Source organism: Ralstonia pickettii (assembly GCF_016466415.2).
Taxonomy (GTDB): Bacteria; Pseudomonadota; Gammaproteobacteria; order Burkholderiales; family Burkholderiaceae; genus Ralstonia; species Ralstonia pickettii.
In genome coordinates, this window is sequence record NZ_CP066771.1 from 1126077 (window position 1) to 1355712 (window position 229636).

At 63.5% G+C, this 229636-nt stretch carries 212 protein-coding genes, 2 tRNA genes and 2 pseudogenes (2 of these 216 only partly in view); 155 read left to right on the forward strand and 61 right to left on the reverse strand.

Annotated features, from left to right (window positions below; translation table 11 throughout):
• The 5 genes from hflC to RP6297_RS05385 form a co-directional block, all read left to right on the forward strand.
• Nucleotides 1-146, forward strand: the 3' portion of a protein-coding gene (gene hflC, locus RP6297_RS05365; RefSeq protein WP_009238399.1) for a protease modulator HflC. It extends 769 nt beyond the left edge of the window; the window shows 146 of its 915 coding nt (coding positions 770-915); its start codon lies beyond the left edge, outside the window; it ends in the stop codon at nucleotides 144-146.
• 75 nt (nucleotides 147-221) lie between these two features.
• Nucleotides 222-422: a DUF2065 domain-containing protein gene (locus RP6297_RS05370; RefSeq protein ID WP_009238398.1), complete on the forward strand. Its 201-nt coding sequence runs from the start codon at nucleotides 222-224 to the stop codon at nucleotides 420-422.
• 58 nt (nucleotides 423-480) lie between these two features.
• Complete coding sequence (locus tag RP6297_RS05375) at nucleotides 481-1644, forward strand: ATP phosphoribosyltransferase regulatory subunit (RefSeq protein WP_009238397.1); 1164 nt, start codon at nucleotides 481-483, stop codon at nucleotides 1642-1644.
• 95 nt (nucleotides 1645-1739) lie between these two features.
• A complete protein-coding gene (locus RP6297_RS05380; protein ID WP_009238396.1) occupies nucleotides 1740-3080 on the forward strand; it encodes an adenylosuccinate synthase in 1341 nt (446 codons plus the stop codon).
• 117 nt (nucleotides 3081-3197) lie between these two features.
• Entirely contained in the window at nucleotides 3198-3770 is a 573-nt protein-coding gene (locus tag RP6297_RS05385) for a phosphoribosyltransferase (protein WP_009238395.1), read from the forward strand.
• A 372-nt stretch (nucleotides 3771-4142) separates the two neighbouring features.
• Here the strand turns inward: RP6297_RS05385 and RP6297_RS05390 are convergent.
• Nucleotides 4143-4227: transfer RNA gene (locus tag RP6297_RS05390), tRNA-Leu, on the reverse strand.
• Nucleotides 4228-4297: 70 nt separating this feature from the next.
• Between RP6297_RS05390 and rnr the strand changes: the two genes are divergently transcribed.
• The 3 genes from rnr to RP6297_RS05405 are packed head-to-tail and all read left to right on the forward strand — an operon-like array spanning nucleotide 4298 to nucleotide 8442.
• Nucleotides 4298-6892 (forward strand): ribonuclease R, encoded by a 2595-nt coding sequence (rnr, locus tag RP6297_RS05395; RefSeq protein ID WP_009238394.1) that lies wholly within the window; start codon nucleotides 4298-4300, stop codon nucleotides 6890-6892.
• A 48-nt stretch (nucleotides 6893-6940) separates the two neighbouring features.
• A complete protein-coding gene (gene rlmB, locus RP6297_RS05400) occupies nucleotides 6941-7693 on the forward strand; it encodes a 23S rRNA (guanosine(2251)-2'-O)-methyltransferase RlmB (protein WP_009238393.1) in 753 nt (250 codons plus the stop codon).
• Nucleotides 7693-8442, forward strand: coding sequence for an SIR2 family NAD-dependent protein deacylase (locus RP6297_RS05405; protein WP_009238392.1), 750 nt, complete (start codon nucleotides 7693-7695; stop codon nucleotides 8440-8442). Before rlmB ends, RP6297_RS05405 begins: the two co-directional genes overlap by 1 nt.
• A 15-nt stretch (nucleotides 8443-8457) precedes the next feature.
• On the opposite strand, the gene tal is transcribed toward RP6297_RS05405, so the two are convergent.
• A complete protein-coding gene (gene tal, locus RP6297_RS05410) occupies nucleotides 8458-9417 on the reverse strand; it encodes a transaldolase (RefSeq protein ID WP_009238391.1) in 960 nt (319 codons plus the stop codon).
• 150 nt (nucleotides 9418-9567) lie between these two features.
• Here tal and rpiA point away from each other — a divergent pair, with 150 nt between their 5' ends.
• Nucleotides 9568-10254, forward strand: a complete 687-nt coding sequence (gene rpiA / locus RP6297_RS05415) for a ribose-5-phosphate isomerase RpiA (RefSeq protein ID WP_009238390.1) — start codon at nucleotides 9568-9570, stop codon at nucleotides 10252-10254.
• A 141-nt stretch (nucleotides 10255-10395) separates the two neighbouring features.
• Here rpiA and RP6297_RS05420 read toward each other — a convergent pair whose 3' ends face one another.
• Nucleotides 10396-10671 (reverse strand): oxidative damage protection protein, encoded by a 276-nt coding sequence (locus RP6297_RS05420; protein ID WP_004626344.1) that lies wholly within the window; start codon nucleotides 10669-10671, stop codon nucleotides 10396-10398.
• A 107-nt stretch (nucleotides 10672-10778) separates the two neighbouring features.
• A complete protein-coding gene (gene argA / locus RP6297_RS05425) occupies nucleotides 10779-12176 on the reverse strand; it encodes an amino-acid N-acetyltransferase (RefSeq protein ID WP_009238389.1) in 1398 nt (465 codons plus the stop codon).
• A gap of 71 nt (nucleotides 12177-12247) precedes the next feature.
• On the opposite strand from argA, the gene hrpA reads away from it, so the two are divergent.
• From hrpA to RP6297_RS05455, 6 genes are all read left to right on the forward strand, one after another.
• Nucleotides 12248-16249, forward strand: coding sequence for an ATP-dependent RNA helicase HrpA (gene hrpA, locus RP6297_RS05430; RefSeq protein WP_009277552.1), 4002 nt, complete (start codon nucleotides 12248-12250; stop codon nucleotides 16247-16249).
• Nucleotides 16250-16365: 116 nt separating this feature from the next.
• Nucleotides 16366-17361 carry a YVTN family beta-propeller repeat protein gene (locus RP6297_RS05435; protein ID WP_009238387.1) on the forward strand — a complete coding sequence of 332 codons (996 nt, stop codon included), beginning with the start codon at nucleotides 16366-16368 and terminating at the stop codon, nucleotides 17359-17361.
• Nucleotides 17362-17372: 11 nt separating this feature from the next.
• Nucleotides 17373-18203, forward strand: coding sequence for a polysaccharide deacetylase family protein (locus RP6297_RS05440; protein ID WP_009238386.1), 831 nt, complete (start codon nucleotides 17373-17375; stop codon nucleotides 18201-18203).
• A gap of 1 nt (nucleotide 18204) precedes the next feature.
• Entirely contained in the window at nucleotides 18205-19179 is a 975-nt protein-coding gene (locus RP6297_RS05445; protein WP_009238385.1) for a sterol desaturase family protein, read from the forward strand.
• Between the two features lie 77 nt (nucleotides 19180-19256).
• Entirely contained in the window at nucleotides 19257-20114 is an 858-nt protein-coding gene (locus tag RP6297_RS05450) for an EI24 domain-containing protein (protein WP_009238384.1), read from the forward strand.
• A 21-nt stretch (nucleotides 20115-20135) separates the two neighbouring features.
• A complete protein-coding gene (locus RP6297_RS05455) occupies nucleotides 20136-20954 on the forward strand; it encodes a competence/damage-inducible protein A (protein ID WP_009238383.1) in 819 nt (272 codons plus the stop codon).
• A gap of 16 nt (nucleotides 20955-20970) precedes the next feature.
• Here RP6297_RS05455 and RP6297_RS05460 read toward each other — a convergent pair whose 3' ends face one another.
• Nucleotides 20971-21447: a rhodanese-like domain-containing protein gene (locus RP6297_RS05460; RefSeq protein WP_004626360.1), complete on the reverse strand. Its 477-nt coding sequence runs from the start codon at nucleotides 21445-21447 to the stop codon at nucleotides 20971-20973.
• Between the two features lie 473 nt (nucleotides 21448-21920).
• On the opposite strand from RP6297_RS05460, the gene RP6297_RS05465 reads away from it, so the two are divergent.
• From RP6297_RS05465 to ntrC, 5 genes are all read left to right on the forward strand, one after another.
• Nucleotides 21921-23336: a 3-hydroxylaminophenol mutase gene (locus RP6297_RS05465; protein ID WP_004626362.1), complete on the forward strand. Its 1416-nt coding sequence runs from the start codon at nucleotides 21921-21923 to the stop codon at nucleotides 23334-23336.
• A gap of 158 nt (nucleotides 23337-23494) precedes the next feature.
• Nucleotides 23495-24007: a hypothetical protein gene (locus RP6297_RS05470; protein ID WP_037027409.1), complete on the forward strand. Its 513-nt coding sequence runs from the start codon at nucleotides 23495-23497 to the stop codon at nucleotides 24005-24007.
• 27 nt (nucleotides 24008-24034) lie between these two features.
• Nucleotides 24035-25221 (forward strand): IS3-like element ISRme13 family transposase gene (locus RP6297_RS05475; protein WP_085960481.1). Its coding sequence is split into 2 segments (ribosomal slippage): nucleotides 24035-24290 and nucleotides 24290-25221, totalling 1188 coding nucleotides; the frame shifts between segments, so codons are not numbered across the junction.
• Nucleotides 25222-25317: 96 nt separating this feature from the next.
• Nucleotides 25318-26517 (forward strand): nitrogen regulation protein NR(II), encoded by a 1200-nt coding sequence (gene glnL, locus RP6297_RS05480; protein ID WP_009238381.1) that lies wholly within the window; start codon nucleotides 25318-25320, stop codon nucleotides 26515-26517.
• Nucleotides 26518-26587: 70 nt separating this feature from the next.
• Nucleotides 26588-28096: a nitrogen regulation protein NR(I) gene (gene ntrC, locus RP6297_RS05485; RefSeq protein ID WP_004626371.1), complete on the forward strand. Its 1509-nt coding sequence runs from the start codon at nucleotides 26588-26590 to the stop codon at nucleotides 28094-28096.
• Between the two features lie 115 nt (nucleotides 28097-28211).
• Here ntrC and RP6297_RS05490 read toward each other — a convergent pair whose 3' ends face one another.
• Together RP6297_RS05490 and RP6297_RS05495 are read right to left on the reverse strand one after the other, a co-directional pair.
• Entirely contained in the window at nucleotides 28212-28541 is a 330-nt protein-coding gene (locus tag RP6297_RS05490) for a hypothetical protein (RefSeq protein ID WP_009238380.1), read from the reverse strand.
• A gap of 168 nt (nucleotides 28542-28709) precedes the next feature.
• Nucleotides 28710-29603 (reverse strand): HAD family hydrolase, encoded by an 894-nt coding sequence (locus RP6297_RS05495; protein WP_009277551.1) that lies wholly within the window; start codon nucleotides 29601-29603, stop codon nucleotides 28710-28712.
• Nucleotides 29604-29800: 197 nt separating this feature from the next.
• Between RP6297_RS05495 and ugpB the strand changes: the two genes are divergently transcribed.
• The 9 genes from ugpB to zapE all read left to right on the forward strand — a co-directional run bounded on the left by ugpB (nucleotide 29801) and on the right by zapE (nucleotide 42046).
• Nucleotides 29801-31117 (forward strand): sn-glycerol-3-phosphate ABC transporter substrate-binding protein UgpB, encoded by a 1317-nt coding sequence (gene ugpB / locus RP6297_RS05500; protein ID WP_009238378.1) that lies wholly within the window; start codon nucleotides 29801-29803, stop codon nucleotides 31115-31117.
• 76 nt (nucleotides 31118-31193) lie between these two features.
• Complete coding sequence (gene ugpA / locus RP6297_RS05505; protein ID WP_009238377.1) at nucleotides 31194-32075, forward strand: sn-glycerol-3-phosphate ABC transporter permease UgpA; 882 nt, start codon at nucleotides 31194-31196, stop codon at nucleotides 32073-32075.
• Between the two features lie 18 nt (nucleotides 32076-32093).
• Nucleotides 32094-32942 carry a sn-glycerol-3-phosphate ABC transporter permease UgpE gene (ugpE, locus tag RP6297_RS05510; protein WP_009238376.1) on the forward strand — a complete coding sequence of 283 codons (849 nt, stop codon included), beginning with the start codon at nucleotides 32094-32096 and terminating at the stop codon, nucleotides 32940-32942.
• Nucleotides 32943-32952: 10 nt separating this feature from the next.
• Nucleotides 32953-34050: a sn-glycerol-3-phosphate import ATP-binding protein UgpC gene (locus tag RP6297_RS05515; protein ID WP_009238375.1), complete on the forward strand. Its 1098-nt coding sequence runs from the start codon at nucleotides 32953-32955 to the stop codon at nucleotides 34048-34050.
• Nucleotides 34047-34799 (forward strand): glycerophosphodiester phosphodiesterase, encoded by a 753-nt coding sequence (gene ugpQ, locus RP6297_RS05520; protein ID WP_009238374.1) that lies wholly within the window; start codon nucleotides 34047-34049, stop codon nucleotides 34797-34799. The genes RP6297_RS05515 and ugpQ overlap by 4 nt, the downstream gene beginning before the upstream one ends.
• 291 nt (nucleotides 34800-35090) lie before the next feature.
• Entirely contained in the window at nucleotides 35091-37955 is a 2865-nt protein-coding gene (locus RP6297_RS05525) for a 2-oxoglutarate dehydrogenase E1 component (RefSeq protein ID WP_009238373.1), read from the forward strand.
• 134 nt (nucleotides 37956-38089) lie between these two features.
• Nucleotides 38090-39343 (forward strand): 2-oxoglutarate dehydrogenase complex dihydrolipoyllysine-residue succinyltransferase, encoded by a 1254-nt coding sequence (gene odhB / locus RP6297_RS05530; protein ID WP_009238372.1) that lies wholly within the window; start codon nucleotides 38090-38092, stop codon nucleotides 39341-39343.
• A 67-nt stretch (nucleotides 39344-39410) separates the two neighbouring features.
• Nucleotides 39411-40847: a dihydrolipoyl dehydrogenase gene (lpdA, locus tag RP6297_RS05535; protein WP_009238371.1), complete on the forward strand. Its 1437-nt coding sequence runs from the start codon at nucleotides 39411-39413 to the stop codon at nucleotides 40845-40847.
• Between the two features lie 101 nt (nucleotides 40848-40948).
• Nucleotides 40949-42046 carry a cell division protein ZapE gene (zapE, locus tag RP6297_RS05540; protein WP_009238370.1) on the forward strand — a complete coding sequence of 366 codons (1098 nt, stop codon included), beginning with the start codon at nucleotides 40949-40951 and terminating at the stop codon, nucleotides 42044-42046.
• A 20-nt stretch (nucleotides 42047-42066) separates the two neighbouring features.
• On the opposite strand, the gene RP6297_RS05545 is transcribed toward zapE, so the two are convergent.
• Entirely contained in the window at nucleotides 42067-42909 is an 843-nt protein-coding gene (locus RP6297_RS05545) for a 2-phosphosulfolactate phosphatase (RefSeq protein WP_009238369.1), read from the reverse strand.
• A 187-nt stretch (nucleotides 42910-43096) separates the two neighbouring features.
• Between RP6297_RS05545 and RP6297_RS05550 the strand changes: the two genes are divergently transcribed.
• From RP6297_RS05550 to RP6297_RS05590, 9 genes are all read left to right on the forward strand, one after another.
• Nucleotides 43097-45640 carry a heavy metal translocating P-type ATPase gene (locus RP6297_RS05550; protein ID WP_037027412.1) on the forward strand — a complete coding sequence of 848 codons (2544 nt, stop codon included), beginning with the start codon at nucleotides 43097-43099 and terminating at the stop codon, nucleotides 45638-45640.
• Between the two features lie 11 nt (nucleotides 45641-45651).
• Entirely contained in the window at nucleotides 45652-45831 is a 180-nt protein-coding gene (gene ccoS / locus RP6297_RS05555; RefSeq protein ID WP_009238367.1) for a cbb3-type cytochrome oxidase assembly protein CcoS, read from the forward strand.
• Nucleotides 45832-45926: 95 nt separating this feature from the next.
• Nucleotides 45927-47384, forward strand: coding sequence for a cytochrome-c oxidase, cbb3-type subunit I (gene ccoN / locus RP6297_RS05560; protein ID WP_009238366.1), 1458 nt, complete (start codon nucleotides 45927-45929; stop codon nucleotides 47382-47384).
• A gap of 10 nt (nucleotides 47385-47394) precedes the next feature.
• Complete coding sequence (gene ccoO, locus RP6297_RS05565) at nucleotides 47395-48078, forward strand: cytochrome-c oxidase, cbb3-type subunit II (protein ID WP_009238365.1); 684 nt, start codon at nucleotides 47395-47397, stop codon at nucleotides 48076-48078.
• Between the two features lie 3 nt (nucleotides 48079-48081).
• Nucleotides 48082-48264: a cbb3-type cytochrome oxidase subunit 3 gene (locus RP6297_RS05570; RefSeq protein ID WP_009238364.1), complete on the forward strand. Its 183-nt coding sequence runs from the start codon at nucleotides 48082-48084 to the stop codon at nucleotides 48262-48264.
• A 12-nt stretch (nucleotides 48265-48276) separates the two neighbouring features.
• Nucleotides 48277-49200: a cytochrome-c oxidase, cbb3-type subunit III gene (ccoP, locus tag RP6297_RS05575; protein ID WP_009238363.1), complete on the forward strand. Its 924-nt coding sequence runs from the start codon at nucleotides 48277-48279 to the stop codon at nucleotides 49198-49200.
• On the forward strand, nucleotides 49197-50660 hold the full coding sequence (gene ccoG, locus RP6297_RS05580; RefSeq protein ID WP_009238362.1) for a cytochrome c oxidase accessory protein CcoG: 1464 nt from the start codon (nucleotides 49197-49199) through the stop codon (nucleotides 50658-50660). Before ccoP ends, ccoG begins: the two co-directional genes overlap by 4 nt.
• Nucleotides 50661-50686: 26 nt before the next feature.
• Nucleotides 50687-50914: a FixH family protein gene (locus RP6297_RS05585; protein ID WP_009238361.1), complete on the forward strand. Its 228-nt coding sequence runs from the start codon at nucleotides 50687-50689 to the stop codon at nucleotides 50912-50914.
• The gene (locus RP6297_RS05590; RefSeq protein WP_004626404.1) at nucleotides 50911-51165 is read left to right on the forward strand and encodes a hypothetical protein; all 255 of its coding nucleotides are present in this window, start codon (nucleotides 50911-50913) and stop codon (nucleotides 51163-51165) included. Before RP6297_RS05585 ends, RP6297_RS05590 begins: the two co-directional genes overlap by 4 nt.
• A 21-nt stretch (nucleotides 51166-51186) precedes the next feature.
• Here RP6297_RS05590 and fnr read toward each other — a convergent pair whose 3' ends face one another.
• The gene (gene fnr, locus RP6297_RS05595) at nucleotides 51187-51915 is read right to left on the reverse strand and encodes a fumarate/nitrate reduction transcriptional regulator Fnr (protein ID WP_009277549.1); all 729 of its coding nucleotides are present in this window, start codon (nucleotides 51913-51915) and stop codon (nucleotides 51187-51189) included.
• A gap of 179 nt (nucleotides 51916-52094) precedes the next feature.
• Between fnr and RP6297_RS05600 the strand changes: the two genes are divergently transcribed.
• The 8 genes from RP6297_RS05600 (at nucleotide 52095) to truB (ending at nucleotide 62616) form a co-directional block, all read left to right on the forward strand.
• Entirely contained in the window at nucleotides 52095-52838 is a 744-nt protein-coding gene (locus RP6297_RS05600; protein ID WP_009277548.1) for a sulfite exporter TauE/SafE family protein, read from the forward strand.
• A gap of 488 nt (nucleotides 52839-53326) precedes the next feature.
• The gene (gene scpB, locus RP6297_RS05605; protein WP_009277547.1) at nucleotides 53327-54160 is read left to right on the forward strand and encodes an SMC-Scp complex subunit ScpB; all 834 of its coding nucleotides are present in this window, start codon (nucleotides 53327-53329) and stop codon (nucleotides 54158-54160) included.
• A 90-nt stretch (nucleotides 54161-54250) separates the two neighbouring features.
• Nucleotides 54251-56035, forward strand: a complete 1785-nt coding sequence (locus tag RP6297_RS05610; RefSeq protein ID WP_009238357.1) for a pseudouridine synthase — start codon at nucleotides 54251-54253, stop codon at nucleotides 56033-56035.
• Nucleotides 56036-56241: 206 nt separating this feature from the next.
• Nucleotides 56242-56730, forward strand: a complete 489-nt coding sequence (gene rimP, locus RP6297_RS05615) for a ribosome maturation factor RimP (protein WP_009238356.1) — start codon at nucleotides 56242-56244, stop codon at nucleotides 56728-56730.
• Nucleotides 56727-58202, forward strand: a complete 1476-nt coding sequence (gene nusA, locus RP6297_RS05620) for a transcription termination factor NusA (RefSeq protein WP_009238355.1) — start codon at nucleotides 56727-56729, stop codon at nucleotides 58200-58202. Before rimP ends, nusA begins: the two co-directional genes overlap by 4 nt.
• 62 nt (nucleotides 58203-58264) lie before the next feature.
• Complete coding sequence (infB, locus tag RP6297_RS05625; RefSeq protein WP_009238354.1) at nucleotides 58265-61159, forward strand: translation initiation factor IF-2; 2895 nt, start codon at nucleotides 58265-58267, stop codon at nucleotides 61157-61159.
• Nucleotides 61160-61286: 127 nt separating this feature from the next.
• Nucleotides 61287-61658 (forward strand): 30S ribosome-binding factor RbfA, encoded by a 372-nt coding sequence (gene rbfA, locus RP6297_RS05630; RefSeq protein WP_004626422.1) that lies wholly within the window; start codon nucleotides 61287-61289, stop codon nucleotides 61656-61658.
• A gap of 1 nt (nucleotide 61659) precedes the next feature.
• Nucleotides 61660-62616, forward strand: coding sequence for a tRNA pseudouridine(55) synthase TruB (gene truB / locus RP6297_RS05635; protein ID WP_012761803.1), 957 nt, complete (start codon nucleotides 61660-61662; stop codon nucleotides 62614-62616).
• 65 nt (nucleotides 62617-62681) lie between these two features.
• Here truB and RP6297_RS05640 read toward each other — a convergent pair whose 3' ends face one another.
• From RP6297_RS05640 to RP6297_RS05655, 4 genes are all read right to left on the reverse strand, one after another.
• Entirely contained in the window at nucleotides 62682-64238 is a 1557-nt protein-coding gene (locus RP6297_RS05640; protein ID WP_009238352.1) for a DHA2 family efflux MFS transporter permease subunit, read from the reverse strand.
• Nucleotides 64239-64241: 3 nt separating this feature from the next.
• Nucleotides 64242-65543, reverse strand: coding sequence for an HlyD family secretion protein (locus tag RP6297_RS05645; protein ID WP_009238351.1), 1302 nt, complete (start codon nucleotides 65541-65543; stop codon nucleotides 64242-64244).
• 56 nt (nucleotides 65544-65599) lie between these two features.
• Complete coding sequence (locus RP6297_RS05650) at nucleotides 65600-67129, reverse strand: AdeC/AdeK/OprM family multidrug efflux complex outer membrane factor (RefSeq protein WP_009238350.1); 1530 nt, start codon at nucleotides 67127-67129, stop codon at nucleotides 65600-65602.
• A gap of 81 nt (nucleotides 67130-67210) precedes the next feature.
• On the reverse strand, nucleotides 67211-67729 hold the full coding sequence (locus RP6297_RS05655; protein WP_009277542.1) for a MarR family winged helix-turn-helix transcriptional regulator: 519 nt from the start codon (nucleotides 67727-67729) through the stop codon (nucleotides 67211-67213).
• Nucleotides 67730-67979: 250 nt separating this feature from the next.
• Between RP6297_RS05655 and typA the strand changes: the two genes are divergently transcribed.
• Entirely contained in the window at nucleotides 67980-69800 is a 1821-nt protein-coding gene (gene typA, locus RP6297_RS05660; RefSeq protein ID WP_009238349.1) for a translational GTPase TypA, read from the forward strand.
• Between the two features lie 325 nt (nucleotides 69801-70125).
• Here the strand turns inward: typA and RP6297_RS05665 are convergent, their stop codons facing one another.
• Nucleotides 70126-71715 carry a rhodanese-like domain-containing protein gene (locus tag RP6297_RS05665; RefSeq protein ID WP_009238348.1) on the reverse strand — a complete coding sequence of 530 codons (1590 nt, stop codon included), beginning with the start codon at nucleotides 71713-71715 and terminating at the stop codon, nucleotides 70126-70128.
• 255 nt (nucleotides 71716-71970) lie between these two features.
• Here RP6297_RS05665 and RP6297_RS05670 point away from each other — a divergent pair, with 255 nt between their 5' ends.
• The gene (locus RP6297_RS05670) at nucleotides 71971-72840 is read left to right on the forward strand and encodes a LysR substrate-binding domain-containing protein (RefSeq protein ID WP_009238347.1); all 870 of its coding nucleotides are present in this window, start codon (nucleotides 71971-71973) and stop codon (nucleotides 72838-72840) included.
• On the opposite strand, the gene RP6297_RS05675 is transcribed toward RP6297_RS05670, so the two are convergent.
• On the reverse strand, nucleotides 72833-73738 hold the full coding sequence (locus RP6297_RS05675; protein WP_009238346.1) for a sterol desaturase family protein: 906 nt from the start codon (nucleotides 73736-73738) through the stop codon (nucleotides 72833-72835). The two genes, RP6297_RS05670 and RP6297_RS05675, sit on opposite strands and share 8 nt — an antisense overlap.
• A 146-nt stretch (nucleotides 73739-73884) precedes the next feature.
• Between RP6297_RS05675 and RP6297_RS05680 the strand changes: the two genes are divergently transcribed.
• The 4 genes and pseudogenes from RP6297_RS05680 to RP6297_RS05695 form a co-directional block, all read left to right on the forward strand.
• Nucleotides 73885-74994: an enoyl-CoA hydratase/isomerase family protein gene (locus RP6297_RS05680; RefSeq protein WP_009238345.1), complete on the forward strand. Its 1110-nt coding sequence runs from the start codon at nucleotides 73885-73887 to the stop codon at nucleotides 74992-74994.
• A 94-nt stretch (nucleotides 74995-75088) separates the two neighbouring features.
• Complete coding sequence (locus RP6297_RS05685) at nucleotides 75089-75487, forward strand: phage tail assembly chaperone (RefSeq protein WP_009238344.1); 399 nt, start codon at nucleotides 75089-75091, stop codon at nucleotides 75485-75487.
• 118 nt (nucleotides 75488-75605) lie between these two features.
• On the forward strand, nucleotides 75606-75839 hold the full coding sequence (locus tag RP6297_RS05690) for a hypothetical protein (protein WP_009238343.1): 234 nt from the start codon (nucleotides 75606-75608) through the stop codon (nucleotides 75837-75839).
• Nucleotides 75840-75941: 102 nt separating this feature from the next.
• Nucleotides 75942-76348 (forward strand): annotated as a pseudogene (locus tag RP6297_RS05695) (phage tail sheath family protein); the annotation flags it as partial.
• A gap of 18 nt (nucleotides 76349-76366) precedes the next feature.
• Here the strand turns inward: RP6297_RS05695 and RP6297_RS05700 are convergent.
• Nucleotides 76367-77530, reverse strand: coding sequence for an alpha/beta fold hydrolase (locus RP6297_RS05700; RefSeq protein ID WP_009238341.1), 1164 nt, complete (start codon nucleotides 77528-77530; stop codon nucleotides 76367-76369).
• A gap of 114 nt (nucleotides 77531-77644) precedes the next feature.
• Here RP6297_RS05700 and RP6297_RS05705 point away from each other — a divergent pair, with 114 nt between their 5' ends.
• Nucleotides 77645-78562 carry a LysR family transcriptional regulator gene (locus RP6297_RS05705; protein WP_009238340.1) on the forward strand — a complete coding sequence of 306 codons (918 nt, stop codon included), beginning with the start codon at nucleotides 77645-77647 and terminating at the stop codon, nucleotides 78560-78562.
• 700 nt (nucleotides 78563-79262) lie between these two features.
• Here RP6297_RS05705 and RP6297_RS05710 read toward each other — a convergent pair.
• The 5 genes from RP6297_RS05710 to RP6297_RS05730 all read right to left on the reverse strand — a co-directional run bounded on the left by RP6297_RS05710 (nucleotide 79263) and on the right by RP6297_RS05730 (nucleotide 83455).
• Nucleotides 79263-80201, reverse strand: a complete 939-nt coding sequence (locus tag RP6297_RS05710) for an SOS response-associated peptidase family protein (RefSeq protein ID WP_009238339.1) — start codon at nucleotides 80199-80201, stop codon at nucleotides 79263-79265.
• A 46-nt stretch (nucleotides 80202-80247) separates the two neighbouring features.
• On the reverse strand, nucleotides 80248-80496 hold the full coding sequence (locus tag RP6297_RS05715) for a hypothetical protein (protein WP_009238338.1): 249 nt from the start codon (nucleotides 80494-80496) through the stop codon (nucleotides 80248-80250).
• Nucleotides 80497-81747, reverse strand: a complete 1251-nt coding sequence (locus tag RP6297_RS05720; protein ID WP_009238337.1) for a sensor domain-containing diguanylate cyclase — start codon at nucleotides 81745-81747, stop codon at nucleotides 80497-80499. It abuts the gene before it with no gap.
• 130 nt (nucleotides 81748-81877) lie between these two features.
• Nucleotides 81878-82654, reverse strand: a complete 777-nt coding sequence (locus RP6297_RS05725) for an EAL domain-containing protein (RefSeq protein WP_009277539.1) — start codon at nucleotides 82652-82654, stop codon at nucleotides 81878-81880.
• A 489-nt stretch (nucleotides 82655-83143) separates the two neighbouring features.
• Nucleotides 83144-83455 (reverse strand): hypothetical protein, encoded by a 312-nt coding sequence (locus RP6297_RS05730; RefSeq protein WP_009238335.1) that lies wholly within the window; start codon nucleotides 83453-83455, stop codon nucleotides 83144-83146.
• 155 nt (nucleotides 83456-83610) lie between these two features.
• Here RP6297_RS05730 and dusA point away from each other — a divergent pair, with 155 nt between their 5' ends.
• Entirely contained in the window at nucleotides 83611-84594 is a 984-nt protein-coding gene (gene dusA / locus RP6297_RS05735) for a tRNA dihydrouridine(20/20a) synthase DusA (RefSeq protein WP_009238334.1), read from the forward strand.
• Between the two features lie 72 nt (nucleotides 84595-84666).
• Here the strand turns inward: dusA and RP6297_RS05740 are convergent.
• Nucleotides 84667-84742: transfer RNA gene (locus RP6297_RS05740), tRNA-His, on the reverse strand.
• Between the two features lie 90 nt (nucleotides 84743-84832).
• A complete protein-coding gene (locus tag RP6297_RS05745) occupies nucleotides 84833-85228 on the reverse strand; it encodes a nuclear transport factor 2 family protein (protein WP_009238333.1) in 396 nt (131 codons plus the stop codon).
• A 131-nt stretch (nucleotides 85229-85359) separates the two neighbouring features.
• Between RP6297_RS05745 and RP6297_RS05750 the strand changes: the two genes are divergently transcribed.
• A complete protein-coding gene (locus RP6297_RS05750) occupies nucleotides 85360-87090 on the forward strand; it encodes a dipeptidase (protein ID WP_009238332.1) in 1731 nt (576 codons plus the stop codon).
• 22 nt (nucleotides 87091-87112) lie between these two features.
• Nucleotides 87113-87424, forward strand: coding sequence for a cupin domain-containing protein (locus RP6297_RS05755; protein WP_009238331.1), 312 nt, complete (start codon nucleotides 87113-87115; stop codon nucleotides 87422-87424).
• Nucleotides 87425-87768: 344 nt separating this feature from the next.
• On the opposite strand, the gene RP6297_RS05760 is transcribed toward RP6297_RS05755, so the two are convergent.
• A complete protein-coding gene (locus RP6297_RS05760; protein WP_009238330.1) occupies nucleotides 87769-87954 on the reverse strand; it encodes a hypothetical protein in 186 nt (61 codons plus the stop codon).
• Nucleotides 87955-88073: 119 nt separating this feature from the next.
• On the reverse strand, nucleotides 88074-88724 hold the full coding sequence (gene lexA, locus RP6297_RS05765) for a transcriptional repressor LexA (protein WP_009238329.1): 651 nt from the start codon (nucleotides 88722-88724) through the stop codon (nucleotides 88074-88076).
• A 253-nt stretch (nucleotides 88725-88977) separates the two neighbouring features.
• Between lexA and RP6297_RS05770 the strand changes: the two genes are divergently transcribed.
• From RP6297_RS05770 to RP6297_RS05810, 9 genes are all read left to right on the forward strand, one after another.
• Nucleotides 88978-89754 carry a ferredoxin--NADP reductase gene (locus RP6297_RS05770; RefSeq protein ID WP_004626480.1) on the forward strand — a complete coding sequence of 259 codons (777 nt, stop codon included), beginning with the start codon at nucleotides 88978-88980 and terminating at the stop codon, nucleotides 89752-89754.
• 137 nt (nucleotides 89755-89891) lie between these two features.
• The gene (locus tag RP6297_RS05775) at nucleotides 89892-90884 is read left to right on the forward strand and encodes an asparaginase (RefSeq protein ID WP_009238328.1); all 993 of its coding nucleotides are present in this window, start codon (nucleotides 89892-89894) and stop codon (nucleotides 90882-90884) included.
• Between the two features lie 93 nt (nucleotides 90885-90977).
• On the forward strand, nucleotides 90978-91346 hold the full coding sequence (gene rpsF / locus RP6297_RS05780) for a 30S ribosomal protein S6 (protein WP_003265889.1): 369 nt from the start codon (nucleotides 90978-90980) through the stop codon (nucleotides 91344-91346).
• Nucleotides 91347-91387: 41 nt separating this feature from the next.
• Nucleotides 91388-91714, forward strand: a complete 327-nt coding sequence (gene priB / locus RP6297_RS05785; protein ID WP_004626487.1) for a primosomal replication protein N — start codon at nucleotides 91388-91390, stop codon at nucleotides 91712-91714.
• 12 nt (nucleotides 91715-91726) lie between these two features.
• Entirely contained in the window at nucleotides 91727-92005 is a 279-nt protein-coding gene (gene rpsR / locus RP6297_RS05790) for a 30S ribosomal protein S18 (RefSeq protein ID WP_037022304.1), read from the forward strand.
• Nucleotides 92006-92029: 24 nt separating this feature from the next.
• The gene (rplI, locus tag RP6297_RS05795; protein ID WP_009238327.1) at nucleotides 92030-92482 is read left to right on the forward strand and encodes a 50S ribosomal protein L9; all 453 of its coding nucleotides are present in this window, start codon (nucleotides 92030-92032) and stop codon (nucleotides 92480-92482) included.
• A gap of 141 nt (nucleotides 92483-92623) precedes the next feature.
• Nucleotides 92624-94012, forward strand: coding sequence for a replicative DNA helicase (locus tag RP6297_RS05800; RefSeq protein ID WP_009277536.1), 1389 nt, complete (start codon nucleotides 92624-92626; stop codon nucleotides 94010-94012).
• Nucleotides 94013-94162: 150 nt separating this feature from the next.
• Entirely contained in the window at nucleotides 94163-94789 is a 627-nt protein-coding gene (locus RP6297_RS05805) for a DUF47 domain-containing protein (RefSeq protein WP_009238325.1), read from the forward strand.
• Nucleotides 94790-94803: 14 nt separating this feature from the next.
• Nucleotides 94804-95814, forward strand: coding sequence for an inorganic phosphate transporter (locus tag RP6297_RS05810; protein WP_004626498.1), 1011 nt, complete (start codon nucleotides 94804-94806; stop codon nucleotides 95812-95814).
• Nucleotides 95815-95902: 88 nt separating this feature from the next.
• Here RP6297_RS05810 and RP6297_RS05815 read toward each other — a convergent pair whose 3' ends face one another.
• From RP6297_RS05815 to RP6297_RS05870, 12 genes are all read right to left on the reverse strand, one after another.
• Complete coding sequence (locus RP6297_RS05815; RefSeq protein ID WP_009238324.1) at nucleotides 95903-96649, reverse strand: C40 family peptidase; 747 nt, start codon at nucleotides 96647-96649, stop codon at nucleotides 95903-95905.
• A 141-nt stretch (nucleotides 96650-96790) separates the two neighbouring features.
• A complete protein-coding gene (locus tag RP6297_RS05820) occupies nucleotides 96791-97216 on the reverse strand; it encodes a hypothetical protein (protein ID WP_009238323.1) in 426 nt (141 codons plus the stop codon).
• Between the two features lie 122 nt (nucleotides 97217-97338).
• On the reverse strand, nucleotides 97339-99066 hold the full coding sequence (locus RP6297_RS05825) for a PhoH family protein (protein WP_009238322.1): 1728 nt from the start codon (nucleotides 99064-99066) through the stop codon (nucleotides 97339-97341).
• 465 nt (nucleotides 99067-99531) lie between these two features.
• Nucleotides 99532-99996, reverse strand: coding sequence for a peroxiredoxin (locus RP6297_RS05830; protein WP_009238321.1), 465 nt, complete (start codon nucleotides 99994-99996; stop codon nucleotides 99532-99534).
• Nucleotides 99997-100091: 95 nt separating this feature from the next.
• Nucleotides 100092-100985 (reverse strand): 4-deoxy-4-formamido-L-arabinose-phosphoundecaprenol deformylase, encoded by an 894-nt coding sequence (locus RP6297_RS05835; RefSeq protein WP_009238320.1) that lies wholly within the window; start codon nucleotides 100983-100985, stop codon nucleotides 100092-100094.
• A 35-nt stretch (nucleotides 100986-101020) separates the two neighbouring features.
• Nucleotides 101021-102079, reverse strand: coding sequence for a bifunctional UDP-4-keto-pentose/UDP-xylose synthase (locus tag RP6297_RS05840; protein WP_009238319.1), 1059 nt, complete (start codon nucleotides 102077-102079; stop codon nucleotides 101021-101023).
• Between the two features lie 16 nt (nucleotides 102080-102095).
• Nucleotides 102096-103025, reverse strand: coding sequence for a formyltransferase (locus RP6297_RS05845; protein ID WP_037028696.1), 930 nt, complete (start codon nucleotides 103023-103025; stop codon nucleotides 102096-102098).
• A gap of 8 nt (nucleotides 103026-103033) precedes the next feature.
• Nucleotides 103034-104029 carry a glycosyltransferase gene (locus RP6297_RS05850; RefSeq protein WP_009238317.1) on the reverse strand — a complete coding sequence of 332 codons (996 nt, stop codon included), beginning with the start codon at nucleotides 104027-104029 and terminating at the stop codon, nucleotides 103034-103036.
• A gap of 7 nt (nucleotides 104030-104036) precedes the next feature.
• Complete coding sequence (locus RP6297_RS05855; RefSeq protein ID WP_009238316.1) at nucleotides 104037-105197, reverse strand: DegT/DnrJ/EryC1/StrS family aminotransferase; 1161 nt, start codon at nucleotides 105195-105197, stop codon at nucleotides 104037-104039.
• A 40-nt stretch (nucleotides 105198-105237) separates the two neighbouring features.
• Nucleotides 105238-105609 (reverse strand): SMR family transporter, encoded by a 372-nt coding sequence (locus RP6297_RS05860; RefSeq protein ID WP_004626520.1) that lies wholly within the window; start codon nucleotides 105607-105609, stop codon nucleotides 105238-105240.
• A 127-nt stretch (nucleotides 105610-105736) separates the two neighbouring features.
• The gene (locus RP6297_RS05865) at nucleotides 105737-107407 is read right to left on the reverse strand and encodes a glycosyltransferase family 39 protein (protein WP_009238315.1); all 1671 of its coding nucleotides are present in this window, start codon (nucleotides 107405-107407) and stop codon (nucleotides 105737-105739) included.
• A gap of 4 nt (nucleotides 107408-107411) precedes the next feature.
• Nucleotides 107412-107792 (reverse strand): Mth938-like domain-containing protein, encoded by a 381-nt coding sequence (locus RP6297_RS05870; RefSeq protein ID WP_037028697.1) that lies wholly within the window; start codon nucleotides 107790-107792, stop codon nucleotides 107412-107414.
• 301 nt (nucleotides 107793-108093) lie between these two features.
• Here RP6297_RS05870 and RP6297_RS05875 point away from each other — a divergent pair, with 301 nt between their 5' ends.
• The 32 genes from RP6297_RS05875 to aceA all read left to right on the forward strand — a co-directional run bounded on the left by RP6297_RS05875 (nucleotide 108094) and on the right by aceA (nucleotide 141903).
• A complete protein-coding gene (locus RP6297_RS05875) occupies nucleotides 108094-109335 on the forward strand; it encodes a pyridoxal phosphate-dependent aminotransferase (protein WP_009277534.1) in 1242 nt (413 codons plus the stop codon).
• Nucleotides 109336-109433: 98 nt separating this feature from the next.
• Entirely contained in the window at nucleotides 109434-110753 is a 1320-nt protein-coding gene (locus tag RP6297_RS05880; RefSeq protein ID WP_009238312.1) for a homoserine dehydrogenase, read from the forward strand.
• A gap of 15 nt (nucleotides 110754-110768) precedes the next feature.
• Nucleotides 110769-112214: a threonine synthase gene (thrC, locus tag RP6297_RS05885; RefSeq protein WP_009238311.1), complete on the forward strand. Its 1446-nt coding sequence runs from the start codon at nucleotides 110769-110771 to the stop codon at nucleotides 112212-112214.
• Nucleotides 112215-112218: 4 nt separating this feature from the next.
• Entirely contained in the window at nucleotides 112219-112836 is a 618-nt protein-coding gene (locus RP6297_RS05890; protein WP_009238310.1) for a uracil-DNA glycosylase family protein, read from the forward strand.
• A gap of 81 nt (nucleotides 112837-112917) precedes the next feature.
• Nucleotides 112918-114177: a molybdopterin molybdotransferase MoeA gene (locus RP6297_RS05895; RefSeq protein ID WP_009238309.1), complete on the forward strand. Its 1260-nt coding sequence runs from the start codon at nucleotides 112918-112920 to the stop codon at nucleotides 114175-114177.
• A gap of 12 nt (nucleotides 114178-114189) precedes the next feature.
• Entirely contained in the window at nucleotides 114190-114447 is a 258-nt protein-coding gene (gene moaD / locus RP6297_RS05900; protein ID WP_009238308.1) for a molybdopterin converting factor subunit 1, read from the forward strand.
• Between the two features lie 16 nt (nucleotides 114448-114463).
• On the forward strand, nucleotides 114464-114985 hold the full coding sequence (locus tag RP6297_RS05905; RefSeq protein WP_009238307.1) for a molybdenum cofactor biosynthesis protein MoaE: 522 nt from the start codon (nucleotides 114464-114466) through the stop codon (nucleotides 114983-114985).
• 15 nt (nucleotides 114986-115000) lie between these two features.
• On the forward strand, nucleotides 115001-115381 hold the full coding sequence (crcB, locus tag RP6297_RS05910; protein ID WP_009238306.1) for a fluoride efflux transporter CrcB: 381 nt from the start codon (nucleotides 115001-115003) through the stop codon (nucleotides 115379-115381).
• A gap of 146 nt (nucleotides 115382-115527) precedes the next feature.
• On the forward strand, nucleotides 115528-117705 hold the full coding sequence (locus tag RP6297_RS05915; RefSeq protein ID WP_009238305.1) for a 3-hydroxybutyrate oligomer hydrolase family protein: 2178 nt from the start codon (nucleotides 115528-115530) through the stop codon (nucleotides 117703-117705).
• A gap of 170 nt (nucleotides 117706-117875) precedes the next feature.
• On the forward strand, nucleotides 117876-120464 hold the full coding sequence (gene clpB / locus RP6297_RS05920) for an ATP-dependent chaperone ClpB (protein ID WP_009238304.1): 2589 nt from the start codon (nucleotides 117876-117878) through the stop codon (nucleotides 120462-120464).
• A gap of 1088 nt (nucleotides 120465-121552) precedes the next feature.
• On the forward strand, nucleotides 121553-122572 hold the full coding sequence (locus RP6297_RS05925; RefSeq protein WP_009238302.1) for a sulfate ABC transporter substrate-binding protein: 1020 nt from the start codon (nucleotides 121553-121555) through the stop codon (nucleotides 122570-122572).
• A 38-nt stretch (nucleotides 122573-122610) separates the two neighbouring features.
• Nucleotides 122611-123234, forward strand: coding sequence for an NADPH-dependent FMN reductase (ssuE, locus tag RP6297_RS05930; RefSeq protein WP_009238301.1), 624 nt, complete (start codon nucleotides 122611-122613; stop codon nucleotides 123232-123234).
• Nucleotides 123235-123351: 117 nt separating this feature from the next.
• Nucleotides 123352-124344, forward strand: a complete 993-nt coding sequence (locus RP6297_RS05935; RefSeq protein ID WP_009238300.1) for a sulfonate ABC transporter substrate-binding protein — start codon at nucleotides 123352-123354, stop codon at nucleotides 124342-124344.
• Nucleotides 124345-124349: 5 nt separating this feature from the next.
• Entirely contained in the window at nucleotides 124350-125381 is a 1032-nt protein-coding gene (locus tag RP6297_RS05940) for a sulfonate ABC transporter substrate-binding protein (RefSeq protein WP_009238299.1), read from the forward strand.
• 43 nt (nucleotides 125382-125424) lie between these two features.
• Nucleotides 125425-126588, forward strand: coding sequence for an FMNH2-dependent alkanesulfonate monooxygenase (ssuD, locus tag RP6297_RS05945; RefSeq protein ID WP_009238298.1), 1164 nt, complete (start codon nucleotides 125425-125427; stop codon nucleotides 126586-126588).
• 18 nt (nucleotides 126589-126606) lie between these two features.
• Entirely contained in the window at nucleotides 126607-127419 is an 813-nt protein-coding gene (gene ssuC, locus RP6297_RS05950; protein WP_009238297.1) for an aliphatic sulfonate ABC transporter permease SsuC, read from the forward strand.
• A gap of 19 nt (nucleotides 127420-127438) precedes the next feature.
• Nucleotides 127439-128278 carry an ATP-binding cassette domain-containing protein gene (locus RP6297_RS05955; RefSeq protein ID WP_009238296.1) on the forward strand — a complete coding sequence of 280 codons (840 nt, stop codon included), beginning with the start codon at nucleotides 127439-127441 and terminating at the stop codon, nucleotides 128276-128278.
• Between the two features lie 70 nt (nucleotides 128279-128348).
• Nucleotides 128349-128564, forward strand: a complete 216-nt coding sequence (locus tag RP6297_RS05960) for a TOBE domain-containing protein (protein WP_004626558.1) — start codon at nucleotides 128349-128351, stop codon at nucleotides 128562-128564.
• Between the two features lie 40 nt (nucleotides 128565-128604).
• On the forward strand, nucleotides 128605-129489 hold the full coding sequence (locus tag RP6297_RS05965; RefSeq protein WP_009238295.1) for an EAL domain-containing protein: 885 nt from the start codon (nucleotides 128605-128607) through the stop codon (nucleotides 129487-129489).
• A 10-nt stretch (nucleotides 129490-129499) separates the two neighbouring features.
• Nucleotides 129500-130174: an RBBP9/YdeN family alpha/beta hydrolase gene (locus RP6297_RS05970; RefSeq protein ID WP_009238294.1), complete on the forward strand. Its 675-nt coding sequence runs from the start codon at nucleotides 129500-129502 to the stop codon at nucleotides 130172-130174.
• 117 nt (nucleotides 130175-130291) lie between these two features.
• Nucleotides 130292-131206 carry a sulfate ABC transporter permease subunit CysT gene (gene cysT, locus RP6297_RS05975; protein WP_009238293.1) on the forward strand — a complete coding sequence of 305 codons (915 nt, stop codon included), beginning with the start codon at nucleotides 130292-130294 and terminating at the stop codon, nucleotides 131204-131206.
• Nucleotide 131207: 1 nt separating this feature from the next.
• On the forward strand, nucleotides 131208-132194 hold the full coding sequence (gene cysW / locus RP6297_RS05980; protein ID WP_009238292.1) for a sulfate ABC transporter permease subunit CysW: 987 nt from the start codon (nucleotides 131208-131210) through the stop codon (nucleotides 132192-132194).
• The gene (locus RP6297_RS05985) at nucleotides 132191-133300 is read left to right on the forward strand and encodes a sulfate/molybdate ABC transporter ATP-binding protein (protein WP_009238291.1); all 1110 of its coding nucleotides are present in this window, start codon (nucleotides 132191-132193) and stop codon (nucleotides 133298-133300) included. Before cysW ends, RP6297_RS05985 begins: the two co-directional genes overlap by 4 nt.
• A gap of 41 nt (nucleotides 133301-133341) precedes the next feature.
• The gene (locus RP6297_RS05990; RefSeq protein ID WP_009238290.1) at nucleotides 133342-134301 is read left to right on the forward strand and encodes a CysB family HTH-type transcriptional regulator; all 960 of its coding nucleotides are present in this window, start codon (nucleotides 133342-133344) and stop codon (nucleotides 134299-134301) included.
• A 128-nt stretch (nucleotides 134302-134429) separates the two neighbouring features.
• Nucleotides 134430-134741 (forward strand): 2TM domain-containing protein, encoded by a 312-nt coding sequence (locus RP6297_RS05995; protein WP_009238289.1) that lies wholly within the window; start codon nucleotides 134430-134432, stop codon nucleotides 134739-134741.
• A complete protein-coding gene (locus RP6297_RS06000) occupies nucleotides 134741-136003 on the forward strand; it encodes a sensor histidine kinase (RefSeq protein ID WP_009238288.1) in 1263 nt (420 codons plus the stop codon). Before RP6297_RS05995 ends, RP6297_RS06000 begins: the two co-directional genes overlap by 1 nt.
• 3 nt (nucleotides 136004-136006) lie before the next feature.
• Complete coding sequence (locus RP6297_RS06005; RefSeq protein WP_009238287.1) at nucleotides 136007-136840, forward strand: LytR/AlgR family response regulator transcription factor; 834 nt, start codon at nucleotides 136007-136009, stop codon at nucleotides 136838-136840.
• Between the two features lie 68 nt (nucleotides 136841-136908).
• Nucleotides 136909-138636 (forward strand): thiamine pyrophosphate-binding protein, encoded by a 1728-nt coding sequence (locus RP6297_RS06010; RefSeq protein ID WP_009238286.1) that lies wholly within the window; start codon nucleotides 136909-136911, stop codon nucleotides 138634-138636.
• A 46-nt stretch (nucleotides 138637-138682) separates the two neighbouring features.
• Nucleotides 138683-139180 carry a ribonuclease E activity regulator RraA gene (gene rraA, locus RP6297_RS06015; RefSeq protein WP_009238285.1) on the forward strand — a complete coding sequence of 166 codons (498 nt, stop codon included), beginning with the start codon at nucleotides 138683-138685 and terminating at the stop codon, nucleotides 139178-139180.
• Nucleotides 139177-139596, forward strand: a complete 420-nt coding sequence (locus RP6297_RS06020; protein ID WP_009238284.1) for a gamma-glutamylcyclotransferase family protein — start codon at nucleotides 139177-139179, stop codon at nucleotides 139594-139596. Before rraA ends, RP6297_RS06020 begins: the two co-directional genes overlap by 4 nt.
• A gap of 344 nt (nucleotides 139597-139940) precedes the next feature.
• Complete coding sequence (locus RP6297_RS06025; protein WP_009238283.1) at nucleotides 139941-140204, forward strand: hypothetical protein; 264 nt, start codon at nucleotides 139941-139943, stop codon at nucleotides 140202-140204.
• A gap of 394 nt (nucleotides 140205-140598) precedes the next feature.
• On the forward strand, nucleotides 140599-141903 hold the full coding sequence (gene aceA, locus RP6297_RS06030) for an isocitrate lyase (RefSeq protein ID WP_004626576.1): 1305 nt from the start codon (nucleotides 140599-140601) through the stop codon (nucleotides 141901-141903).
• Nucleotides 141904-142070: 167 nt separating this feature from the next.
• Here aceA and RP6297_RS06035 read toward each other — a convergent pair whose 3' ends face one another.
• Nucleotides 142071-142505, reverse strand: a complete 435-nt coding sequence (locus tag RP6297_RS06035) for a universal stress protein (RefSeq protein WP_009238282.1) — start codon at nucleotides 142503-142505, stop codon at nucleotides 142071-142073.
• An 84-nt stretch (nucleotides 142506-142589) separates the two neighbouring features.
• Nucleotides 142590-143519, reverse strand: a complete 930-nt coding sequence (locus tag RP6297_RS06040; RefSeq protein WP_004626580.1) for a LysR family transcriptional regulator — start codon at nucleotides 143517-143519, stop codon at nucleotides 142590-142592.
• A gap of 218 nt (nucleotides 143520-143737) precedes the next feature.
• Here RP6297_RS06040 and RP6297_RS06045 point away from each other — a divergent pair, with 218 nt between their 5' ends.
• From RP6297_RS06045 to RP6297_RS06060, 4 genes are all read left to right on the forward strand, one after another.
• Complete coding sequence (locus RP6297_RS06045; protein WP_009238281.1) at nucleotides 143738-144436, forward strand: haloacid dehalogenase type II; 699 nt, start codon at nucleotides 143738-143740, stop codon at nucleotides 144434-144436.
• Nucleotides 144437-144521: 85 nt separating this feature from the next.
• Entirely contained in the window at nucleotides 144522-146102 is a 1581-nt protein-coding gene (gene aceB, locus RP6297_RS06050; RefSeq protein ID WP_009238280.1) for a malate synthase A, read from the forward strand.
• Between the two features lie 241 nt (nucleotides 146103-146343).
• Nucleotides 146344-146814, forward strand: a complete 471-nt coding sequence (locus RP6297_RS06055) for an SRPBCC family protein (protein WP_009238279.1) — start codon at nucleotides 146344-146346, stop codon at nucleotides 146812-146814.
• Nucleotides 146815-146904: 90 nt separating this feature from the next.
• A complete protein-coding gene (locus RP6297_RS06060; protein WP_009238278.1) occupies nucleotides 146905-148362 on the forward strand; it encodes a DHA2 family efflux MFS transporter permease subunit in 1458 nt (485 codons plus the stop codon).
• Nucleotides 148363-148406: 44 nt separating this feature from the next.
• Here RP6297_RS06060 and RP6297_RS06065 read toward each other — a convergent pair whose 3' ends face one another.
• On the reverse strand, nucleotides 148407-148676 hold the full coding sequence (locus RP6297_RS06065) for an acyl-CoA-binding protein (RefSeq protein WP_009238277.1): 270 nt from the start codon (nucleotides 148674-148676) through the stop codon (nucleotides 148407-148409).
• 173 nt (nucleotides 148677-148849) lie between these two features.
• On the opposite strand from RP6297_RS06065, the gene tsaB reads away from it, so the two are divergent.
• The 3 genes from tsaB to RP6297_RS06080 are packed head-to-tail and all read left to right on the forward strand — an operon-like array spanning nucleotide 148850 to nucleotide 150902.
• Complete coding sequence (gene tsaB / locus RP6297_RS06070) at nucleotides 148850-149587, forward strand: tRNA (adenosine(37)-N6)-threonylcarbamoyltransferase complex dimerization subunit type 1 TsaB (RefSeq protein WP_009238276.1); 738 nt, start codon at nucleotides 148850-148852, stop codon at nucleotides 149585-149587.
• Nucleotides 149584-150111: a ribosomal protein S18-alanine N-acetyltransferase gene (rimI, locus tag RP6297_RS06075; RefSeq protein WP_009238275.1), complete on the forward strand. Its 528-nt coding sequence runs from the start codon at nucleotides 149584-149586 to the stop codon at nucleotides 150109-150111. Before tsaB ends, rimI begins: the two co-directional genes overlap by 4 nt.
• Complete coding sequence (locus RP6297_RS06080; RefSeq protein ID WP_009238274.1) at nucleotides 150108-150902, forward strand: uracil-DNA glycosylase; 795 nt, start codon at nucleotides 150108-150110, stop codon at nucleotides 150900-150902. Before rimI ends, RP6297_RS06080 begins: the two co-directional genes overlap by 4 nt.
• Nucleotides 150903-150936: 34 nt before the next feature.
• Here the strand turns inward: RP6297_RS06080 and lplT are convergent, their stop codons facing one another.
• Nucleotides 150937-152253 carry a lysophospholipid transporter LplT gene (gene lplT, locus RP6297_RS06085; protein WP_009238273.1) on the reverse strand — a complete coding sequence of 439 codons (1317 nt, stop codon included), beginning with the start codon at nucleotides 152251-152253 and terminating at the stop codon, nucleotides 150937-150939.
• Nucleotides 152254-152900: 647 nt separating this feature from the next.
• Between lplT and alr the strand changes: the two genes are divergently transcribed.
• The 4 genes from alr (at nucleotide 152901) to RP6297_RS06105 (ending at nucleotide 156598) form a co-directional block, all read left to right on the forward strand.
• Nucleotides 152901-154025 (forward strand): alanine racemase, encoded by a 1125-nt coding sequence (gene alr / locus RP6297_RS06090; RefSeq protein ID WP_009238272.1) that lies wholly within the window; start codon nucleotides 152901-152903, stop codon nucleotides 154023-154025.
• A 68-nt stretch (nucleotides 154026-154093) separates the two neighbouring features.
• A complete protein-coding gene (gene radA / locus RP6297_RS06095) occupies nucleotides 154094-155464 on the forward strand; it encodes a DNA repair protein RadA (protein WP_009238271.1) in 1371 nt (456 codons plus the stop codon).
• Nucleotides 155465-155574: 110 nt separating this feature from the next.
• A complete protein-coding gene (locus RP6297_RS06100; RefSeq protein WP_009238270.1) occupies nucleotides 155575-156054 on the forward strand; it encodes a disulfide bond formation protein B in 480 nt (159 codons plus the stop codon).
• Between the two features lie 16 nt (nucleotides 156055-156070).
• Nucleotides 156071-156598, forward strand: coding sequence for a DUF523 domain-containing protein (locus RP6297_RS06105; RefSeq protein ID WP_009238269.1), 528 nt, complete (start codon nucleotides 156071-156073; stop codon nucleotides 156596-156598).
• Here the strand turns inward: RP6297_RS06105 and RP6297_RS06110 are convergent.
• Together RP6297_RS06110 and RP6297_RS06115 are read right to left on the reverse strand one after the other, a co-directional pair.
• A complete protein-coding gene (locus tag RP6297_RS06110) occupies nucleotides 156581-157687 on the reverse strand; it encodes a CaiB/BaiF CoA transferase family protein (protein WP_009238268.1) in 1107 nt (368 codons plus the stop codon). The genes RP6297_RS06105 and RP6297_RS06110 overlap by 18 nt on opposite strands.
• A gap of 31 nt (nucleotides 157688-157718) precedes the next feature.
• On the reverse strand, nucleotides 157719-159656 hold the full coding sequence (locus RP6297_RS06115) for an ATP-binding cassette domain-containing protein (protein ID WP_037027417.1): 1938 nt from the start codon (nucleotides 159654-159656) through the stop codon (nucleotides 157719-157721).
• Between the two features lie 240 nt (nucleotides 159657-159896).
• Between RP6297_RS06115 and RP6297_RS06120 the strand changes: the two genes are divergently transcribed.
• The 9 genes from RP6297_RS06120 (at nucleotide 159897) to RP6297_RS06160 (ending at nucleotide 169850) form a co-directional block, all read left to right on the forward strand.
• Nucleotides 159897-160886, forward strand: coding sequence for a MurR/RpiR family transcriptional regulator (locus RP6297_RS06120; RefSeq protein ID WP_037028698.1), 990 nt, complete (start codon nucleotides 159897-159899; stop codon nucleotides 160884-160886).
• A 17-nt stretch (nucleotides 160887-160903) separates the two neighbouring features.
• Nucleotides 160904-161866 carry an isoaspartyl peptidase/L-asparaginase family protein gene (locus tag RP6297_RS06125; RefSeq protein ID WP_009238265.1) on the forward strand — a complete coding sequence of 321 codons (963 nt, stop codon included), beginning with the start codon at nucleotides 160904-160906 and terminating at the stop codon, nucleotides 161864-161866.
• Between the two features lie 75 nt (nucleotides 161867-161941).
• Nucleotides 161942-163789, forward strand: coding sequence for a dipeptide ABC transporter ATP-binding protein (locus tag RP6297_RS06130; protein WP_216661092.1), 1848 nt, complete (start codon nucleotides 161942-161944; stop codon nucleotides 163787-163789).
• A gap of 49 nt (nucleotides 163790-163838) precedes the next feature.
• The gene (gene gsiB, locus RP6297_RS06135; protein ID WP_009238263.1) at nucleotides 163839-165404 is read left to right on the forward strand and encodes a glutathione ABC transporter substrate-binding protein GsiB; all 1566 of its coding nucleotides are present in this window, start codon (nucleotides 163839-163841) and stop codon (nucleotides 165402-165404) included.
• Nucleotides 165405-165474: 70 nt separating this feature from the next.
• Nucleotides 165475-166398 (forward strand): glutathione ABC transporter permease GsiC, encoded by a 924-nt coding sequence (gsiC, locus tag RP6297_RS06140; RefSeq protein WP_009238262.1) that lies wholly within the window; start codon nucleotides 165475-165477, stop codon nucleotides 166396-166398.
• 9 nt (nucleotides 166399-166407) lie between these two features.
• On the forward strand, nucleotides 166408-167307 hold the full coding sequence (gsiD, locus tag RP6297_RS06145; protein WP_009238261.1) for a glutathione ABC transporter permease GsiD: 900 nt from the start codon (nucleotides 166408-166410) through the stop codon (nucleotides 167305-167307).
• 9 nt (nucleotides 167308-167316) lie between these two features.
• Nucleotides 167317-168342, forward strand: coding sequence for a DmpA family aminopeptidase (locus RP6297_RS06150; protein ID WP_009238260.1), 1026 nt, complete (start codon nucleotides 167317-167319; stop codon nucleotides 168340-168342).
• A gap of 9 nt (nucleotides 168343-168351) precedes the next feature.
• Nucleotides 168352-169167 carry a M55 family metallopeptidase gene (locus RP6297_RS06155; protein ID WP_009238259.1) on the forward strand — a complete coding sequence of 272 codons (816 nt, stop codon included), beginning with the start codon at nucleotides 168352-168354 and terminating at the stop codon, nucleotides 169165-169167.
• A gap of 326 nt (nucleotides 169168-169493) precedes the next feature.
• Nucleotides 169494-169850 carry a chitin-binding domain-containing protein gene (locus tag RP6297_RS06160; RefSeq protein WP_009238258.1) on the forward strand — a complete coding sequence of 119 codons (357 nt, stop codon included), beginning with the start codon at nucleotides 169494-169496 and terminating at the stop codon, nucleotides 169848-169850.
• Between the two features lie 320 nt (nucleotides 169851-170170).
• Here the strand turns inward: RP6297_RS06160 and prmB are convergent, their stop codons facing one another.
• Genes prmB through dapC form a run of 7 tightly spaced genes read right to left on the reverse strand, consistent with a single transcriptional unit; the run spans nucleotide 170171 to nucleotide 175692 of the window.
• Nucleotides 170171-171073, reverse strand: a complete 903-nt coding sequence (gene prmB / locus RP6297_RS06165) for a 50S ribosomal protein L3 N(5)-glutamine methyltransferase (RefSeq protein ID WP_009238257.1) — start codon at nucleotides 171071-171073, stop codon at nucleotides 170171-170173.
• A 7-nt stretch (nucleotides 171074-171080) separates the two neighbouring features.
• A complete protein-coding gene (locus tag RP6297_RS06170) occupies nucleotides 171081-171599 on the reverse strand; it encodes a class IV adenylate cyclase (protein ID WP_009238256.1) in 519 nt (172 codons plus the stop codon).
• Nucleotides 171600-171609: 10 nt separating this feature from the next.
• A complete protein-coding gene (gene dapE, locus RP6297_RS06175) occupies nucleotides 171610-172761 on the reverse strand; it encodes a succinyl-diaminopimelate desuccinylase (protein WP_009238255.1) in 1152 nt (383 codons plus the stop codon).
• 25 nt (nucleotides 172762-172786) lie between these two features.
• Nucleotides 172787-173131, reverse strand: a complete 345-nt coding sequence (locus RP6297_RS06180; protein WP_009238254.1) for an arsenate reductase — start codon at nucleotides 173129-173131, stop codon at nucleotides 172787-172789.
• 14 nt (nucleotides 173132-173145) lie between these two features.
• Nucleotides 173146-173559, reverse strand: a complete 414-nt coding sequence (locus RP6297_RS06185; RefSeq protein ID WP_009238253.1) for a hypothetical protein — start codon at nucleotides 173557-173559, stop codon at nucleotides 173146-173148.
• A gap of 60 nt (nucleotides 173560-173619) precedes the next feature.
• Entirely contained in the window at nucleotides 173620-174447 is an 828-nt protein-coding gene (dapD, locus tag RP6297_RS06190) for a 2,3,4,5-tetrahydropyridine-2,6-dicarboxylate N-succinyltransferase (protein WP_009238252.1), read from the reverse strand.
• A 45-nt stretch (nucleotides 174448-174492) separates the two neighbouring features.
• Complete coding sequence (gene dapC, locus RP6297_RS06195) at nucleotides 174493-175692, reverse strand: succinyldiaminopimelate transaminase (RefSeq protein WP_009277529.1); 1200 nt, start codon at nucleotides 175690-175692, stop codon at nucleotides 174493-174495.
• 141 nt (nucleotides 175693-175833) lie between these two features.
• On the opposite strand from dapC, the gene RP6297_RS06200 reads away from it, so the two are divergent.
• From RP6297_RS06200 to RP6297_RS06230, 7 genes are all read left to right on the forward strand, one after another.
• Nucleotides 175834-176754 carry a DMT family transporter gene (locus tag RP6297_RS06200; RefSeq protein ID WP_009238250.1) on the forward strand — a complete coding sequence of 307 codons (921 nt, stop codon included), beginning with the start codon at nucleotides 175834-175836 and terminating at the stop codon, nucleotides 176752-176754.
• A gap of 33 nt (nucleotides 176755-176787) precedes the next feature.
• Nucleotides 176788-177834: an alpha/beta fold hydrolase gene (locus RP6297_RS06205; RefSeq protein ID WP_009238249.1), complete on the forward strand. Its 1047-nt coding sequence runs from the start codon at nucleotides 176788-176790 to the stop codon at nucleotides 177832-177834.
• A 251-nt stretch (nucleotides 177835-178085) separates the two neighbouring features.
• The gene (gene smc, locus RP6297_RS06210) at nucleotides 178086-181601 is read left to right on the forward strand and encodes a chromosome segregation protein SMC (RefSeq protein ID WP_009238248.1); all 3516 of its coding nucleotides are present in this window, start codon (nucleotides 178086-178088) and stop codon (nucleotides 181599-181601) included.
• On the forward strand, nucleotides 181602-182816 hold the full coding sequence (locus RP6297_RS06215) for a cell division protein ZipA C-terminal FtsZ-binding domain-containing protein (RefSeq protein ID WP_009238247.1): 1215 nt from the start codon (nucleotides 181602-181604) through the stop codon (nucleotides 182814-182816).
• Between the two features lie 10 nt (nucleotides 182817-182826).
• Nucleotides 182827-185268, forward strand: coding sequence for an NAD-dependent DNA ligase LigA (ligA, locus tag RP6297_RS06220; RefSeq protein WP_009238246.1), 2442 nt, complete (start codon nucleotides 182827-182829; stop codon nucleotides 185266-185268).
• On the forward strand, nucleotides 185265-185798 hold the full coding sequence (gene def, locus RP6297_RS06225) for a peptide deformylase (protein WP_009238245.1): 534 nt from the start codon (nucleotides 185265-185267) through the stop codon (nucleotides 185796-185798). Before ligA ends, def begins: the two co-directional genes overlap by 4 nt.
• A 68-nt stretch (nucleotides 185799-185866) precedes the next feature.
• A complete protein-coding gene (locus RP6297_RS06230; RefSeq protein ID WP_009238244.1) occupies nucleotides 185867-186988 on the forward strand; it encodes an alpha/beta fold hydrolase in 1122 nt (373 codons plus the stop codon).
• Nucleotides 186989-187061: 73 nt separating this feature from the next.
• On the opposite strand, the gene RP6297_RS06235 is transcribed toward RP6297_RS06230, so the two are convergent.
• From RP6297_RS06235 to map, 3 genes are all read right to left on the reverse strand, one after another.
• Complete coding sequence (locus RP6297_RS06235; RefSeq protein ID WP_199517405.1) at nucleotides 187062-188750, reverse strand: pseudouridine synthase; 1689 nt, start codon at nucleotides 188748-188750, stop codon at nucleotides 187062-187064.
• Nucleotides 188734-191322 (reverse strand): [protein-PII] uridylyltransferase, encoded by a 2589-nt coding sequence (locus RP6297_RS06240; RefSeq protein ID WP_009238242.1) that lies wholly within the window; start codon nucleotides 191320-191322, stop codon nucleotides 188734-188736. The genes RP6297_RS06235 and RP6297_RS06240 overlap by 17 nt, the downstream gene beginning before the upstream one ends.
• A 118-nt stretch (nucleotides 191323-191440) precedes the next feature.
• Nucleotides 191441-192265 (reverse strand): type I methionyl aminopeptidase, encoded by an 825-nt coding sequence (gene map, locus RP6297_RS06245; RefSeq protein WP_009238241.1) that lies wholly within the window; start codon nucleotides 192263-192265, stop codon nucleotides 191441-191443.
• Between the two features lie 304 nt (nucleotides 192266-192569).
• Here map and rpsB point away from each other — a divergent pair, with 304 nt between their 5' ends.
• The 19 genes from rpsB to RP6297_RS06340 all read left to right on the forward strand — a co-directional run bounded on the left by rpsB (nucleotide 192570) and on the right by RP6297_RS06340 (nucleotide 212341).
• Nucleotides 192570-193313, forward strand: coding sequence for a 30S ribosomal protein S2 (gene rpsB / locus RP6297_RS06250; RefSeq protein ID WP_009238240.1), 744 nt, complete (start codon nucleotides 192570-192572; stop codon nucleotides 193311-193313).
• A 253-nt stretch (nucleotides 193314-193566) separates the two neighbouring features.
• Complete coding sequence (tsf, locus tag RP6297_RS06255; RefSeq protein WP_009238239.1) at nucleotides 193567-194457, forward strand: translation elongation factor Ts; 891 nt, start codon at nucleotides 193567-193569, stop codon at nucleotides 194455-194457.
• Between the two features lie 291 nt (nucleotides 194458-194748).
• Nucleotides 194749-195459, forward strand: a complete 711-nt coding sequence (pyrH, locus tag RP6297_RS06260; protein ID WP_009238238.1) for a UMP kinase — start codon at nucleotides 194749-194751, stop codon at nucleotides 195457-195459.
• A 177-nt stretch (nucleotides 195460-195636) separates the two neighbouring features.
• Nucleotides 195637-196197 carry a ribosome recycling factor gene (frr, locus tag RP6297_RS06265; protein ID WP_009238237.1) on the forward strand — a complete coding sequence of 187 codons (561 nt, stop codon included), beginning with the start codon at nucleotides 195637-195639 and terminating at the stop codon, nucleotides 196195-196197.
• Between the two features lie 52 nt (nucleotides 196198-196249).
• Nucleotides 196250-197026 (forward strand): polyprenyl diphosphate synthase, encoded by a 777-nt coding sequence (gene uppS / locus RP6297_RS06270; protein ID WP_009238236.1) that lies wholly within the window; start codon nucleotides 196250-196252, stop codon nucleotides 197024-197026.
• A 3-nt stretch (nucleotides 197027-197029) separates the two neighbouring features.
• Nucleotides 197030-197848: a phosphatidate cytidylyltransferase gene (locus RP6297_RS06275; RefSeq protein WP_009238235.1), complete on the forward strand. Its 819-nt coding sequence runs from the start codon at nucleotides 197030-197032 to the stop codon at nucleotides 197846-197848.
• Between the two features lie 11 nt (nucleotides 197849-197859).
• Nucleotides 197860-199050, forward strand: a complete 1191-nt coding sequence (gene ispC / locus RP6297_RS06280; protein ID WP_009238234.1) for a 1-deoxy-D-xylulose-5-phosphate reductoisomerase — start codon at nucleotides 197860-197862, stop codon at nucleotides 199048-199050.
• Nucleotides 199051-199136: 86 nt separating this feature from the next.
• Nucleotides 199137-200525 (forward strand): RIP metalloprotease RseP, encoded by a 1389-nt coding sequence (gene rseP / locus RP6297_RS06285; protein ID WP_009238233.1) that lies wholly within the window; start codon nucleotides 199137-199139, stop codon nucleotides 200523-200525.
• A 115-nt stretch (nucleotides 200526-200640) separates the two neighbouring features.
• Nucleotides 200641-202938: an outer membrane protein assembly factor BamA gene (bamA, locus tag RP6297_RS06290; protein WP_009277528.1), complete on the forward strand. Its 2298-nt coding sequence runs from the start codon at nucleotides 200641-200643 to the stop codon at nucleotides 202936-202938.
• A complete protein-coding gene (locus RP6297_RS06295; protein ID WP_004626688.1) occupies nucleotides 202938-203489 on the forward strand; it encodes an OmpH family outer membrane protein in 552 nt (183 codons plus the stop codon). Before bamA ends, RP6297_RS06295 begins: the two co-directional genes overlap by 1 nt.
• A gap of 10 nt (nucleotides 203490-203499) precedes the next feature.
• Nucleotides 203500-204573, forward strand: coding sequence for a UDP-3-O-(3-hydroxymyristoyl)glucosamine N-acyltransferase (gene lpxD / locus RP6297_RS06300; protein WP_009238231.1), 1074 nt, complete (start codon nucleotides 203500-203502; stop codon nucleotides 204571-204573).
• The gene (fabZ, locus tag RP6297_RS06305) at nucleotides 204570-205073 is read left to right on the forward strand and encodes a 3-hydroxyacyl-ACP dehydratase FabZ (RefSeq protein ID WP_009238230.1); all 504 of its coding nucleotides are present in this window, start codon (nucleotides 204570-204572) and stop codon (nucleotides 205071-205073) included. Before lpxD ends, fabZ begins: the two co-directional genes overlap by 4 nt.
• Nucleotides 205070-205885, forward strand: coding sequence for an acyl-ACP--UDP-N-acetylglucosamine O-acyltransferase (gene lpxA, locus RP6297_RS06310; RefSeq protein WP_009238229.1), 816 nt, complete (start codon nucleotides 205070-205072; stop codon nucleotides 205883-205885). Before fabZ ends, lpxA begins: the two co-directional genes overlap by 4 nt.
• 41 nt (nucleotides 205886-205926) lie before the next feature.
• The gene (gene lpxB, locus RP6297_RS06315; protein ID WP_050775649.1) at nucleotides 205927-207060 is read left to right on the forward strand and encodes a lipid-A-disaccharide synthase; all 1134 of its coding nucleotides are present in this window, start codon (nucleotides 205927-205929) and stop codon (nucleotides 207058-207060) included.
• Nucleotides 207061-207064: 4 nt separating this feature from the next.
• Complete coding sequence (gene rnhB, locus RP6297_RS06320; protein ID WP_009238227.1) at nucleotides 207065-207763, forward strand: ribonuclease HII; 699 nt, start codon at nucleotides 207065-207067, stop codon at nucleotides 207761-207763.
• A gap of 22 nt (nucleotides 207764-207785) precedes the next feature.
• Entirely contained in the window at nucleotides 207786-208568 is a 783-nt protein-coding gene (locus RP6297_RS06325) for a TrmH family RNA methyltransferase (protein WP_009238226.1), read from the forward strand.
• A gap of 142 nt (nucleotides 208569-208710) precedes the next feature.
• Entirely contained in the window at nucleotides 208711-209586 is an 876-nt protein-coding gene (locus RP6297_RS06330) for a M24 family metallopeptidase (protein ID WP_009238225.1), read from the forward strand.
• Nucleotides 209587-209603: 17 nt separating this feature from the next.
• Complete coding sequence (locus tag RP6297_RS06335; protein WP_009238224.1) at nucleotides 209604-211412, forward strand: SDR family oxidoreductase; 1809 nt, start codon at nucleotides 209604-209606, stop codon at nucleotides 211410-211412.
• A 32-nt stretch (nucleotides 211413-211444) separates the two neighbouring features.
• Nucleotides 211445-212341: a metal-dependent hydrolase gene (locus tag RP6297_RS06340; RefSeq protein WP_009238223.1), complete on the forward strand. Its 897-nt coding sequence runs from the start codon at nucleotides 211445-211447 to the stop codon at nucleotides 212339-212341.
• Nucleotides 212342-212415: 74 nt separating this feature from the next.
• Here RP6297_RS06340 and ppsR read toward each other — a convergent pair whose 3' ends face one another.
• The gene (ppsR, locus tag RP6297_RS06345) at nucleotides 212416-213267 is read right to left on the reverse strand and encodes a posphoenolpyruvate synthetase regulatory kinase/phosphorylase PpsR (protein ID WP_009277525.1); all 852 of its coding nucleotides are present in this window, start codon (nucleotides 213265-213267) and stop codon (nucleotides 212416-212418) included.
• Between the two features lie 230 nt (nucleotides 213268-213497).
• On the opposite strand from ppsR, the gene ppsA reads away from it, so the two are divergent.
• From ppsA to RP6297_RS06360, 3 genes are all read left to right on the forward strand, one after another.
• On the forward strand, nucleotides 213498-215885 hold the full coding sequence (ppsA, locus tag RP6297_RS06350; RefSeq protein WP_009238221.1) for a phosphoenolpyruvate synthase: 2388 nt from the start codon (nucleotides 213498-213500) through the stop codon (nucleotides 215883-215885).
• A 177-nt stretch (nucleotides 215886-216062) separates the two neighbouring features.
• On the forward strand, nucleotides 216063-216488 hold the full coding sequence (locus RP6297_RS06355; protein WP_009238220.1) for an NfeD family protein: 426 nt from the start codon (nucleotides 216063-216065) through the stop codon (nucleotides 216486-216488).
• 49 nt (nucleotides 216489-216537) lie between these two features.
• The gene (locus RP6297_RS06360) at nucleotides 216538-217467 is read left to right on the forward strand and encodes an SPFH domain-containing protein (protein WP_009238219.1); all 930 of its coding nucleotides are present in this window, start codon (nucleotides 216538-216540) and stop codon (nucleotides 217465-217467) included.
• Nucleotides 217468-217487: 20 nt separating this feature from the next.
• Here RP6297_RS06360 and smpB read toward each other — a convergent pair whose 3' ends face one another.
• Complete coding sequence (gene smpB, locus RP6297_RS06365; protein WP_009238218.1) at nucleotides 217488-217934, reverse strand: SsrA-binding protein SmpB; 447 nt, start codon at nucleotides 217932-217934, stop codon at nucleotides 217488-217490.
• A gap of 125 nt (nucleotides 217935-218059) precedes the next feature.
• On the opposite strand from smpB, the gene RP6297_RS06370 reads away from it, so the two are divergent.
• Entirely contained in the window at nucleotides 218060-218497 is a 438-nt protein-coding gene (locus tag RP6297_RS06370) for a type II toxin-antitoxin system RatA family toxin (RefSeq protein ID WP_009238217.1), read from the forward strand.
• Nucleotides 218484-218849, forward strand: coding sequence for an RnfH family protein (locus RP6297_RS06375; RefSeq protein ID WP_004626711.1), 366 nt, complete (start codon nucleotides 218484-218486; stop codon nucleotides 218847-218849). The genes RP6297_RS06370 and RP6297_RS06375 overlap by 14 nt, the downstream gene beginning before the upstream one ends.
• A 7-nt stretch (nucleotides 218850-218856) precedes the next feature.
• Here RP6297_RS06375 and RP6297_RS06380 read toward each other — a convergent pair whose 3' ends face one another.
• Together RP6297_RS06380 and RP6297_RS06385 are read right to left on the reverse strand one after the other, a co-directional pair.
• Nucleotides 218857-219396 carry a DUF4124 domain-containing protein gene (locus RP6297_RS06380; protein WP_009238216.1) on the reverse strand — a complete coding sequence of 180 codons (540 nt, stop codon included), beginning with the start codon at nucleotides 219394-219396 and terminating at the stop codon, nucleotides 218857-218859.
• Nucleotides 219397-219550: 154 nt separating this feature from the next.
• A complete protein-coding gene (locus RP6297_RS06385; protein WP_009238215.1) occupies nucleotides 219551-220495 on the reverse strand; it encodes a DMT family transporter in 945 nt (314 codons plus the stop codon).
• Nucleotides 220496-220649: 154 nt separating this feature from the next.
• On the opposite strand from RP6297_RS06385, the gene guaB reads away from it, so the two are divergent.
• The 3 genes from guaB (at nucleotide 220650) to guaA (ending at nucleotide 224409) form a co-directional block, all read left to right on the forward strand.
• Entirely contained in the window at nucleotides 220650-222113 is a 1464-nt protein-coding gene (gene guaB, locus RP6297_RS06390) for an IMP dehydrogenase (protein WP_009238214.1), read from the forward strand.
• A gap of 123 nt (nucleotides 222114-222236) precedes the next feature.
• On the forward strand, nucleotides 222237-222815 hold the full coding sequence (locus tag RP6297_RS06395) for a hypothetical protein (RefSeq protein ID WP_009238213.1): 579 nt from the start codon (nucleotides 222237-222239) through the stop codon (nucleotides 222813-222815).
• Complete coding sequence (gene guaA, locus RP6297_RS06400) at nucleotides 222790-224409, forward strand: glutamine-hydrolyzing GMP synthase (protein WP_009238212.1); 1620 nt, start codon at nucleotides 222790-222792, stop codon at nucleotides 224407-224409. The genes RP6297_RS06395 and guaA overlap by 26 nt, the downstream gene beginning before the upstream one ends.
• Nucleotides 224410-224510: 101 nt before the next feature.
• Here guaA and RP6297_RS06405 read toward each other — a convergent pair whose 3' ends face one another.
• Nucleotides 224511-224723, reverse strand: a complete 213-nt coding sequence (locus tag RP6297_RS06405) for a hypothetical protein (protein WP_080725209.1) — start codon at nucleotides 224721-224723, stop codon at nucleotides 224511-224513.
• Nucleotides 224724-224990: 267 nt separating this feature from the next.
• On the opposite strand from RP6297_RS06405, the gene RP6297_RS06410 reads away from it, so the two are divergent.
• Complete coding sequence (locus tag RP6297_RS06410) at nucleotides 224991-225194, forward strand: cold-shock protein (RefSeq protein ID WP_004626726.1); 204 nt, start codon at nucleotides 224991-224993, stop codon at nucleotides 225192-225194.
• 169 nt (nucleotides 225195-225363) lie between these two features.
• On the opposite strand, the gene RP6297_RS06415 is transcribed toward RP6297_RS06410, so the two are convergent.
• Together RP6297_RS06415 and RP6297_RS06420 are read right to left on the reverse strand one after the other, a co-directional pair.
• Nucleotides 225364-226008, reverse strand: coding sequence for a Vgb family protein (locus RP6297_RS06415; RefSeq protein WP_009238211.1), 645 nt, complete (start codon nucleotides 226006-226008; stop codon nucleotides 225364-225366).
• 36 nt (nucleotides 226009-226044) lie between these two features.
• The gene (locus RP6297_RS06420) at nucleotides 226045-227265 is read right to left on the reverse strand and encodes a hypothetical protein (protein WP_009238210.1); all 1221 of its coding nucleotides are present in this window, start codon (nucleotides 227263-227265) and stop codon (nucleotides 226045-226047) included.
• 86 nt (nucleotides 227266-227351) lie between these two features.
• Here RP6297_RS06420 and RP6297_RS06425 point away from each other — a divergent pair, with 86 nt between their 5' ends.
• Nucleotides 227352-228122, forward strand: coding sequence for a DUF899 domain-containing protein (locus tag RP6297_RS06425; RefSeq protein ID WP_009238209.1), 771 nt, complete (start codon nucleotides 227352-227354; stop codon nucleotides 228120-228122).
• On the forward strand, nucleotides 228097-228867 hold the full coding sequence (locus RP6297_RS06430; protein WP_009238208.1) for a DUF2182 domain-containing protein: 771 nt from the start codon (nucleotides 228097-228099) through the stop codon (nucleotides 228865-228867). The genes RP6297_RS06425 and RP6297_RS06430 overlap by 26 nt, the downstream gene beginning before the upstream one ends.
• Nucleotides 228868-228886: 19 nt before the next feature.
• On the opposite strand, the pseudogene RP6297_RS06435 reads toward RP6297_RS06430, so the two are convergent.
• A pseudogene (locus tag RP6297_RS06435) lies at nucleotides 228887-229171 on the reverse strand (hydrolase); the annotation flags it as partial.
• An 86-nt stretch (nucleotides 229172-229257) separates the two neighbouring features.
• On the opposite strand from RP6297_RS06435, the gene RP6297_RS06440 reads away from it, so the two are divergent.
• On the forward strand, nucleotides 229258-229636 hold the 5' end (the start) of the coding sequence (locus tag RP6297_RS06440) for an L-cystine transporter (RefSeq protein WP_009238206.1). 1010 nt of this gene lie beyond the right edge of the window; the window shows 379 of its 1389 coding nt (coding positions 1-379); it begins with the start codon at nucleotides 229258-229260; its stop codon lies off the right edge, out of view.

Genomic DNA, 229636 nt, shown 5'->3' on the forward strand with positions numbered 1-229636 from the left:
CCATGGAAGCTTATCGCGCATCGTTCCGTGATCGGAAGGACGTGCTGGTGCTGCAGCCGAACAACGATTTCTTCAAATACATGCGCAGCCCGAACGGCGGCAACTCCGCGGCGGCACCGGCTGCCCAGACCGGGCGCCATCGCTAGTACAATGCGTCGCTGATCATTTGAGGCGGACAGACCCCGGCTTGCCGGGGTTTTGTTCGTTCGCCAACCGCATCCATGGAAGAGTCACTCCCCAACGTTCTGCTAGCAGCGTGCGCGCTGGTGCTCGTATTCGAGGGCATCTTGCCGTTCGTGGCGCCGCACGCCTGGCGACGCGCGTTCCAGACGCTGACCGAGCTGCCCGATGAAAAGCTTCGTGTGATCGGCCTGGTGTCGATGGCGATCGGACTGATCCTCCTGCGGTTGCTGCGTCGCTAGCGCATTTCCTGCCTTTTTACGAATTTCTGCCGTACCAAGACTCCAGAGCGAGACCGCCATGCCGACCAATTGGTTGCTGCCCGAATCCATTGCTGACGTGCTGCCTTCCGAGGCACGCAAGATTGAAGAGTTGCGTCGCCGCATGCTCGACCTGTTCCGCACCTACGGCTACGAACTCGTCATGCCGCCGATGCTGGAATACATCGAGTCGCTGCTGTCCGGCACGGGGCATGACCTCGATTTGAAGACGTTCAAGCTGGTCGACCAACTTTCCGGCCGCACCATCGGCCTGCGCGCCGACATCACACCGCAAGTCGCCCGCATCGATGCTCACTTGCTGAACCGCGCCGGCGTGACGCGCTTGTGCTACGCCGGTTCGGTACTGCATACCCGTCCGAGTGGATTCCACGTCACGCGAGAGCCGCTGCAGATCGGCGCCGAAATCTATGGCCATGCCGGCCTGGAAGCCGATCTCGAAATTCAGGAATTGATGCTTGCTGCCTTGTCGGCGGCGGGTTTGGCAGATGTGCGCCTGGATCTCTGTCACGTTGGCGTGGTAGCGGCGTTGCTGGAGCAGTCGCCGATAGCCGCGCGCATTCAAGACGAGCTTTTCACTGCACTGGCCGCTAAGGACGTACCGGCTCTGCGTGCCGTCACGGCGGAGCTTCCGGCGGCTCAGCGCGACGCCATCAATCTGCTGCCAGCGCTGTATGGCGGCGCCGAAGTGCTCGATCTCGCGCGCAAGCAGTTGCCGGCGTTGCCCGCGATCGGCCGCGCCCTGGACGACTTGACTACGCTGGCCGAGCGTGCCCGCGGTGCGACCGTGAACATCGATCTGGCCGATCTGCGTGGCTACCACTACCACAGCGGTGTAATGTTTGCTGCCTATGTAGCCGGTGTGCCGAATGCCGTGGCGCGCGGCGGCCGGTATGACAAGGTCGGGGAGGCGTTTGGCCGCGCCCGGCCGGCGACAGGCTTTTCACTGGACCTGCGCGAAGTCGCCGGTATCTCACCGGTTGAGGCGCGCGCTGCCGCCATCCATGCGCCATGGTCGGGCGATGCCAAGCTGCGCGAGACCATTGCCGCGCTGCGCGCCGCCGGCGAGATTGTTATCCAGTCCCTGCCAGGCCACCCGGAAGATCTGGAGGAGTTCGCCTACGACCGGCAACTCGTCGAAGAGGGCGGTCGTTGGATCGTCAAGCCCCGCAACGCTTCGATCTGAAGTTGTTGCATAACGTTGTGTAAATACCCGGTAATTTCAGGGAAGCCCCTGGCAACAAGGGTAGAATACGTTTTTAACCCATCTGCAAATTCAACATGTCCGCACCAGCAGTGAGCCAAGGACGCAATGTCGTCGTCATCGGCACCCAGTGGGGTGACGAAGGTAAAGGGAAAATCGTCGATTGGCTGACCGATCATGCACAAGGCGTGGTTCGTTTCCAGGGCGGACATAACGCAGGCCATACCCTCATCATCGGCGGTAAGAAGACGATTCTGCGTCTGATCCCGTCGGGCATCATGCGCGACGGCGTCGCGTGCTATATCGGAAACGGTGTCGTGCTGTCGCCTGAGGCCCTGTTCAAGGAAATCGACGAGTTGGAAACGGCCGGCGTGCAAGTGCAGAACCGCCTGCGCATTTCGGAAGCGACCAACCTGATCCTGCCGTACCACGTGGCCATCGACAAGGCGCGCGAAGCCAAGCGCGGCGCCGCCAAGATCGGTACCACAGGCCGTGGTATTGGCCCGGCATATGAAGACAAGGTAGCCCGCCGCGCGCTGCGCGTACAGGATCTGTTCGACCCGGCTTACTTTGCCGAGCGTCTGCGCGAAAACCTGGATTTCCACAATTTCGTCCTGACGCAGTACCTGAATCACCCGGCGCTGGATTTCCAGCAGACGCTCGACGAAATGCTGTCGTATGCAGACCGCCTCGCCCCGATGGTGACGGACGTGTCGGCCGAGCTGTTTGCCGCCAACGCTGCCGGCAAGAACCTGATGTTCGAAGGCGCGCAAGGCACGCTGCTCGATATCGACCATGGTACCTACCCGTTCGTGACGTCGAGCAACTGCGTGGCGGGCAATGCCGCTGCGGGCGCTGGCGTCGGCCCGGGCCAACTGCATTACATCCTTGGCATTACCAAGGCGTATTGCACGCGCGTGGGTTCGGGGCCGTTCCCAAGCGAGCTGTATGACGCGGACAATCCCGCGCGCCAGGATCCGATCGGCGTGCGTCTGGCCAATGTCGGCAAGGAATTCGGCTCGGTCACGGGCCGCCCGCGCCGCACGGGCTGGCTGGATGCCGCCGCGCTGCGTCGCGCGATCCAGATCAACGGCGTGTCGGGCCTGTGCATGACCAAGCTCGATGTGCTGGATGGCCTGGAAACGCTCAAGCTGTGCGTGGGCTACACGCTCGACGGCAAGCAAATCGACATCCTGCCGCGTGGCTCCGATGCTGTGGCGCGTTGCCAGCCGATCTACGAAGAATTTCCGGGCTGGAACACGTCGACCTTCGGCCTGAAGGAATGGGATGCGCTGCCCGAAACCGCGCAGGCTTACCTGAAGCGCGTCGAAGAAGTGGCGGGTATTCCGATCGCCATGATCTCGACCGGCCCCGACCGCGACGAGACCATCCTGCTGCGTCATCCCTACAAGGACTGACGCGCTGCGCCCCGATTCGCCCGGTGATTTGCCGGGCGAATTTGCATGGAGCGCCTGCTTTCCATAGAACACGATAGCGGCAACTCACGCCGCATTCACGATACAAAGAGGTACAGCATGAACCAGCCGATCAACGACGACTCGCATCTATGGGTGTCCTGGGATGACTACCACGGCCTGATCGAGCGCCTGGCGCTTATCGTGCATGAGTCTGGCTGGAAGTTCGACAAGATTCTGTGCCTGGCGCGGGGCGGGTTGCGCGTTGGCGATCAGCTGTCGCGCATCTACGACCTGCCGTTGGCTATTCTGGCGACCAGCAGCTATCGCGAAGCTGCTGGCACGCAGCAGGGCGATCTCGACATCGCCCAATACATCACGATGACGCGTGGCGAGCTGTCGGGCCGTGTGTTGCTTGTGGACGATCTGGTGGATTCGGGTGTCACGCTGGAGCGTGTGGGGCGTCACCTGAAGGAGCGCTATCCGGCCGTGACCGACGTGCGTACCGCTGTGCTGTGGCACAAGGCATGCTCGAAAATCAAACCGGATTACGCTGTCCAGTATCTCGCAACCAATCCGTGGATCCATCAACCGTTCGAAGAGTACGACACGCTGCGCCCCCACAACCTGGCCGCGTGGATCAAGCGCGGGAAGGCGCGTTCGGCCGGCAACGGCGAAGCGTCGGCGGCCTGAGGCGTTGGTCGATTGCGTCGAGGCGCGAATGGAGTGGCGTGTGCGGCTTGCGTCGTGCGTGCCACTTCGGTAACCTGATGACACGGGCTGCAATGTGAGCCCGAAACCCGCGTACGGATTGGCTTTGCAGCATATGTCCAATACGAGCAGCGCGGTTGATCGAAGCGTGATGCGTCTCCGTGGATGCGTTGCGCTTCGAGCCCACCCAGCGTCTGGGGCAGGTGAGGTCGGTGATCCGGCTCCGCCCTGGCGTGATAGCCAAGACACAATGCACGTCGTCCTTCGCGGAATGTCGCGTCAGCTACTGAACAACGATAATCCGGTCGTGGAAAAGAAAAACGGCGCAACTTGCGTTGCGCCGTTCCTAAACTCTGGTGCCCAGGAGAGGACTCGAACCTCCACGGAGTTACCCGCTAGTACCTGAAACTAGTGCGTCTACCAATTCCGCCACCTGGGCAGGTGTGCGTGTACCGAAGCTGTAATTATTACGGAATCCAGCGATCCTGTCAACACTCTAGAAGAAAAAATTGAATCAACCGACTTATCCGATCCCGAGCCGCGAGGAAATCCTCGGTGTGCTGCGCACGTCGGGGTCTCCGCTGTCTGCCACCGATATTGCCAAGGCGCTGTCGGTCACGCGCAAGGAGCATGACGGCTTTATCAAGCGTCTGACCGCCATGGAGCGGGATGGTCAGATCGAACTCAACCGCAAGGGGCATTACGAACTGGCGCACCAGCCCAATTTCATCGAAGGCCGCGTCATTGGCCATCGCGATGGCTTCGGCTTTTTTGTACGCGATGACGGCGAGCCCGATATCTTCCTGCCCGAACGGGAGATGCAGAAGGCCATGCACGGCGACCGCGCCCTGGTGCGCACCGTCGGCTATGATCGCCGGGGGCGTTCGGAAGGGCAGATCGTCGAGATCCTGCAGCGGGCCAACAAGCGCGTCATCGGGAGGTTGCTGTCGGAAAGCGGCACGCTCGTCGTGGCACCGGAAGACAAGCGCCTGGGCCGCGACATCCTGATCGCGCCGAAGGGGCAGGGCAAGGCCAAGGTTGGCCAAGTGGTGAGCGTTGAGATCCTGGAATATCCGGACCGCTACGTGCAACCGATTGGCCGCGTGGTGGAGGTGCTGGGTGAGATTGACGACCCCGGCATGGAGATCGAAATCGCCGTGCGCAAGTACGGCGTGCCGCACGAGTTTTCCGAGCCGACACAGCGAGAAGCTGAGGCGCTGCCCGACGTCGTTCGCGATGCCGATTTGGCGGGGCGCATCGACTTGCGCGACGTACCGTTGGTCACCATCGACGGCGAAGACGCGCGCGACTTCGATGACGCCGTCTACGCCGAGCCCGTCAAGATCGGCCGCACCAAGGGCTGGCGCCTGATCGTGGCAATTGCCGACGTGTCGCATTACGTGCGGCCTGGGCATCCGCTGGATGCCGACGCCATTGATCGCGCGACCTCGGTCTACTTCCCGCGCCGGGTGATCCCGATGCTGCCCGAGAAGCTTTCCAACGGTTTGTGCTCGTTGAACCCCGAAGTGGACCGCCTGTGCATGGTCTGCGATGCGGTGATCACGGCCAAGGGCGAGATCAAGGCCTATCAGTTTTACCCGGCGGTGATGCACTCGAAGGCACGTCTGACCTACAACGAGGTCTGGGCGATCCTGTCCAATGTGAAGGGCCCGGAAGCGGCCAAGCGCGCGCCGCTGGTGCCGCATCTGCAGGACCTGTACGAGCTGTATCAGACGCTGCTCAAGGCGCGCCGCGAGCGTGGCGCGATCGACTTCGACACCACCGAGACGTATATCGTCTGCAACGCCCAGGGCAAGATCGAGCAGATCCTGCCGCGCACCCGCAACGATGCACACAGGCTGATCGAAGAGTGCATGCTGACGGCCAATGTCTGCGCGGCCGAGATGCTGGAGAAGTACAAGCACCCGGCGCTGTACCGCGTCCATGCAGGTCCGACTGAGGAAAAGCTGCAGGCGCTGCGCGCCTTCCTGAAAACCAGCGGCTTGACGCTGGGCGGTGGCGACAAGCCGCAGGCCGCCGATTACGCCGAACTGATGGAAAAGGTGGCCGCCCGTCCTGATGCACCGATGCTGCAGACCATGTTGCTGCGCTCGATGCAGCAGGCGGTCTACAGCCCGGACAACATCGGTCACTTTGGCCTGGCGTATCCGGCGTATGCGCACTTCACGAGCCCGATCCGCCGCTATCCGGACCTGCTGGTGCATCGCTCCATCAAGGCGATCCTGCATCGCACGCGTTATGTGCCGGCGCTGGCACCGGGCGTGCAGTTGAACAGCGCGCTATCGCCCAAGGCGCGTCGTCTGCAGGCTGAAGCCGAGAAAGGCGTGCCGGCAGCGGTTGTCAACAAGGCGAAGGTCGAAGCGATCTGGCATGAGCTGGGCGTGCATTGCTCGGCCAACGAGCGTCGCGCCGACGAAGCCTCGCGCGACGTCGAGGCGTGGCTCAAGTGCTACTTCATGCGCGACAAGCTCGGCAACGAGTTCTCGGGCACCGTCAGCGCCGTCACCTCGTTCGGCATCTTCGTGCAGCTCGACGAGTTGTACGTGGAAGGTCTGGTACACGTGACTGAGCTGGGCAGCGATTACTTCCAATACGACGAAGCGCGCAACGAGCTGCGCGGCGAGCGCACGGGCATCCGTTATCGCCTGACCGACCGCGTGCGCGTGCAGTTGCTGCGCGTCGATCTGGATGCCCGGAAGATGGATTTCCGGCTGATCCAGGAGCCGTCGACCAAGGCGCTGCGCCCGGCCAAGGTGACCGGCGCGCCCGAAGCCTCGGTGGCGCGTCAGCCTGCCGGGGCGACGCCGGCGCCGCCGGTTGGCCGCAAGAAGCCGCGCCAGTTGGCCGCATTGTTGGGCGGTACGGCCAAGCCGGAGGAGTCGTTCGACGAGACGCTCGATCGCGTCATCGAAGAGCAGCCGGTGTTCGAGCCGGGTAGCCGTGCACTGCCCCCGGGCCATGCCCACGCAAAGCCTGCGCGCAAGAAGCAGACGGCGCGTGGTACCAAGCCCAAGGGTGGCGCCAAGACCGCTGCGCCGCGCAAGGTGGCAGGCAAGGCCCCGCGCAAGACGAAGGGGCGTTAAAGCGGTTAAAGCGGCCGAGGAGCGAGGGCGGACGGGTACAATCGCGCCATGTCTAAATCCAAGCTCCTCATCGGCTTTCATGCCGTCACCGCCCGACTGCGCCACGGCGCCAAGTCGATCGACGAAATCTACTTCGAGGCCAACCGCCGCGACCGCCGCATGCAGGATTTCCTGAAAGCGGCGGAAGCAGCGGGCGTGCGCCTCATCCCCGCCGACGCTGACCGGCTGCGCGGCATTGCCGGTACCGACCGCCACCAGGGCGTGGTTGCCAAGGCAGAGTCGCTGTCGTTGGCGCTCAATCTTGATGAACTGCTCGACGGCATCGAAGGCACGCCGCTGCTGCTGGTGCTCGACGGGGTGACCGATCCGCACAACCTCGGTGCTTGCCTGCGCGTGGCGGATGCCGCTGGCGCGCACGCCGTGATCGCACCGAAGGACCGCAGCGTTGGGATCAACACGACGGTCGCCAAGGTCGCCAGCGGCGCGGCTGAAACCGTCCCGTATATCACCGTGACCAACCTGGCGCGCACGCTGCGTGAATTGCAGGAGCGCGGCGTGTGGGTGATCGGCACGGCTGACGAGGCCGAACAGGATCTCTACCAGGCAGACTTCAAGGGCCCCACCGCCATCGTGATGGGCGCCGAAGGCGAAGGCATGCGCCGCCTCACGCGTGAAACGTGCGACGCGCTGGTCAGCATTCCGATGGCGGGAAGCGTGGAAAGCCTGAACGTATCGGTGGCGAGTGGCGTGTGTCTGTTTGAAGCGGTACGCCAACGCGCGGCGGCACCTGCCAAGAAGTAATGGGCATCGAACCCACAGCCGTATCCGATGCGGCTGCATTGGCGCAGGCCCGCGCCTGGGTCGAGGCCGCACAGCACGTCATGGTGCTCACGGGCGCTGGTGTCTCGGCCGAATCCGGTGTTCCTACGTTTCGTGATGCCCTGACCGGCTTGTGGGCGCGCTTCAACCCGGAAGACATGGCGACCGAGGCAGCGTATCGCAAGCATCCGCGCATGGTGTGGGACTGGTATCAGGAGCGCCGCGAGCGTGTGCTGCAGGTGCAGCCGAATCCGGCCCATCTTGCGATTGCCGCGCTCGCCAAGCGCAAGACGGTGACGCTCGTCACGCAGAACGTCGATGGCTTGCACCAGCGCGCCGGCAGCGAAGGGGTGATCGAGCTGCACGGCAACCTGTTTGCCAACAAGTGGTTGGGTGGCTGCGGCAAATGCGATATCGCCACCGCCGAGCCGGGACGCCCACCGCGTTGTGCGACATGTGGCGCGATGCTGCGCCCGGGCGTGGTGTGGTTTGGCGAGCAACTGCCGCTGGTCGCGAACTACCGTGCTGAAGAGGCAGCCAACACGTGTGACGTATGCCTCGTTGTTGGCACGTCGGGCATGGTGTATCCGGCGGCCGGGCTGCCGGGGTTGGCAAAGGACCACGGCGCCAAGGTGATCGTCGTGAATCCAGAGCCGAGCGCCCTGGATGCAACGGCGGACCTCGTGATCCACCAGCCGGCGGGCGTGTGCCTGCCCGCCATGCTGGGATAAGACCCGGCTTTCTTCTTACGCCGCTGCGCGCAGCGGCTCAATCAACGCTTCCAACTTGATCGCGTCCGCTGCAAACAGGCGGATGCCTTCGGCCAGCTTTTCGGTGGCCATGGCGTCCGCGTTCATGTGCCAGCGGAACGATTTCTCGTCAGCCGGCAGGCGCACGATATTGGCCGCGTTGGCGTTGTCCGGAGACAGCTTGCGCTCGACCGGCGCGTCGGACTGCTGCAGTTGGGCGAGCAGATCCGGGCTGATGGTCAGGAGGTCGCAGCCGGCCAGTTCGACGATCTGCGAGATATTGCGGAAGCTCGCGCCCATCACTTCGGTCGGGTAGTCGAACTTCTTGTAGTAGTTGTAGATGCGCAGGACGGACTGCACGCCGGGGTCGTTCGGGCCGCCTTGCGCGACCGGGTCCCAGTTGGCGCCGGCATCCTTTTTGTACCAGTCGTAGATGCGGCCGACGAAGGGCGAGATGAGCTGCACGCCCGCTTCCGCGCACGCCACCGCTTGGGCCAGCGAGAACAGCAGCGTCATGTTGCAGCGGATGCCTTCGGCACGGAGCTGATCCGCCGCGCGGATGCCTTCCCACGTCGACGCAATCTTGATCAGCACGCGCTCGCGCGCCACGCCTCGCGCTTCGTACAGCGCAATCAAATGCTTGGCCTTGGCCACTGTCGCCTCGGTGTCGAACGACAGGCGCGCATCAACCTCGGTCGACACGCGGCCCGGGATGATCGACAGGATTTCGCAGCCGAACGCCACGAGGACGGCATCGATGATGTCCTCGACGCTGTCGCTACGGGCGTCACGCACGGCTTGTTCCAGCAGCGGGCGGTATTCGGCTTTCTGCACGGCCTTGAGGATCAGCGACGGATTGGTCGTTGCATCGTGCGGCGCGTAGGCACGCATTGCCTGGAAGTCGCCCGTGTCGGCGACGACGGTGGTGAACTGCTTGAGTTGATCGAGCTGAGTCATGAAGCGAGTCCGAAGTACGTTCCTGCGTTGCGCTGGAGGTGGAGGAATGAATCGATTGTACTCCGCGGGTTTGGCTCCACCAGCCGGCTGAGGGTCATCGCATTGATCCGGTACACTACCGGGTTTCCCGATCCCGACCGAGTTTTTGCGATGACGCAGGATGAACTGAAGGCGCTGGTGGCACAAGCCGCCGCAGACTACGTATTGGCCAACGTGCCCGAGGGCGCTGTGCTGGGTGTCGGCACCGGCTCGACGGCCAACCTGTTCATCGACGCGATGGCGCCGCACAAGGCACGCTTCGCCGGCGCGGTGTCCAGCTCCGAGGCTTCGACACGCCGCCTGCAGGGCCACGGCTTTACGGTGCTCGATCTGAATGAGGTCGATGCTATTCCCGTGTACGTGGATGGCGCTGACGAGATCGACGCCTCCGGAGCCATGATCAAGGGCGGCGGCGGTGCGCTCACGCGTGAAAAGATTGTTGCCTCGGTGGCCAAAGTGTTCGTTTGCATCGCTGACGGCAGCAAGCTCGTTGAGACGATGGGTGCCTTCCCGCTGCCGGTGGAAGTGGTGCCCATGGCACGTGCGGCCGTGGCGCGCCAACTGGCTGCGCTGGGCGGTCAGCCGCGCCTGCGCATGACCAAGGAAGGCCAGATCTACAAGACCGATAACGGCAACGTGATCATCGATGTGGTGGGCCTGCGCATTGCCGATCCGAAGGGCCTGGAATCGGTGGTCAACGAGATTCCGGGCGTGGTGACGGTCGGCCTGTTTGCCAAGCGCGGCGCCAATGTGCTGCTGCTGGGGACCGAAGCGGGCGTGCAGCGTCGCGATTTCTGATCGCTGTTTGCGCATTGTCGAAAAGCTGCTCATGCAAATGGGCAGTTTTTTTTTGCGCCCGTTGCGGCACGTTCAATGGCGTTCCCCAAACAAAAAGCCGTTCAGTCTGCGCTGAACGGCTTTGTTGTTGATGGCGGCAGATCAGGCCGAGGGCGGCGGCACGTAGCCGGCGGCTTCATCTGCACCATCGCCAAAGAAGTACTTCTCGGTCTGTTTGAGCAAGTACTGGCGTGCGCGCGAATCGGCCATGTTCAGGCGGTTTTCGTTGATCAGCATGGTCTGATGCTTGAGCCAGCCGGCCCAGGCTTCTTTCGAGACGCTTTGCCAGAGTTTCTTACCCAGTTCGCCGGGCAGGGGCGGGAAGTCGAGGCCTTCGGCTTCCTTGTTGAGCTTGACGCAGTGGACCATGCGGGCCATGGGGATTCCTCTTGTGTGGCGGAAGCGCCGCTCGAGCGCGACGCAGGTGCCGCTATTGTAAAGGCCGCGCGCCGCCGGGCTTGGATTCCACGACGCGCGCCAAGGGTTTAGAGCTTCTTCATCAGCACCATCGAGCGGCGCTGCCAGTTGTAAAGCTTGCGGCGGTCTTCCGGCAGATCGTCCACGCTGGCACGCACAAAGCCGCGCTTGAGGAACCAATGCTCCGTGCGCGTAGTGAGAACGAAGAGGCGCTTGAGGCCCAGCGCACGGGCACGCACTTCGGTGTGCTTGAGCAGACGTTCGCCGTCGCCGGTGCCCTGGCTGTCGGGGGATACGATCAGGCAGGCCATTTCGGCCATGCCATCCTTGGGGTACGGATACAGCGCCACACAGCCAAAGATGATGCCGTCGTGCTCGATGACCGAAAAGTTGGCGATGTCGCGCTCCAGCAGCCGGCGTTCGCGCGGCACCAATGTGCCGTCCGCCTCGAGGGGCTCGATGAGCGAGACGATGCCGCCCACGTCGTCCAGGGTGGCTTCGCGCAGGTATTCCAGGTCAGTGTGCGAGACCATGGTGCCCACACCATCGTGCAGGAACAGCTCCAGCAGGATGCTGCCGTCCAGCGCGAACGGGATGACGTGCGCGCGGCGCACGCCGCCGCGCATCGCCTTGACGATGTGCTGCAGGTAATAGGCGGTGTCGTGCGACAGGCTGCCGTCGCGCAGGCGCTCGATGGCCGTTTCCATCGACAGGTCCTGCTGCAGCTTGCCTACGCGGTCCATGATCCCCGGCAGCTCGGTGATGAAGATGAGCTTGTCGGCCTTGAGCGCCGTGGCGGTGTTGGCAGCTACGTCTTCCATCGACAGGTTGAACGCCTGGCCCGTTGGCGAAAAGCCCAGCGGCGAGAGCAGCACGATCTTGCGATTGGACAGGGAATGCTGGATCGACTCCGCATCGATCTTGCGCACCAGCCCCGTGTGCTGGAAATCCACGCCATTGACGATGCCCACCGGCCGCGCCGTCACGAAGTTGCCGGACACGACCGACATGCGCGCGCCGGCCATCGGTGTATTCGGCAGGCCCTGGCTGAAGGCGGCTTCGATATCCAGGCGCAGTTCGCCCGAGGCTTCCTTGGCGGATTCCAGTGCGGCGGCGTCCGTCACGCGTACGCCGTCGACGAACTGAGTTTGCACACTGCGCAGGGCGAGCTGTTCTTCCACCTGCGGGCGCGAACCATGCACCAGCACGATGCGCATGCCCATGGCATGCAGCAACGCGACGTCGTTGACCAACGCGCCCAGCATGTCGGCCTTGACCAGTTCACCGCCAAAGCCGATCACGAACGTCTTGTCGCGGAAGGCGTGAATGTAAGGCGCCACCTCGCGCAGCCAGTCCACGAACTGCTGCTGTTCGGGCGTGGGCGGAATCGGGGCGACGTCGACGGGGGCGGGCGTGTGCGCCGCCAGCGAAACGCCGGAGGCGGGGACGGGAGAACGAGCGGTCACGGGCGGAGGAGGAAAAGCGGCACGGGGCGCGGGCCGGCATAGGAAAGATGCGCGGATTATAATCCCGCCCGATGTCAGATTCCCACGCCCAGCCGCCCCGGCCACGCCCGGCGGCGCCCTCCCAGAAATCGCCGAAAGACATGCCGCCCGCCGAGCGCAAGCCCGGCGGCAATGTGCGTCCGCAGCGCCGCCAAAAGCCCACGCCGGAAGAACTCGCCGCGGCGCTGGAGGCGCGCCGTGCACGTGCGAACCGCGTCCCGCCGATCACGTTTCCCGAAGCGCTGCCCGTGTCGGCCCGGCGCGACGAGATCGCCCAGGCCATCGCCGCCAATCAAGTGGTGATCGTCTCAGGCGAGACCGGCTCGGGCAAAACCACCCAGTTGCCGAAGATCTGCTTGTCGATCGGGCGAGGCATTGGCGCGGGCGGTACCGGGCTGATCGGCCATACGCAGCCGCGCCGGATCGCAGCGACGTCTACGGCCAAGCGCATCGCGCAGGAAATCGGCACGCCGGTGGGCGAGCACGTGGGCTTCCAGGTTCGCTTTAACGACACGCTGTCGGCGGGGGCGTCGGTCAAGCTCATGACCGACGGCATCTTGCTGGCCGAGACGCAGAACGATCCGCTGCTGCGCGCTTACGACACGATCATCATCGACGAGGCGCACGAACGCAGCCTCAACATTGACTTCCTGATCGGCTATCTCAAGCAGCTTTTGCCGCGCCGGCCCGACCTGAAGGTGATCATCACCTCGGCGACCATCGACGCGCAGCGGTTTGCCGAGCACTTTGCTGGCCCGAAGGGGCCGGCGCCCGTCATTGAAGTCAGCGGCCGGTTGTATCCGGTCGAGGTGCGCTACCGCCCGATCCAGCGCGACGAGAAGGACAAGGAGCGCGATCTTTACGAGGCGCTCGTCGATGCGGTGGACGAACTCGCTCGCGAAGGCCCTGGCGACGTGCTCATCTTCCTGCCGGGCGAGCGCGAGATTCGCGAGGCGGCCGAGGCGCTGCGCAAGCACCATCCGGCGCATACCGAAATCCTGCCGTTGTTTGCGCGCCTGTCTGTGCAGGAGCAGGAACGTGTGTTCCGGCCGTCCAACGCCCGGCGCATCGTGCTGGCGACCAATGTGGCCGAGACCTCGCTGACGGTCCCGGGCATTCGCTACGTGGTCGATACGGGGCTGGCGCGCGTGAAGCGTTATTCGTATCGCAACAAGGTCGAGCAACTGCAGATTGAACCGGTATCGCAGGCTGCGGCCAATCAGCGCGCGGGTCGTTGCGGCCGGGTCGCCGACGGCGTCTGCATTCGCCTGTATGACGAGGCGGATTTCATTGCGCGGCCGCGTTTTACCGATCCGGAAATACTGCGTTCGTCGCTGGCGGCGGTCATCCTGCGCATGAAGGCGCTGCGGCTGACGGATGTCGAGCAGTTCCCCTTCATCGAGCCGCCGCTGGGCCGTGCCATTGCCGACGGCTATCAGCTGCTGCAAGAACTCGGGGCGGTCGACGACGAAAACGCGCTGACCCCGCTGGGCAGGCAGGTGGCCCGGCTGCCGCTGGACCCGCGGGTGGCGCGGATGATCCTGGCAGGCCGCGACCACCAATGTCTGCGCGAGATGCTCATCATCGCGAGCGCCTTGTCCGTTCAAGACCCGCGCGAGCGCCCGCAGGAACTGCAACAGCAGGCCGATCAGGCGCACCGGCAGTTTGCTGATGAAAAATCCGAGTTCCTCGGCTGGGTCAAGCTCTGGAAGTGGTTTGAAGAAGCCGTTGCACACAAGAAGTCGAACAAGCAACTGCAGGACCAGTGCCGCTTGCACTTCCTGTCGCATGTGCGGCTGCGCGAATGGCGCGACGTGCATTCGCAGTTGCATACCACGGTGGCGGAGCAGGGCTGGAAGCTCAACGAGTCCGATCCGACGTATGAGCAGTTACACCTGGCGTTGCTGACGGGCTTGCTCGGCAACATCGGAGTGCGCATCGAGGAGGCAGACGGAAAAGGCCGCGAATACCTCGGCGCGCGCGGCATCAAGTTCTTCCTGTGGCCGGGTTCGGTCATCGCGCGCAAGGCCGGCAAGTGGGTCGTGGCAGGCGAGTTGGTCGAGACCAGCCGCCTGTTCGGCCGCACGCTGGCGCGCATCGAGCCGGAATGGGTGGAAAAGGTCGGCGCGCATCTGTTGAAGGTGTCGTGGAGCGATCCGCATTGGGAAAAGAAGGCCGGCCAAGTGATGGCCTTCGAGCGGGGCACGCTGTACGGTCTGCCGATCTATCAACAGCGCCGTGTGCACTTCGGGCCGATGCAGCCGAAGGAGGCGCGCGAGATGTTCATCCGCCGTGCGCTGGTCGATGGCGAGTTCGAAACGCGCCTGCCGTTCTTCACGCACAACCAGCGCTTGGTGCGCGAGATCGAAAACCTCGAACACAAGTCACGCCGACAAGACGTGCTGGTGGACGACGAACTGATCTACGCGTTCTACGACAGCCAGATCCCGGCGGACATCTACAACACCGTGTCGTTCGAGCGCTGGTACGCCGAAGCCGCCGGCGCGGGCGGCAAAAGCGGGCAGAAGCTGCTGTACCTGAATCGCGATGACCTCATGCGGCATGAGGCGGCCGGCATCACGACCGACCTGTTCCCGAAGGTGCTGCCGATTGCCGGCATCGACATGGGCCTGACGTATCACTTCGAGCCCGGCAGCCCCCGCGATGGCGTGACGCTCACCGTGCCGCTGTATGCGCTCAACCAGGTGCCCGCGCAGCGCACTGAATGGCTGGTGCCGGGCATGCTCAAGGAGAAGGTGCATCTGTTGCTGAAGAGTCTGCCGCAGAAGCTGCGCCGCCATTGCGTGCCGTTGCCAGACTATGCCGCCGGATTCGTGTCGCGCGTGCGGTTGGGCGATGGCGACCTGCTCGACCGCTTGATTGCCGACGTGCGCGAGCAGACTGGCATCGCCCTCAAGCGCGCCGACTTCAAGCTCGAGACGCTGCCCGCGCATCATTTCATGAACTTCAAGGTGATCGACGAGCACGGTCGCCAGCTAGACATGGGGCGCAATCTGGCCCAGTTGCGGGCGGAACTCGGCGGCCGCGCGCAGCAGACGTTCCAGTCGATCGCGGCACAGGATGCTGCCGTGGCCGGTGCCCAGAACGACGGCGCCAAGCCAGGAAAGGCAGGTAAGAGCGGCAAATCGGAAGCGCCGGCCAACGCCGCGCTGTACTCGGGCCTGACGACCTGGAACTTCGGCGAGTTGCCGGAACTGCTGGAAGTCCGCAAAGGCAACCAGACGCTGTTCGGCTACCCGGCACTTGTCGATGCCGGTGACCACTGCGATGTGGAGGTCTTCGATGATCCGGCGGAAGCCACCCGCATCCATCGCCTGGGCTTGCGACGGCTGTTTGCGATCCAGCTGCGCGAACCGTTGAAATACCTGGAAAAGAACATCCCAGGCTTGTCGCAGATGGCCATCCAGTTCATGAACCTCGGCACGCAGGACGATCTGCGCGACCAGATTCTGGATGCCACGCTGGAGCGCGCCTGCCTGCAAGACCCGCTGCCCACCGATGACGCCAGTTTCGGCGCGCGCAAGGACGAAAGCCGCGCGCGCCTGACGTTGCTGGCGCAGGAAATCGCACGGCTGGTCGGCGCCATCCTGGCCGAATACGCGCAACTGCCGCGCAAGCTGCAGATCGCCAAGCCGTTTGCTGCGGCCACCGCCGATATCGACGCGCAGCTCAAGACGCTGATGCACAAGCGCTTTATCGAGGCAACGCCGTATGCGCAGTTGACGCACTTCCCCCGCTACCTGAAGGGCATCGCGCTGCGCATCGACAAGCTCAAGGCGGACCCGGCGCGCGACACGCAGCGCATGCAAGAGATGGCGCCGCTCATCCAGCAATATCAACGCGCGGAAAAGGCGCTGCGCGTGCAAGGTCAGGGCGGCAATGACCCGCGCATGGAGGAATTCCGCTGGATGCTCGAGGAGTTGCGCATCGCCCTGTTTGCACAGGAACTGCGCACGCCGGTGCCGATGTCGGTCAAACGGCTGCAGAAGGTGTGGGAATCGATGCAGCGATAGCTGCCGATGCGTTGTCAGGCGCTGAGAAAGTTCCCGCTTTCTTTTTTTGATTTGTGTCAGCGATGGCCTAAACGCCAGCGCTAAAATGAAAAGCTAAGTTGCTGAATCTTCTCGTTATGTCTGCCTTGCGCGTCTCGTTTGCCTCCCGTTGGTTTTCCACGCTGGTCCTGTCGGCCGCTGCGCTCATGGCAGCGCATGCGGCGCGTGCCGAAGTCGTCACCGTGCTCAATTCGGGCGACGCAAGCGTCTCTTTGATCGACAAGGACACCCGCAAGGTGCTGGAGACGTTCCCAATCGGCAAGGAGCCGCATCACCTGATCGCCACGCCCGACGAAAAGTCGTTGATCGTCGCGAACGCCGTCGGCAACGATCTGGTGTTCCTCGACCCTGTCACGGGCAAGATCCAGCAGCGCGTGCCGCACATTGACGATCCGTATCAGATTGGCTTTTCGCCTGACCAGAAGTGGTTTCTGACCACGGGCAACCGTCTAGACCGCATCGATATTTATCGCTGGGACGGCCACGCCCTGACCATCGCCAAACAGATTCCGGCGGCCAAGACGCCCAGCCACATTGCGTTTACCGCCGACAGCAAGATCGCGTTCGTCACCGTGCAGGATTCCAACGAGGTGATGGCCATCGACCTGCCCACGCAGAACGTGATGTGGCGCATGACCATTGGTTCTGCGCCGGCCGGCGTGTGGGTGACGACCGATCAGAAATACTTGCTGGTCGGCATGACCGGCGCCGATTACGTCGAAGTGATCGATTGGCACAACCGCACCAGCGTCAAGCGCATTCCGACCGGCAAGGGCGCGCATAACTTCCGCGCGCTGGGCGACAAGCGCCACTTGTTCCTGTCGAACCGCGTGTCGGGCACGATCAGCATCATCGATCAGCAAACGCTGACCAAGGTGGGCGACATCACCGGTCTGCCGCCCGGCCCTGACGACATGGAGTTGACCGCCGACGGCAAGCAGCTTTGGGTGACCTGCCGCTGGGCCAAGCGCGTGGCGATCGTCGATGTTGCCAGCCGCAAGGTTGTGGAAGAGATCAAGGTCGGGCGCTCGCCGCACGGCATTTACTTCCGCTCGCGCGCTCCGCTGATCTGAGTTCTACGACGATGAAATCCGGCCTGTCGATGTTGCGCAAGGCCGCCGCCACGGTGGCGCTGGGGTTGTGTGCGTTGGCTACGGCGGCCCCCGGTGGGGTGAATGCCGGCGCGTGCAAAGGCACCGTCTACCTGACGTTCGATACCGGCAGCATGAGCCAAGCGGAGTTGATTGCCGACACGCTGCGCCGCCATCGCATCCACGCCACGTTCTTCCTCGCCAACGAAAAGACCATCCACGGCGACAGCACGCTGGATGACCGTTGGGCAGCGTATTGGAAATCGCTTGCTGCCGACGGCCACGCCTTCGGTACGCACACCTTCGATCACGTTTACTACAAGGGCGAGGCGGGTGCGGGCAAGGTCCGCTTCCGGCCGCAGTTTGGCGAGCAGGGCAGCCGCAATGTCGTGTGGGGCGAGCCTGAATTCTGCGCGGAGCTCAAACACAGCGCCGAGCGGTTCAAAGCCATGACCGGTCAGCCGATGGACCCGCTGTGGCGGGCGCCGGGAGGTCACCTGTCGGCGACGACCGAGGCCTGGGCCAAGCAATGCGGGTTTGCGCATGTGGCTTGGGCGCCCGCCGGTTTCCTGGGCGACGAGTTGCCGTCAGACCGTTATCCGAACGACGCCTTGCTGCAGAAGGCACTGTCCAACCTGCGCGATGGCGACATCACCATGGCGCATCTGGGCATCTGGTCGCGCAAGGATCCGTGGGCGCCAGCCGACTTGGAACCGCTGATCGCCGGTCTGGAACGCAAGGGTTTCTGCTTCGCCACGCTGCGCGATCATCCGCAGTACCAGGCATGGTTTGCCGCCCACCCGGCACACACAGCGGCACGCTGACATGTTCGACTGGATCGCCGACACCTTCACCCAAGCGCAGGATGTGCTCTTCCAGCACGTCGTGATGCCGATCACCTATGCCGTCGGCCTGGGTGGTTACGTCGAAGATGCCTACCCCGGCACGGAATGGCTGCTGATGGGGTTGGTGCAGATCGCGGTGCTGCTGCTGATCTTCCGTCCGCTGGAGCGCTGGCGTCCGGTGGAGCCGCTGCAAGACCGCAAGGCCGTGCGTGCCGACATCTTCTACACGCTCTTTCACCGGCTCGGTTTCTTCCCGCTGCTGATGTTTTTCACGCTGCAGCCGCTGATCGACGACCTCGACGGCAAGCTGCGCTTCTGGGGCTGGGCGCATCTGAACGTGGAGGACTGGTGGCCGGGCGTTACGTCCGTCGCCGCCGTCAGCTTTCTGATCTATCTAGTGTTGTTCGACCTGCTCGACTACTGGTATCACCGCCTGTCACACAAGTTTCACTGGTGGTGGAACCTGCATTCGTTGCATCACAGTCAGCAGCAGATGACGCTGTGGTCGGATGACCGCAACCACATCCTCGACGATGTATTGCGTGGTGCGGTGTTTGCCATCGCGGCGCTGGTCATCGGGGTTGAGCCTTCGCAGTACGTGCTGCTGGTCGCCATTTCACAGTTGCTGCAGAGTCTTCAGCATGCCAACGTGCGGCTGCATTTCGGCTGGCTCGGCGACCGGCTGCTGATCTCGCCCCGCTTTCATCGGCTGCATCACGCCATCGGGCTGGGGCACGAGGTGCCCGGCAAGCCTGGTGTGCTGGGCGGATGCAATTTTGGCGTGCTGTTCCCATGGTGGGACATGCTGTTCGGCACCGCCATCTTCTCGCCGGAGTACCACGCCACCGGTATCCGCGATCAGCTTCCCGCGCCCCACGGGCACTCGCGCGACTACGGGCGCGGCGTGCTGCGTCAGCAGTGGCTCGGCGTTAAGCGCCTGTTCGGTCGCGCCTAAGGCCTTCGCGGGGCGGCGCCTGCGTAATTTCTGCGCGCTGTGCTAGGCTGTCCGCTCCCGGATTTTCCGACTTCTGCATGAACGACCTGATTCGCTCATTTGGCCGCGCGCTGCTTTCGCAACTGCATCCGCGCATGCTGTTCCTGACTGTCATGCCGTTTGTCGTGGCTGTCGTTGTTTGGGGCGGCGTGCTGTATTTTGGCTGGGATGCCATGAACGGCATGGCCCGTAACGCCGTGGAAGGCTGGGCTTTCATGGGCTGGATCAAGAGCGGCCTGAACGCCATTGGCATGGCGGGGCTGTGGTCGGCCATCGCGCCGCTGCTCGTCATCACCTTGCTCGTTCCGGTGATCGTTGTGTCGATTCTTGTGCTGGTCAGCGTTGCGTCGGTGCCGGTGGTCATGCGTTTTCTTGATCGGAGCTATCCGCAGCTCGAACGTCGCAAGGGCGGCTCGTTGCTGGGCAGCCTGACGCATGCGCTGCTGTGCACGCTGGTGGTCATTCTCGTGGCCATCGTCACGCTGCCGTTGTGGCTGATCCCGCCATTCTTCGCGCTGATCCCGCCGCTGCTATGGGGTTGGCTTACATACCGCTTGATGACGTACGACGCGCTCGCTGACCACGCTACCGCTGAAGAGCGCCGCGCGATCATGCAGCGCTATCGGCTGCCGCTCCTTGGCATTGGCGTGGCCGTTGGCATGCTGGGCTCGGCGCCGACGCTGCTGTGGGTATCGTCGGTGGTGACGATTGTGCTGTTTCCGATCATCGCCATCGCGGTCATCTGGCTGTATGTGCTCATCTTTATTTTCTCGGCGCTGTGGTTCGGACATTTCTGCTTGCGTGCGCTGACGCGTCTGCGAGCCGAAGCGCCGCCTGCGCGTATGGTCGAGGCCAGCGTCATCGAGGTCACGACCATCGAACTGCCTCGCGAATAATCAGAAACCATCGGAACTGACATGGCTTTCGGCATGATCATCATCGGCGACGAGATTCTCTCCGGCCGCCGCGAAGACAAACACCTGCGCAAGCTGATCGAAGTGCTGGGCGAGCGCGGCCTGGCGTTGGAATGGGCCGAGTACGTCGGCGACGAGCCAGCGCGCATCACGAACGTACTCAAGCGGACGTTCGCCAGCGATGACGTGGTGTTCTGCACCGGCGGCATCGGCGCCACGCCCGATGACCACACACGCCAATGCGCCGCGGCTGCGCTGGGCGTGCCGTTGGAGCTGCATCCGGAAGCGCGCGAGCAGATCACGCTGCGCATCATCGAGTCGGCCAACGGCGACCCGGTCAAGGCGGACGTCTCAACGCCCGAAAACCAGCACCGCTTCAAGATGGGCGAGTTTCCGCAGGGCGCGCGCATCATCCCCAACAGCTATAACCGCATCCCCGGTTTCTCGGTCGCGCATCACCATTTCATGCCGGGCTTCCCGGTGATGGCGTGGCCGATGATGGAGTGGGTGCTCGACACCTATTACGCCGATCAATTCCACCGCGCGCCGCGCGAGGAGCGCTCGTTCCTGGTGTTTGGCCTGCCGGAGTCGCGGCTTACACCGCTGATGGAGCGCATCGAAGCGGAGTTCGATGGCGTGAAGGTCTTCAGTCTGCCCAGCGTGGGGGATGCAGCGCGCGGTGAGCGCTATGCCCGCTCGCACATCGACCTGGGCGTCAAGGGCTCACCGGAAGCCGTGGCGCGCGCCTATGCGATGCTGCGAGAGGGCGCGGTGGCGCTGGGTGGTGAGATTTTCGAGGCGGACGCCAGCGCGGCGTCCTGACGCTCACCGGCGCGCCTCAGGCACCGTGCCAGGGCAGGCCTCGGAAACACCAGCCCTCCACGGTCTTGCGATGGCCTTCGGTGTCTTTTGCACCCTCAAAACCTTCCAGCACATCCATGGCTGCCGCGTAACCGGCCTGTGCGGCGGCCGTTGCTGCATGCTTGGAGCGCGCTGCGCTGCGGCACAGGAACAGCACTGGCGCATCTTTCGGCACGGCAGCCTCGAGCGCGCTCAGGAAGTTGGCGTTGCGCGCGCCGCCCGGATACTGATTCCACTCCACATGGACAAACTGGCCCGGCGAAATGTCGGGCGTGCCAACCCAGTCGAGTTCAGCGCGCGTGCGCACGTCCACCAGGCGCGCCTGCGGGTCGGCGGCCAACAACGCGGCAGCCTCTTGCGGCGACAGCGCGCCGAAGTACGGCAGCTGGTCTGCCTCACGGCGGGCGGCGGCAGCCTCTAGCAGGGACTCGCGGGTCAGCGTGGTGGCAGTCATGGTGATCAGGGGCGGGTGAAAGAGGAAGCCATCATTTTAGCGCCGCCGTCACATAGCGCGGGCGAAAATCCCCGCGATGGTGCGTGCACGACCCACTTGCACAAAAGAGGTGCGGATAGCATTTTCATGCACCGTTTATGTGCGTTGGCTCTGCTGCTTGAACAGCCTTAGCCCTATCAGCGGGAATTCGGCGGGAGGCGGTTCGGCCGGATTGCAGGGCGTGCGCACCGTGTCAGGCATGGGCTGACGCAGTGCTGCACTGTTTGCGGGAGTGCTTGCCTGTTGTTGGGCCGGAATTGGCATAGTTTCTGCTAAGATTCCCGCGGTCTTTTTCAGGGGCGTCCGTCCGTGTCGGACGACCTTGCTGGAAAGAAGATGTTTCGGAGTGAGGGCGGGTTGCGGCCGATTGCGCAGCGATCCGTCACACAACCGGCTCACAATACTTTGCGTTATTGCGCTACCAGGAGAATGGCATGTCCCAAAGCATTGCAGACGTGATGAAGCTCGTGAAGGAAAACGACGTCAAGTTCGTCGATTTCCGCTTCACCGATACCAAGGGTAAGGAGCAGCACGTCTCGGTCCCCGTTTCGCATTTCGACGAAGACAAGTTCGAAAGCGGTCACGCATTCGACGGCTCGTCGATCGCCGGCTGGAAAGGCATCGAAGCGTCGGACATGCTGCTGGTGCCGGATGCAAACACCGCGCACATCGACCCGTTCTACGAAGAGCCGACCCTGGTCCTGACCTGCGACGTGGTCGAGCCGTCGGACGGCAAGGGCTACGACCGCGACCCGCGCTCGATCGCCAAGCGCGCTGAAGCCTACCTGAAGAGCACCGGCCTGGGCGACACCGCCTACTTTGGTCCGGAACCCGAATTCTTCATCTTCGACGGCGTGACCTGGAACATCGACATGCAGGGTTGCTTCGTGAAGATCAATTCCGAAGAAGCTCCGTGGTCGTCGGGCAAGGAGTTCGAACACGGCAACTCGGGCCACCGTCCGGGCAAGAAGGGCGGCTACTTCCCGGTTGCCCCGATCGACACGTTCCAAGACATGCGCTCGGAAATGTGCCTGATCCTGGAATCGCTGGGTATTCCCGTTGAAGTGCACCACCACGAAGTGGCAGGCCAAGGTCAGAACGAAATCGGCACGAAGTTCAGCACGCTGGTGCAACGCGCCGACTGGACCCAGCTGCAAAAGTACGTGATCCAGAACGTCGCGCACACCTATGGCAAGACGGCGACGTTCATGCCGAAGCCGGTCGTGGGCGACAACGGTTCGGGCATGCACGTTCACCAGTCGGTGTGGAAGGACGGCCAGAACCTGTTCGCAGGCAACGGCTACGCTGGTCTGTCGGAGTTCGCGCTGTACTACATCGGCGGCATCATCAAGCACGCCCGCGCGCTGAATGCCCTCACCAACCCGGGTACGAACTCGTACAAGCGTCTGGTGCCGGGCTTCGAGGCTCCGGTCAAGCTGGCTTACTCGGCACGTAACCGTTCGGCCTCGATCCGCATTCCGTACGTTGCGAACCCGAAGGGCCGTCGTATCGAGACCCGCTTCCCGGATCCGCTGATGAACCCGTACCTGGGCTTCTCGGCGCTGCTGATGGCCGGTCTGGATGGCGTGCAGAACAAGATCCACCCGGGCGAAGCTGCCGACAAGAACCTGTACGACCTGCCGCCGGAAGAAGACGCAAAGATCCCGACCGTGTGCTCGAGCCTGGATCAGGCCCTCGAGTACCTGGACAAGGACCGCGAATTCCTGACCCGCGGTGGGGTGTTCTCCAACGCCATGCTCGACGCCTACATCGAGCTGAAGATGGAAGAAGTCACGCGCTTCCGCATGACGACGCACCCGCTCGAGTTCGAGATGTACTACTCGCTGTAATGTGCGAGCGTCCCGGGCAATGTGTCGGGGCGAAGAGACGGTTGTGAGAGGGGGGGCGGCGCAGGTCGCCCTTCCTTTTTGTGAAGCGGAGTTTTGTGGCTAGAATGAGCGTCCGCCGGACTCCGGCGCCCGATCGACGTATCCGCCAGGTTCCATTCATGTTCCGTCCTTCCCCACGCATCGCATCTGGGCTGCTTGCCGCCGCTGCGGCGGTGTTTGCCACGCTGTCCGTGCAGGCTCCCGCGTACGCTGATGATGTCTATCTGTGCACCGGTCCGAACGGCGTGCCGGAGTACCGCAACAGTGGCAACGTGAAGGGCTGCAAGAAGTTGACGCTGCCCGATGTGGTGACCGTGCCTGGCACGCGCAGCCCGCGCAGTGCGGGTGCTGCACCCGCACCGGCGCAAAACAATGCAGGCGGTGGCTTCCCCCGCGTGGACAACGCCACGCAGAAGGCGCGTGACGGCGAACGCCGCCAGGTGCTGGAGGCCGAGCTGGCAGACGAGGAGCGCAAGCTCCAGGCGTTGAAGGCCGAATATAACAACGGTCAACCCGAGCGCCAGGGCAACGAACGTAACTATCAGAAGTATCTGGACCGCACCGCGCAGTTGAAGGGCGACATCGAACGCAGCCAGGCTGAGCTTGCCCCCGCAAAACGAATCCCTTGCTGAGGTTAAACTGAAGCAAGGAGAGATGTGATGACAAGCAAGACAAAGCGGGCGCAGTACACGCTGGAATTCAAGCTGGAAGCGGTACGGCTGGTGAAGAGCGGGCAGAGCATGGCAGTGGTTAGCGCGACCCTGGGCATCAGAGCGCAGACGCTGCATAACTGGGTCAAGGCGGAGCGGGAAGGCAAGCTGACTGGTGCGGGTATGAAGCCGGTCAGCCCGGAGCAGATGGAGCTGGCCCGGCTTCGGGCGGAGGTGGCGCGCTTGAAGATGGAGCGCGATATTTTAAAAAAAGCCGCAGCATACTTTGCGAAGGAGTCGGTGTGAGGTATGCGTTCATCGAGCGAAACCGACGTTACTGGCCGGTCTCGGTCCTGTGTGAGCTGTTAGGGGTCAGCCCCAGCGGCTATCACCAGCGCAAGCAACGCACAGTAAGCACCGACAGGCCAGATAGAGGCCGACTCAGTGACGATGCCTTGTTGGCCCACATCAAGGCGATTCACGCCGGGGTCAAGGGGGAGTACGGCTGGCCGCGCATGTGGAAGGAACTGCTGGCGCGTGGGGTGCGGGTGGGCAAGGAGCGTGTTCGCAAGCTGATGGCGCTGCACGGCATCCGTGCCCGCCACAAGCGCAAGTACATCGCGACAACCAACTCGAACCACGATTTGCCGGTGGCCCCCAATCTGCTGCAACGCGACTTTAGCCCAGCAGCACCCAATCAAGTCTGGACGAGCGACATAACCTATGTGGCGACCGCCGAAGGCTGGCTCTACCTGGTGGTCATCATCGACCTGTTCAGCCGGCAGGTGGTTGGCTGGTCGATGCAACCACACATGAAGGCCGAATTGGTCACGGACGCGCTGCGCATGGCCTGGTTCCGGCGCCGCCCGGAAGCCGGTGTGATTGTGCACACCGACCGGGGAAGCCAGTATTGCAGCCATCTGTTTCAAGACGCCCTGAAGGCGTATGGCATGCGCTCGTCAATGAGCCGCAGGGGCGATTGCTGGGACAACGCGCCGACTGAGAGTCTGTGGGGGTCGTTGAAGGTCGCTCGCCTGCACGGTCGCCAGTTCGCTACCCGCCGCGCCGCAATGGACGAGGTAATTGACTGGCTTGGCTTTTATAATGCCAGCCGACTCCACTCGACGCTGGGCTACGTCAGCCCCATGACGTTCGAGAAAAACTGGTCCGCAGCTCAGCAACACCGGGCTGCCTAATTCCCTCGGTTATGGGATTCGTGGAACAGGGGCAAGGTCAGGCCAATGTCGATTCCATCCGCCGGGAGCTGGGCAATCTCAAGGAGTAGGTGAGCTATGCGTCGACTGATCCGCAAAGCGGCACGCCGCGATGAACAGGAACAGACGACGCCATCTGCGCCGTCAGCGTCCGCCGCGCGTGAGGCGGCAGCGGGCGAGCCCATCGACGGGCCGCCACCCATTCCGTTTTCACATGGCGCGCCGCCATTGTTCCCTGGGCTCGACGCGGCGCCCAATCCCATCCTCTTCGTCCGCCATCCGGCGCTGACAATCTTCTACGCCAATCCCGCCGCGGAAGCCGCGCTGGCCGTGTCACGCCGGCAGTTGGTGGAGATGTCGCTGTACGAGCTGTTTGCCGACCCGTCCGAACTGGCCGAGATGATTGCCACCGTGGCAGCCCGCCAATTCGATGCCAAGCGGCGCGACGTCTCGCTCGACCGTTTGGGCCACGAACCGCTGCACGCGCACGCCGTCGTGGGCGCACTCGACTTTGCGCCTGCGTCAGTGCTGCTTGAGCTGCTGCCCAACGAGCAGAAGATTCGCAGCGAGCGCGAAGAGCGCCTGTTGGACCTGACCTCCGCCAACAAAGAGCTGATCCGCAATCTGGCACACGAGATCAAGAATCCGTTGGGCGGCATTCGCGGCGCGGCGCAGTTGCTGGAGTTCGAACTGCCGGAACGTTCGCTGCGCGAGTACACGCAAGTCATCATCAAGGAATCCGACCGCCTGCAGACGCTGGTCGATCGCCTGCTCGAACCACACCGGCATCCGCATATCGTTGGCGATGTGAACATCCACGAGGTGCTGGAGCGCGTGCGCTCGGTGGTGCTGGCGGAGTTCCCGCAGGGCTTGCATATCGTGCGCGACTACGACGCGAGTCTGCCGGAGTTTCGCGGTGACAAGGAGCAGCTCATCCAGGCGGTGCTCAACATCGTGCACAACGCGGCGCATGCGCTTGGCGCTCGGATTGCGCAGGGCGACGGCGAAATCATTCTGCGCACGCGCGTTGCGCGCAAAGTTACGATTGCAAAGCGTCTTTACAAGCTGGCATTGGACTTGCATGTAGTGGACAACGGTCCTGGTATCCCGGACGACATCCGCGAGCGAATCTTTTTCCCGCTGGTGTCAGGAAGGGAGGGGGGAAGTGGGCTGGGTCTGACACTCGCGCAGACGTTCGTGCAGCAGCATGACGGCCTGATTGAATGCGAGAGCAGGCCAGGTCAGACGGATTTCCGCATTCTCGTACCGCTGCACTGAAGCGTCACAGCTTCAACAACGCAGCGCGAGACGGCCCAGGCGAGACGAAGTCAAGCAGACGAACCAACACATGAAGCCAATCTGGATAGTCGACGACGATCAATCCATCCGCTGGGTCCTTGAGAAGGCGCTGGCACGCGAGAGCCTGCTCTCGCGCAGCTTTACCAACGTGCGCGACGCGCTCAACGCGCTCGACGAAGAAACGCCGCAAGTCCTGATCTCCGACGTCCGTATGCCGGGCGGCTCGGGGCTGGATCTGCTGCAGGCCATCAAGGCAAAGCACCCGGGGCTGCCGGTCATCATCATGACCGCGTATTCCGATCTCGACAGTGCCGTAGCGGCGTTCCAGGGCGGCGCGTTCGAATATCTCGCTAAGCCGTTTGACGTGGATCGCGCAGTCGAACTGATCCGCCGTGCGCTGGAGGAGAGCCTGCGCGAAGAGGAGATCGATGATCGCCTGAGCGATGCGCCGGAGATCCTCGGACAGGCGCCGGCCATGCAGGACGTGTTCCGCGCGATCGGGCGGCTGTCACAGTCCAACGTGACGGTGCTGATCACCGGCGAATCCGGCACGGGTAAGGAACTGGTGGCCCGGGCGCTGCATAAGCACAGCCCACGCGCCAGCGGCCCGTTCATCGCGCTGAATACGGCGGCGATTCCGAAAGACCTGCTCGAATCCGAGCTGTTCGGCCACGAGCGTGGCGCATTTACGGGCGCGCAGACCATGCGCCGCGGCCGCTTTGAGCAAGCCGAGGGCGGCACGCTGTTCCTCGATGAAATCGGCGACATGCCGTTCGATCTGCAGACGCGCTTACTGCGCGTGCTGTCGGACGGCCACTTCTATCGCGTGGGCGGCCACAACCCGCTCAAGGCCAACGTGCGCGTCATCGCGGCCACGCACCAGAATCTGGAAACCCGCGTCAAGGACGGTCTGTTCCGCGAGGACTTGTTTCACCGGCTGAACGTGATCCGTCTGCGCTTGCCGGCGCTGCGCGAACGCCCGGAAGACATCACGCTGCTGGCGCGCCATTTCTTGCAGAAGAGTGCCAAGGAGCTGGGCGTGGAGCCCAAGCGCATGTCGGACGATGCGCTGGCGCATATCGCCACGCTGCCGTTCCCCGGCAACGTGCGGCAACTGGAAAACCTCTGCAACTGGCTCACTGTGATGGCGCCGGCGCAGACCATTGAAAGCAAGGATCTGCCCGCCGACCTGGTGCGAGGCAACGCGCAGATGCTACCGGTCATGGGCGAGGCCGCGGCTCGCCCCGCCTTCATCGGCGAGCCGTCGCATGGTGGCGAACCGTATGGTGTTACGCCGTCGGTCGATACGTTGCTTTCAAGCTCTGCAGCGGGGGCATCCATCGCAGCAGGTTGGGAGCGCGCGCTCGCGGGCGAGGCCAAGGCCATGCTCGAAGCGGGCCAGCCCGACGTCATGGACGCACTTACGCGACGCTTCGAGAAGGCGATTCTTGAGGCTGCGCTGGGTGTCACGCGCGGGCGCCGTGTTGAAGCGGCAACGCGTCTGGGCATCGGCCGCAACACCATCACGCGCAAATTGCAGGAGCTTGGCTTCGACTGACGTGCCGTCAGCGGGGCCAGTCCACTGGATATCGTCGAGCTTGGCGATTGGGATTGGGCGGATTTCCGATAAGGGAATCCGCCCTTTTTTTGGCGGCCGAGAATGCGTGCTGCGCTTAGTGCAGCTTGTGCTTGAGCTGCGACAGCTCTTCATGCGCGCGCATCACGGCAGATTCCACGGAATGGTCCACCTTGCCGCTGGCGTTCTGGCAGGCCGTTTTCGCATGGTCGGAACAGGCTTCGAGCTTGTCGATGGCTTCTACGAAAGTCTGCGGGTCTTCAGCGCCTTCCAGGCGCGAGTGGCATTGGCGGGCTTGATCGTCCAGTTGCTGGATCGATTGCTTCAGCGCGTCAGGCACATCCTTGTGCGAGGCGCAGGTCCGGGCCAGTTCGGCGATGGTGTTTTCCGCATGTTCAAAACGCTGGCGCAGTTTCTCTGGTTGCATGGGGGCTCCTGTCGGTTGCGCTAAAAAGGGCGTTGGCACAGCATGCACCGTTATGAGGCCGTCACATGGTGCAAAGCGGTGCAACGCCCAATTTCGGCGCAAGCGGCTTGCCGCTTGCGGCAAGCGACGCTGGCTCTCCAGGGCGTGTTGCGGTGCAGGAATGCCGCGTCAGTCGTGCGGCGCGGGGAGGGCCAGGGAACGCGCTTCCAGGATGCGCTCGGCGACTTCGGCAAAACCGCCGCCGCCTTCGGCCGCGGTGAGGTACGCCGGCGGCACGGGCAGCGTGTCGATCACATCCAGCACATTGGCCACGCCCACCGAGAGTGGGAAGAACTCGAACATTGCCGCATCGTTGGCGGAGTCGCCCACGAACACCCAGCGTTCGCGCTCGGCATGCAGGTCGAGGCCGAATGCGCGGCGCGCCAGCGAAACGCTGGCGCTCAGCTTGTCGTGCTTGCCGAACCAGCCGTTGACGTGAATCGAGCTGACGGTGGCATGCATCCCGTGCGTGCGCATGATGTCGACGATGTGCCGCACGGCGTGCTGCGGCAGCGGCGGGACTTGTTCGGCATGGTCGACGGCCAGATCCGCCGCGTGCCAGGCTTGATCCGTCGCCAGCGCTGAACCCGGCACGGCACGCCGGATCTCTGCACCCACTTCGCGGATGCGCTCGAGGTTGCGTGCGCGCGTCTGCGCGTCGTCCACGAAATCGGTGGCCAGATGCCCGCGCGAATCGACGCGCATGGCAAACGCGCCGTTCTCGCCGATCACCGCATCAACGGGCCACAACCGCGCAATGACTTCGCACCAGGCAATCGACCGGCCGGTGACGGGCACGACCTTGATGCCGGCGCGATGCAAGCGCTCCAGCGCCGAGTACGTGTGCGCGGGCAGCTTGCCCTTCGTCGTGAGGGTTCCATCCACGTCGGTGAAGATGCCGGTGATATTGCGCAGTGCATCATCCGAGAGCTGATTCAGGGCCAGCGGAGCGCGCCGGTCGGCAACGAGGGGCGCGGTTTCAGGCGAGTCCGGAGCGGCAGGAGTGGTGGGTGGGGCGAGCATGCTGCGCGAGCAATAGAGAGTGTCTTCAACCCATTCTAACGGCCGTTGCAAGCCAAACCTTGGAGGGATTTCCCGATTTCTTTGTGACAGAAAGGCAAGTAACATCCCGCTGTCATAAAAATGACCGACCGTGCATATACAGTCGGCGCGCCGTGGGCGGAGCGAGGGAGCCCGCCGGGTCGAAACAAGGAGAAATGATGTCGATCAAGAAGATTGCGGGGGCGGCGGCAGTACTGGCCGCGTGTACGTTTGCGCAAGGCGCGTACGCAGTGACGGAAATCCAATGGTGGCATTCGATGGAAGGCGCCTTGAACGACAAGGTGAATGAGATCGCCACCAAGTTCAACGCTAGCCAGTCCGACTACAAGATCGTGCCGGTCTACAAGGGCCAATACGATGAATCGCTGGCCGCCGGCATCGCGGCCTTCCGCGCCGGCAATGCACCGGCCATCCTGCAAGTCTTCGAAGTCGGTACCGCAACGATGATGAACGCCAAGGGCGCCATCGTGCCGGTAGCCAAGATCATGAAGGACGCTGGCGAGAAGTTTGACCCGAAGGCCTATGTGCCGGCCGTGGCGGGTTACTACACGTCGAACAAGGGCGAGATGCTGTCTTTCCCGTTCAACAGCTCGACGACGATCATGTATTACAACAAGGACGCCTTCAAGAAGGCTGGCCTTGACCCGAACAAGCCGCCCGCAACGTGGCAGGAAGTGGCTGTCGACGCGGCCAAGCTGAAGGCGGCTGGCGTGCCCTGCGGTTACACGACCGACTGGCAGTCGTGGGTGCATCTGGAGAGCTTCTCGGCATGGCACAACGTGTCGTTCGCGACCGAGAACAACGGTTTTGGCGGGGCCAAGGCCCGCTTGAACTTCAACGGCCCTGTGCAGATCAAGCACATCGAGAACCTGCTCGACATGCAGAAGAAGGGCTACTTCACCTACGCCGGCCGCAAGGACGAGCCGAAGGCGAAGTTCATCGCAGGTGAGTGCGCCATGCACACGGGTTCGTCGGCAGCGCTGGCGAATATCCGCAAGAACGCCAAGTTCAACTTCAGCCCGGCACCGCTGCCGTATGAAGCCGGCGTGCCGGGTGCCCCGCAGAACACGATCATCGGCGGCGCTTCGCTGTGGGTGATGGGCGGCCACAAGGCCGAGGAGTACAAGGGCGTGGCGAAGTTCTTCTCGTTCCTGTCGCGTCCGGAAATGCAGGCCGACTGGCACCAGTCGACGGGTTATCTGCCCGTGACGCTGGAAGCGTATGAACTGACCAAGAAGTCCGGTTTCTATGAGAAGAACCCGGGCGCCGACGTGGCCGTCAAGCAGATGATCGTCAAGACGACCGACAAGTCGCGCGGTATCCGTCTGGGCAACTTCCCGCAGATCCGTCAGGTGATCGACGAAGAGCTGGAATCCGTCTGGGCCGGCAAGAAGGCGCCGAAGGAGGCGCTGGACACGGCAGTGTCACGCGGCAACGAGCTGCTCGTCCGCTTCGAGAAGACCGTCAAGGAATAAGCGCCGATTCGGCGCTCGTCTAAACCGCCGGCCTCGTGCGCTCGCACCGGCCGGCGGTGCGTTTTTGGAATGTCGCATGGAAAAACGCGTCGTTTTCCGATCGCGCTGGCTGCCGTATGTGCTGGTCGCCCCGCAGATCGTCGTCACTCTGGTGTTCTTCTTCTGGCCCGCGGGGCAGGCGCTTTACCAGTCGCTGCTGCGCCAGGATGCCTTCGGCATCAACCTCGAATTCGTGGGGCTGGAGAACTTTCACGATCTGTTTGCCGATCCGACCTACCTCGGTTCCTTCCAGACCACGGCGGTATTCGCCATTGGCGTTGCGCTGGTTGGTCTTGGCACCTCGCTGGCGCTGGCGTATTTTGCCGATCGCGCGCTGCGTGGCGCCACATTCTATAAGACCTTGCTGATCTGGCCGTACGCGATTGCGCCGGCCGTCGCGGGCGTGCTGTGGAGCTTCCTGTTCAACCCATCACTGGGCATCGTCTCGTTCGTGATCCGCAAGATGGGCGTGGACTGGAACTTCGTGCTCAACGGCGGTCAGGCGCTGACGCTGGTGGTCATCATCGCGGCGTGGAAGCAGATCAGCTACAACTTCCTCTTCTTCCTGGCAGGGCTGCAAAGCATTCCGAAGTCGCTGATCGAAGCGGCCGCCATTGACGGTGCCGGGCCGTGGAAGCGCTTCTGGTCGATCGTCTTTCCGCTGCTGTCGCCCACCACGTTCTTCCTGATGGTGGTGAACGTCGTCTATGCGTTCTTCGACACCTTCGCCATCATCGATTCGGTCACGCAGGGCGGCCCGTTCAAGGCGACGGAGACGCTGGTGTTCAAGGTTTATCAAGACGGCGTGCGCGGTCTGGATATCGGTGGATCGGCAGCGCAGTCGGTGATCCTCATGGGCTTGGTCATCGTGCTGACGATCGTCCAGTTCCGTTACGTTGAACGCAAAGTCCAATACTGAAAGGAGGGCAGACGCACCATGATTGAACGCCGTCCGTTCCTGGACTTCCTCACCCACGTCGTGCTGATTCTCGGTGTGATCGTCGTGGCGTTTCCGGTGTACGTCGTATTCGTCGCGTCGTCGTTGACGGCCGAAGACGTGCTGCAGGCGCCCATGACGCTGATCCCCGGTCCGCATCTCATCGAAAACTACCGCACGGTGCTCACGTCGGGCATGGGCAACTCGGCCACGCCGGTCGGCACCATGCTCATGAACAGCCTGATCATGGCACTGGGCATCTCGCTCGGGAAGATCGCCATCTCCATCATCTCGGCGTTTGCGATCGTCTATTTCAAGTTCCCGCTGCGCAAGACGTTCTTCTGGCTCATCTTCGTCACGCTGATGCTGCCGGTGGAAGTTCGGATCCTGCCCACGTACAAGGTGGTGTCGGACCTTGGCATGCTGAACAGCTACGCGGGCCTGACGATTCCGATCATTGCGTCGGCCACGGCCACGTTCCTGTTTCGGCAGTTTTTCCTGACGATTCCCGATGAATTGGCGGAAGCTGTGCGCATCGATGGCGCCGGCCCGCTCAAGTTCTTCTGGGACGTGGTGCTGCCGCTCTCGCGCACCAGCATCGCGGCATTGTTCGTGATCCAGTTCATCTACGGCTGGAACCAGTATCTCTGGCCGCTGCTGATCACGACGGAAAAGAACATGACGCCCATTGTGCTGGGCGTGACGCAAATGATCTCCCGCTCCGGCGATTCCGCCACCGACTGGAACCTGCTGATGGCCACCGTGATGCTGGCCATGTTGCCGCCAGCGGCAATCGTGATCGGGATGCAGCGGTGGTTCGTGAAGGGCCTCGTCGAAACCGAAAAGTAAAAGAAGCAAGATGGCAAAACTTTCGCTACGCAACGTTCAGAAGCACTACGCCAACCTCCAGGTCGTGCACGGCATCGACATGGAAATCGGCGACGGGGAGTTCATCGTCATCGTCGGCCCCTCGGGCTGCGGCAAGTCCACGCTGCTGCGCATGGTGGCGGGCCTCGAGCCCATCACCGGCGGCGAAGTTTGGATCGGCGACCGCGTCGTCAACGAACTCGAGCCGGCCGAGCGCGACATCGCGATGGTGTTCCAGAACTACGCGCTGTATCCGCACATGAGCGTGTTCGACAACATGGCTTATGGCTTAAAGATTCGCGGCTTGCCCAAGAGCGATATTCAAGCGCGTGTGGAACAGGCTGCGGGCATTCTCGAGCTGGGCAAGCTGCTGGATCGCAAGCCGCGTCAGCTCTCGGGCGGGCAACGCCAGCGGGTGGCCATGGGTCGGGCGATCGTGCGTGAACCGGCTGTGTTTTTGTTCGACGAGCCGCTCTCCAACCTGGATGCCAAGCTGCGCGTGCAGATGCGCCTGGAGCTGAAGGATCTGCATCGCCGTTTGCGCACGACGAGCCTGTACGTCACGCATGATCAGGTCGAAGCCATGACGCTGGCCGATCGCATGATGGTGCTCAACGGCGGCCGGGTCGAGCAGATCGGCACACCGCTCGAGGTGTACTCGCGTCCGGCGAGCACGTTTGTGGCCGGTTTTATTGGCTCGCCGCCGATGAACCTCGTGCCCGTGTCGCGCAACGCCGGCGGCGACACGCAGATTCGGGTGGACGGAGCGAAGGAGAGCGATGCCGCCGCCACGCTCGGCCACTTGCCGATGGGCCTTCATCTGCCCGAGCGTGCGCTCATGGGTTTGCGTCCCGAACATATCGAGCCGTGCTCGGCTGATGAGGCCATCGCCTTCATCGACGTGCGCGTGGTGGAGGCCCTCGGCGCGGATGCATTCGCGTACGGCGCCCTGGCCGGCCATCCGGTCGTGGTTCGTCTTGAACCGCACGCCAGCGTAAAGGCGGGCGACAAGCTACCCATCACCGCGTCGGCCGAGCACCTGCACTGGTTCGACCCGCAAACCACGCGCCGCATCGAGGCGCTGGCATGACCGGCGCGCGCGCATTGCCAGCCTGGCCGTATCCGCGTGCTATTGCGCACCGCGGCGCGGGCAAGCTGGCGCCGGAGAACACGCTGGCAGCCTTCCGCCATGGTGCGTCGTTCGGCTATCGCATGTTCGAGTTTGATGTGAAGCTCTCAGGCGACGGCGCGTCGGTCCTGTTGCACGACGCCACGCTGGATCGCACCACGAACGGCGCGGGCCGTCTTGATGCGCTCACGCTCGGTCAGATCGCGCAGCTGGATGCAGGCAGTTGGCACAGCCCCGCCTACGCCGGCGAGCCGGTGCCCACGCTGGCAGCCATCGCGCGCTACCTTCGCGCCAACAACTTCCTTGCCAATATCGAGATCAAGCCGGTGCCAGGCGCGGAGTGGCGCACCGGCGCGGCGGTTGCGCTGGATGCCCGCACACTGTGGGCCGGCGCCGCCGTGCCGCCGCTGCTGTCGTCGTTTTCCGAAGATGCGCTGGCTGCCGCGCGCGAGGCGGTGCCGGAGTTGCCTCGCGCGTTGCTGCTCGACAAGCTCCCGGCCGATTGGCTCGATCGCCTGCGCGCATTGGATTGTGTTGCGCTCGACGCCAACCATCGCGAACTGACGCCCGAGATCATTGACCAGGCACACGCCGCAGGCTTTCGCGTCTGCTGCTATACCGTCAACGACCTGGATCGCGCGCACCTGCTTTGGAGCGCAGGACTGGATGGTTTGATCACCGATTGGGTAGATCGTATTTCGCCCGCCTGAATGTGATGGAAGCATGGTTTTGATGTGGCATAACAAGGGTCGTTTGTCACGTCAAAGAATCAGAATATTGCTTATAAACATGCTATGCTTCTGCCTCGTGAAGACTTAGGTCCTTCCCGCACAACTTGTCTGTAAAAGCTGTCTCGGTACCCCCTTTCTGCCATGCGCGATCCGGTCCGACCAGGTGATTTCAGGCGATTTAGTTTGCGATCCGCTAACCGGTCAAGCCGTGTCGCGGAAGGTTGATGAACCCGCTGAACTCCGGCAGACCCGGAGAAAAGTGAGCGCCCCATGACAGAGCTGTATAAGCAGTACCTGGACACTTCGTACCTGTCCGGCGGTAACGCCGCCTACGTTGAAGATCAGTACGAAGCGTACCTTCAAGATCCCACGTCCGTTAGCGAGGCACTGCGCGCGTACTTCGATGCGCTGCAGAACGTCCCCGCCGTCGACGGTTCCAACGCCCGGGATATCCCCCACGCCCCCATCGTCACCTCGTTCGCCGAGCGCGCCAAGCATGGCCCGATCCGCACGATCGTCGCGTCTGCCGATTCCGATATGGGTCGCAAGCGCGTGGCGGCGACGCAGCTGGTGGCTGCCTACCGCAACGTGGGCCTGCGTTGGGCCGATCTCGATCCGCTCAAGCGTCAGGAGCGCCCGCCCGTTCCGGATCTGGACCCGGCTTTCTACGGGTTCACCGAAGCCGATCAGGACATCGTTTTCAACGCCAGCAACACGTATTTCGGCAAGGAGTCGATGAGCCTGCGCGAGCTGGTCAACAACCTGCGCGAAACGTACTGCGGCTCGATCGGCGCTGAGTTCATGTACATCAGCGACCAGGCGCAAAAGCGCTGGTGGCAGGAGCGTCTGGAAACCATTCGTTCCAAGCCGACGTTCTCGGCTGAAAAGAAAAAGCACATCCTCGAACGCCTGACGGCCGCTGAAGGCCTCGAGCGCTTCCTGCATACGAAGTACGTCGGTCAGAAGCGTTTCTCGCTGGAAGGCGGCGAAAGCTTCATCGCGGCGATGGACGAACTGATCCAGCATTCCGGCGCCAAGGGCGTGCAGGAAATCGTGATCGGCATGGCCCACCGCGGCCGTCTGAACGTGCTGGTCAACACGCTGGGCAAGATGCCCGCTGACCTGTTCGCCGAATTCGAAGGCAAGCACGTGGACGACCTACCGGCCGGCGACGTGAAGTACCACAAGGGCTTCTCGAGCGACGTGACGACCCCGGGTGGCCCCGTCCACCTGTCGCTGGCGTTCAACCCGTCGCACCTGGAAATCGTCAACCCGGTCGTGGAAGGCTCGGTCAAGGCACGTCAGGAGCGTCGCGGCGACAAGCACGGCGCGCAGGTGCTGGCTGTGCAAGTCCACGGCGATGCGGCCTTCGCAGGCCAGGGCGTCGTGATGGAAACGCTGAACCTCGCGCAAACGCGTGGTTACGGCACGGGTGGCACGATCCACATCGTCATCAACAACCAGATCGGCTTCACGACGTCGGACCCGCGCGACTCGCGCTCGACGCTGTACTGTACCGACGTGGTCAAGATGATCGAAGCGCCGGTCCTGCACGTGAACGGTGACGATCCCGAAGCCGTCGTGCTGGCCATGCAACTGGCCGTGGATTTCCGTACCGAGTTCCAGAAGGACATCGCGGTCGACATCATCTGCTTCCGTAAGCTCGGCCACAACGAGCAAGACACGCCTGCGATGACGCAGCCGCTGATGTACAAGAAGATCGGCACGCACCCCGGCACGCGCAAGCTCTACGCCGACAAGCTGGTCACGCAGAAGACGCTGAAGCCCGAGGAGCCGGACGCCCTGGTGCAGGAATTCCGTGCCGCCATGGATGCGGGCAAGCACACGGTCGATCCGGTGCTGTCCAACTTCAAGAACAAGTTCGCGGTGGATTGGCTGCCGTTCCTGAACCGCAAGTGGACGGATTCGGCCGACACGGCGGTGCCGATGGCCGAACTGAAGCGTCTGGCCGAGCGCATCACCGTCATCCCCGATCACTTCAAGCTGCATCCGCTTGTTGAGAACGTCGTCAACAACCGCGCCAAGATGGGCAAGGGCGAAGTGCCGCTGGACTGGGGCATGGGCGAGCACCTGGCCTTCGCATCGCTGGTGGCATCTGGCTACCCGGTTCGTATCACCGGCCAGGACGCAGGCCGCGGTACGTTCACGCACCGCCACGCCGTGCTGCACGATCAGAACCGCGAACGTTGGGACGCCGGCAGCTACATCCCGCTGCAGAACGTGTCGGAAAGCCAGGCTCCGTTTACCGTGATCGACTCGGTGCTGTCGGAAGAGGCCGTGATGGGCTTCGAGTACGGCTATTCGTCGGCAGAGCCGAACACCCTGGTGATCTGGGAAGCCCAGTTCGGTGACTTCGCCAACGGCGCACAGGTCGTGATCGACCAGTTCATCTCGTCGGGCGAAGTGAAGTGGGGCCGCGCCTCGGGTCTGACGCTGATGCTGCCGCACGGCTACGAAGGCCAAGGTCCGGAGCACAGCTCGGCACGCCTGGAGCGCTACCTGCAGCTCTGCGCAGACCACAACATGCAAGTGGTGCAGCCCACCACGCCGGCGCAGATCTTCCACCTGCTGCGTCGCCAGATGATCCGGATGTTCCGCAAGCCGCTGATCATTCTCACGCCCAAGTCGCTGCTGCGCAGCAAGGATGCTGTGTCGCCGCTGTCGGATCTGGCCAAGGGCCATTTCGAGACCGTGATTGCCGATACGGCCGAAGATCTGAACGCCGCCAAGGTCAAGCGCGTCGTGGCTTGCTCGGGCAAGGTCTACTACGACCTGGTCAACGCTCGTAAGGAACGTGGCCTGACCGACACGGCGATCATCCGTGTGGAACAGCTCTATCCGTTCCCGCACAAGTCGTTCGCAGCCGAGCTCAAGAAGTATCCGAACCTCGCTGAAGTGGTGTGGTGCCAGGACGAGCCGCAGAACCAGGGTGCCTGGTTCTTCGTGCAGCACTACATCCTCGAGAACATGACCGAGGGCCAGAAGCTGGGCTACGCAGGCCGCCCGGCATCGGCATCGCCGGCCGTGGGCTACTACGCCAAGCACAACGAGCAGCAGAAGGCACTGATCGATGCCGCGTTTAGCAAGCTCAAAGGCTTCGTGCTGAACAAGTAAGCGACATTCGCTCCAAGGCGGCAGCTTCGGCTGTCGCCTTGACGCATCTCCGCTACCGAATTCCACCATATATCGAATTAGCGCGGCTCCCGAACGAGAGGGGCACGTGCACATGAATCCAAGGAAGCACCGAAATGGCTATCGTTGAAGTCAAGGTCCCGCAGTTTTCCGAGTCCGTTGAAGAGGGCACGCTGATCTCCTGGAAGAAGAAGCCGGGCGAAGCCGTGGCCCAGGACGAAATCCTCATTGAAGTCGAGACCGACAAGGTTGTGCTGGAAGTGCCGGCCCCGTCGGCTGGCGTGCTGGCTGAAGTGCTGGTCGCCGACGGCGCAACCGTGACGTCGGAACAGCTGCTGGCCAAGATCGACACCGAAGGGAAGGCAGGCGCCGCGGCTCCGGCAGCTGCTGCACCGGCCCCCGTGGCTGCTGCACCGGCACCGGCTGCTGCCGCTCCGGCCGCCGCTGCAGCGGGTGGCGTGGCGATGCCGTCGGCTGCCAAGCTGATGGCCGAGAACAACCTGTCGGCTGGCCAAGTGGCCGGCACGGGCCGCGATGGCCGCATCACCAAAGGCGACGTGCTGGGTGCCGTGGCCGGTGGCGCCAAGCCGGCTGCTGCTGCCGCTCCGCAAGCCGCACGTCCGGCGCTGCAGCAAGTGGCTGCTCCGGTGGACTTCGCCGCCCTGGGCGACCGTCCGGAAGAGCGCGTGCCGATGAGCCGCCTGCGTGCCCGTATCGCCGAGCGTCTGGTGCAGTCGCAATCGACCAACGCTATCCTCACCACCTTCAACGAAGTCAACATGAAGCCGGTGATGGACTTGCGCGCCAAGTTCAAAGACCAGTTCGAGAAGACTCACGGCGTGAAGCTGGGCTTCATGTCGTTCTTCGTGAAGGCGGCTGTCCACGCGCTGAAGAAGTACCCGATCATCAACGCATCGGTTGACGGCAACGACATCGTCTACCACGGCTACTTCGACATCGGTATCGCTGTTGGCTCGCCGCGCGGCCTGGTGGTGCCCATCCTGCGCAATGCCGACCAGATGAGCCTGGCCGATATCGAGAAGAAGATTGCTGAATTCGGCCAGAAGGCCAAGGACGGCAAGCTGACGCTGGACGACCTGACCGGCGGTACGTTCTCGATCTCGAACGGCGGCACGTTCGGCTCGATGCTGTCGACCCCGATCATCAACCCGCCGCAATCGGCCATCCTGGGCGTGCACGCCACCAAGGACCGTGCCGTGGTGGAGAACGGCCAAGTCGTGGTCCGCCCGATGAACTACCTGGCCATGTCCTATGACCACCGCATCATCGACGGCCGCGAAGCCGTGCTGGGTCTGGTGGCGATGAAGGAAGCGCTGGAAGATCCGGCCCGCCTGCTGCTGGATCTCTAATCGACCGCGTTGATGACACGAGACGCCGCCCGCGCTGTGCGGCGGCGTCCGAATCGAGGATTTCTCCATGAGCAAAGAATTTGACGTGCTGGTGATCGGCGCCGGCCCCGGCGGTTATATCGCCGCCATCCGCGCGGGTCAGCTGGGCCTGAACGTGGCCTGCTGCGAAGACAACCCCTACGATGATCCGAAGGGCGAGCCGCGCCTGGGTGGCACCTGCCTGAACGTCGGCTGCATTCCTTCGAAGGCGCTGCTCGCCTCGTCGGAAGAGTTCGAGAACGTGAACCACCACCTGGCCGACCACGGCATCACGGTGGATGGCGTCAAGGTCGACGTGGCCAAGATGCTCAAGCGCAAGGACGACATCGTCGGCAAGATGACGAAGGGCATCGAGTTCCTGTTCCGCAAGAACAAGGTGACGCTGCTCAAGGGCCACGGCAAGTTCGTCGGCAAGACCGACGCCGGCTATCAGGTCGAGATCGCAGGCAAGGCCGGCACGGAAGTCGTGACTGCCAAGCACGTGATCATTGCCACGGGCTCGAAGGCTCGCCATCTGCCGGGCGTGAAGGTCGACAACGTGACCATTGCCGACAACGAAGGCGCACTGAAGTTTGCCGAAGTGCCGAAGAAGCTGGGCGTGATCGGCGCTGGCGTGATCGGCCTGGAACTAGGCTCGGTGTGGCGCCGTCTGGGTGCCGAAGTGACGATTCTCGAAGCGCTGCCGAGCTTCCTCGGTGCGGCGGACGAATCGGTTGCCAAGGAAGCCAACAAGCTGCTGACCAAGCAGGGCCTGAAGATCAACGTCGGCGTGAAGGTTGGCGAGATCGAATCGTCGGCCAAGGGCGTGAAGGTCAACTACACCGACGCTGCCGGCGCTGCGCAAGTGCTGGAGTGCGACAAGCTGATCGTGTCGATCGGCCGCGTGCCGAACACCGACAACCTGGGCCTGGAAGCGATCGGCCTGGCGGCGGATCAGCGTGGCTTTATCGAAGTGGACGACCACTGCGCGACAAAGCTGCCGAACCTGTGGGCGATCGGCGACGTGGTGCGTGGCCCGATGCTGGCGCACAAGGCAGAAGACGAAGGCGTGGCTGTGGCCGAGCGCATCGTCGGCCAGAAGCCGCACATCGATTACAACTGCATTCCGTGGGTCATCTACACCTACCCGGAAATTGCATGGGTCGGCAAGACCGAGCAGCAGCTCAAGGCCGAAGGCCGCGAGACCAAGGCCGGCCAGTTCCCGTTCCTGGCCAACGGCCGTGCGCTGGGCATGGGTGCATCCGACGGTTTCGTGAAGGTCATCGCCGATGCGAAGACCGATGAAATCCTGGGCGTGCACATCGTCGCAGCCAACGCCTCGGACCTGGTTGCCGAAGCCGTGGTGGCGATGGAATTCAAGGCTGCAGCCGAAGACATCGGCCGTATCTGCCACCCGCACCCGTCGATGTCGGAAGTGATGCGCGAAGCTGCGCTGGCCGTCGACAAGCGTCAGCTCAATATGTAAATCGCAAGCCGCAAGGCAAGCACGATGCCCGGTGAATCCACAAGATTGCCGGGCATCGGTCCATTTGGGCCCGTAAATGGTGCCCCAAGCAGATCAAGCAGATGAACGTCCAGGAAACCTACCTACAGGAACTGAAGGCGCGCGGCTACCAGCCGGACGAAGCGCAGCAACGCGCCGTCGACCGCCTGCAGCGGTGCTACGACGAGTGGGTCGCCTACAAGGCCCGTCGTTCGAATGCGCTGCGCAAGATGCTCGTGCGCCCCGATTTGCCGCGTGGCGTCTACATGTGGGGCGGGGTGGGGCGCGGCAAGTCGTTCCTGATGGATGCGTTCTATGGCTGCGTGCCATTGGTGCGCAAAACGCGTCTGCACTTTCACGAGTTCATGCGCGAAGTGCATCGCCAGCTGGAAGAATTGCGTGGCCGCGCTGATCCGCTGGACGAGTTGGCCCGACGCATTGCCAAGCGCTACCGCCTGATCTGCTTTGACGAATTTCACGTCAGCGACGTTGCCGACGCGATGATCCTGCACCGCTTGCTCGATCAGTTGTTTGCCAACGGCGTGCAGTTCGTGATGACGTCCAACTATCGGCCCGACTTGCTGTATCCGGACGGCCTGCATCGCGACCGCGTGCTGCCGGCCATCGCGCTGCTGCAGGAGAAGCTCGACATCCTCAACGTCGACGCGGGTGTCGATTACCGCAAGCGGGCGATGGAGCAGGTGCAGGCGTATTACACGCCGCTGGGCGCGAAGGCCAACTCGGCGTTGCGGGATGCATTTACGGCGGTGGCCGGGGTGCCGGACGAGTCGCCGGTGCTGCGCATCGAGCACCGTGAGATTCGGGCAGCGCGCAAGGCCGGCGGTGTGGTGTGGTTCGACTTCGCCACGCTATGCGGGGGGCCGCGCTCACAGAACGACTACCTGGAAATCGCCTCGCGCTTTCACACAGTCATCCTGGCCGATGTGCCCAAGATGACGCCGCGCATGGCATCCGAGGCGCGGCGCTTCACGTGGCTGATCGACGTGTTCTACGACCACAAGGTCAAGCTGCTGATGTCGGCCGAGGTGCCGGCGGAGGAGCTGTACACCGAAGGCCAAATGGCCAACGAATTCCAGCGCACCGTGTCGCGCATCGTCGAGATGCAGTCACGCGAATACCTCGAAGCACCTCGCCGCGAGGTGGACACGTCGTTGACGTGATTGCTTCCGGTAGCGACAGCCTAGTGTGACGTTGGCGGCGCGTTGCGGTGTGAGGGCGGTGCCTGCGAAGGCCGCAGGCTTGCCCCAAAGAAGTCTTGCGGCAGGCGCTCGGTCTTGCGGTTGACGTTGCGGAACGCGCCTTCCACTAGCATGGGGGCGACGTTGCTTACATCCGTTTGCGAGGCCATGGTCACGTCTTCTGTAAAGCCCCGTTCGCACAGCTCGCGGCCCGATACAGAATCGAGCAACCACGCTTTCATCATGCCGGTCTGCGACGCCTCACGGTAGACCGCGCGAGCCGCGAGCGCTTCCGGCGACAGCGCCTGCGGCAGGAACCCAGCCACCGTTTCCGACAGGTGATGCACGATCGCACCGGCGGCCAGCCAGTCTTCCAGCGCTGGGCGCAAGGTGCCGTCGGCCCAGCGTTCCCCTGATGCCACCACGGCCACCCGTCGGCCCAGCCGCGAGGCAGCTTCCGCGACCGCGCGCGCGTTGCGCAGGCAGCCAGCAAACGTCGGCGTTGATCCAGTGGCGAGTGCGAGCGTCGCCCCATTAGGCGAGGGTAGGACCAGGCTGCTGCCGACCGGCAGTTCCCGCAGCGACGTCGGCGAGAGCGTGTAGCCTGCCTGACTGCGGTTGTAGCCCGCCAGCATCGCCCCCGCGCGGCGCGCGAAGGTTTCAGCGCTGGCGTCGCGCCATGGATACGGATAGATGCGTGCCCCGCGCGCCACGGCCACATCCACACAGGTGCAGAAGGACAAGACGTCCACCACGATGACGGCGTCGCAATGCGGCGCCAGCGCGGACGCGCCGTGCTCGCCCCATTCGCAGTGGATGTTGTACAGGCTGAATTCGGTTGCCATGTCGCGCCCTCCTGTTTGCCTGGTGCAGCTATCCACTATAGGCGGCTTATTTTTTTATGGGAGGGGTGGCTGCGCCGGGTGCTCTGCGGGTCGCATTTCCACCTCAATTTCCACCTCATTCTGATTGCCAGGCGCTTGATGCGCGTCAAGGGCCGGCCGGGGGAGGCTGGCTAGCATCGTCCTCATAATGACGACGACATTCGCCCCCACCCATCCAGCCGCACCGGTTGCCGGAACAGGCTCGCCTATTGGTTCGAGCGGGACAGCCGCGTCGCGCATCACCTGCTATCACTGCGCATCGCCGCTTGACGGTGCCATCGCACTCCACGCGGATATCGGCGGGAAGTCCCGGGAATTTTGCTGTGCCGGCTGCCAGGCTGTCGCGCAAACGCTGCACGCCTCGGGCATGGGCCACATCTATGACGGCCCGATCGCCTTTGCCAAGCCCATCGAAGGCGACCGCCGCACCGAAGCTGAAGCGGTTTGGGCGACCTACGATCTGCCTGTGATGCGTGAGCGCTTTGTACGCCCGCGCGCGGATGGCTCGGAAGAGCTTTCGCTTGCCATCAGCGGCATGCGTTGCGCCGCCTGTGTGTGGCTGATCGAGCGCGCGCTTTCGCGGGTGCCGGGCATGCGTGAAGCCACCGTCAATTACGCCACGGAACGCGCGCGCATCGTCGGCGATGCTGGCGCGCTGAGGCTGTCCGCCGTATTTGCAGCCATTGCCGACGTCGGATATGAAGCGTGGCCGGACCAGCCATCCGCCCGCCGCACTGCCGAGGCGCGCGAACGCCGCAGCCTGCTGATCCGCTTGGGGCTGGCGATGCTCGGGATGATGCAGGTGATGATGTACGCATGGCCGGTGTACCTGCACGGCAGCGACATCCCCGTGAGCCAGACGCGCCTGATGCAGTGGGCGAGCCTGTTGCTGACGGCGCCGGTGGTGTTGATCTCTGCGCGGCCCATTTTCATCAACGCGTGGCGGCAGATACGGCATGCGCACGTCGGCATGGACGTGCCCGTGGCGCTGGGCATTGGCGCAGCATTCGTTGCCAGCGTAGTCGCCACCCTGCGCGGCCATGGTGAAACGTATTTCGATTCAGTGACGATGTTCGTCGCTTTCCTGCTCGCGGCGCGTTATCTGGAGCTGCGTGCGCGGCAAAGCGCAGCGTCGGGCGCCGAGGCGTTGGTGCGTCAGCTGCCGGCCACCTGCCGGCGCATCGATGCCGAAAGCGGTGCGCTGGAAACCATCCCAGTCGCGACCTTGCAGCCAGGGGATTGCGTGGAGGTGCGAGCCGGTGAAGTACTGCCTGCAGACGGCTCCATCGAACACGGCACCACCGAGATCGACGAATCGCTTCTCTCCGGTGAAAGCGTGCCGCGTCCGCGCGACGTGGGCGCGACCGTGCTGGCAGGCAGTTACAACGTTGTCAGCGCCATTCGCGTGCGTGTGTACCGCGTGGGCGCCCAAACGCGCCTTGCCGCCATCGTCGAACTGCTGGAGCGTGCCTTGACGGACAAGCCCCGCATGGCGGAGCTCGCCGATCGTGTGGCCGGGCGCTTTGTTGCAGTGTTGCTCGGCTGGGCGCTGCTGACGGCGATCGCGTGGTGGTGGATCGACCCGACACGGATGTTTGCCGTCACCGTGGCGGTGCTGGTGGTGAGCTGCCCATGTGCGTTGTCGCTGGCCACGCCGTCTGCGCTGGCTGCTGCCAGCGGTGCGCTGGCCAGGCGTGGTGTGCTGGTTACGCGCGGTCACGCTATCGAGAGCCTGGCGGCCGCTACGGATGTGCTGCTCGACAAGACCGGTACGCTCACCGAAGGGCGTTTGCGCTTGTTGAGCATCGAGACCTTCTCCGATCTCGATGCAGAGAATTGCCTCGCACTGGCTTGCGCGATGGAGCAGGCCGAGAGCCATCCGATCGCCCAGTCGTTGCGTGGCGCCACTTCAGATGCAATGCCGTTGCCAACGTTGGGGCCGGTGACGAACGTGCCGGGGCAGGGCGTGTATGCCTTGGCCGACCGTCATGTGATGCGGCTGGGCACGCAGTCGTTCGCGGCGACGCAATACGCAAATCACGCGATCACCTCCATCCGTTACGACACGGAAGCGCCAATGGAGGAGGTGCCGCCGGCGGCCGCGTGCACCTGCGTCTGGCTCGGCCGCAATGGCGAGCCGCTTGCCCGCTTCACGCTGGCCGATACGCCGCGTGGCGATGCGCCTGTCTGCCTGAGCGCGTTGCGTGGGCAAGGCCTGCGCTTGCATCTTGTTTCCGGCGATGCGCCGGAGACCGTTCACTGGTGGGCCAACCGACTCGGTATCGATCACGCGGTGGGCGGCGCCAGTCCCGAAGATAAACGTGCCTACGTGCACAAGTTGCAGGCAAACGGTGCACATGTGCTGGCCGTCGGAGATGGCATCAACGACGCCCCATTGCTTGCGCAGGCGCAGGTTTCCATCGCCATCGGATCCGGTGCGCCATTGGCGCAGGCCGGCGCGGACGCCATTTTCACAGAGCCGCGGCTGCTGGCCATCAGCGAAGCCGTGTCGATCGGTCGCCGCGCATTGCGTGTTGTGCGCCAAAACCTGGGCTGGGCGTTCGCTTACAACGCGATCAGCATTCCGCTGGCCACGCTCGGGTGGCTGTCCCCGCTGGCGGCGGGCATCGGCATGTCGTTGTCATCGCTGCTCGTGGCGCTCAACGCATGGCGTCTTTCGCGCGCGACTTAAAAGGAGGGGCCATGGAAACGCTGTTCCTGCTGATTCCACTGTCGCTGATGCTCGTGGTGGCGATCGTAGGCGCCCTTTGGTGGGCCGTCGGCTCTGGGCAGTACGACGATCTTAAAGCGCCGGCCGAATCGATTCTGTTGGACCCCGATACGCCCACGCGCGACGCAGTGTCGCGGGACGGAACTGCCTGACCACGTTGCCTGGGTTGCCTTGATGCACGTCAAGGCTCTCCAGCGGCCTGGTTCTTAACATGACCACATCACACCAACTATCTTGGGGAGCAAGCATGCAATCGTCCAGCGCGTTGCAGCCCACCCAGACCTTCAACTACCGCGTTGTCCGCCAGTTCTCGATCATGACGATCGTCTGGGGCATTGTCGGTATGGCGGTCGGTGCGCTGATCGCGGCCCAGTTGATCTGGCCGCAATTGAATTTTGGGGTGCCGTGGTTGACCTACGGCCGGCTGCGTCCTCTGCACACAAATGCCGTCATCTTTGCGTTTGGCGGCAGTGCGCTGTTTGCGACGTCGTATTACATCGTGCAGCGCACCTGCCAGGTGCGCCTGCTTTCCGACACGCTGGCCGCATTCACTTTCTGGGGGTGGCAGGCCGTGATTGTGGCGGCTGCGATCACCTTGCCGCTCGGGTACACGAGCTCGAAGGAATACGCTGAGCTGGAATGGCCGATCGACATTCTGATCACCGTGGTGTGGGTGGTTTATGCGATCGTGTTTTTCGGCACCATCATCAAGCGCAAGACCCGGCACATCTACGTGGCCAACTGGTTCTTCGGCGCTTACATCATCACCATCGCGCTGCTGCATATCGTCAACAACGCCGAGCTGCCGGTGTCGCTCTGGAAGTCGTACTCGGCATATGCCGGCGTGCAGGATGCGATGGTGCAATGGTGGTACGGCCACAACGCGGTGGGCTTCTTCCTGACCACCAGCTTCCTGGGCATGATGTATTACTTCGTGCCCAAGCAGGCTGAGCGACCGATCTATTCCTACCGCCTGTCGATCGTGCACTTCTGGGCGCTGAACTTCACCTACATGTGGGCGGGCCCGCACCACTTGCAATACACCGCGCTGCCGGACTGGGCACAGTCGCTCGGCATGGTGTTCTCGCTGATTCTGCTGGCGCCGTCGTGGGGCGGCATGATCAACGGGATCATGACCCTCTCGGGTGCCTGGCACAAGCTGCGCACGGATCCGATCCTGAAGTTCCTCGTGGTGGCGCTGTCCTTCTACGGCATGGCGACGTTCGAGGGCTCGATGATGTCCATCAAGACCGTCAACGCGCTGTCGCACTACACCGATTGGACGATTGGCCACGTGCACTCCGGCGCCCTGGGCTGGGTGGCGATGATCACCATCGGCTCGATGTACTACATGATTCCGCGCCTGTTCGGTCAACAGAAGATGTACAGCACGCGCCTGATCGAGGTGCACTTCTGGGTGGCGACCATTGGCGTGGTGCTCTACATCGCCGCCATGTGGGTTGCTGGCGTGATGCAAGGCCTGATGTGGCGTGCCACCGAGGCCGACGGCACGCTGACCTACAGCTTTGTCGAGGCGGTCAAGGCAACGTACCCGTTCTACCTGATTCGCTTGGCTGGTGGTCTGTGCTTCCTGGGCGGCATGCTGCTGATGGCATTCAACGTGTTCAAGACCATTCAGGGCAGCAAGGCAATCGATGCGCCGATTCCTCAATCGGCCCAGACCCCGATGGTCGCGGCTCAGTGAGGAGGGGAACATGAGCAACCAATCCAACAAGTTTTTCTCGCACGAGACGCTGGAAAAGAACATCGGCTTGCTGATTGCGATGACGCTCGTCGTCGTCAGCATTGCGGGCTTGGTGCAGATTTTGCCGCTCTTCTTCCAGCACTCGACCACTGAACCGGTCAAGGGCATCGCTCCCTATTCGCCACTGCGGCTGGCGGGGCGCGACATCTACATCCGCGAAGGCTGTGTTGGCTGCCACTCGCAGCAAGTGCGTACGTTGCGCGCCGAGACCGAGCGCTATGGCCACTATTCGCTGGCAGGTGAATCGGTGTTCGATCACCCGTTCCTGTGGGGTTCCAAGCGCACCGGTCCGGACTTGGCGCGCGTGGGGCAACGCTATTCGGACGACTGGCATCGCATCCACCTGCGCGACCCGCGTGAAGTGGTGCCCGAGTCGAACATGCCTGCATATGCGTGGCTGTCGAAGACGCCGCTCGACAACAGCGACATCGAAAAGAAGATGCACGTCCTGCGCCAGCTTGGTGTGCCGTACACGGATGCACAGATCGCCGGTGCGCGCGAGCAACTGGCCGGCAAGACGGAAGAAGACGCCGTGGTCGCCTATCTGCAAGGGCTGGGCGTTGAACTGCGCAACGTCCGGGACGTGGCTGCCGCGCCGGCTGCTGCACCTGCCACCGTTGCCGCCAAGGAGTAAGCCATGGCCATGCTGAGTGCAATTGCGACTGCCGTCTTCCTCGTGCTGTTCGTCTGTATTACCTGGTGGGCATTTTCCGCGCATCGCCGCGCTGCGAATGCGGAATCGGCCATGCTGCCCTTCCTGCTGCCCGATGAGGCCGAGGTCGCCGGTGCGCGCGCAGACGCGTCGCGCCCGCATCAATAAGGACACAGAATCATGAGCGACTTCATTTCGGAGTTCTGGGGGTACTACATCGCGGCGATCGCTCTGGTCGGCATCGTGTGGTGCATCTGGCTGCTGTTCTCACAGCGGCGTATTCAAGTGGCACCGGGGCACAGCGCTGGCGAAGATACCGGCCATGTCTGGGATGGCGATCTGCGTGAACTGAACAATCCGCTGCCGCGCTGGTGGATGTGGATGTTCCTGCTGTCGTGCATCTTTGCGTTGGGGTACCTGATCCTGTACCCGGGCCTGGGTGCATATGGCGGTGTGCTTGGTTTCTCGACACGCGGCGAGCTGGCCTCGCAGCGTGCGGCTGCCGACGCGCAGGTCCGCCCGCTCTATGAGCGCTATGCGGGCATGGACATCAAGCAGATCGCCGCCGACCCGCAAGCCCATGAGATCGGCCAGCGCCTGTTCCTGAACAACTGTGCGCAGTGTCATGGCTCAGACGCCGGCGGCTCGAAAGGCTTCCCGAACCTGACCGACAACGACTGGCTGTATGGCGGCGAACCGGAGACGATCCTGACCAGCATCACCAAGGGGCGTCACGGAGTCATGCCATCGCTGGCAGCGGTGGTGGACGGCAATCAGGCTGTCAACGTGGCCAACTACGTGCGCTCGCTGTCGGGCCTGGCTTACGACCCGATCAAGGCAGCGCGCGGTGAACCGACGTTCAAGTCGGTTTGCGCGGCCTGCCACATGGCAACCGGCAAGGGCAATCAGGCGCTCGGCGCCCCCAACCTGACCGACCGCGTCTGGCTGTACGGCAGTTCGGAAGCGACCATCGTCGAGACCATCCTCAAAGGCCGTGACAACACGATGCCGGCACACGAGAACCTGCTCTCGCCGGAGAAGATCCGCATGCTGGCGGCCTATGTCTGGGGTCTGTCGAACAGCAACACGAGTCACGCGCAATGAGCGACAAAGAACCAGCCTGGCGCCCGATGACGCCCGCCACTGCGGCGGCGGGCGCCGAGGACGCACCGACCGAGCAGATGCTCTATGAGGTCCGGCGCAAGATCTATCCGCGCGCCGTAACAGGCGCCTTTGCGCGTTGGCGCGTCTGGCTGGTGTTGGCCACGCAAGCCATCTTTTATGGCTTGCCGTGGTTTCAGTGGAATGGTCGCCAAGCAGTGCTGTTCGACCTGGGCGCCCGCAAGTTCTACCTCTTTGGCCTCGTGTTGTGGCCGCAGGATGTCATCTATCTGGCAGTGCTGCTGGTGCTATCGGCGCTGGCGCTGTTCCTGTTCACGGCGGTGGCGGGCCGACTCTTTTGCGGCTATGCCTGCCCGCAGACGGTCTACACCGAAATCTTCATGTGGATCGAGCGCCATGTCGAAGGCGACCGCTTTGCCCGCATCCGGCTCGACGGTGAGCGTTGGAGCCTGCGCAAGCTGCGTCTCAAGGTCACCAAGCATTCGGCTTGGGTGCTGATCGCGCTGTGGACGGGCTTCACTTTCGTTGGCTTCTTCACGCCGATTCGCGACCTGGGCATGGAGACCTGGACGCTGTCGCTTGGCCCTTGGCAGACTTTCTGGATGCTCTTCTATGCATTCGCGACATGGGGGAACGCCGGTTTCATGCGCGAGCAGGTGTGCCGCTACATGTGTCCCTACGCTCGTTTCCAGAGCGTGATGGTCGATCCCGATACCTACGTCCTGACTTATGACACCCTGCGCGGCGAGCCGCGCGGCAGTCGTTCGCGCAACGCCGATTTCGAAGCGCAAGGTCTGGGTTCCTGCGTCGACTGCAGCATCTGTGTACAAGTGTGCCCGACCGGCATCGACATCCGCCAAGGGCTGCAATACGAATGCATTGGTTGCGGCGCCTGCATTGATGCCTGTGATCAGGTCATGGACAAGATGCGCTACCCGCGCGGTCTGATCCGCTATACGTCCGAACGCGCAATGCGCGATCGGCTCAGCCCGAAGGACGCCCGGCGACATCTGCTGCGCCCGCGCGTGCTGATCTATACCGGGATCATGCTCGTGCTCATCACCGGCTTCATCATGGCATTGGCCATGCGCCAGCCGCTCAAGGTTGATGTGATTCGTGATCGTGGTGCACTGGCGCGCGAAGTGGACGGGGGCAAGATCGAGAACGTTTACCGCCTGCAGTTGATGAACGCGTCCGAGCTCCCCATGCGCGTGACCATCACAGCAGAGGGCATGCCGGAACTGGATGTGCAGGGCGGTCGTGGCGAGTCGACCACACTGGAGCTGCCACCGGCGGCCAACCGACTGCTGCCAGTGCGCGTACGCCGGCCAGCCGATGATGCCGCCCCCGGCTCGCACAAAATCCGTTTCGTCATCCACGCAGACAGCGGTAGCGCCAGCCTCGTACTGCGCGAACCGTCTAGCTTCATCGTGCCGCGCTGATGCGGCATCCCCAACAGGAGGCAACGATGCACGCAACGCAATCTTCCGCGCAGGCCCGTCCGTGGTGGTGCGAGCCCTGGCCGTGGCTGCTGATGGCAGGGCCGTTTGTCGCCATGATCGGCTGCGGCGTCACCATCTGGCTGGCGATATCGCATCCCGATGTCGCTATTCACGACAACGTCGTGCGCCACGGTTTGGTCGTTGAAAAGACGACCGTCACGCCGACACATGGTATTCACGCGGAGGCCCGATGAAGCGTCGACTGCTAATGTGGATTCTGTGGCCGGCATTTCTGTCGGCCGCGCTGGCTGAACTGGTGGTCTTTGCAGTGGTGGACCCCGCCGACCTGCGTTTCTTCGGCGAACAGATCACCGTGTCGGCCCAGGCGGTCTACACGGTATCGTTCTTTGTGTTCTGGTTGCTGTGCGGATTGTCGAGCGCGCTGACGCTCTACGTGTCCCCGGGCATCGGCAAACTGGAAGCGCATGAACACCCGCTCGTGTGAGCGGGCGCCATGGAAGGAGCTTCAAGCGGCTTGACCGCTCATGACCTGGCGCAGGCCGGCCAGGTCGATCAGCTTGACATGGCGTTGGCGGATCTGAATGAGGCCCGCTTCGGCAAAGCGCGAGAACAGGCGGCTGACGGTTTCGAGCTTGAGACCCAGATAGCTGCCCAGCTCTTCGCGGCTCATGCGCAGCACAAACTCTGTTGACGAATATCCCCGCTGGGCCGAACGCTTCGAGAGGTTAAGCAGGAACGCTGCGAGACGCTCCTCCGCACGCATGGAACCCAGCGTGAGCAGCATCAGGTGATCCTGCGAAATCTCCTTGCTCATGATGCGCAGGAACTGATGCTGCAGCGAAGGCAGCCGGCGCGAAAGGTGTTGCAGCTCGTCGTAGCGCACCACGCAGACTTCGGTATCTTCGAGCGCGGTTGCATCCGACACATGGCGCATATCGCCAATGCCATCGAGCCCGACGATCTCACCCGGCAGGTGGAACCCCGTGATCTGGTGCCGACCGTCTTCCAGCGTCAGATGGGTTTTGAGCGTACCGAAACGAATGCCGTAAACCGCTTCGAGCGGCTCCCCCAGGGAATAGAGCGATTGCCCCTTCTTAATGCGGATGCGCTCGCTGACCAAATCGTCCATCTTGCGCACGTCGTCCGAGTTCATTCCCACCGGCAGGCAGATTTGCCCGAGTACACAGGTGGAGCAACGCGAGGCGTGGTCGGTAAGTGCGATTCGAGTGAGCACGGGCGGGGCGACTGAATTTCGGGAAAGTGAAATGAGTAATTCTTGTGATGCAACTCAGCTTATTATAACGGCGACCTTCTTGTCCTCGGACATTTCCGATGCGGCAAAACGCGTCAATTACGCTTAGTTCGCAACAGCAAAACGAAAACCTTGGCCCATATCAAAAGAGCGTCAAAAAGATGAGTGCTGCAGCGCTTCTCAGCGTTTTTCTGATTGCATTGCTCGGCGGTGTGCATTGTCTGGCGATGTGCAGCGGGATCGCGCTCGCGGCCGAACGTGGAACTGTGGCGGTACGGGTCGTGTCGCGCCGCCGGCTATGGTTCGAGCAGGTCGTCATGCATGCCGGCCGGTTGACCACCTACGCGCTGCTTGGCGCAATCATGGGTGCGATGGGCGCGACCTTCTGGCGCCAGCAATGGCTGCCGATTCAACGCGGCTTGTTTGCCTTCGCCAGTGTATTGCTACTCGCCTATGGGACCATGCTGCTCGTGCGTTCCGCCGGAGATGCGTGGCGCAGTGTGTGGCTCGAGCGCTTGCTCGGCCGCGTCGCTGGCGGCCTGTCTCGGGGGGCTGCCACACTGGGCGGCACGCTGCAACGTCAGCCGCCGTTCCTACGCCGCTATATCACGGGTATGGCCTGGGGACTGGTGCCGTGCGGCATGGTCTACGGCGCATTGGCTGTGGCGTTGCTGGCAGGCAACGCTGCCTCCGGGGCGGTGGTCATGCTCGCCTTTGGTGCGGGTACGCTGCCCAACCTGTTGATGATGTCTGGCTTCGCTGGGTGGCTGCGCGGCTTGTCGCGCCGCCGGTGGGCGCGTGGCGCGGCCGGCGTCGCCATCGCCGGGTTCGGCATATGGGGGCTGGTGCACGCGATCTGGCTGCCAGAGATGCTCAACGCACACGGATTCTGTCTGGTACTGTAGGCGTTTAAAGCACGCGTAAATTGCCATCCGACCTGGGATAGGAAGGCTAGATCATCTTCCCGGTTGCGGCGCCGCTGGAAATTGCCCTACAATCGCTAACAATTCGATTCGCCACCCGCGCAAATCAACAATCCCAAGCGCGGCGCCAAGCGATGCCCTCCAGCGGTAGTGTCACCCTGGACAGTCGATTCGGGTGGACTGCCATTCTTCTTGGTAGTCGTCCGGTGCAGTATCCGTCCACATGGCGGCGGAAGAAATTGCCCTTGTGGTGCCTGACCGGCACCGGATCAACTCGCTCCTCCGGCCCTTACTTTGCGGGCACAGCCACTGCGTTTCGGTGCAGGGTCCAATTGAATCGATTGGCCTTTGCGCTCCGGGCCCGGGCGGGCAACAGCAACCAGAAATGCCGCGTGCGTCGCGGCGGGACGACAAACCTCAAGCGTGACGGCAATTCGCCGCGCGCGAGCAATGACGAGCCGCTCAACCCGATGAATACCCAAGAGGCGAAGATCGTCCTCGAAACCGCGCTGATCTGCGCGCAGGACCCGTTGCGAGTCAATGACTTGCGCAAGCTATTCGACGAAGATGTTTCCGCAGACACCATCCGTGTGCTGCTCGAGGAGCTGCGCCAGGACTGGCTGAATCGCGGTGTCGAACTGGTTGCGCTGGCCTCCGGCTGGCGTCTGCAGAGCCGCCCCGAGATGCGTGTGTATCTCGACCGCCTGCATCCGGAAAAGCCGCCCAAGTACTCGCGCGCCGTGATGGAGACGCTTGCGATCATCGCTTACCGCCAGCCGGTCACGCGCGGCGATATTGAAGACATTCGCGGTGTTACGGTCAACACGCAGGTCATCAAGCAGATTGAAGACCGCGGCTGGATCGAAGTCATCGGTCATCGCGACGTGCCCGGCCGCCCTGCGCTGTATGCAACGACCAAGCAGTTTCTCGATGACCTTGGCTTGCGCTCGCTGGACGAGTTGCCGCCGCTCGAAGATGCCCGCGCCCAGGCGCAGGCGAGCCTGCTGGAGCAGGGCGCCATCGAATTCGAGGGCGGCGCAATTGCGGTGGAAGAACTGACAGCGCTGGTCAACGACGTGCCGGAAGGTGCAGAGGCTTCGGTGGCGGAAGCGGCCGGATCGCCGGTTGCCGAGGCTTCCGTTGAGGCGGCTGCTGAAACACTAGCGCAACCTGAGATGGCGCCGCGCGACGAGCCGGCCCTGGAAACCGAGCCTCAAGCGGTGAGTGCGGCCGAGGTTGCGTCAGGGCCAGAACACAAAACACCGGTCGAGCCGCCCGCGGCTGCCGCCAATGAACATTCGTAACGCCATGCCCGCCGCGCAGTCCGCGGATGGCTTGAACCCCTAGATTTGAAAGACGTTGTGAGCACTCAGCCAGACTCCATGGATACACGTATGCCGGCCGACGCCGACGCTCAGCCGCCGCGACAAGACGGCGGTGATGGGACTGAGGCCACCCCTCGCCGCAAGGGATTGCGCCGAGGCTTGCGCAACCTCGTGGCTTCGCGCCGCCAGCAGCAGGAGGGTCGACCCGAAGGCGAAGTGGCTGAGGCGGGTGCCGCAGACGCCGGCCAAGCTGCGCAACCGCGCAAGAGCCGCGCCCCCCGGGCACGCAAGCCGAAAGAGGCAGTGGGAGAGCCGGCGGTCGTTGCCGCGGAAGGCGCAGTTCCTACGGAACAGGCGCCCGCCGAAGGGCAGGGCGAGCGACGTGGCCCGCGCGGCCGTTTCGGCAAGAATCGCCGTCGCCAGGGCGAAGGCCAGCCGGCAGAACGCGCGGAGCGCAGCGAGCGCACGGAAGGTGCAGTTGGCAAGAACGCGGGCGGTCGTGGCAAGCAGCAGAACCGCAACGGCAAACCGCAAGGCAAGGCGGGCGGCCAGAATCAGAATCGCGGCAGCAAGGGGCCGAAGGGCGGCAAGGGCTCAGAAGATGTCTTCCAATACGTGATTTCCGGTGCGTATGACTCGGAGGCCGACACCGGCGGCGCATCGCAGCCTCCCAAGACGCGCGAACTGACTTCCGATGATGACGCGCCCAAGCTGCACAAGATCCTGGCTGATGCTGGACTGGGTTCGCGCCGTGACATGGAGGATCTGATCCTGCAGGGTCGCGTCTCCGTGAATGGTCTGCCGGCCCACATTGGCCAACGCATTCTCGCGACCGACCAGGTGCGCGTGAATGGCAAGCTTATCCAGCGCAAGCTGCCGAACAAGCCGCCGCGCGTGCTGCTATATCACAAGCCGGCCGGTGAAATCGTCAGCCAGTCCGATCCGGAAGGCCGTCCGACCGTGTTCGATGCATTGCCGCGCATGAAGACTGGCAAGTGGGTCGCCGTGGGTCGCCTCGACTTCAACACCGAGGGCCTGCTGATCTTCACGACCTCTGGCGACATCGCCAACCGTTTCATGCATCCGCGCTATGGCGTTGAACGTGAATATGCGGTGCGTACGCTGGGCGAATTGGCTGAGACCGACCGCCAGAAGCTGCTGCACGGTATCCCGCTCCAGGACGGCGAGGCCAACTTCCTGCGCTGCGTCGACGGCGGCGGCGAGGGTGTCAACCACTGGTACCACGTGGCCCTGACCGAAGGCCGGAACCGTGAAGTCCGACGTATGTTCGAGGCGGTCAATCTGACCGTGTCGCGCCTGATCCGTACGCGCTATGGCAGCTTCGTGCTGCCGCGTGGCCTCAAGCGCGGCCGCTGGCAGGAGGTGTCGGCAGAGGACGTGCGTACGCTGATGGGCACGCTGGGCATGAAGGTGCCGACGGCGAGTTCTGGCGGCGGCCAAGATCGCCAGGGCAACCGTCGCCGTGGGCCCGCGCCGGTACTAATGGGCCCGATGTCGTCCGGTTTTGCTGGGGAAGCGAACTTCCAGTCACGCGGTATGGGCATCGAGAACGGGAATCGCGCGCAACCCGCGCAGCGCCGTCCGTCCAGCCCGCGTCAGCCGGATCCGATGCAGACGTCCATGGGCTACATCAATGTGGGAGGCCCGACCACGCTCACAGCGCGGACTCGTATGGGCGATCGTGCGAACGGCCGTGGCGGTGCGGGGACGGGTGGTGGCATGCGTGATGGCAATCGCATACCCGGCAACAAGCGCCCCGGAAAGAGCGCTGGCGGCATGCCGAACGGCAACAAGGCGCCACGCGGTGGTGGCAAACGCGGCGGTAAGCGTTAAAAATGCGGGCGTTGTGTGCGGCATTCGTCGCAACGCCCCATTTTGTGGCGGCTTTGGGGCAATTTTTGCGTTTTGCCTCGAAGCGTATTACAATGTGAGTCTAATCAAAAGTCATCCTGCAGAAGATGGGCGAATGATATGGGCGTTGCGCCCATTTTTTTTTGCTTCAGCAGGTTGGCCATACCGGGAAATTCTTCAGGAAAAACGTGCATCTGACTGATCTGATTGAGAAAACCCTCACCGCCATGGGGTATGAGCTGGTGGAAGTGGAGCGCGCGCCTGCCGGGCTGCTGCGCGTGTATATCGATCAGGCAGAGAACGGCGTCGTCATTGAAGATTGCGAAAAAGTGAGTCATCAACTCACGCGCGTGTTCGAAGTTGAAAACGTCAACTACGAACGGCTGGAAGTGTCGTCGCCTGGGCTGGACCGCCCGCTACGCACGCTCGCCGACTTCACGCGCTTCGCCGGCCTTGAGGCCAAGGTGACGCTGCGCTTGCCGGTGAATGGACAGAAGAATTTCACGGGAATCATTCAGGCTCCGACGGGCGAGCCAGGCCAGGAACGGATCGGCCTTGAGTTTGAGGGCAAGGAAGGCCCTGCGCTGCTGGAATTCACGCTGTCGGAACTCGACCGCGCCCGGCTGGTGCCCGTGCTGGACTTCAAAGGAAATCGAAACAAAGGGAACAAGCAATGAGCCGCGAAGTTCTGTTGCTCGTCGATGCGCTTGCGCGCGAAAAAAACGTCGACAAGGATGTGGTGTTCGGGGCGCTGGAAGCTGCACTGGCTTCGGCGACCAAGAAGCGCTTTGAAGAAGACGTGGATGTGCGCGTGGCGATCGACCGTGAGTCGGGCGAACACGAAACCTTCCGTCGCTGGCTCGTCGTTCCCGACGATGCAGGCCTGCAGGAGCCGGACAAGCAGATTCTGCTGTTCGAAGCCAAGGAGCAGAACCCTGACCTCGACGTCGACGATTTTGTCGAAGAGCAGATCGAATCGGTCGAGTTTGGCCGCATCGGCGCGCAGGCTGCCAAGCAGGTGATCCTGCAGCGCATCCGCGATGCCGAGCGCGAGCAGATCCTGAACGATTACCTGGATCGTGGCGAGAAGGTCATGACCGGCACGATCAAGCGCGCCGACAAGAAGGGCCTGATCGTAGAAACCGGTCGCGTCGAGGCGCTGCTGGCCCGCGACCAGATGATCCCGAAGGAAAACCTGCGTACGGGCGACCGCGTCCGCGCATACATCCTGAATGTCGACCGTACCGCACGCGGCCCGCAGATCGAGCTGTCCCGCACCTGCCCGGAGTTCCTGATCAAGCTCTTCGAAAACGAAGTGCCGGAAATGGAACAGGGCCTGCTGGAGATCAAGGCCGCCGCGCGCGATCCGGGCGTGCGTGCGAAAATCGCAGTCGTTGCACATGACAAGCGCATCGACCCGATTGGCACCTGCGTCGGCGTGCGCGGCACCCGTGTGACCGCCGTGCGTAACGAAGTTGGTGGCGAAGCTGTAGACATCGTGCTGTGGTCGGAAGACCCGGCGCAGTTCGTGATTGGTGCGCTGGCGCCGGCACAAGTGCAGTCCATCGTCGTGGACGAGGAAAAGCACAGCATGGACGTGGTGGTCGACGAGGAAAATCTCGCCGTGGCCATCGGCCGTAGCGGCCAGAACGTTCGCCTGGCGTCGGAATTGACCGGCTGGCAGATCAACATCATGACGCCGGCAGAATCTGCGCAGAAGCAGGCGGAAGAAAGCTCCGTCGTTCGTCAGTTGTTCATGGCGAAGCTGGACGTGGACGAAGAGGTTGCCGACATCCTGATCGAAGAGGGCTTCAGCTCGCTCGAGGAAGTGGCCTACGTGCCGCTGCAGGAAATGCTGGAAATCGAAGCGTTCGACGAAGACACCGTCAACGAGCTGCGTAATCGCGCTCGCGACGTGCTGTTGACGATGGAGCTGGCGAAGGAAGAAAGGGTCGAGAAGGTGTCGCAAGACCTGCGCGACCTCGAGGGGCTGACCCCGGAGCTGATCGGCAAGCTGGCCGAGGGGAACATCCAGACGCGCGACGACTTGGCCGAGCTGGCCGTGGACGAATTGGTCGAGATGACCGGCGTCGACGAAGAACAAGCCAAGGCGCTGATCATGAAGGCGCGTGAACACTGGTTTTCGTGAGTCGCATAAACGTTGATCGTTTATCGCAATCCTCACTGAAACCAAGCATCGAAAGGGTTTGAATGGCAAGCACAACAGTTGCCCAGCTCGCTGGCGAATTGAACCGTAGTGCATCAGCACTGCTGGAACAATTGCAGGCCGCGGGCGTGCAAAAGGCGACGCCGGAAGACGTCATCACCGAATCGGACAAGACCCGTTTGCTCGACTATCTCAAGCGAGCACACGGCAGCGCCGAGGATGGCGCGCGCAAGAAGATCACGATCACCAAGCGCGAAACCAGCGAAATCCGCCAGGCGGATGCCACGGGTAAGACGCGTACCGTGCAAGTGGAAGTCAAGAAGAAGCGCGTGCTGGTCAAGCGTGATGAGCCGAACGCGGCACAGGCTGAATCGGAAGCGGCTGAGGCTGCGCCGGTGGTCGATGCCGAGGAAGTCGCGCGTCGCGAGGAAGAACATCGTCGCCAGGCCGAATTGCTGGCTCGTCAAGAAGCCGAACTCAAGGCGCGCCAGGAAGCGATGGAGCGCGAGGAAGCTGAGCGGCGCGCCCGTCAGGAGGCCGCCGAGGCCGAGCAGAAGCGTCAGGCTGAACTCGCTGCCAAGAAAGCGGAAGAGGAGGCCGTTGCTGCCCGCGCTGCTGCTGAAGCGTCGGACGAAGCCCCGCGCCGCAAGGCCGAGGAAGACGCCGCGCGTCTGGCAACCGAGCGCGAAGCCGCGCAGAAGGCTGCTGACGAGGCGCGCGTCGCTGCCGACAAGATCAAGGCCGAGGAAGACGCCGCGCGTAAGCGCCGCGAAGCTGCCGAAGCAGAAGCCCGCGCGATCCGCGAGATGATGAGCGCCCCGGCTCGCGTGCTGAAGACGCCCGCCGAGCGGAAGGCTGAAGAGGTCAAGAAGGCAGAGCAATCGGGCACGCTGCATAAGCCTGTGAAGCCGGCCGGCGAAGCACGCCCGGCTGCGGCTGCCAAGAAGCCGGCTGCCCCGGCACCTGCCGCTGCTGCACCGAGCTCGCCGTCGGGTGACAAGAAGGGCGGTCGCGGCAAGTCGGGTTGGCAAGACGACAACCGTACCGGAAAGCGCGGCGGCCTGAAGACGCGCGGCGACACGGGCGGCGGTGCCGACGGCTGGCGCTCCGGCTCCAAGGGCGGCCGCAACCGTCATGGCGACGACAACCGCAATGCCTTCCAGGCACCGACCGAGCCGGTCGTGCGTGAAGTGCACGTGCCGGAAACCATCTCCGTTGCCGATCTGGCGCACAAGATGTCGGTCAAGGCCGCTGAAGTCATCAAGCAGATGATGAAGCTCGGCCAGATGGTCACGATCAACCAGGTACTGGACCAAGAGACCGCGATGATCGTGGTCGAAGAAATGGGCCACCAGGCGGTCGCAGCCAAGCTGGACGATCCGGAAGCGATGCTGGTTGGGGACGTGCAGGAGCAAACCAACGCCGAAGCCGAAACCCGTCCGCCGGTTGTCACCGTCATGGGCCACGTCGACCACGGCAAGACCTCGCTGCTGGACTACATTCGTCGCGCCAAGGTTGCGGCGGGCGAGGCCGGTGGCATCACGCAGCACATCGGCGCGTATCACGTCGAAACCGATCGCGGCGTCATTACGTTCCTGGACACCCCGGGCCACGAGGCCTTCACGGCCATGCGTGCACGCGGTGCGAAGGCGACCGATATTGTGATTCTGGTAGTGGCGGCCGACGATGGCGTCATGCCGCAGACGAAGGAAGCCATCGCGCACGCGAAGGCGGCCGGGGTGCCCATTGTGGTTGCGATCACCAAGGTCGACAAGCCCGAAGCCAACCCCGACCGTGTCAAGCAGGAACTGGTGGCTGAGAGCGTGATTCCGGAAGAGTACGGCGGCGATGTGCCGTTCGTGCCGGTATCCGCCAAGACTGGCGAAGGTATCGACAGCCTGCTGGAAAACGTGCTGCTGCAAGCCGAAGTGCTGGAACTCAAGGCGCCGGTCAACGCGCCGGCCAAGGGTCTGGTGGTGGAAGCGCAGTTGGATAAGGGCAAGGGTCCGATCGCTACGGTGCTCGTGCAGAGCGGTACGCTCAAGCGCGGCGACGTGGTGCTTGCGGGCACCGCCTATGGCCGCGTGCGCGCCATGCTGGACGAAAACGGCAAGCCGGCCAAGGAAGCTGGTCCGTCGATCCCGGTGGAAATTCAGGGTCTGTCGGAAGTGCCGGGTGCCGGTGAAGAAGTGCTGGTGCTGCCGGACGAACGTAAGGCACGCGAAATCGCGCTGTTCCGCCAAGGCAAGTTCCGCGATGTGAAGCTGGCACGCCAACAGGCTGCCAAGCTGGAAAACATGCTGGAACAGATGAGCGAAGGCGACGTGAAGTCGCTGCCGCTGATCATCAAGGCCGACGTGCAGGGCTCGCAGGAAGCGCTGGTGCATTCGCTCAAGAAGCTGTCGACCGACGAAGTGCGTGTGCAGATTGTGCACGCTGCCGTGGGCGGTATCACCGAGTCGGACGTCAATCTGGCAACCGCGTCGAAGGCCGTCATCATCGGCTTCAACACGCGGGCCGACGCCGGTGCGCGCAAGCTGGCGGAAAACCACGGCATCGACATCCGCTACTACAACATCATCTATGACGCTGTGGATGAGGTGAAGGCGGCGATGTCGGGCATGCTGTCGCCGGAGAAGCGCGAAGAGACGACGGGCCTTGTCGAGGTGCGCCAGGTCTTCCACGTGCCGAAGGTTGGCGCAGTGGCTGGCTGTATGGTGCTGGACGGCTTCGTCAAGCGCAATTCGCTGGTGCGGGTACTGCGTGCGAACGTGGTCATCTTCTCGGGCGAACTCGATTCGCTCAAGCGCTTCAAGGACGACGTGAAGGAAGTGAAGCAAGGCTTCGAGTGCGGCCTGTCGATCAAGAACTTCAACGACGTTCAGGAAGGCGATCAGCTCGAGGTCTACGAGATCACTGAGGTGGCGCGTACGCTGTAATACGTTGGCCGGGCGCTGCGGTGTCCGGCTCGACTTTGCGACGGTGGCCCGGGCGCGTCCCGCGCCACCGTTTTGTCTTTTTGGGCCAGCCGGCGCATGCTGTCGGCGCCCATGTGAGGAATACTCTATGCCGAAGAAATCCGGATCGGCCGCTGGCCGCAACGTGCGCATCGCCGATCAGATCCAGCGCGATCTGGCCGAGTTGATCCAGCGCGAAATCAAGAACCCGGCAATGGGCCTGGTGACGCTGCAATCCGTGACGCTCACGCCAGACTACGCGCACGCCAAGATCTACTTCACGGTGCTGGGTGCCGAGCCGGAAGTCGCCGGCGCCATCCTGAACGAGAAGGCGGGCTACCTGCATTCGCTGTTGTTCAAGCGCCTGCACATCCATACGGTGCCGACACTGCATTTCCACTTCGACGGTTCGGTCGAGCGCGGTATCGAGATGTCGCGCCTGATCGATGAGGCCAACGCCACGCGTGCCAAAGACGATTGAGATGGCTGAGCACCAAGTGCCCAGGCCCCAAAAGCCGCCGCGGCGTGATGTGCATGGCGTGCTGCTCCTAGACAAGCCGATCGGCTGGTCGAGCAACGATGCGCTGATCCGCGCCAAACGCCTGCTGTGGGCCAAGAAGGCGGGGCACACCGGCACGCTCGATCCGCTTGCTACGGGCCTGTTGCCCCTGTGTTTTGGCGAGGCGACCAAGTTTTCGCAGGATCTGCTCGATGCGGACAAGACGTACGAAACCGTCGTGCGCCTCGGGATCAGGACGAGTACCGCAGACGCGGAAGGCGAGGTGCTGAGCGAGCGCCCGGTATCGGTCACGCCCGAGCGACTGCAGGCAGCCATCGCGCGCTTCGTCGGCGAGATCGACCAGGTGCCGCCGATGCACTCGGCGCTGAAGAAGGACGGCAAGCCGCTGTACGAGTACGCCCGTGCGGGGCAAACGGTGGAACGTGCTGCGCGTCGGGTAACGATCTACGGGATTGATCTGCTGGCAACCGACCTGCAATCGGCCGAACCGACGATCACGTTACGCGTGTCATGCAGCAAAGGCACCTACATCCGTACGTTGGGTGAAGACATTGGGGAGGCGCTGGGCTGCGGCGGGCATCTGGTTGCGCTGCGTCGCACCCAGGTGGGCAACCTCACGCTGGACGGCGCCGTGACGCTCGAAGCGTTGGACGCTGCTGCTGAAGATGCACGTGGTGCATTGCTGGCGCCGGTCGATGCGCTGTTGCAGACATTGCCGCGCGTGGAGCTGGATGCGCAAGAGAGCCGTCGCTTCCTGCATGGCCAGCGCTTGCCGTTGCAATTGGCGTTGCCGAATGCTGACCAGGTGCGCGTCTACGGCGTGCGTGACGCGATCGCGGCGGATGCCACTGCGTCGCTGCTCGGAGTGGCTGCCTGGCAAGGCGGTGTGCTCCGGCCGGAGCGGCTCGTGCATCTTTGAGCCGATCGGTTGACCAAAAAAAGCCACGCGTAGCTGCGTGGCTTTTTTGTTCGCGCGATCTTGGATCAGTGGGCGCCGGCTGCCGCTTCCGCACCGGCGGCAGACTTCGCTGGCTTGGTCAACCAGATGAAGACGATCAGCACGATAAACAGCACGGCCGAAATCCAGAAGATATCGTTGGCACCCAGCATGGCGGCCTGCTGCGAGATCACGCGTTCGATCACGCCATTGGCCTGCAGGTTGGGCATGCCCAATTGCGTGTACTGGTTGATCGACGACGCATAGGCCGGGTTGTACGGATTCACGTGTTCAACCAGTTGCGCGTGGTGCAGGGCGGAGCGGTTGTCCCACACCGTGGTCGAGATCGATGCACCGATACCGCCGAACATGATCCGTACGAAGTTCGACAGACCCGATGCGGCCGGAATCCGCTCAGGCGACAGGCCCGACAGGATGATCGACGTGAGCGGGATGAAGAACATCGCCATGGCCGCGCCCTGGATCAGCGTCGGGATCATCAGCGTCCAGGTATCCACTTGCACGGTAAAGCGCGAGCGCATCCAGAACACCAGCGCGAAGGTCATAAACGCCGTGGTCGCGACCCAGCGTGCATCCATCTTCGGCAGGTTCTTGCCGATCACGGGCGAGAGAATGATGGCGAAGATGCCCACCGGTGCCATGATCAGGCCCGCATCGGTGGCGGTGTAGCCGACGATGGTCTGCAGCCATAGCGGCAGGATCACGAGGTTGCCGAAGAACAGGCCGTACGCCACGGAGATGGCGACGACACCCGCGCTGAAGTTGCGGCCCTTGAACAGCGTCAGATCCACCACGGGGTGATCTTCGGTCAGCTCCCATATGAGGAAGAACGCGAAGCCCACGATGGCGACGACCGTCAGCACCACGACTTCGGTCGAGTTGAACCAGTCGAGTTCCTTGCCGCGATCGAGCATCAACTGAAGCGAGCCGACCCACAGGATCAACAGCGCCAGGCCGATCTTGTCGATGGGCAGCGAACGTGTCGGCGATTCACGGTCCTTGTAGATGACCCACGTCGCATAAGCAGCCAGGATGCCCACCGGGATGTTGATGTAGAAGATCCAGGGCCAGCTCATGTTGTCGGAGATCCAGCCGCCGAAGATCGGGCCCATGATTGGCGCGACCAGCGTCGTCATACCCCACAGCGCCAACGCCATTGAGCTTTTGGCGGGCGGATAGGTCGACAGCAGCAACGATTGCGACAGCGGAATCATTGGGCCCGCCACAGCGCCCTGGATGATCCGGGCGGCGATCAGCATGCCCATATTGGGCGCCAGCCCGCACGCCCAAGACGACAACACGAACAGCAGGATCGACGTGACGAACAGGCGCACTTGCCCGAAACGCTGCGTCAACCACCCCGTAAGCGGCACCGAGATGGCATTGGCCACCGCAAACGAGGTGATGACCCACGTGCCCTGGTTCGGGGCCACGCCGAGGTCGCCCGAAATGGCCGGGATCGACACGTTGGCGATGGACGAATCCAGCACGTTCATGAAGGTGGCCAGCGACAGCGCAACTGTGCCGATCGCCAGTTTGGCGCCGGTCAGTGGCGGTAGCGGCTTGGGCGCGGCGGTAGCCATGCGTCAGACCTTGGGTGCGGGTTGCGAAGTGCGCGGAGCCGATACGGCCGGCACGTTGGAAGCGGCCGGCGCCGTTGCACCGCCGCGACCTGCGTTGGCGCTGATGATGCTCGCGATGACCTGATCGGCGTCCTTGCCGGCCTGATCGTAGACGGTGGTTTGCAACGGCGATGCAGCCGGTGCGGTGGCCAGGCTCTGGCCGCCTTCATCATGGATGTCGACCTTGGCTTCCATCGACAGACCCACACGCAGCGGATGGTCCTTCAGCTCCTTCGGGTCGAGCGACACGCGCACCGGCAGGCGTTGCACCACCTTGATCCAGTTGCCGGTGGCGTTCTGTGCCGGCAGCAGCGAAAACGCCGAGCCCGTACCCGCCGAGAAGCCGACCACCTTGCCGTGGTACGTCACGCTGCTGCCATACACGTCGGCCACCAGTTCAACCGGCTGGCCCACGCGCATATGGCGCACCTGCACTTCCTTGAAGTTGGCGTCCACCCAGAGCTGATCCAGCGGCACGATGGCCATCAGCGGCGTGCCAGGCGCGACGCGCTGGCCGACCTGCACCGAACGCTTGGCTACATAGCCCGTGACAGAGGCGGGCAGGCTCGTACGCGCATAGGCGAGATAAGCCTCGCGGACCTTCGCCGCGGCTTGCAACACGTTCGGGTGACGCTCCAGCGTGGTCTGCTCGGTCAGCACGCGGTTGCCCTGCAGTTGTTCCTTGGCGGCTTCCAGGGCGGACTGCGCAGCCTGCACAGCGGTTTGTGCGTGCGAGATTTCTTCCTGCGAGACGGCGCCCGTACCGGCGATCTGCTTGCGGCGCGCCAGATCATCCTTGGCCTTGGCGAGATCGCTCTCGCGCATGGCGAGCGTGGCGGTGTAGGCGCTGGTGTTCGAATAGAGCGTGCGTACCTGGCGCACCGTCTGCGCTAGCGCGGCTTCGGCCTGCTCTAGTGCGACGCGCGCATCGGCACGGTCCAGTTCGATCACGGGCTGGCCGGAGGTCACAAGCTGCGTGTCATCGGCGCGAATGGCGATCACGGTGCCCGCCACCTGCGGCGTCACCTGGACCACGTTGCCTTGCACGTATGCATCGTCGGTGGACTCGAACCAGCGGCCGTACAGGCCCCAGTAGAGGCCGTAGCCGACGCCGGCAACCACCAGTGCGGCGGCCAGCGTGGTCAGCATGCGCTTGCGCTTGCCGTTGCCGTTGCCGTTGCCGTTGCCGTTGCCGGTAGGCGTTGCCGCGGGGGCTGCGGGCGCGGGAGCAGCGGACGGTGCGGCTTGGGGCTTGTTGTCACTCATGATGTTGGCTCGAAAGAATGCGTTGGAACGGTCGGTTCAGTTCAATTCAGTACAGGTCAGCCATGCGAGGCGGCGGCCTCAGGCTTGGCGCCCGGCAGGTCTTCTGCCGTATAGCCGCCGCCGAGGGCCTTGATGAGGGCCATCTGTGCGTCGAGTCGGCGTGCCTGCAGGTCGGTCGCGAGCTTGCGTTGCTGCAGCACGGTCGTCTCGGCATTCAGCACCACCAGCTGGGTGCCGAGGCCTGCGCTGTAGCGCGTACGGGCCAGGCTGTAGGCGCGCTCGGCCTCGCTCAGGGCGGTACGCTGGATCGCGATCTGAGCATCGATGCTGTGCAGCGCGGTGATCTGGTCAGCGGTGTCGTGCAGGGCTTCGGTCAGCGTCTGGTTGTAGCTGGCGACGGCGGCGTCATAGTTGGCGTACTTGCCCCGCAGGTTGGCGCGCAGCTTGCCGCCCTCGAAGATCGGCAGCTTGAGCGCCGGACCGATGCCGAGCTGACGCGATGCGCCGAGCAGCAGGTTTTCCGGCGCGATCGAAGCCAGCCCCAGGAATGCAGTCAGGCTGATATCCGGCAGGAACTGTGCCTTGGCCACGTCGATGTCCTTCGACGCTGCTTCCACTCGCCAGCGTGCAGCCACGAGATCCGGGCGGCGGCCGATCAGATCGATGGTCAGATTGTTCGGCAGCTTGGGCGTGGCTTGTGCGAGTAGCGTCGGGCGCGCAATCGTCAAGCCGCGGTCCGGGCCCTTGCCCAGCAGCGCAGCCAGCTGGTTGCGTGCCAGCGTGATCTGCTCGTCAACCTGCTCCAGTTCCGTCTGCGCGGCAGCCACGTTGGCGCGCGCCTGCGTGGTCTCGACTTGCGTATCCAGGCCGGCACGCAAGCGTTGGCCGGCAAGGTTGGTCAAATCCTTGCGCTGCGCGATGGACCGTTCGGCCACGTCGCGCTGCGCGTAGAGTGCAGCCAGCTTGGCGTAGGTGCGTGCCACCGTGGTCGACAGCATCAGTCGCGAAGCCTGGCTTTCCGCTTCGATCGACTTGTCGTCGGACAGCGCGGCTTCCAATGCGGAGCGATTCTTGCCCCAGAAATCCAGGTCGTAACTCACGCCTAGCTGGATCTTCGATTCTGTGAACCAGCGGCCGGCCAGCGGCGTGCCTTCAAACATGTCGTATTCCGATAGACGCTGGCGCGTCATGTCGGCATCGAGCCCGACGCTCGGATACAGATTGCCGCGCACGACATCGGCCATCGCACGCGAAGCTCGGACGCGGGCAAAGGCGACTTGCAGGTTCGGGTTGTCCTTGATGGCCTCATCCACCAGCGCGCGCAATTGCGGATCGTTGAACTGATCGACCCAGTTCTGCGAAGGCCACTGGCCGCCTTCTGAGGGCAACGATTGCGCGCTCGCCAGCTGCCCCGGTGATGTCAGCGTCTGCGTGCTATGCGAATTGCCGAGGTTCGCGCAACCAGCCAGCACGGCCAGCGTCACGGCGGAAAGCGCCACGCCCAGGCGTGCCGGCCATTGCGCGCGCGTGTTGCCAGCGCGGCTTAGGGGCGAAGGTGCCTGAGGGGCGGAGTTCAAGGCGTTCATGTTGTTCGATGTATCAAGCGGTCGGGGAGAGCAAGAAGCGTTTGGTGCTGCGTGTCCATTTCGGACAAGGTGGCGTCAGTGTCAGTGATCGGCGGGGCGCATGCGGTGGCCCTCCGTGGCGGCACCGTTGTCGAGAATGCGCTTGAGAAGTCCGCGCAGCGTATCGACGTCGCCCGGCGTGAAGCCGGCAAAGAAACGGTTCAGCACGTGCGTATAGATGGCCGGCATGCGGTCGGCCAAGTCCCGGCCGGCTTCGGTCACCTCCAGATGCACGACGCGGCGGTCGGATTCGCTGCGCACGCGCTCGATCAAGCCGCGCTTTTCCATGCGGCTGAGCATGCGTGTAAGCGAACCGATGTCGGTGTTCAGTTCGCGGCCGAGGTCGGTCGCGGTCTGGCATCGGCCGTTAGCGAGCAGCACCAGGCAACTGGCCTGGGAATGGGTCACGTCCATCGCGGCAACTTCCTGCTCGATGGCCATGGACAGCGCTGTCTTGGCGCGCCCCACGAGGTAGCCCACGCTTTCGCACATGCGGTAGTCCTCCACCCGGAAGAGCGTTCCGGCAGCAACTTCGGTGGCGGGTCTTGTCTGTTTGGACATCTTATGTATGCACAATCATTGTCCGGACAAATATACGAATTGACGCAGCAAACGGCAAGGTACTGAATGTGTGATTCCAGTTTTAGAAATAATGAGTGATCCTATATTCACCCGATCCACGTTCCTTCACCGATTCGTCAACGAGTGTCATGTCTTGCGCATCGCAGCATGCTAGAATGTCAGGTTATTCCGCGAGCTGAATTTGGGTGCTGTCCCGGGCTCGTGTCACGTCTTTTCGAGTTCACATTCCATGCGCGCGCTTCGCAACATCGCCATCATTGCCCACGTTGACCACGGCAAAACCACACTGGTCGACCAGCTCCTTCGCCAAGCCGGCACGTTCCGCGAGAACGAACAGATCGCCGAGCGCGTGATGGATTCGAACGACATCGAAAAAGAGCGCGGCATCACGATCCTGGCCAAGAACTGCGCGGTCGAATACAACGGCACGCACATCAACATCGTCGACACGCCGGGGCACGCGGACTTCGGTGGTGAAGTGGAGCGTGTGCTCTCGATGGTCGATGGTGTGCTGCTGCTGGTGGATGCCGTGGAAGGCCCGATGCCGCAAACGCGTTTTGTGACGCGCAAGGCGCTGGCCCTGGGCCTGAAACCGATCGTCGTGATCAACAAGGTGGACCGCCCGGGCGCGCGTCCGGAGTGGGTGATCAACCAGACCTTCGACCTGTTCGACAAGCTGGGCGCCAATGATGACCAACTCGATTTCCCGGTGGTGTATGCATCGGGCCTGAACGGCTACGCCGGCCTGACCGACGACGTGCGCGAAGGCGACATGAAGCCGCTGTTCGAGACCATTCTCGACAAGGTGCCGCAGCGTAACGACGACCCGAACGGTCCGTTCCAACTGCAGATCATCTCGCTGGACTACTCGAGCTACGTCGGCAAGATCGGCGTTGGCCGCATTACGCGTGGCCGCGTGCGTCCGCTGCAGGACGTGGTGGTCAAGTTCGGCCCGGAAGGCAACCCGATCAAGGGTCGTATCAATCAGGTGCTGAAGTTCCGCGGTCTGGAGCGCGAACTGGTGCAGGAAGCCGAAGCTGGCGACATCGTGCTGATCAACGGTATTGAAGAACTGGGCATCGGCTGCACCGTGTGTGCGCCGGACGCCCAGGAAGCCCTGCCGATGCTGAAGGTGGACGAGCCGACGCTGACGATGAACTTCTGCGTCAACACCTCGCCGCTGGCAGGCCGTGAAGGCAAGTTCGTGACGAGCCGCCAGCTGCGCGACCGTCTGGACCGTGAGCTGAAGTCGAACGTGGCACTGCGCGTGAAGGACACCGGCGACGACACGGTTTTCGAAGTGTCGGGCCGTGGCGAACTGCACCTGACGATTCTGGTGGAAAACATGCGCCGTGAAGGCTACGAGCTGGCCGTGTCGCGCCCGCGCGTGGTGTTCAAGGAAATCGACGGTGTGAAGTGCGAGCCGTTCGAGCGCCTGACCGTGGACGTGGAAGACGGCCACCAGGGCGGCGTGATGGAAGAGCTGGGCCGCCGCAAGGGCGAACTGCTCGACATGGCGTCGGATGGCAAGGGCCGCACGCGTCTGGAATACCGCATTCCGGCCCGTGGCCTGATCGGCTTCCAGGGCGAATTCCTGACGCTCACGCGCGGCACGGGCCTGATCAGCCACATCTTCGACGACTACTCCCCGGTCAAGGAAGGCGACCTGGGCGAGCGTCACAACGGCGTGTTGATCTCGCAGGACGACGGCGCTGCCGTGGCCTACGCGCTGTGGAAGCTGCAGGATCGCGGCCGCATGTTCGTGTCGCCGGGCGACGCGCTGTACGAAGGCATGATCATCGGCATCCACAGCCGCGATAACGATCTGGTCGTCAACCCGATCAAGGGCAAGCAGCTGACCAACGTGCGTGCGTCGGGTACCGACGAAGCCGTGCGCCTGGTCCCGCCGATTCAGATGTCGCTGGAATACGCGGTGGAATTCATCGCCGACGACGAGCTGGTGGAAGTCACGCCGAAGAGCATCCGCCTGCGCAAGCGTCACCTGAAGGAGCACGAGCGCAAGCGCGCATCGCGCGAAGAGGCGGTCTGATCGACATCGATCTGCCAGAAAAACGCCCCGAGATTCCGGGGCGTTTTTTTTGCTCGGCGATAACGCTGGCGTTATGCCCGAATGCGCGCGAAGCTCGTGCCGGATCTTCGACCAGGTCTTGCGCATATTCCAATCCGATGTGCGGGTGCCCGATCGGGCGGGCCAGCTACAGACTAATCCGCACTAGTAGGCGTGCCCCGCCACATTGCTGATCGTTGCCAGGCTTTCATATCCGCCCCACGAGGCGCCGATGCCGAACGGCGTCAGCGCATCGACGAAGCGTTTCGGGGGGGCGCATGGTGCGTGGGTCTCAAAGATGTGAGCGTCATGGCTGCGTGGCAGCGGCGCCCAGGCGAAAAGCGCCAAGTTCCTGCGCGTCGAGCTGGGCGAGCAGGCCGGTTTCCCAGGCCAGATATTGCCTTGCCGCAGCTTTATTGCCGTCATGCCGATCATGCACGAAGAAGAGATAGTCGATGCAAGCGGTGTCGGGCGGGACGTTCTCGGAACCTTCGGTGGCGTAGCCGGCAGCAGTCCACGCGGCAATGCCGCCCGCGAGCAAGTTCAGTCGCGATGCTGCCTCAGGTGCTCTGGCGCTCCAATCTGCCGCTGCGAGTGCTGCGATGCGCGGGTCGTCGGCGATCAGCACGGTATCGCGGTCCGGGGCCAGGGCTGGCAAGCGTGGACGAATGGCCCATGTGGCACCGGGCACGTGGGCGCGGCGAAAGCTCATGCTGGGGCGCAGGTCGATCACATGTGCGGTGCCGGCCGCGAGCGCAGTGGCGAGTGCTTGCGCGCTGAACTCGGGCAACGGCTGCGGCAACGCTGTTGTGGTTGCCGGCAGGCTCGCATGGCTGGCTAGGCCGTCGCGCAGCACATAGGCATCGTGACCAAGTTGCCGCAGCCAGCTGGCAACGATGGGCGCGCGGACGCCGTCGGCATCGAACAGCACGAGGCGCGCGTTGCGCACGCCGACGTACTGATCAGTTGCCTGGATCAACTGGCCGCCCGGCGCATGCTGGGCGCCTTGTAGGCTGCCAGAGGCGAATTCCTCAGGTGTGCGGACATCGCACAGGTAGAGGCTGTGTTCGCCTTGTGCAACCCAGCGTGCGAGCGTTGCCGCATCCACCTCGGGCACGGCAAAGCGCACGGCAAGTTGCTGACTGGCCTCGCGCATGTCCTTGACGGTAGCGGGCGCAACGACATCGGGATAGCGGCGGGTGCTGCCGTGTTCCAGTGGAAGGTCTTCCAGATACCAGCCTTGCGTGCCGTTCTCCAGCGCCATCACGGGGTTCGGGATGCCGAGGCTGATCAGCGTCTGCGCACCGATGATGCTGCGCGTGCGGCCCGCGCAGTTGACGACGATTGGGGTGGTTGCATCGGGGACAAGCTCGCGGATGCGCAGCCCCAGTTCGCCGTTCGGGCAGCAGATCGACGACGGGATCGTCATCTTCAGATATTCGCAGACGGGGCGGCCGTCGACGATGACGACGTCGTCGCTTCGTTCCCGCATGGCCGCTAGTTCGCGTGCGGTGACGCGCGGCGTGTGGTACGCCCTCTCCACGAGTTCTCCGAAAGTTTTGGATGGCACGTTAACGCCGGCAAACAGCGTAAAGCCTGCCTGCGCCCAGGCTTGTGCGCCGCCTTGCAGTACGTGCACGTTGGTGTAGCCGATGGTGCTCAGGCGATCGGCCGCGCGATCGGCAACGCCATCGTCGTCGTCATAAACGACCATGCGAACCGCGCGGCGTGGCGCAAGGCGCGGGGCGTCAATCTCAAGTCGGCTGTACGGCAGCGGGACGGCGTAGAAGAGGTGGGCTTCGCCGTACTGGCCGTGCTCGCGCACGTCGAACAGCGCGATCTCTGCGCCGTCGTGCAGCCACGCTTTCAGGGTCTGGGCGGTAACGGACGATGTCATCTCGATGCGAAACGAATCAAAAGGGGTTAGCGACGCCCCTCCGCGCAAGCAGCGCGAATTGCAGGCAACGCGATGCGGGTTGCGCCTGAAACCGATTCAGGGTCGGACTGTGATTTTCCTGCGGCTCGGTATCGGCCCGAACGTAGTGTTTCTTCAGTGTTATTTGTGTGTCCGGCAGGTTATCGGCCAGAATTGGGCCGCACAATTTAATTTTTAGCGGAAATCGATTAGAAACTCTGAAGTAACGGGATCAGGATGCGAAATCTGGACATCGATCTGCTGCGCACCTTCGTGGCGATCGCACAGTACGAAACATTTGCCGCGGCAGCGGCGCGGGTGGGACGCACGCAGTCGGCGGTTACGCAGCAGATGCAGCGGCTGGAGGAGGAAATGGGCTGCGCGCTGTTCGAAAAACGCGGCCGCCACAAGACGATGACGCCCGATGGCGTGCGGCTCGTCGCCTATGCGCACAAGATCCTGGCGCTGAACGACCAGGCCGTGCAGGTCATCCAGACCGGCGGCCCGATCGAGAAAATCCGGATTGGCTCACCCCACGATGTGGCCGATTCGATCCTGCCCAATCTGCTGCGGCGGTTGTCCAAGCTGTCGCCGGAATTGCAGATGGAAATCAACGTTGGCCGCAGCCCGTTCCTGATGGACGCGTTGCGCGATAAAACGCTCGATCTGGCGATCTCCACCCGCTATGACGATGCGTTTCCCGGCATCAAGCTGCGCACGTCGCCGATGGTGTGGATCTGCGCGGAAGACTTCATCTTCAATCCCGCCGCGCCGGTGCCACTGGTCCTGGCCGACGAGTTGAGTCTGTTCCGCCAGTTGTCGATCGAATGCCTGGACGCGCACCACATTCCGTGGCGCACGAGTTACCTGTCGCCCACGCTGACGGGCATCAAGGCTGCGATCAGCGCGGGGCTCGGCGTGACGGCGCGCACGACCGAGTTGCTCGATGCCAATATGCGTGTGCTGACAGAAGCCGATGGCCTGCCGCGCCTGCCGGAAGTGGCGTTCTACCTGTACGTGCAGCCGACGTGCACCAGCGCCGTGCTGCGCGATCTGTTTGACTCCACCGATCGCATCGCCACCCGGTTCGGGCCGCCCTTCATGTGAGCGGCATCGCCTCGGCCGTGACCGCCGCGCGCGGGCTGCGCCACTCGGGCGGTTTCCACAGGTAGCGAATGTCCCGATCGCGGAACACATCAGCCCACATGTCGCGCCATTCGTGGAACGTGAGGGTGATCGGGTTGTGCGTGTGAACCTGCCGCGTGATGCCGAAAACTGGGGCGTCCTCCTCCGGCACGAAGCTGCCGAACATGCGATCCCAGATGGTCAGTACGCCGGCATAGTTGTGGTCGATGTACTGCGGGTTCTTGGCGTGGTGCACGCGATGCACCGACGGCGTATTCACGTATTGCCCCAGCCAGCGCCAGAAGCCGGCGTAGCGCGAATCCAGCGCCCCCAGCCGTGTATGGACGAAAAACTGGAACGCGAGATTCAAGCCCACGGCGAGGATCACCCAGTCCGGCGTAAAGCCGATCCATGCAAGCGGAATCCAGAACAGCCACATGCCGGAAATCGGATAGGTCAGGCTCTGGCGGAATGCCGTCGAAAAATTCATGCCTTCCGACGAGTGGTGCGTCACATGCGAGGCCCACATCCAGCGCACGCGATGGCTGGCGCGGTGGAAGAAGTAGTACAGAAAATCCTGCAACAGCAGGAGCAGCACGAATGACCACCACGTCTCGGGCACTGTGCGCAGGCCGTGGCTGTACGTCCACGAATACACCGTCTTGATCATCAGCCACAGGAAGAACGCATCCGACGCCTGGTGCATGAGCGCGAGGCAGGCGTTTGAAACGGTGTCTTTGAAGCTGTAGACGGACGGGTCGCGCTTGCGCCAGTACCACGCTTCGGCGCCGATGGTGAGCAGGAAAACCGGCGCAAAGGCCAGCAGGATCAGGCCGGGGTCGAAACTCGACGCGCCCGGGGCGGCGTTGGCAGGGGTCATTGGATTGTTGTGATGTGTGTCGTCTCCAACCGGCAGGTATACGCCCAACACCGGAGCTGCGAAAGGGGGCAGGCTAGAGCCATTCCTCGCTTCAATATGCTGTCGTGTACAGTGCGAGCCGTTATTCCCACAACAACATTCGAGACATGCAATCCACCGCTTCCCCCGCTCCCCAGGCTGAAGTTCAACCCAACGTGATCGCCGAAGTACGCGGCGGCATCGGCTGGCTGACGTTGAACCGGCCGCAGGCGCTGAACGCGCTGTCGCTGGAGATGATTCGCGCGATGTCGCATGCGCTGCTGGCGTGGCAGCACGATCCGGAAGTCCACGCTGTCATCCTGCGTGGCGAGGGCGGCAAAGCCCTGTGCGCAGGCGGCGACATCCGCTTCTTCCACCGCGCCGCGACGGCCGGCGACCCGCAACTCATCACCTTTTTCACGGAGGAATACCGCCTCAACCACCTCATCTTCAGCTACGCCAAGCCCTACATTGCGCTGATGGACGGCGTCGTCATGGGCGGTGGCATGGGCATCTCGCAAGGCGCATCGCTGCGCGTGGTGACCGAACGCACGAAGATGGCCATGCCCGAAACCAACATCGGCCTGTTTCCGGACGTGGGCGGCGGGTGGTTCCTGGCGCGCGTGCCGGGTCATGTGGGCGAATACCTGGGCGTGACCGGCCAGATGATTGAAGCGGCCGATGCGTTGTCGGTCGGCCTTGCCGATTGCCACGTCACCACGGAGGCGCAGGCGGCTATCGTTCAGCGCCTGCGCGACGGCACCTGGGGCAGCGCCGAGCAGATCACCGCCTGCTTTACCGAAGCCGCATCGGCGCCCGATGATGCCAAGGCCATCATCGCGCCTCACCGCGAGGCCATCGATGCCTGCTTCAGCCAGAGCAGCGTGCAAGGCATCTTGGCCGATCTGGCTGGCAGCACGGATGCCGAATGGGCCGCGCAGACCGCCGCGCACATGGTCAAGCGCTCGCCGTTGATGATGGCGGTGACGCTGGAGTTGATCCGCCGCGGCCGCCGCACCACGTTGGCCGATGAGCTGCGCCGCGAGCTGGACATGATGACGCACGTGTTTGCCGAAGGCGACGGTATCGAAGGCATTCGCGCCCTCGCGGTCGACAAGGATCATGCGCCCAAGTGGAAGCACGCCAGCATCGACGCCGTGCGTGACGATGAAGTGGCCGCCTTCTTTGTTTCGCCTTGGCGCCGTGAGCAGCATCCGCTGCTGGGGCTGTCGGACTAGAACCAGGCAACTGCGCGCCTGGATTTTGAACCGTTGACTTGCTGTGACCGCTGAACGCCCCTCGCCGAACCCGCGCCGCTTGTCGCTTGCGCCCATGAGGATCAGCCTTGTGATCACACATGACGAACTGATTTTCTGCGTGCCGCAGAAGTCCCCCAATCTTGTTCACGGCGTCGATTTCCGGGTTGGCCAGAACATGTGCCGCGACACCGGCAAGCAGCTCGAAGCAGCACGGCCGCACGTGCTGGGCCAGTGCGCCCGCGAGGAGCGCGATCGTCGCCTTATGGCAGCAGACGCGTTGTTCTCCAAGGCCATGGACTCCGGTGATGCCCCCAAAGCCCAGCAGGTCGGCCAATACCGACAGGCGCTTCGCGAGGTGCCGGAGCAACCGCGCTTCCCCGCCAATTTCACTTGGCCGGACATCCCGGATGCGCTGTCGGATCCGGCGCCTTCCAACGACCAAAACACCAAGACCCAGACCACGGACACATGACGCAAGCCCCATAGGAAACCGACGCTGCGCTCCCTACCGTAGCAAGAGTCATCGGCGCGCATGTCACGCACATGCGCGCATGACGACCCATTCAACGCTCATCAACCGTGGAGCCATCATGACAAAAGTCATCGTCAATCTGGTAGGGGATAAAGAGAATCTGAAAACGCCGGCCGTCACAATCGACAAGGCGCGGTGGGGGCACAACGGATATACGGAGTTCGGCAAGGAGCAGGAAGTGCCTGCCAAAACATACACCGCGACGATCTACAGCGATGGGAAGGTCTATCGGACCAAAGAGGTCACTGTGCCGGCAAATGGCCCTGTGACGTTAAACATCAGCGTCGACTAGCACTGAAGACAGCGCCTGGACGCCCCCAGCGCCACACCCCGCAGCAAGCAAGCCCCGCCACCGCGCGGGGCGTTTTTTTTCTTCTTCCCGTCGAGGAGCCGCATGGCATCTTCATTCTTCCACGGCATCACCACCACGATCATCGATAGCGGTCCACGGCCAATTGCCGTGCCCTCGTCGTCCATGATCGGCCTGGTAGACACCTACACCCCCGGCGCGGATCTCGCCCAGCCCGATGTGCCGGTGCAGATCACCAACCCGCGCGAGGCCGCGCAGGCCTTCGGCCAGAACAGCGCCATCCCCCGAACCATCAACGCCATCTATGCCCGTACCTCGGCTGTCATCGTAGGGATGGGTGTGGCGAAGACGGATGACGCCAACGTGCTTACTTCCGGCATCATCGGTGGCGTCATGCCGGGCTACGCACCGGTCTGCAGTCGATGCTCGATGCCAAATCCCGCTTCAATCTGCAGCCGCGCCTGCTGATCGCGCCCGGATTCTCCGCGCGCCACCCCCTCCGACGCCCTTCAGTTCAACCCGGCCGGGTTGGAGATGCGCAGCCTCCACCCACCGTCGCGGCCCTTTTCCATCACTTGCGTCGCGGTCCCGCGCTCTTCGTGATCGCGGCCGTCCGGTAGCGTCACGTTCAGGGTCCAGTCGAGCAGGACGAGGGCTATGTCGCCGCTCGTCAAGACGCGGCGCACTTCGTTACGGATACGCGGGCGTAGTGGCAGCAACTGCGCCAGGCCGGCGCGCAAACCGCCGGGGCTTTCCTGCACCACCTCGCCATTCGTCATCCGCATCGTGGCTTGATTGCTGAACAAGCCGAGCACGGCATCGAGATCGCCGGCGTTCAACGCGGCATCGAAAGCGGCCGGAACCTCATCGGGCGAGCGGCATGCGACCGACTTGTTTTCGATCGCCGCGACAAATTGCCCAATGATCCGCGCCACCTCAGCCGGGGCTTCCAGCGGCGACAAGTGTCCCGTTCCGGGCAGGACGTGCATCGCCGCATGCGGAATGCGCGGCAACAGTTCTGCCTGGAGTGTTGCGATGCGATCGACCTGGTCGAGCTCGCCAGAGATGACGATTGTCGGTGCGTCGATAGACGTTGTTGCCGCAGTAATGTCTTCGCGCATGGCCAGCTCGGGCCAAGCCGATTTTGCCTGCGGCGCGCCCCTCAGACTGTCTTCGATGACTTGCTCGCGGTAAGCGGCGCTGAGCGGTTTCGCGGTCAACACGTGATCGATCACGAATTCCACTGACTCGCGCGTTTGATAGGCGCCCGTCAATGTCGCCCGCTGGGCGTCGGAAAGCAGCATCGGCGACGGCGGCGACGGCGCGACCAGTACGAGACCTTCCAGGCCGTTCGGCCGGCGCGATGCCATCAGTTGGGCAACCTTTCCCCCCATCGAATGACCGATCAGAACATAGCGGCGTAGACCTAGGGCTTCGATAACGCCTTCGGCGTCGGCGGCGAGATCAGCAATGCCGTAGTGGTCGGCGGGCGCCTCGGAGTCGCCCCAGCCGCGGTGATCGGTTGCAACGATCCTGTACCGGTCAGCCAGTTCGTCTGCTACCGCATCCCATGTTCGCGCCGAGCCACCGTAGTAGTGCAGGAACACCAGGGCCAGCTCGCCGTTGCCCCGCTGTTTGACGTGAATGTGCGTGCCGTTCGAATCGATCACCATGTTTGTGCCCCTGTCCGTTCGTTGATGCACGCATCGTAGATTCGATTTTCTCGTTTGATAATCTGTCGATCCGACTATTCAGCCGATAATGCTGTTATCGAATCGGAGGGCAACATGGACCGGCTTACAAGCCTCGGCGTATTCGTCGCCGCTGTGGAGGAGGGCAGTCTGGCCGCGGCGGCGCGCCGCTTTGGACTGTCGGCAGCGATGGCCGGCAAGCACGTGAGTGCCATCGAGGCCGATCTGAATGCGCGGCTGCTCCACCGCACCACACGGCGCTTGAGCCTGACCGATACAGGCCAGACCTACTACGAACGCTGCAAGCGGATTCTCGAAGCCTTCGATGAAGCGAGGCGGGAAGCGAGCGATTCCCAAGGCGCGGCCCGCGGTGTGTTGCGCATCGCGGCGCCCGTCACGTTCGGCGCGATGCACCTGGGTGAGGTCGTGGCGCGCTACATGGAGGACCACCCGAACGTCACTGTGGAGGCGCAGCTGGGTGACCGCTATGTCGATCTCATCGATGCGGGCGTTGACGTGGCGATCCGGATCGGACGGTTGGGGGCGCCTGGGCTTGCGACGCGCAGGCTCGCCCCCTGCCGAATGGTCGTGTGTGCCTCGCCCGCCTATCTCGAGCGCCACGGAACGCCCCGCAGGCCGGAAGAATTGCTGAGCGCGCAACGACTGGTGTTCAGCGAGGCCGTGTCGGCCGGAGATTGGACATTGCGCGACCACGAGAATCGCGCGCACGTCATCGACGGACCTTGCCGGATGGCGGCCAACAACACACAGATGCTGCTCGCTGCCGCTGTTGCGGGAGCCGGTATCGCGTACGGCCCGACCTTCGTGTTCGGCGGGCACATCCGGCGCGGCGAGCTCGTGGAGCTGCTGCCAGCCTATCGCCCCGCGGAGCTGACGATTCACGCGGTCTACCCCAGTACGCGACGCATTCCGTTGAAGGTGCGTCGGTTTGTCGACTACCTCGTCGAGACGTTCGGGGATGACCCGCCTTGGGATCGCAAGGGCATGTCTTAGAGGCAGCTGTGTGAGCTTTGAAAGCGGATGTTGAGATGGGCCAGAGTCCCTCGCATGAAATGACGGCACGATGACAGAGAGGGGTTCTGTTTTAATTAACAACAGAATTCAATATTAGTAATATCACTCTATGGAGCGCTCGGGTCACGACCTGTAGGCTTGCCCGTGACGATGCAATCTCGCACTCTCTCTCCACGTCTCCCGCATCGTCTTCTAGCGCAGCTTGCCTGCGCTTTTTTCTTTGCCCGGCGTTACGCAGCGGCGGCCTCTATCACGTCTACTCGATAGTGCCGTGCAGGTAGGAACGGAAAATCTCACATGGACATGAAATTGTCACAGATGTGGATTAACCGCTTCGTTGTTGATTTGTGAGCCGCCCATGCACAAAATGCCCGCAAGGGGATAGCGTGCGGGGAACGTCATGCAAGGTTGGTCAATTCAGGAGTTCAAAGGCTGCTCCGTTCATGTTCTTGCTGTGCTGGGCCGGGGCACCCAATTCAGGTACGCATACACTGGATTTGTCTGCGCTCCGAAGAAGGGAGGCACGGCATATCCGCAGATGCAGCGGTTCCACCATACATCCGCTGACTTTGATTCCTTTGACGCTGCAATTTCGGCGGGCATGCGCGAGGGCCGTGCAATCGCCGAGCGGTGGTTTTCTATGGCCATCGAGGAGCGAAGCCAAGCGTTGTGAGAACACTCACAAAGGTGCTTGCCGATGCGTGTAGAACGGCAACAGCTTGTCCTCAAGAATCGCGTCTACCGCATCGAGGCCGCGCGCTTCCGGGTTCAGCCACGCATCAATGTTCTCCGGCTTGATTGGAATCGGGCAGCGGTCGTGCCCGGCCTCGGCAATCTCCGGCGGCGGATCGTCGGTGATGATGGCGAACGACAGCAGATCCTTCTCGCCGGGCCTGGTCGCGCGCCAGTGTGACCACACGCAGGCGACGAGCAGCGTCTGCGGCGGGTCGGGGCGGAATTCGAGGATGGCGTTTGTGCCGTCTGGCTGCGCAACGTATTCATAGAACGCGTCGACCAGGATCAGGCCGTGCGTGTGGCCGTACTGGCCTTTCCAGAAGCCGCGCAGATTGTCGCGGCGGGCGTTGTAGGTGCCGGGATATTGCTCGTCGTAGAAGGCAGGTTTGCCGGCGGGGCGGCACTGATACCGCATCGGTTTGACGACGCGCCGGCCGTTCTCCATGACCATCACGGGCGCGTACCAGCCAGGGTAGATGCGCGAGTCGCGCGGCTTGAGCTCGGTGCTCTTGAGTTCTTCGAGTTTGCCCTTTGCCGCTTCGATCTTGTTGGTGGCGATGCGGATGTCATCAGCGGCTTTCTTGGTGGCCTTGGCGGCAAGGGACTGCTGGGCTTTCTCCAGCCGTTCGGTCTGCTTGGCCAGCTCCTGCAGCAGCGCGATCTCGTCTGCGGCCATGCGCGCGCGGATGACCTCGGCGATTTTCTTTTCTTCGTCCGTCTCGGGCGATTCGAGGAAGTGCGCGGTCATTGCCCGCGGCACGCGCATCTTCGGGTTGGCGAAGTACTCCATCACCATCCGCGTGAAGTCGTCGAGTGACATGATGGCGCCGTACTCATGTACGAACCGTCGATAGTCGGCTTCGATCTGAGCGGAGTAGCACATGGGCACTCCCTGGCGGTGGGTGTCTGATCATACGCCGCGTGGCGGCTTACCAGCCGTCGCCAGGATCGCGCTTGCCTCCGATCTTGACGATCATCTCTGACAGCCAGCTCTCTTGTTGCAGTACTGCCCGCAGGACCAAAAGCGCGGCGCCGAGCGGATTGTCGGGATAGACGAAATACTGTTCGGCTTCTAGGCGCCAGGCGTGGTAGCCGACGTTGTGGAGCGCGCGGATCTCCCAGAGGAGCCGCGTGACGGTTTCGTTGTCGCGGTGCTCTTCGGCTTGCGATGGGGACAATCAAGTCGCGATTGATAGCCGGTTACGCCCGGTGCGTTTCGCTTCGTAAAGAGCCGAGTCAGCACGTGCGATGAGCTCATCGATCGCCTCGTTGGGAGCCAGCGTCGCGAGCCCGAGCGAAAGGGTCAGCGTGGGGATTTCCTCATCTTCATAAGCGTTGACGCGATCGAGAATGCGCTTGGCCAGGTCGACGGCATCCGTCTGTGAGCATTCGTTGAGCACGATCATGAATTCTTCTCCACCCCAACGAATGACAGCGTCGCGACTGCGGACCGCTTGCCGGAGCATGTCGGCCACCTCGGCCAGTACGCGGTCTCCGGTGGGATGACCGAACTCGTCATTGATCCTCTTGAAGTGGTCGATGTCGCACATGGCGAGGGTAAGAGGGCGCTGCAGCGTCCTGGCGGTCCTGTACCGCTCCGCAAGGAGCTGCTCGCCATGGTGACGATTGTGCAGGCCGGTGAGCTTGTCTTTGGTGGCTGCACGTAACAGTGCCCGTTCCCGCTCTACGCGTTTGGTAATGTCTTTGCTCACACTAACGTAGTGGCTTATACGCCCTTTCTCGCCGAATATCGGCGAGATGCTTTGTTCTGCATGGTAGAGCGAGCCGTCACGGCGCCGATTGATGAAGGTGGCGCGAAAGTTTTGTCCGCTGGCAAGCGAGCGGCGCATCGCCGCATAAAAAGCCTCGTCATGTTTGCCTGACTTGAACATGGCGGGCGTGCTGCCTTGGATTTCGTCGACCGTGTAGCCCGTTGATTTGGCGAAGGCAGCATTTGCGAAGATGATCCGAGCTTTTGCATCCGTCAGCATGACCGGGTCACTTGTTGCATCAAGCGCGCGTGCGAGCAGTCTGTTTGTCTGCTCTGCCTGTTCGTAGTCGGAAATATCCTGTTGCACCGAGACAAAATTGGTGACCGACCCGCTGTCGTCGCGAACTGGCGAAATGCTCCAGCGGACGGTGTAGCTTGAGCCGTCCTTTCGATAGTTCGTTGCGGTGCCCTCGAAGAGTCGCGCCTCTTCCAGGCAAATGCGAAGTTCATCAATCAACGCCGGATCGGTGTCAGGACCTTGAAGAATCCTAAGGGAGTGGCCGCGTAGCTCGTCCAGAGAATAGCCCGTCATGGCTGTGAACGCTGGATTGGCAAATTGCACTCGGCAACCGACAGCGATGTCGGCATCGGTGATCACGATGGCATTCCATGCCTGCGTGATGGCCGCCTCGAATAGTTTTAGCAGTGGTGTGCTCATAGGTTACCGGGCTCGGTTGTCCAATCGAACGGGGTTGATGGGAATCAGCCGTCCGCCAGCTCGGACGGATCGGCCCGAAGCTGGATAGCCGGTGTGCCCGCGGCCGGTCCGGCTAAAGTCCGTGTGACGCTCAGCGACTGTTTGATATCGGTGGCATTGCTCTGAACGCAGGCTTTGCGAACAGATAGCCTTGCATGAGCGTGATACCCGCGGCAGCCAGGAAGTCGCGTTCCGACGCCGTTTCAACGCCTTCGGCAATGACCCGGATCCCGAGGTCGTTGCAGATGCTGAGCACGCCGCAAACAATGCGTTGACGCACCAGATCTGAATCGATTCCTCGGATAAGTGCCATATCCAACTTGATCAGGTCCGGCTGGAAATCGGCGAGTAGGGTGAGCCCCGAGTGGCCGGCACCGAAGTCATCAATCGCGGTTTGGAAGCCGAACGACTGATACGCCCGAAAGATTTCGAGGAGGTGGGGGCGGTTGATGATGTCTTCGCCTTCGATGGTTTCGAAGATGATCCGATTGATGGGAAAGCCGAATTTTTCGGCCGCCTCAAACGTCGTGCGGATACATGCGGCAGGCTGATACACCGCGTTCGGCATGAAATTGATGGATAGGAAGGTGTCCATTCCGATCCCGGCCGCCTGCTCAATTGCGGTGGTGCGGCACCGTTGGTCAAACCGGTAACGGCTTGCTTCGTCCACTTGCGTCAGCACCGATGCGGCAGGCTCTCCGTTGGGTCCGCGTACCAGCGCTTCGTGTGCGTAAGCGTCGCCCGTGCGCAGATCCACGATCGGCTGAAATGCGAAGGCCATCTCGATAGAGGTGCCATCATTGGAGTTGCATCCGGAGCAGCGCCTGTTGGGTGCCGATGGTTGGCTTGCGCTATGGATCTGAATCATCTTGGCAAAACGAGTAAAGGATTTTGGGCAACGGCTTCACGCCTGGTCGGGGCGTGGTCGTTGAATACTGCACACTCCTGCCAAGCAGGCTTGTGCGACGTTGACTTCACTCGAAGTGCAGTACAGCGCCAGTAGGGATCGACGCGAGCTAACTTCGCTCACGTGACGGGGAAGGGGGGGTTGGATGATAGATCAATTGCCCATCCCGCGCAGTGCACTCTTAGTCGGCAGAGAGGGGGGGGGCGGGGGATGACCGATCACCGCTGCCGGCGGATCCAGCTCGCCAATGCCAGTAGTACGCACAGGCCAGCCAGCCACAGCGGCAAACGTGTAAGTCCGAAGATCGCCGCTCGGTAGCTCGGGAGTGAGGCGTACCACTGGGCGGGTTCGGACTGGGCAGACAGCGTGTACGTCAAAAAATGAGCGGTGACGGCGACAAGCCAAGCGCAAACAACTACCCGCGTGCGAGCCATAGCTTGACCGCGTTATTTACTTCGGTGGTGATCTCAGGTGCCGCCAACCGGTCCTTGTAAATTGTTTGGTGCGCCTGAGCGGCTGGACAGATTCGCAGATGTACCGATCGATGACCTCCGAGAGCAGCGGATCTTCCTGCTTGGCGGTCTTCAGGGCGCCTGGCTGGTCGAGCTCCTTTTCGCGCTTCACGAGCCAGGCCTGCGCAGCCGGCGCACGGTCGAACGTCTTGGTCTCTGTATGTACGACAACGCCGCCTTCCTTCCGGCGGATTTGGGCCGTGTACCCTATACTCCCGTCCCTGCGTTTTCGCTCGCTGATCGAGCCCATTTTTCCTCGGTGCCACGCCGTAGCATCGGGCCGAAAAAATGAGCGGAAACCGCCACAAATCACATGAAATCGCGCAGAAAACAGTAGGGTGTAAGCGCTTGAATTCAAACCGTATTCCAATGAAATCAACGCCTAGGCGGCTGAGCGTGGCTCCGATGATGGACTGGACTGACCGACATTGCCGGTTCTTCCATCGCCAGATCTCGCGCCACACGTGGCTCTACACCGAAATGGTGACCACGGGCGCGCTGCTGCACGGCGACGTCCCCCGCCACCTCGATTTTGACGAGTTCGAGCATCCCGTGGCTCTCCAGCTCGGCGGCAGTGAACCGGACGATCTGGCCCAGGCCGCGCGCCTCGGACAGCAGTGGGGCTACAAGGAAATCAACCTCAACTGCGGCTGCCCGTCGGAGCGCGTGCAGCGCGGTGCGTTCGGCGCGTGCCTCATGGCCGAACCGAAGCTCGTCGCCCAGGGCGTCAAGGCGATGCGCGATGCGGTGTCGATTCCGGTCACGGTCAAGCACCGTATCGGCATCGACGCGATCGAGACCTACGATTTCGTGCGCGATTTCGTCGGCACCATCGCCGAGGCAGGTTGCGAGACGTTCATCGTGCACGCGCGCAATGCCATCCTGAAAGGCCTGAGCCCAAAGGAAAACCGCGAGATTCCGCCGCTGCGCTACGAAGTCGTCTACCAACTCAAGCGCGATTTCCCGCATCTGGAGATTTTGCTCAACGGTGGGGTGCAGACGCTCGAGCAGATCGACGCGCACCTGGCGCACGTTGATGGCGTCATGATCGGCCGTGAGGCGTATCACCATCCGCATCTGATGGCAGCGTTCGATGCGCGCTACTACGGCGCAGGCACCGAGGCCCCCACGCGCGCCGAGGTGGAAGACGCGATGATCGGCTACGTCGGCCGCTGGGTAGAGCGTGGCGGCTACGCAGGTGCGGCGGTGCGGCACATGCTGGGGCTGTATCGCGGTGTGGCGGGCGCGCGCGGCTGGCGGCGCGTGCTGTCGGACTCCAAGGCGCTGAGCCGCGTCAAGATGCTGGCCGACGCCCATGCACTGTTCGACGAGGCGCGTGCCCACCTGCGGCGTGGCGAAGAATCGAATGAGGAGGCGGTAGCGGTTTGATGCGGGGAAAGGGGCGTTGCCCCGATCGCTGAATGCAAAAAAGCCCGCGAATGCGGGCTTTTTCTTGAAACTTGGGGTGACTGATGGGATTCGAACCCACGACAACCAGAATCACAATCTGGGACTCTACCAACTGAGCTACAGCCACCGTTGTTACCTGACCAGCGTGTCGCCGTTCAAGGAAACAGCGATTATACAAACATTCTTTCGCCTTGCCTAGAGGGTTTCGCAACGGAGTTCAACGGCCCTCCGCCACGATGGTTCCCTGGTGGTACACAATCTTCCAGCCATCCGGCGTCCGTCGCCACAGCGTCGCCCGGCGCGTCGTCCGGTTCGACTGCACCAGCGTGTAGGTCAGCAAGTAGTTATCCGGCGCAATCTCCTGGCAGCGGAAGTCCCGCGTTTGCCAAAAATCCTCGCCGATGTGGCCGTGGCGCGCATCGAGAACACCGAGCACATAGCTACGGCTGTAACGCTGACCCGAGGCTCCGGTTTCCCAGAAGTCTTCCGTGGTCATACGCTCGAAGTCTTCGCGGCGCGTGCCGAATTCCGGGCGATGGAAAATGGGTTCGCGCCGGCGCAGTTCTTCCAGCACGCTCAACAGACCGGGGGCGGTGTCCAGAGACGGTTCCATGCGGCAAGCCTCCTGGGAAAGCTCCAAGCATACCGCGCAGCGGGCGTGCCTTAGCGTTTTCGCGCTGCACAATGCGTGGCTTGCGCTTCGCCCCTATGATGGCGCCTTCGCCTTTTTCGGAAACCACTTCGATGCAACGCACTGCCCGTATTGGCCTGTCTTCGCTGACGATCGCACTGTCGCTGGCTTGCGGCACCGGCGCCTTTGCCGCCACGATTCAGAAACCGCAACTCGACGCGCTGCTCGCCGCCGAACAATCGAAGGCAGCGGCCGATCTGAACAGCTTTCTTGCGGAAGCCGCGAAGGCCGATCCGCAAGTCGCGGGCAGTATCGCCGCGTACCAGAAGAAGGCTCCGGTGGCCGGCGATGACCTCGTCAACATCGGGCGCCTGCTGGGTCTGTACAACCGCCTGCACAACCAGCAGGCCGTGATTGGTTCGATCGAAAAGATGGTCGCGCTGCCCACGGTGCGCGACGACAAGATTCCGCAGTACGAAAACCCCGCCATCGTCGCGTTTGGCAAGCTGATCGAGGGCATGGCGCGAGATTTCGGCTTGAAATACCGCAACGTCGACAACCGCGTCTTTGAAGTTACGCTGCCCGGCACCGGCTCGGACGAGTTCGGCATCCTGACGCACGCCGACGTCGTACCCGCCAAGGCCGAGGAGTGGGTGCTCGGCGACGGCACCAAGCTCGATCCGTTCAAGGTCACGCGCGTCGGCAATCTGCTGTACGGCCGTGGCACGATTGACGACAAGGGCTCGATTGCCGCTGCGATGTACGCCATGAAAACGGTCAAGGACAGCGGCGTGCCGCTCGCCCGCACAATCCGCCTGATGATCGAAACCACCGAAGAAACCGGTGGCGACGGCATGAAGTATTACCGTGAGCACACGCAATTGCCCGCGTACAACATCGTGCTCGACAGCAAGTACCCGGCCGTGGTTGCAGAGAAAGGCTCGGGCGCATTGAAGGTGTTCTTCCCTGCGCAAGCTGGCGATGCTTCGCATACGGCCATCGTTTCGATGACGGGCGCGGCGTCGGCCAGCTCGATCCCACAAACGGCCACCGCCACGCTCAAGGGCGGTGATCTGGGCGTGGCCGCCGCCGCGCTCGAAGCCAAGCGCGATGCGTTTGTGAACAGCTTGGCTGCGCAGGGCAAGTTCTCGATCGACATCGCACGCACGGCTGACAGCATCGTCGTGAAGGTCACCGGCACGTCTGCACACGGCTCGCGTCCGGAAGAGGGCGTCAACCCGCTGCCGCGCCTCGCGCTGTTCCTACGTGCAGCCGATCTCGGTCTGGCGGACAACGCCTACGCCCATGCCGTGCGCTACCTCACCGAACTTTACGGCACCGACTACCTCGGCAGTACCATGGGCGTCGCCTACAAGGACGACTTCATGGGGCCGCTCACCATTTCGCCTACGGTGATCGGCGACAAGAATGGCCGCGTGGAGGTGACCGCCAACGTGCGCATGCCGCGCGGCAAAACGCCCGACGCGCTGCGCGGCGAGATCGCCGGCAAGATCAACGCATGGGCCAACGCCAACCATGTCGCCCTTGAAATCAACCACGACCAGGGCAACTGGATGGCGCGCGATCCGAAGGGCGCGTGGCTGTCGACGCTGCTCAACATTTTTGGTGACACCACGGGCCTCGATGCCAAGCCCGTTCCGACGGCCGGCAGCACGACGGCCAAGCTGATGCCAAACGCCATTAATTTCGGCCCTGCGATGCCTGGCAAGAAGTACACCGCGCACAACGCCAACGAGTACAAGGAAGTACCGGACCTCGACCTCGATATGCAGATGTTCACCGAGATGCTCGTGCGCATTGGCAATCTGCAGTCGATGCAATAACCGACACCGACCCACGATCGCCATGAACATCATCCGCGCCAAATCGTTCACTGCCGAGCGTGCCTGGGGCGCGCTCGATATTGCCAATATGGGCGGCATCACCACGCGCCTGCACTGGACAGACCAGCCATACCGCTGGCACGTCAACGACGGCGAGGAGGTGTTCGTGGTGCTCGACGGCACGGTCGACATGCATTACCGCGAAGCCGGCGAGGAGAAAGTCGCGACGCTGGAACCCGGCGATATCTTCTTCGCCGGGGTCGGCTGCGAGCATGTGGCGCACCCGCGCGGCGAGGCAAGGATTCTCGTCGTCGAGAAAGCCGGGAGTGTTTAGCGGCTCGCCTGCCGGTCGCGGCGCAAAAAAAAGCCCGCAATGTGCGGGCTTCGAATTCAGCGATCTCATTGCCCCTGAGGGCATTCGCAATACTACTGTCACGTACGCCAAACAACATCGGGGTAAACGTCTGTGTCACCGACGGAACATCGTTAAATGTGCCGTTCCAGCAACGTGCGAACAGAAAAAACAGCCCGCTCAAGCGGCGGGCCGAAAATCAGTTGAAGAAAGCCCTGTCCTCAGGGCACGGCAAGTGTATGAAATCAGTTGCGGCGGCAGCATTGGGGTATGCCCTGATCGGGCGCCGCAACGAGGTTTGCGGCCCTTGCTCGTCCTTCTTTTCCTCAGCAGCTTTCGGCGCCAGCGGTACGCGAGGCCACCGGGATCGCGTCCAGCATGCGGCAGATGGCGGCCATGCTGCCGACCATCGTACGGCGCTGCTCCCCCTGGTAGATGCGCACGCCCTGGGTTTGGCGGAAGGGCACCGGCTGTACCGGGCGGCGGTGGGAAGACATCGATCCGAGTCGCATGGCAGACCTCGTGAGTTCGGGTGGAAAAGCGAGCGGCAAGACTCCGCCCTGGCGAGCCGCTGGCTCACCTCCAGGTGGAATCAAACAGCGAAGGTTTGGCGCTGAGATGCGCCGGGGACTTACGGAGCAGCAGGCCGGATCAGACCGACGGCCAAGCCCTCCAGGTGAAACTCATCACGATCCAGATCAACGTGGATCGGTTCGAAATCGGGATTCTCGGCAATCAGTTCGACATGGCGGCCCTTGCGCTGGAAGCGCTTGACCGTGACGTCGTCGCCCAGTCGAGCCACGACGATCTTGCCGTTGGTGGCTTCACTGGCGCGCTGCACGGCCAGCAGATCGCCATCGAGAATGCCGGCGTCGCGCATGCTCATACCACGCACCTTCAGCAGAAAATCGGGCTGCGCAGAAAACAGCGATGGATCAACCTGATACTGGCGATCAATGTGCTCCGCAGCCAGGATCGGACTACCGGCGGCCACACGGCCCACCAGCGGAAGAGTCAATTGCATCAGCCCCATCGACGGCAGCGAGAACTGATGCTGCGCCGTCTCGCCTGCCGCCCGCAGCCGAATGCCACGTGAGGCGCCCGGCGTCAGTTCGATCACGCCCTTGCGTGCCAGCGCGCGGAGGTGTTCCTCAGCCGCATTGGGCGACGAGAAGCCAAACTCCGCGGCAATCTCGGCGCGCGTGGGCGGAAAGCCCGTGCGCTGGATCGTCTGGCGGATGAGGTCATAAATCTGCTGCTGGCGGGGGGTGAGGGTGGCCATCGGCGTACTGTATATTTGAACAGGTGCTGTGATTTTATACAGTGACGCAGGAAGCGCAAGTGATTTTGTTGTGACCTGTTGCGCAGGCGCCCAGTCCTTATGACCGGCGTCAAAACCCATGCGACTGGTTAGAAGCTTATGCGCAATCCATGCAGGCGCGGCCGCGGCGAATCGCATAAAATCAAGACCTTGACCGATTTTTGCATTGCCACATAGCCCGATTGAGCTTCATTGGGTTGGCCCGAATGTCACCATGTCCGCCTTCAATCAAGAGACCGTTCTGAGCGTCCATCACTGGAATGACTCGCTGTTCAGCTTCAAGACCACGCGCGACCAGGCGCTGCGCTTCCACAACGGCCACTTCGTCATGATCGGGCTGGAGGTCGAAGGCAAGCCGCTGATGCGCGCCTACAGCATCGCGAGCCCGAACTACGAAGAGCACCTCGAGTTCTTCAGCATCAAGGTGCAGAACGGCCCCCTGACGTCGCGACTGCAGCATCTGAAGGTGGGCGACAAGCTGCTGGTGAGCAAGAAGCCGGTCGGCACGCTCGTACTGGATGACCTGCTACCCGGTAAGAACCTGTATTTGTTCGGCACCGGCACCGGCCTCGCGCCGTTCATGAGCATCATTCAGGACCCGGACACCTATGAGCGCTTCGAGAAGGTCGTGCTGCTGCACGGCGTGCGCCAAGTGAGCGAGTTGGCTTATGCCGACTTCATCACCCGGGAATTGCCGAACAACGAGTTCTTTGGCGATCAGGTGCGCGAAAAGCTGATCTATTACCCCACGGTTACGCGCGAGCCGTTCCGCAACATGGGCCGCCTGACGGACCTCGTCGACAGCGGCAAGCTGTCTGTCGATATCGGCCTGCCCCCGATGGATCCGGCAGTCGACCGCGCCATGATCTGTGGCAGCCCGGCCATGCTGGAAGACACCTGCAAGCTGCTCGACGCCCGCGGTTTCAAGATCTCGCCGCGCATGGGCGAAGCGGGTGACTACGTGATCGAGCGCGCCTTCGTCGAGAAATAATCGATACGGCTTCTGTTGCAAACGCCGGCCTGGGTGCCGGCGTTTTGTTTTTGCCGGCGCCCCGGGCAATCCCGCGTCGGCAAAGGCGATGCGGGCGGATACAATGCGCGCCTTGCCCACCACGCATGTCTGCAACGATGTCCTTGCCTACCATCGCCATCCTCGCCACCGGCGGCACGATCGCCGGCTCTGCTGACGACGCTGGCTCCGCCGCACGCTATCGCGCTGGCGCCGTCCCCATCGATCAACTGCTCGCGGCCAGCAAGCTTGGTCTGGAGCGCCTCGCCAACGTGCGCGCTGAACAGGTCGCCCAGATCGACAGCAAGGACCTGACGTTTGACGTATGGGAAAGGCTGGTTGCGCGCATCCGTCACTGGATCGACGTCGAGCGTGTGGACGGTGTGGTCATCACGCACGGCACTGACACGCTGGAAGAAACCGCGATGCTGCTGCACCTTACGCAGCAGACCGATACGCCGATCGTCCTGACGGCGGCGATGCGGCCGTCAACGTCGCTGTCGGCGGATGGCCCGTTGAATCTGCTGAACGCGGTACGGCTCGCGGCCAGTCCGTCTGCGCGCGGGCGTGGGGTGCTGGTGGCGCTCAACCAGCGCGTGCATGCCGCCCGCGATGTCCAGAAGGGTCACACTTACGCGGTCGAGGCGTTTATTTCGCCGGATGCAGGGCCGGTCGGTTTCGTGCTCGACGCTCAGGTGCAGTTCCAGCGGGCAGCGCAACGTGTGGCTGCGGAAGATGTCTTGCCGATGCCGCCAGCGGGCCAATGGCCGTGGGTTGAAGTGCTGGCGAGCTATGCGCAGCCGGATGCGCGTGTCGTCGATGCGTTGGTTGCTGCCGGGGTGAAGGGGCTGGTGATTGCCGCAACGGGCGCCGGCTCCATCCACGCCAATCTTGAAGCGGCGCTGAACCGCGCGAGTCAGCAGGGCGTGTTCGTGCTGCGCTCCACGCGCACCGGTGCCGGCGTGGTGCCCGCGCAGCCGGGTGCGGAACGCTGGGCGGCAAGCGGCTCGCTCAATCCGTATAAGGCCCGTGTGCTGCTTACGTTGCTTCTGTCATCGGGTCGCGCCCAGGCAGAAGTTGCCTCCCTGCAGCAAGTCATTGATCGATATTGAAAAAATCGCCAAAGCCTGCGTATAATGGCAGGCTAACCAACCTTGCTGCACCGGAGTGTGACGCCCGGGCGGCTTAATCCACAAGGAGCGTCAATGCGTCATTACGAAATCGTATTCATCGTCCATCCGGACCAGAGCGAGCAAGTGCCCGCGATGATCGAGCGCTACAAGAGCACGGTCACCTCGCAAGGCGGCCAAGTGCACCGCGTCGAGGACTGGGGCCGTCGTCAACTGGCCTACATGATCCAGAAGCTCGCGAAGGCTCACTACGTGTGCCTGAACATCGAGTGCGGCAAGGAAACCCTGGCTGAGCTCGAGCACGCCTTCAAGTTCAACGACGCCGTGCTGCGTCACCTCATCGTTCAGACCAAAAAGGCTGAAACGGCGCCGTCGCCGATGATGAAGGAAGTCGCACGCGAAGAGGCCAAGAAGGCCGCCGCCCAGACCGAACAGGCCGCCTAATGCCGCGCGGTGCTGCGCAAGCCTGATCGCGCATCACCAGCATGAACGAAACCCTCGGGGACAACGCCATCAACCGCCTGCAGCTCGTCGCCACTCTGGTCGAGCGCGAGGTGATGCGATACACCCCAGCCGGCGTGCCGATCGTCAATTGTCTGCTGGCATACAGCGGGCAGGCGGTAGAAGCGCAGACAGTGCGGCAGATCGAGTTCTCGATGGAGGCACTGGCAGCCGGCAAGATGGCTTCCGTTCTAGATCGCATCGCTCCGGGCACCGTCCTGGATTGCGTGGGATTCCTGGCTCGCAAGCACCGCAGCAGTAAGGCACTGGTCTTTCACATCTCCGGATGTAACGTATTCGTAAAGGATTGAATCATGGCATTCATGAACAAGAAGCAGCGCGACGCGAAGAACAAGAAGCGCTTCCAGCAGCAAAACCCGTTGTTCAAGCGCAAGAAGTTCTGCCGCTTCACCGTGGCCGGCGTCGAGCAGATCGACTACAAGGATCTGGACACGCTCAAGGACTTCATCGGCGAGAACGGCAAGATCACCCCGGCCCGCCTGACCGGCACGCGCGCGATCTATCAGCGCCAGCTGGACACGGCCATCAAGCGCGCACGTTTCCTCGCGCTGATGCCGTACACCGATCAGCACAAGCACTAATCAGCGGGATAAGGAGAACTGACAATGCAAATTATTCTGCTCGAGAAGGTCGTCAACCTGGGTAACCTGGGTGACGTGGTGCGTGTGAAGGACGGTTACGCTCGTAACTTCCTGATCCCGAACAAGCAAGCTCGCCGCGCTACGGATTCCGCCATCAAGGAATTCGAAGCCCGCCGCGCTGAGCTGGAAAAGCTGGCTGCTGAAAAGCTGGCAGCTGCACAAGCCGAAGGCGAGAAGCTAAACGGCCTGACGCTGCAACTGTCGCAAAAGGCTGGTGTGGATGGCCGTCTGTTCGGCTCCGTCACCAACCACGACATCGCTGACGCACTGGTTGCACAAGGCTTCAAGGTCGAGAAGGCGCAAGTGCGTATGCCGAATGGCCCGCTGAAGACCGTTGGCGACCACCCGGTCGTCGTGTCGCTGCACACCGATGTCGCAGTCGACGTGACGGTGTCGGTGCAGGGCGACGCAGCCTAAGCTCGCAAGCTGCACCTCGCGGCGCCTGGGCAGCCGGCCGGCGCGAGTCAAGAAGGCAGGGACGAAAGTCTCTGCCTTTTTTGTTGTTCTTTGTGTCAGGGGTTCAAATTGAAGACTGAGCAGCGCCGTTATAATCCCGCCATGAACGCGCCCTCCGATCCCCAGCTCGATTCCCTCAAGGTGCCCCCGCATTCCATCGAGGCCGAACAGTCGGTGCTCGGCGGGTTGCTGTTGGATAACGCCGCCTGGGATCGCATTGCCGATTTCATCAACGAGCACGATTTCTACCGCTACGACCACAGGCTGATCTTCCACAATATCGGCAAGCTGATCTCGCAGGCCAAGCCGGCTGACGTGATCACGGTGTTCGAGCAACTGCAGGCCGCTGGCAAGGCGGAAGAGGTGGGTGGCCTGGCGTACCTGAACGCGCTGGCGCAGAACACGCCGAGCGCCGCCAATATCCGTCGCTATGCGGAGATCGTTCGCGACCGCGGCGTGCTGCGCCAACTCGTGACGATTGCCGACGAGATTTCCGCTGGTGCCTTCAACCCGCAGGGGCGCGACGTGCGCCAACTGCTGGACGAAGCCGAATCCAAGGTGTTCGCCATTGCCGAAGAGGGCTCGCGCGGGCAGAAAGGCTTCCTGGAAATCCAGCCGCTGCTGACGCAGGTGGTCGAGCGCATTGATGAGCTGTACCACCGCGATAACCAGAGCGACATTACCGGTGTGCCGACGGGTTTCGTTGACCTCGACCGCATGACCAGCGGTATGCAGGGCGGTGACCTGATCATCGTGGCCGGTCGCCCATCGATGGGTAAGACGGCATTCTCCCTGAACATCGGCGAACACGTTGCGGTAGAGCAAGGCCTGCCGGTAGCCGTGTTTTCGATGGAAATGGCGGGTACGCAGCTCGCCATGCGTATGCTGGGTTCGGTCGGTCGATTGGATCAACACCGCCTGCGCACCGGCCGACTGCTCGACGAGGATTGGCCGCGCCTGACGCATGCCATCCAGAAGATGAACGACGCGCAGCTCTTCATCGACGAAACCCCTGCGTTGAACCCGATGGAGTTGCGTGCACGTTCGCGCCGGCTTGCACGCCAGTGTGGACAGCTCGGCCTGATCGTGATCGACTACCTGCAGCTGATGTCGGGCTCGGGCAGCGGTGAGAACCGTGCGACCGAAATTTCGGAAATCTCGCGATCGCTCAAGGGTCTGGCGAAGGAACTCAACTGTCCCGTGATCGCGTTGTCGCAGTTGAACCGAAGCTTGGAGCAGCGCCCGAACAAGCGTCCTGTGATGTCGGACTTGCGCGAATCCGGTGCTATCGAACAGGACGCCGACGTGATCCTGTTCATCTATCGCGATCAGGTCTACAACCCCGATTCTCCGGACAAGGGTACGGCCGAAATCATTATTGGTAAGCAGCGTAACGGCCCGATTGGTACCGTTCGCCTTACGTTCCTGGGTGAATACACGAAGTTCGACAACTTCACCGGGGGCAATGCCTTCTTTGACAACGACACGTAACGTGTAATTCGTGTCGGCCTGCCACAACGTGCCACGCATGTCGCGAGGCTGGTTCCGGTAAAATATTGCGTTTTAATGACAGCGCCGGCGGTGATCCCGTCCGGCGTTGTTTTTATGCCTCCTGCTTTTTTTCCGTTCCCGAGGATCATCATGTTCGGTCGCTTCATGCCCACCGAAGGCAAGTTTTTTGAGTACTTCAACCAGCACGCCGAGTGCGCCGTCAAGGCGGCCCATGCGCTGAAGGAGTTGGTCAACGATTTGCCCAATGCCGAAATGCATGCACGCAACGTGCAGAATTTTGAAAAGAAGGCCGATCGCATCACGCATGACACGATCGAACTGTTGCATAAGATTTTCATCACCCCGCTTGATCGCGACGAGATCCACAAGTTGATCACGACGATGGACGACATCCTCGACCTGATGGAAGACGTGTCGCTCACCATCTCGTTGTACGACGTGACCAACGTGACAGACGAGGCGCGCCAGCTCGCGACCATCTGCGTGGCTTGCTGCGAGGAAGTCCGCAAGGCCGTGGCGCTGCTCAGCGACATGAACAACGGCCGCCAGATCCTCACCATTGCCCACGAAATCGACCGTCTTGAGTCGGATGCCGATCGCGTGATGCGCGCCGCCATGGCAAAGCTGTTCCGCACCGAAAACGACATCAAGCTGCTGATCAAGCTGAAGGCGATTTACGAGCAACTGGAAAGCATCACCGACCGTTGCGAGGATGTCGCCAACATCATCGAAGGCATCGTGCTCGAGAACGCCTGACGAGACGACGCCTCATGCATACGCTTCAGATCAGTCTCTGGGTGGTCGTCCTGCTGGTGGCGCTGGCCATCGTATTCGACTTCATGAATGGCTTTCACGACGCGGCCAACTCCATTGCGACGGTGGTGTCGACCGGCGTGCTCAAGCCGCAGCAGGCAGTGGCCATGGCCGCAGCCTGCAACGTGATCGCCATTTTCATCTTCCACCTCAAGGTGGCAACCACGGTGGGACGGGACACGATCGATCCGTCCATCGTTGATCACTACGTCATCTTCGGAGCGTTGGTCGGCGCGATCGCGTGGAACATCATCACGTGGTACTACGGCATTCCGTCCAGCTCGTCGCATGCGCTGATCGGTGGCTTGGTGGGTGCGGCTGTGGCCAAGTCCGGCACGGGATCGCTGGTGGCAAGCGGTTTGCTCAAGACCGTGGCGTTCATCCTGATTTCCCCGTTGCTGGGCTTTATTCTCGGCTCGCTGTTGATGGTGGCGGTGTCCTGGCTCTTCTTCCGAACGCCGCCATCCAAGGTCGACCGATGGTTCCGGCGTTTGCAGTTGCTTTCGGCCTCGCTGTACAGCCTGGGCCACGGCGGCAACGATGCGCAGAAGACCATCGGCATCATCTGGATGCTGCTGATTGCGGGCGGCTACGCGTCGGCCACTGCGACCGAACCGCCGATCTGGGTCATCGTCTGCTGCTATGTGGCGATCGGCTTGGGTACGCTGCTGGGCGGCTGGCGGATCGTGCGCACGATGGGTCAGAAGATCACCAAGCTCAAGCCGGTCGGCGGTTTCTGTGCTGAAACCGGAGGCGCCATGACGCTGTTCTTCGCGTCGGCGTTGGGCGTGCCGGTGTCGACCACGCATACCATCACGGGCGCCATCGTCGGTGTCGGTGCGGCGCAAAAAGCTTCCGCCGTGCGTTGGGGGGTGGCAGGCAACATCGTCTGGGCATGGGTGTTGACGATTCCCGCGTCGGCGTTCATGGCCGCAATCGCTTGGTGGATTGGCCGCCACGTGCTGTAAGCCGGCGGCAGATCGACGCCGACAAAGCGAAACGCCCACCAGATCGGTGGGCGTTTTGCGTTTTGCGTTCGCGCGAGCGCGGAGTGAGCTATTGCGTGGCGAAGCGAGCGATGGGGTCGTCTTCTGCGGGAGTCGTTGCAGTGGCTGGCCCACGCGTCGACATCAGGCTATCGGCTTGAGCATCGCGCGCGCGGGCAAGGGTACCGAGCGGATCATCATCGATCGGGCGAGCGGGGCTGGCCGGTGCCGGCGTCATCGGTGCGGTCGGCGCTGGTGAGTCGGGCAGGTTGCTCACGGCGACGACGCGTCGTGCGCCCACATAGCGGCTGGCCCAGTACGACTTGGTCATGTCTTCCAGTCGCACTGTGCCGCCGGTCGCTGGTGCATGAACAAACCGGTTCTGGCCAACGTAGATGCCCACGTGCGAATTGGGTTGGCCCGTCGTGTTGAAGAAGACGAGGTCGCCCGATGCAACGTCGCGGCGGTCCAATGACGTGCCGCGGCGACCCATTTCGGCGGCGGTGCGCGGCAGGTTCACGGCAGCGGCGCGCTGCACGACGTAGCGCACCAGTCCGCTGCAATCGAAGCCGCTGTCGGGCGTATTGCCGCCGTAGCGGTAGGGCGTGCCGACCAGCGCCATGGCTTCGATGGAGATTTCTTCCAGACCGGCGCTCGGATCCTGAATCGGTACGCCACGTGTGCGCAGGCCCGCGTCTCGCGAGGCGGTGGAGCGGGTCGGCGTGGACGAACAGGCAGACAGCAGGCACACCAGCGCAAGCAGGGCAGGACCTGCCAGTCGGGTATTGGTGGGGGAAAAGCTGTGCCGCGTCAGCATGCGCCATCGGGAGAGTCCGGATAGCGAGCATGCTATGCGCGCCGCGTCAGAATGCCAAATTTCGTGTTGGCGAGGCGCAACGCCAAGCAGGGCGCGGGTCTGCGGATTTTGCCTAGATGGCGTCGCGTTTAGCGGGCAGTTTTACCAGCGCAGCTGGACGTTGCGCGTGCTGCCGGTCTGCACCGTCGCCCGCTTGGTGGCGCCCTGGTACGTGGCGATGACGTTATAGCTGGCAGGGGGTGCCTTGATCAGACAGCGGGGGCCGTCGGCGCGAAAGCTTGCGACCTCCTTGCCGTGTCGCGTGAGCTGGACGTCAACGTCGGCGAGATACTCGCCGCGCGCGCCTTGGGTGAACAGCAGAGAGAGGTTGTAGTTGTGCGCCTCACTGTTCAGCGCTTGCTGTTCGTCCTGTGCAACGCCGCCGCAGATGTAGCTGATCTGGCCGGCGGTCTTTGGCGTGAGGTCGGCGGCGAGCGCAATGGATGCGCCGGCGGTCAGCATCATGGCCAGCGCGGCCGACTTCAGGGTCAAGCGCGATCGGGGCTGCAGGTTTTGCTGCATGGGCATCATTGGCCTCCATCAGGGTAGAAAAAGAGAGGTGCGAGACGTGCAGCAAAAAAAAGGCCACGCAATCGCGTGGCCTGATGGCACAACGGTTTGCGGCAGACAGCTGTGTCGCCGCGTGATTTTTACAGCACGTCGGATGCGTGGTCTGCCAGCCGCGAGCGTTCGCCGCGCGCGAGCGTGATATGCCCGCTGTGGCTCCAACCCTTGAAGCGATCGACTACATAGGTCAGGCCCGACGAGCCTTCAGTCAAGTACGGCGTGTCGATCTGCGCGATGTTCCCCAGGCAGACGATCTTGGTGCCCGGGCCCGCGCGCGTGACGAGCGTCTTCATCTGCTTGGGCGTCAGGTTCTGCGCTTCGTCGATGATCAGGAATTTGTTGACGAAGGTGCGGCCCCGCATGAAGTTCATGCTCTTGACCTTGATGCGCGAGCGGATCAGCTCCTGCGTGGCCGCGCGGCCCCATTCGCCGGCATTGTCGTCGGATTTCTGCAGCACTTCGAGGTTGTCATCGAAGGCGCCCATCCAGGGCTGCATCTTTTCTTCTTCCGTGCCGGGCAGGAAGCCGATGTCTTCACCCACGGGCACCGTGGCGCGCGTGATGATGATCTCGTTATAAAGCTTCTGATCCAGAACTTGCTCAAGGCCCGCTGCCAGTGCCAGCAGCGTCTTGCCCGTGCCGGCCTGACCGAGCAGCGAAACGAAGTCCACCTCGGGATGCATCAGCAAGTTCAGCGCGAAGTTCTGCTCGCGGTTGCGCGCGGTCACGCCCCAGACGTTGTTCTTCTGGTGCGTGTAGTCCTTGAGCGTCTGCAACACCGCAGTTTTGCCGTTCAACTCCTTGACTTGCGCATACAGCGGCAGGCTGCCGTCATTCGGTTCAAGGAAGACAAACTGGTTGACCAGGAACGACGGCACCAGCGGGCCCGACAAGCGGTAGAACGTCGTGCCCGTCTTGGGGTCCTGCCAGCTCTCGATGTTCTTGCCGTGCTTTTGCCAGAAGTCGGCCGGCAGGGCCATGATGCCGCTGTAGAGCAGGTCGGTGTCTTCCAGCACGCGGTCGTTGAAGTAGTCCTCCGCCGGCAGGCCGAGGGCGCGCGCCTTGATCCGCATATTGATGTCCTTGGACACCAGCACGACGGATCGATCCGGACGTTGCTGCTGCAATGCGGCCACCACGCCCAGGATCTGATTGTCGGCCTTGCCCTGCGGCAGACCGTCGGGCAGCTTGATGTCATTCAGACGCGTCTGGAAGAACAGGCGCCCCTGCGCATCGCGGTTGCCGAGCTTGGCGAGCGGCAGGCCGTCGTCCATGACGCCATCGGTGCCCGCCACAAGCTGGTCGAGCGTGCGGCTCACCGTGCGGGCATTGCGCGCGACTTCGCTCATGCCCTTCTTGTGGTTGTCCAGCTCTTCCAACGTCATCATCGGCAGATAGACGTCGTGTTCTTCAAAACGGAAGAGGGAGGTCGGATCGTGCATCAGCACGTTGGTGTCGAGCACGAATAGCTTGGTGGGGCCCTCATCCCGGCGGGTGCGGCGGCGGGCAGCGGTTTCGGTCGATTTGCCGGCTGCGCTCACCTTGTCAACCGCCTTGGCGAGGATGCCGGCGTGTTCGCGTGTGCCCTCTTTCGCCATGGGGGAAGCTTCGCCCGAGCGGGCGCGGGCCGGGGTGGCTGCATTGCGTTTAGGTTGCGCACGGCCGGTTTCTGATAACGCCTCGCGCTCGAGCGCTGGCACCGGTTTTCGAGGTTCCTGACCCGCCTTCGGCTTTCCGGCTTTGCCGAAAGGCTTGAATTCAGCCGGGTCAAGCAATTGGGCTGGCTGGGTGGGCATGGTCGGCAGCGGCATGCTTCGATTACCTCTCTGGGTGGAACAACGACGAAACACCGCCCGCGCACATGGCGAGACGGTGCTGGCGGAAAGCGCAGGAAAACGGATGGGCGCGTCGCAAAGTTTGATGCACGGACGACGGCCACAAAAAAGCCGCCATGACCTGCGAGAGGTGGGGCGGCCTAGGTGAACGCCACGACAAGCTGCACGATTCGGACGTCCTGCCCGGCCTGTTTGCCGGGAAAAACGCAGAAGCGGTATCAGGCCAACTTGGCCGCCGGTACCGTCGTGGGCTATCGGAATGGCATCCGGATTTTGTACTCATCGGTTCCGACTGTATCGGAAGCGTTTGTGATTTGCAATCGGTCACATGTGACGTGTGGTGCGGCGCAAACTGGTCACGACGGGTGTTGCGAAATCGGCGGGAAGCTACCGCCCGGATGGGTTGGGGGGCGCTTCGCCAAGAGCTGGCGCTACCTGCAGTTACAGCGCGCGCACCGCCGCGAGAACATCGTCCACATGGTTGGGGACCTTCACGCCACGCCATTCCTTGCGCAACACGCCCTTGCTATCGATCAGGAATGTGCTGCGCTCGATGCCGCGCACGTCCTTGCCGTACATCTTCTTCATCTTGATCGTGTCGAAGATATTGCAGACGGCTTCGTCGGCATCGGAGATCAGCTCGAACGGCATCTCCAGTTTCGCTTTGAAGTTTTCGTGCGATTTCAAGCTGTCGCGCGAAATGCCGAACACCACGGCGCCGGCGGCTTCAAAGGCGTCGTATTGGTCGCGGAAGTTCATCGCCTCGGTGGTGCAGCCGGGCGTGTTGTCCTTCGGATAGAAATACAGCACGACGATCTTGCCGCGCTGCGATGCCGGTGAGAACGTGATGCCGCTGGTTGCCGGTGCGGAGAAATCGGGAAGAGGCTTGTCGATCGTGACGGGCATGGTGTGTTCCGGAAAACCGCAGGGAAGAGACGGGAAGCTTGTGGACGGGCAATGCTCAGGCACTGCGCCCGCCGCCCGACCGCAGATCGTGAGGATCAGGCCGGTTGGACGATCAGGCTGCCGCTGCGCCCAGCAACTTCGCCCCACGTGACGGGCTGCACGGGCAGGGTACTGCGATCCAGCGTTGCGTAGTAATCGCCCATCGACCCCAGCCGATGGCCCTGCGCGCGCCAGCCTCGCAGCAACTCGCGGAAGATCGGGGCGAGTTTCTGCCCTTCAAGTTCCGCATGCAAGGTAAATATCTGGTCGCGGTCGGACTCGGTCATCTTCAGGATGTGCCGGGCGACGTTGTCGAGGGTGATGTCTTCAACGCCAATCAGTTCGTCCAGCGTGGGCAGCGTGGTCGGCAATTGCACATGGTTCAGCGCTTTGCCGTCGATGCTCGGGATGTACGGATGCGTGCCCCGGCCGTCGGAGGCGTAGGCCATGCCCCAGTTGTCGATCTGGCGGAAGGCGTGGTCGTTCATCTGCCAGCCCGCAGCGCCGTGCGTCACGGGCGGCTTGCCGAATACCTGAATGAAACGCGCGTGAGCCGCGGTCATTTGGCGCGCGGTCCAGTCGGCATCGCGCTGACGCACGTTGTCTTGCCAGAGAACGTGGTCCCACGTGTGGATGCCAGTCTCGAAACCTGCCTCGCCAATGGCGCGCATTTCGGCAGCGGCTTTGCGGCCGATGTCGGGTCCGGGCAGCAGCACGCCGTACATCAGCGTACGAAAGCCGTAATGCTCGACGACCGACGTGCGGGAAACCTTTTTCAGGAAACCGGGGCGGAAGGCCCGGCGCAGCGCCCAGCCGGTGTGATCCGGGCCGAGACTGAAGAGGAAGGTCGCGCCAGCCTCGTGCTCGCGCAACATGCGCGCGAGGTTGGGCACACCTTCGCGGGTGCCGCGCAGGGTGTCGACGTCGATCTTGAGGACGATGAGGGCCATGAACCTGCGCGGAAGGTGCGACTGAGATGCGGCTTTTACTTGTTGCCGTTGCCGTCTTCGACCAGGCTGCGGGCTTCGGCCACGTGCGTCCGATACGCTTCGAAGATGTTCGCCAGCGCGTCCTTCATCACGGTGGTCGGCTTCCAGCCGAGGTCTTCCATGGTGTTGGCGATCTTCGGCACGCGGTTCTGCACGTCCTGGTAGCCGTTGCCGTAGTAGGCGCCGGAGGTCGTTTCCACCAGCTGAACCTGCTTGGCGGTGTCTTTGTACTCGTCGATGTTGGCGGCTTGTTCCAACATCATGTTGGCCAGTTCGCGCACCGAGTAGTTGTTCGACGGGTTGCCGATGTTGTAAATCTTGCCCGAGGCCACGCCGTTCTCGTTGGCGATGATGCGTACCAGCGCGTCGATGCCGTCATCGATATACGTGAAGGCGCGTTTCTGGCTGCCGCCGTCGACGAGCTTGATGTTCTCGCCGCGCACGATGTGGCCGAGGAACTGCGTCACAACGCGCGACGAACCTTCCTTCGGGGTATAGATCGAGTCGAGGCCCGGGCCGATCCAGTTGAACGGACGGAACAGCGTGAAGTTCAGGCCTTCCATGCCGTAACCCCAGATCACGCGGTCCATCAACTGCTTGGAGCATGCGTAGATCCAGCGCGGCTTGTTGATCGGGCCGTAGACCAGCGGCGAGGCTTCTGGATCGAATTCCGAATCGCTGCACATGCCGTAGACCTCGGAGGTCGACGGGAAGACCAGGTGCTTGCCGTACTTGGCAGCGGAGCGAACGATCGGCAGGTTGGCTTCAAAGTCCAGCTCGAACACGCGCAGCGGGTCTTTGACGTAGGTCGACGGCGTGGCGATGGCCACCAGCGGCAGGATCACGTCGCACTTCTTCACGTGATACTCGACCCACTCCTTGTTGATGGTGATGTCACCCTCGAAGAAATGCATGCGGGGGTGGTTGACCAGGTCGCCCAGACGCTCGGTCTGCATGTCCATGCCATAGACCTCCCAATCGGTGGTCTCCAGGATGCGCTTGGACAGGTGGTGGCCGATGAAGCCGTTGACGCCGAGGATCAGTACTTTTTTCATGAAGGCAAACTCAAGATCAGGAGAGGGCGAGCTGGCTGGCGAGCTGCTGCGCAGTCACGACAGACGTTCCGCTGGCAGCTTGAGGCTCAACGCGCCAGAGCTCGTGAATGGCGATGGCTCCCCCATCGCCGCACACGCCGAACATCGCATTATCCACGACGTGCAGGCCCGGCGGCAAATTCGTAAAGGTTTGATGCGCCAGACGGGCTCGAGCGACAACAAAGCGCTCGCTGCCGGCGTCCGTAAAGGCGCCAGGGTAGGGCGGCGCCACGGCACGGATCAGGTTATAGACCTGCTGGGCCGGTTTGGACCAGTCGATCCGGCCGTCGTCGGGCTTGCGGCCGCCGAAATAGCTGCCGTTGGCCAACTCGTTCGGGTGCTGCGGAATGTGCCCGGCAATCATCGCGGGAAGCGCACGCCACAGGGTTTGCTCGGCCGCCACAGTGGCCTTTTCGAACACTTCGTGCGAGGTGTCGTCCGGCAGGATCGGCACGACGGTCTGGTCCACGATGTAACCGGCATCGGGCTTTTCGACCATCTCGTGCAGGGTGGCGCCGGTCTCGGTCTCGCCGTGCAGAACCGCCCAGTTGATGGGCACGCGGCCACGGTACTTGGGCAGCAGCGAACCGTGCATGTTGAACGCGCCGAATTTGGCAAGGCTCAACAGGCGCATCGGGATCATGTGGCGGTAATAGAATGAAAAGATGAAGTCCGGCGCGATGGCGGCGATCCGGGCGTGCAGATCATCACCGTTTGCATTGTCTGGCGTGATGTACGGGATACCCAGTTCTTGTGCGGTCGCGCGCACGCTGCCGAACCAGATGTTCTCGGTGGCGTTGTCTTCGTGCGTGACAACGAGTTCGACCTGGATGCCGCGGGCCACCAGCACGCGCAGGCAGCGTACCCCGACGTTGTGATACGCAAAAACGACGGCGCGCCGCTTGATGTCGGAACTCATGCAACACCTCGCTGCGAGCCCGTCTTCAGATCGGCAGCGCCTGCTTCATGCAAATGGGAGGTTTCCTCCAGCACGCCCTGCACCAGATAGCGCGGGCGCTCACGCACCTGTTGATAGATGCGGCCGATGTATTCGCCCAGCAAGCCGATACCAAACAGCAGTACGCCCATCAGGAAGAACGTGATGGCGAACAGCGTGAACACGCCCTGGACTTCAGCGCCCAGGACGAACCGCCGTACCACCAGCAGGATGAACAGGACCGCCGAGGCGAACGACAGCAGCATCCCGATCGCCGAGAACCATTGCAGCGGTACCACCGAGAAGCCCGTCACGAGGTCAAAATTCAGGCGTACGAGCTTGTACAGCGAGTACTTCGACTCGCCCGCGAAGCGCTCTTCGTGGTCGACTTCGATTTCGGTGGGGTTCTTGCTGAAGGTGTAGGCCAGCGCAGGGATGAAGGTGTTGACTTCGCGGCAGCGGTTGATGGTGTCGACGATGGTGCGGTTGTAGGCGCGCAGCATGCAGCCCTGGTCGGTCATCTTGATGTGCGTGATGCGCTCGCGAAGCGAATTCATCGCACGCGACGCGGTGCGGCGGAACCAACTGTCCTGGCGCACGCGGCGGATGGTGCCGACGTAGTCGTAGCCTTCGTCGAGCTTTTCGACCAAGCGGCCGATTTCTTCCGGCGGGTTCTGCAAGTCGGCATCGAGCGTGACGACGCGTTCGCCGCGCGCATGTTCGAAGCCGGCCAGGATGGCCATGTGCTGGCCGTAGTTGCCGTTGAACAGGACGACGCGCGTGCTGTCCGGGCGCGTGCGGAACTGTTCGGCCAGCATGGCGGCGGAGCGGTCGCGGCTGCCGTCGTTGACGAACACGACCTCATACGAGATGCCGAGCGCGTCGAGTGCGGGATACAAACGCGCAAACAGCGCGGCGAGCCCGTCTTCTTCGTTGTAAACAGGAATGACGACCGAGAGAGCGGGTGTCTTCATTATTGGATTATTGGTACTGGGCGCAAAGTTGGCGGACCGCGCTGACCACGCGATCCACATCGGAATCTTCCATGCCGGCAAACATCGGCAGCGTAACGATGGCACGGCCAATGCGCTCGGCCACCGGGAACATGCCCGGCTTCCAGCCGAGTTCACGATAGAGCTTGAACAGGTGGATCGGCGGGTAGTGCACGCCGGCGCCGATTCCCAGCGCCTTCAGGCCAGCCATGAACGCGGCGCGATCGACCTTCAGTCGGTCCAGCGGCAGCACGATCTGGAACATGTGCCAGTTCGTATTCGTGAAGTTCTTCACCGGCAACTCCACGCCGAACGACTCGATGTCGGCGGCGCGCATGCCGGCAAAGTAGCGGCGGGCCAGCGCTGCGCGGCGCGCAGTCACGGCTTCCAGCTGTGAGAACTGCCCCAGGCCGATCACCGCATTCACGTCGGTCAGGTTGAACTTGCCGCCCACCAGATCGACTTCCATGCCGTCAAAGCCGGTGCGCACGACGCCTTGCAGGCGATATTTTTCGGCCAGCACGGCTTCTTCAGGCGTGTTCAGGACGAGTGCGCCGCCTTCGATGGTGGTGATGTTTTTGTTGGCCTGGAAGCTGAAGCTGACGAGATCGCCGATCTCGCCGATGCGCTTGTCGCCCCAGCGCGATCCGATGGCCTGTGCGGCGTCTTCCACCACGCGCAGCTTGTGGCGGCGGGCGATGTCATACAGGCGATCCATGTCGACGGGCAGCCCCGACAGATAGACCGGAATGATGGCCTTGGTGCGCGGCGTGATGGCGGCCTCGACCTTGTCCAGGTCGATGTTGCGCGTCACCGGGTCGATGTCGACGAAGACCGGCTTGGCGCCGACCGTCAGCACGACGTTGGACGTGGCGACCCACGAGATCGACGTGGTAATGACCTCATCGCCGGGGCCAATGCCTGCGATGCGCAGCGCAACTTCCATCGTGGCCGTACCGTTGGCGAAGGTGCGGACGATGCGGCCGCCAAAGTATTCCGACAGCGCGGCTTCGAACGCGGCGACCTTCGGGCCCGAGGTGATCCAGCCTGAGCGCAGTACATCGGCCACGGCGGCGATGGTCGCCTCGTCAATGGTTGGGCGCACGAAAGGCAGGAACGGAAGTTCGGCAGTGGCGGTGGTTTGCGTCATGACTTGAATGAGGTTGGGTGCCGGGTGTGGGCAGATCGGCTCACGAGCGTGCCAGCACGAGTACGCCGACGAGAATGATCGCGATGCCGATCAGGCGCTGCACCGACAGCACTTCGCCAAACAGATACCACGCCAGGAAGGCGTTGACGACATAGCCTAGCGAGAGCATCGGATACGCGATGGTCACATCCACGCGCGACAAGCCGAGAATCCACACTACCACCGAGATGACGTAGCACGACAGCCCCCCAATGATGGGCCACTGCGTTGCAAGCTTGATGCCGATCGGCAGGATGTTGTCAGCCGAAAACGCAAAGCGGCCGATGTTGTTGACGCCCGCCTTGAGCAGCAGTTGGGCGCAGGCATTGAGCATGACGCCCGTCAGGATCAGCCCGAAAGTGACCAGATTCATGTGTTCTTTTGATGTTTTGCAGACTGCGGCGGTTTCCCCGTACGAATGTTTTCCAATCTCGCCGCCGGGGCGCATGTTACGACAATTCCGCTCGCGCGCCCCTTTCGAGAATCCGTGGCGGTAAAACCTAGTTGCGCCGGACGATGACGCGGCGGGCATCCCGGCCGATCACGATCATCGGTACGCCTTGGGCGGTGAGCCGATCATAGGTTCCCGGTCCCATCATCGCGATGGCCTGGCCGCCGGCCTTCCAGTGGGACACGAACGCGTTTGTGGTCGGCACCCACTTGGTCGGCTCCTGCTCCACGCCAAAAGCCAGTTCATCCGGTTCCTGCACCATGATGGTGGGCCTGCCCAAGTAAAACGGCATTGTATGGTCCAGACGCTCTACCGCATAGAACGGAACGTCGGGCTTGAGCCACGCTCTGACGGCAGGCACGAGATCAATACCCGACATGGAGCGCCCGAATGCTTCGTGGCCGAGCATCGCCGCCGTAAACGTCAGGAACCATGCGCATGCGAATGCGGCCACGCTCTCAAAGCGTCGGTTCGCCAAGCGGAGTGCGAGCCACGTGAATCCTGCTCCCGCCACAAACGCTACGGCCAGGAAGATCGCAAATCGGGAAAACACGGCGTTCGGGTACATGCCGGACGACATTGTCGCCACGTAACCGCTGGCCGCAAGGCCGAGCAGTGCCAGCGCCAGGAGGCCCTTGAGCTGCCAACGCCACGCGCGCTCGCTGGTGCGTTCCAGCATCAGGGCGGCCAGCATCGCCAGCGCCGGGACGATCGGGAAGATATATCCCGGCAGCTTCGAGTCCGAAATGCTGAAAAACGCGAAGATCAGGATGGCCCACAGGCCGAGCATGAGCGTGGGGCGAAAGCCATTGGTGGCGGTTTCACCACGGGCGAAGGCCAGGCGAGCGGCGCCGGGCAACTGGGCGAGCCACGGCAGGAAGCCGGCCACCAGAAGTGGCACGAAATACCAAAGCGGCGCATTTCGATTGTGCACGGTCGACGTAAAGCGCTGGAAATGCTCGTGTACAAAAAAGAACCACGCGAACTCCGGGTTGCGCATCGAGATCAGCACGAACCACGGTGCCCCTACGGTAAAGAAGATGATCAGTCCAGTCACGAGATGCAGGCGCTTCCAGAGCGCCCAGTCGCGCGCGATCAACGTGTAGACCACCAGCACAAAGCCGGGCAGCACCACGCCGATCAGGCCCTTGCTCAGGACTGCGAGCGCCATCGATGCCCAGCACGCCCACATCCAGCCGCGTTGTTGCGCGCGTGTGGCACCCGGATGCTGCGCGAGCAGCAGCGCACCCAGCGCCATCGTCATGCAGCCGGCCACGCCCATGTCGAGCGAATTGAAGTGCGAACCGACGTTCCACAGGGGCGCGCTCACGAGCACCAGCCCGCTGATGATCGCCGTCCGCTTGCCCCACCAGCGCGCCGCCGCCAGCATCGTGAAAACAATGCCGACGATGCCGGAAAGCGCGGTGAACAGCCGCGCCTGCCAGTCGCCGATGCCGAACAGCGTGTAGGCAAGTGCGGTACCCCACATCTGCAGTGGCGGCTTCTCGAAATACTTCAGGGCGTTGTAGCGGATGGTCACCCAGTCGCCGGAAACGAACATCTCGCGCGCAATTTCGGCGTAGCGGCCTTCGTCGGTGGGAATCAGGTGCCGATAGCCCAGCGTACCGAGCCAGATGGCGAGCAACGCAGCAGCCAGCAGCCACAGGGAGGCATTGCGCCAGGGCAGGGTGGGCGCTTGAGCGGAGCGGTCGATCGGCATGCGGTCAGGCACGCTCGATCAGCAGGGCGGCGGCCACCTTGCGACCTTCCAGCATCAGGATGTTGTACGTGCGGCCTGCGGCCTGCAGGTCCATGGCGTCTACGCCGATGCGCTTCTCGGTAAGCGGCACCGTCAGACGCGGGTGCGGGAAGCGCAGCTTGTTGCCCGTTCCGAAGATCACCACTTCGGCGCCCAGTTCGAGCAGGCGGGCGAAGTGTTCGGGCGTCAGGTCTTCAAAGCGCGCAAGGTCCCACGGCACCACCGCGCCTTCGGGCATTACCAGCACGGAGTGCTCGTAGCGCACCTTGTTGATTTCGATATAGCCGTCGCCATAGCCGGTAACGGTATTGAGAATGGTGGACGAATCGGAGGAATGGAGCTTCAAGGCGGGAATCCCATCGGGCGCGACCACTGCGGCGCATGCGGCGGCACGCTGCCAACGGCGCTAGGTTTTTCAGACGTTTGGGCAGGCTTCGCTGCGTTGCAAAAATGCCCGCCTAAGTCTGTCATAATGGGCTAAATTATATCTTTTTCTCTCCTTCGCCCGCCGCGCCATAAGCGATGCCCGGCAAGGAACAAGCGCAGCGGAGCCTGCCGCTGCGTGTGGCGTTACCGTCGCCGCTGTGCTGTGCCACAGAATGCCCGTAGATCAAGCCCGTTCAACGTCGCCCATCGCCGCCTTGCCCGTGAAAACGATCCAGAAATCCGCCAAGCTCAATAACGTCTGCTATGACATTCGCGGCCCCGTGCTCGAAAAGGCCAAGCAGATGGAAGAAGACGGCCACAAGATCATCAAGCTGAATATCGGCAACCTCGCCCCATTCGGTTTCGATGCCCCCGAAGAGATCCAGCTGGACATGATCCGTAACCTGCCGAATTCGGCCGGCTATTCGGATTCCAAAGGCATCTTCGCGGCGCGCAAGGCGGTGATGCACTACACGCAGGAACAGGGCATCAAGAACGTCACGCTGGACGACATCTATCTGGGCAACGGAGCGTCCGAGCTGATTTCTCTGGCCACCAACGCGCTCCTCGACGCTGGCGACGAGCTGCTGCTGCCGGCTCCCGACTACCCGCTGTGGACCGCCGTGACCAGCCTCTCGGGCGGCACGCCGGTGCACTACACCTGCGACGAAGCCAACGGCTGGATGCCGGACCTGGACGACATCCGCGCCAAGATCACGCCCAATACCAAGGGCATCGTCGTCATCAACCCGAACAACCCGACCGGCGCGTTGTATTCGGACGAACTGCTGCTCGGCATCGTTGCCATTGCGCGCGAGCACGGCCTGGTGATCTTCGCCGACGAGGTGTACGACAAGGTCTTGTTCGACGACAACAAGCACACCGCGATCGGCTCGCTGTCGGAAGACGTGTTGACGGTAACGTTCAACAGCCTGTCGAAGAGCTACCGCTCGTGCGGTTACCGCGCGGGCTGGATGGTCGTGTCCGGCGACAAGCGCCCGGCCAAGGATTACATCGAAGGCCTGAACATGCTCTCGTCGATGCGTCTGTGCGCCAACGTGCCGGGCCAGTGGGCCATTCAGACTGCGTTGGGCGGCTATCAAAGCATTAAAGACCTGGTAGCACCGGGCGGCCGCATGCGCCGTCAGCGCGACCTTGCGCACGAACTGATCACGGCGATTCCGGGCGTGACGTGCGTGAAGCCCAAGGCTGCGCTGTACATGTTCCCCCGCCTGGACCCGGCCGTGTACCCGATCGAAGACGATCAGACCTTCATCCGCCAACTGCTGGAAGAAGAGCGCGTGCTGCTGGTGCAGGGCACAGGCTTCAACTGGCACTCGCCAGACCACTTCCGCATCGTCTTCCTGCCCCACGAAGACGACCTTCGCGAAGCGATCGGCCGAATTGCGCGCTTCCTGGAGCGGTACCGTCAACGTCACGGTACTGGCATCCGGGCCGCATAACATCGGTCTTCCGCCAGATCAGTAATTGCGGGGCAGACCGAGGTGTCTGCCCTGTGTGTTTTTGCCTTTCGCTTTTTCGTTTCTTTACGACACGTCTCATGAATCCCATCAAGATCGGCCTGCTCGGGCTCGGTACCGTCGGTGGCGGTACCCTCAAGGTTCTGCAACGGAACCAGGAAGAAATCCGCCGTCGCGCGGGTCGCGGCATTGAAGTCGCCATGATTGCCGTGCGCAATCTCGACAAGGCCCGTGCCATCGTCCAGGAAGCCGGTGCGACCGTGCCGGTGGTGAACGACCCGTTTGCGATTGTGGATTCGCCCGAGATCGATATCGTCGTGGAGCTGATCGGCGGCTATGACCTGACGCGCGAGCTGGTGCTGCGTGCCATCGCCAATGGCAAGCACGTTGTGACAGCCAACAAGGCGCTGCTGGCCGTGCATGGCAACGAAATCTTCAAGGCCGCGCAGGACAAGGGCGTGATGGTGGCATTCGAAGCCGCCGTGGCCGGTGGCATCCCCATCATCAAGGCGCTGCGCGAAGGTCTGACGGCCAACCGCATCGAGTGGATCGCGGGCATCATCAACGGCACCACGAATTTCATCCTGTCCGAGATGCGTGACAAGGGCCTGGACTTCGACACCGTGTTGAAGGAAGCCCAGCGCCTGGGCTACGCCGAGGCCGATCCGACGTTCGACATCGAAGGTTTTGACGCCGCGCACAAGCTCACGCTCATGAGCGCCATCGCCTTTGGCGTGCCGGTGCAGTTTGAGCGCGCATACGTGGAAGGCATCACCAAGCTGGAAGCCGTCGACATCCGCTACGCCGAAGAACTGGGCTACCGCATCAAGCTGCTGGGCATCACGCGCCGTGTCGAGGCGGGCATCGAGCTGCGCGTGCATCCGACACTGGTGCCGGCCAAGCGCCTGATCGCCAATGTGGAAGGCGCGATGAACGCCGTGGTCGTCAACGGCGATGCGGTGGGCCCGACGCTGTACTACGGCAAGGGCGCCGGCGCCGAGCCGACCGCTTCGGCCGTCGTCGCCGATCTGGTGGACGTGACGCGCCTGCACACGGCCGACCCGGAACATCGCGTGCCGCACCTGGCGTTCCAGCCGGATGCGCTGTCCGACACGCCGGTGCTGCCGATCGACGAAGTGCGCTCGAGCTATTACCTGCGCATGCGCGTGGCCGACGAGACCGGCGTGCTGGCCGACATCACGCGCATCCTGGCCGAAGGCGGCATCTCGATCGACGCGATGCTGCAGAAGGAATCCCGCGAAGGCGAGCCGCAGACCGACATCATCATGCTGTCGCATGTGACCGTGGAAAAACGCGTGAACGCCGCCATCGCCGCCATCGAAGCGTTGCCGACCGTGCTGTCGAAGGTCACGCGCATCCGCATGGAAGAACTGAACTGAGCGCAGGACACGAGCATGCAATACCGATCGACCCGCGGCCACGCAGAGCCGCAAAGTTTTTCCCGCATCTTGTTGGGCGGCCTGGCGCCGGACGGCGGCCTGTACCTGCCGGAGCAATACCCGCAGGTCAGCGTTGACGAACTGACCCGCTGGCGCGACCTGCCGTACGCCGACCTCGCGTTCGAAATCCTGCGCAAGTTCGCCACCGACATTCCCGAGGACGACCTGCGTGCGCTGACCCGCCGCACCTATACACCCGACGTCTACTGCAACGCGCGCGCTGGCGACAATACCGCCGACATCACGCCGCTGCACAAGCTGGGCGAAGAGGGCGGCACGTCGCTCTCGCTGCTGTGTCTTTCGAATGGCCCGACGCTGGCCTTCAAGGACATGGCGATGCAGCTGCTGGGCAACCTGTTCGAATACGCGCTCGACCGTGAACACGCTGAGTTGAACATCCTCGGCGCCACCTCCGGCGACACGGGCAGCGCAGCCGAATACGCGATGCGCGGCAAGCGCGGTGTGCGGGTGTTCATGCTGAGCCCGCACCGCAAGATGAGCGCGTTCCAGACCGCGCAGATGTTCAGCCTGCAAGACAAGAACATCTTCAACATCGCCATCGAAGGCGTGTTCGACGACGCGCAGGACATCGTCAAGGCGGTGTCGAACGATCTCGACTACAAGGCGCGCCAGAAGATCGGCACGGTCAATTCAATCAACTGGGCGCGCGTTGTTGCCCAGGTCGTCTACTACTTCAAGGGCTACCTGCTGGCGGCCCCGAAGATCGGCGACAAGGTGTCGTTCTGCGTGCCGTCGGGCAACTTCGGCAATGTCTGCGCCGGCCACATCGCGCGCATGATGGGTTTGCCAATCGACAAGCTGGTCGTTGCCACGAACGAGAACGACGTGCTCGACGAGTTCTTCCGTACCGGCACGTACCGCGTGCGTTCGGCCGCCCAGACGTATCACACGTCCAGCCCCAGCATGGACATCAGCAAGGCGTCGAACTTCGAGCGCTTCGTGTTCGACCTGCTGGATCGTGATCCGGCGCGCCTCGCCCAGCTCTTCCGCGACGTGGACGAAAAGGGCGGCTTCTCGATGACCGGCAAGCCGGAGTTTGACCGCATCGCCGAGTTCGGCTTTGTCTCGGGCCGCAGCTCGCACGACGACCGCGTCGATACGATCCGCGATGTGTTTGCCACCTACGGCACGATGATCGACACCCACACCGCCGATGGCGTGAAGGTGGCGCGCGAGAACCTGACGCCGGGCGTGCCGATGGTGGTGCTGGAAACGGCGTTGCCGGCCAAGTTCGGCGACACCATTCGCGAAGCGCTGGATCGGGAGCCGGAGCGCCCGGCTGGTTACGCCGATATCGAGTCGCTGCCGCAGCGCTTTGAAGTCATGCCGGCCGACGTTGACCGCATCAAGGGCTACATCGCCCAGCACACCGGTCTCTGAAGCGATGGAAGCAGTGCCGGATGACGTGGCCGGAGCAGCGTTTGCGCGCTGCCTGCACGATATCCGCGCCTGCCGCGAGTGCAAGGGCGCATTGGCGCACGAGCCTCGCCCGGTGGTCGTGGCGGACCGCCGCGCCCGTGTCCTGATCATCGGACAGGCGCCCGGCCGCATCGTCCACGAAACCGGTATCCCCTGGAACGACCGTTCTGGGGACCGCCTGCGCCAGTGGCTGCAGATCTCATACGACGATTTTTATGCCGACAGGCGCATCGCCGTGGTGCCGATGGGTTTTTGCTTCCCGGGCACCGGTGCGAATGGCGACTTGCCGCCTCGCCCGGAATGCGCACCCAGATGGCACCGGCCGCTGCTGACGGCGATGCCCGAGGTGAGGCTCGCCCTGCTGGTGGGCACGTATGCCCAGCGCAACTACCTCGACGTGCCGCGCGACTGGACCTTGACCGACGTCGTGCGCAACGGGCCTGCGCATGACGCTGACGGCCGCGTGTTGTTTCCGCTGCCACATCCAAGCCCGCGCAATCTGGCCTGGTTCAAACACAATCCGTGGTTTGACGCGCACATCGTGCCGGCGCTGCGGGCGGCGCTGGCAGAAGCATTTGCTTGATACGCCTGGGCTGATGCATGGCATCGGCCTGGAACCGATACAATCGAAATCTCCCGTTCGATTCCGCTTTCCCATTCCCGCATGTCCGCCAACGATGCTCCCGCCGTCAAACCGTCCTTGCTGACGCTCGATGCGGCGCTGTCGCAACTGCTTGCCGCAGTGCGCGCCTTGCACGAGACCGAAACCGTGTCGACGTTGCACGCCAATGGGCGCGTTCTCGCGCAGGCCGTGCGCAGCAGCTTGAACGTGCCGCCGGCCGACAACACGCAAATGGACGGATACGCCGTGCGCGCCGCCGACATTACCGCGCCGGGCACGCGCCTGAAGGTGGCGCAGCGCATTCCCGCCGGTCATGTCGGCCAGCCGCTGAATGCAGGCGAGGCGGCGCGTATCTTTACCGGCGCGCTGATCCCGCCGGGCGCCGATGCGGTGGTCATGCAGGAGCAATGCAAGGCTGACCCGGACTCGGGCACCGTCACCATTGACCACGTACCTGAATCGGGCGAGTGGATCCGCCGCGCCGGCGAGGACATTGCCGACGGCGCCGAGATCCTGCCGCGCGGCACGCGCCTTGGCCCGCAGCAACTTGGCCTGGCCGCTTCGGTCGGCTGCGCCAATCTGCACGTCGTGCGCCGCCCGCGCGTGGCCGTGTTCTTTACCGGCGACGAACTTGCCATGCCCGGCGAGCCGCTCAAGCCCGGCGCCATCTACAACTCCAACCGCTTCACGCTGCGCGCGCTGCTGGAAAACCTCGGTTGCGACATCACCGATTTCGGCATCGTGCCCGACACGCTGCAGGCCACGCGCGACACGCTGCGCGAAGCGGCCGAGGCGCACGACCTCATCATCACCTCCGGGGGCGTGTCGGTGGGCGAAGAAGACCACATCAAGCCCGCCGTGGAAGCCGAAGGACGCCTGAACCTATGGCAGATCGCCATCAAGCCGGGCAAGCCGCTGGCCTTTGGCGAGGTGCGCCGGCCCGAAGGCATGGTCGGTGGCCCCACCGCGTTTTTCATTGGCCTGCCGGGCAACCCGGTGTCGAGCTTCGTCACCTTCCTGCTGTTCGTGCGGCCGTTCATCCTTCGTCTGCAGGGCGTGCAAGACGTGGCCCCCAAGCGCATCCCGATGCGCGCCGATTTTGCATTGCCCAAGGGCGATCGCCGCAACGAGTTTCTGCGCGCGCGCATCAACGCGGGCGGCGGGCTGGACCTGTTCCCCAATCAAAGCTCGGGCGTGCTGACCTCCACCGTGTGGGGCGATGGCCTGATCGACAACCCGCCAAACCAGCCGATTGCGCCGGGCGATGTTGTCAGCTTCCTGCCGTTTGCAGGCCTGGTGTAAGGAGCGATGGCCATGCAGATCGAGCTTCGTTTCTTTGCCAGCGTGCGTGAACAACTCGGAACCTCGCAGGAGCAGGTGGTCGTGCCGGAAGCCGTGCGCACCGTCGGCGATGTGCGCCGCTGGCTGGCGCAGCGCGGTCCGGTCTGGGGCGAAACCCTGGCCGAAGGCCGTGCGCTGCGCATGGCGGTCGACCACCAGATCGTGCCGGCCGATACCGCCGTGCACGACGGCTGCGAAGTGGCCTTCTTCCCGCCCGTGACTGGCGGTTGAGCGGAGGAGACCGACCATGTCCGTCCGCGTGCAGGAAGCCGACTTCGACCTCGGCGCCGAGATTGCAGCGCTCCGCGCCGGCCGCCCGAACATTGGCGCGGTGGCCAGCTTCATCGGCACCGTGCGCGACATCAACGACGGCACCGGTGTGTCCGAGATGGAGCTGGAGCACTATCCCGGCATGACCGAAAAGGCGCTGGCTGACATCGTGAGCGCGGCCATGCAGCGCTGGGAATTGATCGACGCACTGGTCATCCACCGCGTTGGCAAGCTCAAGCCGCAAGACCAGATCGTGCTGGTGGCGGTTGCGTCCAAGCACCGCGGCGAGTCCTTTGCCGCGTGCGAATTCATCATGGATTACCTCAAGAGCGAGGCGCCGTTCTGGAAGAAGGAACAGACGCCCGAAGGCGCGCGCTGGGTCGACGCGCGTGTCACCGACGACAAGGCGCTCGCCCGCTGGGGCATTGCCAGCAACAACGCCGCCTCAAGCACGGCTGATCAGCCCGGCGCATCGGCGCAACCCAACGACTACGAATAACAAGGACGCGACCGCATGAGCGGAATGGGCTTTCTGGCAGTTGGGGTGGGTGCTGCACTGGGAGCCTGGTTGCGTTGGGCGCTCGCCGTCTTGTTGAACGCCATCAATCCGGCCTTGCCGTACGGCACGCTGGCAGCCAATCTTGTGGGTGGCTATCTGATCGGCATCGCGGTCGGATTTTTCGATACGCACGCGGGGCTGCCGCCGGAGTGGCGTTTGCTGGTCATCACCGGTTTTCTGGGCGGGCTGACGACGTTCTCGACGTTTTCCAGCGAGGTCGTCGCCAACATCCTGGCCGGCGACCACCTGATGGGCGCGCTGCACATCGTGGCGCACCTGGGCGGCTCGCTGTTCCTCACGATGCTCGGTCTCTGGACGGTGCGCACGTTCAGTTGATCGCAAGGCCGATCGCGCGAGTTGAGTTGCAAATGAGAAGTTTGGTTCACATACTGGTAGTGCCTGCGGTGGCGTAGGGACGTGCAGTATCGAAGGCCGCCGCGGGTTGCTTTGTGTTGTTCCAACCATAACGAGAAGGAGACGCAATGAAACCAACCCGAACGGCGCGCCTGCGACGGCACGTCTCACCAAGCAACCTGATCGCCGCCGGTGCCGTGCTGCTGGCCGGCTGCGGCGTGCTAAGCGCCTGCGGCGGCAGCAATGATGGCAACAACGTGCCGGGCAATACCAAGCCGGCCTTTGCCGGCAAGGTGACCATCAACCGGTACGACGGCGTATCCGACGACCTGCTGACCGCTGGCCTGGGCGCAAGCGGCCTGGCTTCGGCCACCGCGCCGACCATCGCCAACCCCACGGCGCCCACGGCAGCCGAGCTGCGCCGCCTGGCGATCTACGCCAACTACCGTGCGCTGGTCGACACGGCGGCCAAGGGCGGCTACGGCACGCTCTATGGCCCGAACGTCGATGCCAGCGGCAACGTCACGCAGGGCTCCGGCATGATCCCCGGCACCGAATACGTGACGTACTCCGACGACGGCACAGGGCAGCAGAACGTCGTGCTGCTCGTGCAGATTCCGGACAGCTTCGACGTCAACAACCCCTGCATCATCACCGCCACCTCGTCGGGCTCGCGCGGCATCTATGGCGCGATTTCCACCGGCGAGTGGGGCCTCAAACGCAAGTGCGCCGTCGCCTATACCGACAAGGGCACCGGCGCCGGCCCGCACGATCTGGCCACCGACACCGTCGCCCTGCAGGACGGCACGCGCACCACGCGCAGCGCAGCCGGGTCGAACGCGCACTTTGCCGCGCCGCTCACCAGCAGCCAGCTCGCCGCCTTCAACACGGCCACGCCGAACCGGCTGGCGTTCAAGCACGCGCATTCGCAGCGCAACCCTGAAAAGGATTGGGGCCTGTTCACGCTGCAGGCCGTGCAGTTCGCGTTCTGGGCGATCAACGACAAGATCGCGGGGGCCAGCGGTGCGCTCGTCGGCAGCGCGCTGCCGGTGCGTCCGGACAACACCATCGTCATCGCGTCGAGCATCTCCAACGGCGGCGGCGCAGCCATCGCGGCGGCCGAGCAGGACACCGGCGGGTGGATCGACGGGGTGGCCGTCGGCGAGCCCGGCCTGAACCTGCCGCCCAACACCGGTGTGCAGGTGGTGCGCGGCGGCACGACACTGCCGACGACCGGCAAACCGCTGTTTGACTACGTGAGCTACGCCAACGTGTTCCGGCTGTGCGCGGCGTCGTCTGCGAGCGTTGCCACGGCGCCGGCGCAGGCGTTCTTTGGCAGCCTCACGACGTTCCCGGCAGGCGCCCAGGCAAACCGCTGCGCCGCGCTCAAGGCGGCCGGGCTGCTCACGTCCACCACGGCGGCGGCCCAGGCTGACGAAGCCCTGCAAAAGATGCGCACCTATGGCTGGGAGCCCGAATCGGACCTCGTGCACGCGTCGATGTCGTTCTACGAGATCGACCCATCGGTGTCGACCACGTTTGGCAACGCGCTTTCTCGCGCCAGCGTGACCGACAACCTGTGCGGGCTGAGTTTTGCGGCGACCGACACATCGTTCCATCCGACGGCGGTGAACGCCACGGCGCTCGCGCAGATGGCGGCGGTTGGCAACGGCATTCCGCCCACTTCGGGCGTGCAGCTCGTCAACAACAACGCCCAAGGTGGCCCGATGCGGAGCAACCAGTCGGTCGACTCCACCGGCACGCAAGCCGCCAACCTCGATGGCGCGCTGTGCCTGCGCAACCTGCTGACGGGCGCCGATGCGGCTTCGCAATCGCTGCAGGCCGGCATCCGGCAGACGCTGCGTACCGGCAACCTGCAGGGCAAGCCGGCGCTGATCGTGCAGGGCCGCAACGACGCGCTGCTGCCGGTCAACCATGGTTCGCGGCCGTATCTGGGGTTGAATGCCAAGGTGGAGGGTGGCTCGAGCAAGCTGTCGTACATCGAGGTGATGAACGCGCAGCATTTCGACGGCTTCATCGACCTGGTGCCCGGCTACGACACGTTGTTCGTGCCGCTGGTGCTGTATGAGCAGCGCGCGCTGGACGCCATGTACGCGAACCTGAAGAACGGCACGCCGCTGCCGCCTTCGCAGGTGGTGCGCACCACCCCGCGCGGTGGCACGCCCGGTGCTGCACCGGCCATCAACGCGGCCAACTTGCCGAACTTCACCAGCACACCGGCTGCGGGCGACCGCATCTCGGTGAGCGTGTCGGGCGGTGTGGCGACGGTATCGGTGCCCAACTGATGCGATAGCCAGGACGGTTTTGAAGCACTTGGGGCGGCGGCGTGGCCAGCAGGCGCGCCGCCGTTTGTTCTGGCGCAAATCTGCATCAAAACCCGCGTTTACTGGCTTGAAATGCCACCGAAGCTCCCTATCTTTCGGAGCAGTGAAACATTTTCCGCAAGGGGTTTTTAATGCGTTTGGACAAATTGACCACCCGCTTCCAGGAAGCGCTGGCAGACGCGCAGAGCCTGGCGCTGGGCAACGACAATCCGTACATCGAACCGGTCCACCTGCTGCTGGCCATGCTGCGCCAGCCGGATGGGGCCACCAAGAACCTGCTGGCCCGTGCGGGCGTCAATACCGGCGCCCTCGACACGGCGCTGGACCGTGCCATCAAGCATCTGCCGCAGGTGCAGGGTGGCGAACAGGTGCAGGTCGGCCGTGATCTGGGCAACCTGCTGCAGCAAACCGAGAAGGAAGGCATCAAGCGCGGCGACCAGTTCATCGCCAGCGAGCTGTTCCTACTGGCCGCCGCTGACGACAAGGGCGAGGCCGGCCGCATTGCGCGCGAGCACGGCCTGTCGCGCAAGCCGCTCGAAGCCGCCATCGACGCCGTGCGCGGCGGCCAGACCGTCGGCAGCGCCGAGGCCGAGAGCCAGCGTGAAGCGCTCAAGAAGTACACCATCGACCTCACCGAGATGGCCCGGATCGGCAAGCTCGACCCCGTCATCGGCCGCGATGATGAGATCCGCCGTGCCATCCAGATTCTGCAGCGCCGCACCAAGAACAACCCGGTGCTGATCGGCGAGCCGGGCGTGGGCAAGACGGCCATCGTCGAAGGCCTGGCGCAGCGCATCGTCAATGAAGAGGTGCCTGAAAGCCTGAAGAACAAGCGCGTGCTGGTGCTTGACATGGCAGGCCTGCTGGCCGGTGCCAAGTACCGCGGCGAGTTCGAGGAACGCCTGAAGGCGGTGCTCAACGACATCGCCAAGGAAGAGGGCCGGACCATTCTCTTCATCGACGAAATCCACACGATGGTGGGCGCGGGCAAGGCCGAAGGCGCGATGGATGCCGGCAACATGCTCAAGCCGGCGCTTGCGCGCGGCGAGCTGCATTGCATCGGCGCGACCACGCTGGATGAATACCGCAAGTACATCGAGAAGGACGCCGCGCTGGAGCGCCGCTTCCAGAAGGTGCTCGTGGGCGAGCCGACCGTGGAGGCAACCATCGCCATCCTGCGTGGCTTGCAGGAGAAGTACGAACTGCACCACGGTGTGGAGATTACCGACCCGGCGATCGTGGCCGCGGCTGAACTCAGCCACCGCTACATCACCGATCGCTTCCTGCCGGACAAGGCCATCGACCTGATCGACGAGGCTGCGGCGCGCATCAAAATGGAAATCGACTCGAAGCCCGAGGCGATGGACAAGCTCGACCGCCGCCTGATCCAGCTCAAGATCGAGCGCGAAGCCGTCAAGAAGGAAACCGACGAGGCATCGCAGAAGCGCCTGGAGCTGATCGAGCAGGAAATCGAGCGTCTGCAGAAGGAATACGCTGATCTGGATGAAATCTGGAAGGCCGAGAAGGGCGCGGCGCAAGGTGCGGCTGCGCTCAAGGAAGAGATCGACAAGATCAAGCTGGAGATCACCAAGCTGCAGCGCGAAGGCAAGCTCGAGAAAGTGGCCGAACTGCAATACGGCAAGCTGCCCGAGCTGGAAGGCAAGCTGAAGGCCGCCACCGCTGCCGAGTCTGCCGGCCAGAAGCAGCCGAACAAGCTGCTGCGCACGCAGGTGGGCGCGGAAGAGATTGCCGAAGTCGTCAGCCGCGCCACGGGCATCCCCGTGGCGAAGATGATGACCGGCGAGCGCGAGAAGCTGCTGAAGATGGAAGACCGCCTGCACGAACGCGTGGTCGGCCAGGACGAAGCCGTGCGTCTGGTGTCGGATGCCATCCGCCGCTCACGCGCCGGCATTGCGGACGAGAACAAGCCCTATGGCTCGTTCCTGTTCCTGGGTCCGACGGGCGTCGGCAAGACCGAGCTGTGCAAGGCGCTGGCCGGCTTCCTGTTTGATTCGGAAGAGCACCTCATCCGCATCGACATGAGCGAGTTCATGGAGAAGCATTCCGTGAGCCGCCTGATTGGCGCGCCGCCGGGCTATGTCGGCTACGAGGAAGGTGGTTACCTGACCGAAGCCGTGCGTCGCAAGCCGTACAGCGTGGTGCTGCTCGATGAAGTGGAGAAGGCGCACCCGGACGTCTTCAACGTGCTGCTGCAAGTGCTGGACGATGGTCGCCTGACCGACGGCCAGGGCCGCACGGTGGACTTCAAGAACACGGTGATCGTGATGACGTCGAACCTCGGCTCGCAGCTCATCCAGCAGATGGCGACCGAACCGGCGGACGTGATCAAGGGTGCCGTGTGGCAGGAAGTGAAGACGCATTTCCGCCCCGAGTTCCTGAACCGGATCGACGAGGTGGTGGTGTTCCACGCGCTGGACCAACGCAACATCGAATCGATCGCGCGGATCCAGCTCAAGCGCTTGTCGGCACGCCTAGCGCACATGGACCTGGCGCTGGAGATCAGCGACGAAGCGGTGGCCAAGCTGGCCTCTGCGGGTTACGACCCGGTGTTTGGGGCACGGCCGTTGAAGCGGGCGATCCAGCAGCAGATTGAGAATCCGGTGGCGCGGATGATCCTGGAGGGCAAGTTCGCGCCTAAGGATGTGGTGCCGGTGGATTATCGGGATGGGCAGTTTTCGTTTGAGAGGGTTGTGCACTGACGCTACGTCAGCGCTTCGAAAAACCGCTCTGGGTTCGCCAGAGCGGTTTTTTTTTGTTCTTTGTTTTTGGTGCATCCCTTGTTTCACCCCCTGCCGGGGGCGACTCACTTTCTTTGTCTTGCCAAAGAAAGTAAGCAAAGAAAGGCGCGCCGAGATGGCGAAAGACTCCTTCAATTTTCGTAACCGGGCGGAGTCGGGGAAAACTCGCTGCGCTCAAACAGTTCCCCGCCTTTTTTCCGCCCGCTTACGAAAATTGAAGGCGCCATCTAGGGCAGGAACGTCAACGACCAAACCGGTGGTTTGCGTGTCCTGTCGGAGTTTCGTTTCTTGCGGTGTACTGCTTCGCTTCGCTCGCTATCTCAACCTGTTCTTACTGCTTTGCCTCGCGTCTTGCCGCACATCCCACTACTGCGGTTGTGCTTCGATGGTGTGGCCGTACCTTGCCCTAGATGGCGCCTTGAATTTCTGTTGCAGAGAGGAAAAAGGAAGGGAAACTGTCTGAGCGAAGCGAGTTTTTCCCTTCCCCTCTCTGCGACAGAAATTCAAGGGGTGGGTCGCCATCTCGGGCGCGCCTTTCTTTGCTTACTTTCTTTGGCAAGACAAAGAAAGTGAGTCAGCCCCGGCAGGGGATGAAACAAGAGATGCACCACCAACAAAAAAACCGCCCCGAACACGGAAATCCTGACAGCCCCTAACACTGCCCCCGTGACCCCAAAACTCAGGCCCCGCCCGAAACCCCTAAACCTCCACCCTCCAAGACCCGAACTCCACCCTCCAAGACCCGAGCGCCACCCTCCAAGGCTCGAACGCCACCCTCCAAGACTCAAACTCCACCCAAAACCCCCGAAGTCCCGCAGTCCAAAGCCCAAGCGCGGGTCTCCGACATCCAACACCGAGCGTTTGACCCTCAATCGCCGCGCCAGCCCCCCCGCACAAAGCCCTTTGCCCCGCATCCGCGCAGCCCCAACCCCGCCTTTATGCAAAAAACGATGAACATTCCCTGAAACCATTCGTTCCCCGTACAAGACCCGCTCGGTAGTCTTGCTCCTATTCCAAATCCATCAGAGATCAGAAACGGAGCCTGCAAGATGATTCGCAAGTTTGTTTTCAACACGCTTGTACGTGCTACAGCGGCTGCCATCGTGGCGGGGGGAACCGTGGGTGCGCATGCGGCAACGACACTGCTGAATGTGTCGTACGACCCGACGCGCGAGCTGTACAAGGAAATCAACACCGAATTCGCCAAGAAGTGGAAGGCCGAAACGGGTGAGGACATCACCCTGCGCGCTTCGCATGGCGGTTCGGGCAAGCAGGCCCGCTCCGTGATCGACGGGCTGGATGCCGATGTGGTGACGCTGGCGCTGGGCTACGACATCGACGCGATCGCCGAGAAGGGCCTGACCGGCAAGGACTGGCAGAAGCGCCTGCCGCACAACGCCTCGCCGTACACGTCGACCATCGTGTTCCTGGTGCGCAAGGGCAACCCAAAGGGCATCAAGGACTGGAATGACCTGATCAAGCCGGGCATCGCCGTCATCACGCCCAACCCGAAGACCTCCGGCGGGGCACGCTGGAATTACCTGGCCGCCTGGGCCTATGCGCTGAAGCAGCCGGGCGGTTCGGACGCCACCGCCAAGGACTTTGTCCAGAAGCTCTACAAGAACGTGCCGGTGCTCGATTCGGGCGCGCGCGGTGCGACCACCACCTTTACCGAGCGCGGTATCGGCGATGTGCTGATCGCGTGGGAAGACGAGGCGCTGCTGGCGGCGCGCGTGGAAGGCAAGGACAAGTTTGACGTGGTGGTGCCGTCGATTTCCATCCTGGCCGAGCCGCCGGTGGCGGTGGTCGACAAGGTGGCCGACAAGAAGGGCACGCGCAAGGCCGCGGAGGCGTATCTCAAGTTCCTGTACACGCCGCAAGGCCAGGAGATCGGTGCGAAGAACTTCTATCGCCCGACCGATCCGGCCGTGGCCAAGAAGCACGAGAGCGAATTCCCGAAGGTGAAGCTCGTGACCATCGACGACACGTTCGGCGGCTGGCAGAAGGCGCAGAAGACGCACTTTGCCGACGGTGGGCAGTTTGACCAGCTCTATCAACCGGGCAAGTAAGGCCCCAAGCGACGTAACGACATCGGGTGATCCGCATCATGCAAATCCTGACGATTTCCGGCAGCCCTTCGGCGCAATCGCGATCTGCGCGCCTGCTGGGCCACGTGCGTGCGCAGCTCGAGCGCGCCGGCGAGCAGGCGGACCACCTGGACCTGCGCAGCCTGCCAGCCGACGCGCTGCTGGGCGCGCAGGTGTCCGACCCCGCCATCGCCGATGCGGTGGCGCGGGTGGAAGCGGCGGGCGTGGTGATTCTTGCCACGCCGGTCTACAAGGCGGCCTACAGCGGGCTGCTCAAGACGTTTCTCGATCTGCTGCCGCAGAGCGGGCTGCGCGACAAGGTCGTGCTGCCGATTGCCACTGGCGGCAGCCTCGCCCACACGCTGGCAATCGACTACGCGCTGCGCCCCGTACTGACGGCGCTGGCGGCGCGCTCGATCCTGCCCGGCATCTTTGCTGTCGACTCGCAGATCGTTGTGACCGATGACGGCGTGACCGTCGACCCATCGCTGCAGCAGCGCCTGGATGACGGCGTGGAGCGCGTGCACCAGGCACTGGCGCTGGCACGGCATCCGGCCGTGGCGCAGGTCATCGTTTCAAGCCGCACCGCGGTGCGTGCCACGTTCCAGGCCGCCGACGAAGAACGAATGCGATGTCTGGCGTGATGCGCTGAACGCGCCGCCGTACACACACGCTCGCTGGATTTTTCCGTTGTTGTCACGCCGCGCAGCCGCTGCGCGCGAATCGTGTCGCCCATACACCCCGCATCGATCGAACTTGCCATGAAAACCCACTCGCCCCTGCGCAGGACTTTGACCATTGCCGCCACGCTGCTTGCAACGCTTGGCGCGCCCGCCGCATTTGCCAACAGCGATGCCCCGCCCCCGACCGCAGCCAAGCAACTGCGCATCGGCTATCAGAAGTACGGCACGCTGACGGTGCTCAAGGCGCGCGGCACGTTGGAAAAGCGTCTGGCCGCCCAGGGCATCGAAGTGAAGTGGACCGAGTTTCCGGCCGGCCCGCAGCTGCTGGAAGGCCTGAACGTGGGCGCCATCGATTTCGGCACCACGGGTGAAGCACCGACGATCTTCGCGCTGGCTGCCGGGGCGCACCTCGTCTATGTCGGCAACCAGCCGCCCGCGCCGGCCGGCGAGGCGATCATTGTGCCGAAGAACTCGCCGCTCAAGAGCGTGGCCGATCTCAAGGGCAAGCGCGTTGCCTTCAACAAGGGCTCGAACGTGCATTACCTGCTGGTGAAGCTGCTGGAAAAGGCCAACGTGCCTTACAGCGATATCCAGCCTGTGTACCTCACGCCCGCCGATGCGCGTGCCGCCTTCGAGCGCGGCGCCATCGACGCCTGGGTGATCTGGGATCCGTTCTTTGCCGCGGCCGAACAGCAGCTGGGCGCGCGCGTGCTGGCCGACGGCACGGGCGTGGTCAACAACTCGCAGTACTTCCTGGCGTCGAAGGGCTATGCGGGCGCGCGGCCCGATGTGCTGAACATCGTGCTCGACGAACTGAAGAAGACCGATACCTGGGCTGCTGCCAACCCGAAGGACGTGACGAACATTCTTGGCCCGCAGCTCGGCCTGGAGCCGGCCGTGGTGGCGCGTTCGGTGTCGCGCATTGCCTATGGCATCCAGCCCGTCGGGCCCGAGGCCCTGGCTGACCAGCAGCGCATTGCCGATACGTTCCACGCGCTCAAGTTGATCCCACGCCCCGTCAAGGTGGCCGACTCTGCGTGGCAGCCCACGACGCAACAGGCAGCACGCTGATTGCCATGACCATCGATTTCCAACGCCGCCGCCTGCTTAGCGCTACCGTTGCCGGCGCATCGCTGGCCACGCTTGGGCCGGTTGCGCATGCCGCCAATGCCGCTACCGCCAGCCCCGCGGCTGGCGGCCTGCCCAAGGTGACGCCGCCGGCGCAACTGCGCATCGGTTTCCAGAAGAGCGCGGTCAACCTCGTCATCGTCAAAGAGAACCGGGCGCTGGAGCAGCGCTTTCCGGGTATCAAGATCAGCTGGCTGGAGTTTCCGGCCGGGCCGCAGCAGCTCGAAGCGTTGTCTGCGGGCAGTCTCGACCTCGCCATCACGGGCGATACGCCGCCGGTGTTCGCGCAGGCGGCCGGCAAGGACCTGCGCTACGTGGGCGTGGAGCCGCCCAAGCCGGACAGCTCGGCCATCCTCGTGCAGCAGGATTCGACGCTCAAGACGCTGGCCGACCTGAAAGGCAAGCGTGTGGCACTGCAGAAGGGTTCGAGCGCGCATTTCCTGATCGTGCGGGGCCTGCAGAAGGGCGGGCTGAGCTTTGCCGACATCCAGCCCGTGTATCTGACGCCGGCTGATGCACGTGCCGCCTTCGAGCGCGGCAGCGTCGACGCCTGGGGCATCTGGGATCCGTATTACGCCGCAACGGAACTCGCGATCAAACCGCGCGTGCTGGCCACCGGGCGCACGCTGTCGTCCAACAACTCGTTCTATTTCGCGCCGACGGCCTTTACGGAAAAGCACGGCGACACCATCGCCGCCATCTTTGCGGAGCTGTCGCGCGCCGACCGCCTCGTGCAGGAGAACCGAAAGGAAGCCGCGCAGCGCATTGCGGACTTCTCCGGGCTGTCGCTGGCGACGGTGCATCTGTTCCTGTCGCGCCGGCCGCCTTCGCCGGTGCGGCCGGTCACGCCGGAAGCGGTGGCCGAGCAGCAGCGCGTGGCCGATGCATTTCACGGGTTGGGGCTGATTCCGCGCCCGGTCAAGCCGATCGAACTGGTCTGGCACCCGACCCCGGCGCAACTGGCCATTGCCCGCGCTTGAGTTGTTGCGTTGATCTGAGAACAACACAGTCCAAGGAGCTGTCATGCAAGTTTTCTGGTTCATCCCGACGCACGGCGACAGCCGCTATCTCGGCACTGCCGAGGGCGCACGCCAGGTCGATCACACCTATCTGCAGCAGGTGGCCGTGGCCGCCGATACGCTCGGCTACGAGGGCGTGCTGATTCCCACCGGCCGCTCGTGCGAAGACCCGTGGATCGTGGCCGCGAGCCTGATTCCGGTCACGAAGCGCCTGCGTTTCCTGGTGGCGGTGCGCCCCGGGCTGATGGCGCCGACGCTGGCCGCGCGCATGGCCGCCACGTACGACCGTCTGTCGAATGGCCGCTTGCTGGTGAACCTTGTTACGGGTGGTGACCCGGCGGAGCTGGCTGGCGATGGCCTGTTCCTGGATCACGCACAACGTTATGAAGCCTCGGAAGAGTTCATCCGCATCTGGCGCGAAACGCTGGCGGCAAGCCACGAAGGCGCCGCGCTCGATTACACCGGCAAGCACCTCAGCGTGAAGGGCGCGAAGGTGCTGTATCCGCCCGTGCAGCGGCCGCATCCGCCGGTGTATTTCGGTGGCTCGTCGGAAGCGGCGCACGAACTCGCGGCCGAACAGGTCGACACCTATCTCACCTGGGGCGAGCCGCCCGCTGCGGTGGCCGAGAAGCTGGCCGACGTGCGGGCGCGCGCTGCCAAGCATGGCCGTACCGTGCGCTTCGGTATCCGCCTGCACGTGATCGTGCGCGAGACGGAAGACGAAGCCTGGGCTGCCGCAGACAAGCTCATCAGCAAGCTGGACGACGACACCGTTGCGCGCGCGCAAGAGGCTTTCCGCAAGATGGATTCGGCCGGCCAGCAACGCATGGCCGCGCTGCACGCCAACGGCGTCAAACGCACGCGTGCCGATCTGGAGATCAGCCCGAACCTGTGGGCAGGTGTGGGCCTGGTGCGCGGCGGTGCCGGCACGGCGCTCGTGGGCGACCCGCAAACCGTGGCCGCGCGCATGAAGGAATATGCCGACCTGGGGATCGATACGTTCGTGCTGTCCGGCTATCCGCATCTGGAAGAGGCCTATCGCTTTGCCGAACTGGTGTTCCCGCTGCTGCCGCGCTCGGTGCGCGACAAGCTGCCGGGCAACGTGCTGAACGGCCCGTTTGGCGAAGTGATCGCCACCGGTATCGTGCCGCGCGTGGCGGCAAGCTGAGCCGAAAGGAGCAGGGCAATGGCATCGCAATCCAAACCGAAATCGAAGGCAAACACCTTCCTGCGTACCGCCCGGCAACGATTGGCGCCGTGGATCGTGCCGCTTGTGCTGCTGGTGCTGTGGCAGGCCTCTGCCCAATGGGGCTGGCTGTCGAACCGCATCCTGCCGGCACCGCTGGACGTGGCGAAATCCGCCGTTGCCCTGGCGCGCTCTGGCGAGCTGTGGACGCACGTGGCCGTGAGCACATGGCGCGCGCTGCTGGGCTTTGTGATCGGCGGCTCGCTGGGTCTGGCGCTGGGGCTGCTGACCGGCACCTTCCGCACCGCCGAGACGCTGCTCGACACCACGCTGCAGATGGTGCGCAACATCCCGGTGCTGGCGTTGATTCCGCTGGTGATCCTGTGGTTCGGCATCGATGAATCGGCCAAGCTGTTCCTGGTATCGCTGGGCGTGTTCTTCCCGATTTATCTGAACACGTATCACGGCATCCGCTCTGTCGATCCGGCCCTGGTGGAGATGGCCCGCAGCTACGGCCTGTCGCGTGCGCAGTTGTATCGGGAGGTGATCCTGCCCGGTGCGCTGCCGCAGATCCTGGTGGGCGTGCGTTTCTCGCTCGGCCTGATGTGGGTGACGCTGATCGTGGCGGAAACGGTGTCTGCGCAGGCCGGCATCGGCTACATGACGATGAATGCGCGCGAGTTCCTGCAGACCGATGTGGTGCTGCTGGGCATCCTGCTGTATGCGCTGCTCGGCAAGCTGGCGGATTGGTTGTCGCGCGGGCTGGAACGTTACTGGCTGCGCTGGCACCCCGGATATCAAGCGGCCGCCTGAGGCTGAATTGGAGAGACGTATGCAAAGCAACGCCACTGAACACGCCGCGCTGGCCGGTACCGCCTTGCACATCGAGCACGTCGTCAAACGCTATGGCGACCGTGAAGTGCTGCACGGCATCGATCTGGACATCACCCCGGGCGAGTTTGTCGTCATCGTCGGGCGCAGCGGCTGCGGCAAGAGCACGCTGCTGCGGTTGATTGCCGGGCTGGAAGGCATTGACGACGGCCACCTGCGTCGCGACGGTGAAGCCGAAGACGGCCTGCACGACGATGCCCGCGTGATGTTCCAGGACGCCCGTCTGTTGCCGTGGAAGAAAGTGCTCGACAACGTCGCGCTGGGCTTGCCGAAAACACAGCGTGCGCAAGCCGCTGAAGTGCTTGCGCAAGTCGGACTGGCCGAGCGGGCAGGGGAATGGCCGGCACGCCTGTCAGGCGGACAGCGCCAGCGCGTGGCATTGGCGCGTGCGCTGGTGCATCGACCGCGCCTGCTGCTGCTGGACGAGCCGCTGGGCGCGCTTGATGCGCTGACCCGCATCGACATGCAGAACCTCATCGAAGGCCTGTGGCAACGCCTGGGCTTTACCGCCGTGCTCGTCACGCACGACGTGGCCGAGGCGGTGGCGCTGGCCGACCGTGTGGTGCTGATCGAAGACGGCCGCATTGCGCTGGATGAGCGCGTCGATCTGCCGCGTCCGCGCCATCGCGGCTCGCCCGCGTTTGCGCGGCTGGAAGAAGCGATCCTCAACCGCGTGATGCAACGCAAGAGCGATCCGGACGAACTGACCGATGTGCGTTCGCACACGGCGTGGGCATCACCCTTTGACGTGTCCGCCACATCCGTGCGCTGGGCCGTGTAAGGCGCTGCAAACCTTTCTCCTGAAAACATTCATTGGCACGTAGTGCCGTTGTCATCTAAGAAGGAACATCATGAGCATCCAAGCGATTAACGTACGCAACCAGTTTCGCGGGCAGATCAAAGAGATCATCCGGGGCGACGTGCTCTCGGAGATCGACGTGGAGACCCCGGCCGGCATCGTCACCTCGGTCATCACCACGCGCTCGGTCGACAGCCTCGGCCTGAAGATCGGCAGCGAAGTGGTTGCGCTGGTGAAGGCGACTGAAGTCTCGATCGCCAAACTGTAAGGACGGGGAGGAGACGGCGACCCGACAAGGAGCCTCACCCATGAGCCTGATGCACACCACAGCACTCGCACAATTTCTCGGTACGCTGCCGAGCGCGCCCGCGCCAGATCGCCACTTGTGGCGTGATGCCACGGGCCGCGTGCAGGGTCAGTTCTTCCACTGCGCGCTCACCAGCCTGTTCGAACCGGTCTGGCAGCTTGCCGCCGATGGCGCCTTGACCCCTGCGGGCCACGAAGCCCTGATGCGCACCTGGACGCGCGACGGCGATCTGGGCCTGAACCCGTGGAAGGTGTTTTCGCTGGCGTCGGATGACAGCACGCTGGTCGAACTGGACCGCCTGTGCCGGCTGGTGCATACGCTCAACTATTTCTCGCGCACCGATGCGAGGCGACTGGTCGTCAATGTGCATGGCCGGTTGCTGGCGGCGGTGGCGGCCGACCACGGCAAGGCATTCCACCGTGCGGTGACGGTGCTGGGGCTGCACCCGGAGCAATTCGTCATCCAGGTGCCATCCACAGCCAATGACGATCTGGGGCTGCTGCTGTTTGTGGTCGATAACTACCGGCGCAACGGTTTTGCCGTGGCGGTGCAGGCATCGGACCCGGCGGAAGCCGGCGCGCTGCTCGTGCATGCCCGGCCCGCCTATCTGAAGCTCGATGCACGGCGCGACTGGCGTACACGAAACGTGGTGTCGCTGGCCGATTCCGCACGTGAGCTGGGCGTGACGCTGGCCTTGCGGCGTTGCGAGCGCCCAAGCGACCTGGAACTGGCACGCGCAGCGGGTATCACGTATGTGCAGGGCAGCATCCTGCCCGGCGCGGAATCGGAGCCGGAACCTGCGCCCACGCCACAGGTGGTGCCGATGGCGCAGGCCCCGCTGGTGCAACAGCAGCAAAGCGCCACCGGCCTTTCTCTGACGCAGTGAGCACGACCTCATGGCACGCAGCGCACCCGCAACCACATCGGACGCACCTGTCTGGCAATGGCCGGCAGACGCCGTCATCCTGACCGTTCCCGGTTTGCATGGCAGTGGCCCGGGTCACTGGCAGACACGGTGGGAGCAGCGCTTCCCGGCGTGGCGCCGGGTGGAGCAGGCCGATTGGTCAACGCCCGACTTGCCGCGCTGGTCCGCCCGTGTAGGCGAAGCGGTGCGAGCGGCGCTTGCAGAGCGTCCGCCCACGCGCAGCAAGCGCCCTGTGATTCTGGTCGCGCACAGCTTTGGCTGCCTGGCATCGTTGCATTGGGCGGTGCAGACCAAGGAAGCCGTGGCGGCGGTGTTGCTCGTCGCGCCTGCCGATCCGGACAAATTTGGTGTGCGGGATCTGCTCCCGGGCCGCACGCTGCCGTTCCCAGCCACCCTTATCGCCAGTCGAAACGACCCCTGGATGCCGCAAGGCAGCGCCATCGACTGGGCCGCGCGGTGGGGCACCGAGTTCATTGACGCTGGCGAGGCCGGCCATATCAACGCAGATTCGAATCTCGGTAATTGGAACGACGGCTTGGCAGTGCTCGATCGCCTGATCGGCAGAGCAAGTGCACAGGACACCACCCGCGACGGCGCCGACTGGCAAGCGCAATGGGATGTCTTACCGAGCACCCCTTATATCTAAAACGGTGATGCACATGCGCAAATATTCGTTTTCGTCATAAGAACAGTCCGCCACAATCGGTTCATCTGCAGATCGGCCGCAGTGTTGTGCGCTGCGGCCATTTTTATCGGTGCGCTGATGAGCCTGTCTTCCGCGTTTTCTCTCCCCAAGCGGCGTAAGCCCGCCAACGTGCTCCCGGGGTTCGGGCTGGCGCTGGGGTTCTCGCTCCTATACCTCGCGCTGATCGTCCTGATCCCGCTGTCGGCAACCGTCCTCAAGACGTTCACCATGACCTGGGACGCATTCTGGACGACAGTCACCGCACCGCGCGTGGTGGCGTCGTACAAGCTGACCTTTGGCGCATCGCTGATCGCTGCGGTAATCAACCTTGTCTTCGGGCTGATCGTGGCGTGGGTGCTGGTGCGCTACCGCTTTCCGGGCAAGCGGTTGATCGATGCGCTGGTCGACCTGCCGTTTGCGCTGCCGACTGCGGTGGCCGGCATTGCGCTGACCGCGTTGTATGCACCGAATGGCTGGATTGGCTCGCGGCTGGAACCGCTGGGGCTGAAGGTCGCGTTCACACCGCTGGGCATCGTGGTGGCGCTCACGTTCATCGGCTTGCCGTTTGTCGTGCGCACGGTGCAGCCGGTGCTCGAAGATCTGGAGACCGAACTGGAAGAGGCCGCTGCCAGCCTGGGTGCCACGCGCTGGCAGACCTTCATTCGCGTGATCCTGCCGACCTTGCTGCCTGCATTGCTGACCGGTTTCGCGCTGGCGTTTGCGCGTGCCACGGGCGAGTACGGCTCGGTCATCTTCATCGCCGGCAACATGCCGATGGTCTCCGAGATCACGCCGCTCATGATCTATTCGAAGCTGGAGCAGTTCGACTACGCGGGCGCCACGGCCATTGCCGTCGTCATGCTCGGCATCTCGTTCACGCTGCTGCTGGTGATCAACCTGCTGCAAGCCTGGACGCGCCGCCGCGGCAATCGCAACGACACCATCGAACGCGCCCCTGAACCTTCGACCGCCCACGCGGCAGCTGGAGCCTGACATGGCCGGTACTGTTTCCCGTCAACTTGGTCAGGCGCCCGCTGTGGGCCGCCGTGGCGCGACGGCTGAATCCGCCTGGGTGCGGGTCACGCTGATCCTCGTTTCGTTCGTGTTCCTGGCATTGTTTTTGTTCGTGCCGCTGGCGAGCGTGTTTGTCGAGGCGTTCAAGAAGGGCGTCGACGTCTATCTCGAAGCGCTGGTCGAGCCCGATGCGCTTTCGGCCATCTACCTGACGCTGACCACCGCAGCGATTGCCGTGCCGCTGAACGTGGTATTTGGCGTGGCAGCGGCATGGGCGATCGCCAAGTTCGAGTTTCGCGGCAAGAACCTGCTGCTCACGTTGATCGACTTGCCGTTTTCGGTATCGCCCGTCATTGCCGGCCTGATTTATGTGCTGCTGTTCGGTGCGCAGGGCTGGTTCGGGCCGTATCTGTCGGACCACGATTTCAAGGTCATCTTTGCCGTGCCCGGCATTGTGCTGGCCACCGTGTTCGTTACGTTTCCGTTTGTGGCGCGCGAGCTGATTCCGCTCATGCAGGCGCAGGGCAGCGAAGAGGAAGAGGCGGCCATCGTGCTCGGCGCTTCGGGCTGGCAGACGTTCTTTCGCGTGACGCTGCCGAACATCAAGTGGGGCTTGCTGTACGGCGTGATCCTCTGCAACGCGCGGGCGATGGGCGAGTTCGGCGCGGTGTCGGTGGTGTCGGGCCACATTCGCGGGCTGACCAACACGATGCCGCTGCACGTGGAAATTCTCTACAACGAATACAACTTTGCGGCCGCGTTTGCCGTGGCGTCGTTGCTGACGTTGCTGGCGCTCGTGACGCTGGCGCTGAAGACGCTGGTCGAATGGCGCAGCCGCCGCGAGCTGGCTGACGCAGATGCCGGCGTGGGCGAAGGCCCCGGCGCACGCGTCGCAGCGTCCTCGTCATCGTCGAATCCGAATTCGCACATCTCCGTGCAATCTCCGCTCGAAGGGAGCGCAGCATGAGCATCCAGGTTCAACACATCACCAAGCGCTTCGGCAATTTCGTTGCCCTCAACGATGTCTCGCTCGACTTCAAGCAGGGCGAGCTCACCGCGCTGCTGGGGCCCTCGGGCTGCGGCAAGACCACGCTGCTGCGCATCATCGCGGGCCTGGAGCATGCCGATTCGGGCAGCATTCATCTGAATGGTGAAGACGCATCGGACCAGCATGTGCGCGAGCGCCAGGTCGGCTTCGTGTTTCAGCACTACGCGCTGTTCAAGCACATGACGGTGTTCGAGAACGTGGCCTTTGGCCTGCGTGTGAAACCCCGCGCGCAGCGGCCGAGTGAAGCGCAGATCCGCGCGAAGGTGAAGGAGCTGCTGGAACTCGTGCAGCTGGATTGGCTGGCCGATCGCTACCCGCCGCAGCTCTCGGGCGGACAGCGCCAGCGGATCGCCTTGGCGCGTGCGTTGGCGGTGGAGCCGCGCGTGCTGCTGCTCGACGAGCCGTTCGGCGCGCTCGATGCCAAGGTGCGCAAGGAACTGCGACGCTGGCTGCGCCGCCTGCACGACGATCTGCATGTCACGAGCCTGTTCGTCACGCACGACCAGGAAGAGGCGCTGGAAGTGGCCGACAACGTGGTGCTGATGAACCGCGGCCAGGTGGAGCAGGTCGGTAGCCCCGCCGCGGTCTACAACACGCCGGCCACGCCGTTCGTCTACGGCTTCCTCGGCAACGTGAACCTGTTCCACGGCCGCCTGGAAGAGGGCGAGGGCGGCAGCGTGCTGCACGTGGGCGATTCGGCCATCGCCGTGCCGTCGGGCGGGGTGGATTCGTCCCGCGCCGATCAGGCGGTGGCTTTCGTGCGCCCGCACGAGATCGACCTGGAGCGCTATGCGCCGGGCGCCGAGGGCATTCCCGTGACGCTGCGCCGTGCGCTCACGCTGGGCGCCATCGCACAGCTTGAGCTGGAGCGCGAAGACACCGACGACATCATCGAAGTCTCCCTGCCCATCGAGCGCTTCCGCGCCGAGGGCTTCCGTGAAGGCGAAACGCTGGTGGTGCGCCCGCGCGCGATCCGCGTGTTCGCGCAAGGCAATGCACGGCCCGTCGCGCAAGCCGCCGTGTAACACGACGCTCCGACGACAACCAATACGAGAGGACACGAGCCATGAACTTCCAGCAACTGCGTTCCATCCGTGAGGCGGTGCGCCGCCAGTTCAACCTGACCGAGGTCGCCAACGCGCTGTACACGTCGCAGCCCGGCGTGTCGCGCCAGATTCGCGAGCTGGAGGATGAACTGGGCGTGGAGATTTTCGAGCGGTACGGCAAGCGCCTGACGGGCCTGACCGAACCGGGCCGGGAGATCGTCCGCATTGTCGAGCGCCTGCTGCTCGAGGCCGAAAACCTGCGCCAGGCCGGCGAGGAATTCTCCGGCCGACAATCGGGCCGCCTGACCGTGGCGACGACGCACACGCAAGCGCGCTATGCGCTGCCCAAGGTGGTGCAGTCGTTCCGCAAGGAATATCCGCACGTCACGCTGGCGCTGCAGGAAGCGTCGCCTTCGCACATCGTCGAGCTGCTGCTGACCGGGCAGGCCGATATCGGCATCGCCACCGAGGCGGTGGCCAACGAGCCGGGGCTGACGTCGTTCGAGGCGTACCGCTGGCGCCACGTGCTGGTAGTCAGCCCGGACCATCCGCTGACCAAGAACCCGCTCCCGACGTTGGAAGACGTGGCGCAATACCCGCTCATCACGTACGACGCCGGTTTTACGGGCCGACGCAACATCGACGCGGCATTTGCCAGTGCCGGCCTGCACCCCGAGATCGTGCTGACTGCCATGGACGCCGACGTGATCAAGACCTACGTGGCGCTGGACGTGGGCGTGGGCATCATCGCGTCGATGGCGTATGACGGACGCAAGGACGACAACCTTGTCTGCATCGGCGCGGACCATCTGTTCGAGCCGAATACCACGCGTGTGGCGGTGCGCCGTGGCGCGTACCTGCGTGGCTATGCGCACGACTTCATCGGGATGTTTGCGCCGCATCTGTCGCGCGAAACGGTAGCGGAGGCCGTGGCTTCGACGGTGGTGTCGCAGTCGGTGCGAGAGGTGCTGGCGGCGTAATCGTCCCGCCCTCGGGGCCGGCTGCGCGCCGTTCATCCGTCCAATCGCACCATTCGTCGCATCCGGATGGCGCCTGCCCAGGCGCCGTTTCTATACTGCGGACATCTTCGGCTCCATCAGAGACCGCCATGTCCGCCATGCCTTACACCCCGACTTCCCCATCCGCTGATTCCGACGAGGCGCTGCTGCGCCGCGCTCGACACCGCGCTGGCGCGCGCCTGGGGTTCGGCATTCATCTGCTGGCGTTTCTGGCCGTGAACGCCGGGCTGGCGGCGATTGCGCTGTCACACGGGCAATTCTGGTTTGTGTGGCCGCTGCTGGGCTGGGGCCTGGGCCTGGCCGCACACGGCCTGAGCCTGGCCTGGAGCCAGGGCAACGGTTACCAGCGCATGGTCGACCAGGAACTCGCCCGTTTGCGCGAGCAGGCCGGCCGCCGGTGATGCGGGAAACCCCACGCTTCAACGCCGGAGGACCGTCCGGTAAGATCGCCCGCATGTTCGCCAATGTGTCGTTCCCTTCGCTTGCCGATTGCCTGCGCCTGGTCCGGCGCTGGGTGATCCGCTACGCCGTCATCATCGTCATCAATACGCTGATTGCGGCGGTGCTTGCGTTCGGCATCCGGCCGGAAGAGACGTTCTGGAAAGACTTCATCTTCAGCCAGGCAATCGGGCTGTCGATGTTCTCGCTGATCGGCATCCCGCGCCACGTGCTGTGGGGAGACGGCCCGCCCAACAAGAAGATGTTTCCGTGGATCGTCGTGGGCGCAGTGCTGATCGGCGTGCCGCTGGGGCAGTGGATCGCGCGGACGATCCTGTGCCTGAACAACCCCAACGCGGAACCCTGGCGCGCCGACAGCCTGCGCATGAGCTTCATCATCGCCATGCTTGCCGCGCTCGGGGCAACGTATTATTACTGGTCGCGCGGCAAGCTGGCCGCATTGCAGCGCCAGGCTGCGCTCGATGCGCTGGAGCGGGAAGAAGCCGAGAAGCAGATGGTGCGTGCGCAACTGATGGCGCTGCAGGCGCAGATCGAACCGCACTTCCTGTTCAACTCGCTTGCGCACGTCGATGTGCTGATTGCGCGCGACCCGGCCGGCGCGCGGCGTCTGCTGCAGCATTTGATCGGCTTTCTGCGCAGCTCGCTCTCGCACGCACGTGCCGAGCAGTGCACGCTAGCGCAGGAATTTGCGCTGCTGCGCGCGTATCTCGACATCCAGGCGCTACGCTTCGGCAATCGCCTGCGTTTTTCATTGGCGCTGGACGATGCCATCGCCAACATCGTCATCCCGCCGATGCTGATTCAGCCGCTGGTGGAAAACGCCGTGGTGCACGGTATCGAGCCCGCACGCGAGGGCGGCGAGATCGCCTTGTCTGCGCGCCTGGCGGCCGGCAGCGAGGGCGAGCGGCTCGTGCTGGAAGTGCGCGATACGGGTATCGGCTTCGGCAACGATGGCACCAAGGGATCGGGGCTGGGCCTCACCCACGTGCGTGAACGCCTGTCGCGCTTGTTTGATGGCGATGCACGCCTGACGATCACGGAGACCGTTCCGCACGGCGTGACGATCATTGTCGAGCTGCCGTTGGCGCACGAAACCGCACGCGCGCCGTCCCAGCCCGACGCGCCGGAATGGCGTTGCCGCTTCTCCCGCTCAACCGCCAACGCCACCGGCGCGCTTTCTTCGCGCGCGTCCGCCGGAGCCTGACCGATGCCTGCTTCCCCCCGCGTGCTCATCGCCGACGACGAACCCGCACTGGCTGAAAACCTCGTCGCTGAACTGGCGGCGCTATGGCCCGAGGCCACGTTGCTGCCGGCCGTGCACGACGGTCAGTCCGCTCTCGACGTGATTGACGACGCGGCCGACGGGCAGGGGCCCGATGTGGTCTTTCTCGATATCCGCATGCCGGGGTTGTCGGGCATTGATGTGGCGCGCGAGCTATCGCAGCGGGATGTGCGTCCGCTGGTGGTGTTCGTCACCGCGTATGACCAGTTCGCGCTCGATGCCTTCGAGCAGGCCGCGGTCGACTACGTGCTCAAGCCCGTGCAGACCGAGCGCCTAGCCGAGACCGTCAGGCGGCTGAAGGACCGGCTCGGCACGCGCCCGAACGGCAACGCCGACGCCCTTGCCATGAACCCCGCGCAGACGCTGGCAGAACTCGTCGAGCGCCTTGCCGGCCTGCAGGGCGCTGCCCAAACCCGAGCCACGCCGCAGGGCGGCTATCTGCGCTTCATCAAGGCGCTGGTCGGGCAGGAGGTGCGCTTTATCCCCGTGGATGACGTGATCTATCTGGAAGCGACCGACAAGTACGTCAACGTGGTTTCGGCCAGCGGCGAATCCCTCATCCGCACCAGCCTGCGTGACCTGCTGACGCAGCTCGACCCCGAGCACTTCTGGCAGGTGCACCGCGGCACGGTGGTCAACGTGGCGCATGTGTCGAGCGCGGTGCATCTGTCGCTGGGCCGCTTGGGGCTGAAGATACGCGGACGCACCGAGACGCTGCCCGTCGCGCGGCAATACGCACATTTGTTCCGCCAGATGTAGTCGCCGCGGCGGCGCGTTCCGCTATGATCCATTGTGTCGTCAACGGATCGAGAGCGCGAGCACCCGCCATGGAGACACCAGCCGCACGCCCTGCCAGCCTTGTCGTTGAGCCCCGCCACGGCGGCCAGATCCTTGTGGATGCACTGCTGGCCCACGGCGTCGACATGGCCTTCGGCGTGCCCGGCGAGAGCTACCTGTCGGTGCTCGAAGGCTTCTACCAGCGCCGCGACCGCGCCCGCTTCATCGTCTGCCGGCAAGAGGGCGGCGCGGCCAACATGGCGGATGCGTACGGCAAGCTCACCGGGCGCCCCGGCATCGTCTTCTGCACGCGCGGGCCGGGCGCCACCAACGCCAGCATTGGCGTACACACTGGGTTTCAAGACTCCACGCCGCTGATCCTGTTTATCGGGCAGGTCGGCCGCGATTTCGTCGACCGCGAAGCATTTCAGGAAATCGACTACCGCCGCATGTTCGGCCAGATGGCCAAGTGGGTCGCGCAGATCGATAGCGTCGAACGCATCCCCGAATACATCGCACGCGCCTTCCAGACTGCCACCGCCGGGCGTCCCGGCCCCGTGGTGCTGGCGTTGCCCGAAGACATGCTGACCGACGTTGCGACCGTGCCGGATGTGCCGCCCGAGTTTGCAACGAAAGCTCGCGTGATGGCTTGGCCCGGCCCGCGTGATCTTGCCCAACTGAAGACGCTGCTGCAGGACGCCGAGCGCCCGATGCTGCTGCTGGGCGGTTCCGGCTGGACGCCGCAAGCCGCCGCCCGCATGCAGGCCTTTGCCGAGCGCTGGAATCTGCCCGCAGGCTGCGTGTTCCGTCGGCAAGACCTGTTCGACAACCGCCACCCGAATTACGCCGGTGATGTCGGTATCGCCATCAATCCGAAGCTGGCGGCGCGCGTGAAAGACGCCGACGTCGTGCTCGCCATCGGCACACGCCTGGGCGAGATGACGACCTCGGGCTACACGCTCTTCGATGTGCCCCGCCCGAAGCAGACGCTCGTCCACGTGCATGCCGGCGCGGAAGAGTTGGGGCGTATCTACCAGGCCGATCTGATGATCCACGCCTCGATGCCGGCGATTGCCGAGGCGCTGGATGGCGTGTCGCCGGATGCGCCGCCGCGTTGGTCCGCCTGGACAGAAGCCGCCAACGCCGACTACCGCGCCAACATCGCGCCGCCGCCGTTCGGTGGCAAGGGCATCGACATGGCCCGCGCCATGCAGTGGCTGCGCGAGCGCCTGCCGCAGAACAGCATCCTGACCAACGGCGCAGGCAACTACGCCACGTGGCTGCATCGCTTCTACCAATATGGCCCGCTGGCGGCCGGCTCGCGTACGCAGCTTGCGCCAACCAGCGGGGCGATGGGTTACGGCGCGCCGGCTGCGGTGGCGGCCAAGATCGTCTGCCCCGACACGCCCGTCATCTGCATGGCTGGCGACGGCTGCTTCCTGATGAACGGCCAGGAGCTGGCGACCGCCATGCAGTACAACGCGCCGGTGATCTTTATCGTGGTCAACAACGGCATGTACGGCACCATCCGCATGCACCAGGAGCGCGAGTATCCCGAGCACGTCAGCGGTACGGAGCTGCGCAACCCGGACTTCGCCGCGCTCGCGAGAGCCTACGGCGCTGAAGGGCACACGGTGCGCTCGCTCGAAGGCTTCCAGTCGGCGGTGGAGGCCGCGTTGACGGCAAGCGTTGCCACCGTCATCGAAGTGCAGACCGATCCGAACATCATCAGCCCACGCGCGACGATCGATTCGTTGCGCGCGCAGTCACGCAGTTGATTCCGCTTTCATTTTTCGTTTTCGCCAACGCCATTCACCCATTGCCATGACGATGATTCCTGTAACCGACCTGTGCGACATGCACGAAGACAAGCTGGTGTACGGCAGCCTGCGTGTGCTCGCGCCGGTGTTCCGCAGCTTTGGCAAGCGCGCTGCATTTGCCGGCCCGGCTTCCACGCTCAAGGTGTTCGAAGACAACGGCCTGGTACGCGCCGCGCTGGAAGAACAGGGCGCGGGCCGCGTGCTGGTGATCGACGGCGGCGGCTCATTGCGCTGCGCCCTGGTGGGCGGCAACCTCGGCAAGCTGGCCGAAGAGAACGGTTGGGAAGGCATTCTGCTCAACGGCTGCGTGCGCGATACGCGCGAGCTGGCCGAATGCAACGTCGGCATCCACGCCCTGGCCGTGCACCCGCGCAAGAGCATCAAGAAGAACGCCGGGCAGCGCGAAGTCGGCGTGCAGATGCCGGGTGCGTACATCCAGTCCGGCGAGTGGATCTATGCCGACGAAGACGGCGTGCTCGTTTCGCAGGACATGCTCGAATGACCCGCGCCAATGCCATCCACGTATTCGTCTACGGCACGCTGCGGGCCGGTGAGGCGAATGATTTGCGCGTTGCCGCGGCCAAGCGCGGCATTCCCGAACCGGAACTGCTCGGTACCGCCACGTTGCACGGCCGTCTGTACGACTTTGGTGCGTACCCCGGCCTCGTGCTCGACCCGACCGGCACCGCCGTACGTGGCGATGTATATCGCATCGATGCGGCGCTCGTTCCGGTGCTGGACGAGATCGAAGAGGTCTACCCGGGCGGGGACGCGCTGTTCCTGCGCGAGAATCACCCCGTCATGCTGGGCAGCGAACCGGTCGACTGCATTGTCTATCCGGTCAGCCCGCAGCACATTGCCGGGCGGCCCGTCATCACGGGCGGGGATTGGGTGGCGCATCGCTTGTCTCGAGGCTGATTCCGATTTTGAGGGGCAGGGGCGCGCGATATAATTCGCGCGCTGTTCATTCGAGCAGCCGGGTTTAGCAGCCCACCAGATGTGCCATCTAGACGGACAATGTCCGGTGCTTGTGCACGCCTATGCTTCATGGCGGGCCGGGCGGTGAGACCTTCGGGTCTGCCGGTTTCTAGATGGCCGGTCTGCTAACGCCGTCGTCAGGCCCGCCACCCTCGTTTAGCAGCGAGCGGCTGGCCTCTTCATCTAGGAGACGTCATGTCTATCGCATCAAGCGGGCATCGCCCCGCGTCTTATCCCTCCCCACCGTCTTGCATCCCCTGGCATCCGCTTTACGGAGGTGCACGTTGAACGCGCTTTGGCACTACCAATCTGGCGCCCTCGCCGCCAAGGATTTTCTTTGCCGTACGCATATTGATACGCGTGCCGGCCGACCCTTCGTGGCCATGCGGTTGCGCTCGAAAATCGACGGCATCACGCATGCACTGCCGCGCGAGTTTCGGGCCGGTTTCATCGATGCGATTTATCTGTTCGTAACAGCGGCCCTGCGGGGCAAGGCGCCGGATCTTCTGCAATGGGATGTGTTGGCGGACTTAGAGCGCCCGTCCTGAGCGCACACGCGATCATCACCATCCCGAACGCCGCACCTGCGGCGTTTTTTGTGGCACCGCGATGTGATGCAGAGATATCCACGATTTTTCATAATGCGGAAAGAGGTTTTGGTCCGCAAAAATTCGCACCGCGCGGCAGCATCCCTGCCTTTCATGATAGAAAAAATCTTTCCGTATCATGAAATATTGTTCATAAGTATTTGAAAAATAACGAATAAAAAGTTTTGCCTGTACACATGTTCTCCTTGTTGCGCTGCACCCGCCCTTTCTAAACTCTTATATAAGACATATGACTTAAGCCAACCAGCAGCGCCCCAAGAAGGCGCCAGCGGCTCAAGGCGCAGAGTGAGATACCGGTTTTTATTTGATGGATGCGATCAAACAGGAGAGTGCGATGTCACGCGAACTCGAAGTGCAAAAGCTGCAGAAGGAATGGGATACCAACCCGCGTTGGAAGGGCATCAAGCGCGGTTACACCGCTGAAGATGTCGTGCGCCTGCGTGGTTCGCTGCAGATTGAACACACGCTGGCCAAGCGTGGTGCCGAAAAGCTGTGGAACCTGATCAACAACGAACCCTTCGTCAACGCCCTGGGCGCACTGACGGGCAACCAGGCTATGCAACAGGTCAAGGCTGGTCTGAAGGCGATCTATCTGTCGGGCTGGCAGGTTGCGGGTGATGCCAACAGCAACGGCGAGATGTATCCGGATCAGTCGCTGTACTCGGTGGATTCGGTGCCCAAGGTCGTCAAGAAGATCAACAACACGTTCCAACGCGCTGACCAGATCCAGTGGTCGGAAGGCAAGGACGACATCGACTTCTTCGCCCCGATCGTGGCCGATGCAGAAGCCGGTTTCGGCGGCGTGCTGAACGCGTTCGAACTGATGAAGGCCATGATCGAGGCCGGTGCGGCCGGCGTGCACTTTGAGGACCAGTTGGCCGCCGTGAAGAAGTGCGGCCACATGGGCGGCAAGGTTCTGGTGCCGACCCGTGAAGCCGTGAGCAAGCTCGTCGCCGCGCGTCTGGCTGCCGACGTGATGGGCGTGCCGACCGTGCTGATCGCCCGTACCGACGCGGAAGCTGCCGACTTGCTGACCACCGATGTGGACGAGAACGACAAGCCGTTCTGCACCGGCGAGCGCACCGTCGAAGGCTTCTACCGTACCAAGCCGGGTCTGCAGCAGGCCATCTCTCGTGGGTTGGCGTATGCGGAAGTGGCCGACCTCGTGTGGTGCGAAACCGGCAAGCCGGATCTCGAATACGCCAAGAAGTTTGCCGAAGCCATTCATGCCAAGTTCCCGGGCAAGATGCTGGCCTACAACTGCTCGCCGTCGTTCAATTGGAAGAAGAACCTGGACGACGTGACGATCGCCCGCTTCCAGAAGGAACTTGGCGCGATGGGCTACAAGTTCCAGTTCATCACGCTGGCCGGTTTCCACGCCCTCAACTACTCGATGTTCAACCTGGCATACGGCTATGCCCGCAACCAGATGAGCGCGTTCGTGGAGCTGCAGGAAGCCGAATTCAAGGCGGCGGAAAAGGGCTTCACCGCGGTGAAGCACCAGCGCGAAGTCGGCACGGGCTACTTCGATGCCGTGACGCAGACCATCGAGCGCGAGGCGTCGACCACGGCGCTCAAGGGCTCGACCGAAGACGAACAATTCTTCGAAGAAACGGCGCAAGCCAAGAAGGTTGCCTGAGGCTGCCGACGCATCCGGCACCTGGGTACCTGGGCCGGCCGTGCTGACCACACGCCGGCCTCTCAAACCGCGCTCCCTCAACGGCGCGGTTTTTTTTCGTCTTGGCCGATAGAAAAAGAGAAGCCGCCCGGGGCGGGGCGGCTTGCGTAGCGGGAGCGCCGGAGGCTTCAGCGATAGACGATCACCGGAATCTCGGTATGCGTCAGCACCTTCTGCGTTTCGCTGCCAAGCAGCAGCCCGGCCAACCCGCGCCGGCCGTGCGAGGCCATGAAGATGACGTCGCAGCCATGGCGTTCGGCCGCGTCGATGATGCCCATGTACGGGACGGCGAAGCAGCTCATGTCGGTGTCGCAGCGGATGCCGGCGCTGACGGCGGCGTCCTCCACGTCCTTGAGCACCACGTGGGCCTGCGCTTCGACCCGTTCCTTGAACGCCTGCGGTGTCTCCACGACGATCTCGGAAAATGGCGTGTAGGGGTATTCCTCAAGGCAGGTGTAGGCCGTCAGGCGCGCGCCCAGCGTCTTGGCAAAGTCGAGCGCGCCCGCCACCGCCTTGCGCGACAGCTCGGAACCATCGGTGGGGATGAGGATGTGCTGGAACATGCGGCCTCCTGAGGTGGGATGCGGGAAGACGTTCTTGTCTTGATTGTAGGCCGCATGCGGCGTTTCACCCACTCGGGGTGATTGCTAATCCATCCCGATCAAGGCGTCTGCCCGGCGCCAGTAGGCCGGGTTGCCATACGTGTTCTTTAGAAAATCGATAAAAAGACGCACGCGCAGCGGCAGATGCTTGCGCTGCGGAAACACCGCATGGATGCCAATCGGCGGCGCTTCAAAGGCATCGAGCACCGTGACCAGCTTGCCCGTGGCAATGTCGTGTCCGACCTCCCACCATGAGCGCCACGCCAGGCCATAGCCTTGCAGGCACCACTCGCGCAGCACGGCGCCGTCGGTGCATTCCATCGTGCCCGACACCTTGACGGTGACGGCCTTGCCGCCTTGCTGGAAGACCCAGCCGCGCTGCACGTTGGCACTGGCGCCAAAGGCCAGACAGTTGTGCGTCGAAAGCTGCTCCACCTGCGTTGGAACGCCGCGGCGCTCCAGGTACGACGGCGCAGCCACCACCACGCGGCGGTTTTCCCACAGGCGGATCGAAACGAGGCTCGAATCGGGCAGGTCGCCCAGGCGGATCGCGCAATCGAAGCCTTCGTTGACCAGGTCGACGACACGGTCGCCCAGGTCCAGCGTCATCGAGACATCGGGATGCGTCTCGATGAAGTCCGGCACCATCGGCGCGACATGGCGGCGGCCAAAACCGGCCGGGGCGGTCACGCGCAGGTGCCCGCTGGCTTTTACGCCACCGGCCGAGACGCTGGCCTCGGCGTTGTGCAGGTCATTGAGAATACGTTGGCAATCTTCCAGGAACGCCGATCCCTCGAACGTGAGGGTGATGCGCCGCGTGGTGCGCACGAGCAGCTTTACGCCCAGGCGCTCCTCCAGCGCGTCGATGCGGCGCCCGATGATGGCAGGCGCCACGCCCTCCGCGGCGGCGGCGGCGGACAAGCTGCCGCGTGTGGCGACGGCGACAAAGGTTTCGAGCTGCTTGAAATGATCCATGCCTAATGTATACCGTGGCAACCGGGGCCTGCGGGATTGTGACGAATATAAAGGTTATCACTCGCCATTCCATTGGTAAAAGTTAAAGATCAAGTGACCATTGCCGTCTTTGTGCGGTGCGTCAGCTTTTCTACAATGGCCCTCGTTGCGAAGGTCGGCAAGGCGTTCTGCGTAATGGAACGTTCGAGCGCGTGGCCTTCGGGTCCGTGGAGCTTCTGATGCGTTCGATTCGCGCAGTGGTGTTTGATGCCTATGGCACGTTGTTCGACGTGTATTGCGTGGCCGCGCGCGCCGAGCAACTGTTTGCCGGCAAGGGCGAAGCACTGTCGGTCCTGTGGCGCGACAAGCAGATCGACTACACGCGCATCCGTTCGCTGGCCGGCCCTTCGGGCGAACACTACAAGCCGTTCTGGGACATCACCGTCGATGCGCTGCGCTATGCGGCGGCGCGCCTGGGCGTAGAGCTATCCGCCCACGACGAAGCCACGCTGATGCGTGAATATGCGTGTCTGTCGGCGTTTCCCGAGAATGTGCCTGCGCTGCGCCGCCTGCGCGAGATGGGGCTGCCGCTGGGCATCCTCTCCAACGGCAACCCGCAGATGCTCGACATTGCCGTGAAGAGTGCCGGCATGTCCGGGCTGTTCGATCACGTGCTGTCGGTCGACGCGGTCAAGCTCTACAAGACCGCGCCGCAGGCCTATGCGCTGGCGCCACAAGCGTTTGGTGTGCCGGCGGAACAGATTCTGTTTGTCTCGTCCAATGGCTGGGATGCCTGCGGCGCGACGTGGTACGGCTTCACAACATTCTGGATCAACCGCCTGGGGCATCCGCCCGAGGCACTCGACGTGGCGCCTACCGCGGCCGGCCACGATATGCGCGATCTGCTGCAGTTCGTGCAGGCAACACAAGCGACGTAAGGCATTGCATTGAATCGGCCCAGCCATAGGGCCAAAGTAAGACCAAAGCGCGTTCAACCCTCACATCATCCTCTGGAGAACAACCATGGCGCTCACGCTGCCCCAAGGCATGGAGATCAAGGCTGAGATTCTGCCGGCCTATGAAGACATTCTGACCCCCGAAGCGCTGGCGCTGGTCGCCAAGCTGCACCGTGCTTTCCAGCCGCGTCGTAAAGAGCTGCTGGCTGCCCGTGTCGAGCGCGCCAAGCGCCTGGATGCCGGCGAGCGCCCGGATTTCCTGCCGGAGACAAAGGCCGTGCGTGAGGGCGACTGGAAAGTTGCTCCGATCCCGCCGGCACTGCATTGCCGCCGCGTGGAAATCACCGGCCCGGTCGATGCCAAGATGGTCATCAACGCGTTCAACTCGGGCGCGGACAGCTACATGACCGACTTCGAAGATTCGAATTCGCCGAGCTGGCACAACCAGATCCAGGGCCAGGTCAACCTGAAGGCTGCCATTCGCCGCACGCTCACGCTGGAGCAGAACGGCAAGACCTACAAGCTCAACGACAAGATCGCCACGCTGCAGGTGCGTCCGCGCGGCTGGCACCTGGACGAGAAGCATGTGCTGATCGACGGCGAGCGCGTGTCGGGCGGCATCTTCGACTTTGCGCTGTTCCTGTTCCACAACGCCAAGGAGCAGATCGCGCGCGGCGCCGGCCCGTTCTTCTACCTGCCGAAGATGGAAAGCCATCTGGAAGCGCGTCTGTGGAACGACATCTTCGTGATGGCGCAGAACGAGATCGGCCTGCCGCAGGGCACGATCAAGGCCACCGTGCTGATCGAAACCATCCTCGCCGCGTTCGAGATGGAAGAAATCCTGTACGAACTGCGCGAGCACAGCGCAGGCCTGAACGCCGGCCGTTGGGACTACATCTTCTCGTGCATCAAGAAGTTCAAGGTCGACAAGAACTTCTGCCTGGCCGACCGAGCCAAGGTGACGATGACCTCGCCGTTCATGCGCGCCTACGCGCTGCTGCTGCTCAAGACCTGCCACAAGCGCGGTGCGCCCGCAATCGGCGGCATGAGCGCGCTGATCCCGATCAAGAACGATCCGGAGAAGAACGCCATCGCCATGGCCGGCATCATCAACGACAAGAAGCGCGACGCGACCGACGGCTACGACGGCGGCTGGGTGGCGCACCCGGGCCTGGTCGAGCCGGCCATGAAGGAATTCGTGGCAGTGCTGGGCGAGAAGCCGAACCAGTTCGAGAAGCAACGCCCGGACGTGGAAGTGAAGGCTGCGGACCTGCTGGACTTCCAGCCGGAAACGCCGATCACCGAAGGTGGCCTGCGCATGAACATCAACGTCGGCATCCACTACCTGGGTGCCTGGCTGGCCGGCAACGGTTGCGTGCCTATCCACAACCTGATGGAAGATGCCGCCACGGCGGAAATCTCCCGCTCCCAGGTGTGGCAGTGGATCCGCTCGCCGAAGGGCAAGCTGGAAGACGGCACCAAGGTCACGGCTGAACTGGTGCGCAAGCTGATCCCGGAAGAATTGGCCAAGGTGAAGGAGACGGGCGCGGTGGGCCACTTTGATCGCGCTGCAGAAATCTTCGAACAGATGTCGACGTCGGAAGACTTTGCCGAATTCCTGACACTGCCGCTGTACGAAGAAATCTAAAAAAATCGCTCACGGTCCTACTGCGCGCCCCGTTTTTGGCTCTGCGATGCTCGCCGTACTCATGTACGGCTGCGCTTCTCGCGCCAACCTCGGGTCGCTCGCTGCGGACCGTGAACGATTTTTACGCGACGCTTAAAGCGCGCAACGGAAACGCCGGCTGGGGCAACCCGCCGGCGTATTTTCATTTGGCGGAGGCAGGCGAAGCCGCGCGATAATGTCACGAAATCTTGCGGAGGCCGCTTTGCGCTTTGAACACCTGGTGGAAGTCAACGATCCACTGAACCCCCTCATCGACACGCTCACCCTGAACCAGATCTGGCAAGGCCTGGTGCTGCGCGTGCGCGAGCAAACCGAATTTGTCGAAAGCCTGGACGCATGCATCATCACCGCTGAAGGTGACGGCTGGGTCGAGCGCGAACTCGTCTTCGGCAAGGCGCGCATCCAGGATCGCGTGACGCTCGAGCCGCACAAGCGTGTGACCTACACCACGGCAGCCACCGGCGAACACGCCGGCGGGTCGCTGACGATGACAATCGAGAGCAACGAGGCCAACGCCGCGTTCATCCGCTTCGTCTACGACACGACGCTGCCCAATGCCGACGAAACCGGCGACACGCGCTACGCCGAGATCGTCAAATCCGCCTACCGCGAATCCGACATCGACACCGTACGCCGCATCCGGGAGATCGCCGCCACCGGCCGCCTCGGCTGACGTGTCCAGCCCGGCGGGCGCTGGAGGAGGCGCCCGCCGGGTTTGCTCTGCTTGCACCCTGGTCGTCTCACACATCACGACAACGAGACCATGACGACATTCACGCCCACCTTGGAGGCGCTGCGCGCACGTTACGGCGAGCGCTTCAAGTGGCTCGTGCTCTTCACGCTGATGGTGGGCGCGGTGTCGTCCGTCATCTCGGCCACCATCGTCAACGTGGCGATTCCCGATCTGAGCCGGCATTTCGTGCTCGGGCAGGAACGCGCGCAGTGGGTGTCGGCCAGCTTCATGGTGGCGATGACGCTGTCGATGTTGCTCACACCGTGGCTGCTGTTGCGTTTCGGGCTGCGTCGTACGTTTATCGGCGCGTTGCTGCTGCTGGGCGTCGGCGGGCTCGCGGGCGGCCTGTCGCCCAATTACGAAGTGATGATCGCCATGCGCGTCGTGGAAGGGGTTGCGGCCGGCATCATGCAGCCGCTGCCCAACATCCTGATCCTGCGCGTGTTTCCCGAGCGGGAGCAGGGCAAGGCGTTCGGCCTGTTCGGCTTTGGCGTCGTGCTGGCGCCGGCCGTGGGCCCGAGCGTGGGCGGTTTCCTGGTGGAGCTGTTCGGCTGGCGCTCGATCTTCTTCGTGGTGATGCCGTTCACGCTGATCGGCTGGGCGATGGCGCGGCGCTTCATGGCCATCAATTCGTCGATGGCGGGCGAGCCCAAACCGCTCGATTGGCGTGGCCTGCTGCTGATCGGTGGTGCGACCGTCACGCTGCTCAACGGACTGGTTGCGCTGCATGGCGACGCGACGCGCGGGATCGCGCTCATGCTCGTCTCGGCCGTGTGCCTGGCGGGCTTCGTGTTCTGGCAGCGGCGGGTGGAGTCGCCGTTGCTGAACCTGCGGCTGTTCAGCTACCGGCAGTTTGCGATGGGGGCGGTCGTGGCCTTCATCTACGGGGCAGGGCTCTACGGTTCGACGTACCTCGTGCCGGTGTATATGCAGGTGGCGTTGGCCTATGCGCCGTCGCGCGCCGGACTGGTGCTGCTGCCGGCCGGCCTGGTGCTGGCTGTGACGATCATGCTCGCCGGGCGGCTCACCAATCGCATCGAGCCTTTCCGACTGGTGTCGTTCGGGCTGGCGGCCCTGGCGCTGTCGTTCTTCCTGATGGCCACCAACACCCGGGCAACGAGCTATCTGCTGCTGATCGCCATCGCCGTCATCGGGCGGGTTGGGCTCGGTTTCGTGCTGCCATCGCTGAGCCTTGGCGCCATGCGCGGTGTTGATTTCACGTTGATCGCGCAAGGCTCCAGCGCCGTCAATTTCCTGCGCCAATTGGGCGGGGCGATCGGCGTGTCGGCTACGGGCATTTTTCTGCAATGGCGGCTCGCCACGCGCGGTATCGAAACCGTGCATGGCGCCGCGGTCGACCCCGACGCGCGCATCCTGGCCTTCGACGAGACGTTCGTCTTTCTCGGCACGTTGTGCGCGCTGGCCGTGCTGGCCGCGTGGCGCATGCGTCGCCGGGCGCTGCCGTCCGTCATTCCTGCGGCGCAATAAAAAACCGGGCGCTGGGCCCGGTTCTTCGTCTGGCGATTTAGCGATCAGGTCGTTGCGCCGCTCTTCAGTTCTTCGACGAGGTCGATGTACTTTTGCTTGGCTTCGTCCTGCAATGTGCCTTTCAGGCCTTCCCACGCCTCAAACTTGTAGCGGCCTACGATGTCGGTAAAGCCCGGCTTGTCGCCATGCGCGTCGCCTTCGGCGCCTTGCTTGTACAGCGCGTACAGGCGCAGCAGCGTCATGTTGGCGGGGCGCTCGGAGAGGCCCTTGACGTCGATTTGGGCTTGGTCGAAACGGGCTTGCAGGTCGCTCATGATGATTCCCGGCTGAAAACAATGGTCTGGCGATGATAGCGCCGGGGTTGGGCGGTCGGGCCGTTTGAATTCGAGGACGGCTTCGGTTTTCTGCACGATGTTTGGCCCGGTTTCCCGAGGCGCAGCCACGGGTTTGCGCATTCAGGCGCCACACCAGCCGTTACAATGCCGCCATGCCCTGGATTCTTGCTTTCGACACCTCCACCGAGTTCTGCTCCGTCGCCCTTGGTGACGGCACGCGCACGTTGTTCCGCCACGAACATACCGGCCCGCGCTCCAGTAGCCGCGTGCTGCCGGCGGCTGCCGAATTGCTGGTCGAGGCCGGTATCGCCCTGGCCGATTGCGCTGCGATTGCTTTTGGCGCCGGGCCGGGTTCCTTCACGGGGCTGCGCACCGCGTGCGGCGTGGCGCAGGGTTTGGCGTTCGGTGCCAATTTGCCGGTCGTGCCGGTCAACTCGCTTGTTGCCTGTGCCGAGCAGACGCGCGCAACGTTGCCCGCTGGCACGGCCGTGACCATCGCGCTCGATGCACGTATGGACGAGTGCTACTGGGCCAGCTTCATTCCCGCCGATGCGGCGCAGGATGCATCCGGTTGGCATGCGCTTTCCGCCATCCAGGTCAGCGGGCCGCAGAGCGTTGCCGCGCCGTCGCAGCCGTATTGGCTGGCGGGCAATGCCGCCGCGGTGTTCGGCGATCAGTTGAGCATCGCTGCAGGGGCCGCCGCTGTGTTGCCCGAGGTCGCGCCGCACGCCCGGGAAATCATCGCCGTGGGTCTGCGCCTCCTGGCCGCCGGCCATACGGTGCGGCCTGAAGATGCGGCGCCGCTGTATGTCCGTGACAAGGTTGCGCTCACCATTGAAGAGCGCCAAGCGGTGCAGCAGGCCAAGGCTGCCGCAGGTGTCCAGCCATGAGCCTGATCGACAACGCACTGGCCCGCGTCATCACGCAGGCGCCGCTGCCTGCGGGCTGGCGCGCAGAGCGCATGACGGCACGCGATCTGGAGGGCGTTGCGGCGGTGGAGCTGGCGGCGTTCAAATTTCCCTGGTCGCGCGGCAACTTTGAGGATTCGCTCAAGTCTGGCCACCTCGCCATTGTCCTGCGTGATGGCGGTAACGAAGTCGCGGGCTATCTGATCCTCATGCCGGTGGTCGATGAGATGCACCTGCTCAACGTGACCGTGGCGCCGGCGTGGCAGCGCCAGGGGCTGGGGCATTGGCTGCTGCGTCTGGCGCGGGCGCTGACACTGGCGCATGGTTTCGGCAGCCTGCTGCTGGAAGTGCGCCCATCCAATGCCGGCGCGGTCGCGCTGTATCACCGTAGCGGGTTTGCAGAGATCGGCCGGCGCAAGCGCTATTACCCGGCCGAAAACAACACGCGCGAAGATGCGCTCGTCATGCGCATGGTGTGTGAAGCGAGCGGGGTGGAGGCAGCATGAACCGTCGATCCCGAATGCTCGAAGCGCTGGGCGTTTCGACCGAATGGACCTTGCGCGGGGCTGCGCCGGCCGGGTTGGAGGCCGTCGAGGTCGCCGCCGCCGAGCCGGTTGCCGTAGAGGTGGAAGCCGATTCGTTTGTTGCGGCCGAGTCCGTGCCCGTGCGAGGTGAACCGCCTGTCATGCACGCGTTATCGGACACGGCTGCACCACGCGCCCAGCGCATCGCCGCGTTCGACTGGGCACAGCTCGAAGCTGCCGTTTCCAACTGCACATCGTGCAAGCTCTGCGAGCGTCGCACGAACACCGTTTTCGGCGTTGGCGATCGCGAGGCGGAATGGATGCTGATCGGCGAGGCGCCGGGTGAGCAGGAAGACAAGCAGGGCGAGCCGTTTGTCGGCCAGGCCGGCAAGCTGCTCGACAGCATGCTGCGATCGATCGGCTTGTCGCGCGAGAAGGGCGTGTTCATCGCCAACGTGCTCAAGTGCCGCCCGCCCGGCAATCGGGATCCGGAGCCGGACGAAGCAGCGATGTGCGATCCGTATCTCAAGCGTCAGATTGCGCTGGTCAAGCCGCGCATCATCGTCGTGCTGGGTCGCATTGCCGCGCAGAACCTGCTGCAGACGCAAACGCCTGTTGGCAAGCTGCGCGGCAAGGTGCATGAGGTGGAAGGGGTGCCCGTGGTGGTGACGTACCACCCGGCTTACCTGTTGCGCACGCTGACCGACAAGGCGCGCGCATGGGAAGACCTTTGCCTGGCGCGCAAGATCTACGCGGAGCGCGGCGGCCAGTAGTCAGCTGCCTGCCTGCCTGCGGGCAGGCTCCGCGTCAGTGGTGCTTGTCTTCGCCAATGAGCGCGGCGGTGTGGAACAGTTTCTCGTTGATGCGATGCCGGCGCATGACCAGCGCCATCGTCAGGCAGACGAAGATGCCGAACGACACGATCACCACGCCCACCGACACATTGAGCTTGATGAGCAGCGCGTACAGGCACAGCATCAGCAGCACCGAGACGTTTTCATTGAAGTTCTGCACCGCAATCGAGTGGCCGGCGGAGAGCAGCACGTGCCCGCGGTGCTGCAGCAGCGCGTTCATCGGCACCACGAAGAAGCCCGACATCGCACCCACGATCATCAGGAACAGGTAGGCGATCATCATGTACAGCGGCAGCTTCATTTGGCCGATGTGGAATGTGATTTCGGGAATCGTGTGCTTGGTGTAGAACGCCATCAGCATGACGACCGCGCCCATTGCCACGCCCACTGGCAACACGTCGAGCGACCGGCGCAGGGGAATCTTCACGGCGGCAGCCATGGCGCCCGCGGCCACCCCTACGGCGACCACGGCCTGCAGAATGGCGCCCTGCGAGAGGTTCAGCTCCAGCGATTGCTCGGCCCACTTCAGCACGATGAATTGCAGCGTGGCGCCTGCGCCCCAGAACAGCGTTGTCACCGCCAGGGAGATCTGGCCGAGCCTGTCGCGCCACAGCGCGTTGAAGCAGTCGGCAAACTCCGAAATGAGACGTACCGGGTTCTTTTCCTGCTGCGGATAGCGCGCGCCGGTATCGGGAATGCGCGTGTTGAACAGCGCCGCGATCAGGTAGATCACCATGATCACCAGCATCGCCGCTTCAGCCGGCGTGTCGATGCGCTCGAGCCCGGGAATGTCGAACGACAGCAGCCATGCCGAGACATGGTTGGAGATCAAGGCCCCACCTAGCACGGTGCCGAGGATGATCGAGCCGACGGTCAGGCCTTCGATCCATCCATTGGCCGCGACCAGCTTTTCAGGGGGGAGGAGTTCGGTAAGGATGCCGTACTTGGCCGGCGAATATGCCGCCGCACCGAAGCCGACCACACCATAGGCGAGCAACGGATGCAGGCCGGTGAGCATCACGCCACAACCAACCAGCTTGATGGCATTGGTGATGAGCATCACCTTGCCTTTGGGGCGGGAGTCGGCAAATGCGCCCACGAAGGCGGCAAGTAGAACGTAAGAGAGTACGAAGAACAATTTGAGCAGCGGGGTCATCCACTGCGGCGCATGCATCTCTGTGAGAAGGGCGATGGCGGCAATGAGCAGCGCATTGTCAGCGAGCGACGAAAAAAACTGCGCCGCCATGATGGTGTAAAAACCCTTCTTCATACCTTCGAATTCGTCCCCGTAGACCGCGGTGCCATGTTCGTCTTCACGTCTTGCCGGCAGCGTGCCAGCACCCGGAAGCGCCCTCCGGGAGGTGCCGGCCAAGCGGTGCGTCGGCTGAGTGGCCGCGCAGCGCACAGGTGCGCGGTGGCGGCATTGAAGCCAGCGCCCGCGTGGGCTCCCCTGATTGTGGTTCCCTTGGACGGGGCCCGTTCGGTGCTGCAAGCCGCGCACCGCCGGACAACCGTGGGAATCTTCACTGACAGGCGTTCGGGCCATGCGTTCCGCCCGCAGTTTGTTTTGGTCTCGCCTGTTTGCATGCTCAAACCCGATGTGACGCCATCGCGCAAAGAGAAGTGGCTGGTGCCCAACTTTCCTCATGCTGGCTGCGCATCACGACGGTCTTCCCATGCCTAAATTGAACGGCTTTATATCATGAAACTTGTGCGCTTCCGGTGACGGCGGCGCACTTTCTTTCTGAGCATGCTGATGGCAGGCGCGAACCAGTTGGTGTCCTGTGGTCAAATAGAACGCTCACCGCGTGAGGCCGGGCGCACCGGCCTCCGCACAGACAATTTGCCTGTTGCACTGCAGCACCGACGCCGCGCCACGAGCGCGCCATCGCATTCACGTTTTGCAGGTTTGCCGTCATGCCAAGACCCATCCAGGCCGTCATCCACGGCCCAGCACTTGCCAATAATCTCCAGGTTGCCCGCCGTCATGCGCCCAACTCGCGCGTGTGGGCTGTCGTCAAAGCCAACGCGTACGGTCACGGCATCGAACGCGTGTATGAAGGCCTGCGCCAGACCGACGGTTTCGGCCTGCTCGATCTGGACGAGGCCGTCCGACTGCGCCAACTCGGCTGGCAGGGGCCGGTTCTGTTGCTGGAAGGTTTTTTCAAGCCGGAAGACCTGGCCATCGTCGAGCAGTACCGCCTGACCACCACCGTCCATTGCGAAGAGCAGCTTCGCATGCTCGAACTGGCCCGCCCGAAAGGGCCCATCAGCGTGCAGCTCAAGATCAATACGGGCATGAGCCGCCTCGGCTTCGCGCCCGCTGCCTACCGCGCCGCATGGGAGCGCGCCCGCGCCATTTCGGGCGTCGGCACGATCGTTCACATGACGCATTTCTCCGATGCCGACGGCCCGCGCGGCATCGAGCATCAACTTGTCGCGTTTGAACAGGCCACGCAGGGTTTGCCCGGCGAGGCGTCGCTGTGCAACTCCGCGGCAACGCTGTGGCATCCGAAAGCACATCGCGACTGGGTGCGCCCCGGCGTGATCATTTACGGCGCATCGCCGACGGGCGTGGCGGCGGACATCGACGGCACGGGGCTGATGCCCGCCATGACGCTCAAGAGCGAGCTGATCGCCATTCAGGATCTGCAGCCCGGGGCGACGATCGGTTACGGCTCGCGCTTTACCGTGGAGCACCCGATGCGCATCGGCATCGTCGCGTGCGGTTATGCCGACGGCTACCCGCGCCATGCGCCAGGTTGGGACGGCAACCACACGCCGGTGCTGGTGGACGGCGTGCGCACGCACATCGTGGGCCGCGTGTCGATGGACATGATTACCGTTGACCTGGCTGGGGTGCCCGAGGCGCGTGTCGGCACGCCCGTCACCCTGTGGGGCGAGGGCCTGCCGATAGACGACGTTGCACACGCTTCGGGCACGGTCGGGTATGAGCTGATGTGCGCCCTGGCGCCCCGCGTACCGGTGTCGGTCGAGCCCGTCAGCACCGCGGACGCCGGCGACCTGGGCAAGGCTGCCTGAACGCAGCATCGTCAATACAAAGATCAAGCGGCGGCCGCCCATGCGCGGCGCCGTAAGCAGGGGGTTGTTTGGCCAAGAGCAAGACGGTCTATACGTGCACCGAATGTGGTGGCACGGCGCCGAAGTGGGCAGGGCAGTGCCCGAATTGCCAGCAGTGGAATACGCTGGTCGAAACCGTTGCGCAGCCGACGTCGGGCGCTGGCGCGCGCTTCCAGTCGCTGGCATCCAGCGCGACGGTACGCAAGCTGTCGGACATCGACGCGGTGGATGTGCCGCGTTTCTCCAGCGGCATCGACGAATTTGACCGCGTACTGGGCGGCGGCCTCGTCAGCGGCGGTGTGGTGCTCATCGGCGGTGATCCGGGGATCGGCAAATCGACGCTGTTGCTGCAGGCGCTGTCCAACCTGTCGACCGATCGGCGGGTGCTGTACGTAAGCGGCGAAGAGTCCGGCTCGCAGATCGCGCTGCGTGCGCGTCGCCTGGGCATCGAAAGCCCGAACCTCGCGCTGCTGGCAGAAATCCAGCTTGAGCGCATCCAGGCGACCATCGAGACGGAAAAGCCGGAAGTCGTCGTCATCGATTCGATCCAGACGCTGTATTCCGAGGCGCTGACCTCGGCGCCGGGCTCCGTGGCCCAGGTGCGCGAGTGCGCGGCGCAGCTGACGCGCATTGCGAAGCGGCTGGATGTGACCACCATTCTGGTTGGCCATGTGACCAAGGAAGGCGCGCTGGCGGGCCCCCGTGTGCTGGAACACATTGTCGATACGGTGCTGTATTTCGAGGGCGATACGCATTCCGCCTACCGGCTCGTGCGGGCGTTCAAAAACCGTTTTGGCGCCGTCAACGAGCTGGGCGTGTTTGCGATGACGGAGCGCGGCCTGCGTGGCGTGGCGAATCCGTCGGCGCTCTTCCTGTCGCAGCACGAACAGGTGGTGCCGGGCTCGTGCGTGCTGGTGACGCAGGAAGGCACGCGGCCGCTGCTGGTGGAAATTCAGGCGCTGGTGGATACGGCCAACGTGCCGAATCCGCGGCGTCTGGCAGTGGGCCTGGAGCAGAACCGGCTGGCAATGTTGCTGGCGGTGCTGCACCGTCATGCCGGCATTGCGTGCTTTGACCAGGACGTGTTCCTGAACGCGGTGGGCGGCGTGAAGATTACCGAGCCGGCGGCGGATCTGGCCGTGCTGCTGGCCATCCATTCGTCGATGCGTAACAAGGCGCTCCCACGCGGGCTGGTGGTGTTCGGCGAGATCGGCCTGGCCGGGGAAATCCGCCCGACGCCGCGCGGTCAGGAGCGGTTGAAGGAAGCGGCCAAGCTGGGCTTCTCGATTGCCGTGATCCCGAAATCCAACGCCCCCAAGCAGGCGATCGACGGACTGGAGGTCATCGCCGTTGAACGTATCGAGCAGGCCATCGACCGCGTGCGGTCGCTCGAGGCTTGATCGTTCAACATTTCGCAACGGTATCGCGGGTGCCATTTGAAAATGCATGTGCCGTTGCGGTGCGATAATCCGCCAACTTTTCTCCATGACTCCTCTGAACTGACGCCGCCATGCAAGCCAACTCGCGCGCCTTTTTCCTGCTGATTGCCGTGATCCCCTTCGGGGTGGTCGGTTATGCGCTTTACCTGCAGCACGTTGAGGGTCTGCAGCCGTGTCCGCTGTGCATCCTGCAGCGGTTTGCGTTCCTGGGCATCGGCGTGTTCTCGCTGCTCGCGGCGCTGTCGTCGGCCACGCGGCTGCTGTGGCACGGGCTGGGCATGCTGTCGGGGCTGGCCGGCCTGTGTGTCGCGGGGTACCACGTATCGCTGCTGCTGAACCCCAAGGCAACGTGCGGCATTGACCCGATCGAGAACTGGATCAACGCGCTGCCGACTGCCAAATGGTTGCCGCAGGTGTTCGAAGCCGATGGCCTCTGCGTCGGGCCGATGCCGCCAGTGCTGGGCCTGTCGGTGCCGGTGTGGTCGCTGATCTGGCTGCTGATTCTTTCGCTGACGCTGGTGGTGGGGATGATCCGCCGCGAGCGCCGCTAAGTCGGAGCCGCAAATCATGCAGCGCGTGCTGGTGAGTGCCTGCCTGCTGGGCCAGCCGGTGCGCTATGACGGCGGCACGGTCGTCACTGAAGGCGGCATCCTGGCCCGCTGGCAGATGGAGGGGCGCATCGTGCCGATGTGCCCGGAGATGGCCGGCGGTTTGCCGGTGCCGCGTCTGCCCGCGGAAATTCACGGCGAGGGCGGTGGCGCGGCGGTGCTGCGCGGCGCAGCCCGTGTCGTCGAACACCACGGCCACGATGTCACCGAAGCGTTTCTCCAAGGCGCACAGCGTGCACTGGAAGCTGCGCAGGCGGCCGGCGTGCAAGTCGCCGTGCTCACCGAGCGCAGCCCGTCTTGCGGTTCTGCGTTTCTCTACGACGGGACATTTTCCAGCCAACTGCAGCAAGGCGAGGGCGTGACGGCGGCGCTGCTGCGCCAATACGGCATCCGAGTGTTCAGCCAGCACCAGCTGGAAGAAGCCGGGCGGCTGCTCGATTCGCTCGATGCGCTGGACCGCGCCGGTTCGTCAATCGGCAAACCGTAGCGGCAAGGCGAGCTGCACGGGCTCGCCGTTCTCCTGCACGACGCTGTTGCGCTCGACAAAGAGCGGATGTTGCAGCGCTTCTTCCATGCGCAGCACGGGCGTGACACAGCAATCGGCATCGGCAAAACGCGCGGTCCATTCTGCTTGCGTGGCGGTCCGGAACAGCGCAGCCAGTTCGTCGCGAATGGCGCGTGCCTCTTCGCCGCCCACGCGCTGGCCGAGCGACCAGTGGCTGTCTTTCCACGCGGGCTTGCCGATCACGTCGCACATCACCTGCCAGAACTTCAATTCAAGGGCGCCGACGGCCATGAAGCGATCGTCCGCCGTGCGATAGACACCGTAGCACGGCACACCGCCATTGAGCAGATCGGTGCCCGCGGGGCTGGCCTTGCCGCGCGTGCCAACGGCAAAGAACGCCATCAGGTTGTGCGCGAACACCGAGTCGGTCATCGATACATCGACGTAGCGGCCGCGGCCGGTGGCTCGAGCGTCGACCAGCGCCGCCAGGGTGCCGACCACCGCCGTGAGCGCGCCGCCCAACAGGTCGCCGATCTGCACGTTGGGGACGATGGGTGTGCCGTCCGCGCTCGCGAGCTGATCGAGCATGCCCGCATAGCCGATGTAGTTGATGTCGTGGCCTGCAGCTTTCGCGAGCGGTCCGCCCTGGCCGTAGCCGCTGATGGAACACATGACGAGCGCCGGGTTGGCCGCGCGCAGGGTGTCCCAGCCGACACCGAGGCGCGCCATGACGCCAGGGCGGAAGCTTTCGATGAGCACATCGGCGTGGCGTACGAGTTCGATGAGCGCGTCGCGGTCTTCGGCGCGTTTCAGGTCGAGCCGCATTTCGGTCTTGCCGCGATTGAGCGAGCGGAAGAACAGGCTCGGGCGTTCGGCCGCGCGGTCAGCGGAGGTGCGCATCATGTCGCGCGCGTAGTCGCCGGGGCCGGGGTCTTCGATCTTGATGACTTCTGCGCCGAGGTCGGCCAGGTGGCGCGTGGCGGCCGGGCCGGGCAGCAGGCGCGTGAGGTCGAGCACGCGCACGCCGGTCAGTGGCTGGTGCGTGGCGGTGTCCGGCGACGGCGATGTCATCAACAGGTCTCCTTGGCCGGACGCGCCAGCCTCAATTGATTTGTTCGAGTTGTTCGTGCAGCTCGAGCCAGCGTTCTTCCAGCTCGTCGAGTTCGGCGTTCAGCTCGGCCTGGCGGCGCAGGCTTTCCATCATGCGCGTCTTGTTCGCGTCTTCATACGCGGCGCCGTCGGCGAGGAAGGCTTCGAGTTCTGCCTTTTCTTTTTGCAGCGGCGCCATGCGTTTTTCAATCGCGTCGACGTTCTTTTGCAGCGGCTTGCGCAGCGCATTCAGGCGTTGACGTTCGGCGGCTTCCTCGCGCTTCTGGTCGCGGCGGTTGGTGGTCGGCGCGCCATCCGCATCGGCCGGGGCTGCCTGGGCGCCGGCGGCTGCGCGCTTGGCCGCGGCTTGTTTGAGCAGCCAGTCGCGGTAGTCGTCCAGATCGCCATCAAACGGGGCGACGGTGCCCTGGCCGACAAGCAGGAACTGGTCGGTCGTGGCGCGCAGCAGATGCCGATCGTGCGAGACGAGGATCAGCGTGCCGTCGAACTGGGCGAGCGCCATCGTCAGCGCTTCGCGCGTGTCGAGATCCAGGTGGTTGGTCGGCTCGTCGAGCAGCAGCAGGTTGGGGCGCTGCCAGACGATCAGGGCGAGCGCCAGGCGTGCCTTCTCGCCACCCGAGAATGGCTCGATGGGCGAGGTCGCCATGTCACCGCGGAAGTTGAAGCTGCCGAGAAAGTCGCGCAGTTCCTGCTCGCGTACGTCGGGCGCCAGCCGCGCCAGATGCAGCAGCGGGGAGGCGTGATCGTCCAGCGTCTCCAACTGGTGCTGGGCGAAGTAACCGATCTGCAGGCCCTTGCCGCGCCGGATCGTGCCGGACAGCGGTGCCAGCGTCTCGGCCAGTGTTTTTACGAGCGTCGATTTGCCCTGGCCGTTGGCCCCCAGCAGGCCGATGCGCTGACCGGTCTGGATGGAGAACGTCAGGTGCTTGAGGATGGTGATGGGTTCATCAGCGCTCGGGCCGGGATAGCCGCAATCGACGCCTTCAAACGTGAGCATCGGGTTGGGCGCCGCCTCGGGCTCGCGGAATTCGAACGAAAAACCCGCCGCCGCATGCACGGGCGCAAGGCGCTCCATGCGCTCCAGCGCCTTGACGCGGCTCTGCGCCTGTTTGGCCTTGCTGGCCTTCGCCTTGAAGCGCGTGATGAACGATTCCAGGTGCGCGATCTGCTTTTGCTGGCGCGCGTACGACGCTTCCTGCAGCGCCATCTGCTGCAGGCGTTGCGTCTCAAACTGCGTGTAGTTGCCGCCGTAACGTTTGAGCTTCTGGTTCTCGATATGCAGCGTGACGTTGCATACGCCGTCGAGGAATTCGCGGTCGTGCGAAATCATCACCAGCGTGCCGGCGTAGCGCGACAGCCAGTCTTCCAGCCAGACCACGGCGTCCAAGTCCAGGTGGTTGGTGGGCTCGTCGAGCAGCAGCAGGTCGGATGGACACATCAGCGCCTGGGCCAGATTCAGACGCATGCGCCAGCCGCCGGAGAAGCTCGCCACGGGTTGCGTGGTCTGCGCCATCGTGAAACCGAGACCGAGCAGCAGCGCCTGCGCACGCGCCGGTGCGGTGTAGCCGTCGGCATCGGCAAAGGCCGTGTGGGCTTCGGCCTGCGCATGGCCGTCGTGCGCCGCTTCTGCTGCGGCGAGCCGGCGTTCGATGTCGCGCAGGCGGGTATCGCCGTCGAGGGTGTAGTCGAGCGCGCTGCGGTCGACTGCCGGCGTTTCCTGCGCCACGTGCGCGACCTGCCAGGTGGGCGGGATGGCGACTTCGCCGCCGTCGGCGTGCAATTCGCCGCGCAGCATGGAAAACAGCGTCGACTTGCCGCTGCCGTTCACGCCGACAAGGCCGACCCGTTCACCGGGGTTGAGTGTGGCGGTGGCGTGGTCGAACAGCACCTTGGTGCCGCGCTGGAGGACGAGGTCGTCGAATCGGATCACGAAAAACTGCGCTTGAAGGCAAATCGAAGAAGGGTGCGATTGTAGCGTGCTGCGTCGCACGATCCTGGCGCCTCAGGTGCGTTTGGACTGGTGCATTGCACCGTGCCGAGGCAGCGCTCGCCCGCAATCTGTGCGGTGGCATTAGACCTAGGGAAAACCATAGGTCTTCATGAAAGTTTTTTTCTTTACACGGTCGGCTCGTGAAAATACATTTACACAAAATTTTCACGGCCCATGAACATGGCGAAATCCACCAGCAAGCGCACGGATGTGTCGAAAGGCGCATTCGCCGCCGATGCGACGGTCTCCGAGCGCATTGGGGCGGCCCTTGCCACGCTCACGCCCGCGCACCAGCGCATGGCGGAATACGTGCTGGCGAACCCGTTCCGCGCCGCCACCATGCGCATCGACGAATTTGCCGCCGCGGTGGACATGTCGATTGCCACGGCCAACCGCTTTGCGCTGGCGCTGGGCTTTGACGGCTATCCGCAGTTCCGCGCGGGGCTGCTGCGCGGCTTCGAAGCGACGCTCGCGCCGGTCGAAAAACTGCGTCACGAGCTGGCACGCCCGGCCTCCAGCGCGGAAATCTTTGCCGCCTCGCTCAACGAAGACATCGCCAACCTGGACGCCACGCGCCGCATGCTTGACGCCGCCGCGTGCGAACGCGCGGTCGACGCCATCCTCGGCGCACAGCGCATCTACGTGATGGGCTTTGGCGCCAGCGGCTATCTGGCGGGGCTGCTGCGCCATGGGCTCGATCTTTACTGCGACACGGTGATCGCCGTTTCGCAGCCGGGCGGCGCCTCCGATGCAGCGCGCCAACTGCGCAAGATCGGGCCGAAGGATCTGCTGATCGCCATCGCTTTCCCGCGCTATGCGGCGGACACCATCACGCTGGCCAAGCAGGCCGGTAAGCAAGGCTGCCAACTGCTGGCGCTGACCGACAGCCCCACATCGCCGCTCGCGCCGCTGGCCGACATTGCGCTGTATGCGCGGCCGGAGCGGCAATTCTCCGCCACGTCCGACACGGCCGCCGTGGCGCTGTTCGAAGCGCTGTGCGGCGCGGTGGCGCATCGTTCGGCGCATTCGCTGGAATCGGCCGAACGCCTGACTGAATTCGTGCTGCCGTGGCTGCATACAGCCCCAGCGCCGCGCACCAATGACGCCCCGGGCGCCTCCGGCACACCGACAACCACCCGACGCGGCCGCAAACGCGCCGCTGAAAACTGATTGACATCGAGCCACGCATGACTACGCCCATCCTCGCCATTCACGGCGGCGCCGGCACCATCACCCGCACGGCCATGAGTGCCGACAAGGAAGCCGCTTACCAGCAAGCGCTGAACGACATCCTGGCCGCAGGGCAACGCATCCTTGTGGAAGGCGGTAGCGCCCTGGATGCCGTGACCGAAGCCGTGCGCCTGCTCGAAGAGTGCCCGCTGTTCAACGCCGGCAAGGGCGCGGTGCTTACCAGTGCCGGCACGTATGAACTCGATGCGTCGATCATGGATGGCGCCACGCTGGCCGCCGGCGCAGTGACCTGTGTCAAGCGCCTGCGCAATCCGATCCTCGCGGCCCGCGCGGTGATGGAGCGCAGCGAACACGTGCTGTTCACTTCCGAAGGCGCCGAGGCTTTCGCGCAAGCGCAGGGCCTGGAGTTTGTCGAGCCCGACTACTACTACACCGAAGCGCGCTACGCCCAATGGCAGCGCGCCCGCCAGCAAGAAGGCATGGCACTGCTCGATCACGATGCCGCGTCGCTCATGGCGAAGGAAGCTGCACCCATCGACCCGGACAACAAGTTCGGCACCGTGGGCGCCGTGGCTTGCGACGCACAAGGGCGCCTCGCGGCGGCCACCTCCACGGGCGGCGTCACCAACAAGAAGGTTGGCCGCGTGGGCGACACGCCCATCGTCGGCGCCGGCTGCTTTGCGAATAACGTTGCGGCCGTGTCGTGCACGGGCACGGGCGAAATGTTTATCCGCGCCGTGGCTGCCTACGACATTGCCGCGCAGATGGAGTACGCCGGCAAGTCGCTGGCCGATGCGAGCAACGACGTGGTCATGCGCAAGCTGATGGCCATCAGCGGCCGCGGCGGGCTGATCGCCGTGGACGCGCAAGGCAACGTCGCGTTGCCGTTCAACACAGAAGGGATGTACCGCGGGTTCGCACGCGGCGCGCAAGCGCCCGTGGTGTCGATCTATCGGTAAGAAGCCGCCAAGCAGGACAGCAGGAGATTTGTCGTGACAGCAACCAAACAGCCCGGCTCCAACAGCGTCATTGCCATGCCCGACCAGCGTGTCGTGCAGGTGCAAGACCTGAGCGTGCGCTTTGCCACGTCCGAGCGCGTGGTCGACGCGGTGCGCAACCTGTCGTTCCACGTCGACCGGGGCGAGACGCTGGCCGTGGTGGGCGAATCGGGTTCGGGCAAGTCGGTGACGTCGCTGGCGCTGATGCGGCTGGTGGAACACGGCGGCGGCAAGATCATCGGCGGGCAGATGCATCTGCGCCGCCGCAACGGCGAGGTGCTGGACTTGGCCAACGCCAGCCCAGCCGCCATGCGCGGCGTGCGCGGTGCCGACATCGCGATGATCTTTCAGGAGCCGATGACCTCGCTCAACCCGGTGTTCACCGTGGGCGAACAGATTGCCGAATCGATCCGCCTGCACCAGGGCAAGTCCGCCAGCGAAGCCAAGGCCGAGGCGCTGCGCATGCTCGAGCTGGTGCGCATTCCGGAAGCGCGCAATGTGCTGGGGCGCTATCCGCACCAACTGTCGGGCGGCATGCGCCAGCGCGTGATGATTGCGATGGCGCTGTCCTGCAAACCGTCGTTGCTGATTGCGGATGAGCCGACTACCGCGCTGGACGTGACCATCCAGGCCGAAATCCTGCAACTGATCCGCGCGCTGCAGCAGGAGCTGCACATGGCCGTGGTGTTCATCACGCACGACATGGGCGTGGTGGCGGAAGTGGCCGACCGCGTGCTCGTGATGTACAAGGGCGATCGCGTGGAAGAGGGCCCGTCGGCCACGGTGTTTGCACAGCCGGCGCATCCGTATACGCGTGCGCTGCTGTCGGCGGTGCCGCGCCTGGGCTCGATGCAGGGCACCGATGGGCCGGCCCGCTTTCCTCTGTTGCGGGTGGACGGCACGGCCGCCGCGGTCGATACGACACCGCAGCCGGCGGCGTCGCACGATGTGCAACCCATTTTGCGTGTGCGTGATCTCGTCACGCGCTTTGACGTGCCCACGGGCATCTTCGGCCGCGTCACGCGCCGGGTGCATGCGGTGGAGCAGGTCAGTTTTGATCTCTACCCTGGTGAGACGCTGGCGCTGGTCGGCGAATCGGGCTGCGGCAAGTCGACGACGGGACGGTCGCTCTTGCGCCTGGTGGACAGCCAGAGCGGCAGCATCGAATTTGCCGGCCAGAACATCGGCGAGCTGAAGGGGCCTGCGCTCCAGACGCTGCGCCGAAACATCCAGTTCATCTTCCAGGACCCATTCGCCTCGCTGGACCCGCGCGTGCCGGTCGGCTACTCCATCATGGAGCCGCTGCTGGTGCACAAGGTGGCTTCCGGCAAAGAGGCGCAGCAACGTGTGGAATGGCTGCTCGACAAGGTGGGCCTGCAGGCCGCGCATGCGTCGCGCTATCCGCACGAGTTTTCCGGCGGGCAGCGCCAGCGCATCTGCATTGCTCGCGCCCTCGCGCTGAATCCCAAGGTGGTGATTGCCGATGAGTCGGTCTCGGCGCTCGACGTATCGATCCAGGCGCAGATCGTCAACCTGATGCTCGATCTGCAGAAGGAGTTTGGCGTTGCGTTCCTGTTCATCTCGCACGACATGGCGGTGGTGGAGCGCATCAGCCATCGCGTGGCGGTGATGTATCTCGGCCAGATCGTCGAGATCGGCCCGCGCCGCGCGATCTTCGAAAATCCGCAGCACCCCTATACGAAGAAGCTGATGTCGGCCGTGCCGATTGCGGACCCGGCGCGCCGCCATTTGAAGCGTGAACTTTCCACGCACGAAATCCCAAGCCCCATCCGTGCCGTTGGCGACCTGCCGGTGGTGCAGCCGTTGGTGCAAGTGGCGCCAGACCACTTTGTTGCCCGCCACTCGATTGGCGGCGCGTATTAATCGCAATACAGAACGCAGTGAGACGTCATCTTTGATGAGGAGGAAGGAAATGTTCAATCGCTTTGCCCACCGAGTCGCATTCGGCCCGCGCGCAGCCATGGTTGCCAGCGGCCTGGCCCTGGCGGCATTCACCATGCCGGCCTTTGCCGCCAAGGACGCCGTGATGGCGGTCTACTCGACCTTCACCACGATGGACCCGTACGACGCCAACGACACGCTGTCGTTCAGCGCGGCCAAGTCGTTCTATCAAGGCCTGTTCGGCTTCGACAAGGACATGAAGCTGGTCAACGTGCTGTGCGACAGCTACGAGGTCAGCAAGGACGGCCTGGTCTATACGTTCAAGCTGCACAAGGGCGTGAAATTCCACGACGGGACCACGTTTGATGCCAACGCCGTCAAGGCCAACCTGGACCGCGTGACGGACCCGGCCAACAAGCTCAAGCGTTTCGTGCTGTTCAATCGCGTGGCGAAGACCGAAGTGGTCGATCCGTACACCGCCCGCGTGACGCTCAAGGAGCCGTTCTCGCCGTTCATCAACGTGCTGGCCCATCCGTCGGCGGCGATGATCTCGCCCACGGCGCTCAAGAAGTACGGCAAGGACATCGCGTTCCACCCGGTCGGCACCGGGCCGTTCGAGTTTGTCGAATGGAAGCAGACCGACTACCTGAAGGGCAAGAAATTCGACGGCTACTGGAAGCATGGCCTGCCGAAGATCGACACCATCACCTGGAAGCCGGTGGTCGACAACAACACGCGCGCCACCATCATGCAGACGGGCGAAGCCGACTTTGCGTTCACGATTCCGTTCGAGCAGGCTGCCGTCCTCAAGAGCAGCCCGAAGGTTGACCTGATTGCAGCGCCGTCGATCATCCAGCGCTATGTCAGCTTCAACACCAACGTGAAGCCGTTCGACAACCCCAAGGTGCGCCAGGCCATCAACTACGCCATCAACAAGGATGCGCTGACCAAGGTGGCGTTTGCGGGCTACGCCGTGCCGTCTGAAGGCGTGGTGCCGCCGGGCGTTGACTACGCCGTCAAGTTGGGCCCGTGGCCGTACAACCCGGCCAAGGCGAAAGAGCTGCTGAAGGAAGCGGGTTACCCGAACGGCTTTGAGACGCAACTGTGGTCGGCCTATAACCACACGACGGCGCAGAAGATCATCCAGTTCGTGCAGCAGCAACTGGCGCAGGTCGGCATCAAAGCCTCGGTGCTGGCGTTGGAAGCGGGCCAGCGCGTCGAGCGCGTGGAAAGCGTGCCCAAGCCCGAAGACGCCGGCGTGCGCATGTACTACGCAGGCTGGTCATCGTCGACGGGTGAATCGGATTGGGCGCTGCGTCCGCTGCTGGCGTCCGAAGCCATGCCGCCCAAGTCGTTCAACACCGCGTACTACAAGAACGAGCAGGTGGATGCCGACATCGCCGGCGCACTGCGCACGACCGATCGCGCTGAGAAGTCGAAGCTCTACACCGACGCGCAGAAGCGCATCTGGGAAGACGCACCGTGGGCCTTCCTGGTGACGGAGAAGATCGTCTACGCGCGCTCGAAGCGTCTGTCTGGCGCCTATGTGGCACCGGACGGCTCGTTCAGCTTTGAAGACGTCGACATCAAGCAATAAGCCTCATTGCCGTACCGGCCCGCGCAATCTTTGCGCGGGCCATTGAATTGCCGCCTGCGGTGGATTTGCCATGCTGAACTACTTCATTAAACGTGTGCTGGGCGTGATCCCGACACTGCTGATCGTGGCAGTGCTGGTGTTCCTGTTCGTGCATCTGTTGCCCGGCGACCCGGCGCGTTTGGCCGCCGGCCCCGAAGCGGACGAGACGACGGTCGATCTCGTACGCAAGGACCTGGGCCTGGACAAGCCGATGCACGAGCAGTTCGTGCGCTTCTTCGCCAACGCCGCTCGCGGTGAATTCGGCAACTCCATCCGCACCAAGCGCCCGGTGAGCGAAGAGATTGGCGAGCGCTTCTGGCCAACGCTCAACCTGACGATCACCAGCATGGTGTGGGCGGTGGTCTTCGGCATGGTGATCGGCATCACATCCGCCGTGTGGCGCAACAAGTGGCCGGACCGTCTGGGCATGACGCTCGCCGTGTCGGGCATCTCTTTTCCCGCATTCGCACTCGGCATGCTGCTGATGGAAGTGTTCTCGGTGCAGCTCGGCTGGCTGCCGTCCATCGGGGCGGATAGCTGGAAGCACTACATCCTGCCGTCGCTCACGCTAGGCGCGGCTGTGGCGGCCGTGATGGCGCGTTTTACACGTGCCTCGTTCGTGGAAGTGCTGCAGGAAGACTTCGTGCGCACCGCCCGTGCCAAGGGCGTGCGCGAGACGGTGGTGGTCATCAAGCATTGCCTGCGCAACGCGATGATCCCGGTGGTCACGATGATGGGCCTGCAGTTCGGTTTTCTCCTGGGCGGCTCGATTGTTGTCGAGAAGGTGTTCAACTGGCCGGGCCTCGGGCGCCTGCTCGTGGATGCGGTGGAAATGCGCGACTACCCGGTCATCCAGGCCGAGGTGCTGCTGTTCTCGCTGGAGTTCATCCTGATCAACCTGGTGGTGGACATGCTGTACACCGTGATCAACCCGACCATCCGCTACAAGAAGTAAGGGCCCATCATGACGCAGGCATCCAATCCGGCCATCGCCGCACAAGCTTCGACCGAGCCCGTCCGCACCCCGTGGACGGAGTTCTGGCGCAAGTTCCGCAAGCAGCATCTGGCGATGGGCGCCGGTGTGTTCGTGATCGCGCTGGCGGTGATCGCCATCCTCGCGCCGCACATTGTGCCGTTCGACCCGGAAAACTATTTCGACTACGACGCGCTCAACGCGGGCCCGTCGGCGCAGCATTGGTTTGGCGTCGATTCGCTGGGCCGCGACATCTTCAGCCGCATCCTGATGGGCACACGCATCTCGCTGGAAGCGGGCTTCGTGTCGGTCATCATCGGCGCCATCATAGGCACTATGCTCGGCCTGCTGGCCGGCTACTACGAAGGCTGGTGGGACCGCATCGTCATGCGCATCTCCGACGTACTGTTCGCCTTTCCCGGCATCCTGCTGGCCATCGGCATTGTGGCCATCCTGGGCAACGGCATGATCAACGTGATCTTTGCCGTGGCGGTGTTCAGCATTCCGGCGTTTGCGCGGCTCGTGCGCGGCAACACGCTCATGCTCAAGCACCTGACGTATGTGGAAGCCGCGCGCAGCATTGGCGCGTCCGACTGGACGATCATCATGCGGCACATCCTGCCGGGCACGATTTCGTCCATCGTCGTGTACTTCTCGATGCGGATCGGCACCTCGATCATCACCGCAGCCAGCCTTTCGTTCCTCGGCCTGGGCGCCCAGCCGCCCACCCCTGAGTGGGGCGCGATGCTCAACGAGGCGCGCGCCGACATGGTGACGGCGCCGCACGTGGCGATTTTCCCAAGCCTGGCCATCTTTCTGACCGTGCTGGCGTTCAATCTGCTGGGCGATGGCCTGCGCGACGCGCTGGATCCGAAGATCGACCGCCGCTGAGTTCTTCGCATGCCTCTGAGCCTTCCGCACATCGGCGCACTGCCGGCCGGCGCACGCAACAGCATCTCCGACGTGGCAGGCGTGACCGTCGGCCACGCAACGATTGCCGGCGGCGACATCCAGACCGGCGTGACGGTAGTACGCCCGCATGCGGGCGACCCGTTCGTCGACAAGGTGCCGGCCGCCAGCGTGGTGCTCAACGGTTTCGGCAAGAGCATCGGCCTGGTGCAGGTGGACGAGCTGGGTGTGCTCGAAACGCCGATTGCGCTGACCAACACGTTCGCTGTGGGTGCGGTGGCGCAGGCGCAGATCCGCCAGGCGGTGGCGGCTAACCCGCAGATCGGCCGCGCGTGGTCGACCGTCAATCCGCTCGTCTTCGAATGCAATGACGGCTACCTGAACGACCTGCAGGCGTTTGCCGTGCAGGAAGTGCACTACGACGCGGCCTACGCTGCGGCAGCCCAAGCGTTCGAGCAAGGCGCGGTGGGGGCAGGGCGCGGGATGTCGTCGTTTGGCGTGAAGGGCGGCATCGGTTCTGCATCGCGCGTGGTGACACTCGCCGACGGCGCACAACGTACGGTCGGCGCGCTCGTGCTGTCCAACTTTGGCGTGACCAAAAACCTGACACTTGGCGGGCGCAACGTCGGTGCGGAATTGGTGAGCGCGCTCGCCGCGGCCACACCGGAGCCCGAGAAGGGCTCAATCATCATGCTGGTCGCCACCGACGCGCCGCTGGACGCGCGTCAGTTGCGCCGCCTCGCCTTGCGCGCGGGCGCCGGCCTGGCACGCACCGGCTCCGTCTTCGGCCATGGCAGCGGCGATATCGCACTGGCGTTCTCCACTGCCTACACCGTGCCGCACGAGGGCGCGCGCGCCATGCCAGCCGTCTCCATGACACACGAATCGCATCTCGACCCGTTGTTCCAGGCGGCCGCCGACAGCGTCGAACAAGCCATCGTGCACGCGCTGTTCCACGCAACCGCCGTCACCGGCCGCGACGGCAACACGCGCCGCGCACTGACCGAATTGCTCTGACCTGACGCCATGCGAATCCTGATCTCCGCCGACATCGAAGGCGTGGCCAACGTGTTCCACCCCGAGCAGACGCGCGCCGGCAACGGCGAATACGAACGTGCCCGCCGCTGGATGACCGCCGAAGCCGACGCCGCCGTGCGCGGTGCCTTCGACGGTGGTGCCACCGACGTGCTCGTCAATGATTCGCACGGAGGTTTTCGCAACCTCATCCCCGATTCCATCGACCGCCGCGCACGCTTCGTCCTCGGCAAGCCGCGCTACCTCAGCATGATGGCCGGTGTGGACGGCTGCGATGCCGTCTGCATGATCGGCTATCACGCCCGCGCCGGCAGCCGCGGCGTGCTGGCGCACACCATCAACAGCTTTGCCTTCGCGCGCGTCTGGTTCAACGAGCAGGAACTGGGCGAGGCCGGTCTCTACGGCGCCCTGGCCGGGGAGCGCGGCGTGCCGGTGGCCGTTGCCAGCGGCGACGATGTATTCATCAAGGAGACCAAACCGCTGCTGCCGCACACCACGTTCGTCGAGACCAAACAGGCCGAAGGACAGAACGCCGGCACATCGCTCTCGCCCGAGCAGTCGTGCGAGGCGATCTATGCGGCGGTAAAGGCCACGGTGCGGCGCGGCCATTTCAGCATGCCGCTGCGCCTCCAGGCACCGATCGTCTGCCGCCTGCAGACGCAAACGCCCGCATTGGCCGACCTCTTCTGCCAATGGCCCGCCCTGGAGCGCGTCGACGGCACGATGCTGCGCTTCGCCGCCGACTCCGTGGAACATGCCGTGCGCATGCTCAACAGCCTCTCCGCCATGTCCGCGATGCTGCGCTGAGAAAGGTGTGGCGCAAGTCATGGCGCCATCCCACGCACTCAGACGGTGTGGCCGTTGACGTTCCTGCCCTAGATGGCGCCTTGAATTTCTGTAAGCGGGCGGAAGAAAGACGGGGAACTGTCTGAGCGCAGCGAGTTTTCCCCGTCTCCGCCCGGTTACAGAAATTCAAGGGGAAGTCGCCATCTCGGGCGCGCCTTTCTTTGCCTACCTTTCTTTGGCAAGACAAAGAAAGTAGGTCGGCCCCGGCAGGGGACGAAACAGGGATGGACCAAAAACGCCAACCCCAGCGTAAACTTCAGGACATCCAACCCCGAAGGAGCCCCCCCATGACCCGCGCACTCACACTCGGCATGCTGCTGTGTGCGCTAGCACTAACGGCTTGCGACCGTCGCCCATCCCCGAACCCGCCCACGCCGCAGACGTCGAAAGCCGAAAAGGCGGCCGCCGCGCTCGCCAAGGCCGCCGCAGAATTCAAATGCCCCGCGCCATCGGGCCGCTTCATGATCGACGACGGCACCAACCGCGGTCCCAAGCAACCCGTGCGCACCAACTGCACCACCGCCTACGCCACCTGCGACGCACAGTCGCACGCCGTCTTCGACCACTGCCCAAGCGGCCAGGTGTTTGATCAGCGCTTTTCCATTTGCGTTGTGAAAGACGCCTGTGACGAGATCAAGTCCTGACGCTGTTTCGGTTGTTTCCGCTGTGACGGCCGTTGCAGCCTCGCCGGAGTGTTGCACTCGGCGCGTCGGGTGCCGAACGTCAAATGCGCGGTTCAAAGCCCGGCGCATGGGGTTCTGAACGGCAATCTTCGAGTCCAGAACCAGAGATGTGGGGTTCGGAACCCGGAGACCAGGCGTTCCGAACCCCACACATGGCGTTCTGAACGTCAATCGCGGCGTTTGGAACTGCAAACGCGGCGTTCGCAACCCGGACCACGGCGTTCCGAACGCCAACCTGCCGAGTTCCGAACCCCACGCGTGCGGTTCGGAGCCCCCTTCGCTTAAAGCGCCTCGCGCGTAACCAGGAACACCTGGTCTTCACCTGCGCTGGTCGGCAGCCAGACCAAGTCGAGATCCGGGAACGCCGCCTCAACGTTTTCACGCTCGTTACCGATTTCCACCACCAACACGCCATGCGGCTTCAGGTGACGCGGTGCATCGGCCAGGATGCGGCGGACGATGTCCATGCCGTCGTTGCCTCCTGCCAGCGCCATGTGCGGCTCGGCACGGTACTCAGGCGGCAATGCCTGCATCGATGCCTCGTTCACGTACGGCGGGTTCGTCAGGATCACGTCGTAATGCACGCCCGGCGGCAGCGGCGCATACAGGTCGCCTTCGTGCAGGCGGATGCGGTCTTGCAGGTGGTATTCGTCGACATTGCGATTGGCCACCACCAGTGCATCCGGCGACAGGTCCACTGCGTCGATGGTCGAGTTGGGCCATTGCAGCGCCGCCAGGATCGACAGGCAGCCCGAGCCGGTACACAGCTCCAGCACATCGGTCGGACCGTCTTCCTGGTCGATCCACGGTTCCAGCCCGTCTTCCAGCAATTCGCCGATGAAGCTGCGCGGCACGATCACGCGTTCGTCCACGTAGAAGCGCATGCCGTGCATGAATGCCTCGTGCGTGATGTACGCGGCGGGCACGCGGTCGACAGCACGGCGCTCGATCACCTTCAGCACGGCAGCCACTTCTTCGGGCAGCAGGCGTGCGTCCAGGAACGGCCCCAGCGTATCGATCGGCAGATGCAGCGTGTGCAGGATCAGGTAAGCGGCTTCATCGTAGGCGTTCTCGCTGCCGTGGCCGAAGACAAGCCCGGCGGCGGTGAAGCGCGACACGGCGTAGCGCAGCAGGTCGCGAACGGTCGTGAACGGGTGGGAGGTGGGCAGGGTGGGCGTGGTCATCTTCGGCTCAATGTTGTTGTGCGGCCAGCAAATCGACGTAAGCGACGTCAAGCAGGTCGGATTCGGCAATGCCGAGGGATTGCATCAGGGCGTGCGCGATGGCCACGCCATCGTCTTCGGATTGGTCTTCGCGCAGCACGACTTCAAGTTCAACGAAATCGCCGAGGTCTTTCACCGCATCGACATGAATGCGCGTCTGACCGGCGAGATACAGCTGGCGCACCTTCATGACCCGGCCGGCGGCGCCGATGGCGGCGGCCAGCGTGTCGCGCAGGGCATCGGGCGCGTTGGTCGGAACGATGTGGTAGCTGGACACCCGCGGGCCGGCGCTGTTGGCACGGAAGTAGTGGATCAGCTCCCCGCGCTCGGGCGAGAACTGCCGCAGCTTCAGGCGCCCATTCGCACAGGCAAAGAACGTGTCGTCCTGCTCGATGCGCTCGGGGCCGGAATCCGCGATGGCGGCCGCGCGTTCAATCAGCGCAGCCACATCGCGCACACGCGCCTTGATCTCGACGTTGCGCGCCATCGGGGTAACCTCAGGCGACCAATGTTTCCAAGACGCGGCGATACACGTTTTTCAGCGGCTCGATAAACGCCACTTCGACGTGTTCGTCGATCTTGTGGATGCTCGCGTTCGGCGGGCCGAACTCGATCACCTGCGGGCAGATCTTGGCGATGAAGCGGCCGTCCGACGTGCCGCCCGTGGTCGACAGTTCGGTGGTCACGCCGCATTCGGCCTGGATGGCGGAGGCGAGGGCATCGGACAGCTCGCCGCGCTCGGTCAGGAAGGGCTCGCCGCCCAGCGTCCAGTCGAGCGTGTAGTCGAGGCCGTGCGCATCCAGAATGCTGTGCACGCGCGCCTTGAGGCCGTCTGGCGTGCTGGCGGTCGAGAAGCGGAAGTTGAAGTCGATCGTGACGTGGCCGGGAATGATGTTCGTCGCGCCCGTGCCGCCGTGAATATTCGACATCTGCCACGTGGTCGGCGGGAAGTATGCATTGCCGTCGTCCCACTTCGTGGCGGCCAGCTCAGCCAGCGCCGGCGCGGCCAGGTGGATCGGGTTCTTGGCCAGATGCGGATACGCGATGTGGCCCTGCACACCATTCACCGTGAGCTTGCCCGACAGCGAACCGCGCCGCCCGTTCTTCACCATATCGCCGAGGGTCGACACCGAAGTCGGCTCACCGACCACGCAGTAATCGAGGCGCTCGCCGCGTGCGCGGAGCAGGTCGCATACCTTGACGGTGCCGTCGTGCGCGGGGCCTTCTTCGTCGCTGGTGATCAGAAAGCCGATCGAGCCGGCGTGGTCCGGGTGCTTGGCAACAAATTCTTCCGAGGCCACCACGAAGCCGGCAATCGACGTCTTCATGTCTGCCGCGCCGCGCGCGTAGAGCTTGCCGTCGCGGTGCGTTGGTTCGAAAGGATCGGAGTGCCATTGCTCGACGGGGCCGGTGGGCACCACATCGGTGTGGCCAGCGAACACGAGCAGCTTGCCGTCGGTGCCGGCGCGGCCGCGCTTGATGGCCCACAGGTTGGTCACCCGAAAGTGGTCCGGGCCGCTGATCACGGTTTCGCATTCGAACCCGGCGGCGGTCAGGCGTTCGATCAGCACGTCCTGGCAGCCCTTGTCTTCGGGCGTGACGGAGCGGCGGCGGATCAGGTCTTCAGTGAGGGCAAGCGTGGGCTGCATGACGGTGACGATGTTGTCGTTATTGTTAGAAGAGGGCGGCGTACTGGTCCGACGAAAAACCGACGTTGACGCTCTTGCCGTGCACCAGCACCGGCCGCTTGATCAACGACGGGTTGGCCTGCATCAGCGCGATGGCGCCAGCCTCGTCTTCAGCGCCGGCCTTGTCGGCGTCAGACAGGGCGCGCCACGTGGTGCCCTTGCGGTTGAGCAGCGTGGCGAGCGGCACATGTTTGAGCCAGCCGGCCAGCATGTCGGCGCTCACGCCTTGCTTCTTGAAATCGTGAAAAGTGTAGGCAACGCCGTTCGATTCGAGCCACGTGCGGGCCTTCTTCACGGTGTCGCAATTGGGGATGCCATGCAGGGTCGTCATGGTGGGATTCGCAATCAATGTCGAAAGGCTTGCAGGGCGAAGGAGAGGGCGGCAACAGCCACTGCAAAACCAATGGACGCCAGCCAAGTCATGCGCCTGAGGCGGCGCTCCAGCCGCGCGGCTTCATCGCGCAACGCGTCGATGGTGATGGCGTGCTGTTCGGCCAGCAGCTTGACCGATTCAGCCTGCTGCAGGATCGCCGCTTCCAGCTCGGCAATCCGTGTATTCGGGTCGGGCGCGGCGCCTTCTGCGCGGGACGGTTCGGTGCCGGTTTTCTTGCGGTTCTTGAACTTGTCGATGGTCTTGTTCGCCTGCTCCAGGATGGTGGGCAGCAACGACAAGACGGTACCGATGGTGTTTGGATCAAGACCCATGATGCGTTGGCGCAGCTTGCCGAAGCGGGTGCCGGCGGCATTGCGTTCGGACATGGCTGCGTTTGAGGTGGTTGGCATGCCCGCAAGACTAGCAGGCATGCCTTGCGCCGGTGCTTAATCGCCGCGCAGCAGCTCGTTCAGGCCAACCTTGGCGCGCGTCTTCGCGTCGACCTTCTTGACGATCACGGCGCAGTACAGGCTGTGCGAGCCGTCCTTCGACGGCAGGTTGCCCGCCACCACCACCGAGCCCGCCGGGATGCGGCCGTAGCTGACTTCACCGGTTTCGCGGTCGTAGATCTTGGTCGACTGGCCCAGGTACACGCCCATCGAGATCACCGAGTTTTCTTCAACGATCACGCCTTCCACCACTTCGGAGCGGGCACCGATGAAGCAGTTGTCTTCGATGATGACCGGGTTGGCCTGCAGCGGCTCCAGCACGCCGCCGATGCCCACGCCGCCCGACAGGTGGACGTTCTTGCCGATCTGTGCGCACGAACCGACGGTGGCCCACGTGTCGACCATCGTGCCTTCATCCACATAGGCGCCGATGTTCACGTACGACGGCATCAGCACGGCGTTCTTGGCGATGAACGAGCCACGGCGCGCCACGGCCGGCGGCACCACGCGGAAGCCGCCCGCTGCGAAGTCTTCGGCTGTGTAGTTGGCGAACTTGCTCGGCACCTTATCGTAGAACTGCGTGAAGCCGCCGGCAGCCATCGGCGCGTTGTCTTCCAGGCGGAACGACAGCAGCACGGCTTTCTTGATCCACTGATTGACGATCCACTCGCCGTCCTGCTTCTCGGCCACGCGCAGCGCGCCACGATCGAGCTGGCCGATCACGTTGGCGACGGCTTCACGGACATCGGCCGGAGCGGACTTGGGCGACAGGTTGGCGCGGTCTTCCCACGCTTGGTCGATCAGGGATTGCAGTTGTTGCGTCATGGTCTTGTTGGCTCTCGGAGAGGAAACAGAAGAGAAAATTACGGATCAGCGTTGCTGGCAGAACTCGACGATGCGGCGCGCACCTTCCAGGCATTCGTCCACGCTGGCCACCAGCGCGATGCGCACGTAGTCCTGGCCCGGATTCGTGCCGTGCGCCTCGCGGGCGAGGTAGCTGCCCGGCAGGACGGCGACGTTCTTGGCGGCCAGCAGCTGGCATGCGAATTCAGTGTCCGACATGCCTGTGCGCTTGACGTTGGCCCACAGGTAGAAGGCTGCGTCGGGCAGGGCCACGTCCAGCACCTCGGCCAGCATCGGCGTGACCTGCTGGAACTTCTTGACGTACTGCGCGCGGTTGTCGCGCACGTGGGTCTCGTCGTTCCACGCAGCGATGCTAGCGGATTGCACCGACGGGCTCATCGCGCTGCCGTGATACGTGCGATACAGCAGGTACGCCTTGAGCAGCTTGGCGTCGCCGGCCACGAAACCGGAGCGCATGCCCGGCACGTTGGAGCGTTTGGACAGGCTCGAGAACATCACCAAGCGGTCAAAGCCGCGGCCTAGCTGGTGCGCGGCCTGCAGTGCGCCCAGCGGCGGGTTGGCCTCGTCGAAATAGATTTCGGAGTAGCACTCGTCCGACGCAATGATGAAGCCGTATTCGTCCGACAGCGCGAACAGCTGCTTCCAGTCTTCGAGCGTGAGCACGGCGCCGGTCGGGTTGCCGGGGCTGCATACGAAGACGAGCTGGACGTTGCGCCATTCTTCGGGCGTGATCGCAGCGAAATCGGGTGCGTAGTTGCGCGCCGGGTCGCTGTTGGCGAACAGGGGCGTGGCACCGGCCAGCAGCGCCGAGCCTTCGTAGATCTGGTAGAACGGGTTCGGGCACAGCACGCGGGCGCCGGGCTTGCTGCCGTCGATCACGGTCTGGGCGAACGAGAACAGCGCCTCGCGCGAGCCGTTGACGGGGATGACTTCAGTGGCCGGGTCGACCTTCGGCAAGCCGTAGCGGCGCTCCAGCCATGCGGCGATGCACTGCCGCAGTGCATCGGAGCCAAGCGTCGTGGGATAATTCGCCAGCCCGCCAAGCGCCGCCGCCAGCGCGTCTTTCACCAGGGCCGGCGTCGGGTGCTTGGGCTCGCCGATGCCAAAGCTGATCGGCGTATGGGCGGCGCTGGGCGTGACGTCCTTCACAAGCGCTTTCAGTTTCTCGAACGGATACGGCTGGAGGGCGGACAGGCGCGGATTCACGGTGTTGGGCGGCGGTGTTGGGCTGGTCAGCGGGCAAGCTTGGCGCTTGCCGGGAAGCCCGAAATTATACGGCCAACGTGTGCTGGCCGCCCCAAGACAATGCTGCATGCGGCGGATTTCCGCCGTTTTTTTATTGCTTAGATGACATCGATAGCCTCCTCGGCGGACGCTTCCGCTCACCACGAGCCGCAATGGGCGGCTGCACTGTTTATCCTCCTGGGCGCCTCGGTCTGGGGCATTTCCTGGTATCCGTACCGCCTGCTGGCCGGCTGGGGGCTCGGCAGCATGCTGGCTTCGTCGATGACGGGCGCAGCCGCAGCAGTGCTGGCCGCCATAGTGCTGCGTCGTCACTTTCCGACGTTTCAATGGTCGTGGCTGATTCCCGCGCTCGGGCTCGCGGCGGGCATCACCAACGCCGGTTTCGTCTGGGGCACGGTGCACGGCACGGTCATGCGGGTGCTGCTCTTGTTCTATCTGACGCCCGTCTGGACGGCGCTGCTGGCGCGCCTGTGGCTGCACGAGCGGCTGGGCTGGCGTGGCGGTGTGCTGCTCGCGCTGGCGCTGTCGGGCGCGGTGATGATGCTGTGGTCGGGCCAGGCCGGCACGCCCTGGCCGGGTTCAGCGGCGGAAGGGGCGGGGCTGATTGCTGGGCTCGCTTTTGCGTGCAACAACGTGCTGTCCCGCCTGGCGGGGCAGCGTCATCCGACCATGCGCCCGGAGATGCGGACCGTGGTCGTCTTTACCGGCTGCACGCTGGTGGGGTTTCCGGCTGCGCTGATGCTGGATGGCGTGCGCACGGTGCCGGCGGCTTTCTCGCAGAGCAATACGTGGCTGCTGCTGGCGGGCATGGCCTGCGTGCTGGTCGGCGGCAATGCGATGGTGCAGCGCGGCCTGCAACGCTTGCCGGCCAATCGTGCGGCGCTGCTGATGCTGTTCGAAATCGTGGTGGCGGCCGCGTCATCGGCGCTGCTGACGGCGGAACGCCTGTCCCCCCAGGAGATGGCGGGCGGCGCCTGCATCATCCTGGCAGGCGCGCTGTCGGGGCTGTCCCGGCGCAAGTAGGCTGCCGGCGTTTCGCAATCCAAGGAGTTGCCGATGTTGCCTCGTTCGATTCTTGCTGCGTTGACGGTTGCGTTGTCGATTGCTTCCACCGCCGCGTACGCCGCTCCGGCAGAGACCGGCCCCGTGTATGGCCCGCGCCTGGAGGGCTTCGAATACCCCGCTCCGGTCAAGCTTTTCAAGTTCGAGTCGCAGGGCAATGCACTGGAGATGGCGTACCTTGACGTCGCACCCAGGCAGCCGAACGGCCAGGTGGCGGTGCTGCTGCACGGCAAGAACTTCTGCGCGGCCACCTGGGAAGGCATGATCGCCGCGCTGACGGGTGCCGGCTACCGCGTGATCGCCCCGGATCAGATCGGCTTTTGCAAATCCAGCAAGCCGAGCGCATATCAGTTCACGTTCCAGCAACTGGCGAGCAATACGCATGCGCTGCTGGCGTCGCTCGGGATCGAGCAGGCCATCCTGATCGGCCACTCGACGGGCGGCATGCTGGCGACGCGCTACGCGCTGATGTATCCGAACGCGGTGTCGCGGCTGGTGATGATCAACCCGATCGGCCTGGAAGACTGGAAGGCCAAGGGCGTACCGTCCATGACGGTCGACCAGTGGTTCGCGCGTGAGAAGCAAACCACCGCCGAGCGCATCCGCGCCTATGAGCAGTCGACGTACTACGCCGGGCAATGGCGTACGCAATACGAGCCGTGGGTCCAGATGCTGGCCGGCATGTACCGCGGCCCGGGGCGCGATCTGGTGGCGTGGAATTCCGCACTGCTGTACGACATGATCTACACGCAGCCCGTCGTCTATGAGTTCGGCCAGTTGCGCCCGTCGACGCTGCTGCTCATCGGCCAGAAAGACACCACCGCCATCGGCAAGGACACCGCCCCGCCGGAAGCGCGGGCACAGCTGGGGCATTACCCCGAACTTGGCCGTGCAGCCGCCAAGGCTATCCCGCGCGCGACGTTGGTGGAATTCCCGGATGCGGGCCATGCGCCACAAATCCAGGATCCTGACGCGCTGCACAATGCGCTGCTCGACTGGCTCGCTGCGCCGGAGCCCTCGCGCACCCGTCGCCCGGACTGACGCCGATTGTCATGAACGTGAAACTGCTTACAAATCCGCAGCAATTTGGCCTCCCGTACTGCAAATTTCGTCCATTTTTGTAGCGATTTGATTGGCGGGAGGTTGGGGTGCGAATGGTATGATGGCGCCATCCGCGCCCCTGGGGCGTGCCTTGTCAGTCCACGCCGAACGGCGTGGGTGTGACCGTTAAGGCGCGCTCCTGGGGCGCCCGCTTTATCCCCCTTTTCTGATCCCTTCGAGACGAACACAACGTGCGCCTCTCTTCGATCAAGCTCGCAGGCTTCAAGTCTTTCGTCGATCCGACCAATTTTCATGTTCCGGGCCAGCTTGTCGGCATCGTCGGCCCGAACGGTTGCGGTAAATCCAACATCATCGACGCCGTGCGCTGGGTGCTCGGCGAATCACGCGCCGCGGAACTCCGTGGCGAATCGATGCAAGACGTCATCTTCAACGGCTCCACCCAGCGTAAGCCGGCCGGCCGGGCTAGCGTCGAACTCGTCTTCGACAACGCGGAAGGCCGCGCCGCCGGCCAGTGGAGCCAGTACGCCGAAGTGGCGGTCAAGCGCGTGCTGAGCCGCGATGGCACCTCGTCGTATTTCATCAACAACCAGGCGGTGCGCCGCCGCGACATCCAGGACATCTTCCTCGGCACGGGCCTGGGGCCGCGCGCCTACGCCATCATCGGGCAGGGGATGATCTCGCGCATCATCGAGGCCAAGCCCGATGACATGCGCATCTTCCTGGAAGAAGCCGCGGGCGTGTCGAAGTACAAGGAACGCCGCCGCGAAACCGAAAACCGCCTCTCCGACACGCGTGAAAACCTGACGCGCGTGGAAGACATCCTGCGCGAACTCGGCACCAATCTCGAAAAGCTCGAGGGCCAGGCGGAAGTTGCGCAGCGCTTCCAGACGCTGCAGGCAGAAGGCGAAGAGAAGCAGCACCTGCTGTGGCTGCTGCGCAAGCGTGAAGCGCAGGCTGAGCAAGAGCGCCATCAGCGTGCCATCGAACAGGCGCAGATCGACCTGGAAGCACAGACCGCGCAGTTGCGCCATATCGAGGCCGAACTCGAAACGATGCGCGTGGCGCATTACGCCTCGTCCGATGCGATGCACGCCGCGCAGGGCGCGCTCTACGAAGCCAACTCCGAAGTCAGCCGTCTGGAAGCCGAGATCCGCTACGTGGTGGAATCGCGCAATCGCATCCAGCAGCAGATCGCCACGCTGACCGCGCAGCAGGAACAGTGGCATACGCAGGGCGAGCAGGCGCAGGAAGACCTCGCCGCCGCCGAGGAAGAGCTGGCAATGGCCGAGGAGCGTGCTGCGCAGGCCGCCGAGGACGTCGCGCGCAAAGCCGACGAACTCCCCGCCATGGAAGCGCAGTGGCGCGATGCGCAGACCGCGCTGAACGATCAACGCGCCGCGATCCTGCAATCGGAACAGGCCCTCAAGCTCGAAGCCGCACACCAGCGCAATGCCGATCAGGCCCTGCTGCAGCTCGAACAGCGCCGCGAACGTCTGACGCAAGAGTCATCCGGCCTCGACAAGCCGGACGACGTGCAGCTGGAAACGCTGCGTGCCGAACTGGCTGAGCAGGAAGAGGTGCTGGCCGAAGCGCAAGCCGCGCTGGAAGACGCAGAGACACAAGTGCCGCAGCTCGACGAGGCACGCCGCGCCGCGCAGGACCGCGTGCAATCGGAAGCCGCCGCCATCGCTAGCCTGGAAGCGCGCCTCGCCGCGCTCAAGCAGCTGCAGGAGAACGTGCAGACCGACGGCAAGGTCCAGCCGTGGCTGGCCAAGCATGAGCTGAGCGAACTGCCGCGCTTCTGGAAGAAGCTCCAGATCGAGCAGGGCTGGGAGCCGGCACTCGAAGCGGTGCTGCGCGAAAAGCTTGGCGCGCTGGAAGTCTCCAACCTCGATTGGATCAAGGCGTTTGCGGCCGACGCGCCGCCCGCCAAGCTCGCCTTCTATGCGCCCCCGCCCGCAGCGCGTCCGGTCGAGGCGCCGGCGGGGTTGCGTCCGCTGATGTCGCTGGTGCAGGTGACGGAGCCCGGCATGCGCGCCGTGCTGCAAGACTGGCTGGCCGACGTCTATATCGCCGACGACATGCAGGCTGCGCTCGCCGCGCGGCAGACGTTGCCGGAAGGCGGCACGTTTGTGGTCCAGGCCGGGCACTTGATTGGCCGGTCGTCGGTGCAGTTGTACGCGCCCGATTCCGAGCAGGCCGGCATGCTGGCGCGCGCGCAGGAGATCGAGAACCTGCACAAACAGGTGCGTGCGCAGATGCTGTTGGCTGACGAAGCCAAGAGTGCCGCCGTGCGCGCCGAAGCGGCGTACAGCCAGGCCAGCCAGAACCTCACGCAGGTGCGGGCCCGCGCCGAACAGGCCACGCGCCGCGTGCACGTGCTGCAGATGGATGTGCTCAAGCTGTCGCAGGCGATGGATCGCTACAACGCACGCAGCGGCCAGATCGACAGCGAGTTGGACGAGATTCGCGCGCAGATCGAAGAGCAGCGTGCCATCCGTGCCGAATCCGAAGCGACGTTCGAACAGCACGACGCGGCGCTCGCCGACATGCAGGCGCGCTTTGAAGACAGCCAGCAGGCGTTCGAAGCGCTGGAAGTTCGCCTGAGCGATGCGCGCAACGCCTTGCGCGATCAGGAGCGCGGCGCACAGGAGGCGCACTTTGCCGAGCGCAATCTGCAGAACCGCATTGCCGAACTGAAGCGCAACATCCAGGTGGCGAGCGACCAGGCGCAGCAGATCGTGCTGACGCTGGAAAACGCGCGCGCCGAGCTGGAAACCATCAACGAGCAGACCGCGCATACCGGACTGCAGGAAGCACTGGAGCGCCGCGCCGAGAAGGAAGAAAAGCTCGGGCTGGCGCGCATGGAACTGGATGCGCTGACCGCGCAACTGCGCACGCACGACGAGCAACGCCTGACTGCAGAGCGCGCCCAGCAACCGCTGCGCGATCGCATTACCGAGCTGCAGTTGAAGGAACAGGCCGCGCGCCTGAACCAGGAGCAGTTCACCGAGCAGCTCACCGCTGCCAATGTGGACGAAGCAGCGTTAGCCGAACGTCTGACCGGCGATCTGAAACCGTCCTACTTGCAAGGCGAAGTCACGCGCATCAACAACGCCATCAACGCGCTCGGGCCGGTCAACATGGCCGCGCTCGACGAACTGGCGGCAGCGCGGGAGCGCAAGGGCTTCCTGGATGCACAATCGGCCGATTTGACCGACGCCATCACCACGCTGGAAGACGCCATCCGCAAGATCGACCAGGAAACGCGCGCGCTGTTGCAAGGCACGTTCGACCAGGTCAACTATCACTTTGGCGAGCTGTTCCCGACGCTGTTCGGCGGCGGCCAGGCCAAGCTGATGATGACCGGCGAAGAGATTCTCGATGCAGGCGTGCAGGTGATGGCGCAGCCGCCGGGCAAGAAGAACTCGACCATTCACCTGCTGTCGGGCGGCGAGAAAGCGCTGACCGCGATTGCGCTGGTGTTTGCGATGTTCCAGCTGAATCCGGCCCCGTTCTGCCTGCTCGACGAGGTGGATGCCCCGCTGGACGACGCCAACACCGAGCGCTACGCCAACATGGTCAAGCGCATGTCTGACAAGACCCAATTCGTTTTTATTTCTCACAACAAGATTGCGATGGAAATGGCGCAACAGCTCATCGGTGTGACCATGCAGGAACAAGGTGTGTCCCGGATCGTGGCGGTGGACATGGATGCCGCGCTGACCATGGCGGAGGCGGCGTAAATGCAGGACAACAACCTGGTGATGGCCCTGCTGGGCGCAGGCGTGGTGTTTGTGCTCGTGATTGTTGTCTACAACCAGTGGCAAATCCGCAAGGCGCGCCGGCCCGAGGTATATAACCCGGCCGTCGACGAGACGCCCCGCGGCGAAGGCTGGACCGAGCGCGCCGAACCCGCCCTGGGCGGAGAGCGCGACGAGACCGGCCGCGTCGAACCGCGTCTTGAGCCCGGTTTCTCGGCGAAGACGCACACGCCCGCCACGGGCAGCGCCGAAACCGAAGCCGGCGTGATCGGAGCCGAACTTACGCCGTCGGGCGACGATGCTGCGCTCGAGGCCGCCGAAGCGGAAGCGGCGGCCGAGCCCGCGCCGGGTTCGCTGGAGCCCGCCAATGGCGTGATCGATCCGCTGATCGATTCCATCGTGCCGCTGCATCCGGAACGCGAAGTGTCGGGCGACCGCCTGCTGCCGGCGCTCGCCAAGCTGCGCCGCGCAGGCACCAAGCAGGTCCACGTGGAAGGTTTGAACCCTGCCGCCAATGCGTGGGAAGCCATCCGCGCCGGTCAACGCTATCTTGACGTGCAAGTGGCCGTGCAACTGGCCAACCGCACGGGCCCGCTGAATGCGCTGGAGTTCTCGGAATTCATCAACGCGATCGATCCGCTGTCGGAAGCGGCCGATGCGGTGCCGGAACTGCCGGACATGAACGAGACGATTTCCAATGCGCGCGAACTCGACGCGTTTGCCGCCGAGTGCGACGTGCAACTGGGCGTGAGCGTGATCTCCGACGGCGCCCCATGGTCGGCAGCGTATGTGCAGACGGTGGCCACGCAAGACGGGCTGGTGCTCTCGCGCGACGGCACGCGTTTCACGCGCTTCCACGCCGGTGCCGATGGCGTGCAGCGCGCGCTGTTCACCCTCCAGTTTGGCGACACCAATTTCCTGCGCGATGACCTGACCGTCAAGGCCGGCCGACAGATCACGCTGTTGCTCGATGTGCCGGTGGCGGAAGAGTCGAGCAAGCCCTTCAAGCTGGTGTGCGAATACGCCTACACGCTGTCGCAGCGCATGGGTGCGCAGGTCGTGGATGACAACCTGCGTCCGCTGACAGAGCAGTCGTTCGTCGCCATCCAGAAGCATCTGCGGGTGCTGTACGACAAGCTTGAAGCGCGCGGCATCCCGGCCGGTTCGAGCACTGCGGTGCGCTTGTTCAGCCACTGACGGGCCCACGATGAGCAAGATTGCAGAACCCGCGTCCGGTACCACGCCCGAGGCGCGGGCAGCCTGGCTGCGTGCCGAGCTGAACCGCTACGCCCACGAGTACTACGTGCTCGACCAGCCCAGCGTGCCCGACGCTGAATACGACCGGCTCTATCGCGAGCTGGAAGCGCTGGAGGCCGAACATCCCGAACTGAAGACACCCGATTCGCCCACGCTGCGGGTCGGTGGCGCCGTCCTGCCCGAATTTGCGGCGGTCAGGCATGTCATCCCCATGCTGTCGATCCGCACCGAGACCGACACCACCCCCAACGGCGCGCGCGCGTTCGACGCCAGCGTACGCCGCGAGCTGGGCCTTGATGACACCGATCCGCCCGTGGAATACGCCGCCGAGCTGAAGTTCGATGGCCTGGCGATCGGCCTGCGCTACGAGCGCGGTTATCTCGTGCAGGCCGCCACACGTGGCGATGGCACCACGGGCGAAGACGTCACGCAGAACATCCGCACGATCCGCCAGATTCCGCTGGGGCTGTCGCCAGTTGATGGCCACGTGCCCGACGTGCTGGAGGTGCGCGGCGAGGTCTACATGCGTCGCGACGACTTCGAGAAGCTCAACGTCCGCCAGCGAGAGCGCGGTGACAAGACCTTCGTCAACCCGCGCAATACCGCGGCCGGCGCCGTGCGCCAGCTCGATCCGAAGATGGCTGCCGAGCGCCCGCTCTCGTTCTTCGCCTATGGGCTGGGCGAGGTGGTCGGCTGGAAGGGCATGCCCGGGACGCATTCCGGCATGCTCGACGCGCTGCAGGCGTTCGGTTTTCCGGTCAGCGCGGAACGCGCCGCGGTGAAGGGCGGAGATGGGCTGGTCGAGTTCCATGACGCCATCGGTGCCAAGCGCGACAGCTTGCCGTTCGACATCGACGGCGTCGTCTACAAGGTCAACTCGCTCGCGTTGCAGCGTGAACTCGGCTTTCGCTCACGTGAGCCGCGCTGGGCGGTTGCGCACAAATATCCGGCGCAGGAAGCGCTGACCACGGTCGAATCCATTGACGTGCAAGTCGGCCGGACGGGCGCCATCACGCCGGTGGCGCGGCTGGTGCCGGTGTTTGTTGGCGGGGTAACGGTCACCAATGCGACGCTGCACAACGAAGATGAAGTGCGCCGCAAGGACGTACGCGTGGGCGACACCGTGGTCGTGCGGCGCGCGGGTGACGTGATTCCCGAGGTGGTGAGTGTGGTGCTTGATCGCCGCCCACTGGATGACGTCCCGGGCAGCGACTTGTTCAATCCGCGGCAGCAGCCCAAGTACCCGCCATTCGAACTGCCGAAGACGTGCCCGGTTTGCGGCTCGCACGTCGTGCGCGAAGAGGGTGAGGCGGTGGCCCGTTGCTCCGGGGGGCTGTTCTGCTCGGCGCAGCGCAAGGAGGCGATCCGCCACTTTGCCGGTCGCCGCATGATGGACATCGAAGGTCTGGGCGAGCGTTACATCGACAACCTGGTCGAGCTGGACTACGTGCACGGCATCGCCGACCTGTACAAGCTCACGCTCGAAGATTTTCTGGAGATGAAGCGCCGTGCGGACGAACGTGATGGCGTGAAGCCCGAGACGGTTTCCGCAGGCAAGATCGCCACCAAGTGGGCCGAGAATCTGCTGGAGGGCATCCAGGCCAGCAAGACGCCTCCGCTGGCGCGCTTCCTGTTTGCGCTGGGCATTCGCCACGTGGGCGAGTCGACCGCCAAGACGCTTGCCGACTGGCTCGGCAGCCTGGCCATGATCCGGCGTGCGCCTGCGCCGCTGCTGCTGGCGCTGCCCGATGTGGGTGCCACGGTGGCTGAAGCCATCGCCGATTTCTTTGCCGAGCCGAAGAACCAGCAGGCGCTCGATGCGCTGCTCGAAGCCGGTGTTGCACCGCAAGGCGAGCATGCGCCCAACGCGAAGCTGCGCGAGAAGCTGGAGCCGGCCGAACTGTACGCCACGCTGGGCGTGCCCAAGCTGACCGCCACGCGCGCAAAGCAATTGGCCGTGGCAGCGCCAACGCTTGCCCAGCTGGCCAGCGTTGAGCCCGATCAGTTGGCTGGCCTGCCCGCGGATGTGACTGCATCGCTGCTCGAATGGCTCGCCTCGCACGACCATCGCGCGCAGCTGGCGAAGCTCGACGCGCTGCGCGGCGAGTTGCTCGCTGCCATGCCTGCTGAGGCCGCCGAAGAAGGCGTGCTGGCCGGCAAGACAGTCGTTTTGACCGGCACATTGCCGAACCTCACGCGTGACGAAGCCAAGGCTATGCTGGAAGCAGCAGGCGCCAAGGTATCGGGTTCGGTGTCGAAAAAGACCGACTACGTTGTCGCCGGAGAAGATGCCGGCAGCAAGCTCGCCAAAGCCGAAGAATTGAACGTGAAGGTTCTGGACGAAGCGGGTATGCTCGCGCTGTTAAAAAAACCGGCGGGAGACCAGGCATGATCCGAAACATCCTCAAGATGGGCGACAGCCGGCTGCTGCGCGTTGCCAAGCCGGTCGAGCGTTTCCACACGCCCGAACTGACTGCCCTGATCGAAGACATGTTTGACACCATGGATGCGGCCCGCGGTGCCGGTCTGGCAGCCCCGCAGATCGGCGTGGATCTACAGGTCGTCATCTTCGGGTTCGATCGTAACGACCGGTATCCGGATGCACCGGCCGTGCCGAAGACGGTGTTGATCAACCCGACCGTCGAGCCGCTGTCGGACGAGATGGAAGAGGGCTGGGAAGGGTGCCTCTCGGTACCCGGCCTGCGCGGTGTGGTGCCGCGCTACACGCGCCTGCGCTATACCGGCTTCGACCAGCATGGCCATGCCATCGACCGTATTGCCGAGGGCTTCCACGCCCGCGTCGTGCAGCACGAATGCGATCACCTGCAGGGCGTGCTGTACCCGATGCGCGTCAAGGATTTCACTCGCTTCGGCTTTACCGAAGTGCTGTTCCCGGAATTGCCCGCCAATCACGACGACTGATCGAGACTGCGGGAGCGTCGGACCTGCGGGGGCGGGTAGGCGCGTGTTTCATCCACCACGGAGACGATATGAAGCGCGATGGTTTGAGGGGCTGGCGCCGGTTGGCGCTTGGAGTGGCCATGACTGCGATGCTAGGGCTGGCCGCATGCGCGGGGCCGCAGACGCCGGAAACGACCGCGGCTGCGTCGGCTGCGCAGAAGCCTCAGGGGCCCGTCTGGCAGCGCGTGCATCTTGGTACCGATGCAGCGGGCTACGATTTCCCCGTCTACGCCAACCATCCGCTTGATGGCAACCTCGGCAGCATCCGCGAAGTCGTGTTCGTGCAGCACGGCCTGCAGCGCAACGGAAACGATTACTACACCGCTGGCGCCGAGCTGCTCCAGGCCAGCGGCCGTAATCCCGACGAGGTCCTGCTGATTGCCCCGAACTTTCCCGGTACGCCTGACGAAGGCAAAGGCTTCGACGGCATGCCGGTGTGGTCGGTGGACGGCTGGATTGGCGGCTTCAACGCCACCAACGCACCGTATACGGACCTGAGTTCGCTCAAGGTGCTCGATGACCTGATCGGCTACGTGACCGACCCGGCACGCGCGCCCAACGTCAAGCGCGTAACGGTGGCAGGCCATTCGGGCGGCGGCCAGATCGTGCAACGCTACGCTGTGCTCAACAACGTCGACGAGGCGATCCGCAAGCGCGGCATCGACCTGCGCTACGTGATCGCCAACCCCTCCTCATATCTGTATTTCACGCCGGAGCGTCCGCGCGGCAAGGGGTTTGCGCGCTACAGCACCAGCGTCTGCCCGGACTACGACCACTACAAGTACGGCATGGTCGACATGGTTCCGTATGCCGCCGGCAAGACCGGTCGCCAATTGTTCAACCGATACGCGCAGCGCCACGTGACTTACCTGGTCGGCACGCACGACAACGACCCGAATCACCGCGTACTCGACAAGTTGTGCGGTGCCGAGGCTGAAGGCCCGACGCGCCTGGATCGCGCACGTAACTACTGGCGCTACGAGCGCTATCTGGCGGGGCGCAAGCGCGTCAACCATCAGGCGCACGAAGTGGTCGGCGTAGGCCACGAGCAGGCGAAGATGTTCGGTTCGCGTTGTGGCGCACAGGCCGTGTTCGGCATGCCTGCGTCGGCCAACACCTCGGGGGCAGCCTGCCAGGCTCCGCATCTGTAATGTAGGCAGAGCACGAAAAAACCGGTCAACGCAGGGTGCGCTGACCGGTTTTTTGTTTGGGGCTGAGGCTGCCTCAGAACTTCTCGAACGGCCCCAGGAATCGCCACTGGCCGACCGGCAGATCGCCCAGCACGATGCTGCCCATGCGGATGCGCTTCAGGCCCACCACTTCCAGTCCCACCTGTTCGCACATGCGGCGGATTTGGCGTTTCTTGCCTTCGCGCAGAACAAAGCGCAACTGCTCTTCGTTTTGCCAGCTCACCTTTGCAGGCTTGAGTGCTTCGCCGTCGAGCGACAGGCCAAAGCGCAGCTTCTCCATCAGCTCTTCCGGGAAGACCTTGGAGATGTCGTGCTCGACAACGCCGTCCGGTGAATGCCACACCACGCGCACCAAGTATTCCTTCTCGACCGTCGAATCCTCGCCAATCAGGTGGCGTGCCACTCGGCCGTCCTGCGTCAACACCAGCAAGCCGGTGGAGTCGATATCCAGCCGCCCGGCCGGCGCCAGTGCCCGACGCTGCCACGGCGCGAAGCGCTTGCGCGTAGGATCGCCTTCCCACTGGTTTTCCGGCACGAATAGCGAAACGGCTGGCTGATAGCCGTCTTCCGCCTGGCCCGAAACGTAGCCGACCGGCTTGTGCATCAGCACGGTGACGCGCTCGCCTTGCTCGGATCGCGCTGACTGGTGGATTTCGATGATCGCATCCGGCTTGACGCGCGACCCCAGTTCGGTGACCGGCTCGCCATCCACCAGCACCCAGCCACGCGGAATCCATTCGTCGGCCTCGCGGCGAGAGCACAGACCCAGTTCGGACATGCGTTTGGACAGACGGACCAGCCCGCTGGATTCGGTTTGCGCGGCCTGGCGTGGTGGCTGCTCCTCGGCATGACGCGGAGCGCGTTCCTCACGCTCGCGCTCGGGCCTTTGCGGACGTGCCGGACGATCATCGAAGCGACGCGGTGGTCGGTCGTTGTCAAAACGACGCGGAGGGCGTTCGTCATCGAAGCGACGCGGAGCCCGGTCATCGCCATAGCGGCGGGGCGGTCGTTGCTCATCGTTGAACCGACGCGGCGGGCGTTCATCGTCAAAGCGTCGTGGAGGCCGCTGGTCGCCATCGCGACGCGGCGCGCGTTGATCGTCGCCATAGCGGCGTGGGCGCTCGTCATCGAAACGACGAGGCGGCCGTTGGTCGTCGCTGAACCTGCGCGGCGGGCGCTCATCGTCAAAGCGTCTCGGGGGACGGTCGTTGTCGAACCTGCGCGGCGGACGCTCGTCGTCGAACCGGCGAGGTGGGCGATCTTCGAACCGACGCGGCGGGCGCTCATCGTCAGAGCGGCGGGGCGATCGTTGCTCGTCATTGAACCGACGCGGCGGACGCTCGTCATCAAAGCGTCGCGGCGGGCGATCGCCTTGCATGCGGCGCGGCTTGGCTTCGCGCGTCTGGCCGTCGTCGTCGCGTCGCGCAGGACGTGCGGGGCGAGGCGGCTTACCTGCGCCTTCTTCCTGCTTGGGGCGGCGCTGGGCTGGGCGCAGCGGCTGGCGCTCGCGGTTCAGGTCGGAAGAACGCAGCGGCTTGCCGGTGGAGCGTACGGTATTGCCTTCGTCGTCGCGGCGCACGCCGAGCGTTGCACGCTTGCCCGGGCGGGTGGCGCGCTGAGTCGGGTCGCTGGCGCCGCGCTTGTCGTCGTCGCCCGGAAAATCATCGGAATCGGTAGTCATGAATCTAGACCGGTAAGGCTGGCGCTCAGATGGCGAGCGCATCAAGCAGCTCGCTTTCAAGCTCGAGCTGCAGTTTGTTGTCCTGGGTCAGACGGGTGCCGTCGACCAGGAAGATGTCTTCCACGCGCTCGCCCAGCGTGTTGATGCGCGCGGTGTGTACCGACACGCGACGGTGTGCGAGCACGCGGGCAATGGCGTAGAGCAGACCGGTGCGGTCTGTTGCAGAAATGGACAGCAGGTAATACTGGCCGCGCTCGTCCGCCCGCAGGTCGACGCGCGGCTTGATCGGGAAGCTGCGCGACTGGCGCGAGATGCGCCCACGCGGCGGCTCGGGCAGGGCGGTTTCGCGCGAGATCTGCTCGGCGAGTTCGTGCTCGACCAGCGTGATGATGTCGCGGTAATGGCCGGGCTCCACCAGGCCGCTGCCGGGATCGGCCACCTGGAAGGTGTCGAGCGCGTAGCCGTGTTTGGTGGTGTGGATCTTGGCGTCCAGAATCGTCAGGCTCTTGCGCTCGAAGTAGCCGCAGATGCGCGTAAAAAGATCGGGCCGATCCGGCGAGTACACCGCCACCTGCAGGCCGACGCCCGCTGGCGAAATGCGTGCTCGCACGATGGGAATCGTCGTGTCGACACGGTTGTAGAAATGCCGCGTGAACCAGGCGATGTCGCGCGCGTCGTGGCGCAGGAACACGCCCACGTCGAGCTGTTTCCACAGTGCCTCGTGTGCAGTGTCGTCCAGCGCGGCCAGGCGCAGCAGGGCGCGCGCTTCTTCCTTGCGGCCTTCGAGCACGGCGTGCGGGTCCGTGGTGGCGCCGCCGAGCACGCGCAGCGTCATGCGATACAGGTCTTCCAGCAGCTTGCCCTTCCAGGCGTTCCACACCTTGGGGCTGGTGCCGCGGATGTCGGCAACGGTCAGCAGATACAGCGCGGTCAGCCGACGCTCGGTGCCGACCAGATCGGCAAAATGGCGGATGACTTCGGGATCGCCGAGGTCCTGCTTCTGCGCGACCTGGCTCATCGTCAGGTGATGCTCGACAAGCCAGACGATCAAGTCTGCGTCTTCCTTGGCGATGCCGTGTTCCTTGCAGAAGCGCCGTGCGTCGGACATGCCGAGCACGGAGTGATCACCGCCGCGTCCTTTCGCAATGTCATGGAACAGCGCGGCCACGGTCAGCACCCACGGCTTGTCGAAGTTCGCCATCAACTGGCTGCAGAACGGAAACTCGTGCGTGTGCTCGACGATGGCGAAACGGCGGATATTGCGCACCACCATCAAGATGTGCTGATCGACCGTGTAGACGTGGAACAGGTCGTGCTGCATCTGCCCGACGATGCGGCGGAAGTTGACCAGGTAGCGGCCGAGCACGCTGGTCTGGTTCATCAGGCGCAGCGCGTGCGTGATGCCCTGCGGCTGTTGCAGGATCGACAGGAACAGCGCGCGATTGGCCGGATCCTTGCGCCATTTGGCGTCCATCAACGTCCGCGCGTTGTAGAGCGCGCGCATCGTGCTGGCTGCCAATCCCTTGATGCCGCGCGTCTGCTCGTAAAGCAGGAACGTTTCCAGGATGGCCGTCGGCTCGCGCTGGTAGAGATCGGCGTCGGCAATCTCGAGCATGCCCTGCCGTTCGACAAAGCGATCATTGATCCGCCGCGTGATACCCAGCTCGCTCGGGAACAGCCGCGCCTCGATGTTCTGCAGCACCACGGTATTGAGCTGCGTGACCGCCTTGGCCACCCAGTAATAGCGGCGCATGAGCTGTTCGCTCGCGCGCTTGGCGGTGGTCGGGCGGTATCCGAACGATTCGGCCAGTTGCGTCTGCAGATCGAACACCAATACGTCCTGCCGGCGCCCGGCCAGCAGGTGCAGACGCGCGCGCACGGTTTTGAGCAAGCGCTCGTTGCTGGCCAGCTCCTGCGCTTCACGGCGCGTCAGCAGGCCATTGGCGAGCAGCTCGTTCCAGCTGGAGCCGAAACCAGCCGCGCGCGTCATCCACAGAATGACCTGCAGGTCGCGCAGGCCGCCGGGGCTTTCCTTGCAGTTCGGTTCGAGCGAGTAGGGCGTGTCCTGGTACTTGGCGTGCCGCTGGCGCATTTCCAGCAGTTTCGACTGGAAGAAGTCTGCGGCGTCCAGATGGCCTTGATAGTGCGTCTCGAACGTGCGGTATAACCCTTCGTCGCCCGTCAGCAGACGCGCTTCCAGCAGCGACGTGCGTACTGTTACGTCTTGTGCGGCTTCCTTGATGCACTCGTCGACCGTGCGCACCGAGGAGCCGATGTCCAGCCCCATGTCCCAGCAGCGGCCGATGAAGGCCTCCAGCCGGGCCTCCAAGGCCTTGTCTGCGGTGCCTGGCAGCAACAGGAGGATGTCCACATCGGAATGCGGAAACAGCTCGCCGCGCCCGTAGCCGCCCACGGCAATCAGCGCGCAGGTGGTGGGCATCTGCTCTTTCTGCCAAAGACGCACGAGCGCACGGTCCACCGCGCGCGCCAGCTTGGTCACAAGTTGCTGAACGTTGGCGTGCTGGTCGAACTGCGCGAACAGGTGCGCGCGCTCAGCTTTCAGGGCGTCGCGCGGATGAGTTTCTTCGGCAGGGACGGCGGCAGCGGAGGGCATGAGCAGAGCGTGAATGAAACAGCGACCGGAATGAGCCGGTCGCTGCAGGAGTTGAGCCGGTGCGGGGCGAGATCAGCGGGACGTTACCGCCGCTGAGGTCGCAGCTCGCCCGCGAGGATCAGGCCGTGGCGGGAGCGCCTTCGTGTACGAATTCGGGTGCCGGTGGCGTCAATGCAGACACCGTCAGCACTTCATGGCCGGTTTCCGTCACCAGAAGCGTATGTTCCCACTGCGCCGACAGGCTGCGGTCACGCGTCTTGACCGTCCATTGGTCGGGCATCGTGCGGATGTCGCGCTTGCCCGCGTTGATCATCGGTTCGATTGTGAAGATCATGCCGGCTTTCAATTCCATCCCCGTACCGGGCCGGCCGTAGTGCAGGATCTGCGGATCTTCGTGGAATTTCTTGCCGATGCCGTGGCCGCAATATTCACGCACCACGCTGTAGCCCGCGGCTTCGGCATGCTGCTGGATCACGTGGCCGATATCACCGAGTCGGGCGCCCGGACGCACTGCCGCAATGCCCTTCCACATGCATTCGAACGTCACCTGGGTCAGGCGCTTGGCGAGGATCGAGCCCTCGCCAACAACGAACGTGCGGCTGGTATCGCCGTAGTAGCCTTCCTTGGTGATGACTGTGATGTCGAGATTGACGATATCCCCATTCTTAAGCACCTTGTCGCCGGGAATGCCGTGGCAGATCACATCGTTGACCGATGTGCAGATCGATGCCGGGAAGGGCGGATAGCCTGGCGGCGCATAGTTCAGCGGTGCCGGCACGGTGCCTTGCACGTCACGCATGTAGGCGTGGCACAGCTGGTCCAGCTTGCCTGTCGTCACGCCGGGTACGACGAACGGCGTGATGTAGTCGAGAACTTCGGACGCAAGCCGGCAGGCCACGCGCATCTGCGCAATGTCTTCGGCGGTGTGAATGGTAACGGCCATGCTGTGACTCTTTCTGCACGCAGGCGCCTGGAGCGCCGCGTCGTGGCTAAAGGACGAATTATCGCACCAAAGCGCCCCGGCCGGGGTTTTCAGGCGGCGGGCGCCAGTCTTGCTCGGTTTGTCGCGGATACTCGGAAGGTCTTGAGTTGATTGGGTTTTTGGCGCTATAATCACTGGCTAAGCAGTTGCCGGTCGTGTGGCCGGTGGCGCTTGAAATCGCGAGCCGCTTCACCGCGGGTGTTTTTCGTATCGCATGCGAAGAATGTCTGAGGCGGCTTTAGACCTAACCCGACTGGAGAATTTCATGTCCGTAACCATGCGCGAAATGCTGGAAGCCGGTGTCCACTTTGGCCACCAGACCCGCTTCTGGAACCCCAAGATGGCCCCTTACATCTTCGGCCATCGCAACAAGATTCACATCATCAACCTGGAAAAGACGCTGCCGATGTACCAGGACGCACTGAAGTACGTGCGCCAACTGGCAGCCAACCGGGGCACCATTCTGTTCGTTGGTACGAAGCGTCAATCGCGCGAGATCCTGGCTGAAGAAGCGGCTCGCGCAGGCATGCCGTTCGTCGACAGCCGCTGGCTCGGCGGCATGCTGACCAACTTCAAGACGGTCAAGACCTCGATCAAGCGCCTGAAGGACATGGAAGTCGCCAAGGAAGCCGGCGCGACCGAAACCATGAGCAAGAAGGAAGCGCTGATGTTCGAACGCGAAATGGACAAGCTGGTGAAGTCCATTGGCGGCATCAAGGACATGGGCGGCATTCCGGACGCCATCTTCGTGGTGGACGTTGGTTACCACAAGATTGCCGTGACCGAAGCTGCCAAGCTGGGTATTCCGGTGATCGGCGTGGTTGACACGAACCACTCGCCGGAAGGCATCGACTACGTCATCCCGGGTAACGACGACTCGAGCAAGGCTGTTGCACTGTACGTGCGCGGCGTGGCCGACGCGATCCTGGAAGGCCGTGCGAATGCGGTCCAGGAAGTGGTTGAAGCGGCTCGCGGCGGCGACGACTTCGTCGAAGTCCAAGAAGGCTAAATACAAGAAGGCGGGCGCCCGCGGCTTGATTGCGCGGGACGCGTGCCAGGCCGCACCTGATGGAGCCCATCAGGGTTGATGGCCAGACAGGGGCGCGTAACAAACGCCCCTTTTTTTTGAAATTTGTCATGCGGATGCCCTACGCGCGTCGTATTTCGTGGGGCGGCCGGATGGAAACCGGACGACAGGCCGGCGCGAGGCGAAGACTGATCCGCGCGCGACCGGACGACGATCTGAAACAAGGAGCATGAGAATGGCGGCAATTACCGCAAGCATGGTTGCAGAACTGCGCGCGAAGACCGACGCGCCGATGATGGAGTGCAAGAAGGCCCTGACCGAAGCCGAAGGCAACCTGGAAAAGGCCGAAGAGATCCTGCGCGTGAAGCTGGGCAACAAGGCCGGCAAGGCCGCCTCGCGCATCACCGCTGAAGGCGTGGTGGCCGCAGCCGTGGAAGGCACGACCGGCGCGCTGGTCGAGATCAACTGCGAAACCGACTTCGTCTCGAAGAACGATTCGTTCCTGGCCTTCGCCAACTCGGTCGCAGCACTGATCGCCAAGAACAACCCGGCTGACGTCGCGGCTGTCGGCGCCCTGCCGCTGTCGCAAGACGGCTTCGGCCCGACGGTGGAAGACGTACGCGTGGGCCTGATCGGCAAGATCGGCGAGAACATGACGATCCGTCGCTTCCAGCGTTTCGAAGGCACTCAGCTGACTTCGTACCTGCACGGCACCCGCATCGGCGTGATGGTGGCATTCGAAGGCAACGAAGTGGCGGCCAAGGACGCAGCAATGCAGGCTGCCGCGATGAAGCCCGTGTCGCTGTCGGCTGACGACGTGCCTGCCGAACTGGTCGCCAAGGAGCGCAGCGTTGCCGAGCAGAAGGCTGCGGAATCGGGCAAGCCGGCTGAAATCGTTGCCAAGATGGTCGAAGGCAGCGTGCAGAAGTACCTGAAGGAAGTCTCGCTGCTGAACCAGCCGTTTGTGAAGAACGATAAGCAGACCGTTGAGCAAATGCTCAAGGCCGCCAACACGACCGTGAAGGCTTTTACGCTCTACGTGGTGGGCGAGGGCATCGAGAAGAAGCAAGATGACTTTGCCGCTGAAGTGGCCGCCCAAGTGGCCGCCGCCAAGCAACAGGCGTAATGCTGCAGCGGCTGTCTCCAACGGTGCGGCGAGCTGGCTTCCGGCGCAGGCCGGCAGGGGTCGTTTCCACCATTGGCGCAGCCGTATAATGCCAAACAGACAGGGCACCGAAAGGTGCCCTGTTTGCAGGTGCAGCCTGCTTGCGCGGGCATCGTTGGTGATTTTTCCGACGGCTTCCGCGCAAGAAGGTTGCGGGATGTGCGAAGTCCCCGCTTTGCACGTCGTTGTCATATCCGCAGCGTCATTTCCCCTTTCCTGTCTCCCGTACCAGGAATCGTCACGAGGATCTCCATGCCTGCCTACAAGCGCGTTCTACTCAAACTTTCCGGCGAAGCCCTGATGGGCGACGATGCCTTCGGCATCAACCGAAGCACCATCGAAGGGATGGTCAACGACATCGCTGAAATCGTGAAGTTGGGCGTGCAGGTGGCAGTGGTGATCGGCGGCGGCAACATCTTCCGCGGTGTCGCGGGCGGCGCCGCCGGCATGGACCGCGCCACAGCCGACTACATGGGCATGCTGGCCACCATGATGAACGCGCTGGCCCTGCAGGACGCCATGCGTCATGCGAACCTCGAAGGCCGCGTTCAATCGGCGCTGCGCCTGGACCAAGTGGTCGAACCGTACATCCGCCCGCGTGCCATCCGCCAGTTGGAAGAAGGCAAGATCGTCATCTTCGCCGCCGGCACCGGCAACCCGTTCTTCACGACCGACACCGCTGCGGCGCTGCGCGGCTCGGAAATCGGCGCCGAGATTGTGCTCAAGGCCACCAAGGTCGATGGGGTCTACACTGCCGATCCGAAGAAGGACCCGAGCGCCACGCGCTACACCACGATTACTTTTGACGAAGCCATTTCGCGCAACCTGCAGGTGATGGACGCGACCGCTTTCGCGCTGTGCCGCGACCAGAAGCTGCCGATCAAGGTGTTCTCGATCCAGAAGCCGGGCGCGCTCAAGCGCGTGATCCTGGGTGAAGACGAAGGCACGCTGGTGCACGTCTGAAGCCGTCGGAAAGCCGCATAGCAGGCGCCTTTTTTTACCGTTCGCTGACCCTGCGTAAATGGCGTTGGCGAGCGGCTTCCATGTAAAATCGCCTATTGTCTTTTTGGTCTTGCCGGTGCCCTGTGCCGTGTTCCGGGGTGCATGTTCGGCAGACCGCCGTTATCGTTCGGAGGAAGTATGAGCGTCGCCGATGTCAAGAAGAATGCCGAGCAGAAGATGCAGAAGTCGATCGAGGCTCTGAAGACCGATCTGGCCAAGATCCGTACTGGCCGTGCCCACACCGGTCTGCTCGATCACGTGCAAGTTGACTACTACGGCTCGATGGTACCCATCAGCCAGGTTGCCAACGTGACGCTGGTGGACGCACGCACGATTGGCGTGCAACCGTGGGAAAAGAAGATGGTGCAAGCCGTCGAAAAGGCCATCCGTGAAGCGGACCTCGGCCTGAACCCTGCCACGATGGGCGACATCATTCGCGTGCCGACCCCCGCCCTGACCGAAGAGCGCCGCAAGGAGCTGACCAAGGTCGTGAAGGGCGAGGGCGAGGATGCCAAGGTCGCCGTGCGCAACCTGCGTCGCGATGCCAATGAACAGCTCAAGAAACTGGTGAAGGACAAGGCGATCTCGGAAGACGACGAGCGTCGCGGTGGTGACGACATCCAGAAGCTGACCGACAAGTTCGTCGCCGAGATCGACAAGCTGGTCGCCGAGAAAGACAAGGAAATCATGACGGTGTAAGGCCGTCTCCCCTCGCCGGCGCATTGGGTGCAGGCGGTGGGAAGCCCGATTCATGCATATCAGTTCCACACTGGCGGTGCCAGACACCGCCGACACGCCGCGCCACGTTGCCGTCATCATGGACGGTAACGGCCGCTGGGCCACCGAACGGCACCTGCCTCGCGTGGCCGGGCATAGCCGCGGCCTCGATGCCGTACGTGCAACCGTTGAAGCGGCTGCGCGCCGTGGCGTCGGCTACTTGACGCTGTTTGCTTTCAGCTCCGAAAACTGGCGTCGCCCGGCAGAGGAAGTCACCTTCCTCATGAAGCTGTTCATGACGGCGCTGCGTCGCGAAGTGAGCAAGCTTCATGACAACGGCATCCGCCTGCGCGTGGTGGGCGATCTGTCGGCATTTAGCCCGCGCATCCAGCTCTTGATTCGAGAAGCGGAAGCCAAGACAGCCGCCAACCCCGGGCTGACCGTCACGATTCTCGCCAACTACGGTGGGCGCTGGGACATCCTGCAGGCTATGCGCGCGTTGTTGGCAGCGCAGCCCGGCATTGCACCCGACGCCATCACAGAAGAGATGCTGGCGCCGTACATGGCGCTGTCCTATGCGCCGGAGCCGGACCTGTTCATCCGCACCGGTGGCGAGCAGCGCATCAGTAACTTTCTGCTGTGGCAGCTTGCCTATTCCGAGCTGTACTTCACCGATCGCTACTGGCCGGATTTCGATGCCGCAGAGCTCGATCGCGCTTTTGCGTGGTATCGCAACCGCGAGCGCCGCTTTGGACGCACCAGCGCGCAGCTCGACCCCGATGTTCCCCCCGCGCTGTCCGCCGGAGCCTGACACATGCTGCTGACTCGCGTCATTACCGCTGTCTGCCTGCTGATTGTCATCCTGCCCATTTTGTTTTTCGCGCCGCCCGCCGGCCTGGCCGGACTGGTGACGGTATTTGCAGCCCTCGCGGCGTGGGAGTGGGGGCGTCTCGTGCGCCTGCCCGGCTGGTGGGGCCCCCTTCTCTATGCCGTCGTGGTCGTCATGCTGACGATCGCCTGGCACGACATACCCGTTCGTGGTGATGTGCGCCCGCTGTTCCATGGCGCAGTCATCGCCTGGGTGATCGCCTGGGCGCTGCTGGCAGGTGGCGTGCGCGAGTTGCATGGCACCCGCAGAATCGTTTTCGCGCTGCTTGGCTTGGTGATGTTGCCGGCGTTTGTGCATGGCGCCATTGAATTGCGCACGCACGGCGTCGCCTTTCTGCTGTCGGTCGCGTTGCTCGTGTGGGCGGCCGATGTGGGCGCGTATTTTGTCGGCAAGGCCATTGGCCGCCGCAAGCTTGCACCGACCATCAGCCCTGGTAAGTCGTGGGAAGGTGCGATCGGCGGCGCCGTGCTGGTTGCCGTGATCGCCACCGTGGCCGGCATCACGCACTGGTTTGCGCCGACGTGGTTTTCGCACCAGTTTGATCAGCGCGGCGCCGTCCTGGCCCTGGTGCTGACCATCCTGCTGGTGGCTGCAAGCGTCGGCGGCGATTTGTTTGAATCCCTGCTCAAGCGTCAGGTCGGCATGAAAGACAGCAGCCGCCTGTTGCCCGGCCACGGCGGCGTGCTCGATCGTATCGACGCGCTGCTGCCGGTGTTTCCGCTGGCTGCGCTGCTGATTTCCTGAGGCGTCCGAACATGATGCGTTTGACCGTTCTTGGCGCCACCGGCTCCATTGGCGACAGCACGCTCGACGTGGTGCGCCGTCATCCCGACAAGTACAGCGTTTTTGCGTTGACCGCCAACGCGCAGGCCGACAAGCTCGCGCTGCTCTGCCGCGAGTTTCGCCCGAAGATGGCGGTGCTTGGTTCGGCGGTCGCGGCGGATGCATTGCGTGACCAGCTCGGCGCAGAGGCCGCCGGCATCGAGATCCGTTTCGGCAGCGAGGCATTGGAAGAAGTTGCGGGCCACCCCGACTGCGATGCCGTGATGGCGGCCATCGTCGGCGCAGCAGGGTTGCGCCCGACGCTCGCTGCTGTGCGCGCCGGCAAGCGCGTGCTGCTGGCCAACAAGGAGGCGCTGGTCATGTCCGGCGCGCTCTTCATGGACGCCGTGCGTCAGCATGGCGCCACCGTGCTTCCAATCGACAGCGAGCACAACGCCATCTTCCAATGCCTGCCGCAGCAAGTTCCGCAGTTCGGGCGCGGCGTGTCACGCATCGTGCTGACGGCATCGGGCGGCCCGTTCCGCACGCGCCCTGTGGAGTCTCTTGCGGATGTCACGCCAGATCAGGCGTGCGCGCATCCGAACTGGGTGATGGGGCGCAAGATCTCGGTCGATTCCGCCACCATGATGAACAAGGGGCTGGAGGTGATCGAGGCGCACTGGCTGTTCGGCGTCCCGGTCGAGCATCTCGAAGTCCTGATCCACCCGCAGAGCGTCATCCATTCGATGGTCGGCTACGACGATGGCTCCGTGCTGGCGCAGCTCGGCAACCCGGATATGCGCACGCCGATCGCCTACGGCCTGGCATATCCCGAGCGCATCGAGGCCGGCGTTGCGCTGCTCGATCTCGTCACCACGGGCGCACTGACTTTCGAGGCGCCGGACCTGCGCCGATTCCCGTGCCTGGCGTTGGCGTTCGAGGCATTGCGTGCCGGTGGTACGGCACCTGCTGCTCTGAACGCGGCCAACGAGGTGGCTGTCGAGGCATTTTTGCAGCGCCGCATCCGGTTCACCGAGATTGCTGCCGTCGTGGCTGACACACTCGCCCGCACGTCGGTCGTGCCGGCTGATTCGCTTGACACCGTTTTTGCTGCCGACGCCCAGGCGCGTCAGCAGGCCGAGCGCTATATCTCGACCGTACGCGCGCAGCTGCCGGCTGCATGAAAGCGCGCCGTCAGAGCAAGCGGGTAACATAGCGGCTTCGCGCGGGCCAGCCTCGCGCGTGCCCTTCAGTGCATCCGGAGAAGGTTTTGCAGACCGTTTTAGCGTTTGTCTTTGCGATCGCGGTACTGATCGTCATCCACGAACTGGGCCACTACAGCGTCGCGCGACTGTGCGGCGTGAAAGTGCTCCGGTTTTCCGTTGGCTTTGGCAAAGTGCTGTTCCGCCGCGTCGGTCGTGGCCCTGACCACACCGAATGGACGATCTGCGCCATTCCACTGGGCGGCTACGTCAAGATGCTCGGCGAGGGATCGCGAGACCCCGAGAAAGACCCACCCATCCTTCCCGAAGACCTCCCACGCACCTTCGATCACCAGCCGGTCTACAAGCGATTCGCCATCGTGGCGGCTGGCCCGGTCGCCAATTTCCTTCTGGCGATTGCGCTTTACGCAGTGCTGGCATGGGTCGGCGCAATCGAGCCGTTGCCTATCCTCGGCGCTCCGCCGCCGGGCAGCATCGCCGCCCAGGCCGACTTGCGCGCCCGGGACCGGGTGATCGCTATCGGCACGGACGGCGAGACGCCGGCCTCTGTGCGCAGTTGGAGCGACGTCCGCATGCGCTTGTACTCGGCCGGCATCGCGGGGCGCGACGCGCTTGTGCAGGTGCGCGGCGCCGATGGTGCCGAACGCACCGTCCGCCTGCATGGCTTGCCGAGCGCGGCCCGTACGCCGCAGGCCGATGTGATTGACCAGATCGGTTTGCGTCTGCTCGGCGGCCCGGTCACCATCGTCGATGTGTTGCCCTCGAGTGCCGCAGCCCGTGCGGGGTTGAGAGCCGGAGACCAAATCGTTCGCTTCGCGGGCCAGCCCGCCGATCAGGCCATGGACCTCATCCGCCAGATCCGGGCCATGCCGGAGCAGAACGCCTCGATCGATATTCTGCGCAACGATCAGCCCATGACGTTGCCTGTTCGCCCTGATGCTGACACCGATCCCAAAAACCCGACCGGCCCGAAGATCGGCAAGCTTGGTGCGCAGCTCAACCAGAAGGTGGAAACGGCGATGATCCGGGATGAGCCGGTCGCCGCGCTGGGCCATGCCGTAGGCGAGGTCTGGCGGACTTCGGTGCTGTCGCTGCAGGTGCTGGGCAAGATGATTGTCGGTCAGGCATCTCTGCAGAATCTGAGCGGGCCGATCACGGTGGCGGACTTTGCGGGCAAGGCGGCAAGCCTTGGCTGGCAGACGTTTGTGAGCTTTCTCGCGTTGATCAGCGTTAGTCTCGGCGTGCTCAACTTATTGCCCGTTCCGGTATTGGATGGGGGGCATTTGCTGTATTATTGCGTGGAATTTTTGACTGGCCGACCCGTGCCGGAATCCTGGCAAGCAGTCCTTCAGAAGATCGGCGTCGCCTGCATCCTGCTTCTCACTTCGCTCGCCCTGTACAACGATTTGAGTCGGTTGTTTCTGACTCGTGGCTAGACCGTATTCAAATTGGGTCACTAAGCCGTATCGTTGCCACCGGCGTGAGCGGGCAACTCAGGGTTTTGAAAACACTCAGAAGTGGATTCCGATTGAATCCAACTAGGGGATTAGATTGATCAGACAACATCGCTTCCCGCTCAGCGTGCTGGCGGCTTCCGTGCTGACCGTCACTGCCGGTCAGGCTCATGCAGTGGAGCCGTTCGTCGTCAAGGACATTCGCGTGGAGGGGGTGCAGCGCGTCGAGCCGGGCACCGTGTTCGGCTATCTGCCCGTGAAGGTGGGTGAGACCTTCACCGACGAGAAGGGCGCCGAATCGATTCGCGCGCTTTATAACACCGGCTTCTTCAAGGACGTTCAGATCCGCTCCGAAGGCAATGTGCTGGTGGTGCGCGTGGAAGAGCGCCCGGCGATCTCGCAGCTTGAGTTCATCGGCTTCAAGGAGTTCGACAAGGAAGCGCTGCGTCGTACGCTGCGTGGCGTTGGCGTGGCTGAGGCTCGTTACTACGACAAGTCCCTCATCGACCGCGCCGAGCAGGAAATCAAGCGCCAGTATGTTTTTCGTGGTTACTACGCGGCTGAGGTGACGACCACCGTTACGCCGGTCGATGCCAACCGTGTGTCGATCACGTTCACGGTGGACGAAGGTCCGACCGCCAAGATTCGCCAGATCAATATCGTTGGCAACAAGGCCTTCAAGGAAGGCGACCTGCGCGACGAGATGCAACTGTCCACGCCAAACTGGCTGTCGTGGTACACCAAGAACGACCTGTACTCGAAGCAGAAACTCACGGCCGACCTAGAAGCGCTGCGCTCGTTCTACCTGGATCGCGGCTACCTGGAATTTGCAATCGAGTCGACCCAGGTGTCGATCACGCCGGACAAGAAGGACATCTACCTGACGCTGAACATCCACGAGGGTGAGCAGTACAAGGTGTCGGACATCAAGCTGACCGGCGAGTTGCTCGGCAAGCAGGCCGAGATGGAGAAGCTAATCAAGCTCAAGCAGGGCGATGTCTTCTCGTCGGCCAAGCTGTCGTCGACGACCAAGTCGATTACCGATCTGCTCGGCACGTACGGCTACGCTTTCGCGACCATCAACCCGCAGCCGCAGATCAACCAGTCGGATCGCACGGTTGCGCTCACGCTGGTGATCGATCCGGGCCGCCGTGTGTACGTGCGTCGCGTGAACGTTGTCGGCAACAGCAAGACCCGCGATGAAGTCGTGCGCCGCGAAATGCGCCAGATGGAAGCGTCGTGGTTCGATGGCGAGAAGCTGCAGCTGTCGCAGAACCGCGTGAACCGCACGGGTTACTTCACCGATGCGAACATCACGACGGAAGACGTGCCGGGTACGACCGACCAGGTCGATGTGAACGTCAACGTGACCGAGAAGCCGACCGGCCAGATCAACCTGGGCGTGGGCTTCTCGTCGACCGACAAGCTGGTGCTGTCGGCCGGCATCCGCCAGGACAACGTGTTCGGCTCCGGCACGAGCCTCGGCCTGGATGTGAACACGTCCAAGTCGAACCGCACCATTGCGGTGACGCAGTTCGATCCGTACTTCACGGTGGATGGCATCAGCCGTTCGACCGAGCTGTACTACCGCACGTACCGCCCGCTGTACTACACGGGTGACCAGGACTATCGCGTCGTGCAACAGGGCGGCAACGTCAAGTTCGGGGTGCCGTTCTCGGAAACCGATACCGTCTTCTTCGGCATCGGCTACGAGCGCACGACCATCGATGTGACGTCCAACACGCCGCTGGCCTATCAGAATTACGTCGCGAAGAACGGCCGTATCACCAACAACTTCCCGATCACCATCGGCTGGTCGAAGGACCAGCGTGACAGCGCCTTGGTGCCGACGCGTGGTCGCTACCAGCAGGCCAACCTGGAGTTCGGTATCCCGGGCGGCGATCTGCAGTACTTCCGCGCCTACTATCAGCACCAGTATTTCTACCCGCTGTCGAAGTCGTTCACGATGGCGTTCAACAACGAAATCGGGTACGGCCACGGTTACGGCGGCAAGGACTTCCCGGTTTTCAAGAACTACTACGCAGGCGGTATCGGCTCGGTGCGCGGTTACGAAACCAGCACGCTGGGCCCGCGCGACGCCAACGGTGTGGCTATCGGCGGCGCCAGCAAGTTCGTCGGCAACGTGGAATTCATCTTCCCGCTGCCGGGTTCGGGCGTGGACCGCACCGTTCGCCTGTTCACGTTCTTTGATTACGGTAACGTGTTCGCCGAAGGTCAGCCGTACAAGCTGGGCGACATGCGTTACTCGACCGGTTTCGGTCTGTCGTGGCTGTCGCCGATCGGTCCGCTCAAGATCAGCATGGGCTTCCCGATCAAGCGCAAGACCGAAGATCAAACGCAACGCTTCCAGTTCCAGATCGGAACTGCATTCTAATGACTGCATTCATCATGAAATCCACGCGCATCACGTTGTCCCGCATGGGCGTGTCGGCTGCTTTCGCCGCACTTGCCGCCGCCAGCTTTGCGCTGCCGGCCACGGCGCAGGAAGCGCGCATCGCTGCCGTCAATTCCGAGCGCATCCTGCGCGACTCGCAACCTGCCAAGGCTGCGCAGGCCAAGCTGGAAACCGAGTTCGCCAAGCGCGACCGCGAGCTGCAGGACATGGCCGCCAAGCTCAAGGGCATGTCCGACAAGCTGGACAAGGATTCGGCCGTGCTGGCCGATTCTGATCGCAATCGCCGTCAGCGTGAGCTGTCGGACCTGGATCGCGACTTCCAGCGCAAGCAGCGCGAATTCCGTGAAGACCTGAACCAGCGCCGCAATGAAGAGCTGGCCCAGGTGCTTGAGCGCGCCAACCGCGTGATCCGCTCGATTGCCGAGCAGCGCAAGTACGATCTGATCGTGCAGGAAGCCGTGTATGTGAACCCGCGCATCGACATCACGGACGAGGTGCTCAAGGCGCTGAATTCGCAATCGGCCAAATGAGGTTGTCCGCATGTCGTTTTCGCTTGGTGAACTTGCTGCGTCGCTCGGCGCGACCGTCCAGGGTGACGCAGGCCTGATCGTCAAGTCGATCGCGCCGCTGGATCAAGCGGGCGCTGATCAGCTCGCTTTTCTCTCCAATCCGCTGTACCTCAATCAGGCTGTGAGTTCCGGCGCGGGTGCGATCATCGTGTCGCTCCGCGATCTGGAAACGCTTGAAAGCCAGGGCCACGCTGCTGGCCGGAACTGGCTGATTGCGGCCAATCCGTATGCTGCGTTTGCTCGCGTTGCTCAGCGCTTTGTTGCGCTGGCGGCGCGCCCCGTTGTGCCGGGCATCCACCCGAGTGCCAGCGTGGAAGAGGGCGCCAAGGTGCCGGCATCCTGCTCCATCGGCCCGAACGTCACCATCGAAGCCGGTGCTGTGCTCGGCGAGCGTGTGCGCATCGCCGGCAACAGCTTTGTTGGCGCCGGTGCCCGCATTGGCGATGACACGTTGCTTCACGCGAACGTTTCGATCTACCACGGCTGCGAGGTCGGGGCGCGCTGCATTCTGCATAGCGGCGTCGTGATCGGCGCGGATGGCTTCGGCTTTGCCCCTGACTTTGGTCCGCAGGGCGGCGAATGGGTGAAGATTCCCCAGGTCGGCCGGGCCGTAATTGGCGACGACGTGGAGATCGGTGCGAACACCGCCATCGACCGTGGCGCGATGGCCGATACGGTGGTCGAACAGGGCTGCAAGATCGACAACCAGGTGCAGATCGCGCATAACGTGCATGTGGGCGCCTATACCGTGATCGCCGGCTGCGCGGCCATTTCCGGCAGCACGAAGATCGGGCGCTACTGCATCATCGGCGGTGCGGCCAATTTTGCCGGCCACCTGACCATTGCGGACCGCGTGACCGTTTCGGGCGGCACCTCCATTACCAAATCCATCACCAAGCCCGGTGGCCACTTCACCAGCGTTTTCCCGTTCATGCCGCATGGCGACTGGGAGCGTAACGCGGCCATCGTCCGAGGCCTGACGCGCATGCGCGAACGGTTGCAACAACTCGAACAGCGGGTCAAAGACCTGCAGCAACAATCATGACCGAAGCAACGAATGCGACGAGCGCGGCCCCCAGCCTTGTCAGCGATTTCAACATCAAGAAGATTCTCGACCTGCTGCCGCATCGCTACCCGATGCTGCTGGTTGACCGCGTGATTTCGCTGGAGCCGCGCAAGTCGATTACGGCCATCAAGAACGTGACGTTCAACGAGCCGTTCTTCAACGGCCACTTCCCCGGTCACCCGGTGATGCCGGGCGTGTTGATGCTCGAGGCGCTGGCGCAAACCGCTGCGCTGCTGACCTTCGGCGAGGCCGATCACGAGCGCAAGGAAAACCAGCTCTACCTGTTCGTGAGCATTGACGGTGCACGCTTCAAGCGCCAGGTGACGCCGGGCGACCAGCTCGTGATGACAGCCGAACTGCTGCGCTCGAAGAGCGGTATGTGGAAATTCAAGGTGTACGGCAAGGTTGACGGTGAAGTCGCCGTGGAAGCCGAAATCATGTGTGCCGTGCGCGAAGACAAGTCCAAGGGCGAGGCATGACGCAAGCACAGAAGATCCACCCGACCGCGCAGATCGATCCGAAGGCCGAACTGGATTCGAGCGTCGAGATCGGCGCGTTTACGGTCGTGGGCCCGAATGTGCGGATGGGTGCTGGCACGCGTGTCGGCCACCATACGGTGGTCGAGGGCTACACGACGCTGGGCCGTGACAACAGCATCGGCCACTTCGCATCGGTGGGTGGCCGCCCGCAGGACATGAAGTATCGCGATGAGCCGACGCAGCTGATTGTCGGCGATCGCAATACGATCCGCGAATTCACCACGATCCATACCGGCACGGCGCAGGATGCCGGCATCACGTCGATCGGCGATGACAACTGGATCATGGCCTACGTGCATATCGCGCACGATTGCCGCGTGGGTAACCACACGGTGTTCTCGAGCAACGCGCAGATTGCTGGCCACGTGGAAGTCGGTGACTGGGCGATCCTCGGCGGCATGTCGGGCGTGCATCAGTTCGTGCGCATCGGCGTGCATGCCATGCTGGGTGGCGCATCGGCACTGGTGCAGGATGTGCCGCCGTTCGTGATCGCCGCAAGCGACAAGGGCGGCAACAAGGCTGCGCCGCATGGCATCAACGTGGAGGGCCTTCGTCGCCGCGGCTTTACGGCCGAGCAGATCACCGGTCTGCGCCAGGCGTACAAGCTGCTCTACAAGAGCGATCTGAGCTTTGATCAGGCCAAGGCTGAAATCGCCGCGCAGATCGCTCAGACGGATGACGCCCCGACCCGCGAGGTGTTGACCGCATTTGCTGATTTCATTGCCGCCACCAAGCGCGGCATCGTGCGTTGAGCGAGCAGCTTCAGAACGCCGCGCCGGTGCGCCGCATCGGCATGGTGGCCGGCGAGGCTTCCGGCGATTTGCTGGCCTCGCTGCTGCTGAAGGGGCTGCGCGCACAACTGCCTGCCGACATCGCCTACAACGGCATTGGCGGTGCGCGCATGACGGAGCAGGGTTTCCAGTCGAACTGGCCGATGCACAAGCTGTCGGTGAATGGCTACGTGGAAGTGCTTGGCCAGTTGCGTGAGATTCTCACGATCCGCAAGGAACTCAAGCAGAACCTGCTGACTGCGCCCCCCCTGGCTTTCATCGGCGTGGACGCACCCGACTTCAATTTCAACGTCGAGATCGCCATGCGGCAGGCGGGTGTGCCGGTGGTGCACTTCGTGAGCCCGTCGATCTGGGCGTGGCGCGCCGGCCGTATCAAGACGATCGCCCGCGCCGTCGACCATATCCTCTGCCTGTTCCCGTTCGAGCCGGAGATTTACGCCAAGGCCGGCATTCCGGCCACGTACGTCGGGCATCCGCTTGCGGACGAGATTCCGCTGGTGCCGGACATTCAGGGCGCACGCACGCGCCTCGGCCTGCCGTTGGGCCGCAAGGTCGTTGCGGTGCTGCCGGGCAGCCGCAATTCCGAAGTGAAGCATCTCGGGCCGACGCTGTTTGCGGCGATGTCGCGCATGCAGGCGGTCGAGCCGGAACTGGCGTTTGTGCTGCCGGCGGCCAATGCGACGCTGCGCGAGCGCATCGATGCCATACGCGCGGAGCATCCGGGCCTGCATCTGTGGGTCGTCGATGGACAGTCGCACGCAGCCATGGAAGCGGCTGACGTGATCCTGCTGGCCAGCGGCACGGCCACGCTGGAAGCGGCGCTGTACAAGAAACCGATGGTCATCACCTACAAGGTGCCCTGGTTGACCGCGCAGATCATGAAGCGCAAAGGCTATCTGCCGTATGTTGGGCTGCCGAACATCCTGTCCGGCCGCTTTGTCGTGCCGGAACTGCTGCAGGATGACGCGACCCCCGAGGCACTCGCGCGCGAAACGCTGCTGCAACTCAGCGACCATGGCAACGCCACGTTCCTGCGTGAACACTTCACGCAGATGCACCTGACGCTCAAGCAGAACATGGCGGAGATTGGAGCGAAAGTCGTTGTCGATCTGCTACGCAGTCGCAGTAAGCTTTAAGCCCATGGCTTCCCGCAAACCCAATCCCGACCAGCTCGGCCTGCTGCTCTCGCAAGAGCCGGCGGCCAAGCGTGCGCGTCGCATCCTGTGCGGCGTGGATGAGGCTGGACGCGGGCCATTGGCCGGGCCGGTGACGGCTGCGGCGGTCGTTCTCAATCCGCGCAAGCCGATCAAGGGCCTGGCCGACTCAAAAATTCTGACCGCCAAGAAGCGGGAAGCGCTCTACGACGAGATCGTCGAAAAGGCGCTCGCCTGGCACGTGGCCGAAGCCACCGTCGAGGAAATCGATCGCATCAACATCCTGCACGCAACCATGCTCGCCATGCAGCGCGCGGTGCATGGCGTGGCCGCACTGGGCACGCTGCCCGATCTCGTGCAGGTGGACGGCAATCGTTGCCCGCAGGTGGCGTTTGCGGTGGAGGCCGTCGTCAAGGGCGATGCGCTGGTGCCGGCCATTTCAGCGGCGTCCATCCTGGCGAAGGTCACGCGCGATCGGCAGTTGGCCGCGCTGCATGTCGAGTTTCCGCTCTACGGTTTTGACGTCCATGCCGGCTATGGCACACCGCAGCATCTGGCCGCCATCGACCTGCATGGCGTGACGCCGCATCATCGCCGCTCGTTCGCGCCCGTGCGCCGTGCACTGGATGGGATGAGTGCGATCAGCATCGAAACCACCGCTGCAGTCAGCGCCTGGGACGACTGACCTTTTTCTGCTGGGCCCATTCGTGAAGCACATCACTTCCCGCGACAACGCGGTGTTCAAGCATCTCAAGGCGCTTTCGGGCTCGACGCAGCATCGTCGGCGCGCGGGGCAATCCGTGCTCGATGGCGTGCACCTTGTCGCTGCGTATCTGGATGCGGGCCACATGCCGGCGCAATGCCTGGTGTCGGAGCGCCATATCCGGCACCCGGAAGTGGCCGCGGTGCTCGATCGCGTCGATCCGGACACCGTCATCCTGCTGGCCGACAACCTGTTTGGGCAACTCACCACCGTCGTCAATGGCGTCGATCTGATGGCCTTGGTCGAGACGCCGGAAGGCAAGTTGCCGCAGACCATTGATGCGGACTGCGTGATCCTGGACGGCATTCAGGATGCCGGCAACGTCGGTTCCATCCTGCGGTGTGCGGCCGCAGCCGGCGTGCGCGATGTGTTCATGACGCCGGGCTGCGCGTTCGCGTGGTCGGCAAAGACTCTGCGCGCCGCCATGGGTGCGCATTTCCACCTGAACATCGTTGAGCACTGCACGTTCGAGAGCGTGCATTCGCGCCTGCAGGTGCCGCTGCTGGCCACGTCTTCCCACGCCAAGCAGGCTGTCTTCGATGTGCCGCTCAATGCACCCGTCGGCTGGGTGTTCGGAAACGAAGGCGCGGGCGTGTCGGAGGAATGGCTTTCTGCCGTGACGACGCCCGTGACGATTCCCCAGCCGGGCGGCATGGAGTCGCTCAATGTGGCTGCCGCAGCAGCGATCTGCCTGTTTGAGGCCGTGCGACAACGCCGCGCGGGCTAAATCTCTCTTTTTTCTGTCGATTACCGGTCATACGGCGTTTTCAAACGCCAGAAAAGTCCCGCATTGACTTTGACATTGAGTAATGGAACATTGGGCGCGGCGCCATCGAGCGCCCTCGATACCCAGACTCAAGGAGACCGGCATGCCGAACCCCACCCTGGCGCGCGTCCTTGTCGACGAACTCGCCCAGTTTCGCGAAATCCAGCAGCTCGCTTACGCGTGCGTCGAAGCCGTCGGCGGCATGCTGCGCCCCGGCATGACCGAGAAGGACGCGGCCAAGCTGCTCACCGAGTGGCTTGGCGATCGCGGCGTCCATGACTGGCTGCACAAGCCGTTCGCGTGGTTTGGCGACCGCACCGCGTTCCAGGGCTTTTCGGGCCTGACGCACATGGCCGGCTTCAACCTCGCGTTCTTTCCGTCGTCGCGGCGGCTGGAGGAGAACATGCCGGTCATCCTCGACGTGGCGCCCGTGCGCAACGGGGTGATCGCCGATGTCGGCTATGCCACGTGTCTCGGCGAAAACGCCATCCTCGAACAACTGCAGGACGACCTGATGGCGCATCGCGAGTTGATCGTGCGTTTGATCCGCGAGCGTCGGTCGATGGCGGATGTGGCCCGTGCGGTGGACCAACTCTGCATCAAGCAAGGCGTGGAGCCGCGCCACAAGGCGTATCCGTTCAAAGTGCTGGCGCATCGCGTGGCCAAGCTCGACAGCCCATCGAAGCCGCGTTTCGTTGCGCGCTTCGGGCTGAATGCCACGCGCAGCCTGGTCCTCGACCAGGTGCGAAGCGGCAAGCAGGAAGGCTGGTCGCCGCTGTGGTCGATCGATCGTCGATCCGAACACGCGCCGGTGCCGGGCCTGTGGGCCGTCGAGCCGCATCTGGGCTTCCATGGCGTCGGGGCCAAGTTCGAGGAACTGCTCGTCATTACCGAAGACGACGCCTACTGGCTCGACGACGATCTGCCGCACGTGCGTCGCTGGCAGCAGCGTCAACTCGCGCAGCAGCGCGCTGCCTGACGCACGCGGAGGCCCATATGAAAACGCTTCTTGAAGAGGCCCCGCTGGCGTTGTTCGAATCGCCCGCAGCGGTTTCGCGGAAAGACTATTCGGAGCGGGCGGTGCAGTCCGACAGCGTCTCGCTCGCCGTCAAGACGTGGGGCAACCCGGCGCATCCGACCGTCGTGCTGGTGCACGGCTATCCCGATAACAGCGAGGTCTGGCACGAGATGGCACCGCTGCTCGCGCGCGACTACTACGTCGTTGCCTACGACGTGCGGGGCGCAGGCCGGTCCAGTTCGCCCAGCGGGATGCGCAATTACACCTTTGCGCGGTTGACCGACGACTTCATCGCCGTGATCGATGCGCTGAGCCCCGGCAAGCCCGTGCACCTGATCGCGCACGATTGGGGTTCGATCCAGTCGTGGGAATTCGTGACGGAGGAGCGCCTGCGCGGGCGCATTGCGTCATACACGTCGTGCTCGGGGCCGTGCCTGGATCACGTCGGGCACTGGATGCGCGCGCGGCTGCTGCGGCCGACGCCGTCGTCGCTGGGCAAGATGTTGGGGCAACTCGTGCGCTCGTGGTACGTGCTGCTGTTTCATTTGCCGATCGTGCCGGAGCTGAGTTGGCGCCTGTGGCTTGGGCGCGCGTGGCCGCGTGTGCTGCGTCGTGTGGAAAAGACCGCCATCGTGCCGCGTCCGACCCAGACGGCTGATGGCGTGCGTGGTGTCTCGCTGTATCGCGCCAACTTCATCCGCAGTCTGTTCACGCCGCGCAAGCGTGTCGCACATGCGCCGGTGCAGGTGATCGTGCCAACGCTGGATAAGTACGTCAGCCCAGCATTGTCAGAAGACCTTTCGCGCTGGGTGCCGCAGTATTGGCGCCGCGAAGTGGTGGCACGGCATTGGTTGCCGGTCACGCATGCCGCACGCATGGCGGAAATGGCTCGCGACCTGATCGAGCATGCCGAGGGCAAGCCGGAATCCGAGGCACTGCAACGCGCGCGTCAGCATGGCGAGCGCAAACCGCTCTGCGGCAAGCTCGCCGTCATCACGGGCGCTGGCGGCGGCATCGGTCGTTGCGCGGCGCTGGAATTCGCGGAGCAAGGCGCAGCCATCGTCGCCGTCGACATCCGTGCCGAAGATGCAGAGCGCACGGCCAAGCTCATCCGCCTCACGGGTGGCAAGGCGTGGGCGCATACCGTGGACGTCGGCAACGCCGAGCAGATGGAAGCCCTGGTCGATTGGGTCGGCAAGGAACTGGGTGGCGCCGACATCGTCGTCAATAACGCCGGCATTGGCATGGCGGGCGGCATTGTCGACACGTCCGAGCGCGATTGGCAACGCATCCTGCACGTGAACGTGTGGGGCGTGATCCATGGCGCCCGGCTGTTCGCCAAGCAGATGGTGGCGCGCGGGCAGGGTGGGCACATCCTGAACACCGCATCGGCAGCGGCCTTTGCACCATCGCGCGATCTTGCTGCCTATGCGACGACGAAAGCCGCGGTGCTGATGCTCTCCGAATGCATGCGCGGCGAGCTGGCCGGGCAGGGTATTGGCGTGTCGGCCATCTGCCCCGGTTTTGCAGAGACCGGAATCATGGCCTCCACGGTCTACAGCGGCACGACCGAGGCACAGCAGGCGCAACTGCGCGCCCGCGCGACCAAGCTCTACCAACTGCGTGGCCTCAAGCCCGAGACCGTCGCGAAAGCGATGTTTGGCGCGATGCAACACAACAAGCCTGTGGTCACGATCGGCATCGAGGCGCATTCGTCCCGCTTCATCTCGCGCTATGCGCAATGGCTGAGCCGGCTGATCGCGCGCGTGAGCATGGCCGGGCATTGAGCCCGCACAGACAAGAACATCCGGAGACCACCATGACCGCGCCCGATTACTTCATCAAGGCCCGCCACGTCCGTTTCGACTGGAAGGACACGCCCATCCAGTGGATTCCCGGCGATCCGTCCAGCACGCACATCATCAACATCCTGAACCTGCTGTTTCCCGCCGGCGAGTTGTGGTTCTGCCGCGTTTACAACAAGGCGTTGCCGCTGATTACCGACGCGAAGCTGCGCGCCGATGCCGAGGGCTTCCTGCGTCAGGAGGCGGTCCATTCGCGCTCGCATGGCGGCGTGCTGACGCATTACTACAAAGACCACGGCATCGATACCCAGCCTTTCACCAAGCGGCTCGACTGGCTGTTCTCCAAGGTGCTCGGCGAACAGCCGTTGGGTCTGAAGATCGGCCACACGCGCTTCTGGCTGCGGCAGCAACTCGGCATCATTGCTGCGCTCGAGCACTTTTTCGGCTATCTGGGCAACTGGGTGCTCAACGCAAAGGGGCTCGACGCCGTCCACGCCGATCCCGTCATGCTGGACTTGTTGCGCTGGCATGGCGCGGAGGAAGTCGAGCACCGCACCGTCGCGTTCGACATCTTCCGGCACATGGGCGGCTCGTATCTCGAACGCTGCTTCCATATGCTGACCACGATCCTGTTGCTCCTGTACTTCTTGGTCACCGGCTTCGGCTTCATGTACCAGCGCGATCCGGGGGCGGGCAGGTTCCCCGGTTTTATCCGCGGCTGGTGGCATGGCTCGCGGCGTAACTGCCTGCCATCGTTCTGGAAAATGCTGGGGGCCGCGCTGCGCTATTTCCGGCCCAGCTATACGCCGCATCATGAAGGGTCGACCGAGCAGGCGCTGGCCTATCTGGAAATATCGCCGGCAGCGCAGGCCGCGGCGCACGGCGGCAACTGGGTGCGTGATCGCGCCTGACTGGCTCGCCCGCCGGCAGAAAAACAAACGGCCGGTGCAATGCCGGCCGTTTTGTTTGCGGGGCGATGCCACGCTCAGTAGTTGTTGTGATCCATCTTGATGTCCTGCAGGATCGTCGTGGCAATTTCCTCGATCGACTTGTGCGTGGACGACAGCCACTTGATGCCCTCCCGCCGCATCATCGCTTCGGCTTCGTTGATCTCGTAGCGGCAATTCTCCAGCGCGGCATATTTGCTACCGGGCCGACGTTCATTGCGGATTTCCGACAGGCGTTGCGGGTCGATCGAGAGCCCAAAAATCTTGCTCTTGTAGTCATACAGCACCGACGGCAGCTTGCCGCGCTCGAAATCGTCCGGGATGAGCGGGTAATTGGCCGACTTCACGCCGTATTGCATCGCCAGATACAGGCTGGTCGGCGTCTTGCCGCTGCGCGACACCCCCACCAAAATCACATCCGCCTCGGCCAGGTTCTTGTGTGATTGGCCGTCATCGTGGGCAAGTGAAAAATTGATCGCTTCGATGCGGTTTTTATACGCCTCGGTGTCGGCGTTCTGGTGAAAGCGGCCGATGGCGTGGGTGGACTTGAGGTTCAGCTCCTTCTCGAGCGGCTCGATGAAGGTCTGGAACATGTCGAGGATGGTGGCCTTGGCCCGATGGACGATCTCGTTTGCCTCGGCATCCACCAACGTGGTGAAGACGATCGGCCTCACCCCTTCGGCGTGGAACGCCTCATTGATCTTGGCGACCGCAACATGCGCCTTGTCGATCGTGTCGACAAACGGAATCCGCACCTGGCGGAATTTCATCTCAAACTGCGCCAGGATCGAGTGGCTGAAGGTTTCTGCGGTGATCCCGGTGCCATCCGACACGATGAAAACGGTCCGGAAAGGTGTCCGGCTGGAAGATGCGGAGGCGAGGTCGGTCATCGAAAACGAGGGGTTTTTCCAGCACGCCGGCAGGAAATCGTGCTGCGGCACGGTAGAATAGCGGCGATCGTTTAGCTAAGCAATTCGGGCCAATCGCCTGTCAGGCAATGCCGCAGCTGCAATCCTGGCAGGGCTTCCGGATGATTTAGCCAAGCGATTCGTACGGCCAGACGACAAGAAGAAAGCCCCGTGCGGATCCGACCGGTTTTTCACTTAGTTTAGGGGCTTGTATGACTAACCTGTCGCAAGACGGCGCCTATGTGCTGCCGTTCGAGCAATTGCGGATGACCGATGTCGAGGTCGTCGGCGGTAAAAACGCTTCGCTGGGCGAGATGATCTCCCAGCTGGACGGCGCCGGCGTGCGCGTTCCGGGCGGTTTTGCCACCACGGCACTGGCGTTCCGCGATTTCCTTGCACACAACAACCTGACCGAGCGCATCTCGCAGCGTCTGGCCAGCCTCGACGTCGACGACGTAAAGGCGCTGGCGGCCGCCGGCAAGGAGATCCGCGAATGGGTCGCCACCGCGCCGTTCCAGCCGCGTCTGGAGCAAGAGATTCGCGAGTCGTACGCTCGCGTCGCGGCCCGCGAAGGCGCTGAGGCGTCGTTTGCGGTGCGCTCGTCGGCCACGGCGGAAGACTTGCCGGACGCGTCGTTCGCCGGCCAGCAAGAGAGCTATCTCAACGTGCTCGGCATCGACGACGTGCTCGACAAGATCAAGCACGTGTTTGCGTCGCTGTACAACGACCGCGCGATCTCCTATCGCGTACACAAGGGTTTCGCGCATGACGTGGTCGCCCTGTCGGCGGGCATCCAGCGCATGGTCCGCTCGGACTGCGGCGCCTCGGGCGTGATGTTCACGATCGACACCGAATCGGGCTTCCAGGATGTCGTTTTCATCACCTCCAGCTACGGCCTGGGCGAAACGGTGGTGCAGGGCGCCGTGAACCCTGACGAGTTTTACGTCTTCAAGCCGACGCTGGCCGCCGGCAAGTACCCGATCATCCGCCGCTCGATCGGGTCCAAGCTGATCAAGATGGAATTCACCGCGCCGGGCGAACAAGGCCGCGTGAAGACGGTCGACGTCCCGGGCGAACTGCGCAACCGCTACTCCATCAACGATGCTGACGTGGCGGAGCTGGCGAAGTACGCCGTCATCATTGAGAAGCACTACGGCCGCCCGATGGACATCGAGTGGGGCAAGGACGGCAAGGACGGCAAGATCTACATCCTCCAGGCTCGCCCGGAGACGGTGAAGAGCCAGGCACACGGCAAGGTCGAGCAACGATTCCGCCTGAAGGGCTCGGCGCCGGTGCTGACCACCGGCCGTGCCATCGGCCAGAAGATCGGCACGGGCCCGGTGCGCGTGATCAACGATCCGGCTGAAATGGAACGCGTGCAGCCGGGCGACGTACTGGTTGCCGACATGACCGACCCGAACTGGGAACCGGTGATGAAACGCGCCTCGGCCATCGTCACCAACCGTGGTGGCCGGACCTGCCACGCGGCCATCATTGCGCGTGAGCTGGGTGTGCCGGCGGTGGTCGGCTGCGGCGATGCGACCGACCTGCTGAAGGACGGCACGCTGGTGACGGTCTCGTGCGCGGAAGGGGACGAAGGCAAGATCTACGACGGCCTGCTGGAAACCGAAATCACGGAAGTCCAGCGCGGCGAAATGCCCGCGATCAGCACCAAGATCATGATGAACGTCGGCAACCCGCAGCTCGCGTTCGATTTCTGTCAGATTCCGAACGGTGGCGTGGGCTTGGCCCGTCTGGAATTCATCATCAACAACAACATCGGCGTTCACCCGAAGGCGATTCTCGACTACCCGCAGGTCGACAGCGACCTGAAGAAGGCCGTGGAAAGCGTGGCCCGTGGCCATGCCAGCCCGCGCGCGTTCTACGTCGACAAGCTGGCCGAGGGCATTGCCACCATCGCAGCGGCCTTCTATCCAAAGCCCGTGATCGTGCGCCTGTCTGACTTCAAGTCCAACGAGTACAAGAAGCTGATTGGCGGTTCGCGCTACGAGCCGGACGAAGAAAACCCGATGCTGGGCTTCCGCGGCGCCTCGCGCTACATCGCCGAAGACTTTGCAGAAGCCTTCGAGATGGAGTGCCGTGCCATGAAGCGCGTGCGCGACGAGATGGGCCTGACCAACGTCGAAGTGATGGTGCCGTTCGTGCGTACGCTCGGCCAGGCTGAGAAGGTTGTCGAGCTGCTGGCCAAGTACGGCCTGAAGCGCGGCGAGAACGGCCTGCGCCTGATCATGATGTGCGAGGTGCCGTCCAACGCGATCCTGGCCGAACAGTTCCTGCAGTACTTCGACGGTTTCTCGATCGGTTCGAACGACCTAACGCAGCTCACGCTCGGCCTGGACCGCGACTCCGGCATGGAGCTGCTGGCCAAGGACTTCGACGAGCGCGATCCGGCGGTCAAGTTCATGCTGCAGCGCGCCATCTCCACGGCGCTGTCGATGAACAAATACGTCGGCATCTGCGGTCAGGGCCCGTCCGATCACCCGGATTTTGCCGAGTGGCTGGCGAAGGAAGGCATCTCGTCGATCTCGCTGAACCCGGATTCAGTGGTCGACACATGGCAGAAGCTCGGTTCGGCTTGAGCTTGAACTAGAGCGTTGCAACGAATGTCGTGAGACTAGGCGCGTATCCTGACGGGTGCGCGCCAACAAGAACGCGAAGTGCCCGGTGGCGTCCAACGCTGGCGGGGGCCGAGCGACATGCCCCCGCAGACGAACAGCGTCGCGGGGGTTTTTTCATGGGATTCAGGGGGGCGGAGTATGTCGGCTCAGACCGTCTGGTTTTCGCTGGCCGTGCTGCTCGTCATCGGCGAGCTGATGACGGGCACCTTCTATCTGCTGATGGTCGCGATTGGGCTGATTGCCGGCGGTCTTGCCGCGCTGATCGGCCTTGCATTTCCTGCGCAGGCCATCGTGGCCGCCATCGTGGCGGTGTTCGGCATCGTCGGGCTGCGGCGTACGCGCTACGGGCGTGTGACGCGCGAAAATGCCGCCCGCAACCGCAACGTCAATCTGGATATCGGCGAGACATTGCGCGTCGATGCCTGGTCACCCGAGCGGCGTGCACGCGTGCAATATCGCGGCGCCGCATGGGACGTCGAGTTGGCGCCAAATGCGCCGGCTACCGTCGGTGAATTCCGGATCGTTGAAGTGCGCGGCAACGTGCTCGTCGTCACGCCCAAATAGCACGCAACTCGTAGCCAAAACAACCAACAAGCTCAACCACGGAGGTTTTATGTTCGAGCTGGGGACTCTCGCGCTCATCGTCCTGTTTGCCGCCATCGTGCTTATCGCACAAGGCATCAAGATCGTGCCGCAACAGCACGCCTGGATTCTGGAGCGGCTGGGCAAGTATCACGCGACGCTCTCGCCGGGGCTGAATATCGTGCTGCCCTTTGTCGATCGCGTTGCCTACAAGCACGTGCTCAAGGAAATCCCGCTCGACGTGCCGAGCCAGATCTGTATCACCAAGGACAACACGCAGCTGCAGGTGGACGGCATCCTCTACTTCCAGGTGACCGACCCGATGCGGGCTTCGTATGGCTCCAGCAACTTCGTGATCGCCATCACCCAACTCGCGCAGACGACGCTGCGCTCGGTCGTCGGCAAGCTGGAGCTGGACAAGACGTTTGAAGAGCGCGACTTCATCAACCACAGCGTGGTCAACGCGCTGGATGAGGCGGCATCGAACTGGGGCGTGAAGGTGCTGCGCTACGAGATCAAGGATCTGACACCGCCGAAGGAAATCCTGCACGCCATGCAGGCGCAGATTACGGCCGAGCGTGAAAAGCGTGCGCTGATCGCCGCATCTGAAGGCAAGCGCCAGGAGCAGATCAACCTGGCGTCCGGTGCGCGGGAGGCCGCAATCCAGAAATCAGAAGGGGAAAAGCAGGCCGCCATCAACAGGGCACAGGGTGAAGCGGCGGCGATCCTGGCGGTGGCTGAAGCCAACGCCCAGGCGATCCAGAAGATCGGTCAAGCCATTCGCACCGAAGGGGGCATCGATGCGGTCAACCTGAAAGTGGCGGAAGAGTATGTGAGCGCGTTCGGCAACCTGGCGAAGCAGGGCAACACGCTCATCGTGCCGGGCAACATGGGCGACCTGAGCACGATGATTGCGTCAGCGTTGACGATTGTGAAGCAGCAGCAGCGGCCGGGCGCGTAAAAGTCGGGAAGCGAGACGGCTCAGGCCTTTTCGCGCATGAGGCGCGCTTTTTCGCGCTGCCAGTCGCGGTCTTTCTCGGTTTCGCGCTTGTCGAAGAGCTTCTTGCCCTTGGCGAGGCCGATTTCGCATTTCACGCGGCCGCGCGTGTAGTGCAGGTTGAGCGGCACGAGCGTGTAGCCGCGCTGCTCCACCTTGCCGATGAGCTTCTTGATCTCTTCGGCGTGCAGCAGCAGTTTGCGGGTGCGCACGGGGTCCGGATGGACATGCGTGGAGGCCGATTGCAGCGGGCTGATATGGGCCCCGATCAGGAACAGTTCGGCGTTACGGATGACGACGTAACCTTCCTTGATCTGCGCACGGTTGGCTCGGATGGCTTTCACCTCCCAGCCCTCGAGAGCCATGCCTGCCTCGTAGCGCTCTTCGATGAAGTAATCGAAAAAGGCCTTCTTGTTGTCGGCGATGGTCATACGTTGGAATATGCGGTGCGCGCATTGGGGTGATGAACCCTGCATGCGCTGCGATAAAATGGTGAGTTTAACAAATCCGCCGCAATCCCAACCGGGGCGCAGCGCGCAAAGCTTTCGGATGACGCATGGCAGACGTTGAAAAAACCGTGTTGATTGGCTATTCGGCCGAACAGATGTTCGACCTGGTCACCGACGTCAAGGACTATCCGAACTTTCTGCCGTGGTGCGGCGGCGTGGAAATCTACGAGCAGACGGAAACGTCACTCGACGCGCGTGTCGATATTGCCTTCAAGGGCATCCATCAGTTCTTTCGCACGCGCAACGTGCAAACGCGCCCCACCCGCATTGATATGACGTTCGCTGACGGGCCTTTCAAGTCGTTCACCGGTTTTTGGATCTTCACGCCGCTGCGCGCGGATGCCTGCAAGATCAACTTCCATCTGCATTACGAATTTTCCAGCGTGATTCTGGAAAAACTCATTGGCCCGGTGTTCAGCATGATTGCCAACACCTTCGTCGACTCATTCGTCAAGCGCGCCGAGGCTGTGTATGGCGAGTCCTGATTCCAACACCGTGATCGACGTGATGGTCTGCTTGGCGACGGTCACGCCGCCACGGCTTGTCACGGTGCAAGTGCCGGCGCAGGCGACGGTGGCCGACGCGGTGCGCGCGTCGGGCTTGCTCCACGGCTTGGACCTGACCATCGATACCTGCAGGCTGGGCGTTTACGGCAAGCGCAAGACGCCGGATGCCGCATTGCATGCGCGTGATCGGGTGGAAATCCTGGGCCCGTTGATCGCCGATCCAAAAACGGCTCGCCGGCGGCGTGTGCAGAAGGTGCGGGCCACCGGCACGCGCGAAGGGCTGAAGTGGCTGCGCAACGAGGCGCCGCCCAAAGACGACGTCCTCGAATAACGATCTATCAGCTGCAGTTGGCGCTCAGGGCTGCCTGATTGCGCTGCACGGCGGCGGCACGCTGGTTGTCATCCAAATACGCGATCGAGCCGTCCGGTTGCACCGAACCGACGCGGCGGCCATCCTGCATATACGTGGTTTCGTTGCGCAGGCGTGCGCATTCGGCTTGCTTGCGCTGCGCCGCCTCTGCCTGCCTGGCTTCGTCCTGTTCCTTCTTGGCGCGGTCGGCCAGGCGCTTGCGCAGCTCTTCGTCGGGGTTGGAGGCCGCGACGCCCGAGGCTGGCTGGCCGGGTTTGGCAGCCGCGCCTGGGTCCGCTACCTTGACGCCCGAAGCCGGCGCGGAAAGCGCTTCGTAGGCCGTGGCCGTGCGGCTGTTCGGGTTGCGGATGATGCGGCTAGGCGGTACCGACGGCGGCGGTGCGGCGTCGCTGTAGACCATATGGCCTTTGTCGTCGCGCCATTGCCAGGCCCATTGCGCCTGGGCAATCGGGCAGGCAAGGGCGATCAGGGCGGCGGTGGCAGGCAACAGGACGTGCAGTCGTTTCATGAAGTTCTCGTTCGTGGACTGCCGACGGCGCGCTGGCCGACCCGACGACGGCCCCTCGACGCGCACGGGAGCCCGGTGGCGTGAGCGCCACTCGCCAATCTACGCCGACGGCCTGGCTCGGCCTGTCGACTCGCCCCCCGGCAAGGCGCCCAGTTTATGCAGACTTGTCGTTGGCGTGCAAGCGGACTGACCAGCCGACGCCCAGGATCAGCAAGGCGATTGCGGCGATCTCAAGCGGGCGTGGCCAGCGGCCGTCGTACGCAAAGCCATATGCCAGCGCAAACAGCGTCTCGAACACGATCATCTGGCCCGACAGCGTGAGCGGCAGCCGTCGCGAGGCGATGTTCCACAGGTTGTTGCCGATCAGCGACGCGCCAAGTGCCACGGCCGCATTGACCGCCCAGAACGTGGCCCAGATACGCCCGCCGGCGCCCATCCATGCTGTGCCAACCGTGAGCAAGGCCACCGTGATCAACGCTGCCGACAGAATGCCGCTCGAAATGCCATATAGAGCAGACCATTCGTTGCTGGAAAAATGCGGATTGCGCTGCAGGTAGCGGGCGTTGTCCAAGGCGTACCACGTCCAGCTGAAAAGCGCGCCTGCCGCGCAAGCGATGCCAACAATGCGTTGCCAGACCGGCCGGACGTTGGTGGCCGCCGTTGCCGCTGTCTGGCCGAACAGGTCAACGTTGATGCAGGCGATGCCGGCAGCGACAACCAGGAGCGGCCAGATCAGCCGGGAGAGCGGCACGGCGCCATGATCGCGCCGGCCAAGCATGGTGATTGTGATGGGCAGAATGCCAACGATCAGCGAGGTGGGCGCAACACCAGCCAGCTGCACGCCAAACGCCACGAAAACAAAATAGACAAGGTTGCCGCTGCAGGATTGCCTGACCAGCGCCAGGCAGTCGGCGCGGGTAATTTTGCGGGCAATGCGTGGAAGGATCGGGGCAGCGGCAATGGCTGCGATGACGCCGTAGGCGAGGTAGCGGCCGAGGGTCAGTTCCCACGGTGAAAAGGCGGGTAGCGCGCGGGGCGCAATAAAGACCATGCCCCACATCGCCCCGGCCAGCAGGGCGCACAATACGCCAATTCCCATTCGAACACTCGCGAGGCTGATTCTGCGCGGCCGCTGGCGGCGCAGGGCGCTGTAGGTGCGTGCGCGAAGAAAAATTTATCGAGGATAGCACGGGTCTCTACAACCGTGGGGCGAATTCCCGTATAATCCGATTTTGCGCCTAGAGGAAATTGCTATGCGTCTTGTCCAGAAAGCACTCACGTTCGATGATGTGCTGCTCGTCCCGGCCTACTCGGCCGTCCTGCCCCGCGATACGTCCCTTCGCACCAAGCTCACCCGTTCGATCGAACTCGCCATTCCGCTCGTCTCCGCCGCCATGGATACGGTCACGGAAGCACGGCTTGCTATCGCCATGGCCCAGCAAGGTGGCATCGGTATCGTCCACAAGAACCTGAAGCCCGAAGAACAGGCGCGCGAAGTCGCCAAGGTCAAGCGCTTTGAATCGGGTGTGCTGCGCGACCCGATCACCATCGGTCCGGACATGAAGATCCGCGACGTGATGGCGCTGTCGGCCCAGCACGGCATCTCGGGTTTCCCGGTGCTGGAAGGCAAGAAGGTGGTGGGCATCATCACCAACCGCGATCTGCGTTTCGAAGAAGAACTGGACGCCCCGGTGCGCGCCAAGATGACGCCGAGCGAGAAGCTCGTCACCGTCAAGGAAGGCGCTTCGCTGGAAGAGGCCAAGCGTCTGATGAACAAGCACCGCCTCGAGCGTGTGCTGGTGGTGGGCGAGGCTTTCGAGCTGCGCGGCCTGATCACCGTCAAGGACATCCAGAAGGCCACCGAGTATCCGCTGGCGTCGAAGGACGAACGCGGTTCGCTGCGCGTGGGTGCGGCGGTGGGCGTGGGCCCGGATAACGATCTGCGTATCGATTTGCTGGTCAAGGCCGGCGTGGACGTCATCGTCGTCGATACCGCGCATGGCCACAGCCAGGGCGTGCTGAACCGCGTGCGCTGGATCAAGGACAACTACCCGCAGGTGCAGGTGATTGGCGGCAACATCGCCACGGGCGACGCTGCCCGGGCGCTGGTCGACCACGGCGCGGATGGCGTCAAGGTCGGCATTGGCCCGGGTTCGATCTGCACGACGCGGATTGTCGCTGGCGTGGGCGTGCCGCAGATCTTTGCCGTGTCGAATGTGGCCGAGGCGCTGAAGGGCACCGGCGTGCCGCTCATCGCTGACGGCGGTATCCGCTACTCGGGCGATGTGGCCAAGGCACTGGCTGCCGGCGCACACACCGTGATGATGGGCGGCATGTTTGCCGGCACGGACGAATCGCCGGGTGAGGTGTTCCTGTTCCAGGGGCGCTCGTACAAGAGCTACCGCGGCATGGGCTCGGTAGGCGCAATGAAGGACGGCGCTGCCGACCGTTACTTCCAGGAAGACAACACCGCCAACGTCGACAAGCTGGTGCCCGAAGGTATCGAGGGCCGCGTGCCTTACAAGGGCTCCGCATTGCCGATCGTGCATCAACTCACTGGCGGCGTTCGTTCGTCGATGGGCTACTGCGGGTGCGCATCGATTGCCGAATGGCACGAGAAGGCGCAGTTTGTCGAGATCACCGCTGCCGGCATGAACGAATCGCACGTGCACGACGTGCAGATCACGAAGGAAGCGCCGAACTATCACCGCGACTGATCGCTTCTCGATCTTCGCATACAAGATAGAAGGCAAGCAGTACTGCCGCCGGGGTGCGCGGGCGCTCCGGCTGAATCAACCGGCGGCCGAAGCACGGGCGGCCGCCCGCAACTGGAGACGATGATGAAAGCGCTTTTGCGACTCGTTCTGTTTCTGGATGCGGCTGTCGCACTGTGCGTCGGTCTCGTCCTGCTGGCTTCACCCATGACGTCCATCTTCGGCGCGCTGCAATTGCCGCAGCCGGAGCCTGCGATGTACGGCCAGCTGCTCGGCGTCACGCTGATTGGTGTGGCTTGGCTGCTGTGGCACGCCACCGTCAATGGTCAACTGACGACCGCCGTGGCGCAGGTGGTCGGGCATGTGAACCTGGCGGTCGCCGTGCTGGTGATTGCCTGGCTGCTGTTCTTCCACCTGCCGGTGGAGGGCGCCGGCCGCATCTGGCTGCCGACGTTTGCGGCGGTGCTGGCGGCGTTTTCCGCCGTGCAGATTCCCGCTTCGCGCCGCGTGCGCACCAACGAGCGCGTGCGCGCACAGAAGGCCCGCGAAGACGCCGCGGCTGCGCGCGAACGCGAACGCGCAGAAAAGGCGCAGCGCAAAGAACCTGGCTACATGCCGCCTCCGGGCTACGGCCCCGGCACTGAAGTCGACACGATTGCCGATTCCATTCCTCCAGAACATGCACGACAAAGTCCTCATCCTTGATTTCGGCTCGCAGGTCACGCAACTGATTGCGCGGCGCGTGCGTGAAGCACACGTCTATTGCGAAATCCATCCGAACGACGTGTCCGACGCCTTCGTGCGCGACTTCGCGCCCAAGGCGATCATCCTGTCCGGCAGCCACGCCAGCACGTACGAAGATCATCAACTGCGCGCCCCGCAGGCCGTGTGGGACCTGGGCGTGCCGGTGCTCGGCATCTGCTACGGCATGCAGACCATGGCCGTGCAGCTGGGCGGCAAGGTGGAGTGGAGCGACCACCGCGAATTCGGTTACGCCGAAGTGCGCGCCCATGGCCACACCCGCCTGCTCAAGGACATCCAGGACTTCGCCACGCCGGAAGGCCACGGCATGCTCAAGGTGTGGATGAGCCACGGCGACAAGGTTGCCGAGCTGCCCCCGGGCTTCAAGCTGCTGGCCTCGACGCCGAGCTGCCCGATTGCCGGCATGGCCGACGAGGCGCGCGGCTACTACGCCGTGCAGTTCCACCCGGAAGTCACGCACACCGTGCAGGGCCGTGCGATGCTCGAGCGCTTCGTGCTGGAGATCGCTGGCGCCAAGCCCGACTGGGTCATGCGCGATCACATCGACGAGGCCGTCAAGGCGATCCGCGAGCAGGTGGGCGATGAAGAGGTGATCCTCGGGCTGTCGGGCGGCGTCGATTCGTCGGTGGCTGCAGCATTGATCCACCGCGCCATTGGCGACCAGCTGACCTGCGTGTTTGTCGACCACGGGCTGCTGCGTCTGGACGAAGGCAAGATGGTGATGGACATGTTCGCCGGCCGCCTGCACGCCAAGGTCGTGCACGTGGATGCGTCCGAGCAGTTCCTTGGCCATCTGGCTGGCGTGACTGACCCCGAAGCCAAGCGCAAGATCATCGGCCGCGAGTTCGTTGAGGTATTCCAGGCGGAAGCCAAGAAACTCAGCAACGCCAAGTGGCTGGCGCAGGGCACGATCTACCCGGACGTGGTGGAATCGGGCGGCACCAAGACCAAGAAGGCAACGACGATCAAGAGCCACCACAACGTGGGCGGCCTGCCGGAAACGCTCGGCCTGAAGTTGCTCGAACCGCTGCGCGATCTGTTCAAGGATGAAGTGCGCGAGCTGGGTGTGGCGCTGGGCCTGCCGCACGAGATGGTGTATCGCCATCCGTTCCCGGGACCGGGTCTGGGCGTGCGCATTCTGGGTGAGGTCAAGCGTGAATATGCAGACCTGCTGCGCCGTGCCGATGCCATCTTCATCGAAGAGCTGCGCGGCACGAAGGCCACGGCGCAGGATGCGTCTGCTGGCCTGTGCGGCGAAGGCGATGTTGGCAAGAGCTGGTACGACCTGACCAGCCAGGCGTTTGCGGTGTTCCTGCCGATCAAGTCCGTCGGCGTGATGGGCGATGGCCGCACATACGACTACGTGACGGCGCTGCGTGCAGTGCAGACCACCGACTTCATGACCGCACATTGGGCGCATCTGCCGTACACGCTGCTGGGCCGCGTGTCGAACCGCATCATCAACGAGGTGCGTGGTTTGAGCCGGGTCGTGTACGACGTGTCGGGCAAGCCGCCTGCGACGATTGAGTGGGAGTGAGGTTCACCTCCCAAGTCAGAAGAAGCCCGCGTTATGCGGGCTTTTTTTCGTCCTTATAGTTGGCTATCCAGTGTCTGCCAAAAAGCTACCCCGAACGGCGTCTACGCCTCCAGTGACCAGCCTTGGTTGTCCACGTTCTTTTCGTCGCGATAGACCCATCGCGCACCGCATGTGGGACACGAGAACGTGCTGACGGTGATTGCGCGCGCGGAGGGCGATTTGATGCGTTGCGTGTCGGTGATTCTGAGCAAAGCATGGCCTGGCGCGCCGCGTCTATGGAGTTCGATTGCGGCGCAAGCCGAGCAGAGTGTCATGCCGATGGTTCTCTCAAGAGCGCATGCCCACTGTGGCGTGCTGACTCAGCGGTGGGGTGCGGGGTAGGTCAATGGTGGCAGATTATCTAATTATTTGTTGACGCGGGTCTGAAATGTCTGTAGAAACCATCTTCGCAGGATCTTCAAGCAGTTACTCCGATGTTCTGGGTTGTCACGCCAAGCGGTGCTTCCTTTGCTCCATGTTTCTTCCTTGATTGTCGTGCCTGGTGAGCACAGGCTCATGCAGAACTTTTTAGGATATCCAACATGGAAACCGGCACAGTAAAGTGGTTCAACGACTCCAAGGGCTTCGGCTTCATCACCCCGGACGCAGGCGGCAACGATCTCTTCGCTCACTTCTCTGAAGTTCAGGGCAACGGGTTCAAGTCCCTCCAAGAGGGTCAGAAGGTGCGCTACGTTGCAGGCGTTGGCCAAAAGGGCCCGGCTGCCACGAAGATCGAAGCGATCTGATCGGTCGCATCTGCCAAGAAAAAACCCCGCACTGCGGGGTTTTTTTTCGTAGCAACATTAAGGTGTCCAAGACGCACTTTGCCGCAGCGTCTGAGGCTCTTGCGGCAGCAGATGAATCTGCTGCGGCATCACATAAACGGCAACCGCTGCCGAAAGCCCCGTAGCGCGCCTATGCCGCCTGCTTGCGGGGGCGTCGCACCGCGCGAATCTTCCCGGTGGTTCCGCCGCCGCAGAAGAACTGATCGGCGCCATCCGACTCGAGACCCGACACGTTCATGCCGGCCGGCATGTCAAGCTGCTCCAGCACTTCACCGGTTTGCGGATCGATGTGCCGCACCTCGCTCGTATCGCCTTCCCAAGTGCCGTGCCAGAGCTCACCGTCGACCCACGTGACGCCGGTAACGAACCGGTTGGATTCGATGGTGCGCAATACCTTGCCGGTGTCCGGATCGATCTGGCGGATCTTGCGCTCGCGGTAGTGGCCGACCCACAGCGTGCCTTCGGCCCAGGCGAGGCCCGAGTCTCCGCCCGCGCCCGGCGCCGGAATCGTGGCGAGCACGGTGCCCGTTTGCGGGTCGATTTTCTGGATGCGGTCTTCGGCAATCTGGAACAGGTGCCGCCCATCGAACGCGGTCCCGGCATGGGCCGGTACATCGATGGAGCGCTGTGTCTTGCCGCTGTCGGGGTCGAGTTCCTTCAGCTGACCGCCGGCAGCAAACCAGACGTGCCGACCATCGTAGGTCACGCCGCCGACGTTCTCTGCGCCAGGGAAGGGGCCGTATTCGCGCACGACTTCGGCGGTGAATCGTTTCATGTGGGGCTCGCTGGATTCGGTTACGCAGTCTTCATCCTAGTCACTTGGCAGCGGGGCAGGGAGTAACAAGGTGGTCGCGAATCCGGGTAACGGCGGCGTCACCCACCGGCGCGCGCGCCCGCGTCCGAAGGACTGCACCTTGCCGGCGGCCGCCAGTGCATCGAGCGCGCGTTGTACGGTGCGCTGGCTGGCGCCGAGCGCAAGTGCCAGTGCAGAGCTGGACCACGATTCCCCGTCGGCGAGACACGCCAGCACGGCGGCGTATTGCTCGGCCACAGGCTGGGCGAGCACGACTACGGCTTGGGCCGCGTGAGGCTGCAATGCGAATCCGTGCCGGGTCGCCTTGATCGTGCCCAACGCACCAAGTGCTGTGCGCAAACGGCCGATCTCCACGCGCAGCCGCACGCGGTGTGATTCGTCGGGGTGCCGGGTGCGGAATGCGCGCGCGATGAGGGCGTCTCGGGCCTCGTCTTCTGGCCACGCTTCGGCCAGTGCCCGCGCCAGCGTGAACAGCACAGGCCGCGTGGCAAGCGGGACGATCGTATCGGTCTGCCGAATGGCGAGTCGGCATGCATCCACCACCAGCGCGTCCGATGCAAAGAGGGCTTCGACATCATCAAGGCGCAGCACGCGCTCTTCGCCGCGCGAGATGAGGCGCGCAGCCGGTGCATTCAAGGCCAGGGCGGCGCGTTCGGCTTCGGCGGTGAGCGTCGGGATGCCGGCCTGGCGTGCTGCGCGTTCGGCATCGCTCAATGCTGCGCGTGCGGCGCCGGTCTGCAAACGTCGGATCGCAATGCCCGCGACGACAAGCGCATGCGCCGCCTGCAAGGCCGGAGGAAGAGGCGCCGGCGTCAGCGCGGCGAGCGCGGCTTCTGCATCGTCCAGGCGGCCGATCAGCAGCAGGCGACGGATGCTGAGATACCGCGCGTGTGCGGCATTGACGTGGTCGCCGTGCGCCTCGAGCGTGGCGCATGCCGTGTGGAGGGTTTTGGCGGGCCAGCCAAGATCGCGCGAGGCGAGGGCGACTTCGGCTTCCGCGACGATGCAGCGTGCGCGTGCCACGGCCTCGCGTGCGCCGAATGCACGGGCCGCGCGACGCAGCAGGAGCTTGGCGCGTGCCAGGTCACCGAGCTGGGCCATGGCGATGCCACGCAGAGCCAGCGCGGCGGCATCGTCGCGCAGAGCGACGCGGTTCAGCGCTCCGAATGGGTCACCGGCGGCGAGTGCGCGGGCTGCAGCCGTGATCAATGAATCCATTCGAATCCCGCCACACTTGTCACTCCCGCCGTTTGAGGTCGGCGCCTAATCTAGCACACGACCACTCACCCAAAACGGAGGCAAGCATGAGTGCAACACACCCCACAGCAACCCGCGCAACCTGGCTGGCAGAGCGCATTGAACTGCTCAAGGCCGAGAAGGAACTGACGCGCCGCAGCGATGAACTCGCGCGCCGCCGGCAGGCACTGCCGTGGGTTCGCATCGACAAAAGCTATCGCTTTGAAACCGAGAACGGCAGCGCCTCGCTGGCCGATCTGTTTGGCGGCCGCTCGCAACTGCTGGTCTATCACTTCATGTTCGGGCCGGACTACAAGGCGGGCTGCCCCTCGTGCTCGATGATTGCCGATGGCTTTGATGGCTTCGTCACGCATCTGGCGAACCACGACGTGACGCTGATGGCGGTGTCGCGCGGGCCACTGGCCAAGCTGCTGGAGTACCGGGAGCGGATGAGCTGGAGCTTTCCGTGGGTATCGTCGGTGGGGAGCGATTTCAACTACGACTTTAACGTCTCGATCACGGAAGACCAGCAGCGCGCCGGCAGCGCCGACTACAACTACGTGCGCGGCAGCCACGTGATGGATGCATCCGACTTGCCCGAACCCGTGCAGCAGTTCGCCAGCATGTGCGGCACCGATGCGCCCACCTACGTGCGCGACCGGCCCGGCATGAGCGCGTTCATGCTGGAAGATGGCGTCGTGTATCACACGTATTCCACCTACGCGCGCGGGCTCGACGGCTTGTGGGGCGCATACCAGTGGCTGGACCGCGCGCCGCTGGGCCGCAACGAAACCTGTGTCTGGTGGCGTCGCCATGACGAATACGCTCAGCAGCGTTGAGCTGCCGCGCGAGCATGCATTGTCCGAGCGCGGCTTTCTGGCCGTCTCGGCATTGCTGTTCATCGCCAGCACGGCGGCGACGGTGGCATGGTGCAACGCCATGCCGGCCATGAGCGAGATGCCGATGGCCTGGATGCCGATGTGCGGTCAGACATGGTGGGGCTTTGCTGCGTCCTTCATTGGCATGTGGACGGTGATGATGGCCGCGATGATGCTGCCGTCATTGCTGCCGACGCTGCGGCAGTATCGCGGTGCGCTGCACCTGGCAGGCAAACCGAACGTTGATACGCAGACGGCGTTGGCAGGCGCGGGATACTTCGCGGTATGGACGCTGATCGGCGTGATGGTCTTTGCGCTGGGCGCGGCGTTGGCACAGTTCGAAATGACATGGCCTGTTGTGGCACGCGTGGCGCCGCTTGCCAGAGGCGCGGTGGTTCTTGCGGCGGGCGCACTGCAGTTCAGCGCATGGAAGGCGCGCCAGCGTGCATGGTGCCGCGTAGCTCAGGCGCCTGGCTGTGCATGGCGATTTGGCTTGGACCTTGGCGTGCGCTGTGCCGCTTCGTGCGCCGGCCTGACGGCCATCCTGTTGGTGACCGGCGTGATGGACGTGCGTGCAATGGTGGCCGTGTCAGCGGCGATTACGCTCGAGCGCTTGGCGCCTGCGGGGCAGCGCGTGGCCCGCTGTATTGGCGCTGCTGCCGTCGGGGCAGGATTGCTCTTGATGTTGCGTGCCACGTTGCCCTGAGGCGTCCTCAACACACGACTTACATCACCGCGCCAAGCTGCCACGGGACGAACTCGTTGTCGCCCAGACCATTGAGTTCGCTCTTGGTGCGCGTGCCGGAGGCCGTGGCCAGCATCAGCTGGAACAGCGCCTCGCCGGCTTGCGCGATGCTCAGGCGGCCATCAACGATGCCGCCGCAGTCGTAGTCCATGTCGAGTTCCATGTGCCGATAGAGCGTGCTTTTGGTCGCAAGCTTCAAGGAGGGCACCGGCTTGCAGCCGTAGGTGGACCCGCGGCCCGTTGTGAAGCAGATCAGGTTGGCGCCATCCGTTCCATGCCTCGGCAACCTTCGTGCAACTGGCGTAAGATGCCCGCTCGATTTTCGATCGCTGCGTGCGGCATCCAAGCAACATGAACCTTCCGCTTTTACTCAATATCGCGACGTTCGTCGTCATCCTGACCGCTCTCGGCCGTGTGAACGCGAGCTGGAGCCTGGCCAAACGTGTGCTGCTTGGCATGGTGCTGGGCATCCTGTTCGGACTGGCGCTGCACCTGATCTATGGCGACGACAGCGCGACGCTCAAGCAGTCGATTTCGTGGTTCAGCATCGTTGGCGGCGGCTATATCCAACTGCTGCAGATGATCGTCATGCCGCTCGTGCTGGTGTCAGTGCTGAACTCGGTGGCCAAGCTCAACAGCACGGCGTCGCTCGGCAAGATCAGCGTGCTGACGATCGGCACGCTGCTGCTCACAACGCTCATTTCAGCGCTGGTCGGCGTGTTCGTCACGC

Coding starts and splice junctions, on each gene's coding strand:
- RP6297_RS05375 (WP_009238397.1), top strand. CDS start 481: ATGCCGACCAATTGGTTGCTGCCCGAATCCATTGCTGACGTGCTGCCT.
- rpsB (WP_009238240.1), top strand. CDS start 192,570: ATGTCCGTAACCATGCGCGAAATGCTGGAAGCCGGTGTCCACTTTGGC.
- ispC (WP_009238234.1), top strand. CDS start 197,860: ATGATGCGTTTGACCGTTCTTGGCGCCACCGGCTCCATTGGCGACAGC.
- RP6297_RS06405 (WP_080725209.1), bottom strand. CDS start 224,723: ATGACACTCTGCTCGGCTTGCGCCGCAATCGAACTCCATAGACGCGGC.
- ppsR (WP_009277525.1), bottom strand. CDS start 213,267: ATGACCGACCTCGCCTCCGCATCTTCCAGCCGGACACCTTTCCGGACC.
- infB (WP_009238354.1), top strand. CDS start 58,265: ATGGCAAGCACAACAGTTGCCCAGCTCGCTGGCGAATTGAACCGTAGT.
- RP6297_RS06125 (WP_009238265.1), top strand. CDS start 160,904: ATGACTACGCCCATCCTCGCCATTCACGGCGGCGCCGGCACCATCACC.
- glnL (WP_009238381.1), top strand. CDS start 25,318: ATGCGTCGACTGATCCGCAAAGCGGCACGCCGCGATGAACAGGAACAG.
- RP6297_RS05440 (WP_009238386.1), top strand. CDS start 17,373: ATGAAATCCGGCCTGTCGATGTTGCGCAAGGCCGCCGCCACGGTGGCG.
- ccoG (WP_009238362.1), top strand. CDS start 49,197: ATGAGCGACAAAGAACCAGCCTGGCGCCCGATGACGCCCGCCACTGCG.
- RP6297_RS05915 (WP_009238305.1), top strand. CDS start 115,528: ATGAAACCAACCCGAACGGCGCGCCTGCGACGGCACGTCTCACCAAGC.
- RP6297_RS05895 (WP_009238309.1), top strand. CDS start 112,918: ATGTCCGCCAACGATGCTCCCGCCGTCAAACCGTCCTTGCTGACGCTC.
- RP6297_RS05665 (WP_009238348.1), bottom strand. CDS start 71,715: ATGACATCGTCCGTTACCGCCCAGACCCTGAAAGCGTGGCTGCACGAC.
- ugpA (WP_009238377.1), top strand. CDS start 31,194: ATGGAAAAACGCGTCGTTTTCCGATCGCGCTGGCTGCCGTATGTGCTG.
- RP6297_RS05495 (WP_009277551.1), bottom strand. CDS start 29,603: ATGCTCGCCCCACCCACCACTCCTGCCGCTCCGGACTCGCCTGAAACC.
- RP6297_RS05450 (WP_009238384.1), top strand. CDS start 19,257: ATGAACGACCTGATTCGCTCATTTGGCCGCGCGCTGCTTTCGCAACTG.
- RP6297_RS05490 (WP_009238380.1), bottom strand. CDS start 28,541: ATGCAACCAGAGAAACTGCGCCAGCGTTTTGAACATGCGGAAAACACC.
- RP6297_RS05600 (WP_009277548.1), top strand. CDS start 52,095: ATGAGTGCTGCAGCGCTTCTCAGCGTTTTTCTGATTGCATTGCTCGGC.
- RP6297_RS06185 (WP_009238253.1), bottom strand. CDS start 173,559: ATGTCCGAACGCAATGCCGCCGGCACCCGCTTCGGCAAGCTGCGCCAA.
- RP6297_RS06360 (WP_009238219.1), top strand. CDS start 216,538: ATGTTCGAGCTGGGGACTCTCGCGCTCATCGTCCTGTTTGCCGCCATC.
- RP6297_RS05690 (WP_009238343.1), top strand. CDS start 75,606: ATGACAAAAGTCATCGTCAATCTGGTAGGGGATAAAGAGAATCTGAAA.
- RP6297_RS05905 (WP_009238307.1), top strand. CDS start 114,464: ATGTCCGTCCGCGTGCAGGAAGCCGACTTCGACCTCGGCGCCGAGATT.
- def (WP_009238245.1), top strand. CDS start 185,265: ATGATCCGAAACATCCTCAAGATGGGCGACAGCCGGCTGCTGCGCGTT.
- priB (WP_004626487.1), top strand. CDS start 91,388: ATGAACGAAACCCTCGGGGACAACGCCATCAACCGCCTGCAGCTCGTC.
- RP6297_RS05995 (WP_009238289.1), top strand. CDS start 134,430: ATGTCCGCCATGCCTTACACCCCGACTTCCCCATCCGCTGATTCCGAC.
- crcB (WP_009238306.1), top strand. CDS start 115,001: ATGAGCGGAATGGGCTTTCTGGCAGTTGGGGTGGGTGCTGCACTGGGA.
- RP6297_RS06380 (WP_009238216.1), bottom strand. CDS start 219,396: ATGAAACGACTGCACGTCCTGTTGCCTGCCACCGCCGCCCTGATCGCC.
- RP6297_RS05985 (WP_009238291.1), top strand. CDS start 132,191: ATGAGCATCCAGGTTCAACACATCACCAAGCGCTTCGGCAATTTCGTT.
- lpxB (WP_050775649.1), top strand. CDS start 205,927: ATGGTGGCCGGCGAGGCTTCCGGCGATTTGCTGGCCTCGCTGCTGCTG.
- dapE (WP_009238255.1), bottom strand. CDS start 172,761: ATGCAGCCCACGCTTGCCCTCACTGAAGACCTGATCCGCCGCCGCTCC.
- gsiD (WP_009238261.1), top strand. CDS start 166,408: ATGACGCAGGCATCCAATCCGGCCATCGCCGCACAAGCTTCGACCGAG.
- RP6297_RS06420 (WP_009238210.1), bottom strand. CDS start 227,265: ATGGATTCATTGATCACGGCTGCAGCCCGCGCACTCGCCGCCGGTGAC.
- RP6297_RS05670 (WP_009238347.1), top strand. CDS start 71,971: ATGCGAAATCTGGACATCGATCTGCTGCGCACCTTCGTGGCGATCGCA.
- RP6297_RS06040 (WP_004626580.1), bottom strand. CDS start 143,519: ATGGATCATTTCAAGCAGCTCGAAACCTTTGTCGCCGTCGCCACACGC.
- RP6297_RS05810 (WP_004626498.1), top strand. CDS start 94,804: ATGCATACGCTTCAGATCAGTCTCTGGGTGGTCGTCCTGCTGGTGGCG.
- RP6297_RS06415 (WP_009238211.1), bottom strand. CDS start 226,008: ATGAAACGATTCACCGCCGAAGTCGTGCGCGAATACGGCCCCTTCCCT.
- RP6297_RS05435 (WP_009238387.1), top strand. CDS start 16,366: ATGTCTGCCTTGCGCGTCTCGTTTGCCTCCCGTTGGTTTTCCACGCTG.
- ligA (WP_009238246.1), top strand. CDS start 182,827: ATGAGCAAGATTGCAGAACCCGCGTCCGGTACCACGCCCGAGGCGCGG.
- RP6297_RS06080 (WP_009238274.1), top strand. CDS start 150,108: ATGAACCGTCGATCCCGAATGCTCGAAGCGCTGGGCGTTTCGACCGAA.
- RP6297_RS05750 (WP_009238332.1), top strand. CDS start 85,360: ATGCAACGCACTGCCCGTATTGGCCTGTCTTCGCTGACGATCGCACTG.
- gsiC (WP_009238262.1), top strand. CDS start 165,475: ATGCTGAACTACTTCATTAAACGTGTGCTGGGCGTGATCCCGACACTG.
- RP6297_RS06035 (WP_009238282.1), bottom strand. CDS start 142,505: ATGTTCCAGCACATCCTCATCCCCACCGATGGTTCCGAGCTGTCGCGC.
- RP6297_RS05990 (WP_009238290.1), top strand. CDS start 133,342: ATGAACTTCCAGCAACTGCGTTCCATCCGTGAGGCGGTGCGCCGCCAG.
- ntrC (WP_004626371.1), top strand. CDS start 26,588: ATGAAGCCAATCTGGATAGTCGACGACGATCAATCCATCCGCTGGGTC.
- RP6297_RS05585 (WP_009238361.1), top strand. CDS start 50,687: ATGCACGCAACGCAATCTTCCGCGCAGGCCCGTCCGTGGTGGTGCGAG.
- RP6297_RS06065 (WP_009238277.1), bottom strand. CDS start 148,676: ATGAGCGACCTGCAAGCCCGTTTCGACCAAGCCCAAATCGACGTCAAG.
- RP6297_RS05770 (WP_004626480.1), top strand. CDS start 88,978: ATGTCCGCCTTCAATCAAGAGACCGTTCTGAGCGTCCATCACTGGAAT.
- rimI (WP_009238275.1), top strand. CDS start 149,584: ATGAGCCTGATCGACAACGCACTGGCCCGCGTCATCACGCAGGCGCCG.
- RP6297_RS06340 (WP_009238223.1), top strand. CDS start 211,445: ATGACCGCGCCCGATTACTTCATCAAGGCCCGCCACGTCCGTTTCGAC.
- map (WP_009238241.1), bottom strand. CDS start 192,265: ATGGCCGTTACCATTCACACCGCCGAAGACATTGCGCAGATGCGCGTG.
- RP6297_RS05710 (WP_009238339.1), bottom strand. CDS start 80,201: ATGTGCTACTCCGCTCAGATCGAAGCCGACTATCGACGGTTCGTACAT.
- RP6297_RS05405 (WP_009238392.1), top strand. CDS start 7,693: ATGGGCATCGAACCCACAGCCGTATCCGATGCGGCTGCATTGGCGCAG.
- rlmB (WP_009238393.1), top strand. CDS start 6,941: ATGTCTAAATCCAAGCTCCTCATCGGCTTTCATGCCGTCACCGCCCGA.
- RP6297_RS05850 (WP_009238317.1), bottom strand. CDS start 104,029: ATGAAGACACCCGCTCTCTCGGTCGTCATTCCTGTTTACAACGAAGAA.
- RP6297_RS05935 (WP_009238300.1), top strand. CDS start 123,352: ATGAAAACCCACTCGCCCCTGCGCAGGACTTTGACCATTGCCGCCACG.
- RP6297_RS05755 (WP_009238331.1), top strand. CDS start 87,113: ATGAACATCATCCGCGCCAAATCGTTCACTGCCGAGCGTGCCTGGGGC.
- scpB (WP_009277547.1), top strand. CDS start 53,327: ATGAATACCCAAGAGGCGAAGATCGTCCTCGAAACCGCGCTGATCTGC.
- RP6297_RS05760 (WP_009238330.1), bottom strand. CDS start 87,954: ATGCGACTCGGATCGATGTCTTCCCACCGCCGCCCGGTACAGCCGGTG.
- RP6297_RS05525 (WP_009238373.1), top strand. CDS start 35,091: ATGACAGAGCTGTATAAGCAGTACCTGGACACTTCGTACCTGTCCGGC.
- RP6297_RS05370 (WP_009238398.1), top strand. CDS start 222: ATGGAAGAGTCACTCCCCAACGTTCTGCTAGCAGCGTGCGCGCTGGTG.
- RP6297_RS05800 (WP_009277536.1), top strand. CDS start 92,624: ATGAACGCGCCCTCCGATCCCCAGCTCGATTCCCTCAAGGTGCCCCCG.
- pyrH (WP_009238238.1), top strand. CDS start 194,749: ATGCCTGCCTACAAGCGCGTTCTACTCAAACTTTCCGGCGAAGCCCTG.
- ugpQ (WP_009238374.1), top strand. CDS start 34,047: ATGACCGGCGCGCGCGCATTGCCAGCCTGGCCGTATCCGCGTGCTATT.
- ccoO (WP_009238365.1), top strand. CDS start 47,395: ATGAGCAACCAATCCAACAAGTTTTTCTCGCACGAGACGCTGGAAAAG.
- aceB (WP_009238280.1), top strand. CDS start 144,522: ATGGCGCTCACGCTGCCCCAAGGCATGGAGATCAAGGCTGAGATTCTG.
- RP6297_RS05720 (WP_009238337.1), bottom strand. CDS start 81,747: ATGAGCACACCACTGCTAAAACTATTCGAGGCGGCCATCACGCAGGCA.
- lexA (WP_009238329.1), bottom strand. CDS start 88,724: ATGGCCACCCTCACCCCCCGCCAGCAGCAGATTTATGACCTCATCCGC.
- RP6297_RS06000 (WP_009238288.1), top strand. CDS start 134,741: ATGCGGGAAACCCCACGCTTCAACGCCGGAGGACCGTCCGGTAAGATC.
- RP6297_RS05455 (WP_009238383.1), top strand. CDS start 20,136: ATGGCTTTCGGCATGATCATCATCGGCGACGAGATTCTCTCCGGCCGC.
- rnhB (WP_009238227.1), top strand. CDS start 207,065: ATGGCTTCCCGCAAACCCAATCCCGACCAGCTCGGCCTGCTGCTCTCG.
- RP6297_RS06105 (WP_009238269.1), top strand. CDS start 156,071: ATGCAGCGCGTGCTGGTGAGTGCCTGCCTGCTGGGCCAGCCGGTGCGC.
- moaD (WP_009238308.1), top strand. CDS start 114,190: ATGCAGATCGAGCTTCGTTTCTTTGCCAGCGTGCGTGAACAACTCGGA.
- RP6297_RS06060 (WP_009238278.1), top strand. CDS start 146,905: ATGACGACATTCACGCCCACCTTGGAGGCGCTGCGCGCACGTTACGGC.
- uppS (WP_009238236.1), top strand. CDS start 196,250: ATGCATATCAGTTCCACACTGGCGGTGCCAGACACCGCCGACACGCCG.
- smpB (WP_009238218.1), bottom strand. CDS start 217,934: ATGACCATCGCCGACAACAAGAAGGCCTTTTTCGATTACTTCATCGAA.
- aceA (WP_004626576.1), top strand. CDS start 140,599: ATGTCACGCGAACTCGAAGTGCAAAAGCTGCAGAAGGAATGGGATACC.
- RP6297_RS06235 (WP_199517405.1), bottom strand. CDS start 188,750: ATGCGCTCGCCATCTGAGCGCCAGCCTTACCGGTCTAGATTCATGACT.
- RP6297_RS05730 (WP_009238335.1), bottom strand. CDS start 83,455: ATGGGCTCGATCAGCGAGCGAAAACGCAGGGACGGGAGTATAGGGTAC.
- ugpE (WP_009238376.1), top strand. CDS start 32,094: ATGATTGAACGCCGTCCGTTCCTGGACTTCCTCACCCACGTCGTGCTG.
- RP6297_RS06275 (WP_009238235.1), top strand. CDS start 197,030: ATGCTGCTGACTCGCGTCATTACCGCTGTCTGCCTGCTGATTGTCATC.
- RP6297_RS05955 (WP_009238296.1), top strand. CDS start 127,439: ATGCAAAGCAACGCCACTGAACACGCCGCGCTGGCCGGTACCGCCTTG.
- RP6297_RS05640 (WP_009238352.1), bottom strand. CDS start 64,238: ATGGCTACCGCCGCGCCCAAGCCGCTACCGCCACTGACCGGCGCCAAA.
- RP6297_RS06150 (WP_009238260.1), top strand. CDS start 167,317: ATGCCTCTGAGCCTTCCGCACATCGGCGCACTGCCGGCCGGCGCACGC.
- RP6297_RS05470 (WP_037027409.1), top strand. CDS start 23,495: ATGTTCCGTCCTTCCCCACGCATCGCATCTGGGCTGCTTGCCGCCGCT.
- RP6297_RS05815 (WP_009238324.1), bottom strand. CDS start 96,649: ATGCTGACGCGGCACAGCTTTTCCCCCACCAATACCCGACTGGCAGGT.
- tsaB (WP_009238276.1), top strand. CDS start 148,850: ATGCCCTGGATTCTTGCTTTCGACACCTCCACCGAGTTCTGCTCCGTC.
- RP6297_RS05865 (WP_009238315.1), bottom strand. CDS start 107,407: ATGCCGATCGACCGCTCCGCTCAAGCGCCCACCCTGCCCTGGCGCAAT.
- prmB (WP_009238257.1), bottom strand. CDS start 171,073: ATGACCACGCCCACCCTGCCCACCTCCCACCCGTTCACGACCGTTCGC.
- RP6297_RS05970 (WP_009238294.1), top strand. CDS start 129,500: ATGGCACGCAGCGCACCCGCAACCACATCGGACGCACCTGTCTGGCAA.
- cysW (WP_009238292.1), top strand. CDS start 131,208: ATGGCCGGTACTGTTTCCCGTCAACTTGGTCAGGCGCCCGCTGTGGGC.
- rpiA (WP_009238390.1), top strand. CDS start 9,568: ATGACGCAGGATGAACTGAAGGCGCTGGTGGCACAAGCCGCCGCAGAC.
- RP6297_RS05445 (WP_009238385.1), top strand. CDS start 18,205: ATGTTCGACTGGATCGCCGACACCTTCACCCAAGCGCAGGATGTGCTC.
- typA (WP_009238349.1), top strand. CDS start 67,980: ATGCGCGCGCTTCGCAACATCGCCATCATTGCCCACGTTGACCACGGC.
- RP6297_RS05840 (WP_009238319.1), bottom strand. CDS start 102,079: ATGAAAAAAGTACTGATCCTCGGCGTCAACGGCTTCATCGGCCACCAC.
- RP6297_RS06385 (WP_009238215.1), bottom strand. CDS start 220,495: ATGGGAATTGGCGTATTGTGCGCCCTGCTGGCCGGGGCGATGTGGGGC.
- RP6297_RS06110 (WP_009238268.1), bottom strand. CDS start 157,687: ATGACATCGCCGTCGCCGGACACCGCCACGCACCAGCCACTGACCGGC.
- RP6297_RS06335 (WP_009238224.1), top strand. CDS start 209,604: ATGAAAACGCTTCTTGAAGAGGCCCCGCTGGCGTTGTTCGAATCGCCC.
- RP6297_RS05680 (WP_009238345.1), top strand. CDS start 73,885: ATGCAATCCACCGCTTCCCCCGCTCCCCAGGCTGAAGTTCAACCCAAC.
- RP6297_RS05960 (WP_004626558.1), top strand. CDS start 128,349: ATGAGCATCCAAGCGATTAACGTACGCAACCAGTTTCGCGGGCAGATC.
- rbfA (WP_004626422.1), top strand. CDS start 61,287: ATGCCGAAGAAATCCGGATCGGCCGCTGGCCGCAACGTGCGCATCGCC.
- RP6297_RS05650 (WP_009238350.1), bottom strand. CDS start 67,129: ATGAACGCCTTGAACTCCGCCCCTCAGGCACCTTCGCCCCTAAGCCGC.
- RP6297_RS05835 (WP_009238320.1), bottom strand. CDS start 100,985: ATGGCCCTCATCGTCCTCAAGATCGACGTCGACACCCTGCGCGGCACC.
- tsf (WP_009238239.1), top strand. CDS start 193,567: ATGGCGGCAATTACCGCAAGCATGGTTGCAGAACTGCGCGCGAAGACC.
- RP6297_RS05645 (WP_009238351.1), bottom strand. CDS start 65,543: ATGAGTGACAACAAGCCCCAAGCCGCACCGTCCGCTGCTCCCGCGCCC.
- RP6297_RS06045 (WP_009238281.1), top strand. CDS start 143,738: ATGCGTTCGATTCGCGCAGTGGTGTTTGATGCCTATGGCACGTTGTTC.
- RP6297_RS05465 (WP_004626362.1), top strand. CDS start 21,921: ATGTCCCAAAGCATTGCAGACGTGATGAAGCTCGTGAAGGAAAACGAC.
- ccoP (WP_009238363.1), top strand. CDS start 48,277: ATGAGCGACTTCATTTCGGAGTTCTGGGGGTACTACATCGCGGCGATC.
- ppsA (WP_009238221.1), top strand. CDS start 213,498: ATGACTAACCTGTCGCAAGACGGCGCCTATGTGCTGCCGTTCGAGCAA.
- RP6297_RS06355 (WP_009238220.1), top strand. CDS start 216,063: ATGTCGGCTCAGACCGTCTGGTTTTCGCTGGCCGTGCTGCTCGTCATC.
- RP6297_RS06430 (WP_009238208.1), top strand. CDS start 228,097: ATGACGAATACGCTCAGCAGCGTTGAGCTGCCGCGCGAGCATGCATTG.
- RP6297_RS05460 (WP_004626360.1), bottom strand. CDS start 21,447: ATGACTGCCACCACGCTGACCCGCGAGTCCCTGCTAGAGGCTGCCGCC.
- RP6297_RS05965 (WP_009238295.1), top strand. CDS start 128,605: ATGAGCCTGATGCACACCACAGCACTCGCACAATTTCTCGGTACGCTG.
- guaB (WP_009238214.1), top strand. CDS start 220,650: ATGCGTCTTGTCCAGAAAGCACTCACGTTCGATGATGTGCTGCTCGTC.
- RP6297_RS06170 (WP_009238256.1), bottom strand. CDS start 171,599: ATGGCGCGCAACGTCGAGATCAAGGCGCGTGTGCGCGATGTGGCTGCG.
- RP6297_RS05830 (WP_009238321.1), bottom strand. CDS start 99,996: ATGCCCGTCACGATCGACAAGCCTCTTCCCGATTTCTCCGCACCGGCA.
- lpdA (WP_009238371.1), top strand. CDS start 39,411: ATGAGCAAAGAATTTGACGTGCTGGTGATCGGCGCCGGCCCCGGCGGT.
- frr (WP_009238237.1), top strand. CDS start 195,637: ATGAGCGTCGCCGATGTCAAGAAGAATGCCGAGCAGAAGATGCAGAAG.
- RP6297_RS06180 (WP_009238254.1), bottom strand. CDS start 173,131: ATGACGACCCTGCATGGCATCCCCAATTGCGACACCGTGAAGAAGGCC.
- ccoN (WP_009238366.1), top strand. CDS start 45,927: ATGCAATCGTCCAGCGCGTTGCAGCCCACCCAGACCTTCAACTACCGC.
- RP6297_RS06100 (WP_009238270.1), top strand. CDS start 155,575: ATGCAAGCCAACTCGCGCGCCTTTTTCCTGCTGATTGCCGTGATCCCC.
- RP6297_RS05940 (WP_009238299.1), top strand. CDS start 124,350: ATGACCATCGATTTCCAACGCCGCCGCCTGCTTAGCGCTACCGTTGCC.
- hrpA (WP_009277552.1), top strand. CDS start 12,248: ATGTCAGATTCCCACGCCCAGCCGCCCCGGCCACGCCCGGCGGCGCCC.
- RP6297_RS06155 (WP_009238259.1), top strand. CDS start 168,352: ATGCGAATCCTGATCTCCGCCGACATCGAAGGCGTGGCCAACGTGTTC.
- gsiB (WP_009238263.1), top strand. CDS start 163,839: ATGTTCAATCGCTTTGCCCACCGAGTCGCATTCGGCCCGCGCGCAGCC.
- nusA (WP_009238355.1), top strand. CDS start 56,727: ATGAGCCGCGAAGTTCTGTTGCTCGTCGATGCGCTTGCGCGCGAAAAA.
- RP6297_RS05700 (WP_009238341.1), bottom strand. CDS start 77,530: ATGGTGATCGATTCGAACGGCACGCACATTCACGTCAAACAGCGGGGC.
- truB (WP_012761803.1), top strand. CDS start 61,660: ATGGCTGAGCACCAAGTGCCCAGGCCCCAAAAGCCGCCGCGGCGTGAT.
- RP6297_RS06005 (WP_009238287.1), top strand. CDS start 136,007: ATGCCTGCTTCCCCCCGCGTGCTCATCGCCGACGACGAACCCGCACTG.
- RP6297_RS06425 (WP_009238209.1), top strand. CDS start 227,352: ATGAGTGCAACACACCCCACAGCAACCCGCGCAACCTGGCTGGCAGAG.
- RP6297_RS05855 (WP_009238316.1), bottom strand. CDS start 105,197: ATGACGCAAACCACCGCCACTGCCGAACTTCCGTTCCTGCCTTTCGTG.
- RP6297_RS06395 (WP_009238213.1), top strand. CDS start 222,237: ATGAAAGCGCTTTTGCGACTCGTTCTGTTTCTGGATGCGGCTGTCGCA.
- RP6297_RS05820 (WP_009238323.1), bottom strand. CDS start 97,216: ATGCCCATGCAGCAAAACCTGCAGCCCCGATCGCGCTTGACCCTGAAG.
- zapE (WP_009238370.1), top strand. CDS start 40,949: ATGAACGTCCAGGAAACCTACCTACAGGAACTGAAGGCGCGCGGCTAC.
- ssuE (WP_009238301.1), top strand. CDS start 122,611: ATGCAAATCCTGACGATTTCCGGCAGCCCTTCGGCGCAATCGCGATCT.
- RP6297_RS05545 (WP_009238369.1), bottom strand. CDS start 42,909: ATGGCAACCGAATTCAGCCTGTACAACATCCACTGCGAATGGGGCGAG.
- RP6297_RS05880 (WP_009238312.1), top strand. CDS start 109,434: ATGAATCCCATCAAGATCGGCCTGCTCGGGCTCGGTACCGTCGGTGGC.
- RP6297_RS05705 (WP_009238340.1), top strand. CDS start 77,645: ATGGACCGGCTTACAAGCCTCGGCGTATTCGTCGCCGCTGTGGAGGAG.
- dusA (WP_009238334.1), top strand. CDS start 83,611: ATGATGGACTGGACTGACCGACATTGCCGGTTCTTCCATCGCCAGATC.
- RP6297_RS06120 (WP_037028698.1), top strand. CDS start 159,897: ATGGCGAAATCCACCAGCAAGCGCACGGATGTGTCGAAAGGCGCATTC.
- RP6297_RS05775 (WP_009238328.1), top strand. CDS start 89,892: ATGTCCTTGCCTACCATCGCCATCCTCGCCACCGGCGGCACGATCGCC.
- RP6297_RS06205 (WP_009238249.1), top strand. CDS start 176,788: ATGTTGCCTCGTTCGATTCTTGCTGCGTTGACGGTTGCGTTGTCGATT.
- RP6297_RS05825 (WP_009238322.1), bottom strand. CDS start 99,066: ATGCCGCTGCCGACCATGCCCACCCAGCCAGCCCAATTGCTTGACCCG.
- RP6297_RS05725 (WP_009277539.1), bottom strand. CDS start 82,654: ATGATTCAGATCCATAGCGCAAGCCAACCATCGGCACCCAACAGGCGC.
- RP6297_RS06295 (WP_004626688.1), top strand. CDS start 202,938: ATGACTGCATTCATCATGAAATCCACGCGCATCACGTTGTCCCGCATG.
- RP6297_RS05570 (WP_009238364.1), top strand. CDS start 48,082: ATGGCCATGCTGAGTGCAATTGCGACTGCCGTCTTCCTCGTGCTGTTC.
- RP6297_RS05590 (WP_004626404.1), top strand. CDS start 50,911: ATGAAGCGTCGACTGCTAATGTGGATTCTGTGGCCGGCATTTCTGTCG.
- RP6297_RS06230 (WP_009238244.1), top strand. CDS start 185,867: ATGAAGCGCGATGGTTTGAGGGGCTGGCGCCGGTTGGCGCTTGGAGTG.
- RP6297_RS06010 (WP_009238286.1), top strand. CDS start 136,909: ATGGAGACACCAGCCGCACGCCCTGCCAGCCTTGTCGTTGAGCCCCGC.
- RP6297_RS05860 (WP_004626520.1), bottom strand. CDS start 105,609: ATGAATCTGGTCACTTTCGGGCTGATCCTGACGGGCGTCATGCTCAAT.
- RP6297_RS06020 (WP_009238284.1), top strand. CDS start 139,177: ATGACCCGCGCCAATGCCATCCACGTATTCGTCTACGGCACGCTGCGG.
- RP6297_RS05380 (WP_009238396.1), top strand. CDS start 1,740: ATGTCCGCACCAGCAGTGAGCCAAGGACGCAATGTCGTCGTCATCGGC.
- RP6297_RS05550 (WP_037027412.1), top strand. CDS start 43,097: ATGACGACGACATTCGCCCCCACCCATCCAGCCGCACCGGTTGCCGGA.
- rplI (WP_009238327.1), top strand. CDS start 92,030: ATGCAAATTATTCTGCTCGAGAAGGTCGTCAACCTGGGTAACCTGGGT.
- RP6297_RS05890 (WP_009238310.1), top strand. CDS start 112,219: ATGGAAGCAGTGCCGGATGACGTGGCCGGAGCAGCGTTTGCGCGCTGC.
- RP6297_RS06240 (WP_009238242.1), bottom strand. CDS start 191,322: ATGCCCTCCGCTGCCGCCGTCCCTGCCGAAGAAACTCATCCGCGCGAC.
- RP6297_RS06215 (WP_009238247.1), top strand. CDS start 181,602: ATGCAGGACAACAACCTGGTGATGGCCCTGCTGGGCGCAGGCGTGGTG.
- RP6297_RS05385 (WP_009238395.1), top strand. CDS start 3,198: ATGAACCAGCCGATCAACGACGACTCGCATCTATGGGTGTCCTGGGAT.
- RP6297_RS06200 (WP_009238250.1), top strand. CDS start 175,834: ATGACATCGATAGCCTCCTCGGCGGACGCTTCCGCTCACCACGAGCCG.
- RP6297_RS06370 (WP_009238217.1), top strand. CDS start 218,060: ATGGCAGACGTTGAAAAAACCGTGTTGATTGGCTATTCGGCCGAACAG.
- RP6297_RS06410 (WP_004626726.1), top strand. CDS start 224,991: ATGGAAACCGGCACAGTAAAGTGGTTCAACGACTCCAAGGGCTTCGGC.
- RP6297_RS05515 (WP_009238375.1), top strand. CDS start 32,953: ATGGCAAAACTTTCGCTACGCAACGTTCAGAAGCACTACGCCAACCTC.
- ugpB (WP_009238378.1), top strand. CDS start 29,801: ATGTCGATCAAGAAGATTGCGGGGGCGGCGGCAGTACTGGCCGCGTGT.
- RP6297_RS06375 (WP_004626711.1), top strand. CDS start 218,484: ATGGCGAGTCCTGATTCCAACACCGTGATCGACGTGATGGTCTGCTTG.
- clpB (WP_009238304.1), top strand. CDS start 117,876: ATGCGTTTGGACAAATTGACCACCCGCTTCCAGGAAGCGCTGGCAGAC.
- ssuC (WP_009238297.1), top strand. CDS start 126,607: ATGGCATCGCAATCCAAACCGAAATCGAAGGCAAACACCTTCCTGCGT.
- RP6297_RS06160 (WP_009238258.1), top strand. CDS start 169,494: ATGACCCGCGCACTCACACTCGGCATGCTGCTGTGTGCGCTAGCACTA.
- rraA (WP_009238285.1), top strand. CDS start 138,683: ATGACGATGATTCCTGTAACCGACCTGTGCGACATGCACGAAGACAAG.
- RP6297_RS05745 (WP_009238333.1), bottom strand. CDS start 85,228: ATGGAACCGTCTCTGGACACCGCCCCCGGTCTGTTGAGCGTGCTGGAA.
- cysT (WP_009238293.1), top strand. CDS start 130,292: ATGAGCCTGTCTTCCGCGTTTTCTCTCCCCAAGCGGCGTAAGCCCGCC.
- alr (WP_009238272.1), top strand. CDS start 152,901: ATGCCAAGACCCATCCAGGCCGTCATCCACGGCCCAGCACTTGCCAAT.
- fabZ (WP_009238230.1), top strand. CDS start 204,570: ATGACCGAAGCAACGAATGCGACGAGCGCGGCCCCCAGCCTTGTCAGC.
- ssuD (WP_009238298.1), top strand. CDS start 125,425: ATGCAAGTTTTCTGGTTCATCCCGACGCACGGCGACAGCCGCTATCTC.
- RP6297_RS05925 (WP_009238302.1), top strand. CDS start 121,553: ATGATTCGCAAGTTTGTTTTCAACACGCTTGTACGTGCTACAGCGGCT.
- guaA (WP_009238212.1), top strand. CDS start 222,790: ATGCACGACAAAGTCCTCATCCTTGATTTCGGCTCGCAGGTCACGCAA.
- rpsR (WP_037022304.1), top strand. CDS start 91,727: ATGAACAAGAAGCAGCGCGACGCGAAGAACAAGAAGCGCTTCCAGCAG.
- lplT (WP_009238273.1), bottom strand. CDS start 152,253: ATGAAGAAGGGTTTTTACACCATCATGGCGGCGCAGTTTTTTTCGTCG.
- RP6297_RS05805 (WP_009238325.1), top strand. CDS start 94,163: ATGTTCGGTCGCTTCATGCCCACCGAAGGCAAGTTTTTTGAGTACTTC.
- ccoS (WP_009238367.1), top strand. CDS start 45,652: ATGGAAACGCTGTTCCTGCTGATTCCACTGTCGCTGATGCTCGTGGTG.
- dapD (WP_009238252.1), bottom strand. CDS start 174,447: ATGACGCAACAACTGCAATCCCTGATCGACCAAGCGTGGGAAGACCGC.
- RP6297_RS05420 (WP_004626344.1), bottom strand. CDS start 10,671: ATGGCCCGCATGGTCCACTGCGTCAAGCTCAACAAGGAAGCCGAAGGC.
- odhB (WP_009238372.1), top strand. CDS start 38,090: ATGGCTATCGTTGAAGTCAAGGTCCCGCAGTTTTCCGAGTCCGTTGAA.
- lpxA (WP_009238229.1), top strand. CDS start 205,070: ATGACGCAAGCACAGAAGATCCACCCGACCGCGCAGATCGATCCGAAG.
- RP6297_RS05675 (WP_009238346.1), bottom strand. CDS start 73,738: ATGACCCCTGCCAACGCCGCCCCGGGCGCGTCGAGTTTCGACCCCGGC.
- rpsF (WP_003265889.1), top strand. CDS start 90,978: ATGCGTCATTACGAAATCGTATTCATCGTCCATCCGGACCAGAGCGAG.
- RP6297_RS05610 (WP_009238357.1), top strand. CDS start 54,251: ATGCCGGCCGACGCCGACGCTCAGCCGCCGCGACAAGACGGCGGTGAT.
- thrC (WP_009238311.1), top strand. CDS start 110,769: ATGCAATACCGATCGACCCGCGGCCACGCAGAGCCGCAAAGTTTTTCC.
- tal (WP_009238391.1), bottom strand. CDS start 9,417: ATGACTCAGCTCGATCAACTCAAGCAGTTCACCACCGTCGTCGCCGAC.
- lpxD (WP_009238231.1), top strand. CDS start 203,500: ATGTCGTTTTCGCTTGGTGAACTTGCTGCGTCGCTCGGCGCGACCGTC.
- RP6297_RS06130 (WP_216661092.1), top strand. CDS start 161,942: ATGCCCGACCAGCGTGTCGTGCAGGTGCAAGACCTGAGCGTGCGCTTT.
- RP6297_RS05655 (WP_009277542.1), bottom strand. CDS start 67,729: ATGTCCAAACAGACAAGACCCGCCACCGAAGTTGCTGCCGGAACGCTC.
- RP6297_RS06330 (WP_009238225.1), top strand. CDS start 208,711: ATGCCGAACCCCACCCTGGCGCGCGTCCTTGTCGACGAACTCGCCCAG.
- RP6297_RS05685 (WP_009238344.1), top strand. CDS start 75,089: ATGAGGATCAGCCTTGTGATCACACATGACGAACTGATTTTCTGCGTG.